Origin of the sequence: Candidatus Pelagibacter sp. HIMB1542 (assembly GCF_052047835.1) — a bacterium.
Taxonomy (GTDB): Bacteria; Pseudomonadota; Alphaproteobacteria; order Pelagibacterales; family Pelagibacteraceae; genus Pelagibacter.
Genome location: NZ_JBNAJB010000002.1, coordinates 230,687 through 461,372, shown reverse-complemented (window position 1 = coordinate 461,372; position 230,686 = coordinate 230,687). Strand labels below are relative to the sequence as shown.

The following is a 230,686-nucleotide window of genomic DNA, read 5'->3' as shown; positions in this document are numbered from 1 at the left end:
AGAAATATTAGATATTCCTGTGTTTCATGATGATCAACATGGAACTGCAATTATCACAACAGCAGCTTTACTGAATGCACTCGACATAAGTGGAAAATCAATCAAAGATATAAAAGTTGTAGTTAATGGTGCTGGTGCATCTGCTCAGGCATGTACAGAGTTATTTATTAACTCAGGTGTAAAATCTGAAAATGTAATAATGCTAGATCGAAAAGGTGTGATTTATAAAGGAAGAGCGGAAGGTATAGATCAATGGAAATCAAGATTTGCAATTAATACAGATTTAAGAACTTTAAGTGATGCAATTAAAGGAGCTGATGTATTCTTAGGATTATCTTCTAAAGGTGTTTTGAAGAAAGATATGGTTAAAAGCATGTCTAAAAATCCAATTATATTTGCATGTGCAAATCCTGATCCAGAAATTACACCTGAAGAAATAAACGATGTAAGAAATGATGTGATTATTGCAACTGGAAGATCAGATTATCCCAATCAAGTAAATAATTTAATTGGATTTCCTTACATATTTAGAGGTGCGCTAGACGTGAGATCAAAAACAATTAATGAAGAAATGAAAGTTGCTGCTGCTGAAGCTATAGCAAAACTTGCTAGAGAAGATGTTCCAGATGAAGTTGTGGCAGCCATGGGAGGTGAAAGGCCTCATTATGGAAAAGATTATATAATCCCATCAACTTTTGATCCAAGATTAATTAGTGTTATTCCAGCTGCTGTAGCTAAGGCTGCTATTGAAAGTGGGGTTGCTAGAAAAAAAATTGATAATTTTGAAATCTATAAAGAGCAACTTAAACAAAGATTAGACCCAACAGTTACAATTATGCAAGGTATAAACTCGTTCATTAAAAAGAATCAAAAAAGAATTGTTTTTGCAGATGGTGAAGATGAAAATACTTTAAAAGCTGCAATAGCATTTAAAAATTCAAAACTTGGTATTCCAATTTTAGTTGGTAAAGAAAGTAAAATTAAAGAGCAAATTAAAAATATCGGTTACAGCGAAAATTTTGATATCGAAATTACCAATTCAAAAGATGAAGAAAAAAGAAAAAAATACGTAAATCATCTATTTAAAAAACTTCAAAGAGAACAAGGTTTATTAGAAAGAGATTGTGATCGAATGGTCAGAAACGATAGAGTAGTCTGGGCTACTAGCATGGTGGCTTGTGGAGATGCGGATGGTGCAGTTACAGGAAATACTAGACGTTTTGGAGCATCTCTTGAAAAAATTAAACAAGTTGTTGATGTTAGAAAAGGTGAAATAATGTTTGGACTAAACATGGTTGTCAATAAGGGAAAAACTATTTTCATTGCAGATACAAGTGTTCATGAATACCCTACATCAGAAGAAATGGCTGAGATTGCAATTTCAGCTGCAAGAGTAGTAAGACTTTTTGGAATTGATCCAAAAATAGCATTTGTTTCACATTCCACATTCGGACAACCTTTGACAAGTAGAACAAAACATATTCGTACGGCAGTAGATATTTTAAAAGATAAACAAGTTAATTTTGAATTTGACGGTGATATGCAGCCTGATGTTGCTTTAAATCCTGATTATGAAGAACTGTACCCTTTTGCAAAAATAGTAGGTAAAGCAAATATTCTGATAATGCCTGGACAACATAGTGCAGCTATATCTTATAAACTAATGAAAACTTTAGGTGATACTAAAGTTATAGGACCCTTATTGATTGGACTTGGTTTGCCAATTGAAATTGCTCCTCTTAGATCTTCAACATCAGAAATTATCAATTTAGCTTCAATAGCTGCTTATTCATCTGAGGTAATTGAATATAAAATAGATTAATTTTTTTGAATTCTCAAATCTTCAAGTAGCAAAATACTTGCAACAACATCTTCTACATCAAGAATTTCTTTTGCTTCACTGATAACCATTTCTTTTTCTTCATCGGTTAAAGCTATTCCATAAACGTAAATTTTCTTTTTATAAGTATCTATTTGATAATTTGTTGCTTTGATATTTTTATTTACTATCAAGGCAGTTCTTAATTGAGACGTTATAAGTAAATCTTTTGCTGACTGCTTAAAATTAAATTCCTCTTTTATTTTGATATCATTTCTTACCGATCTAGCACCTTTTGTTTCCCAGGCAATTTTAGTAATTTTTAATTTTTCTTCTGGTGCATCAACCTTTCCAGTAATAAATATTCTTCCATCCAAAACTTTAGTTTTAACTTTTAAAAAATGTTTTTTATCCATAGCAAGTATTTTACTTGAAATTGTTTTTTGCATAATAGAGTCATCTATTTGTGTTCCGACAGTTCTTGGGTCAATTGCTACTGATACTCCTGTACCGAATAAACCGGTTGAGCTAACTCCTGGCACACAACCTGATAAAATAATCGATAAAAAAATAATTATTAAAATTTTAAATTTCATTTTTTAATTTTAAGCAAAAATTATAAACCACTTTTTTGGGAATATTTTTATTGCTACATATTAAATCTGCGATTTCTTTTGTAGTTAATTTGTTGATCATTTTCTTTATCAAATTAATATCTGATTCACTTAGCTTTTGGGAATTTTTTTCTTCTTTTTTTTCAGAAATAACTATTGTTAACTCGCCTTTTAAATCATTGTTAAATAATTCCAATTCATCAATATCCTTTCTAATATACTCTTCATACAATTTAGACAGCTCTCTACAGAAGACTATTTTTCTTCCATTAAAAAAATTTTTAAATGCAGGAATAAGTTTATTTATTTTTTTTGGTGATGAAAAAAAAACTAAACTGTGATTAAAATTTGATAGTTTTTTTAATTCATCTTCAATTTGATTTTTTTTTTGTGGTAAAAAACCATAAAATAAAAACTTATCTGAAAACCCACTTGCTGCAACAGCGGTTGTAACTGCTGACGGTCCAGGTATTGAAAATATATTAAGATTATTTCTTATACATTCATTTACCAATACTAAACCTGGATCGGAGATACTTGGAGTTCCCGAATCTGATATAAGTGAAATTAATTTACCTGATTTTAAATATTCAATTATCTGTAATGTATTTTTTTTTTCATTGAATTTATGATTTGAAATCAATTTTGATTTAATTTGATATTTTTCTAATAAATTTTTAGAAACACGTGTATCTTCACAAAGTATATAATCTGATTTTTCCAGAACCTCTAATGATCTAAATGATATATCTTTTAAATTACCTATTGGTGTTGCTACTAAATAAAGCCCATTTTTATAATGATTTGATTTAAATTGTGGTTTTGTCATCATAATTCAGCTTAAAAATTATATAATAACATCAAAATGAAAAAGATTATCAAAATTATTTCTATTTCTTTACTTCTCTTATTCTTAAACTTCTTAAATTTAGTTAATGCCAATGAAAAAATAAAAATTGGACTGTTAGTTCCGATGACCGGAGAAAATAAAGATCTAGGGTCATCTATTATTAAGGCTGTAAGTTTAGCTGTCAAAGATATTAATAATGATTTAATTGAAATTTATCCAAAAGATACCGCAACAAGAGCCAACCAAACTCTTAAGTCTGCTTTTGAATTAAAACAAATAGGAATAAAAATTGTTATTGGACCAATATTTCATGAAAGTTTAACTTATTTAGATGAAATGAAAGATTTAACTTTTTTATCATTAACAAATAAAACTTTAGATTTACCTGAAAATGTAATTTCTGCTGGAATAAATTCCACATCACAGTTTAATACTATAAAAAAATTTTTAGATAATAATAATTTACAAAAAACTCTTTTTTTAACACCAATTCAGAATTTTGAGTTTGAGGTCAAAGATGGTGTTAAAAATTCCAAAATAAAAGTTTTTAAAAATTTCGAATATGATACTGAACCAACAAAACTTACAAAACAAATTGAGGAAATAACTAAATACAAAATTAGAAAACAAAATCTAGCAGATGAAATAAGAAGAATTCAAGAGTCAAATGAACCTAACAAAGAAAGAAAAATTAAAAGCTTGGAAAAAAGATACACAATTGGAAATGTAAATTTTGATTCAGTTGTTATATCTGATTTTGATGAAAGTCTTAAAAGTGTTGCAACCTCTTTACTCTACACTGATGTGTCTCCAAAAAATAAATACTTTATCACACTTAACCAATGGTTTGATGAAAGTTTAATAGAAGAGACAAATATTCAACCAATTTATTATCCATCAATTAACAAAGAAAATTTTGATGATTATAAAATTAAATATTTTAATGCTTTTAATCAAGACCCGTCCCACTTATCGCTGTTAAGTTATGATTTGGTTGGTTTAGTATATTATCTTTCATTGAAATCAGATCTTTCGAAAATGGATAAATTATTTAAGAAAAAAAATTCTTTTAAAGGAAAGATAGGAATTTTTGATATTAAAGATAACAAAATTAATCACAGATTAAATTTTTATAAAATAGAAAATAAAAAACTTACAGAAATCTTTTAAGCTTTTTAAAAGCTTGATAGCGATGGTCCATTTTGTATTTTTGAGATGGTTTCATTTCACCAAATGTTTTAGATTTTTTTAGTGGAATAAAAATTGGATCATAACCAAATCCATTTTTCCCCTTTGGCTCATTTGATATTCGACCCTCAACTTTGCCTACTACACAAGTAATTTTTTTATTTAAATGCGAGATTGATAGAGCACAAACAAATCTTGCTTTAATTTTTTTATTTTTCCAATTCTTATCTTTTTTATCTAACTCTCTAAATACTTTTTTAATAGCTTTATTAAAATCACCAGATTTTCCTCCCCATCGTGCAGAATAAATTCCAGGTCTTTTATCTAAATGATCTACCTCCAAACCAGAGTCATCGGCCAAACATATTAGGCCAGTCTTTTTAGAGAAATGTTTTGATTTAATTAAGGAATTTTCCTCAAAAGTTTTTCCATTTTCAGCGGGGCTTTTAAGTTTAAAATTAGAAGTAGAGTAAATTTTGATGTAATTTGGTAATAAACTCCTTATTTCTCTTAATTTACCCTTGTTGTTAGTGCCTATGAGTAATTGTTTAATTTTTTGCTTAGACATCTAGAAATAATTAAATTCCTTACCATATATGAGCCTATGGAAAAAGAAGAAAACCAAATCAATACTCCAGAAGACGAAAATCAGAATTTAGAAAAAGAAACAGAAAAACCTGAGGAAAACTCAGCAGGTGAAAATAAACAAGAAACACATCAAGAAACTAAAGAAGAAATTAAAGAACCAACCCCAGAAGAAAAAATTGCTGAACTAGAGGATAAACTGGCACGAACTTTTGCTGAAATGGAAAATCAAAGAAGAAGGTTTGAAAAGGAAAAAGAGGATGCCTTTGAGTATGGAGGCTCTAGCTTTGCTAAAGAAGCATTAAATTTAATTGATAACTTAGATCGTTCTAAACATGTTTTAGAAAGCGATGACAAGTTAAAAGAAACAGACGCTTTAAAAAAGACACTGGAGCATTTAGAAATAATAAAGAAAGATTTAATTTCTATTTTTGAAAAAAACAATATTAAACCAATTGATTGTATTAACAAAAAACTAGATCCTAACTTTCATCAAGCAATGATGGAGATTGAAGATGACACTAAAGAAGCTGGAACGATTGTTCAAGAAATTCAAAAAGGCTTCACTATTAAAGATAGACTTTTAAGACCCTCATTAGTTGGTGTCTCAAAAAAAATTACCAAAAAAGAGGAAAAAACTGAACAAAATCAGGAAAATTCAGGAGACAAATAATAATGAGATCAACTTGTAGTTTCAAATTTAAACCCTATATGACGAAAGAGAGAAAATAATATTATGAGTAAAATAATTGGAATAGACTTGGGAACAACCAATTCTTGTGTTGCGGTAATGGAAGGAACGCAAGCTAAGGTTTTAGAAAATGCAGAAGGAGCAAGAACGACGCCTTCGGTAGTTGCATTTACTGATGAAAATGAAAAATTAATAGGTCAACCTGCTAAAAGACAGGCAGTAACAAATCCTGAAAACACGATTTTTGCAGTAAAAAGATTAATTGGAAGAAATTTTGATGATCCAACAGTAAAAAAAGATGTTGAAGCTGCACCATTTAAGATAGTTAACTCTGAAAAAGGAGATGCCTGGATTGAAGCAAAAGGAGAAAAATATTCTCCATCTCAAATCTCTGCTTTCATTTTACAAAAAATGAAAGAGACTGCAGAAAAATATTTAGGATCAGAAGTAACAAAAGCTGTAATAACAGTACCAGCATACTTTAACGATGCACAAAGACAAGCAACAAAAGACGCGGGTAAAATTGCAGGGCTAGAAGTTTTAAGAATTATAAATGAACCAACTGCCGCATCGCTTGCTTATGGTTTAGATAAAAAACAAAACAAAAAAATTGCTGTGTACGATCTAGGTGGAGGGACGTTTGATGTTTCTATACTTGAGTTAGGTGATGGTGTATTTGAAGTTAAATCAACTAATGGTGATACTTTTTTAGGTGGTGAAGATTTTGATAATGCTATCGTTGATTATTTAATTTCTGAATTTAAGAAAGATAATGGTATTGATCTTAAATCAGATAAACTTGCTTTACAAAGATTGAAAGAAGCAGCTGAAAAAGCAAAAATAGAATTATCATCTGCAGAACAAACAGACATAAACTTGCCATTTATAACTGCAGATAAAACTGGTCCAAAACACATTAATCTAAAGATGACTAGAGCAAAACTTGAGGCTTTAGTTGAAGACTTGATTGCTAGAACAATGCCTCCATGTAAAACTGCTTTAAAAGATGCGGGAATTACCGCGAGTGAAATAGATGAAGTAGTAATGGTTGGTGGTATGACTAGAATGCCAAAAGTTATAGCAGAAGTTAAAAACTTTTTTGGAAAAGACCCTAATAAGAGTGTAAACCCTGATGAAGTAGTTGCAATGGGTGCTGCTATTCAAGCAGGTGTTTTGCAGGGAGATGTTAAAGACGTTCTATTATTAGACGTTACACCGTTATCATTAGGTATTGAGACGCTTGGTGGAGTTTCAACTAAATTGATTGATAAAAACACAACAATTCCAACTAAAAAAAGCCAAGTTTTCTCAACTGCTGAAGATAATCAGCCAGCTGTTTCTATTAGAGTTTTACAAGGTGAAAGAGAGATGGCTAGTGATAATAAGTTATTAGGTAATTTTGAATTGGTAGGTATTGCGCCAGCTCCAAGAGGTGTTCCTCAAATTGAAGTTACATTTGATATTGATGCAAATGGTATCGTAAATGTTTCAGCAAAAGACAAAGGAACTGGTAAGGAACAAAAGATTCAAATTCAAGCTTCTGGTGGATTAAGTGATGAAGAAATTGAAAAAATGGTCAAAGATGCCGAAGCTAATAAAGAAGCTGACAAAAAGAAGAGAGAGTCGGTTGATGTTAGAAACCAAGCAGATACTTTAATTCATTCTACAGAAAAAAACCTAAAAGAGCACGGATCAAAAATTTCAGACGCAGAGAAAAAAGCAATTGAAGATGCATCATCTGCTGTAAAAGAAGCTCTAAAAGGTGAAGATATTGAAGATATCAAGAAAAAAACAGAAGCTTTAGTTCAAGCTTCAATGAAACTTGGAGAGGCGATCTACAAATCACAACAAAGTGCTAAGCCAGAGTCAGGAAAAGATGATGGTGGAGATGATATGGGTAAAAAAGACGAGAATGTTGTTGATGCTGATTTCGAAGAAGTAAAAGACGAAAATAAAGAAAAAAGCGCATAAACTGACATTTAATTGTCTGGGGTAATTTGATGGCTAAAAGAGACTATTATGATGTCCTAGGCGTTAACAAGAGCGCAAGTCCTGATGAACTAAAATCTGCATATAGAAAGCTAGCAGTTAAATATCATCCAGATAAAAATCCAGGTGATTCAAAAGCTGAAGAAAAATTTAAAGAAGCTAGTGAAGCTTACGGAATACTTTCAGATAAAGAAAAAAAACAAAATTACGATAACTTTGGACATGCTGCTTTTGAAAATGGTGGTGGTAGACCAAGTGGAGGTTTTGGTGGTTTTGGTGGAGCTGATTTTTCAGACATTTTTGAGGATTTTTTTGGGGATTTTGGAGGTGGAGGAAGATCAAGAAATAGGAAATCAAATAATAGAGGTTCAGATTTAAGGTATGATTTATCAATTTCATTAGAAGAAGCTTATCACGGGAAAAAACAAGACATAAAATTTGCAACTACTGAACAATGTGGGACTTGCAAAGGTAATGGTTCAGAACCGGGTTATTCTCCCGATAGTTGTTCTTATTGTGGAGGGAATGGAAGAATAAGATCTAACCAAGGTTTCTTTACTGTTCAACAAACATGTCCTCAATGTAATGGCAATGGTGAGGAAATCACTAATCCATGCAATGATTGTAATGGTCAAGGTAAAAAACAAACATCCAAAAAAATATCTGTAACTATTCCTAAAGGAGTAGATGATGGTACTAGAATAAGACTTGCTGGAAAAGGTGAAGCTGGCAGCAGAGGTGGTGCTACAGGTGATTTATATTTATTTATAAATGTTCATTCTCATGAACTATTTAAAAGATCAGATGAAAACCTATTTTTTGAATTTCCTTTATCCCTTGCGGATGCAGCTCTTGGAACTACCATTGAAATTCCAACAATTGATGGTGGGCGGGCAAAAATAAAAATTCCAGATGGAACTCAAAATGGTAAACAATTTAGATTAAAAGGTAAAGGAATGCCCTTTGTGAGAAGAGGTGATTTTGGTGATTTATATGTACAAGTAAAAACTGAGGTACCCGTTTATTTGAATAAAAAACAAAAAGAATTATTAGAAAAATTTAGGGAAATTGAGAATCAAAAGTCTAATCCAAGTATAAAAAAATTTTTCCAAAAAGCTAAAAATTTTTGGAAAAATTAAGGGAAATATATTTAAAAAAAGATTATAATTTAAAATGAAAGATCTAAATATTTATATTGGAATTCCCTGTTATGGGAACAGCTTATCTGTGAATACCTTTGAAAGCATTTTGAATCTCACAAAATATTTTTTAAAAGAGAACATCAAATTTGATATTCATACACTAGGTCAAGAGTCTCTAATACCTCGAGGAAGAAATTTTATGTCAGCAAAAATGATGCGTAGTGAAAAAAAATATACACATTTGTTATTTATAGATGCTGATATAGGTTTTAAAATCGATAATATATTGAGATTAATAAATTTTAATAAAGAAATAGTTTGTGGAGTATATCCAAGAAAGAAAATTGAATGGCAGAGATTGTCAAAAAAAATACAAAGTGAAAATATAAGTGACGAAAATTCCTTATTTCTTAATTCTGTGGAGTTTGCAGTACACTTTGAGAATCCAAGAGATGTGAAAACTATTAATGGTTTTGCTAATTTAAAATATGGAGCTACGGGTGCAATGTTAATCAAAAGGACAGTTTTTGAAAAACTACAATCAAATTATCCTGAACTAAGATACGAATCTGATCATAATAATGAGATTATGTTTGATTTTTTTCAAACTGGCATAGTGGATGATAACGGAAAGAATAAATATATATCAGAAGATTACTATTTTTGCCATCTTTGGAAAAAATTAGGTGGTGAAATTTGGGGGGACTTAGCCTCTGGCTATTGGCATTTTGGCGATCATAATTACTACGGATCAGTTCTTTCAACCGCCAAGAAAAATAAAAACAAATGAATTTTAAAATATTAATTAATTTATGAAAAAAATAAATCTTAGCATTGCTGGCTGTCTAGGTCGTATGGGTCAACAATTAATTAAATCCTCAAAGAAACATAAAAGTTTTAATTTGGTTTCTTTAACAGAAAATCAATTAATTAAAAAAAAAATCAATGGCATCAAGCCACAATTAAACTCTTTGAAAGCATTTGAAAAAACTGATGTTATTATAGATTTCACAACACCGGATTGTACGCTTGAAATACTTAAAATAGCCTCAGAACTTAAAAGGAAAGTAGTAATTGGTACCACTGGATTTAATGAGAAACAAGAAAATCAAATAAAAAAATATTCAAAAAAGATACCTATTTTAAAAGCTGGTAATATGAGTTTGGGTGTAAATTTATTAATGTATTTATCTGAAATTGCTTCCAAATCCCTTGATGATGAGTACTTGAGTAAAATATTTGAGGTACACCACAAACATAAAAAAGACTATCCATCTGGTACAGCCTTAATGCTTGGTAAAGGAATTGCTGATGGAAAAAATAAAAATTTGAATAATTTAATAGGTAAAAAATTCTTAAATAAAAAATTTTTTCCTTACAACAAAAAAATTAATTTTAACTCGATTAGAAAAGGTGAAATTATTGGTGAACACGAAGTAAAGTTTTCAAATGGTAAAGAAATAATTACATTGAACCATGAAGCTTTTGATAGGGCACTTTATTCAGATGGTGCTCTAACTGCATCTAAATGGTTAATGAAAAAAAAACCTGGGTTATATTCAATGAGAGATTTGCTAAATTTTTCACAATGAATGAAAAGCAAAAAGCAAAAATCATTGTTAAAACGTTAAATAAAATCTATCCGAAAGCACCTGTACCATTAAAAAGTAGGAATACTTTCACACTCTTAATGTCTGTCTTGCTATCTGCTCAATGTACTGATGTAACTGTTAATAACGTAACCAAAGGTATATATCCAAAATATTATAAACCTCAACATTTTGTAAAATTAGGAAGAAAAAGAATTGAAAAATTAATTAAAAAAATTGGTATTTTTAAGGTAAAAGCAAAAAGTATTTACTTAATGTCAAAACAAATATTAGAAAAACACAAAGGGAAAGTACCTAAGTCTTTTGAAGAGCTTGAAAAACTGCCTGGTGTAGGACATAAAACAGCAAGTGTTGTGATGTCCCAAGGTTTTGGATATCCAGCTTTCGCTGTTGATACTCATATTCATAGACTTGCACAGCGTTGGGGTTTAACTAATGGAAAAAATGTAATTCAAACTGAAAAAGATTTAAAAAGAATATTTCCAAAAAAAACTTGGTCTAAACTTCATCTCCAAATAATCTTTTATGGAAGAGAATATTGTAAAGCAAGAGATTGTTATGGAATAAGCTGTAAAATATGTACTGCTTGCTACCCAAATAGAAAAAAACCTGTTATTACCAAAAAAGCTTAATATGAGAATTTTAGGAATAGGCAATGCAATAGTTGATGTTATCTGCAAAGTAGATGATAGTTTTATTAAAGAAAATAATCTAACCAAAAGCACAATGAAATTATTTTTCGATGAAAAAGAATTCAAAAGTTTATTAGCAAATCTTAAAATTGAAAAAACAGTTTCTGGTGGCTCAGTAGCAAACTCCATGGTTGGATTATCTCAACTAGGCAATAAAGTTGGTTTTGTTGGTAAAGTTTCTGATGATGAATTTGGTAATAAATATGAAATAGGTTTAGAACAAGAAAATGTAGAATATTTTTATTTTAAAAAAAAAGAAGAATTGCCAACCGGAACATGTTTAATATTAGTAACACCAGACTCGGAGAGAACGATGTGTACTTTCTTAGGAATAGCAGGAAAAATTAACGAGAATGATGTTAGCTCTGATGCAATTAAAAATAGTGAATTAATATTTTTAGAAGGCTATTTATGGGATGAAGGAGAACCCAGAAAAGCATTCGACAAAGCTATAAATAACTCTAATAAAGTTGCTATGTCACTTTCTGATCTATTTTGTGTAGATAGACATAAGCCTCATTTTTTAAACTTAGTTAAAAATAAACTTGATATAACTTTTGCTAATGAACAAGAAATCACCTCTTTAATTGAGGCAAAAAATTTTGATGAAGTTATAAATTTTTCAAAACAAGTTAAAAAATTAGTCATTATAACTAGAGGTGAAAAAGGTGCAGTTGCAATTAATAACAACGAGGTTTTTGAAAGTAATGTCAAAAAAAATCTCAAAATTGTTGATCTAACAGGTGCAGGCGATCTCTTTGCTGCTGGATTTTTACATGGATACATAAACAAATTCTCTACGAAACAGTGTCTTGAGAAAGGTACTGAGATGTCATCAAAAGTAATTCAACAAATTGGAGCAAGACTTAAAATCTAACTTTTATTTCTTCTAAAACTTCCTTTGCCTTTTTTAGGCTTTACTATTTTTGGTTTATATTTTTTAGTAAATAAATCTCTTGCAATTAGGTTTTTCTTATTTGATTTGATAACCATTTTTTTCACTTGTTATAAATTCATTGTCTTCAAAAGCTGATAAAATTTTCTTTCTCAATCTGTAAATATGTGTTTCAACAGTATGTGTCTCTATATTAGATTGGTAACTCCACACCTTATCTTGTAATTCATCAATACTTACCGGTTTCTTTGATTTTGATAAATAAATTATTGTATTAATCTCTTTTTCAGTCAACCTAAGCTTAATATTATTTATTGTCATTTGTCTTGAATTTAGATCAATAATATAATTTTTTACCTCAATTTCAGATTGACTGCTAAATTGTATTTTTAAAAATTCAATATTTACCTTTTCAAGCAGTTTAAAAATTTTGATTGGTGTGTTATCTAAAACTAATTGATTGTTAATTTTCAAATATTTTTTATTCGAAATAACTAAATAATTTTTTGAATTTTGAACACATTCATTTAAACAATTTTCAGTTTCAGCAAAAGTGACTTTAATATTTAAATCTAAACCAAGTTCTTCAAGAATATGATATAAAGTATTAAATTTGTAAATAATTAAATTCTGTGTAGTCACTTAATAGAGAATATGACAATTTTTGTAAAAAATAAACATACTCTTCAAATAGATGAATTTAAATTTAGATGTTGTATTGGTAAAAAAGGTTCGACCAAGAATAAGGAAGAAGGAGACAAGAAAACACCCCAAGGGACTTTTAAAATTGAAAATCTTTATTTTAGAAAAGATCGTAAAAAAAAACCATCAACATTACTAAAATGCATCGAAATTAACAAAAGTATGGGTTGGTGTAATGATTTACGTTTTCCTAAAAAATATAATAAACTTATTACAATTGAAAAAAAAATTAAACATGAAAAGTTAAAAAGGAAAGACTATAAATATGATTACTTAATTCCAATTAAGTATAATTTTAAAAAACCCAAAAGTGGAAAAGGAAGTTGTATTTTTATTCACCTTACAAAAAATTACAAACCCACAGCTGGATGTGTTGCTTTAAAGGAAAAAGATTTTTTGATCATACTAAAATTGATTAAAAAAAATTCTAAAATAAAAATTTTTTAAGTTCTCTGACCAAAAATACTAGACCCAACTCTAATATATGTTGATAAATGTTTAACAGCTTTTAAGTAATCTGAAGACATACCCATACTTAGTTCGGAAAGATCTAAGTTTTGTTTTAATTTACTCATTTCTGAGAAATAATTCTCTGAATCTACATTTATAGGAGGAATACACATCAAGCCAACAACATTTAATCTAATCTCTTTACAAATAGAAACTAGTTGCTCCAATTCATTTTTATTAATCCCCGATTTTTGATTTTCGTCACCTATATTCACCTGCAAAAAAATTTTAACTTTTTTATTTATTTTGGTTTGTTCTGATGCAATTTTTCTTGCAAGTTTTTCATTGTCTACTGAATGAATATAATCAAATAATTGTACAGCAAATTTTACTTTGTTAGTTTGTAATTTTCCAATCATATGTAATTTCAGTTGAGGGTTGTTTTTTTTAATTTCCGACCATTTTTGAACTGCCTCCTGAACTTTATTTTCACCATAATCAGTATGACCATGCTCTATAAGTGGTAATATCTTATCAATTTTAAAAGTCTTGGAAACTGCAATAATTTTGGGATTAGTGATAATATTGAAATTATTAAGATGAATTTTAATATTATTCTTAATATTTAATAAATTTTTTACTGTATTGTGCATGTTAATATGAATAGAAAATATTACTTTATTGATCAATTTGAAACAAAAAATATTGATAAACAAGACCAACAAACAATTATAATTTATAGAAATTATTCTCCAAAATCGTTAGATGAAAAGCTAATTTTAAAAATAAAAAACTACTGTAAAAAAAAAGGCATTAAATTCTACTTATCTAACTATGTTAAGCTTGCAATTAAACTTGATCTAGATGGAGCTTATATACCCTCTTTTAATAAAGATACTAATCATTTAGCTTATTCTTATAAAAAAAATTTTAATATTATTGGATCGGCTCATAACCTTAATGAAATTAAAATTAAAGAGAAGCAAAAAGTTAGTAAAATATTTCTATCTTCATTATTTAAAAAGAATAAGAATTTTTTAGGAATTAATAAATTTAAATTGCTTGCTAATCTTACAAAGAAAAAGATTGTTGTTTTGGGTGGGTTATCAAAAAAAAATGTAAAAAAACTTAAAATTTTAAATCAAACTGAATTTGCTGGTATTTCTTTTTTTGAATAAAAAAAAGGCCCCTAAAAGGGGCCTCTTTAAATTTAAATCTTAAATTTATTAGAATGCAAATGATACACCGATTTCAGCACCATCTCTATCGTCAGTACCTGCAAAACCAATGTTCTCTACATCATTAACTGCTCCTGCAAGTGTCATTCCACCACTAGTGTATGAGAATGAGAAACCTGAAGATTCTTGGTCAGCATCAGTTGAAATGTCAGTAGTTTCTAAAGTTGAAACATGGTAACCAACTGAAAAGTCATCATTTACAGCATAAGTAACACCAGCTGATGTGAACTCTTTATCACCAGTAGATGCAGTTGTGTCTGAATCTGATGTAGTCATACCAACAGTTATTGGTCCAGAAGTATATGTTGCATACATAACTTGCTCGTCAACAGTAGTTGATGCAGCTGACTCATCTTCTCCCATAGCTAAACCAATAGTTAAGCCATCCATTCCTTCTGGAGAGTATGCTAATGCAAATTCCATTCCTGAATTTACAGACGCAGCGCTAGATTGTACATATGATACAGTCGCAGTAACACCATTCATATCATTTGATGTGTATATGAACATGTTGTTTTGAGCATTACCATTGATGTTATTAGTATCTGCACCAGATACTACATCCCATGACTCCTCATAAGCATTTGGAGATTTATCATCAACAGCACTTAAAGCTGAAGATCCGCCATGACCATCAAATACCAAAGTTCCGAAGTCACCAGCCATTGTTATGCTGTGATCATCTTCAGCACCACCATCAATTTCCATTTTAGATGTAATCATTAAACCACCATCAGTTTCTCCACTTGCACTGAAATTTAATGAGTCACCCATAGTGATGTTATCGTTAGTTACATCTGCACCTGAGTTATTGTAAGTAATTGAAGCACCACCAGATACTGACATATCAGCAGCATTTACTGAGAATGCAACTAATGAACCAGCTAAAGCTGTTGCTCCGATTTTAGTTAGTTTATTCATAATATTTACTCCTTTATTACGTTATTATTAATAATAAACAGAGGCTTTTTAACAGAGTATTTCCTGTATTTTTCAATTTTTCCTAATTTTTAGGCTAATTTAAATTATTTGTTGCATTTTTATCACACATAATGTTCAAAATTGAAAAGTATGTTTAGTTATTTATTTATTTTAATATATAAAAGCCGTGTTTTCTTGAATTTTATGTCAATTATGAAAATTTTTTTTAAAATATTAGCATTGCTTGTTTTCGTTTCAGCATGTGAAAGTTTACCTGGAGGTGATGCTAAGAAGAATCCACCAAATCCAAGGGAAAGAGTAAAGAATAATTTAGAGCAGGGCAAAGGCTTCAGACTGAGCAATGCTATTAAAAATCAAGGAGGCAATTTTCAATTTGCAAGTTCAAATGAATTGTGGAGAGCTTCCTTAGATGTAATAGATTTCATGCCGCTTGCTTCAGCTAATTACAGTGGAGGAATGATAATAACTGACTGGTACTCTGATGGTAAGAATACTAATGAAAGTATAAAAATTACAATAAGATTTTTATCAAATGAAATTAGATCTGATGCTTTAAATATTAAAGTTTTTTATAAAAATTGTGATAACAACCTTAATTGTTCTATAAATGAAAAAAAAGGAACTCTTTCAAAAGAGTTGCAAAAAAATATTCTAAAGTTGGCTACCAAATACAAAAAAAACAAAGATACAGAAAATTTTAAACCATATACAGGCGTTGATATTTTAGATTAAATATAAAAATTAATTACTGTGGACAGATACAACTTCAAAATTGTTGAAAAAAAATGGCAAAAATACTGGGAAGAAAACAATTCTTTTGCGTCAAAAATAGATAAGACCAAAAAAAAATTTTATTGTCTTGAAATGTTTCCTTACCCATCTGGAAAAATTCACATGGGACATGTTAGAAATTATACAATAGGAGATGTACTAGCTAGATTTAAGGCTTTGCAAGGTTTTAATGTATTGCATCCTATGGGATGGGATTCATTTGGAATGCCTGCTGAAAACGCAGCAAGACAAAACAATTTAGATCCCAAAACATGGACTGAAGAAAATATTAGGACGATGAAAGCTCAATTAAAAAAATTGGGTTTATCAATCGATTGGGGCAGAGAAATTTCAACCTGCACTCCCGAATATTATAAACATCAACAAAAGTTTTTTTTAGAATTATTTGATAAAGGATTAGTTTATAGAAAAGAACAATATGTAAATTGGGATCCTGTAGATAAAACAGTTTTGGCTAACGAACAGGTAATTGATGGTAAAGGTTGGAGATCGGGTGCAAAAGTTGAGAGAAAAAAACTAAATCAATGGTTTTTTAACATAAAAAAATTTTCTGAAGATTTGCTAAATAGTTTAGATAAACTCAAAAACTGGCCAAACAAAGTTAAAGTGATGCAAAAAAACTGGATTGGGAAATCTTTTGGTTGTGAGATAAAATTTAAAATAAAATCCTCAAAAGATATTAATGAAATAAAATGTTTTTCAACTAGACCTGATACACTTTATGGACTTTCATTTTTAGCTCTTTCCATCGATCACCCAATTGCTAAATTTTATAAAAATAATAATGAATTTATTAAGTTTAAAAAGAAATGTAGCTCAACTGGAACAACAGAGGAGTCTATAGCCAACGCTGAAAAAATAGGGTTTAAAACTGATCTGGTCGCAATCAATCCATTAGATGAGAAAATTGAAGTGCCCGTTTACTTTGCAAATTTTGTTTTAATGGATTACGGACTTGGGGCAGTTTTTGGATGCCCAGCTCACGATCAAAGAGATTTGGACTTTGCAATAAAATATAATCTAAAAGTTAAACCAGTAGTCAAACCTGATATTGAAGATAAAGTTTTTAATATTAAAGAAAAAGCATATACAGGTCCTGGATATATATTTAACTCATCCTTTTTAAATAATCTAAGAGTCCCAGATGAATCCGTTGTGGAAGCAATAAAATTCTTAGAGAAAAATAATCTTGGAGAAAAAAAAATCAATTTTAGATTGAAAGATTGGGGAATATCAAGACAAAGATATTGGGGGTGTCCTATTCCAATTATCTATGATGAAAAAAATAATCCAAAAAAAATTCCTGAAGAAATGCTTCCAGTAGAACTTCCTATAATCAAAAAACTAGAGTCAACCGGTAACCCATTAGATAAAAAAACATCATGGAAAGAAATAACTTTAGATAACAAAAAGTATTATAGAGAAACTGATACGTTAGATACTTTTGTTGACTCTTCATGGTATTTTTTAAGATTTTGTTCACCAAAAAATGAAAATTATGGTTTTTTTAAAGAAGATATAGATTATTGGATGCCTGTCGATCAATATATAGGTGGTGTTGAACATGCTATACTTCACTTGTTATACTCAAGATTTTTTATGAGGGCATTAAATTTTCAAAATGAAAATTTTTCTATAGAAGAACCATTTGATGGATTATTCACACAAGGTATGGTTTGTCACGAAACATATAAAGATGAAAACAATAATTGGTTAACACCAGATGAAGTCAAGTCAATTAACGGTAAAAAAGTTTTAAAAAATGATGAAAATAAAAAAGTTTTTGTTGGTCCTTCAGAATCAATGTCAAAATCAAAAAAAAATACTATTGATCCTGAAAAGATAATTGAAAACTATGGAGCCGATGCGGTAAGGTTATTTATTCTATCAGATAGTCCACCGGAAAAAGATATTCAATGGTCGGAAGAAGGCATAACGTCTTCCTCTAAATTCATACAGAAACTTTGGAAACTAAATTTAGATATACAGAAAGAAATTCTTAACAATTCAAAAAATGACTATAATGAGGAACTTGAAAAATTTACAAACAAATTCATAAAAAAAATGACATATGATTTGGAAAATTTTCATTACAATGTATTAATTGCAAGTATTCATCAAATGCACTCTTTTTTAACTAAAGAAATTAAAAAAGGTTTCACTAAAGAAACCTTAATAAAAAATTATAAAAAAATACTTATTTCAATAAACCCTGTGTTACCCCATTTTTCAAATGAATGTTTAGGGATGTTTGAAAATAAAGAAGAAATAAAATGGCCAACCTATGAAGAAAAATTCTTGGAAACTGATATGACAACAATTGTTATTCAAATTAATGGAAAAAAAAAAGGATTGCACAAAACTAAAAAAAATTTAGAGGAAGCTGATTTATTAAAAGAAATCGAAAAAAGTTTGAAATTTACTAAAATTTTAAATAATGAAAACATTAAACGAAAAATTTATATCAAAAATAAAATAATAAACTTTATAATTTAAATGAAATTTAAAACTTTACTTGTAGTAATATTATTTTTTTTACAAAGCTGTGGTTATTCACCGGTATATTATAACTCAAAAAATATTGACTATAAATTAAACATAGTTGAGATTAAAAGTAACGACCCAATAATAAGAAACTTAATTAAAGTTAGATTAAAAAATCTTTCAAATGAAAATGGAGAAAAAATAATAAATTTAAGAGTAACGAATAGTATTGAGAAAGAAATTTTATCCAAAAATAAAAAAAATGAGATTACTGACTATAAAATAAAACAAAATATTAATTTTGAAATAATTAGTGAAAAAGAGCAAAATAAATTATTTAAATTCAATGATGAAATAAAAGTTGAAAATATCAATGACCAATTTGAATTTAAAAAATATCAAGATGTTATTATACAAAATTTTATAAATTCAAAGATTGATGAGTTTATATTAAAAATCTCAACAATATAATGATATTAAAATCTTATGAATTAAAAAAAATTAATTCTGATAATAAATTAATATTATTTTATGGAAAAAATGATGGGCTTAAAGAAATAGCTATTAGAGAAATAGTAAGTAAAAAAAAATCTTTATATCAATATGATCAAAATGAAATCCACCAAAGAGAAGAAAATTTTTTAGAAGAAATTTATTCTCAATCACTTTTTGAAGAAGAAAAAATAATTGTAATAAAAAGAATCAGTGACAAATTTATTAGTGTTGTTGAAAAAATTGACCTAACCAAACTAGGAAAGATCAAAATTATTTTAATAGGTGAAACTTTAGAAAAAAAATCAAAATTAAGATCTAAATTTGAAAAAGAAAGAAATTTTGTTTGTATACCTTTTTATGCAGATACAGATCAAGCTCTTATAAAGTTAGCACAAAATTTTATTAGAGAGAGAAAGATGTCCATATCATCATCTTTGATAAATCTAATAATAAGTAAAGTAAACAATGACAGAAAAGTACTTTTAAATGAATTAAATAAATTAGAAATCTACTCATATAATAAAAAAAAAATAGACGATAATGTAATTAACAAAATAATTAATTTAAATGAAAATCATGAAATAAATGATTTAATTAATTACTACCTAGTTCAAAATCGAAAGAAAATTGTTTCTATATTAAATGAAAATAATTTTGGTAACGAAGATTGCATAATTATTGTTAGAAGTTTATTAAAAAAAGCTAAGAAACTATTGGATTTATCTAATAAATATTTAAAAAATCAAAATATTGAAGCTACAATTGCTGCCTCAAAACCACCAATTTTTTGGAAAGAAAAAAATATTATTAAAGAACAAATATTTAAGTGGAATACTGAAGATATAAAAAAATTAATTTATAAACTAAGTGAAATAGAATTAATCATTAAAAAAAATATTAATATCTCTATAAATGTAATATCTGATTTTATTTTGCTAAAGCAAATCGATAGAACTAATAATTAGATTTTATTATGTCGATTAATTTATTTAATTGATCTAAATCTTTATATTCGATACTTATTTTTCCTTTATTTCTTTTGCTATTTTGAATATTAACATTTAGACCAACTTTGTTAGAAACTGACAATTCAAGTGCAATAATATTTGTATCTTTGGTTAATCTAGATTTTTTTCTATTTTTGAAAATTTTAACAAAATTTTCTGCTTGTCTTACAGATAGTTTTTTTTGAATAATTTTTGTTGCAATAAAACTAGCATTATCAAGGCCAACTAAAATTTTAGAATGACCTGCAGTTAATTTCTGAGTTTCTATTAATTTTATTACGTCTGCTGGCAAAGTTAAAAGTCTTAAAGAATTAGCAATATGGCTTCTACTTTTGCCAATAAATTTTGATACTTTTTCTTGATCATAAGAAAACTCATCAATCAATCTTTTATAACCTTGGGCCTCCTCTAGAGGATTTAGATCGTGTCTTTGCACATTTTCAACAATTGCAAATTCTAAAGATTTTAAATCATCAACTTCGGTAATAACAACTGGGACATTATGAAGACCAGCTCTTTGGGCGGCAAGCCACCTTCTCTCTCCTGCTATTATTTCAAATTTTGATTTAACATCATTTGATTTCCTAACAATAATTGGCTGTATCATTCCTCTTTGTTTAATAGAGTTGGTTAAATCTTCTAAATTACCTTCATCAAAGATTTTTCTTGGTTGATACTTGTTTGGAATGATGTCGCTAATTTGCAATTGATTAGTCTGAGATTCTGCTTTTACTTCACCAATTAATGAAGACAAACCTCTTCCTAGACCTTTTTTGATTTTGTCCATTATGCAGCACTTCCTATTGTTGACTCTTGATTTATAAATTCATCTGTGAAACTAAAATACGATTTGCTACCAGCACATGTTTTATCGTAAATTAAAACTGGCATTCCATGAGAAGGTGCTTCTGATAGCCTAACGTTTCTTGGTATTACTGTTGAATAAACTTTTTCAGTGAAAAAATCTCTTGCTTCTTTTTCAACTTGCGAAGATAGTTTATTTCTTTTGTCATACATCGTTAAGAGTATACCTCTGATTTTTAATTCTGGATTTAAACTTACTTTTATTCTTTCAATTGTCTTCATTAATTGCGTAAGACCCTCAAGAGCAAAAAATTCAGTCTGTAATGGGACTAAAAGGGAGTCTGAAGTAACGAGGGCCATGACAGTCAGCAAACTGAGCGATGGTGGGCAGTCTATCAGTATATAGTCATAGGAACCTCTAGAATCATTTAAATAAGCGGCTAATTTATGCTTTAAGATGAAAGCTCTATTTGTATCATCAGCTGTTTCAACCTCTAGACCTGATAAGTCAACATTAGAAGTTACCAAATCCAAATTTTCAAACTTGGTTTTCTTGATTACTTGATAAATTTCTTTGGTTCCATTCAAGACCCCATAAATTGTATCACCTGAATTTTCCATATTAGATAATCCAAGTCCTGTAGTTGCATTTCCCTGAGGATCTAGGTCTATAACTAAAATTTTTTTATTATGTTGTGATAGTCCAGCTGCAAGATTTATTACTGTTGTGGTCTTTCCTACCCCACCCTTTTGATTTATGACTGAAATAATTTGCATGTAATTTTTTTCAATTTTTTTTTAATTTTTTTTTTTAATTTTTTTTATATTTATCAAAAATGAATCTTTACTTGTTAAACTTTTCTTTTCTATATATTCCAAATTCCATTTTTTTTTTGAATTTTCAAAAACCTTTTTTCCGCTTTTACCCATAAAGAAAATTAAATTTTTATATTTCGAAAAATTTTCATAAACTAAATCTAAAACAACAGGCATAGGTTTAAACGCTCTCGACATAATTGTTCCTGTCTCTAAATTTTTTATCTCAAAAATATTTTTTTGAAAAACTTTTGTATTTAAATTTAATTTTTCTGAAACTTCTTTCAAAAAATGACTTTTATGGTAGCTTTTTTCATATAGATGCACATTCATTTTATTTTTCATGTTTTTTAGTATAATTGCTACTATAATTCCTGGTAAACCAGCACCAGAGCCTAAATCTGTAGTTGTATTGCAATTTAAATCAACAAAATCAATTATTTGCGCTGAATCTATAATATGACGCTCAATTATTATATTTTTTGATGCTGTTTTTTGACCAATTATGTTAATTTTTTTATTTTTTTCCATAATCAGAGATATATAGTTTTCAAAGTCTAAAAATGTTTCACGTGAAACATTTAGATCATTAAGTCTAGAGTAAGAATTTAAAATTTCTTGATCCATTAAGCTATATGCTTAATAGACTTTCTTTTTACGTGTGACAACAAAATATAAACAGCTGCTGGGGTTATTCCATCAATTCTTAATGCTTGACCCATAGTTTTAGGCTTTATTTCTTTAAATTTAGCTTTAACCTCATTAGACAAACCTGAAAACTCATCATAATTAATTTTATCAGGAATAATTAAGTTCTCATCCCTCTTAAATGCTAAAATATCAGCTTTTTGCTTTTTTAAATATCCCCTGTAATGAGCATTAATTTCTACTTGCTCATCAATTTCCTTACTATAATAGGGTATTTCAGGCCATATTTCTCTAATTTTACTCATATTTACTTCTTTCTGAGTTAACACTTCATTTGAAGATCTCAATATTCCATCTTTAGCAATTTTAATTCCATATTTTTCTGCTTTAGATGGTGAAATACTAGATTTATTCATTTTTAAATTAATTTTTTCAATCTTGTCGAATTTATCTAAATATAAAACTTTTCTTTCTTCTCCAATTAACCCAATTTCGATTCCCTTAGCTGTTAATCTTTGATCTGCATTATCTGCTCTCAAACTTAATCGATATTCCGCTCTTGATGTAAACATACGATATGGCTCTGCTACTCCCTTGGTAACTAAATCATCAATCATTACTCCAATATAGGCATCGGATCTATCAAGAATAAAAGGCTCAGAATTTTTAACAGATAATGCTGCATTTATACCGGCTATAAGGCCTTGCGCAGCTGCTTCTTCATATCCTGTTGTTCCGTTAATCTGCCCAGCAAGATAAAAATTGCTGATCTTCTTAGTTTCAAGGGTCAAGAATAGTTCACGTGGATCTATATAGTCATATTCTATAGCATATCCTGGTCTTATAATAGTAGCATTTTCTAAACCATTGATATTATTACATATTTCTTCTTGTACTTCGGCTGGAAGTGATGTGGATATCCCATTAGGGTAAATTGTGTGATCATTAAGCCCTTCTGGCTCTAAAAAAATCTGATGACGAACTTTATCTGCAAATTTTATTATCTTATCTTCTATAGAAGGACAATATCTTGGACCTACTCCTTTTATATTTCCTGAGTACATTGCACTTTTAGATAAATTTTTTTCTATAATTTTATGAACCTTCTCATTGGTATAAGTCATTCGACATGATACTTGTTTGTTTAAATTTTTTTTAGTTAGGAAAGAAAAAAAATAAGGGTCATCATCTGCAAATTGTTCTTCAAGGTTTTCAAAATTAATAGTTCTTGCATCTAATCTTGGGGGTGTTCCGGTTTTTAATCTTCCAATTTTGAAATAATATTTTGCTAATTGTTCACTTAAACCTGTTGAAGGTTTTTCGTCATACCTACCTGCTGGTGTTCTTTCATCACCTATATGAATCAAACCATTTAAAAAAGTTCCTGTTGTTAGTATTAACTTTTTACATGATACCTTTTTACCTTCTTTTGTTTGAAAACCACTTATAGCATTATTATTAAAAATAAACTTTATTACAGCATCTGAAAAAATGCTTAAATTACAGTAGTTTATAAGTTTTTCTTGCATAAATTTACGGTAAAGAGCTCTATCTGATTGAGTTCTTGGTCCACGTACTGCTGGACCTCTGCTTCTATTTAATAATCTAAATTGTATGCCTGATTTGTCAGCAACATCTCCCATAACACCATCAAGTGCATCTATTTCTCGAACTAAATGGCCTTTGCCCAAACCACCAATTGCAGGGTTACATGACATCTCACCAATAGTTTCTATTTTATGGGTGAATAGGGCAGTGTTAACTCCTAGTCGAGCAGAAGCAGCAGCTGCCTCACATCCTGCATGGCCTCCACCAATTACAACTACATCAAATAACAAATCATTTTTCATGAGTTGAATTTATATGCGAATACACAATTTACAAGGCAGGCTTAATCTTTTGTAAATAAGGGTTAATTATCAATAGTTTTGGATAAAAAATGTCTAAAAACTAGGAAAATAGGGGATTACTTACCGATACAAAAATCGTTGAAAATACTACCTAATATCTCCTCTACATCAACTTTTCCAACGATCATACCTAAATGTTTAGTGGCTAATCTCAAATCCTCTGCTGCTTTATCAAAATCTTCTATTCCTTTTTTTTGATTGAAGTTATTCAAATGGTCTAAACACTGTTCCAATTGTTGTCTGTGTCTTTCTCTGGTAATTAAAATATCATCACTAGTTATAAATTTATTTTTTAAATTATTTTTTATTTTTGAAACTAGTTCATCAATATTTTTATTATCTTTAATTGAGATTAAAACATGATTTATATTTTTAATTTCTGAGTCAATTTCTTTTTCTAAAAGATCAGACTTATTTATAACTAAAATTGCATTTTCATCTAATAAACCCTTCAAAACTTCAGTAAAATCAAGGCTTTTTGCATCTACCACTACAAGCTTTAAATCTGCTTCTTTGGCTCTGTTTAAAGATAATTTAATACCTTTTTTTTCTATCTCGTCTTTAGATTCTCTTATTCCTGCGGTATCAGATATTATTACAGGATAACCGTCTATACTAAGATGAGCTTCGATAACATCTCTTGTGGTACCAGCAATTTCAGAAACAATTGCAACATCTCTATTTGATAAGTGATTTATTAAACTAGATTTACCTGCATTTGTTGGTCCAAGGATTGCAATCTTAAAACCCTCTCTAATTCTTTCTCCAACTTTTTGATCATTTAAAATCTTTTCAATTTTTTGAATAACATCATTTGAATCATTTTTGATTTCATCCAAAATATTGTTTGGCAAATCTTCATCGGGGAAGTCAATTTTAGCTTCAACATAAGATAAAATTTTTAAAAGTTTTTCTCTTAAAAAATTGAATTGATCTGCTGACTTACCATTCATAATTTTAATTGCTTGTTGTCTTTGAATTTCTGTTTCAGATAAAATTAGATCAGCTATACTTTCTGCTTCTAATAAGTTTATTTTTCCATTTTGAAATGCAAGTTTAGTAAATTCACCTGGTTCTGCTAATCTACAATTTTTAACTTGAGAAATAGAGGAGTGAAGGGCATCTACTACAGCTTTACTACCGTGAACCTGTATTTCTGCCATATCTTCACCTGTGTAGCTCTCTGGCCCCGGAAACCATAGTATTAGACCTTCATCTATAAGTTCAGAAGTATTGATTTTATTGATTTTTCTTAAGGTAGCCACTCTAGGTTTGGGTAAATCTTTTGAGGTTAATAATTCAATAATTCTACCAGTATTTTCGCCTGAAATTCTGATTACAGCTACCCCAGATATTCCTGCTCCACTTGATAAAGCATAAATAGTCAAACTAAATTCTCCTTTATAACTTTTACTATATTGTTTTGAAAATCATTAGTAAAACTTTTTGAATTAAATAAACTAGAGTCTAAAAGTTTATTATTAACTTTTTCTCTTAATTCTTTTATTGCATTAAAATTATTACTTAAATCTGATGCTTTAAATAAATATTCATTTTCATCTTTCGCAATTAAATAATTGACACCCAAGTTATACAATATACTTGATCCACATCTAGAATTAAAATTGTTACCCCTCAATGTTAAAACAGGAACACCATTCCATAATGCCTCAAATGTTGTGGTAACTCCATTATAAGGAAAAGTATCTAAAGCTATATCTATATATTCATATTTTTTAAAATGATTTGTTAAATCTGTTGAAGTATCTAAAATTTCAACTCTATCTTTTAAAGATTCTTTTTCAAAAACTTCCATAAGAAAGTCGGTATTATATTTTTTTGAAGATTTTAATATTAATCTTGATGTTTTATTTTGCTTTAAAATTTTGCACCAAATGGAAAGGTTTGTATCTGAGATTTTATTAAAATTGTTAAAAGAACCAAAAGTAACAAAACCTTTTTTTAAAGCAGGAAATTCTACTTTCTCTTTTTTAAAATTAAAACCCACATGAGCATTCCAAATATTTAATCTGATTATTTTTTCTGAATAAAATGATTCTTCATTCTGTAAAATAAGGTTATTATCAGCTATTAAATAATCTATTTCTTTAACTCCAGTGGTATTACAATAACCTAGCCAAGATATTTGGATAGGTGCCAATCTATTTTTAAAAAGATTGAGTCTACTTTCACTAGTAAAACCCATTAAATCAAAGACAATATCTATTTTTTTTGTTCTTATTAAATTTACTGCGCTTTCATCACTTAAAGATGCAACATTAATCCAGTGATTAAACTTATGTTTTACTGATTCACTTTTTGAATCATTTTTGGAATTTGATATAGCAATAATTTCAAATTTTTTTTTATCAAAATTATTTAATAAAGAAGACAAAAAATACATTATTGAATGACCCTGAAACAAATCACTTGAAAAAAAACCTAATTTAATTTTTCTATCTAAAATATTATTATCTATTTTTAAATCTTCAAATTTATATCTTTTTAAACTTTCATAATAATGTGAAGAATGATTTAAAAATTTTTCTTGTGTCCATTCATGAATAAAATTATTAGCATAAATATAAGAACACCAAATATCATTAGCATTTGGATCAATCTCAATAATTCTTCTGAGAATAAGCAATCTTTTTTTTACTTGAAGTGTATATTTGTAAACATCTGAAATAGCTCTTAATATAACTAAATTATTTGAAAATTTTGATTTATTTTCCTCATAGTATTTTAGGGCATCATCTACATCAAAAATTCTAGAACTTAATTTTATAAAATTTGAAAGTGCTTCATAACCTAGACTAGAATTTTTATCTAAAAGATATGCATTTCTAAAATTTTCTCTTGCTGATATTAAATTTTTTTTATCTGAATTTAAAAATGATTTACTAATTCCAAGAATATGAAGTAACTGTGGAGTTTTTTGATAATCAGAACTTTCTATATCATTAATAATTTTCTGAAATTTTTTTTCATGAAAAAGTATTTTATATTCTTTAATTTTATCACTCATTTAACGATGAAATTATATGAGTAAATTCTTTAAAAAAAAGAATTTATGTAGGTTTATTCATTGAATTAAAAAATTCAGAATTATTTTTTGTATCTTTCAACTTTGAATTAATGAATTCAATTGCATCCATAGTTCCCATTGGGGCAATTATACGCCTTAAAACATTCATTTTTTGAAGATCACCTTTATCAAATAATAATTCTTCTCTTCTTGTACCAGATTTAGTTATATCTATTGCTGGATAAATTCTTTTATCAGCAATTTTCCTATCTAAAACAGTCTCGCTATTTCCAGTTCCTTTAAATTCTTCAAAGATTACTTCATCCATTCTACTCCCTGTATCTATTAAAGCTGTAGAAATAATTGTTAATGAGCCACCTTCCTCGATATTTCTTGCTGCACCAAAAAATCTTTTTGGTCTTTGAAGAGCGTTTGCGTCTACACCACCTGTTAACACTTTTCCTGAACTTGGTATTACTGCATTATAAGCTCTTCCTAATCTTGTTATAGAATCTAATAGAATCACAACATCTTTCTTATGTTCAGTTAATCTTTTTGCTTTTTCTATAACCATTTCAGCAACTGCTACGTGTCTTTGCGCTGGCTCGTCAAAGGTAGAACTAATTACTTCACCTTTTACTGTTCTTTGCATATCAGTAACTTCCTCTGGACGTTCATCTATCAATAAGACTATTAGATAACACTCAGGGTAATTTTTAGCTATTGAGTTTGCTATGCTTTGTAAAATCATAGTTTTACCAGCTTTAGGTGGTGAAATAATTATTGATCTTTGTCCTTTTCCAATTGGACTAACTAGATCAATTAATCTTGGGGTAAGATCTGGTTTTTTTTCTACCTTTGTTGTTTCAATTTCCATTACTAATTGTTTGTCTGGATATAATGGAGTTAGGTTATCAAATGCAATTTTATGTCTTGCTTTTTCAGGCTCTTCAAAATTTATTTTGCTCACTTGTAATAATGCAAAATATCTTTCACCTTCTTTGGGAGCTCTGACTGGTCCCTCTACAGTATCTCCTGTTCTTAAACCAAATTTTCTAATCTGACTTGGACTCACATAAATATCATCTGGTCCTGGGAGATAATTAGATTCCATTGCTCTAAGAAAACCAAAACCATCTTGTAATAACTGCAAAACACCAACGCCTGTTATTTCCTCTTTTTCTGCAACCTTTTTAAGTATAGCAAAAAGAATTTCTTGTTTTCTTAGTGTACTGGCGTTCTCAATTCCAAGCTCTTCTGCTTGTGTAATGAGTTGTTCAGATGATTTAAGTTTTAGTTCTTGAATGTTCATGGTTAGTTTTAAGATAAGGACTTATCGATATATTAATATATATATACTGATTATATTATTTCAACCCCAGATTGGCTTAAATATAGCTAAAAATACTACAATAATTAAAATTGCAGTTGGAATTTCATTAATAATTCTAAAAAATTTAGATGATTTAAGATTTGTTCCATCTTTTAATGCAAAAAGACATTTGCCCAAATATTCATGATAAATTGAGAGAAAAACAACCAACATTATTTTAATTTGCATCCATAAGTTCGAAAAAACCTCAAAGCCAATTAAATAAATTAATACTAATCCAAAAGCCCATGTTAGTATCATAGCAGGACGCATTATGTAATTGTATAATCTCTTTTCCATTAAGATAAAAATATCAGCGGCTTCTTTTTTTTCTTTATTTTCAACATGATAAACAAAAATCCTTGGAAGATATAAAAGACCCGCCATCCAAGATACAACTGCTATTAAATGTAAAGATTTAAAAAGCAGATAAGAGTTCATAAATTAAATATTTTCTTCAATTAGAGATTTAATTAAAACAATATGATCATCGTTATCGTTTAAGCATGGAACCATATCAAAATTTAATCCTCCAGCATTTAGGAAACTTTCTTTACCTTGGATTAATATTTCTTCTAATGTTTCTACGCAATCAGATGAAAAACCTGGACAAATTGTTAGAACATTTTTAATTCCTTCTCTTGGTAAATTTTCTAAAGTTTTGTCAGTATAGGGTTGTAACCATTCTTGTGGACCAAATCTTGACTGAAAAGTAGTCTTTATTTTTATAGAATTAAATTTTTCTGAGATAAGTCTCGTTGTTTTGTGACAATAGCAATGATAAGGGTCTCCTTTGTCAAAATATTTTTTTGGTATGCCGTGGTATGAAGCTATCATTAAATCAGGCTCCCAACTTATTTCATTAATTTTTTTATTAATTGAGCTAACTAATGCGTCAATATAGAGAGGGTTAGATTCATAATGTGGTATGATTTTAAGGGAAGGTTGCCATCTCATTTTCATTAATGTTCTATAAACCTCATCACAAACTGTTGCTGTTGTTGCTGCTGCATATTGAGGATAAAGAGGCAAAATTATTAAATTTTCACATCCCATCTCGTGTAATTTATATATCTTTTTTTTAATACTTGGATTTCCGTACCTCATAGCAAAATCTAAAATTGTATTTTCTTTTTGTAATAATTGAGAAGTTTTTTCACTTTGTTTTTTTGTATAATATAGAAGGGGAGACATATTTTCGTTTTTCATCCAAATTTCTTTATAAGCCCTCGCGGTCTTAGAAGGTCTAAAAGTTAGAATGAATAAATTTAAAATTATTTGCCAAATTACAGGATTTACTTCAATCACTCTTCTGTCTGATAGAAATTCTTTTAAATACTTCCTAATATCAAACCAATTTGTTGAATCAGGAGTGCCTAAGTTAATTATGAGAACTCCTGTTTTTCCATATTTTACTGGCGGATGATTTTTATCCATAATTTAATTATTTTTTACTATTTTAATTAAGTTTTCGACCATCTCTGGATTAGTTTCAGGAAGAATACCATGTCCTAAATTAAATATATATGGATGATCTTTAAAAATTTCTAAATATTTATGAGTTTCTTTTTTTAAATTTTCGTAGTCTGTCAGAAGAATTTTAGGATTTAAACCTCCTTGAATAGGAATTTTTATATCTTTAAGTATTTTTTTAGGATCAACATTATAATCGATGCTTATTGCATCAGGTTTAACAATTTCGCAAAATTCTTTATAATTTTTAATTTCTCTTGGAAAACATATTACTGGTATTTTTAATGATTTAACATACTCTACTAAATTTAAAGTAGGAGTATAAATATAATTTGGGAGATCTTTTTCTTCTAATAAACCGGCCCAACTATCAAAAATTTGAATAACATTAGCTCCATTATCAATTTGATTTTTAATATGAACTTTTAAAAATTTATCTATAAGTAATAAAATTCTATTTATTAAAAATTCATCATTAAAAAAATTTCTATTCAAGTCATTTTTTGGAGATTTTAAATTGATCATATAAACTAAAAGGGTCCAAGGTGCTCCAACAAATCCAATAGTATTTTTATTTTGTACAATTGGATCAGAGCTTACTTTTTTAATAGCTTTATAAACAGGATATATTTTTTCTACAAAATCTATCTCATCTAATTTTGCAATCTTTTTTAAATTTAAACTTTCTAGTTTGGGACCAAAATTTTTCTCAAATTTTACTTTTTGACCTAAGCCGTAGGGTAACATTAAAATATCAGAAAAAATTATTGCGGCGTCAATATCAAATCTTTTTAATGGTTGTAATGTTATTTCAGCTGACAAGCTATCATTTAAACATAAATTAATAAAATCAGAATTTTTTTTTCTTATTTCTCTGAATTCAGGTAAATATCTACCTGCTTGTCTCATTATCCATAGAGGGTTAAATGAGGTATCTTTGTTGATGATTACTTTGTTCAAAGGTTTCATATAAAAGTTTTATAAATTATTGTAGTATTATTATATCTTGTGAATAAAGAAGATTATTTTTTATAAACATTATACTGATAATTTACTAACAAGTTTGATGATTAAAATTGTTTAAAATGAAGCTTTTTTTGATTATTTAAATTTTGTGGATTGTTTTAGCTTATTTATTATTATTGTTAATAAAAGTCAGGTTTTACAGATGTTATTGGAGAATTTTAAAATTGTATAATTTGATCAAAATAATACACGGTTATTAACAATTTACTTATGAGTAATACATATCAAATTTATTTAATTTCTGACTCAACTGGAGAAACTTTGGACAGAATATTTTTGGCTCTTAAAGCACAATTTTTAAATATAGAATATAAAGTTCATTCTTATTCATTTACAAGAACAGAAAACCAAATTTTAAAAATCTTAAAAGACGGAAAAAAAAATGAAAACTCAATAATTTTATATACTATAGTTGATAATAATCTTGCTAAATATTTAGCTAATGAAAGTGAAAAAAAGAAAATACCTTGTTTTGGAGTGTTAGGTAATTTAATTTTAAATTTTTCTAAAATTTTAAATCAAAAAGCTTCTCACGAACCAAGCGGACAACACATTTTAAATGATGAATATTATGATAGAATTGAAGCAATTCAATTCACTATGAATCACGATGATGGTAACTTAATAAATGAAGTTGAAAGATCTGATATTATTCTTGTAGGAGTTAGCAGGACTAGTAAAACACCAACCTCTATTTATCTTGCTAACAAGGGCTTCAAAACTTCTAATATTCCTTTGGTGAATGAAAACTCTTTACCAGAAAAACTGAAAAGGAATCCACATATAACTTGCGTTGTTGGATTAAGCACAGAGCCCGAGAGGCTCGCAGATTTGAGAAAAAATAGAATGAATTCATTAAAAGAAACAGAAAGTATAAACTATACCAACCTAGAGAGTATAAAAAAAGAAGTCTTTGAAGCAAAGAAAACTTTTCAAAAATACAAATGGCCTTTAATAGATGTAACAAGAAAATCCGTTGAAGAAACAGCTGCTTCTATAATTAAAATACACGAAATATATTTAAACAATGTTAAATAAAATTATTCTTGCGTCTAAAAGTAAGGTTAGAAAAGATATTTTAGATAAAAATAACATAGAAAGTATTGTGGAACCTTCAAACGTTGATGAAGATGTTGTAAAACTATCTTTACTAAAGGAAAATGCTAGTCCAGAAATAATTTCTAAAAATTTGGCTGAGTTAAAAGCAAATAAAGTTAGTGCCAAAAAATATAATGAAATAGTACTTGGTGCAGATAGTGTTATCGATTTAAATGGAGAGTTAATTTCAAAACCTAAGAGCAGAGAAGAGGCAATGAGAATATTAAGAAAACTTAACGGCAAACCTCACTTTTTGATAAGCTCTGTTTGTATTTCAAAAAATGGTTCAATGATTTGGAACCACACTGACAAAGCAACCTTAATAATGAAAAATTTTTCAGAGACAGAATTAGTAGAATATTTATCTAAGATATCAGATGACAATCTTTACGCTTACAATGTCTATCAAATTGAGGGAGAAGGTAGAAATTTGTTCAGTAGTATAGAAGGAGATGAAAATACAATAATGGGTTTACCCATAAAGAAAATCAAAGAATATTTAAATTTACAAAAATGAAAAAATATTTTGTAATTGGAAACCCAATTAATCATTCATTATCTCCAAAACTGCATAACTATTGGTTAGAACAAAACAATATTAATGCAGTTTATGAGAAAATCAAACTTGAAGAAAATGAAATTGAAAATTTTATTCTTAAAATTAAAGATCAAAAAATAAATGGTTGCAATGTAACTGTTCCATTCAAAAAAAGTGTAATTCCTTTCCTGGACAAATTAAGTCCAGAAGCAGAACAAACACAGTCAGTAAATACAATTTGTTTTCATAATGGAGATCTTGTTGGTCATAATACAGATGTTGGCGGTTTTCAAAAAGCTTTAAACAAATTAGATTATAAGGTTAAAGATAAAAAAATTTTAATCTTAGGTGCTGGAGGAGTGGTTCCATCAATAATATTTGCTTTAAATAAAATGGAAGTATCTGAAATAACTGTGAGTAATAGAACTTATAAAAAAGCTGAAAATTTAAAATCTCAATTTAATAAAATAAATATTATAAAATGGGGTGAAATAACTGAGTTTGATATAATCATCAATGCAACTAGCTTAGGCTTAAATAATGAGACTATCGATCTAAACATTTCAAATATTGGTGATAACAAGTTGTTTTACGATGTGATTTATAATCCTGATGAAACTAATTTCTTAAAAGATGGAAAAAAATTAGGAAATCAAACAGAAAATGGTAAATTCATGTTTATTTATCAGGCTTTTGAAGCATTTAAATTATGGCATGACTTAGAGCCAAGTGTGAATAAACAAATTCTTAATTTATTAAATAATGATTAGAATAGGTATAGTGGGGGCTATTGGGTCTGGAAAAACATTTGTAGCGAATAATTTTGGACATCCAGTTTTTAATGCTGATAATGAAGTATCAAAATTATATAAGCAAGATAAAAAAATTTATTTAAAATTAAAAAAAAAATTACCAAAATATATTTATACTTTTCCTATAGATAAAAACGAAATAACAAAAGCAATATTAGAAAAGCCAAACAATCTTAAAAAAGTAATAAATATTGTTCATAAAGAAATTAAAAAAAAATTATTGTTTTTCTTAAAAAAAAACAGATATAAAAAAATTGTTATTTTAGACATCCCCTTGCTTATTGAGAACAAAATTTTTAATAAAAATGACATATTGGTTTTTGTTGATTCAAAAAAGAAAGATATTGATAAAAGATTAGAAAAAAGATTAAATTTTAATAATAAACTTTTAAGTATTTTTAAAGAAATACAATTAAATACAGAATATAAAAAAAAAAAATCACATTTTATAATTAAAAATACTTTTAGAAAAAATATAGTTAAAAAACAAATTAAGGAAATTTTAAATCTGATTGGATAAATGAAGGAGATAGTATTAGATACAGAAACAACTGGAATATCTGTTAAAGATGGCCATAGGATAGTCGAAATTGGTTGTATTGAACTTGAAAACTTAACCCCAACAAATAATAGATTTCATTGTTATCTTAATCCAGAGAGAAAAGTTTCAGAAAAGGCTTTTGAAGTTCATGGATATTCTGATGAATTTTTATCAACACAAAAAAAATTTAAAGAAATAGCTGAGGATTTTTTAGAATTTATTAAGAATAAAAGACTAATTATACATAATGCAGAATTTGATTTAGCTCATTTAAACAATGAGCTTAACTTATTTGGTAAAAACAAAATTCAGAACGAAATTATTGATACATTAAATCTAGCAAGAGAAAAATATCCTGGATCACAGGTGAATTTAGATGCTTTGTGTAAAAAATTCAGAATAGATAACTCTCGAAGAACCCATCATACAGCACTTATAGATTGTGATTTACTTGCTAAAGTTTATATCAATCTAATTGATCAAAAAGAACCAACTTTAGATTTTAAACAAAGTTTAGAGGTAGAAGAAAATAAAAATTCAAAGACCGAATATTTTAAGAAAATAGTTTTGCCTTCTTCTGAAGAAGTAGAAAAACATAAGAAATATTTGAGAGAAAATTTAAAAAAAAATTATTTTAATTAAATCTTTGATTATATAAATTTTCGAAATCTACTTTTTTTTCAAATTTTACACCAGGAAAGCCTGAATTATGTAAAAGATCTAAAAGAGCTTTTTCCATATGTTGGTAAATTGCAATTTGAACATCACATAGAATTATTTTTTCTAATTCTTTTTTATCTTTTACATCATTGTTTATCTTGACTATTGTTGTATAAATTATTTCAAAATATGACTTTTTCTTTGATTTTTGTGTGTCTCCAAATTTAAAGGTAGTATCTATTTCTACTATTTCTTTTTTTAAAGCTTTGGAATTTATGTCAATTACTAGTTTATAAGAGGCTATTTTATCTCTTACAACTAAATATGTTTCAAAATCAGGAGTTTCGCTCGATAGGTCTTTGATAAACCTACTCAATATTTTAAATTTTTCTGTTTTCATCGTTATCTTCTATATCTTCAAATTCTCCATCAATGAAATTATTTTTTTGATCTTTTGGTTTGCTAAATTTTTTTGAAATTTTGTTAAATATAAATTTTCTACTAACTGGAAATATTAATAAAAATCCAAAAAAATCAGTAGCAAAACCTGGAATAATTAATAGCAAAGCTGCAAAAGCAATTGCCGCACCAGAAATAACCTCATACGCTGGAGTTTCATTTCTGCTTAATTGTGAAAAACCAGATTTTAAAGTATTTAATCCTTCATATTTGGCATAATAAATGCCAAGAATTGCTGTAGAAAATATAAGCAAAATAGTTGCTAATGCTCCAATTTGTCCACCTATTTTAATAAAAAGATAAATTTCAATAGCGGGAATTGCAATAATTAAAAATAATATTGGGTTCATTTGTCTTTAGTCTAAATTGCTGGTTGAAATTAATCAATAGAGTAATTACTATCTGATGATGAATTATAGTTTTCAATATATAGATATCATTTTGTTAGCAATGATAGCAGGTTTCATTTTTTTGAGACTTAGAGGCATACTTGGCCGGAGATCAGGCTTTGAAGGTAAATCTCCAGCTCAATTCAAAGAAGTTTTAAAAAACATTAAGTCTGATCAAACAACAAAACCTAAAGAAAATTTTGGTGAAGAAGCCCAAAAAGAATTTCTTAAAGGTGCAAAGATTGCTTATGAAACAATAATCACGGACTTTAGTGATAATGATAATAAAATTACAAGTGCTAAACCTTTATTAAATAAAGAGATTTACAATCAATTTGATGAGGCATTAAAAGAAAGAGCCGAAAGAGGTCACTTTGCCGAAATCACATTTATTGGAGTAAATAAAGCAGAGATAAAAGAGCATAAAAAAACTGGAAACATTTTAAATGTAACAGTCGATTTTATAGCTGAGGTGATCACTTGTATAAAAGATAAAGAAAAAAAGATAGTTTCTGGAGATCCAGAAAAAATTAAAAAAATCTATGATACATGGGTTTTCTCTAGAGATACCACATCGGCAAATCCAAACTGGCAGTTAGTAAATATTTTAACTTAATTGAACGACAATATTTCAGATAAAGACAAGAAAGATTGGCAAACCTTTATCTCAAGTAAAGAAAAAATTTTAGATAAAGATTTTAAACCTCAAATAAAAAATCATTTAAAAGTTAGATCTATAGATCTTCATGGATATACGCTTGAACAAGCAAATAATGCTATAGAAAAATTTATATTAAAATCCTTTCAAGAATATGTAAATAAACTAATCGTTGTTACTGGAAAGGGTATTCATTCAAACGTAGAAAAAGATCCTTATGTTTCTAAAGACCTAAGTATTTTAAAATATTCTGTACCTGAGTTTATTAATAATAATCAAAATTTAATGAGAGTTATAAATGATATACAAGATGCCACAATAGAGGATGGTGGTAGTGGTGCTTTTTATGTTCTTTTAAAAAAAAATAAATCTATAAAATAAATTTAGAGAGATCAGTATCTTTTACTAAATTATCAAGATTTTTATTAATATATTCGCTATTTATAATAATTTTTTCACCCGCTCTATCTGTTGCGGTGAAACTTATATCATCCAATATTTTTTCAATAATTGTATGTAACCTCCTTGCACCAATATTCTCTACCGTTGCATTAACTTCTGATGCAATATTTGCAATTGTATCAATACCATCATCAGAAAATTCAAGCTCTACATTTTCAGTTTTTAAAAGAGCTACATACTGTTTAATTAAACTATAATCTGGTTCTTTTAATATTCTTTTAAAATCTTCACTTGTTAAAGCTTCTAGCTCAACTCTTATCGGCAACCTTCCTTGTAATTCTGGTAATAAGTCAGATGGTTTTGCAAGTTGGAAAGCACCTGATGCAATAAATAAAATATGGTCAGTTTTAATTGGGCCATGTTTAGTATTCACTGTTGTTCCTTCGATTAGAGGTAACAAATCTCTTTGCACACCTTCTCTAGACACATCACCACCAACCCGATCAGTCCTTGCAGAAATTTTGTCTATCTCATCTAGAAAAACTATCCCATTGTTTTCAGTTGATAGTTTTGCAGCTTTAATAATTTTATCTTGTTCGATTAGTTTGTCAGATTCATCGTTGATTAAGATTTCATGAGATTCTTTAACGGTCATTTTCTTTTTTTTCTCTTTATTTCCTATTGATTTTCCAATCATTTCCCCAATGTTTATCATACCAACATTAGCACCAGGCATTCCTGGAATCTCAAAGGATGTTCCATTAGAACCTGTATCACTTACAGCTATTTCTATTTCATTATCATCTAAATCACCATTTCTTAGTCTTTTTCTGAAACTTTCTCTTGTTGCAAGGCTTGCTTTTTTACCCACCAAAGCATCTAATACTTTTTCTTCAGCAGCTTTTTGAGCTTGCGCAAAAACTTCTTTTCTTTTTTTTACTTTTTCCATTGCGATTGCAATTTCAATTAAGTCCCTGACAATTTGCTCAACATCTCTTCCAACATAACCAACTTCTGTAAATCTTGTTGCTTCAACTTTAACAAAAGGAGCTTCCGCTAGTTTTGAAAGTCTTCTAGAAATTTCTGTTTTTCCAACTCCTGTTGGTCCAATCATTAAAATATTTTTTGGCAAAACTTCGTTTTTCATTTCACCTTTTAAAGCCTGTCTCCTCCATCTATTTCTTAATGCGACAGCGACAGCTTTTTTTGCTTTATCTTGTCCAACAACAAAACGATCTAATTCTGAAACTATTTCTCTTGGTGAAAGAGCGCTCACTAAAGAAGCTTCTTCTTTCTGAGTTTTTTCTTTAGGGTGCAAAGGTGTTACGTTTGAATTATCCATTAAATTTTTTCGATTTTAACATTTTCATTTGTAAAAACACATATATCAGCTGCAACTTTAATTGCCTTTTTTGCAACTTCTTCTGCAGATAAATCACCTTCCATTAAAACTTTTCCTGCAGCTAGGGCATAATTTCCACCAGAACCAATTCCGATTACATCACCTTCAGGTTCGAGAACATCCCCAGTTCCAGAAATTATATAACTATTATTTTTGTCACCAACAGCCATTAATGCCTCTAATCTTCTTAAGTATTTATCAGTTCGCCAATCTTTTGCTAACTCAACAGCAGCTCTAGATAAATTACCTGCGTGTTTTTCTAACTTTCCTTCTAATCTTTCAAATAAAGTTAATGCATCAGCAGTTGACCCTGCAAATCCTGCAACCACATCCCTTTTTTCAATTTTTCTGACTTTTGATGCTGTGCTTTTGACAACTGTATTTCCCATACTTACTTGACCGTCACCAGCAACTACAACTTCATTATTTTTTCTAACTAGTACAATTGTTGTCATACCTGATAAATGGTAACTATTTTTGATACTTCAAGTCTTTACACTAATATTGATATAGTTGGATTAAGTATGTATACCATTTAAATTATATGGCTAGAAAAGGAAAAGTATCTCGAAAAACAAAAGAAACAAGTATCAATGTTGAATTAAACATTGATGGCAAAGGTAAATACCAGATTGATACTGGAATAGGTTTTTTAGATCATATGCTTGAACAACTATCAAAGCATTCATTAATAGATTTGAAAGTTAAAGCAAAAGGCGACACTCATATTGATCTTCACCACACAACAGAAGATACAGGAATTGCAATTGGTGAAGCTTTAAAAAAAGCTGCAAAGAAATTTGTAGGTATTAAAAGGTATGCGCACAGAGTTATTCCTATGGACGAAACATTAACTAGAGTCGCAATCGATGTTTCAAATAGACCTTATTTAATTTGGAAAGTAAAATTAAAAGTTGAGAAACTTGGTGAGATGGATACAGAACTGTTTAAGGAATGGTTCCAGGCATTTTCACAGGCCGCAGGTATCACAATGCATGTTGAAAATATTTATGGTGATAATAGTCACCACATCATTGAGTCTTGTTATAAAGCATTAGCAAGATCATTAAGAGAGGCATTAGAGATGGATCCTAGAAGCAAAAAAAGTATTCCATCAACTAAAGGCTCATTATAAGTTTAATGAACGTCACTATTGTTGATTATAATTCGGGTAATATAAGCTCGGTAATAAACTCCTTTAAGGAAGTTGCTAGAGACAAGGTAAACATCGAAGTAACTTCAGATTTAAATAAGATTAAATCTTCAGATAAAGTTGTTTTACCAGGGCAGGGTTCGTTTAAAAGTTGTGTTGATGCACTTAATAATATTAATGGTTTAGTAGATACATTAAACGAATTTGCAATTAGTAATAAAAAACCACTTCTAGGAATTTGTGTTGGTTTACAAATGTTTGCAGAAATAGGTTATGAAGAAACTGAAACCAGAGGTCTTGGCTGGATATCAGGCAAGGTATCAAAAATAGACAATCAAAATGGAAAATACAAACTTCCTCACATTGGTTGGAACGAAATTAATATAACAAAAAATAGTAAAATGTTTAAAGATATAGAGAATAAATCTCATATGTACTTTGTGCACAGTTATGAATTTGTTCCAGAGGATAAAAATGTGATTTCTGCTACAACAGATTATTCTTCAAATATTGTTTGTTCAGTTGAAAAAGAAAATATTTTTGGAACGCAATTTCACCCAGAGAAAAGCGATAAAATAGGATTAAAAATAATTGATAATTTTATAAGTTTATAATTATGAAAAAAATTCTAGGGATTTTGTTGATATTTTTTTTATGGAATAACTTAAGTTTAGCAAAAACAATTAATATTGAGAATAAAGTTACCTTAAACGTCCCAGAAAATTTTAATTATATTAAGGTAAATCCTGATGAGGTAGCTGATTACTATGCTGATTTTTTTGGTGTGTTAGGAAAAGATACAAATTTTTATTATGTAGGAACAGATAGCTCCATTGAATTTGCAAACTCTCTGATTAACGATCAAGAAAAACTATTAGAACCTATAATGAAAAAGATGGAGAAAAAAAATTTTAGAACTGAAAAATCAATGATTAATTTTCTTTCAAAAGAAATTAAAAAATTAATGAAAAAAAGTAACTACCAAGGAATTATTTGGGTTTTTCTTTCTGAGGAAAATTTAGAAGACACAGATTATGATTTATATGAAACAATAGACTCATTTAAAAATATGAATCAAACAGATATGAATAAGGCAGCTTTAAATTATAAAAAAGAATTCAAGAAAGAGCTTGGTGTAGATGGAGTTGAAGGGTTAAATTTAAAAGTTACTAAATTTAAGATTGAAAAAAATCAAATAAACAGTCCTGCTTTTGATCTTAAAATTGCAGCTAATATGTTTAATGTTAACTGGGATATGGAGGTTTATGGCTATTTAAAAAATAAAAAACCAATTATTGTTGGTTCAGAATGCATCGGCACTTGTAAGGGAGTTTCTGGAATTAAAAATAAGATAGTATATTCTAAGATTAAAACCTCAACTGCCTCACCTGATATTGTTGATCAATTAAATTCCTTGAACGATTTATATAAATCTGGTGTTTTAACAAAAGAAGAGTTTGAAAAAGTTAAGAAAAAAATTCTAAATTAAATGAAGATATTTCCAGCAATAGATATTAAAGACAAAAAGTGTGTGAGGTTAGTTAAAGGAGACTTTGATAACAAAACCGAATACGAAATGTCTCCAGTTGAACAAGCGGCCAAATACAAAGATCACGGATTTAAAAATTTACACATTGTCGATTTAGATGGTGCTTTAACTGGTGAAACAGTAAATTTGGATATTATTGAAGAAATAGTGTCTAAATTTGATCTTAAAATTGAAATTGGTGGTGGAGTAAGGAACTTCGAAAGTATTAAGAAATATACTGATGCTGGTGTCGAAAAAATTGTTTTAGGTAGCGCTGCTATAAAAGATAAAAATTTTTTAAAAGAGGCATGCAAAAATTTTCCAAATAAAATTGCTTTAGGTTTAGATGCTAAAGATGGCTATTTATCTGTTTCTGGTTGGAAAGAAAATTCTAATCAATTAACTTTAGATTACTTAAAAGAAGTGAACGAATATGGAGCAAGTAGACTTATTTATACTGATATTAACAGAGATGGAATGAAGCAAAGTCCTAATTTTGAAGAAACAGTTAAGGTTGCTGATACATCTAATTGTCCAGTGATCATTTCAGGTGGAGTTTCATCAATACTTGATATTAAAAAAGCTAAGGAATTAAATAATGAAAATATTGAAGGTATTATAGTTGGAAAAGCTATTTATGATGGCGATATAAAATTGGATGAATTAGCTAAGGAATTAGATGCTTAAAAATAGAATAATACCTTGTTTAGATGTTAAAAATGGTCGTGTTGTAAAAGGAATTAACTTTGTTGATCTGCAAGATGCAGGCGATCCAGTTGAACAGGCTCAAATTTATTCTGATGGAGGAGCAGATGAAATTTGTTTCTTAGATATCACTGCATCAAATGAAAATAGAGATACAATTTATGATGTAGTAGAGAAAACTTCAAAAAAATGCTTCGTTCCATTAACAGTTGGAGGAGGCGTTAGAAGTGTTGATGATATAAATAAATTACTTAATTGTGGAGCAGATAAAGTTTCTATTAATACTGCGGCAGTTCAAAATTCAGAGGTAGTAGTTGAAAGTTCAAAAAAATTTGGTTCACAATGCATTGTGGTTGCTATTGATGCTAAAAAAAGTGGAGATAAATGGGAAATTTTTACACACGGTGGAAGAAACAATACTGGAATTGATGCAATAGGATTTGCATCAAAAATGGAAAGTAGTGGAGCAGGTGAACTATTAGTAACATCAATGGATAGAGATGGTACCCAAGTGGGCTATGATATTGAGCTTATGTCTAAAATTTCATCCAAGGTAAATATTCCCGTCATTGCATCTGGTGGAGTTGGAAATTTGGATCATTTGGTAGATGGAATTAAATTAGGAAATGCAAGTGCAGTCTTAGCAGCATCAATATTTCATTATGGCAAACACTCTGTAAAAGAGGCAAAGGAATATTTGGATTCAAAAGGAATACCTGTTAGAATTTAATATGCTTAATACATTAGAAAATTTAATCAAACTTGCAAGAGAGAGAAAAACTAACCCAGTTGAAGGTTCTTATACAAACAAATTACTTTCAGACAAATCTCTAAGCAAAGCAAAGGTCTTAGAAGAAATTGATGAATTAATTCAAGCTATAGAAGAAAATTCAAACAAAATTCATGAAGCAGCTGATGTCTTTTATCACTTGCTAATGTATTTAGAAGCTAATGATGTGAAAATTGAAGAAGTAATGGAAGAATTAGAAAAAAGGAAAAAATGAGTTACGATGACAATAATATTTTTGCTAAAATTTTACGTGGGGAAATACCTTGCAATAAAATTTATGAAGATGATTATGTTTTATCGTTTCATGATATCAATCCACAAAAGAAAGTTCATGCTTTAGTAATTCCTAAGGGAAAATATATAGATCTTGATGATTTTAGTATGAATGCATCATCAAAAGAGATGGTGGGTTTTTTGAAAGGTATTAATATAGTTGCAAAAAAGCTAGGAATTTCAACAGAAGTAGGTCAAGGTTATAGGGCACTAGCTAATATTAGTGAACATGGTGGTCAAGAGGTCCCTCATTTGCATTTTCATTTATTTGGTGGTGAACGTGTTGGAAAAATGGTCGAGTGACAGAAGAAGTTAAAAGAAATTATCTAGAAATAAACTCACTTCATGATTTAAAAGAGGGCGAACAACCTTCAGAAGATTATAAAGTTAACTTGATTGAACCTACTGATTTTCAGTTAAATAAATTTTTTTATAAAAATATAGGTAAAAAACATAAATGGATTGATAGATTAATATGGACAGAAGAGCAGTGGATCAAATACGTATCCAACAAAAATGTTAAAACATTTGTATTAAAAAATAAAAAAGATTTAGTTGGTTTTTTTGAATTAATTATTCATTCCGAAAAGAAAGAAGTAGAAATAGCATATTTTGGAATATTAGAAGAATATCAAAATAAAAAATTAGGATCATTTTTGTTATCAGATGCTATTAAAAAATCATTCAAAGAAAATGTAGATAGAGTTTGGCTTCATACATGTTCTTTAGATCATAAAAATGCACTAAATAATTATCTAGCTAGAGGTATGAAAATATTTAAATCAGAAATTGTTAAAATTTAATTTTGAAGAGGAGTTTTAAATATTTTTTCGTCAACAATTTGATTTGATTTAACTGAATAAAGAAGTGTCACAGCAGTATTTTGATAAACATCCTTAGTTTGCCAGCCAATTAAATTATAATTATTTATATCAAAAAAAATCTCTATTGATTGATTATTTTCATTTATTGTAAACTTGACCAGAGAATTATTAATAATTTCTTCGTTTAATTCGGCTATTTTTTTTAATAAGAAATTTTTATCTAAAATAAAATTTAATGGTGTTTTATCCAATGGATACCTGTAATAGCTTGAAGTAGATTTTATAACTAAAGATTTTCCATTTGAAACTATAACTTTGTTTTTTTGATCATACTTACAAAACATCTTTTTTGGATATTGAATTGTACAGTTTCCAAACTCAATTTTCCCATTTATATTTTGTTCAAAATCAAAATTTAAATTTAAAGTATCTTTTAATTTATCAATTATTTGACTTTTATTGTTTGCATTTACTTCACTAGATAAACTAATTAGACAAACCAATAGCAACAATCTCAACATCAAAGAACTTCTCTTTTACCCACATGATTTGCTTTGCTAACAATTCCATCAGCTTCCATCATGTCAATTATTCGTGCAGCTCTATTGTACCCAATTTGAAGTTTTCTTTGTAAAAATGAGGTAGAGGCTTTTCCTTCAGATCTAATTATTTCAACAGCTTGTTGATATAATTCATCTTTATCTCCTTGATCTGTATTTGATCCTAACTCTTTCTCATCTGCAAAATTCAAGATTTCATCAATATAGTCTGGTTCAGCTTGAGATCTTAAAAAATTGTTTATTTTCTCTATTTCATTATCTGAGACAAATGGAGCATGAATTCTTACTATTCGGTTAGCAGATGACATATAAAGCATATCACCTTTTCCTAATAACTGTTCTGCTCCTTGTTCACCAAGAATTGTTCTACTATCTATTTTTGAAGTTACTTGAAAAGATATTCTTGTTGGAAAATTAGCTTTAATTGTACCTGTTATTACGTCAACACTAGGTCTTTGTGTAGCCATAATAATATGAATCCCAGCAGCTCTAGCCATTTGAGATAACTTTTGAATATAGTTTTCTATCTCTTTTCCTGCCACTAACATTAAATCTGACATTTCATCTACCACCACTACTATGTAGGGCATTGGAAGTTTATGCTTGGCATTGTAACCATCAATATTTCTAACTCCTTCTTTTGTCATCAACCTGTATCTACTCTCCATTTCTTTTACTACCCAACCAAGAACTGATGCAGCTTTTTTAGCTTCAGTTATTACAGGGCAAAGTAAGTGTGGTATGCCTTCATATGTTGAAAGCTCAAGCATTTTAGGATCAATTAATATAAACTTACATCTTTCAGGAGTGTGACGGTAAAGAAGTGATAAAATAATTGTATTGATGCAAACTGATTTTCCTGAACCTGTAGTACCAGCAATCAGCAAATGTGGCATAGAAGATAGATCTCCTACAATAGGTTTTCCAGAAATATTTTTTCCAAGTGCTATTGGTAATTTTATTTCTTTCTTTTTAAAATCTGAGTTATTTAGAATCTCACTAAGATAAACGTTTTCTCTTGAATTATTTGGTAATTCAATTCCTACAGTATTGCTGCCTGGTATAGTTGAAATTCTAGCAGATTCAGAGCTAGTATTTCTAGCGATATCATCTGATAAATTTATAATTTTAGAAACTTTTACTCCAGCAGCTGGCTCAAATTCATTTAGTGTTACAACTGGTCCATGACTTACTTTTTGAATTTCTCCCTTAACTCCAAAGTCCATTAGAATTTTTTCTAAAAATTTAGGATCATTTGCCTCATTTTTATCTGAGTTTTCTCTTTCTTTCTTGGTTGGAACTTTTAACAATTCTATTTTTGGTAATTGAAATTTATTTTTAGAGTTTGATTTATTCTCTGCTTTAATAAATGGTAAGTCTTCTTGTATTAAGTTTTTGATTTCCTCTTGAGGAATATATTCGCTTATAAGTTCACTTTTATCAGTATAAGATTTATTTTCTTTTTTATTAAAAAATTTGAGAATTTTTATTAAAAAATTATAAAATTTAATAGGGTGAAAATTTACACTTAATAAAAATAAAGTAATTATCAGTATAATTAGAATATAATAAATTAATGTTTCATTTGTAAGAATTATTGTGTTTAAAAAAGTTTGTCCAAAATAGTCTCCAACAAAACCTCCATTTCCATTTATGTAAAGTGTAAAAGCATCAGAATAAAAATGGTTTAGAAATAACGTTCCAATTATAGTATATAATATTGCTATAAATGTATTTTCAATGATTAAAAAAAATTCTTTTAATCGAAATATATTAATTCCAGTAATTATGTATGTGAAAGAAATTAGATAAGCAATAAATCCAAAAGATTGAAAAAATAGATCGGAAATAAAACTTCCCTGAAAACCTAATAAATTTTTAATCTTAGTATCTTTGGGAAAAATAAAGTTAGGGTCTTCAGGTGAATAAGAAAAAAGTGCAATAAATAAAAGAATACCAGCAGAGAAAATTACTATACCAGATATTTCTGCTAATCGCTTTAAAGTAAAATTAAGTAATAAATTAGCTGTTTTTTTAATGTCCATTTATACAAATCAATTATACCACTTTGTATCATCTAATTTTTGTTGTTAAAATTAAAAATAATATGAGGATTTGTATAATAGGAAGTGGACTAACTAGTTTAGCTTTAGCCAAAGCTTTAGTTAATAAGAATATACATGTAGATATTTTAAGAGATAAAAAAAAAAAAATAATAGATCAATCTAGGACTATAGGTATTACAAAAAGCAATGTTGAATATTTTAATAACCATATTGTCAATATTGATAAAATAATTTGGAAATTAAATAAAATAGAAATTCTTTCTGACAAACTAAATAAAGAAAAATTATTGGAGTTTCAAAATAATAATCAAGAACTTTTTTCAATGGTTAGAAGTTTTGATCTTTATAATATTTTAGAAAAAAGTCTCAAAAAAAATAAATTTTTTAAAATACAAAATAAAATAAATTTAGAAAATATTCAGAATAAATATAATCTCTCAATAAATTTAAATTTTACAAATTTAATTGCAAAAAAATTTTTTAGTAAAAAAATTATCAAAAAATACAGAAGCTTAGCTTACACTTTAATACTAGAACATGAGAAAATTGATAATAAAATTTCAAGACAAGTATTTACAAAGATTGGACCTTTGGCATTTTTACCTATCTCTGATAAAGAAACTTCTGTTGTTTATTCTATAAAAAATACTGCTAAAATTAAAAAAGAAAATTTAATAGAGCTCATAAACTTACATAATCCAAAATATAAAATAAAAAAAATTAAAAAAATATCTTCATTTGAATTATTCTCTGCAAGTTTAAGAAATTATTATCATAAAAATATACTAGCTTTTGGCGAATTAACTCACAAAATACACCCCTTAGCTGGACAAGGTTTTAATATGACGATTAGAGATATAAAAATATTATTAGAGATAATTCAAAATAAAATAGATCTTGGATTACAATTAAATAGCTCTGTTAATCAAGAATTTGAAAAAAATACAAAACATAGAAATTATATTTTTTCAAATGGAATTGATTTTATTTACGAATTTTTTAACTATGATAGTAAGGCTAAGAATAACTTTCTCTTAAATTCTTTAAAATATATAGGAAACAAAAATACTATAAACAACATGCTAAAAAAAATGGCAGATACTGGTTTGAATTATTGATTATTGAATAGTGTTATTTTCATAGATATCGTGAGTATATGTTTTTAATATCTCAGCAATTTTATTTTTTCTAATATCTAAATTTTGAGCTTCTAACAAAACTTGTTTTTCTTCAAGAGAAAAAGGTGAGGCCATAGCTAAGGCGTTTATTGTTTCATCTAAACTTTGTTTTTCTAGTGCTTTCCAATTAATGATAAAACCTTTTTTTTCAAATAAAGATTTTAGGTCTTTGAAGATTAACTCTAAATCTGAAAATTTAAGATCCTCTTTTTTATTATCTAAATCTTGAATATAATCATTATAATCTACGTGCAAAATTCTATATTTAGTTACAGTCTCTAATTCTTTGACAGATTTAAATCTTATGACACCTTTTAATTCTATTAAATACCTACCATCATCTGTTTCTCTAAAACTAGTTATTTTACCAATACAACCCACTTTATGAAGCTCAGGTTGAACTTTTTGATAGCTAGATGATTGAGGTTGTATCATCCCTATTATTTTATTTGATTTCATACTATCGTTAATCATATCAATATAACGAGGTTCAAATATATTTAATGGGACTGTAGTTTTTGGAAAAATGATAAAATTACTTAATGGAAATACTGGAATATTAATTGGTAGATCTTCTTTTTTCATAATAAAATTAAATATAACATAGAAAATGTAAATTAGTATTGATTGAATTAAAAAAAGTGTTTAGTTATAATGTTTTTTTAAGCGGGCATAGCTCAGTGGTAGAGCGTCTCGTTGCCAACGAGAAGGTCGAGGGTTCGACCCCCTTTGCCCGCTCCAAATTTTATGAGTGATGATCTTTTAACTAAAAAATGTTTGCCTTGTGAAGGAGGAGTTCTTCCTTTTGATGTATCTGAAATTCATAAATATCAGAAGAAAGTTGATGGTTGGGATATCACAGAAGATGAAAATAAAATATTTTTTCTATTTAAAAAATTTAAATTTGAAAACTTTTTAAAAAGTCAAAATTTTGTTAATGAAGTTGGTAAAATTTCTGAGGAAGAGGGTCATCATCCAGATATAAGTTTTGGTTGGGGTTATGCAGAAATTAAAATTACTACACATGCCATCAAAGGTCTTTCCGAAAATGATTTTATTTTAGCTGCTAAGATAGACAGAGCTACTAATGCCTGAAATGTCTTGTCTTAGAAAAGACTAGAATTGTATCTGTTTCGTTTGCAAATTTAATGATTTCTTTATCTCTAATTGATCCAGAAGGCTGTATTACAGCTTGAACTCCTGATTGAACTAATTTTTCAATTCCATCCACAAATGGAAAGAAAGCATCAGATGCTGCAACCAAATTATCTCCAAATAAATTAAATTTTCTCATTTTATTAATTGCTATCTCGCAGCTATCTAATCTACTCGGTTGACCTGATCCAATACCAACAATTGACTCATCTTTTGCAAGAACAATTGCGTTTGATTTGACATATCTACAAACATTGAATGCAAAAATTAGATTTCTAAGCATCTTAGGGTTTGGTTTTCTTTTAGATACAACTTTAAAATCTTTATTTTTGAATATTTTTAAATCTTCAGATTGAATCAATATTGCTTCATTTGATGAATTGAATTTTGTAATTTCACTAAGTGAATAATTTGTTGCATCAATTACACGTAAATTTTTTTTATTTTTAAGTATTTTTAGAGCATCATTATCAAAACCATTAGCAATAATTACTTCTAAAAAAAGTTTATTGAGCTCAACTGCAAGATTTTTCTTTATTTTAAAATTACAAGAAACAATTCCCCCAAAAGCACTTATGGGATCACATGCTAATGCAGATTTATAGCTATCTATAGGATTTGAATTTATTGATACACCACAAGGGTTTGCATGTTTTACAATTACAGTACCTTTATTTTTTGGTAATGATTTTGAAATAGTCAAGGCAGCAAATATATCGTTATAATTATTATAACTTAGTTGTTTTCCATGAATTTGATTTAAATTAGTTTTTAGATTTTTTGAATAGTACCCACTAAATTGATGTGGATTTTCTCCATACCTAAGTTTTTCAATTAAATTTGCAGAAAAAACTTTTTTATCTGGCAAGTGTATATTTGTCTTTTTATTAAAATAACTTGAAATTATAGAGTCATAGTAAGCAGTTTCTGTAAAAGCTGTTCTTGATAGTTTTTCTCTGAAATTTAATGATGTAGCTCCGTTATTTTTATTCATCTCATTAATTAATTCTTGATATTGATCTGAAGAAGTAATTACAGTTACATCATTATAATTTTTAGCAGCAGATCTAACCATTGTGGGACCCCCCACATCTATATTTTCAATTATTTTTTTATGATTATTTATAGTTTCTAAAGTTTTTTCAAAAGGATAAAAATTTACAATTACTAGATCAATATTTTCAAAATTGTTTTTTTTTAAGTCATTTAAATGTGTTTTATTATTCCTTTTATTAAGGATTCCTGCGTGTATTTTTGGATGTAAGGTTTTAACTCTTCCCTCTAAAATTTCAGGAGAATCTGTAAAATCAGATACTTCTAAACAATTAAATTTTAATTTTTTTATTTCTTTATATGTACCACCAGAACTAATAATTTTGATTTGATATTTTTTTAAAATTTCTAAAATTGGTTTTAAATTATTTTTATCTGATACAGAAATAAGAGCTGTCTTTATTTTTTTCATTATATTTTATTTATTTCCCATCTAATTATTTGTTCATTTTCATTATTCATGCCTGAAATAAATATATTTTGGTTTTCTTGATATGAATTTTTATTACCGAAATATAAACCATTATCAATATTTATATCATAGTTATCACAACTAAATTGCCAACCTTCATCTTCTAATTGTATTAATATAAACTTATTATTTTGTGTTTTCATAACTTTAGAGTTGGGATGAAGATGAAATCTAATATCAAATTTAATTTGTTTATCAGGATCTTTTCTTACTATTTTATCATGACCAATAAATTTAAATTGTTCAGGATAGAATTCTATTTCTCTATGATGATCTAATTTAAACTTTTTGAAGTAACCATTATGACTAGCTGAAATTTTCCAATAATTCTTCTCAAAAACTATATTTTTATTTCCAATTTTTAAATCTTTTTGTATCAAAAAATTATCACCAGCTTTAATAAAATCACATGAAGAATAATCTTCAATTGAAAGTGTGCTGTGTAAAGCAGTACTTTTGGAAAATTTATTCAGTCTGTTTTTTGTATCTGGATAATATCCAGAATTTGAAATTAATTTTTTACCATTAGAAAAAATTTCAAAAGACAAGGCACCTGCCTGATAATTTTTGGTATATATTTTTTCAGGATTTGAACCAACATCAGCTGCTAGGATAAACTTTTTATTTTGTAATATTGTATATCCAGCCAACTCATTGATTTGATTTTTAAAAGTATATCCAAATCGTTTTAAATAGTGGTCAAATTCATGATAATTAGATGAATAATTTCCATTAAAAAATATATCTTGTTTTATGTTTTGCCATATAAAAGCATAACTGGATCCTAAATAATATATAGTTTCATCAATATATTCTGGAATTGGATTTTGTGATTCTTTAAACCACTCTCTAATAATGATGAGATATTTAAGATAAAAAACTAAATTTTGTATATTTCTTGATTTGGGAAAACCTTGTTTATCAAGAGAGTTTTTGATTAAATTTTTTAGTATGTTTAAACCACTGTCTAAATAATTTTTCTCATCTTTATATGCTAAACCTGTTAAAATTATTGCAGCACAACCAATCAGTTTTTCCTCTGTTTCATCTAAATTTTTGATCTCATTTAATAAATGGTTGGTTTGTTTCTGAACCATATGATTAAAAAATAATCTATATTCTTCATTACTATCTTCATAAGTTAACTGATGATTGGAAAGCCAAGCAATAATTCTTTTTGCAGTAATATTGAATTCCCAGATATTTTCATCAAATTTTTCATTTTTATTATTCCAATTAAGAATAATTGATTGCGTGGTTTTTTTAGATGATTTTAAATCCAAACTAAAAAACCAAAAAAAATTATTTAGTTTTTTAAAGTCTTTAGAAGAAATATCGTTTTTCCAGATAGTTTCAGTAGCAAAATCTTCAATTTTATATTTTTTTTTCTGATACTTTATAATTGAAGATAAAAGATGAGGACTTGGTTTGTATTCAAAATTGTTATCGAAGGTTTTTGAAATTCGCTTTTCATAAAAATTTGAATTTTTATATAATTTTTTAAATGAAGATTTTAATTTAAAAAATATTTCATTATAAAGATTTAGAGAATTTTGAGATTGCATTAACTTATTTTGTTTTTAATAAATTAATATTTTTTTTAATATCTCCATTATTGCTTTTAAAAACTGTTGTACCAGATACAAGAATATTAGCACCAGCTTCAATTGCTATTTTACAATTATCAAAATTTATCCCACCGTCTATTTCAATATCAAAGTTAAGTTTTTCTATTTCTCTAATTTTATTTAATTCTTTAATTTTTTCTAAAACTTCTGGCATGAATATTTGTCCACCAAATCCAGGATTTACACTCATTATTAAAACTAAATCAATTTTATCTAAAAGATTTTTAATTAAATCTATACTTGTTTCAGGATTGAGAGAAACTCCTACCTTTTTTTTTAGATCTTTTATTTTATTTATTGAGTTTTCTAAATTATCAGTTGCTTCAGGATGCACAGTAATTATATCTGCACCCGCATCAGCATAAGCTTCTATGTATTTATGCACTGGAGAAATCATTAAATGAACGTCAAATTTTAATGAACAATGTTTTCTGAGAGCTTTAATTACTGGAGGACCGATTGTTAAGTTTGGAACAAAGTGTCCATCCATTACATCTACATGAATCATATCAGCTCCGCCTTCCTCAAGTCTTTTTATTTCAGTACCTAATTGGCTAAAATCAGCTGATAAAATTGATGGAGATATTTGTATATTTTTCATTGATATCTAAACTTACTAGTATCAATTTTTAAAATTTAATTGAATTAAAAAATTGATAAATCTGCCTAGAAATTTCACTTTCAAGAGGGAAGGATAACATTCCCATAACTGAATATCCCAAGATCCAAGGCATCAAATAAAATCTAATCATGAAAAAGAACCAAGCCACATAAAGAGGTACCAATGGTTGAATTATGAAAGAAGGAGTAACAGATTTAAAAATTCTTAGTAAGGGATTGGTAAATTTTACAAAAGCTTTCATAAAAAAAAAATTTGAGTCTTCTCTTTGAAAGATATTCATTGCTACTCTTCCAACTAAAGTCCACATTATAATTCCAAGGATATAGTCAATTACATAAACTAAAGGATGAAAGTTAGCAGACATTAAGGAATTTATATTTGATCTTAAAAAGAAATAAAAGGGGCGAAATTAATCGCCCCTTAAAAAGATTATTTATTTTTGGCCGCCGATTACAGATGCACCCGCAGGTACCCTAGAATCATCAACCATTTTTTGTGTTGCAGCGCTCGGTGCTGAAGTCATTAAACTTACAACAACCATAGCTACTAAGCTAACAGTAGATCCGAAGATACCAAATGTTAACTGAGTAATGCCTAAGAATCCGCTTCCACCACTTCGTACCCAAACTAGATACACGAAACCAGAAACTAATCCTAAGACCATACCAGCTATAGCACCTTCTTTATTAGCTCTCTTCCACCATACACCAAGTACAAGTGGCCAGAACAATCCAGACATCGCAAAGTCAAAAGCCCAGATTACTGAACCTAAGATACCTTGGATCTCCATTGCTGCAATAGTTGCTCCTGCAAAACCAATTACTACAAGTAATACCCTTGCAACAACAAGTCTTTTAGCAGTCTCAGCTTTAGGGTCTACCATTTTGTAGTAAACGTCATGCGAGATTGCATTTGCGATTGCAAGAATCAAACCATCTGCAGTTGACATCGCAGCTGCCAAACCTCCAGCAGCAACTAGACCTGAGATTACATATGGTAATCCAGCAATTTCTGGTGTTGCTAATACAACGGCTTTACCACCCATGAAGAACTCGTTTAATTCAACAGTTCCATTTCCGTTAAAGTCGCTTACAAACATCAGATTTGCTTGGTTCCAGTTTTGATACCAATCGATTGCTTGAACTTCTGCAATTGATTTACCAATAATACCTGTTGGTAAGTTTGGATCAATCAAAGCAAGTTTAGATAGTGTCGCTAACATTGGTGCAGAAGAATATAGTAGGAAGATAAAGAATACTGACCAACCTACTGATTTTCTAGCTGCTTTTACACTTGGAGTAGTAAAGAACCTCATCATTACGTGAGGTAATGAAGCTGTTCCCATCATCATTGCTAATGCTAATGAGATGAAAGCCCAAGGTGTTGCGTTAACTTCAGAGTGAGCCTTAGTAATACCAGCTAACCCTTTAGGTACTGTAGCTAAATCAGCAGCAGAGTTTTTAACAAACCCATACTGTTGCTCTAACTCACCAATTCTAGCAACTTCATCAGCTAACATAAAGTGTGGGAAGAAACCCGCACCAATGTTGTTACTGATCCAGAATACTGGAAGTAGGTAAGCTATAATTAGCACAATGTATTGTGCAACCTGTGTCCAAGTTACCCCTCTCATACCACCAAGCATTGAACATAGTAAAATACTTACTAGTCCAACATATACTGCGTATTGGAATGGGATATCTAAAGCAACAGCTGCAATAGTACCTGTAGCGTTAATTTGTGCAGTCACATATGTGAATGATGCAACAGTTAAAACGATAACCGCCATCAATCTTGCAGTATTACCACCGTATCTAGTACCTACGAAATCTGGAACTGTGTAACAACCAAATTTTCTTAAGTATGGTGCTAATAAAGTTGCAACCAACACATAACCACCTGTCCAACCTACAAGCAAAGCCATATATCCATAACCTTTGAAGTAAATACCACCTGCCATAGCAACGAATGAAGCTCCAGACATCCAGTCGGCTGCTGTTGCCATTCCGTTGAACACAGTTGGAACCGTTCTTCCAGCTACGTAATAGTTACTTGCTTGGGCTGTTCGAGATAGCCAACCAATTGCTGCGTAGATGAAAATGGTAAAACCTACAAAGCAAATACCTATTGCTTTTGCAGACATACCCATCTGCTCACCAATCGCCATTAAGATTATGAAACCTATAAATCCACCTGTGTAGATTCCATAAACTTTAGGCAAGTTATCTATAAAATTACCCTTAATCATTAGTCGTCTCCTTTTTCACTAAAGCCGAACTCTTCATCAATTTTTTCTTGTCTACCTGCAAACCAGAAAATAAGGATTACAAATATTGCAAGAGAACCTTGACATGTGAACCAGTAAGTTAATGGATACCCAAAAGGTCCAGTAACTTCGTTCATTTCAGCTCCGAAAAGGAATATACCCATTGAGAATACAGCCCAGATTGCAAGTGTTACAAACAACAAGCCTCTGGTTTTTTCCCAGTGTTGAGCGTTTTTCGCCATGTATACCTCTCTTTTTTAGTTATAACTGATAAAACATTAACCATTATAAAAGAGAATAAAAGTGTAAAATTAGACGTATTAGGTTAATTTTTTCTAATATTTTCAATAAAATTAACTTTTTATGGATAAAAAAAAATTAAGTTGGAAAGATTTATCTTTGAGCGATTTCAAAGTTTATTTTTTTTCATTGTTTAAAGCTTTTATTCCTAAAAAAAAAATTAAAACTTTAGATGAGTTAGAGGAGTTTATCCAAACAAAATCTGCCTGGGTATCTCAAGTTACACTTTATAGTTACTTAAAAACTAGAATGGGGACAAGATATGTTCTTCATTTTGATAATGATGAATTTATGAAGTCTGTCAATGAAGCTAAATGGAATATTTATTCTGTTGCTCTTCAAGATTTAACATTTTTCACTTTTTCATATTTAAAAGTTCATTCTAATTTTAATGAAATAGATAAAGCTAAGGAAATTTTTTTAAAAATTTTAGATGATGAAACAACAAATGGTATGCCTTTGAATATCATCGAAGAAGCAAAAAAAGAATTTGATGAAAGATTAATTAAAATTGATTGGGAGAAGTATCATAATGATCGTCCTTTCAATCCAAGTGCATTGGCAATGTACAAATGGGCACCAATAGCAGATGAATTAAAAACTCTTGATCGAAAAATAGTTTTAAATTCTGTTATTTTAAAATGGGATGTTATTAAAAAAGAATTTAAAGACAGAATACAGTTTTAAATATTTTTTCTGTTTTCAACCAAACTATCTACAACACTAGGGTCTGCTAATGTAGTAGTGTCTCCTAATTGACCATGTTCGTTTGCAGCTATTTTTCTTAAAATTCTTCTCATAATTTTCCCAGATCTTGTTTTTGGAAGTCCTGGAGTGAAATGAATTAAATCAGGAGTTGCAAGTGGACCAATTTGTTTTCTAACCCAAAGTTTTAGATCTCTTTCGAGTTCGCCAGTTTCTCTTTCGCCAGCATTTAATGTTACGTAACAATATAGTCCATTACCTTTAATATCATGTGGGTAACCTACGACAGCTGCTTCTGCTACCTTTGGATGAGCTACAAATGCACTTTCAATTTCAGCAGTACCCAAGTTGTGTCCTGATACAATAATTACATCATCTACCCGACCTGTAATCCAGTAGTATCCGTCTTTATCTCTTCGACATCCGTCACCAGTAAAATATTTGCCATCAAACTGAGAAAAATAAGTATCAATAAATCTTTGATGATCCCCATATACTGTTCTCATTTGTCCAGGCCATGATTGTGCTATACAAAGTCTTCCTTCTCCAGGTCCTTTTATCTCTTTGCCTGATTTATCAACCAACATAGGCTTAATTCCATAAAATGGTTTTGTTGCAGAGCCAGGTTTTAAAGGAATAGCACCTGTTTGAGGTGCAATTAATATCCCTCCTGTTTCTGTCTGCCACCAAGTATCTACAATCGGGCACTTAGAATTTCCAACTGTTTTGTAATACCACATCCATGCCTCTGGATTTATTGGTTCACCAACAGTTCCAAGTAATTTTAAAGATTTTCTAGATGTTTTTTTGACAGGCTTATCACCTTCTCTCATTAGAGCTCTGATTGCAGTGGGCGCAGTATAAAAAGTATTTACTTTGTATTTGTCGACTATTTGCCACCATCTAGAGCTATCAGGATAGTTTGGTATTCCTTCAAACATTATAGTTGTTGCACCGTTAGAAAGGGGACCATAGATAATATAACTGTGACCTGTCACCCAACCAATATCAGCAGTACACCAATAAATATCTTTTGGTTTGTAATTAAAAATATATTGATGAGTCATTGATGCATACACCATGTATCCACCTGTTGTGTGTAAAACTCCCTTTGGTTTTCCAGTTGAACCTGATGTGTATAAAATAAATAAAGGATCTTCTGCGTTCATTTCCTCAGGCTCACACTGAGAAGGAACATCTTTAATTAAATCATGATACCAAACATCTCTATCATAATTCCAACTAATTGAATTTCCTGTACGTTTAACAACAATACATTTTTTCACATTAGGACAGCTCTCTAATGCTTCATCAGTTGTTTCTTTTAATGGAATAGTTTTTCCACCCCTAACACCTTCATCTGCTGTAATTATATATTCTGACTCACAATCATTAACTCTTCCAGAAATAGAGTCTGCAGAAAAACCTCCAAAAATAATTGAGTGGACTGCACCAATTCTAACACATGCTAACATTAAAATAGCAAGCTCAGGTATCATTGTAAGATAAATTGTAACCCGATCTCCCTTTTTAATGCCTAATTTTTTTAAACCATTTGCTGCTTTAGAAACTTTTTGATGAAGTTGTTTGTAGGTAATTTTTTGACTATCTTTTGGATCATCACCAACCCAAATTATTGCTGTTTTATCTTTTTTATCTTTTAGATGTCTATCGATACAGTTTGCAGATGCATTTAGCGTTCCATCTTCAAACCATTTAATTTTTACTTCCTTAGAACTGTATTTAACGTCTTTAATTTTTTTATAAGGTTTAATCCAAGTAATTCTTTTTCCCTCTTTTTTCCAAAATTCGTCGTTATTTTTTATAGATTGAGAATATTTTTGCTCGTATTTACTTTTGTTAGCTAAACTACTTTTGATCCACTCAGGTTTAGTTTTTATAACTAATTCAGGAGCAGGTTTTTCATTTTGTTTTAAAATTTTTTTTGATTTTTTTCTTTTAACTTTAGTTTTTTTCTTAACTGCAGTTTTCTTTCTTACTTTAGTTTTTTTTTTAGATTTAGCTTTTTTCTTTTTTTTTGGCATGGATTTTTTTTTCTTAAATTTTACTCATGTTATTTATAATTTTCCAGCTTTTATCATCGATTGGCATTACTGAAAGTCTACTTTGTTTAATAAGCGCTAAATCCCTTAAATCCTTATTTTTTTTGATATTTTCAAGGGTCACTGGTTTAGAGAACTTACTTTTAAATTGGACTGTTACTGCAACAAATCTTCCATTCTTATCAGTTTTATCTAAATAGTGTTCTTTAATTACTTTTACTATCCCAACCACTTCTTTGCCAATATTAGAGTGATAAAAAAAACATAGATCACCCTTCTTCATACTTTTTAGATTGTTTGCTGCTTGATAATTTCTAACACCATCCCAAGGTGCTCCTTTTTTTCCAGCCTTAATTTGTTGATCAATTGACCAAACATCTGGTTCAGATTTTAATAACCAATAGTTCATTACAGTTGCACTCCTGCACCTTTTAAAAATGCAGCTTTTTCATCTAAAGGCCATCTTGGTTTAGCTGGATAATCCAAAGTATTAAATTCATTTAATTTGTATTTTTCTAGACCTACCATTGCAATCATTGCAGCATTATCTCCACAAAGTTCTATTGGTGGAAATATACTTTTATAGTTATTAGCTTCACATAAATTAATTAACATAGATCTAATTTTTTTGTTAGCAGCAACTCCCCCAGCAACTACAAAAACTTTTTCTTTTAATTTATTTTCTTTTTCAAATTCTTCAAATGCTATCTTTGTTTTTTTATTAAGAATTTCTTCAACAGTTTTTTGAAAAGAAGCTGCTAAATCAAATTTTTCTTGTTCTGTTTTTATAGATTTTGCAATTTTTAAAATTGCAGTTTTTAATCCTGCAAAAGATAAATTGCATCCACCTTTATTAAAAATTGGTTTGGGTAAATCATATTTCTCAGGATCTCCTTTTTTTGCCAAAATTTCGATTTGTGGTCCACCAGGAAATTCAATCCCTAAAAGTTTAGCTGTTTTATCAAATGCTTCACCTAATGCGTCATCAATAGTTGTTCCTAATCTTTTATATTTTCCAAGACCTTGAACACTTAAATATTGTGAGTGACCTCCTGAAATTAATAATAATAGATAGGGATAATTTAAATGGGAATTTAACTTAGGACTTAATGCATGGCCCTCGAGATGGTTAACTGCTATAAAAGGTTTATTGATTGCGCTTGCAAAAGCTTTTCCAAAACTTAAACCAACCGACAAACAAACAATTAAACCTGGCCCAGCAGTTGAAGCAACAGCATCAATTTCTTCAATTTTTTTTCCACTATCTGAGATTGCTTTCTCAACAATCCAGTCTATTTTTTCTATATGTGATCTTGCGGCTAGTTCGGGAACTACTCCCCCAAATTCTTTGTGAACATCAACCTGACTAGAAACAATATTGGATAAAACTGTTGGAATTCCTTTGTCATTTTCAGTTATTATAGATGCTGCAGTTTCATCACAGCTAGTCTCTATTCCAAGAATTAAGGGTTTTTTACTCATTCAAATAGTTTTTAATAATTGTACAATCTCAATACAAGTAAGAAATAAATTTTTAATGAATAGAAAAATTATAATAGGCTCAAGAGGAAGTAAATTGGCTTTGCTTTATGCGCAAAAAGCTAAAGATAAAATTATTGAAGTTTTAGAATTACAAGATGATCAGATTGTCGTTCAAACAATAACTACAAAAGGTGATCAAATTCAGGATCGAAGATTGTCAGAGGTTGGTGGTAAGGGTTTATTTTCTAGTACGATTGAAAAAGAACTGAAAGAAAAAAAAATTGATATAGCGGTACATGCATTAAAAGATATGCCAGCCATTGAAACTGAAGGACTTAGAACTAATTCATTTTTACAAAGGACAGATCCAAGAGAAATTTTAATAACAAATGACAACAAAAATATTAAGGAATTAAAACAAAATGCAACAGTAGGAACCTCATCTTATAGAAGGGAATTTCAAATTAAAAAAATAAGATCAGATTTAAACTGTAAATTAATAAGAGGAAATGTAGATACCAGAATCAAAAAGCTAAGAGAAGGCATTTATGATGCAATAGTTTTATCTTATGCGGGTATAAAATATTTAAATTTAGATAATGAAATTTCTGAAATTTTTTCGACTGATCAAATTATTCCAAGTGCAGGCCAAGGTATTATTGCTTTACAGTGTAGAGATGATGATGATGAAATTATAAAAGTTTTGGAAAAAATAAATCATAAAGATACTTATATGAGAGCTCACATAGAGAGAAACATTTTAAAGGTATTGGAAGGTGACTGCGAAACTGCAATAGGTGCTCATTCAATTATAGAACGAGATAAAATTACAGTTGAAGCTGAACTATTCTCATTAGACGGTTCCCAAATATTTTATGAAAAAAAATCTGGTAGTATTAATATGTTTAAAGAAATTGGAACAGAAGTTGGCAACATTTTAAAAATTAAATCAAATAATTCATATAAAAAGTAAAATGCATATTTTGTTAACTAGACCCATAGAAGATTGTTCAGAAATGATAGTTAAGTTTCAATCTTTAGATCATAAAGTTTCTCACCTGCCATTAATAAATATTCAAAAAGTTCAACATGAAGAAATTAACTCTGGTGATTATGGTGGTTTAATTTTTACAAGTTCTAATGCTGTAAAAAATTTAAATGTAGAAGATTTAGATAAAAAATTAATTTGTTTTTGTGTTGGTAGTGCTACAGAAAAAAAAGCTAGAAGTTTGGGATTTCAAAATACAATTGCTGCAGAAGGAAATGTTTCAAATCTTAAAGAACTAATTTTTCAAAATTATGAATTAAAAGAAACTCCACTTCTTTATATAAGTGGTGAGATTATAACAACTGATTTAGACCAACAATTATTAAAAGAAGGGTATGCTGTTAAACGTATTATTAATTATAAAGTAAATCATACTGAAAATTTTGATGAAAATTTTGTTAACGAATTAAAGCAGAATATACCAGATATTGTTTATGTTTATTCTCAAAATAGTGCCTCTAGTTTCTTAAATTTTATAAAAATCTATCAAACAGAAAACCTTTGGATGAATACAAACTTGATGTGCATAGGTGAAAAAACCTCGTCAATATTGAATGAAATCAAATGGAAAAAGATATTTCTTTTTAATCCTGGAGAAGAAGAGTTTTTGTTATATAAAATTTAGGTATGGAATTAATAAATAATTTTTCTGAAATATTTTTATCTGTTTGGAATAAAGGAATACTTGGTGTCGATATTTTTCAAATTTTAATTGGAATGGGGATATTCTTACTTTTTTTAGTCTTTAGAGGGTTAATTAGTAAATTAATTATAAAAAAATTAGAAATTATCTCAAAAAGAACAACAAACAAATTAGATGATACTTTTGTTCAGTCATTAATTGGTCCAGCTAGATTTTTACCAATTGTATTAGGTTTCTTTATTGCAAGTTACTACATGACTTTTTCCACAGAGGGTAGAGAAGTAGTTGATACAATTAATAGAACATTAATTACGATATTAATTTTTTGGGTTATTCATCAAATTATAGAACCCATTTCATATATCTTAAGTGGACTAGATAAACTTTTAACTAGAGAACTTATTGGTTGGATAATTAAATCACTTAAGATTTTAATATTTATTTTAGGATTAGCTGCAGTACTAGAACTATGGGGTATTAAGATAGGACCAATTATTGCTGGTCTTGGTTTGTTTGGAGTTGCCGTCGCGCTTGGAGCTCAAGATTTATTTAAAAATTTAATTTCTGGAATTTTAGTACTAGTTGAAAAAAGATTTAAAATTGGAGATTGGATTGCAGTAGATGGGATTATTGAAGGCACAGTTGAAAAAATTGGTTTTAGATCAACAACAATAAGAAAGTTTGATAAATCTCTAGCAATTATTCCTAATTTTCAATTTGCAGAAAATGCTGTGGTTAATGTTAGCGAAACATCTAATTGGAGAATTAGATGGATCATTACATTGCAGTACAACTCTACAATTGATCAATTAAAAAAAATCAGAGAGGAAATTGAAAGTTATATAAACAACAGTGATGATTTTAATCAATCAACTGGGGTTGCAGTTAGAATTGAGAAGTTTTCTGATAGTTCAATAGATTTATTGGTAAGATGTTTTACGAATTCAAATAGTTGGAGTAATTCACTAGAAGTTAAAGAGAGATTGGCAATTGAAATTAAGCAGATTGTAGAAAAAAATAAGGCCTCTTTTGCTTTTCCAAGTCAGTCAATTTATGTTGAGAAAAAATGATAGCAATTTTTTATTTAGTGTTACAGATTTTAAAACTGTATTCATATGTTGTAATAGCAAATGTAGTTATAAGCTGGTTGATAGCATTTAATGTTTTAAATACTCAAAATAGATTTATTTACTCAATTTTAGAGCTTACTTACAAATTAACTGAGCCAATACTTAATAAAATTAGACGTTTTTTGCCCAATTTAGGTTCACTAGATATTTCACCAATCATTCTTCTTCTATTGATTTGGTTTATTGAAATGTGTATGAAGCTCTACATTGCACCAATTATATTTTAGAAAGTAAAATGATTTTAATTGACGGAAAAAAAGCTGCAGCTGAATTAAGAGAAGAATTAAAACAAGAAGTATCAGGACTTAAATCTAAATATAATAAAGTCCCAGGTTTAACGGTGATATTAATTGGAGATCTTACTCCAAGCCAAATTTATGTTCGTAATAAAGAAAAATCAGCAAACGAAGTAGGGTTAAAATCAGAAGTAATTAAATATCCAGATAGTGTTGAAGAAAAAACTGTTTTAGAAAAAATTGAAGAATTAAATAAAGATGAAACAGTTTCAGGAATTTTAGTTCAATTGCCGTTACCAAAACATATAGATAAGCAAAAAGTAATTGAGGCCATTGATCCTTCCAAAGATGTAGATGGTTTTCACCCAATGAATGTAGGAAATCTTTCATCGGGTTATGAAAGTTCAGTTCCTTGTACACCTCTTGGCTGTTACTTGTTAATTAAAAAAATTGAACCAAATTTAAGTGGAAAAAAAGCAGTTGTAGTTGGTAGATCAAATTTAAATGGAAAACCAATGACCCAACTACTCTTGAAAGAAAATTGTACTGTAACAATTACTCATTCAAAAACTAAAGATCTAAAAGCTGAATGTTTAGAAGCTGATATAATTGTTGCAGCAGTTGGAATACCTGAGCTTGTAAAAGGAGATTGGGTAAAGAAAGATGCAATAGTAATTGATGTTGGTATCAATAAAACTGATAAAGGTATTGTTGGAGATGTTGATTTTGAAGATGTTTCAAAAAATGCAAAAGCTTTAACCCCAGTTCCAGGTGGTGTGGGACCAATGACTATCGCTTGTTTATTAAAAAACACAATTGAGTGTTTTAAAAGATCACAAAAATAAAGACTTTTTATCTAAGTTTAATTGTCTCAAGGATATTTAAACTGATTTAATTACTGTTGTATTTGATAAGCTGGTTTTGATGAAAAAACCTAAATACGAATACAGAATTGCAATAATAATGATTTTATTAACTGCAGTTCCAATTGGAGCTACCCAATTAGGTTGGTATTTATATAACAAACAAGTTGGATTTGATTTTGGAATGATTGCTGGAGTTTTTTCTGTTATCTTGGCTGGATATTTAATGTATGAAAAAGGTTGGAGAGATGAGGATGAGGATTAATTAATGGAAAAAATTATTTTTTTTGCTTTAGCAATTCCAATTCTAGGATTTGTTTTTTACCTAGGTGGTTCCGCAATAATGAAAGGTTTTAAGGCTAAAGTTGATAATCGACCTATTAAATCCGAGGAAACAGAATCAGATTCAGAAACAGTGATTAGACCTTCAAATAGTAACAATCTAAGTTCTGAAATTTCTAAATTAAATGAGTTGTATAGAAATGGAGCTCTTACCCAAGAAGAGTTTGAGAAAGCTAAAAGTAAATTACTGAATAATTAAATTTAGATATGTTTAATATAATTCCCAATAAAAAAAATATTGGGGCAGAGATTACTGGTCACGTTAAAAAAATTTCTAAAAAAGATTTTAAATTTTTTTTTAAAGCACTCGAACTTTATGGTATGATTTTTTTTAGAAGACAAAAATTAAGTTCATCAGATTATATAGCGTTTGCTAAACATTTTGGTAAATTAGCAAAATATCCAAGACTAAAAGGATTAAGTAAGAAATATAAACAAATTACTGTCGTTCAAAGGAAAGCAACAGATAAGGGACCTAGTTTTGGAGAACAGTTTCACACAGACTCAATTTACACAAAAAAACCGCCTAGATTTACAATGCTTTATTCTAAACTGGTTCCTAAGAAGGGTAGAGCAAACACTGAATTTTCCTCTCAATACTTAGCTTATGATTATTTGCCTAAATCAATAAAAAATAAATTACTCAAAGTGAAGGGAAGGTACTCTTCTGAAGGACCAATTTCAGTTACTACAAGAGAAAGAGTAAAAGAGAAGGGTAGAAAGATTGATGAATTAAAATCTATTCATAAAATTATAAAAAAGATAAACTCTAAAAATACGATTTATTGCAGTCCCGGACATCTTGTAGGATTTTCTCCAAATTTAAAAAATTCTGAAAAAGTTAAAAAACAATTATTTAAGCACCAAGTTAAAAAAAAGTTTCAATATTCATTAGAATGGGAAAAAGACCAGTTAGCTATTTGGGATAATAGATCCATGCTCCACCAAGCTACCCCTTTTAAAGGCAATAGAATTATGCATAGAATAACTATATTGTAGTTATAATAATTCGTTTAAGGATTTTACCTCACCAATATTAAATGTAATTGCATCTTCTCTTTTAAATCCATAATTTTCTGCATTATCTTTAAATCGAATTGGTGGTTCCATAATTGGCTCTAAAGATAAAACAAAAGTCCCCCAATGCATTCCTAATACTTTTTTGCTTTTAAGATCTTTTGCTACATTTAAAGCTTCTTCTGGAGTTGTGTGGTAAATAGTTTTGTCAAACATTGGTTTAAAATTATATGCTCCAATGTTGATTATAGTAAGATCTATCGGACCATATTTTTCTCCAAGTTCTTTATAGATGTTTCCATAACCAGTATCACAAGCAAATAAAATTTTTCTATTTTTATATTCAATTAAAAAATTCCCCCACAAAGTTTTATTTGTGTCTGTTAGACTTCTTTTTGACCAATGAACTGCTGGTAGTAAGGTTATTTTTAAATCACTATTTATATTTTTGTGATCATACCAATCCATTTCATTTACATCTTCATAATTCTTAAAATATTTTCCAAGGTTAAGTGGAACTAATACTTTTGCATCCTTGTATGGAAAATTTCTGATAGTTGACATGTCTTGATGATCATAATGATTGTGAGTTAACAAAAATAAATCTATTTTTGGAATTTCGTTAAGATCTAATGCAGGTTTAGTAAATCTCTTTGGTCCAAATATCAACGGACCTGCATTTTTTGAAAAAACAGGATCTGTAATAATTGTTGTATTACCTAATTTAATTAAATAAGTAGCGTGCCCAATCCAGGCAACGTAATCATCATTTTTGTATTTTTCTAAATCAGATTTAACTTTTTCTTTTTTGACAACATGCTCATTTGGAAAATTAAGACTAATTTTTTTTCTTAGTTTACTGAAAGTTCTATAAGAAAATTTCCCTGATCTAGATATTACAACAGGTGAACCCTTAGGATTTCGAAAAGTTCCATCTGATAAGTGGTGATAAGGTTTTTCTTTCATTTTATTAATTTTTTTTTTCCATTAGCCACAAATCATCTCCAGCTAAAAAGTAAATTTTCCCATCAACTGGGTGAACTTGTATGTCTCTAATTCTCCCAATTTTATCCTTAAAAATAATTTCCTCTTTGATTTTAGATGTGTTTGAAAATATTAATTTTCTTAAAGATTTATCTTTAAGAGAAGTAATTAATGCATGACCATTCCATTCTTCAAACTCTTTACCTTTATAGATTGTAATAGCACTTGCAGCGATTGATGGAACCCAATATTGGATGGCTTTTGTAAATCCTGTTTTCCATTTTGGACCAATTTTAGTTCCAGAATAATTTGTTCCTCCCCATCCTAAAATTTTCCAACCATAATTTTCTCCTTTCTTTGCCTCTCCAAACCAATCACCACCTCTTGCTCCATGATTGCTCATATAAATTTTTCCATCAAATTCTGAAAAAGTTAAACCCTGAGGATTTCTAACTCCTATCTGGTATATCTCTGGAAGCCAATCTGGCTTACCTTCAAACTTAGGGTTATCTTTTGGAATACTTCCATCTAAATTAATTCTAATAATACTGCCCGGATGTTGAGTTGGATCTTGAGCAATCATATTCAAGCCTCTTTCACCTGCAGAAGCAAATAAGTAATTTTCCTTGATAGCAAGTCTCGATCCAAAATGATATCCAGACTCAATTGGTGGATTTGCTTGAAATATATTTTTAAAATTTAAAGAATTCTTATTTAAATCTGCTTTTGCAATTGAGGTACTGGTTTTCCAGTCTCCTCTATTTTCTGAATATGAAATCCATAATTTTTTATCTTTATGAATAATATCTAAAAGACCACCTTGACCATGAACAAAATAGTTTAAATTATGTTCAACTTCTGAAATATTTTTTGAAACAATGTTTATTATTTTAATTTTGCCACCTTTTTCTGTAACAATTAATTCTTCACTATTGATGAAACTTGAACCCCATGGTTCACTAAAAGACCCTAATTTTTCAAAATTATAATTTTTAGAATTTGCTGTTGCAGAAATTAAAATAAAAAAAAATATAAAAATAAATTTTTTCACTTTATGAAAGTTTAGATCTACCGCCATCTACAGCTATAACTTGACCAGTGATCCAAGAACTATCTTCTGTAAGTAAAAATTTAGCAAGTGATGCTGAATCTTTTCCTTCCCCTAATCTTTTTAATGGATGCGCTTTTGCAATACCTTCTACTAAAGCAGCATTTTTTAACATTGGTTCAGCAATTTTAGATTTTGTTAAGCTTGGTGCCACACAATTTACTCTTATGTTTGGAGCAAATTCTGCAGCTAAAGAAACAGTCAGACCTTCAACAGCTGCCTTTGCTGAAGCTATAATTGCATGATTGGTGAAACCTCTTTGTGCGGCAACAGTTGAAAACATTACAATTGAACCTTTATTTTTTTTTAAACTTTCTTGATATCCCTTGATAGCCTCTACAGCAGAATAAAGATTAAGTTTCATGCATTTTTGAAAATCTTGTTCATTAATCATTCTAAGTGGCTTTAAGTCTATAGATCCTACACAGTAGGCCAATCCTTTGATTTCAGAAATATCTGATTTAACTTTTTCTACAAAACCTTCTTCAAGAACATCTACGATAGTATGTGAGCACCCAAGCTTTTCTACAATTGGAGCAAGTTCACTTTCATTTCTTGCAACTAAATGAATATCATTTCCTGAATTTTTTAATTGTTCTGCTAAACTAGATCCAATCGAGCCAGTTGCACCAAAAATAAGATATTTTTCTGACATAAAAATTTTTATTAGTTATATTTAAATATGAAGTTATTTTTTATACTTGGCAATCAATTATTTCCAACAAAATACATTGACCGCTTCAAAAAAGACCATCTATTTTTTATGGCTGAAGATAAGGGTTTATGCACCTATGAAAAGCATCATAAACAAAAAATTTTATTATTTTTATCATCAATGCGATCTTATGCTGATGAGTTAAATAAAAATAAATTTAAATTAGACTATGTCAAAATTGAAGACAAAGAGTTTCATGATGATTATTTAAAAAAGTTAAAAAAAATTATTACTCAAAAAAAAATAAAAGAAATTTCTAGTTTCGAAGTAGAGGATAAATTTTTTGAAAAAAAAATTTCTCAATTTTTAAAAAAAGAAAAAATTAATTGGAATGTAATTCAAACACCAATGTTTTTAAATTCTAGAGAAGATTTTAAAAATTATTTATCAAAATCAAAAAAACCTTTTATGGCAACTTTCTACAAGGATGTTAGAAAAAAATCTGGAATATTGATGGGGTCAGATGGTAATCCAATCGGAGGTAAATGGAGTTTTGATGAAGATAACAGAAATAAATTACCAAAAGATATATCAATTCCTAAATTTCCAAAAATTAATGAAACTAGTCACACAAAAAAATTGAAGCCTATTATTGAGAAGGAATTTAAAAATCATCCAGGGAGTACAGAGAATTTTTGGTTTGCTACTGAATATGATGATGTAGTTAAACTTTTAAACTTTTTTATAAAAGAAAAATCTAATCTATTTGGTGATTATGAGGATGCTGTTGATCAAAAAGATAATGTTCTTTTTCATAGCGCTTTAAGTCCTTACATAAATTTAGGTATAATCACACCTGAATTTGTTATCCAAAAAATTTTAGATTTTCATAAAAAAAATAAAATTAGAATGAATTCTTTAGAAGGTTATATACGTCAGGTAATTGGTTGGAGGGAATTTATCCGTGGAATTTACCAGTCCTACTCACAAGAAATGGAAACTGGAAATTTTTTTAAACAGAATAGAAAAATGAGAAGTTCATGGTATGAGGGTTCAACTGGTCTTCCACCTTTAGATTATGCAATTAAAAATGCAGTCAATTATGGCTGGTCACATCACATTGAAAGATTAATGATCTTATCCAACATCATGAACCTTTGTGAGATAAAGCCCACAATTGTTTATAAGTGGTTTATGGAGATGTTTGTAGACTCATCAGATTGGGTAATGGTTCCCAATGTATATGGAATGGGATTGTTTAGTGACGGAGGGATTTTCGCGACTAAGCCATATATATGTGGATCTGCATATTTTATGAAAATGATGGACTTTAAGAAAGGAGATTGGTGTAACACCATGGATGGTCTTTATTGGAGATTCATAGACCGAAACAGAAAATTTTTTTTAAAAAATCCTCGTCTTTCAATGATGGTCCGTATCTTTGATAAAATGAAACCTGATAGAAAAAAATTAATTTTATCCGAAGCAGATAAATTTATTAAAGAAAATACAAACTAAATTTTATGTATATTGCCATTACTGGCTTAAAGCCAAAAAATTTTTTTTCAAAATTAAGATTTTGGTTGTTAGCAATCCCGTCTTTTAAGGCAGCACAAAAAGCCGAAGGAAATATATTTTGTGAAACAAAGCCATTTAACGGATACCAACATACTTTAACAGCTTGGAAAGATAGAGAACTAATGGTTAAATATTTAAATGGAACTCAGCACTTAAAAGCCATGCGAAACTTTAGAGCAATTGCAACAGGCTCTACATATGGTTATGAAAGCGATCATATTCCAACTTGGGATGAAGCTTTAGATCTTTGGAATAAAAATTTTAAAGAATATTAAATTGAAAAAACAAAACTTACCCACAAAAATATGTCCTGTATGTAAAAGACCATTTACGTGGCGAAAAAAATGGAAACTTAATTGGGATAAAGTAAAATATTGTTCCAAGAAGTGTTCTAAGCTAAATTAATTATAGTGAATATAATTGTACTACAACACATTAGAATAGAGGATCCAGGTTACATTAAAGATTTAATGCTATCTGATGGATTTAATTTAACCACAATAGAGTTAGACGAAGGTGAAAAAATACCAGAGGATCTTAGCAAATTTGATGGAATGTTTTGTATGGGAGGTCCAATGGATACCTATATGGAAAAAGAATATCCATGGTTAATTGAAGAAAAGAAAAGAATTAAAGAATTTGTTGTAGATTTGAGAAAACCATATTTAGGTTTTTGCTTGGGATGCCAATTATTAGGAGAGGTAGTAGGTGGTAAAGTTGTTAAATCAAATCCTGCAGAAATTGGTATTATGGATATTGATTTTTCTAAAGAAAAAGAAAACGATAATTTGTTTTCACAATTTCCTGATAAGATAAAAAGTTTACAATGGCATTCTTATGAGGTCCAAGGAATTGAAAAAAATAATGATATAACTTTATTGGCTTCCTCACCGATTACTAAGTATCAAATATTTAAATATCAAAACCACGCTTACGGAATTCAATTTCATATAGAAATAAAAGATACAACAGTCAATGAATGGGGATGCGTTCCTGAATACAAGAAAGCTTTAGAAGATCAGCTTGGTAATAATGCTTTAGAAAAATTTGATCAATCAGCAAAAGATAATATGAATGACATGAACAATTATTCTACAATACTTTATAATAACTTTAAAAAACTTCTATGATTTGCATAAAGACAGAAATACCTAATGAGCTAAACGATATAGATGATGAACTTAAAGCAATCTATCACAGCAAAGATACAGTTTGTTTTTACATTTTTAAAACAAGAGAGTTAAGAAATGAATTTTTAGAAAAAACAAAGGGTATGAATAAAAGTGAACGTGAAGAGATATATAAAAATTATGAATAATAAAATTTTTGAATGGTCAGGGGTTGTTACAGCAATATTATATTCTTTATTTGTGGCTTTAAACATAGGTATAGAATTTTTTGGTTTTTGCTTATTACTTTTGTCATCTATTTTAATCGGAATTTGGGCTTACATAGGTGGACACAAAGGAATTCTCTTACTGCAATTTTTTTATGCTACCGCTGGAATTATAGGTATGGTTCGATGGTTTTAGCTCAAGGTTGAAACAATTTTGGGAATATAATTTTTAAAATTAAAAAATCCTTTATTACAATATTGCCAAGCAAACTGATCAAGGCTTCTGTATAAATAATCTACCTTTAAATTATTTGAGTTTAAGAAGTCTAAATTTTCACCAACTGTAGGATACAAACCATAACAATTTTCAATGTTTGTCACTTCACTTATATCAATTAACTGAAAATCAATAGATTGATTTTTTAATCTTTGTCCTTGGTCTTCTAATAACTGAGATTTAAATTTCACTAATTTTTCACTGAGTTTTATAGATCTATTTTCATTTTTGTTAGAAACTAAGTAAATTTTCTTAAAGTTTTTTCCTTTAAAGTCAGTGATTTCAAATGAGAGATTATTATCAAAAATTAAAAGATTTTTTTCTTCAATATTTTGTGGATTAGTAAAATCTTTTTTTATTATTTGATAAGATTTTTCTGAGATCTTAGGAGGGGCATTTTCATTTAATTTTATGTTTTGAAATCTATTGTTCGTGAATTTTTTAATATTCCATTCACTAGCAAGATAGTGTTTGCCTTGAGTTTGGATACCCGCAACCCATCTCCATCCTAGAGTATTTGATGCAGCATCTCCATCATAAAGATTTTGCATGAAAAATTCTGCACCTAGTTGCCAAGGTAGTTCTAAGGTAAAAATCCAAATGCTAGCAAACCACATTCTTGTGTGATTATGCAAATAATTGTTTTCTTTTAGTTCTTTAACCCACTCATTGAAGCATTCAATATCTGTTTTTCCCTCAATTGCTGATAGGTAATTTTTATTATTTTGAAATTCATTTTTTATTTGATTTAATTCAATAAGATAATCTGTCCAAACATTTGGTCTTAGCTCTAACCAACCTTTCCAATAAGTTCTCCATAAAACTTCTTGAATAAATTTTTCATTTTTTGAAAAAGAAAATTTGCTTAGAGCTTTCTGGATGACCTCTTTTTCGTTAATAATTCCATGTGTTATGTATGGAGATAAGCAAGATATGTTATTTCTTTTTTCAGGACCAAAATCAAAATTTCTTAATTTAGAGTATTCTGCAAGACCGTTATCGATAAAATTATTTAATTGATTTAAGGCCTTAGCCCTTGAAGCTTCAAACATCATTTTAAATTATTTTGATTTTTTTTTCTTGAGACCCAATTTATCACTATGTCTCAATCTTAAGACAACAATTGCTCCAGCAATTAATAAAATCGCGACCGCTTCATAAACAAGTGCAGTAGGATCCATTTCTTTTCCTTGTAAAATAATAAATCGTGCAAGAGCAGTAATCGCAATAAGCAGTGGAAGGGTAATACTAATTGATTGTTGGTTCCAAAAAACTCTAACCATCGCTAGGACCTCTAGATAAAGAAACATTAATAGTAGATCAGCTAATGTTACAGATTGATTTAAGAACATATTTTTCATCTCAATTCCAACTGCAATAACTGTGCTGATTAAGATAATAACCATCAAAGCTAGTTGTAAGTTTTTCGCTATCTTGTCCATTATTTATCTTTACTAAATGGAAGCCATTTTTCAAAAACTGATTTTGACGGCCCATCATAAGGAATTGAATAAGAACTAGGATTAGGACTAGTTAATACTTCAATACCTTTTGAAAAAACAAATATAAATACTATCACAAAAACAATTACCATAATCTTAAATGGGTCAAAATTTTTAGTTTCAAATACACTGCTAGATCTTTCCTCTGCTTTATGAAATTGTTTAAAAGTCATATACACAGCAAAAATTAATCCTACATGCGCCACATAAAGACCTGCCCAACCAAATGCAAATGTTGTGTATGAGAATACATATAAACTGAAAACCGTAGTCCAAATAAAACTTAGAACTAAAAGAATTTGAAGTCTAACTGTTTTGGGTAGTGCTCTCAGATCATTTTTACTATCATCAAACAAAATGTTTGCAGCATCTTTCATCCAGTTTTTTAATGAGTCCATGTATTTAACATATAGTTTTAAAAAGTTATAACAAAGGAAAAATTGACTTAATTTTAGTTTAAGTTTGAATTTATTGCATTTTCCAATTGTGTTACACTTTGAGCACCTGATATAAAATCATTTCCTATCTCATAAAACGGAACACCACTTATATTTTTTTTTGTAGCAATTAATATTTTTGAATTTACATCCTCAATGTTTTTATCATTGATAAAATTTTTAAAGATCTCTTCAGAAATATCATGTTGTTTTGCAATATTGGTTAAAACATAAATATCTCCTATGTCGAGACCATCAATAAAATATGATTGATAAATTTTTTCTTTTATCTGGTTTTGTATATTAAATTTTTCACTCAAAATTATTAGCAAATGAGATAGAACTGTATTAGGAGTTTTTTTTATTTTATCTAAATTAAAATTCATTCCAGACTCTTTTGCTTTTAATTTCATATTTTCATACATAGGTTCTGCAAATTTTTTCCCACCAAATTTTATCTCAAGATATTTATCACGAGCTATTCCCTCTAGAGGCATATCTGGGTTTAATTGAAAAGGTATATGTTTAATTTCAAATTTTATGTTTGGAAATTTTTTAATCGCTGTATTTAAATTTTTATGACCTATGTAACACCATCCACAAATAGTGTCTGCGAATATATTTATTTCCATTTATTTATGAACGAAGTTTTTTCTTATGAAAATTAATAAATCTTTCAACATTAGATTTATTAAATGTTTTGTTTTCTTCAAAAGAAACTTTTTTCATAGAGTAGGCAGAACTATTTGTAATTCGAGACTCTATTATTACATTTCCTTTATAAAGTTTAAGTTTTACTGAGCCATTAACTTTGTTTCTTTTAAGATCTACAATTTTTTGAAGTTTGAATCTCTCTTTTGAATACCAATAACCATTATAAATAAGTTCAGCATATCTTGGCATAATCTGATCTTTTTTATGCATTGTTTCTTTATCTAAAGTTACGGACTCGATTGCTCTATGCGCATGAATTAATAAAGTTCCACCTGGTGTTTCGTATACACCTCGAGACTTTATTCCAATAAATCTGTTTTCAACTAAATCGACTCTTCCTATTCCATTTTTTCCAGCAATATTGTTCAATTTTTCTAATAGTTTTGAAGGAGACATTTTTTTTCCATTAATTGCAAAGGGATCTCCATTTTTAAAATTGATAGTAATAAATGAAGGCTTGTTTGGAGCTCTCTCAGGAGAAACTGTTCTTTGGAAAATAAATTCTGGCGCAGAATTTTTTGGATTTTCTAATACTTTCCCTTCCGTTGATGTATGAAATAAATTGTCATCTACTGAAAAAGGTGGAGCACCTTTTTTATCTTTTGGTATTGGTATCCCATGTTTTTTTGCATAGTTAATTAAATCAGTTCTTGATCTTAATTTCCAAATTCTCCATGGAGCAATAATTTTTATTTTTGGTCCAAAGTAATGATAACCTAATTCAAATCTTACTTGGTCGTTTCCTTTTCCTGTAGCGCCATGTGAAACTGCATTAGCTTTAAATTTTTTAGCAACTCTTATTTGGTCTTTGGCAATCAATGGTCTAGCAATAGAAGTACCTAATAGATACACCCCTTCATAAATTGCATGTCCTCTAATCATTGGATAAACGTAATCTTTTACAAAAACATCTTTTAAATCTTGGATAATAATATTTTTGACACCAAATTTTTTTGCATTCTTAAAAATTTTTTTTCTATCAATTTCTTGACCAACATCAGCAGTATAACAAATTACTTCAGCTTTATAATTTTCTTGAAGCCATTTTAAAATTATGGATGTATCTAAACCGCCTGAGTAGGCAAGTACAATTTTATTTTTTGATTTCATTTAATTATGTGCAAGCTTTTTTTGATGCATTGTAAGCTTTGGTAAATCCAAGCAAAGAATAATGATCAATTGTTTGGGATCCATTTTGATTGTAACCGGTAATCATTATTCTTGATCCCTTCTTCATTCTACTAATCATTTTTACTTCAATTTTGTTATCAGCAATCCATGCAAATCCTTGCTGCATTATATCAAACTTAAATTTGTTCTTTCCAGATGCTGCAATAACAGAATTCTTGTTATTAAATTCATATCCAGGAGTAACACTTACTTCATTTGAAATACTTTCTTCTGGTCTAAAAGTTACAAATAATTTTGCATCTCTTTTGTCTGATTTTGGTGCTTGAAGTACAGGTACTGATTGAGCAAAACATACTTTGCCATCAGGTTCATATGCTACCATTGCCTCCCAATCTTTATATTTACCAATTTTTTTTACTTCCTGAGCAAATAGATGATTTGAACTTAAGATAAATATAGTTGATAAAATTATTATTTTTTTAATTAAGGACATGGGTTTGGATAAATTGTTTGAACTTGATTGATTTCTTCAATGACATCATTAGATAAATTTACATTTACACTTTCTATATCTGATTTCAACTGCTCCATTGTAGTTGCACCTATAATTACACTTGTCATAAATTCTTGAATTTCACAGAATTTAATAGACATTTGAGTCATATTTAAATTGTGTTTTTCACAGATTTTAAAATAAAGTTCTACAGCAGCCTCTGTGTTGGGTTTTCTATATCTTGTCCAAAAATCAAAGTCTCTTTCCATTCTTGATCCTTTAGGAAAATTTTTATTTCTGTACTTTCCCGTTAAGTATCCACTTGCTAGAGGTGAATATGCAAGGCATCCAATTTTTTCTCTAATAGAAACCTCGGCTAATCCCACTTCATAAGATCTATTTAGTAAGCTGTATGGATTTTGAATAGACATCATTCTTGGTAAATTTTTATCTTTTGAAAGCTGCAAATAATTTAACGCTCCCCAAGGAGTTTCGTTTGAAAGACCAACGTATCTTATTTTCCCAGCTTTAATATATTTATCTAATTCCCCAAGAACATCTTCAAATTTATTCCAATCATTTTCTTTATGAACGTAACCAAGTCTTCCAAAATTATTTACATTTCTTTCTGGCCAATGAAGTTGATATAAATCAATATAATCTGTTTTAAGTCTTTTGAGACTATTGTTCAAAGCCGACTCTAAGTTTGGACCTGTAAAACTATTTTCTCCATTCCTTAAATAATCTCTTGCTGGACCAGCAACTTTCGTAGCTAAAATAACTTCATTTCTTTTTTTTGTTTTTTCAAACCAATTACCAATTATTTCTTCAGTGTCCCCATAAGTTTCTTTACGAGGAGGAACTGCATACAATTCAGCTGTGTCCCAAAAATTTACTCCATTGCCTAAAGCAAAGTCCATTTGTTCAAATGCTTCATCTTGAGTATTTTGTTCTCCCCAAGTCATTGTACCGAGACAAATTGTACTTACATCAAGATCGGTATTTCCCAATTTTTTGTAATTCATTAATGTTTTATGTTAACTTTTTATTAATCTTTTAAGGTGTCTTGAATAATTATTAAAAGACTATTATATGTAGCATATTATGGAATTTGATAAAAACGGAATATTAAACAGAGCAAAAGCAGCGCAACAAACTGCAGCTGTAATGGATGAAGGCTTAAGAGCCTACATGTTAAAAGTTTACAACTATATGGCAACAGGTGTGTTGTTAACAGGGATCATTGCATTAATGACATTTAAGATGTCAGTCGTGACTGATCAATCAGGAGCAATTGTTGGATTAACACAAATGGGGAATGCAATCTATTTGTCAGGACTTAAATGGTTAGTAATGCTGGCTCCTTTAGGTATCGTTTTTTACATGAGTTTTGGAATTAATAAGATGAGCGCTTCAAAAGCTCAAACAACATTTTGGGTGTTTGCAGCTTTAATGGGTCTTTCATTGTCTTCAATCTTATTAGTTTATACTGGCTTGAGTGTTACTAGAGTGTTTTTCATAACATCAGCAACTTTTGGAGCGATGAGTATTTATGGTTATACAACAAAAAGAGATTTAACTAAGTTTGGCTCATTTTTAATGATGGGATTGATTGGTATAATTATTGCATCAATCGTTAATATTTTCTTGAAGTCTTCAATGATGTACTTTGTAATTTCAATTTTAGGTGTTTTAATTTTCGTAGGTTTAACAGCCTATGATACTCAAAAAATTAAAAACATGTATGTTGCAAGTGACTCTGGTGAAATCATTGGAAAAAAAGCTGTCATGGGTGCTTTAACATTATACCTAGACTTTATTAATCTATTTATAATGTTGTTAAGACTTTTTGGTCAAAGACGATAGTTTATTTTTGAAGTTTCTTCCAATTAGTATTTTTAAGTAAAGACTTAAGCTCATAAGAATTTTTTAAAATCTTACCGCTTGTGTCTGTGATTAAGTATTTTAAATTTTTATTTTTTGGCTTAAAATTTTTACAAATTTTATAGAGCGCATTCTCTGCTGCATTCCTAAATACACTAAAGCTAACTTGTTTGCTTGATATGTTGAGACCATAATCTTTCCAAGAGCCTTCGGAAACCATCTTTGCATAAAGATCTAAAATAATTTTAAGCTCATCTTTTTCAAAAAATTGTTTTTCCTCTATTTTATTATGTGGATTGTTTACTACTAATCTTAAGTTATTACGCATCTATTTTATGTTTATTTATTAAAGGTACCTGAAATCCAGTAAACACTATTGTTATTGGAAGCATTCCCCATACTTTAAAATTAACCCAAAATTCTTCAGTTTGTGTTCTCCATACAAATTCATTTAAAAATGCAAGACCAAAGAAAAAAAACATCCATCTTCGATTTAAAATTTCCCATCCGATATCTGACAAAGGTATTGATTTCCCCATAACTTTTTTAAGCACTGGTTCTTTCGTAAAGTATTTTCCAAAATATAAAGCTAAAGCAAACATGATATTTATTATTGTTGGTTTTACATAAATAAATATTGGATCATTAAAGTAGATAGTGAGGCCTCCAAAAAAAGTTATTAGAATTCCACTTAACAGAGGCATTGGTGGAATTTTTTTTTCAAAAAACCAAACAACAGCCAATGCAATAATAGTTGCAACTATTAAGGGAGGAATTGCTACTGATAAATTTTTTCCACTGTTGTAATAATAGAAAAAAAATATTGCTAGTGGTCCAAAATCAGTAACAAATTTTAAAAAAGATTTATTCACTTAAAAGATATTAACATATTTGCCACATCACAAAACATTAATATTTTTTACATTGATTTTTATTTTTAAATACCCATACTAACTAACATGGCAATCCAAAAAGCTAAATTCTCAATTGGAGATATTGTTAAACATAAGCACTTCGAATTTAGGGGTGTTATTTATGATGTAGATTTCGAGTTTAACAATTCAGAGGAATGGTATCAGTCTATTCCAAAAAATGTTAGACCAAGAAAAGATCAGCCTTTTTATCATCTACTTGCCGAAAATGACGAAATCACTTACGAAGCTTATGTTTCAGAGCAAAATCTTTTGATGGACGATTCAGACGAGCCTATAAAACATCCGTTAATTGAAGAAATTTTTTCAGGTAAAAAAGGCTCAAGTTATTTCAAGCTTTCTAATTAGCTATCATTATTCAAACACATTTATTTCCAATCTAGGCCACACTAATTTTTTATAAAATAGTCATATTCTGATCAAGAGTGTTAAAAGTTAATCTTTCTTTATTATCTCCCCCTCTTCATTCTTGATCAGATAATTTTTCACAATAGTATTTTCAAAATAAATCCCTAAATTAGAGTTATGTTTAAACTTTTAGAGCCAAATAAAATTTTTCAAATTACTTCGAAGGCGCCAAAATATGTTTTATTTTTATTTGTTGTTGTTCTATCTGTTGGATTAGTTGAAGCACTAATATTGTCTCCAGAAGATTACAAGCAGAGTGACGCTGTTAGAATTATGTATGTTCATGTTCCTGCTGCATGGATTTCTCTTGGAATTTTTTCTTCGATAACTGTTTTGTCAATTTCAGGATTTATTTTTAAAAACAAAAATTTTTTTTTAATATCCAAAAGTTTAGCACCTTCAGGTTTTGTTTTTAACATAATTGCTTTGGTAACAGGTTCTATTTGGGGGAAACCAACTTGGGGAACATGGTGGGCTTGGGATGCGAGGATTACTTCGATGTTAATTTTAGCTCTATTTTATGCTCTATACCTAATCTCTTGGAGAATTTATGAAAATGAAGAAAAAGTATTTAAAATCTCAACCTTTATTACCATTCTTGGAATTATCAATGTGCCAATAATTAAGTACTCTGTTGATTGGTGGAACACACTTCACCAACCTGCCTCAATAAATATCTTGTCTAAAAGCTCAATTCATTCATCAATGCTTTATCCTTTATTAATAATGACTGCGGCATTTGCTCTATTTTCGTTGTTAATTTTCTTAATGAAATATAATACAGAACTGATAAAAATTAAAAATAAAGGTTTAGATAGACTATGATTAACGACTTATTGTTTATGAATGGATATGCAGTATACGTGTTATCTGCATTTGGTTTTACTTTATTAAGTTTCCTAAGTTTATATTTAGTAACAAAAGTTCAATTTATTAAAGAACAAAGTAAATTTGTTGCTAAATTTGGATCACTTAACACTGAACAAGCTAATTCTGCAAAATCACAAAGAATAAATAAAGAAATTTTAGCTGACGCAACAAACAACTAATTTTTGATCGATGTATGGTCGAAAAGTTAAGTTAAGATTTCTATTTGTTTCGACTATTTTATTAATTTTAATATTAACTGTTTTTTTAGTTCTAAAATCTTTAGAAGAAAACGTTGTTTATTTTCAATCTCCTTCAGAGATTAAGTCATTAACTGAGCTTACAAATAATAAAATTAGAGTAGGTGGAATGGTTAAAAAAAATTCTATTAATATGAATTCTAATGAAGTGAATTTTATTATTACAGATTTTAAAAATGAGATTAATGTTACTTATTCAGGTGCTGTCCCAAATTTATTTGAAGAAGGAAAGGGAGTTGTGGCCGAAGGTGTTTTGAAAGACAGAAATTTCTTTTCAGCAACAAAAATTTTAGCAAAGCATGATGAAAATTATATGCCTCCCGAGGTTAAAGCTGCATTGGAGGAAAATTAATTGATTTATAGTGTTGTTGGATATTATGCACTTATTTTAGGATTAATTAGTGGTTCAATTTTGATTTATTTTTCAATTCAAAATTTTAGAAATTCAGAAATTTTGGATACTAAAATATTATCATTATCATTTTTACAATTATTTTTTGTTGTTGTTAGTTTTTTTGGTTTAGTTTTATCTTTTGTAGTTTCAGATTTTAGTAACGAAACTGTATTTAGTAATTCCCATACTACTAAACCTTTGTTTTACAAAATTACAGGAACCTGGGGGAACCATGAGGGTAGTTTGTTATTGTGGTTGTTGGTTTTAACATTATTCATTTTCATTTTTTTATTAAGAACAAATAATCAATCAATAAAATATAAAACTCTAACAACAATATTTCAGCAGATAATAATTATTGGTTTTTTTATATTTTTATTAAAAACTTCTAATCCATTTAATTACTTATTCCCAATTCCTGAAGAAGGTTTAGGTTTAAACCCAATATTGCAAGATCCTGCATTAGCAATTCATCCACCTATTCTATATTTAGGCTATGTTGGTTCATCAATAATATTTTCTTCCGCATTAGCAGCAACAACTTTAAAAATGGTTTCTGGAAGCTGGGCAGCTCATATAAAAAAATGGACTTTAATTTCATGGATATTTTTAACGTTAGGAATTTTACTAGGTTCTATTTGGGCATATTATGAACTTGGGTGGGGAGGATTTTGGTTTTGGGATCCAGTTGAAAATGTATCTCTTATGCCCTGGTTAGCATTGACCACATTGTTACATTGTATATTAGTTTTAGAGAAAAAATCGATTTTAACCTCTTGGGTTATAATTTTATCTATTGCTACATTTACACTTAGTATGTGTGGAACTTTCTTAGTCAGATCAGGTATCCTTAATTCAGTTCATACTTTCGCTAACGACCCTGAAAGAGGTCTGTTCATATTAATATTTTTATTTGTTCTAATTTTTATTTCTTTATTTATTTTTTTCTTTTTTCATAAAGAGGGTCAAAAAAATTCAATAAATCTTTTTTGGTTAAGTAAAGAAAGTGCGATTATATTGAATAATTGGTTCATGATGTATTTTTTATCTGTGGTTTTAATTGGTACAGTGTATCCAATTTTTTTAGATGTAATTTCTTCAGAAAAAATATCAGTCGGTCCACCGTTCTATCATAAACTAATTATCCCTTTCTTAATTCCATTTTTAATCGCTATGGCGATTGGACCTCAATTGAAATGGATTAAATCTAACTTAGAGAGTAAAAAAATTCTTATATTTTTATTATTTATATCAATTTTAATATCTTATTTGATTGTTAAGAATTTTGATAAAAATTTACTTGTAAACACTATTTTAATCTCAAGTGCATTTTATTTGTTTTTTATTACTGTGAGGGATTTTTTTACAAAAAAATATAAAAACATTTCTCAAACTATTGCTCACTTTGGATTTAGCTTATTAATTTTAAGTATTTTATTTAATAATTTGCTTTCTAGCGAAGTAATAACCAATCTTAAAATTGGTCAGAGTTATGAAAACTCAAAAATTAAAATTACACTTGAAGATGTAAACCAGAGAAGTGAAAAAAATTACAACTCAGTGGTAGCAAATTTTAAAATAATTTCTTCAGATGGAAAAATTAATAAAATGTCTCCAGAGTTAAGAATTTACAATCAGCCAAATATAGTAACTAGCGAAGCTGATATTAAAACTTCTTTAATGAAAGATAAATTTATTGTCATAAACTTAGTGCAAAATCAGGAATATTTTAATGTTAGATATCAAGACAAACCTTTTATGCTTTGGATATGGGTATCAGTATTATTATTAAGTATTGGTGGAATATTAAGTTTTTTAAAAAAGAGAATATGAAAAATAAATTAATACCTTCAATAGTAATAATAAGTTTTATAATTATTTTTTTAATATTTTATAAAGGTTTGCAAAATACAAATATTTATACTCCCAAGTCAGAAATAAAAAAAGATATACCAATTTTTTCTAGTATTAAGTTTAACACTAAAGAAAATGTTAATTCATCAGAAATATTTAATTCAAATAAATTTTATTTATTAAACATATGGGCCTCGTGGTGTGTACCCTGTAGACAAGAACATTCTTATTTAATGAAATTAAGTGAAAACAATAAAGTAACTTTAATTGGATTAAATTATAAAGATAATTTTAATAATGCTCAAAATTTTCTAATAAAATTAGGAAATCCCTACGAAACAATTTTATTAGATGAAGATGGTACAATTTCAATAGAGTGGGGGGCATATGGTGTGCCAGAAACTTTTTTGATCCATAAAAATAAAATAGTTGCAAAATACATTGGACCATTAAATGAAAAATTAATTAACGAAATTAACTCGATAATAAAATGAAAATTTTAAAAATTGCTTTAATTATTTTATTATTAATTCCAAAAATATCATTTGCTAGTGATCAGCTTGAAAGAAATAAGATTACGAAAAATTTAAGATGTTTAATTTGTCAGGGTCAATCTGTGTATGATTCTGATTCAGATTTTGCAAATAGCATGAAAATTTTAGTTGATAAAAAACTTGAGGAAGGATTATCTGAAAACCAAATTTATGATTTTTTTAAAGAAAAATACGGAGAATGGATTTTGTATGATCCTGGTTTAAATAAAAATACTTATATTCTTTGGTTATTGCCAATATTGATATTTTTACTTGGAGGTGCAATAATCCTCAAAAAACTAAAATTTAAAAATTAATCCAAAATGCATTTAAAAAAAATTCTGATTTTACTTATATTTCTAGCGTTTCCGATTTCATCAAATGCAGAGGAAATTAAACAGAGAGATTTAAATACTGAGTTTAACGTTTATACTGGGATGTTTGATTTTAGTGACGATGGAAAAAAATCAGAATTAATTGGCTTTCAGCATCAAAATGAAAACTTAAATAGAGATACTTTTCTTGGAAATTTATCACCTATTACTGGTGCTCTTATAACTGCAGATAGTGCGGCTTATGTTTATACAGGAGTAGAAGCACAATATAAAATAGGTTCTTTAAATTTTAATCCAAGTTTTACTCCAGGATTATATCACGAAGGTGATGGAAAAGACTTAGGTCACGTTTTAGAATTTAAATCTGAGTTACAAATTTCTTTAGATATGTCTGAGAGCAGTCAATTTGGTTTTTCATATAATCATATATCTAATGCAAGTATAGGAGATAAAAATCCTGGGGCAAATAGTTATATGTTTAATTTCTTTAAAAGCTTCTAATACACTTTTATGAATTTAAATGATTGCTATAATTTTGATGACTTTAGAAAATTAGCCAAGAAAAAATTACCAGCACCAATATTTCATTATATTGATGGAGGTGCTGATGATGAAATAACTTTAAACAGAAATACAGATTCGTTTAACGACTGTGATTTAGTTCCTAATATTTTAAACAGTGTTGGAGAGCCAGATTTATCTACAACAGTTTTTGGTAGAAAAATTGATATGCCTCTATTTTTGTCTCCTACAGCGATGCAAAGTTTGTATGACCCAGAAGGTGATAAAGCTTCTGCTAGAGCAGCAGAAAAATTTAATACAATTTATAGCATGTCAACAATGGCATCATTCTCTATAGAAGAAGTTGCGAATGTTTCTAGCGGTCCAAAACTATTTCAACTTTATATCCATAAGGATAAATCAATTACTGATGATTTAATTGATAGATGTAGCAGAGCAAATTTTGACGGTATGTGCATTACTGTTGATACATTAGTTGCAGGAAATAGAGAAAGAGATCATAGAACTGGTTTTACTACTCCACCTAAATTTACATTAGATAGTTTATTAAGTTTTGCCATGAGACCTGGTTGGGTTTTTAAATATTTTACTAATAAAAAATTTGAGTTAGCAAATATTAAAAACAAAACCGACAAAGGAACAAACATAGCTAAATCAGTAATGGATTATATAAATGAGCAATATGATCCAGCAATGAATTGGAAAGATGCAGAATACTGTATTAAAAAATGGAATAAACCAATGGCACTAAAAGGTGTGATGTCTGTTGAAGATGCAAAGAGAGCAATTGATATAGGTTGTACAGCAATAATGATATCTAATCATGGCGGAAGACAATTGGATGGATCGAGATCACCTTTTGATCAAGTTAAAGCAATTTCAGATGCAGTAGGCGATAAGTTAGAAATTATTCTAGATGGTGGAGTAAGAAGAGGAACGCATGTTTTAAAAGCTCTTGCAGCTGGTGCAACAGCTTGTAGTTTTGGAAAAGCATTTCTTTTTAGTTTGGGCGCTGGAGGACAACAAGGTGTTGAAAGATTACTAGAGAACATGCAAAAAGAAATTAGAAGAAATATGATTTTGATGGGCTGTAAATCTGTAAAAGATCTTGATGAATCAAAAATAATCTACAGAAATTAAGATAAATTAAGGAAATTCAAATTTTATCTTAATAGACAATTAACTTAATTTATGTATATTTTCCAACTTTATTATGAAACTAGCAGCGTCACTTGATAGACTTGGAACAGAAAGTGCTTTTTCAGTTTTAGCAGAAGCTAAAAAATTAGAAGCACAAGGAAACCCAATGATACATCTTGGGTTGGGTCAGCCAGATTTTAAAACACCTAAACATGTAGTTGAAGCTGCAAAGAAAGCTTTAGATGATGGTCACCATGGCTATGTTCTTTCAAATGGAATTTTAGAGTGCAGACAAGCGGTTACTAGATGGATCAAGAAAAGATATAACGCTGAAGTAGATCCAGAAAGAATTATCATAATGCCAGGTGGTAAACCTACAATGCATTATGCAATACAATGTTTTGGTGAGCCTGGAGCTGAAATTATTCATCCAACACCAGCTTTTCCCATTTATGAGTCTATGATTAATTATACAGGCTCTACTGCTGTACCTTATGATTTAACAGAAGATAAAGATTTAAAATTTAGTGCAGATAAAATTTTATCTTTAATAACTGAAAAAACTAGATTGTTAATTTTAATTAATCCTAATAATCCAACTGGAAGTTTTGTTGAGAAATCTGAAATTGATAAATTAGCAGAGGGTTTAAAAAAACATCCTCATGTGACTATCCTAAGTGATGAAATTTACAGTAGACAAATATTTGACAATAAAGAAATGCCAACATTCTTTAACTATCCTGAGTTAAGAGAAAGACTAATTGTTTTAGAAGGCTGGAGTAAAGCTTACTCAATGACAGGTTGGAGATTAGGTTGGAGTTTTTGGCCACAAAATTTAATAGAACATATTAATAAATTACTAATCAATAGTGTTTCTTGTGTTAATGCTGCAGCTCAATTTGCAGGAATAGCAGCACTTGATGGGCCAGATGATTCAATCGACTTGATGATGGAAAAATTTACACAAAGAAGAAAATTAATTCACGAAGGACTGAATAGTCTACCCGGAGTAGAATGCAGTTTACCAGGGGGAGCATTTTATGCATTTCCAAAAGTTATAGGTACCGGAATGGATGGTTCTGAGTTTTGTAAAAGAGCTATGCATGAAGCAGGTGTTGCTATTGTCCCAGGCACGGCATTTGGAAAAACATGCAAAGATTACGTAAGATTTAGCTTTGCTGCATCTCAGGATAACATTTCTAACGCATTGGAAAATATCAAAAAAATGCTAGGTTAAGCTATGTCTGAAATAGCTTTGCCAAAAATTGATAGGTCTATTGTATCTAATAAATCTCAAATAGTAAAAAAACTATCAAGTTTAACTAACCCAGAAAATGTTTTAAGCGAAGCTGATGAATTGAGACCTTATGAAACTGATGCTCTTTCAGTTTATACCCAAACGCCTTTAGCTGTGGTCTTGCCTGAAAACACTAAAGAAGTTAGCGAAATTCTTAAATATTGCAATGAAGAAAATATCAAAGTAGTTCCAAGAGGAGCTGGCACAGGCTTATCTGGTGGAGCATTACCTTTGCAAGATGCCATCCTTTTAGGTTTAGGAAAATTTAATAAAATTTTAGAAATTGATTATGAGAATAAATGTGTGATTACTCAACCTGGTGTTACTAATTTAGGAATTACTCATGCTGTAGAACATAAGGGTTTTTATTATGCTCCAGATCCATCTAGTCAATTAGCATGCTCAATAGGTGGTAATGTGGCTGAAAATTCAGGTGGTGTTCATTCTTTAAAATATGGAACCACTACAAACAATATTTTAGGTGTAGAAATGGTAATGATGGATGGAACCATTTGTAAAATTGGAGGAAAATCTTTTGATCAAGAAGGGTACGATCTAATGGGATTAATTTGTGGCTCAGAAGGATTATTAGGCGTTGTTACTGAAGTAACTGTTAAGATTCTGAAAAAACCAGAAGTAGTTAAAGCAGCTTTAATTGGTTTTCCATCTATTAAAGAAGGAGGGGATGCAGCGTCTGAAATAATTTCAAGCGGAATAGTTCCTGCTGGAATGGAAATTATGGACAAAGCTCTTATTGAAGCAACAGATAATTTTAGCAAAGCTGGTTATCCAAGAGATGCCGAATTATTATTAATTGTTGAACTTGATGGAACAGAGTCAGAAGTAAATGAGTTGATTAAAAAAGTTGAGATAATTTGTAAAAAAAATAATTGTTCAAGTTTAAAATTAAGCAAAAATGAAAAAGAAAGACTATCTTTTTGGGCTGGAAGAAAAGCTGCTTTTCCAGCATGTGGTGCGATGGCCCCAGATTATTACTGTATGGATGGCTCAATACCTAGAGGTAAACTTGCAGAAGCTTTACTTGAAATAAAAAAACTTTCAGAAAAATATAATTTACCAGTTGCAAATTGCTTTCATGCTGGTGATGGAAATTTACATCCACTAATTATGTTTGATGGAAATGATAAAGAGCAGTTAAGAAAAACTGAAGAGTTTGGATCAGAAATATTAAAAACTTGCGTAAGACTTGGAGGAGTAATCACAGGAGAACATGGAGTTGGTATCGAAAAAAGAGAGCTTATGTGTGAGATGTTTAATGATAATGATATTCAACAACAGTTAGATATTAAAAAATCATTAGACGAAAAAAACTTGTTAAATCCTGGAAAAGTATATCCTATTCTTAGAAAGTGCGCAGAGGAAGGAAGGGTTCATGTCCATAAAAGCAAAGATAAATTCCCAGATCTTCCAAGATTCTAATAATATCTATTATCCAAAAAATGAGAGTGAAGTTTCAGAATTAATTAGAGAACTTTACAAAAAAGACTCTCCTACAGAAATAATAGGAAATAATTCTAAAAGCTTCATAGGAAATAAAGCTCAATCAGCAAATACAATGTCACTTTCGAAGTTAACAGGCATAATAGATTACAGACCTGAAGAACTGTATATTAAAGTAAAGGCTTGCACACCAATTGAAGAAGTTGAAAAAATACTTGATGAAAATAATCAGGAATTAGCTTTCGAGCCTATTGATTTTGGTTATATAAAAAATGGTGCATCTAACAAAGGAACAGTTGCAGGTTATTTATCTTGTAATTATGCAGGCTCAAGAAGATTTAAAGTTGGAAGTGTTAGAGATCATGTGTTGGGTTTTAAAGGAGTAAATGGCAAAGGGGATATTATTAAGTCAGGTGGTACAGTAGTTAAAAATGTTACTGGTTATGATTTGTCAAAACTTATAGCTGGATCCTTCGGCACCTTAGTAGCTTTAACAGAAATCACTTTAAAGGTTTTACCAAAAAAAGATTCTTCAAATACAATTGCAATTTATATTGATAAATCTGAGGAAATTTTTGATTTATTTATTAAGTTATCAAGTTCAAGCAGTGAAATATCAGGAGCAGTGTATGTTCCAAATAAATCAAAGGATGATGATTTTTTAAAGAAAAAAAATTCTGTATTTAAATTTAATGATTTAAAATCTAATACTTCTTTTCTAGCTTTTAGAGTAGAGGGAGATAAAATTTCAATTAAGGAAAAAATTAAAAATTTAAGTAAAGAGCTTGAACTTGATAAATTTGAAACTTCGACTTTAGATGTTTATCAGTCAGAACCATTTTGGCAAAAAATTAATAATTTAGAAATTTTTGAGAATACAAAAAATAATTTAATCAGAATGGTTATTCCTCCAGCAAAAGGATCAAATTTATTTAAATTTTTAGATAATAAATATAAATATTTTGTAGATTGGTGTGGATCATTATTTTGGATAGAAGTTGATGAACAAAAAGAAGAAAAAATAAAAGAGCTAAAAAAAATAGCTCTGGAGTCTGGTGGTTATTTAACTGTAATAAAAACTTCTGCAGATTATGATTATGGAGAATCAATTTTTACAGTCGATGATATACGTTTGATGATTTCAGAAAAAATTAAGAAAAGTTTTGATCCAAAAAGAATTTTAAACCCTGGAAAAATGTATAGAGGAATTTAATGCAGACAAAATTTACTGAACAGCAACTTAAAGACTCTGATAATTTTGCTACAGAAAAAGTATTTAAAAAGTGTGTTCACTGTGGAATGTGTAATGCTACTTGTCCCACACATCAGCTGTTAGGTGATGAATTGGATGGACCAAGAGGTAGAATTTATCTTATTAAAGACATGTTGGAAAATAATAGAAAACCAACCGAAAAAGTTGTTAAGCATATTGATCGTTGTCTTTCATGTTATAGCTGTATGACTACTTGTCCAGCCGGTGTTAATTACATGCACATCATAGATCATGGAAAAAAATATATTGAAAAAAATTATGAAAGATCTTTTTTTGATAAACTAATTAGATATTTTTTATCAATCACTTTACCAAATGTTAAAGTATTTAGACTCTCAAGTTTTTTTGGTAAATTGGCAATGCCATTCAAATTCTTAATGCCTACAAAGATTAAAGACATGATTGAATTAATGCCAACAACTTTTCCAAAAAAAACTTTACCTATCAAAGAGATTTATAAAGTTTCAGACAAGAAAAGAATAGCAAGAGTTGCTCTATTAACTGGATGTGTGCAAAAAGAAATTTCACCCCAAATAAATGAAGCAACAATTAGATTGTTAAATAGACATGGGGTTGAAGTTGTAGTTCCAAAAAAAATTCGTTGCTGTGGATCTTTAAATCACCATCTAGGAAAAGAAGAGGATGCTCATCAAGATTTTAAAAACAATATAAATACTTGGTATGAGGAGCATCAAAAGGGAAATTTAGATGCAATTTTATCTAATACATCGGGTTGCGGAACTACCATGAAGGATTATGGTTTTATTTTTAGAGATGACAAAGAGTTAAGTAAAAAAGCCAAAGTCATATCAGATCTTACAAGAGATATTTCTGAATATATTTTTGAAAGTTTAAAGCTAAATATAAAATCTAAAGGAAAGAAATATAAAGTTGCTTATCACTCTGCATGTTCAATGCAGCATGGTCAAAAAGTTCATTCACAACCAATTTCATTACTTGAAAAAACTGACAATGAAATAATGGAAATTCCACAAGGACATATTTGTTGTGGATCAGCTGGAACTTATAATATTTTACAATCAAAAATTGCAAAACAACTATTAAAAAATAAGGTAAATAACATTGAAAGTTTAAATCCTGATTTTATTTCAACAGGAAATATTGGTTGTATTACCCAAATTTCTCATGGTACTAAAGTCCCAATTTTACATACAATTGAAGTTTTAGATTGGTACACAGGCGGTCCCAAACCTGAAATTTTAAAATAGGGGTTTTATGAAAAAAATTTTAATTACTAGAAGACTGATCCGAGAGAGTGAAGATAAAGCATCAAAATTATTTGAAGCTAAATTTAATTCAAATGATGAACTTTATTCACAATCAAAAATTATTGAAATGAGTGAAGGATGTGATGGAATTTTATCATCTTTAACTGAAAAATTAGACGCTGATACAATAAATAAACTTCCAGATAGTATTAAAATAATTTCAAATTTTGCAGTTGGTTTTGGAAATATTGATTTAGATGCTGCTAAAAAAAGAGGTATTGCTGTCACTAATACCCCGGAAGTTTTGTCAGATGCTACAGCTGAGATAGGAATATTACTTATATTAGGAGCTTGTCGAAGAGCATCAGAAGGAATTGAGTCTGCTCGTGAGGGTGGATGGAAATGGTCTGCAGATTATTTAATTGGAAAACAGTTAACAGGAACAAGATTAGGAATTTTAGGCATGGGTCGTATTGGTCAAAAAATTGCAAATATTGCTAAATCTTTAGGCATGATCATTCATTATCATAATCGTTCAAAATTAAATGAAGATAAAGAGCAGGGTGCAATCTACCACGACAGTATAAAGAGTCTTTTTTCAGTTTCAGATGTTTTATCTATTTGTTGCCCAGCTACAAAAGAAACAGAAAATTTAATAAATAAAGAGACAGTAGAGTATTTCCCTAAAGGTGCTGTAATAACAAATGTTGCTCGGGGTGATATAGTTGATGATGAAGCTTTGATTGATGCATTGAATAGAAGAAAAATTTATGCAGCAGGATTAGATGTTTATAAAAATGAACCAAATTTAAATCCTGGTTATTTAAAAATCCCGAGTGTTTTTGTTTTGCCTCATCTAGGAAGTGCTACAAAAGATACTAGAATTGCAATGGGTAACTTAGCAATCGATAATATAGATGAATTTTTTAGAACTGGTAATTGTGTAAATAAAGTAAATTAAATTTGTTATATTAATTAAATTGAACCCATTTGCTATTATTTTTACTAGACTCTAAAATAGTTTCTATAAATTTCATACCTTCAACACCATCATAAACTGTCGGGTAACAATCATTTGATTTATCATATTTTTTTTTATTTATTTCAGCAAATAATGTTTTAGAAACATCGCTATATATATTAGCAAACCCTTCTAAATAGCCCTCAGGGTGTCCAGGTGGAATTCTTGTGACGTCCTCTGCCTCTTTGCTAGTATTACTACTCCCTCGAGTAATCTTTTGAGTTGGATGACCAAATTTTGTGAAATATAAATAATTAGGATCTTCTTGTCTCCACTCCAATCCACCATTTTCACCATAAACTCTTATTTTAAGATTATTTTCATTCCCAACTGCAACTTGACTGGACCATATTGCACCTTTTGCACCACCTTTAAATCTAAGCATGATTTGAGCGTTGTCGTCTAGCTTTCTGCCCTTAATGAAAGTATGAATGTCGGCTGATAACTCATCCAATTCTAATCCAGTAATAAATCTGACAAGATTGAATGCGTGGGTTCCAATATCTCCTATACACCCTCCTCCTCCTGACCTTTTGGGATCAGTTCTCCACTCGGCTTGTTTTAAACCAGTGTCTTCAGCTTTTGTAGTTAACCAATCTTGAGGATATTCTGCTTGTACAACTCGGATCTTTCCAAGATCACCTTTTTTAATAACAGATCTTGCATGTCTTACCATAGGATATCCAGTATAATTATGTGTTAAAGCAAAAATTAATTTTTTTTTTTCAATAATATCTCTAAGAGAACTTGCTTCTTCAGTCGTTAAAGCTAGAGGCTTATCACAAATTATATGAATACCTTTTTCTGCAAAAACTTTTGCTATTGGAACATGAAGATGATTAGGAGTTACTATAGAAACAACATCAATTCCATCAGAAAGAGCAAACTCTTTTTCTGCCATTTCTTGGTAAGTTTCATAAATACGTTCATCTGATAATCCAAGTTTATTTCCAGTTTCTTTTGAATTTTTAAAATCAGACGAAAAACAACCTGCTACTAATTCATAGTGACCATCAAGCCTTAAAGCTATTCTATGAACACCCCCAATAAAAGCACCTTCTCCACCACCTACCATTCCAATACGTATTTTTCTTTGCATTAATTTATACCAAGCATTTTTTTATTAGCCTCAATGTCAGCACCACTTCCTGCAAAATCATCAAATGCTTTTTCTGTAGTGTTAATGATATGATTTTTGATAAATTCAGCTCCTTCTCTAGCCCCATCTTCTGGATGTTTTAGACAACATTCCCACTCAAGAACAGCCCAGCCATCATAACCATAAGTAGTAAACTTTGAAAAAATTGATTTAAAATCTACCTGTCCATCACCAAGAGATCTAAATCTACCAGCTCTATTAACCCAAGATTGAAAACCACCATAGACACCTTGTTTTCCAGTAGGGTTAAGTTCTGCATCCTTAACATGAAACATTTTAATTTTTTCGTGATAAATATCTATATGAGCCAAGTAATCTAAATTTTGCAAAACATAATGGCTAGGATCATAGAGCATGTTACATCTTTTATGATTACCAACTTTTTCTAAAAACATTTCAAAAGTAATACCATCATGAAGATCTTCACCAGGATGTATCTCATAACAAAGATCAACTCCATTTTGGTCAAATTGATCAAGAATTGGCTTCCATCTATTTGAAAGTTCATCAAATGCATTTTCAATTAATCCTTCTGGTCTTTGTGGCCAAGGATAAACGTAAGGCCAAGCTAATGCTCCAGAAAAAGTAACATGCCTATCAAGTCCAAGATTTTTTGAAGCCTTAGCTGCCAACATTAATTGATTGACTGCCCATTCTTGTCTTGCTTTTGGATTTCCTCTAACTTCAGGTGCGGCAAATCCATCAAATGCTGTGTCGTATGCAGGATGTACCGCAACTAATTGTCCTTGAAGGTGCGTTGATAGTTCAGTGATCTCAAGATCATATTTTTTTGTTATTCCTTTAATTTCATCGCAATAATCTTTACTTTCAGATGCTTTCTTTAAATCGATCAGTCTACTATCCCAACTTGGAATTTGTACACCTTTGTAACCTAAAGATGATGCCCACTTACAAATATTATCTAAAGAATTAAACGGTGCATCTTCACCCACAAATTGTGCTAGGAAAATTGCAGGACCCTTTATATTATTCATAATTTCCCTTTCTCTTTAAAATTTATCAATTATCTATTTTTTATAAAAAAAATACTAGCAGGCACAAAACATTTTGGATAGATTATATTTAGATTAATTAAACTAAGAGGAGATAAAATGAAAAAAATAATGATTTTATTGTTTGTTTCTTTATTTTCATTCTCTGTAAATTCAAATGCTAAATCTATCACTTTAGGATGGGCCGCTTGGGACCCTGCTAATGCTTTGCAAGAATTAACTAAAGAATTCACAGCAGAAACTGGAATAGAAGTAAACTTTGAGTTTGTGCCTTGGCCAAATTTTGCCGACCGTATGTTAAATGAACTTAACAACAAAGGTAAAACTTTTGACCTACTAATCGGTGACTCACAATGGATTGGTGCTGGAGCAACTTATGGCCATTATGTGAAGTTGAATGACTTCTTTGATAAAGAGGGAATTTCAATGAATGATTTTTCACCAGCAACTGTTTATGCATACTCAACTTGGCCAAAAGGAAGTGAGAACTACTATGCATTACCTGCTATGGGAGATGCATTAGCTTGGGCTTACAGAAAAGATTGGTTTGATAGACCGGAGCTTAATTCTGAATTTAAAAAGAAACATGGATATGACTTAGGAGTTCCTGCTAACTGGAATCAACTACATGACATGTGTTCTTTTTTCCAAGGCAGAGAGATTGATGGTCAAAAAAGATATGGAGCTGCAATTAATACAGAACGTGGATCTGAAGGTATAACAATGGGTGTTACAGCAGCAATGTATGCTTGGGGCATGGAATATCAAAATCCTGACAAACCTTATGACATGGAAGGATATTTCAATTCACCACAAGCTGTAGAAGCAGTTGAGTTTTACAGAAAGTTATATGAAGACTGTGCACCTCCAGGACACTCAGATGCATACATGGTTGCAAATCTAGACGCCTACAAATCTGGACAAGTTGCATTCCAAATGAATTGGTATGCTTTCTGGCCAGGTGTATCTAAAGAAGATAGCGATGGAAGAGTTAGTGGCTTCTTTGCAAATCCTAAACAAAATGTTGCAGCTGCAACATTGGGTGGACAAGGTATATCTGTTGTTAAATATTCAGACAAACAAGATCTTGCTCTTGAGTACATCAAGTGGTTTGCAAGACCAGATGTACAACAAAAATGGTGGGATCTTGGTGGATATTCATGTCATAATGATGTTTTAAATTCACCATCATTTCCAACGTCAACTGTCTATGCACAGGGTTTCTTAGACTCTATGGGTATTGTTAAAGATTTTTGGCAAGAACCAACATTTGTAGAGTTGATGCTTCCGATGCAAGAAGCAATTCATGACTATGTAGTTAATGGAAAAGGAACTGCTAAAGAAGCTCTTGATAAAATTATCGTAGAGTGGGTTGATGTGTTTGAAGCAGACGGAAAACTGTAAACATAATACGTTAAAATAATTTAAAAAAAGGGGGGATACATCTCCCCTTTTTTTATAACAAATTTTTATGAGCGTAAAAAAGAAATTCAAAGGACTCTCGGATAAAGCTGTAGGATGGCTCTTTATTGGACCAACAGTAATTCTTTTATTGGCGATAAATATATATCCACTGATCTATGCTATCAGAATGTCATTTACAAATTTTTATGCAAATAAAATTGGACGAGAACCAGAATTTATTGGTTTAAAAAATTACATTAAAATTCTTAACAGGGAAGCTATATGGGAAAAAATGCAAGTTACAGCAAGCTTCATGTTTTGGACATTGCTGCTTCAAGCAATAATTGGTTTAGGTTTAGCCTTACTACTTAATAGAAAATTTAAAGGAAACGAATTATTGACAACTTTAATTGTTCTTCCCATGATGTTATCTCCAGCTGTAGTTGGCGTATTCTGGACTTATTTATATAATCCTCAAGTAGGTCTCTTCAATTACGCAGTAAATTTTTTCTACGATTTGGGTAGTTTTGACATGATCGGTTCTAGTACTTTAGCACCTTGGGCTATAGTAATAGTAGACACCTGGATGTGGACACCTTTTACAATGTTAATTTGTCTAGCAGGCCTAAGATCAGTTCCAAATTACTTATATGAAGCAGCTGAAGTTGATAGGGCAAGCAAATGGCAGCAATTCTTATACATAACATTACCATCTGTTTTACCATTTTTATTATTGGCCTTGCTTTTTAGGGGAATAGAAAATTTTAAAATGTTCGACATGGTTGTTGAACTTACATCGGGTGGACCAGGCTCTGCAACTGAGCTTGCATCAATAAATTTAAAAAGAGAAGCTTTTGAAAAATGGAAAACTGGTTATAGCTCGGCTTTCGCAGTCATACTCTTTGTAACTATATTTGGTTTTGGAAATGTCTATGTCAAAGTAATGAATAAAATTAAGGAACGCTAATGGATACATCTAGGTCATATTTGGAACCATCCTCATTCTCTAAAAAAATTGCTGCTGCGATTATAATTATTTACACAGTTATTACTTTGATACCAATATCATGGATGGTAATGACCAGTTTTAAAAATGTAGATAGCGCGATATCTTATCCTCCAGAGGTTTTTTTCGAACCTTCGCTTGAAGGGTATGTAAACTTATTTACTAACAGATCAAGACAATCTGAGGAATATTTAAACTCATTGCCTCCACCAGAAAATTGGTATGAAGAATTAGTTAGAAGTAGAGAGATGGTTATAACTGGACCGTCAAAGTTTTTAGGTAGGTATTCAAATTCTATGATAATTGGTTTTGGCTCAACTTTTGCTTCAGTTTTTTTAGGAGCACTAGCTGCTTATGCATTTTCAAGATTTAGAGTTCCATTAAAAGATGATTTATTATTTTTTATTCTCTCAACAAGAATGTTTCCTCCAATAGCAGTAGCTGTTCCTATATTTATTATGTATAGAAAATTAGGTCTCGGTGATACGCACTTAGGTATGATTATTTTATACACCGTTGTAAACTTAAGTTTAGCAGTTTGGTTATTAAAAGGATTTATGGATGAAATACCAAAAGAATACGAAGAAGCAGCTATGATAGATGGATATTCCAGACTTCAAGCTTTCTTTAAAGTTGTTCTTCCGCAGGCCATGACAGGTATAGCTGCTACAGCAATTTTTTGTATGATATTTTCTTGGAACGAGTATGCTTTTGCAGTATTGCTAACTCAATTTAATGCACAAACAGCACCTCCTTTTATCCCAACAATCATTGGTGAAGGAGGATTAGATTGGCCTGCTATTGGTGCCGGAACAACTTTGTTTTTATTACCGGTAATGATTTTTACAATAATATTAAGAAAACATCTTTTAAGAGGAATTACTTTTGGAGCAGTTAGAAAATAATGGAAGAAGAAAAATCATTAATCAGAAAAATATTTAGAAGAGTGTATTGGGAAAATCTATCAACTGTAATAATTCTTCTTGGTGTGTTCATGTTGCTGCAGCCTTTTGCAATGTGGATGTTTACTTATTCTTTCATAGTAATATTAGTAGGAACTATAGGTTTCGTAATAACAAGTCATTTCCCAGATTGATATGTCTCAAATTAAAATAGCAAATTTACAAAAGTCTTTTGGTGATTTTACAGCTGTAAAAAATTCTAATTTAACTATTAAAGATAAAGAATTTTTTGTTTTACTTGGTCCTTCTGGATGTGGAAAAACCACAACTCTTAGAATGATTGCTGGATTAGAATTGCCAACATCAGGTGAGATTTATCTTGGAGAAGAAGAAGTTGGAATGTTGAGAGCATCTGAAAGAGATATTGCTTTTGTGTTTCAATTATTTGCTTTGTATCCACATATGAATGTCAGAAACAATCTCTCATTTCCATTGAAAATGCAGGGATATAGTAAACAAGACATTAAAAATAGAGTTGAGGAGGCAGCCAAACTCTTAAGAATCGATCACATTTTAAATTCAAATATATCTTCTCTTTCAGGCGGAGATAGACAAAGAGTTGCTCTAGGTAGGGCATTAGTTCGGAGACCAAAAGCCTTCCTTATGGATGAACCGTTAGGAACTTTAGATGCAGAATTTAGAGAACTAATGTGTTTAGAATTAAAGAAACTTCACATCGAAATTGGAGCTACTACAGTTTATGTTACTCATGATCAACTAGAAGCCATGTCTTTAGCAGATCGTATTGCTGTTATGGATGGTGGTGAAATATTGCAGGCAGATGAGCCAAGTATAATTTATAATAAACCCAAAACAAAATTTGTTGCATCTTTTATTGGTTCTCCAGGAATGAATTTCATAAGTTTAGAACATGGTATATCCAAGGATCAATCTTCAATTGAGATAGATGAAACAAAATTTGAAATTCCTAAGCAATTTGAAGAATCAAAAGAAAACAAAAATTATTTTGGTATACGTCCTGAAAATCTAACTTTAACTGATGAAGATGGATTAAAAGGTTTTATTTATGGGGTTGAATATTTAGGCTCTAGAAAAATTATTACAGTCAAAACAAAAGTTGGTGAGATTAAAGTTAGAACTGATGTTTCTAAAAAAGTAAAGATAAACGAAAATGTTCAAGTAAAACCATCAAACAACAATATTATTATTTTTGATGGTTCAACTGACAAATCTTTAAAAAGTGAGTTTATGAATAATGGCTAAAGTAGAATTAAAAAATTTATTTAAAACTTACAATAAAAAAATAAAAGCATTAAAAGATATTAATCTTACAATTGAAGATGGACAATTTTTTGTGTTGCTTGGGCCATCAGGTGCTGGAAAAACAACAACACTAAGATGTATAGCTGGTTTAGAAAAAATTGACTCAGGAAGTGTACTTTTTGATAACGAGAATGTTACAGAGGATCAGCCTGCATCCAGAGACGTTTCTTTTGTTTTTCAACAATACTCTTTATATCCTCACTACAGTGTTTATGAAAATCTTGCATTCCCACTGCGTTCTCCCATGAGGAAATTACCTGAGGAAGAGATTAAAAATAAAATTGAAAACATTGCAGAGATGTTAAAAATTTCAAATAAATTGAACAACAAAGCAACTCAATTATCAGGTGGTGAAATGCAAAGAGTTGCGATTGGCAGAGCGCTTATACGTAAACCCAACATTTATTTAATGGATGAGCCATTGTCCTCACTTGATGCAAAATTAAGAGAAAGTTTAAGAGTTGAATTAAAAAATATTCAAACAAATTTAAATGCAACCATTTTATACGTTACTCATGATCAAGCTGAAGCAACAACTTTGGCAGACAAAATAGGCGTTCTTAAAGAAGGAGTAGTAGTTCAGATAGGATCACCAGAAGAAATTTATGAAAATCCTAATTCTATTTATGTTTCGCAAAGACTTGGATCTCCAAAAATTAATGTATTACCAGGTTCATTATTTAAAAGTAAGGATGAGCCACCAAAAATAGGATTTAGGCCTGAGAGTGTTTCTTTAGGAAATGGTCAATATGAGGGTAAAATAATTTCATTTGAAAATTTAGGTTCTGAAACCGTTGTCGCAATTGATTATCAAGGCAATGAGATACTTGCATCAGTACAAGGAAATTACAAATCTACAATTAATGAAATTATTAATTTTGACATTGATGCAAATAAAGTTTTAAAATTTGATAAAGAAGGAAATAGAATTTATGAGCGTTAATTTTTTAATATCACAAGCAAAAATCATTCAAAAAGTAATAGACGCCAATGCATCTGAAATTGAAAAGTTAGATCAAAATATAGGGGATGGTGATCACATTTTTAATGTACAAAGAGGACTAAAATTGGTCGTAGAGTTAGAAAGCACAATCAAAGATTTACCTCTTTCAAAAGCTTTGAATATGATTGCTATGAAGGTACTATCAGGTATTGGGGGTTCTTCTGGTGCTTTGTTTGGAACATTTTTTATGTCAATGGCTAAAACATCAAATTTAGAAGAAGTAAATTTTAGTAAGGCTTGTGAAATGATAATATCAGGTGTTAATGCGATGAAGGATCGTGGTAAAGCTGATGTGGGAGAAAAGACAATGATGGATGTTTTAATTCCTGTTTCTCAAAAATTGAATGAAATTAAAAATGAAAACATTGAAAAAAACCAAGGTTTAAAAGAGGTGATTAAAATTGCTGAAGAAAGAATGTTGGCAACTAAAGATATGCTAGCTACTAAAGGAAGAGCATCTTTTTTGGGTGAGAGAGCAAAGGGACACATAGATCCTGGTGCTCGTTCTTCACAGCTAATAATTGAAACAATATGTAAATCTGTAATTAATGAATAGGAGGAATAATGAAGAAATTTATTAACAACGTAGATAATTTTTTAAATGAAAGTTTAGAGGGCTTTGGTAAAGCTCACAAAGATATTATCGATGTAAAATTTGATCCAAATTTCATTTCAAGAAGGAATAAAACTAAAGAAGGAAAAGTATCTCTTATATCAGGTGGTGGAAGTGGGCATGAACCTATGCACGGTGGTTTTGTAGGTCATGGAATGTTGGATGCAGCGTGTCCAGGTTTCGTATTTTCAGCACCTACACCTGATCAAATGCAAGCTGCTGCAGAACATGTAGATAGTGGTGCAGGAGTTTTGTTTATAGTTAAAAATTACTCTGGAGATATCATGAATTTTCAAATGGGTGCCGAAATGTACTCTGGTAAGAATGATAGTATAATAACAAATGATGATGTTGCAGTAGAAGACTCCACATTTACCACTGGAAGACGGGGTGTTGCTGCGACTGTTTTAGTTGAAAAAATTGTTGGTTCTTCTGCAGAAAATGGTTCTTCTTTGGAAGAATGTAAGAAGCTCGGGGAAAAAGTAAATAAAAATTCTGGCACAATGGGAGTTGCTTTTACAAGTTGTACAGTCCCAGCTGCTGGTAAACCGACATTTGATATTGGGAATGATGAAATGGAATTTGGTGTAGGTATTCATGGAGAACCAGGAAGAAAAAGAGAAAAAATTCAACCATCTAAAACAATAGTTTCAAATATGCTAGAAGCTATTCTTGAGGATTTAAAACCCCAAAAAAATGAGAAGACTCTTCTTTTTGTAAATGGAATGGGTGGAACCCCTCTTACTGAATTATATCTAGCATATCACGATGCATGTGAAATTTTAAAATCTAAAAATATTGAAATCACAAGAAGTTTGGTTGGCAATTATTGTACATCACTAGAAATGCAAGGAGCATCTATAACTCTTTTAAAATGTGATGAAGAGATTTTAAAAAATTGGGACTCACCAGTTCATACTGCTGCAATGCGTTGGGGAATGTAGAAGTATATAATTTAAGTAAAGATTTTTTTAAGAACTGTTAATTGAGTAAACAAGGCTAACAAAATGCTTAATGAATAAACCTGTCTTAGCTAAATCAAAAGCTATTATAATTTTTTTAGTTTTTGCTTTAGGATATTTTATTTCTACTCTCTTAAGAGCAATAACTGCAACAATTTCACCTGAATTAGTAAATGAATTTAATCTTTCTGCAGGAGAGCTTGGATTATTAGGTGGCGGATATTTTCTAGGATTTGCAAGTGTACAAATCCCTTTAGGCTATATGCTAGACATGAGAGGTCCAAGAAAAATTGTTTCATACTTTTTATCATTAACCATTGTTGGTTTATTAATATTTGCTCTCGCTCAGAATTTTTTAACTCTTTTAGTATCTAGAATAATTATAGGAGTTGGTGTTGGAGCTTGTTTAATGGGGCCTTTGACAGCTTATCGGATTTGGTATCAAGATGAAACCCAACAACGTGCAAACTCATGGATGTTAATGGTTGGTGCAATTGGTATGTTGTCATCAAGTTTACCAGTTCAATTTTTCTTACCTATAATTGGTTGGAGAAATATATTTTTGCTTTTAGCTTTCATAACTTTGGTTTGTATAATTTTGATAATTATTTTTATACCTCAGTGGACTTCAAAAGGTAATCAGAAAAACGATGATGCAAAATTGAGTATTGTTTGGCAAAATCAATTCTTCAGAAGTGTTATTCCAATGGGCTTTTTTAGCACTGGAGGATTATTTGCTATCCAAACACTATGGGCTGGTCCTTGGATGATAAAAGTATCTGGGTATACACCAGAAGAAAGTGCAAAAGGGTTATTTTTAATTTATTTTTTTATGTTGCTATCATTTTTGATATGGGGCTATTTTGTTCCGAAATTTTCAAAGAACGTTAATGATGCAATCAGATTGTTGAAATATGGTTCACCATTAAGTTTATTGGTATTGGGTGTAATTATTTATCTAGGTCCAAATACAGATTCAATTCATTGGGCATTATTCATAGTTTCAGCTGTATTTTTGTCCTTAATTCAGCCAGCAGTTGGGATGGCTTTCTCTGTATCTAATGCAGGCAAAGCTCTAACTTCTTATAATTTGTTAATATTTATAGGTGCTTTTTTTCTACAATGGATAATCGGCCTTATTATAGATTTAGGATTAAGTTTAAATTATTCTGAAATTGCTTCATTTCAATTAGCAATGTCTTTTGTACTAGTTACGTCTTTAACTTCTTATTTATATTTTTTAGTAAAAAATAATTAATTTAGATGCTTATAAATTGTAGTTCTAGATACACCTAATTTTCTTGATGCTGCAGAAATATTATTAGTTTCACTAAAAGTAGATCTAATTAGAATACACTTTTCTCTTTTAATTTTTGTATCCTCACAATTTTTACAAGCGTAAGTTTTGTTTTGTTTGCCAGTTTCAATAAATTTACTTTCTTTAAAATTTTGACTTTTGACCACAAAAACAGATGAACCTAAATGATCTGTTATCTTTAGAGTTTTATTATTTAAGATATCTGATGCAATTGATGAAAATGAAGTTGTAAAAATTTTATTAAAATTTTCATTTTTTAAATCAACTAGTCCATTAAGCATAATTTTTGCATTGTTGTTTGCACCCACAATTAATCCATCCCCATTTATTGCCAGCATCCCAACACTAGTTGTAGTTAGATATTCTTGTCTTGGGTGAAAAGAAATAATTAATTCGTTTTCAAATTTTTTAATAAACAATTTGGTTTCGATACTTCTAGTCGCAAGTCTTACTAAAGCTAGCGTATGTTGTTCTCTGGACATTGAGTCTGTTGAAGCATCAATAATACCAATAATTTTACCGTCATAATTTATGATTGGACTTGCAAAGCACGAAATATTTTCATGAGCAGTAAAAAAGTGTTCTTTACCTGAAACGATAGTTGGTTTTTTTAGTTCAACAGATAATCCAAGACCGTTTGTTCCACAAATTTTTTCTGCCCAAATTGAACCTGGTATTACTGTTTTACCAACGTCAGTTTGTAAACAAGATTTGTCATAAATTGTATCCAAGACTAATCCTTTCTCATCTGAGTAAGCCACCATAAAATTTGTTCCTGCTATTTGGGAATATAAAAGTTCTAGTTCAGGAATAATTATTCTTCTGATAGTTTCATTTCGCTCTTTTATCTCTTTTAATTCGATTGATGAAATTACACTTTGTTTAGGATCATTAAACGGATCAAGGCCTTCACTGATACATCTCAACCAACTTTCATTAATATCTTTTCCCATCTCATAAGAGCTCATATTCCTTTTATGTAGGATATTTTTAAGTTCGCTGTTTGAGTGACTTAAGTTTGACATTTTAAAAGTTTATTTGTTTTTCTAGATACAACAACCAACCACAGGTTGTAATTGTTAACTTTTTGTACATATAAAGATGCCGTTGACTCCATTCTATATCAGAATTTTAATAGTGTTACTTAAATATTAAAGGAGAGATAATAATGAAAGCACAGGTTTTGCATAAATATGACCCTGAAATGAAAGAAAAGGTCTGGGTCACAGGTGAGGAGATGCCAGATCCTAAAATTGAAAAGGCGTCAGACGTTATAGTTAAAATTGGTGCTGCAGGAGTTTGCAGAACTGATTTACATATTATTGAAGGAGTATGGAAACATATTCAAGATCCAGATGGAAAATTATTACCATGTGTAATGGGACATGAAAATGCTGGTTGGGTAGAAGATGTAGGTTCAGACGTTACTGAATTTAAAAAGGGTGATCCTGTAATATTACACCCACTTATTTCTGGAACAGGAGGAACTTGTTTAGATTGCAGAAGAGGTAATGATATGCATGCTGAAGCAGGCGCATTTCCTGGATTAAGTATTAAAGAAGGTGGCTACGCTGAACTATTAAAAACTAGCGTTAGAAATCTAATTAAACTTCCAAAAGTATTAGCGCCTAAAGATGTTGCACCTTTTTCAGATGCAGGTCTTACAGCTTATAGAGTAGTAAAAAAAGCAACAAGACATTTGCTACCTGGTCAGAGCTGTACAATTATTGGTGCAGGAGGTTTAGGTCACATCGCTATTCAATGTTTAAAAGCTATGTGTGCAGCAGATATTATTATTGTTGAAAAATCTGAAGCAGCATTGAAACATGCAATGGAACTTGGTGGTGACCACGGAGTTTTAATTGATGGAAACGAAATTGAAAAAGTTCAAGAACTAACAAAAGGAAAAGGTTCTGAAGCTGTAATTGATTTCGTAGGTGAAAAAGGATCTACTGCCATGGGAATTCAAATGACTTCTAATGGTGGTTTTTACTACATAGTTGGATATGGAGAAGAAATTAAATCACTTGCAGTTGATTTAATTATTTCTGAGAAAACAATTGTAGGTAATTTAGTGGGAACGTGGTCTGAATTATATGAATTAATGGAGTTAGCTGACAGAGGTAAAGTAAAGCTCTCTATGCAGGAGTATAGTTTAGACGATGCTAATAAAGCGCTTCATGATCTTAACGATGGTAAGGTTAAGGGACGAGCTGTTTTAGTTCCGTAAAAAAAAAAAGAGAGGTGATAATGAAAATAATAAAAACCTGCTTAACGGCTGTAATATCAAGTATGATGATATTTAGCCCTATGGCATATGCTGATAAGTGGAGTGATCAATTCCCACATATCAAAGCAACAGGAGATATTCCAGGTGATTGTTCTTATGAGGAAATGTCTAAGAAAAATTACAAAGGAAAAACTCTTAAAATAAATACTCACGCAATTCCAGTAATGGGAGAGCCAACAGCTCTTCATGCTGAACAGTTTGAAAAATTAACTGGAGCTAAAGTTGAAGTTACTCATACACCAGCAGGTGATTTGTATTCTAAGGCAATGGTTCCTTTTCAAGCTGGACAAGCACCTTACGATATTGTGTTTGGATTTTCTAACTTTATCAATGACTGGAAAAGATATTTAGCACCAGTTCCTAAGAAGTATATGAACTCAACAGAGATGAAAGACGTAACTAAATCTCATATGGGTGTATCATCTTGGGATGGAACTATGTACCAGTATCCAGTTGATGGTGACAGACACTATCTAAAATATAGAAAAGACGTCATTGATAATCCTGAAATGCAAAAAAAATATAAAGCAGAAACAGGAAAAGATCTAAAAGTTCCAACAACTTGGAAAGAATATGCTGAGATGGCAAAATTCTTTAATGGTTGGGACTGGGATGGAGATGGTGAGTTAGAATATGGTTCAGCTGAAGTTATGAAAAAAGACGACTTAATGTTCGCAGCTTTTTTCAGCAGATCAGTTGCATATGCTAAAAATCCAAGAACTCCAGGTGGTTTCTTTTTTGATTTAGAAACTATGAAACCAAACATTAATAATCCAGGTTTCGTTGAAGCTTTAACTGATTGGGTTGAGGCTACTAAATATGTTCCTCCAGGGGGAACTAACTTTGGTCTAGGTGACGAAATTGGATCATTTGGTGGTGGACAAACTTTATTTAGTTTTTCATGGGATGATGCATTTATTGCAGCGATGCAGGATGATAGCCCTATTAAAAACAAAGTAGGCGCAGCTCCTCTTCCAGGTGCTAACAAAGTTTGGAACAGAGTTTCAAATAGCTGGGAAAACCAATACAACCAAGCTCCATACATTGTTTGGGGTTGGGCAGTTGGTGTTGCTAAGAAAAGTAAAGTAAAAGATATGGCGTTTGATTATCTTTGCTTTTTCTCAAACGGAGCAAACCACCAAGCTGACTTAGCAATTGGTAGATTTGGTGTTAACCCTTTCAAAAACTCTGACTTCGACCCTAATATTTATATTAATAGTATGGGTTGGGATCCAGAGATTGCTAACAGTTACACTCAAACACTTTTAGATATGGAGAAAAGTCAAAATAGAGTTTTCCCTCTAAGAGTTCCAGGTGTATTTGAGTTTACAAGTGCTGTCGCTACAGGAACTTCTAAAGCTTTAGCAGGACAATTGTCTCCTCAAGAAGCATTAGACGAAGTTGCTAAAGAGTGGGAAGCAATTGTAAGCAGAGTAGGTAAAAAAGCAGTAAGAGATGCCTACGCTGTTGGTGTTAAAATGGAAGACAACCAACTTTAATAATACTTAATTTATGTGGCCATTTATTAAAATGGCCACATATAAAAAAAATAATATAATCCAACTTTATAAATGAACTTTAAGCATAAATATTTCTTTCTGTTTCCAGGTCTATTTGTGCTTATTGGAATTTTAATTTTTCCAATTATTTTTGTAGTTAGATTAAGTTTATCTGGATGGAATAGTTATAATCCAGGTTTAGATTTTATAGGTATAGAAAATTATATAAGACTTTTTACTGATGACCCAAGATTTTGGGAATCTTTTTTTAGATTAAGTTTTTTGTCTGTTACAACAGTAATTCTCCAGTATGTCATTGGATTTGCTCTTGCACATATGGTTTGGAAAGACATCAAATTTAAAAGATTTTTTAGAGTTTTATTTTTAGTACCAATGATGACAACTCCGGTTATCATGACTGTTATTTGGAGAACTTTTTTTCATGAATCTTTAGGACCAGTTAATGATATTTTATCTAATTTTGGTTTATCTCCGAAATGGTTAACAGACCCAGCTTTAGCTAAATTTACAGTAATTATAGTTGAGGTTTGGCAGTGGACACCGTTTATGTTTCTACTTTTATTGGCAGGTTTATTGTCATTACCTAAAGAACCGTTTTTAGCTGCTGCAATTGATGGAGCTAGTCCAGTTAGAAAGTTTATTTATGTAACTTTTCCACTAATGGCACCTATATCAATTGGGGCAATAATTATAAGATTAATTGAGGCATCTAAAATTATGGATACGGTATATGTCCTAACATCAGGAGGTCCAGGCACCTCAACAGAAACATCAAGTTTTTATATTTTTATTAAGGGACTGAGAGAGTTTCAAATGGGATACGCAGCTTCGATGTCTTTTACTTACTTAATTATTATGATCATAAGTTTAACAATTATTGCGAAGGTTTTAACTAAATTACTTTTAAAAGAATAAATTATGAACAAACTTTATACATTTTTAAAATATTTTTTTATTGTCTTTTGGGCAGTATTTGTTGTTGCTCCTTTTCTTTGGGCCTTAACTACATCGTTTAAAGATTTTCAATCTGTAAATGGAGGAGTTACGTATATACCATGGGTAGACTTTGAACCTAATTTAGAGGGTTGGAAAGTTTTGATAAAATCTCCAGCTAAAGGTGGAGTTGATATTGTAGAACCTTACTTCAACAGTTTATTTGTAACGTGTACAGCAAGTTTAATTAGTATAATTCTTGGTACATTGTCAGCTTATGCTTTATCCAGATATACCTTTAAAGCAGGCTTTGTAAAAAATAATGACATTACATTTTTCTTTATTTCTCAAAGAATTATGCCACCAATTGTTTTATCAATTCCATTTTTCTTATTTTTAAGTTCAATTAATTTATTAGATAGCCTCATAGGATTGATTGTAGTCTATATTGTTTTACTGATGCCTATTGCAGTTTGGATTATGGTTGATTTCTTTAATAAAGTTCCAAGAGAAATTGATGAAACAGCTTTGATTGATGGATGTAATCCTTATCAAGCTTTCTTAAAAGTGGTGCTACCTAACTCAATACCAGGATTAATTGTTGCTGGTATGTTTTGTATTATTTTTGGATGGATAGATTTTTTCTTTGCGTTCATTTTAACTTTCACGGAAGTACAGTTATTACCAGTTAAAATTGTTGCTCTGAACTCATCTGTTACTCCATGGTGGAGTTTGTCAGCATCTGCTCTGGTTTCAGTTGCACCATTGATTATAGTAGCGTTTATAGTCGAGAGATATCTATCTAAAGGAAATCTATCAGGAGCAATTAAATAATGAATTTAATTGCTAACAACTTAACCTATAAACCAAGTGAGGAATATCACTTAAATGAAGTGTCCTTTAATTTTAAAGAGGGAAATCTATACACAATTCTTGGAAGAACTTTATCAGGTAAAACAACTTTACTAAAAACTATAGCTGGCCTTTTAACTCCAGATAGCGGTGCTATTGAATTTGACGGTAAGGATTTTTTAAAGGTTCCAGTTTGGCAAAGAAATGTAGCTATGGTTTATCAACAATTTATTAATTATCCTCATTTAAATGTATTTGAAAATATCGCGTTTCCTTTGAGACAAAGAAAAATTGATAATGAAGAAATTAAAAAAAAAGTAATGGAATCTTTAAAATCAGTTGGGTTAGTTGGCTATGAAAACAGAAAAATTCAGGAGCTATCTGGTGGTCAGCAACAACGTGTCTCTTTAGCAAGATCATTAGTTAAAAATGCTAAAATATTATTGCTAGACGAACCTTTGGTTAATTTAGATTACAAATTGAGAGAACAGCTTAGAGAGGAATTTAAGAGTTTATTTTCAAAGGGTTTAGCAGATGAAACTATTTTAATTTATTCTACTACAGACCCAAGAGAAACCATGGAGCTAAATGGAGAAGTAATTGTTTTAGACGAGGGCAAAGTGCTACAAGTAGGTCCAGCAAAAGAAATATTTGAGAACCCAAGTTCTCTAAAAGTTGCTGAAATTTCTAACGACCCACCTATGAATATTATTGAAGCAGAAATATCTAATGAGCAAATAAGATTTGAAGGTATTGAAATTAAAGCGCCTAATCATTTATCAAAGTTAACAGATAGCGGATTAAAGATTGGTTTAAGATCTTCAGACATTGAACTTAATGAAAATGGTCATGAATTTGAAGTTGAGCTTGCTGAAATTAGTGGTTCTGAAACTTTACTCCATTTAAAAAGAGGAACTATAAAAATTATTATTTCTATAGAAGAGGTTTTGAATTTTAAAATTCATGACAAGATTAAAATAGATTTTAAAATAGATAGAGCTTATGCTTTTGCTGCTGATGGTAAATTAGCATCCTCACCATTTGGAGGAAACAATGGCTAAAATTGATTTAAGTAATATCTCACATTCTTACAATCCAAATGATCCAAATCCAGTTTATGCATTAAATCCATTTTCGATGACTTGGGAGAATGGAAATAGATATGCAATCTTAGGTCCTTCTGGATGTGGAAAAACAACGATGTTAAATATTGTTTCTGGATTAGTAAGACCATCAGCTGGAAAAATATTATTTGATGATAAGGATGTTACAGATTTAAAAACAGAAGAAAGAAATATTGCTCAAGTTTTTCAGTTTCCAGTAATTTATAATACCATGACAGTTTTTGAAAATCTTGCTTTTCCATTAAAGTGTAGAGATTTTTCAAAATCTAAAATAGATGAAAGAGTTAATTCTGTTGCAGAAACTTTAAATTTAAAATCTTTTTTAAACTCTCCTGCAAGAAAATTAACAGCAGATCAAAAACAATTAATATCTTTAGGAAGAGGTTTGGTACGAGAAGATGTTGCTGCAGTTTTAATGGACGAGCCTTTAACTGTTATTGATCCTGATTTAAAATTTAGATTGAGAAGAAATCTAAAAGAAATAAACGAACAATACAAAACAACGTTAGTTTATGTAACACATGATCAAAACGAAGCCATGACATTTGCAGATAATATAATTGTGATGAGTGAAGGAGAAGTTGTGCAAACAGGTTCACCTAAAGAATTATTTGAAAGACCTAATACAACTTTTGTTGGTTACTTTATTGGTTCACCTGCTATGAATTTATTTGATAGTGAAGCAACTTCAGAAAATACTGTTAAAATAAACAATACAATAATTAAGACGAATACAAATTTGTCTAATTTAAAAAGTAAAAATATAAAATTAGGAATTAGATCTGAGTTTATTAAAATTGCAAAAAATCAAAGTGAAAATCTTATTGATGTAAATGTTCAAAAAGTTGAGGATTTTGGTAATTACAAATTGATTACAGCAAGAATGGATAATTTTGAAATTAAGTCTAAAGTTAATAGAGAAACTGAAATTTCAGGTGAAAAAATTAAACTTCATATTCCAGCTGAAAAGTGCTGTATTTACGAAAATAATAAAATAATTTAATTTTTAAATTCTACCTATAATTGTAAAAAAATCCTATCTAACCCATTCTAGGTCACTTTTTAGAAAGACTCTAATGTGAAAATATGTTTTAGTGCTCGCCAAGTTAATTAACTAGAGGAGAATAAATGATTAAGAATAAGAAATCTTTGAAGAGTTCTAAAACTCCTTCAAGAAGAAAGTTCTTCAAAGCAGCGGCAGCAACTGGTGCAGCAACAGCAGCAGCAGTAGCTATGCCAAACATTGCTTTAGGTGACGGTCACGTTACTTTAAAAATGCAAGCTGCTTGGCCATCAGGTGCTAACATATTTTTCGAAATGGCTTCAGACTATGCGAAAATGGTTAGTGACATGTCAGGTGGTAAATTAAAAATTGATGTGCAACCAGTTGGAGCAGTTGTAAAAACTTCTGAAATTGGTCAAGCAGTTAGTTCTGGAGTAGTAGATATGGGTCACTGGGTGACAGCATACTGGTACGGAAAAAACCCTGCTGCATCTCTTTTTGGAACAGGTCCTTCATACGGAATGTCGTCTCAAGAAGTTATGGGATGGATGGAGTATGGTGGAGGAAGAGCATTATATGAAGAAGCTGTAAAAAGTGTAGGATTTAATTACACAGGTTTTTTCCATATGCCAATGCCTGCACAGCCTTTTGGTTGGTTCAAAAAGAACGTAACTAAAGTATCTGATGTTAAAGGTATGAAGTATAGAACTGTTGGTCTAGCGACTAACGTTTTAACTGCTATGGGAATGGTTGTAAGACAGTTACCAGGTGGTGAAATCCAACCAGCAATGAAAACTGGTTTGATTGATGCTGCTGAGTTTAACAACCCAACATCAGACTCACAGTTTGGAATGCAAGACGTCTCTAAACACTATCACTTAGGAAGTTTCCACCAATCTCAGGAAATGTTTGAAATTCCTATGAACACTAAGAGACTAAACAGCCTTTCACCTGAACATCAAGCTATCTTGAGAAATGCTGCTTATGCTGCAAACTCAGATAACTATTTTAAAGCATTGGTTAGATATTCAACTGACCTTGCTAAGTTGATGAATGAGCATAAGGTTAATGTTTACCAAACGTCTGATGCTATCCTAGCAGAACAATTAAAAGGTTGGGATAAAGTTGTAGGAGAGTTTTCTGCTAAAGATGCTTTCTTCAAAAAAGTAGTAGACTCACAAAAAGCATACGCTAAGAGAACTATGAAGTATCTGTTGATGAATCAACCGAACTACAAATTAGCTTATGAAAATGAGTTTGGTCCAATCGAAAAAGTTAAAATCTAATTAACTTTAAAATAAATTTAAAAGGGGGTTGAAAAACCCCCTTTTTTTTACACGTATTTTAATATATTTCTTTGATATGAAGTCATTTATACAATTTGCAGATACTCTCAGCACATCAATGGGTAAAGCTTTCTCTTGGTGCATCGTAGTTTTAATGGGAGGAACTGTTTATGAAGTAGTGATGGCTTACGTTTTTAATTCTCCAACGCTATGGAATTTTGATTTTAGTATGCAAATGTATGGTGCAATTTTAATGATGTCAGGTGCTTATTGTTTAGCTACGGAATCTCACGTAAGAGGAGATGTTATATATAGATTGTTTAGTCAAAGAACTCAGGCTTGGATTGATTTAGTTTTATACTTTATTTTCTTTTTTCCAGGTGTGATCGCGTTAGCTTTTTATGGATATGAATATGCTGCGCTTGCTTGGAAAATAAAAGAGACTAGTTGGAGTAGTCCAGCTCAAATCCAAATTTATATGGTTAAATCGATGATACCAGCTGCAGGTGTTTTATTAATTATTCAAGGCATCAGTGAAGTATTTAGATCTATTATATGTATTCAAACAGGACAATGGCCAGCACGAATGGTCGTTGCTGAAGAAACAGAACAAGTTTTAATGAGAACAGCTCAAGAAGAGGACAAAAAAAATGTTATTTAGTTTAACAAATCCAGAAATTGCAATTTTAATGATGGGTATGTTTTTGTTTGCAGTTCTATTAGGTTTCCCGATTGCTTTCACTTTAATGGCTATGGGAATAGGCTTTGGATATTTTGCTTATTACGATGCAACAATGATGGAGCACATTTTTGATAATCGTATATTCCAATTGTTTGTTCAAAATACTTATACTGTTATGGACAACAACGTTCTTACGGCTGTGCCTTTATTTTTATTCATGGGATATCTAGTTGAAAGAGCAGGGATTGTAGCTAAACTATTTTTTGCAATTAGATTGGCAGCACATAGACTTCCAGCTTCAATGGCGGTAGCTGCACTAATTACTTGTACATTATTTTCGACAGCTACAGGAATTATTGGTGCTGTTGTAACTTTGATGGGATTGTTAGCATGGCCTGCAATGGTTAAAGCAGGTTATGATAAAAAATTTGCGTCAGGAATTATTTGCGCTGGTGGATGTTTAGGAATTTTAATTCCACCGAGTATTATGCTTATTGTTTATTCAGTAATAGCCCAACTATCACCATTAAGACTTTTTGCAGCAGCAATATTTCCAGGTCTACTTTTAGCAGGTCTTTACATTGCATATGCAGTATTTAGAGCATGGTTAAATCCATCTATTGCTCCTAGACCTCCAAAAGAAGATATTCCACCAACTGGTGAAATTTTAAAAGAAGTTTTGATTTCTTTCGTTCCCCTGTTTGGTTTAATTATGCTTGTATTAGGTACTATTTTGGCAGGTATTGCAACTCCAGCAGAAGCAGCTGCAGCAGGAGCTTTTGGGGCAATACTTTTATCTTGGTTTTATAAAACACTTAAATGGCAAAACTTTAAAGAGTCTGTTTTTTTAACAGCTAAAACAACTGCAATGATCATGTGGCTGTTTATTGGTTCCTGGACTTTTTCATCGGTGTTTTCTTATTTGGGGGGACACGAGGTTTTTGAACACTTCTTTACTTCTATAAATATTACGACTTGGCAGTTTTTAATTATCACTCAAATAATTATTTTTCTTCTAGGATGGCCTTTAGAATGGACTGAAATTTTAATTATTTTTGTTCCAATATTTTTACCCTTGTTAGAAGTATTTGGTGTTAATCCATATTTCTTTGCAATGTTAATTGCTTTAAATTTACAAACATCGTTTTTAACCCCACCCATGGCTATGTCGGCTTATTATTTAAAAGGAGTTCAAAAATCTAATGTTGAACTTATGGATATATTCAGAGGAATAATGCCATTTTTAGCAATTGTAATATTTGCGATGTTTTTAATGTATATGTTCCCAGGAATAGCGCTTTGGTTACCGGAAACTTTATTTGCACAATAAAAGAAAATGACAGATGTTTTTTCATTAAAAGTTGAAGAACTTGCTGGAAAAATTAAAGATTCTCAAATTACATCAGTAGAGTTGTGTAAAATTTATATAGACAGAGTAAATAAATTTGAAAAAGACGTAAAAGCATGGGCGCATTTAGATAAAAAACTTTTACTAGAAAAGGCATCAGAGGCTGATGAACATAGGAAATCAGGCAAACCACTCGGCCCACTTCATGGAATACCTGTTGCGGTAAAAGATATTGTTGGAACTGTTGATATGCCTACAGAATGTGGAACATCAATAAGAAAAGGGAAATCATATTCTCAAAATGCTGAAATAGTTGATCTATTAATATCTGCTGGAGCAATTATAATGGGTAAAACAGCAACATCGGAATTGGCATTTTTAGGTCCTTCAAAAACTACAAATCCTCATGATTATTCTAGAACCCCAGGTGGATCATCTAGTGGATCTGCAGCAGCAGTAGCTTCTTTTATGGCTCCGCTTGCAATTGGATCACAAACAGGAGGTTCAGTTATAAGACCTGCATCTTATTGTGGAGTTGTTGGTTATAAGCCTAGTTATGGTTTGATTAGTAGAAATGGTGTTCTAAAAACCTCTGAAAAATTAGATCACATTGGTGTTTTTGGAAGATCGGTAGAAGATGTTGCTCTTCTTGCTAAAATTTTAATCAAAAAAGATAATTATGATACAGCAACAGTTCATTATTCTAGTGATGAAATGTTAGCAGAAACAAAAAAAGGACCTTTGTTTGATCCTAAATTTATTTTTTACAAAACTGATCATTGGAAGCTTCTTGGAAAAAAATCAAGAGAAGCATTTGATTACTTTATAAAATCATTCAAAAATAATATCGAAGTTTTTGATACACCTTCGTACTTTAAAGATATTCATAAATACCACCAAATAATTCATGAGACAGATTTAGCTAATAATTTTTCACTCTATTATAAAAAGTATAAAAAAAAATTATCTAAGTATATGCAAGATGCAATTTCAAAAGGTAACAAACATTCTGCAAAAGAATATGCAGAAGCTATAGATTTTATGAAAAGAAGTTATGAATCTTATAAGGAAGTTTTTGAGGATTATCATGGAGTTTTATCCCCATCTAGTCCTGGAGTAGCACTGAAAGGTTTAAAAAGCACAGGAACGGCAGAATTTAATAAAGTATGGTCTTATTTAGGTACACCTTGTATATCATTACCTATACTTCAAGGTGAAAACAATTTACCTTTGGGTGTGCAATTAATTGGTGCAAAATATGATGATCAAAGATTTTTAGGTGTTGCTAATTGGTTAGAAAAGGAATGTAATAATTAAATGCAAAAATTTACAACATTTTTAGGTTCTCTTCTTGCAATTGCTTTTTTAGTAGGACTTGCAACAACGTTGACTAGATCATCGATGATTGGATTTTTTGATGTTCTTCCTGTTTATATTTTGATGGGTGGAGCAATCTTTATGATGGTTTACGAAGCGTTTTTCGATAAAAAATAATTTTTCTTAATATACAATTGTCTAGTCAAAATAAAAATTTATTAGCTTTATCTCTTTTATTTATTCAACCGATATTCATGGCATCTAATTTAATTGTTGCTAGAGGTGGTGTTGAGTTTGTACCCCCAATTTCATTAGCTTTTTGGAGGTGGACGTTTGTATTTTTACTTCTTTTACCTTTCACATATTCATCATTAAAAAAAAATTTCAAAGTTATTAAAAATGAATACTCAAAATTATTTTTTCTAGGCGCAATGGGATGTGGAGTTTGTGGGGCTTTTCCTTTTTTAGCAGGTAAAACGACAACTGTTACAAATATGGGAATTATTTATACCTCATCTCCTATTTTTATAATTATGATTTCTGCAATATTTTTTAAAGAAAAAATTAATTTATTAAAAATTATTGGTTTGATTTCGTGTTTAGTTGGGGTTTTAGCAATTATTATTAAAGGAGATTTAAATTTACTTTTAAATTTAAATTTCACCATTGGAGATTTATGGATGTTGGCAGCTGCGATTGGCTGGGCCTTATATTCGATTTATTTATTTTACTGGAAATCTCAATTATCGATTTTTACTAGATTTTCTATGATATCTTTTTTTGGTGCAGTTAGTTTATTTCCATTTTATTTGGCAGAAGAAATTTATTTTGAACAAACTATATTTAATTCTGATTTTTTATTGTGGACTATATTTGCAGCCGTTTCACCAGGAATTATAGCATTTACTTTATATACTAAAGCTCAAGAAAGCTTAGGAGCTTCACTTACTGGTTTTACTTTGTATGTATTTACTATCTATGCAGCAATTTATGGATTTGTATTGTTTGATGAAAATTTAGAAACATTTCATTATATTGGTACTGCACTTGTTTTTGTTGGAGTTTACTTAGCAAAGAAAAATTATGATACCAAAACCTAGGAAGTTAATTTTGCAAATTATAATTTGGATCTTCGTTATATATCTTATTTTACTAGCTTATCTTTTTATATTTCAAAGAAATCTAATGTATCATCCCCAGGAAAATAATTATTCAGGAGATAAAATAGAAGTAGAAATAGAAAAAGTTCAAATTCAAACAGCAGATAACATTAGCCTTTTAGGATGGTTTCATAAAAAAGATTTGAAAAAATTTAAGACCGTTGTTTATTTTCATGGAAATGCAGGAAGCCTAGAAAATAGAATTCATAAATTAAATCATTTTAAAAATATGGATGTAAATTTTTTAATTATCGCTTGGCGTGGATTTAGTGGAAATTTAGGAAAACCATCTGAAAATGCTTTATATGAGGATGGAAAAAGCGCGATTAACTGGCTTAAAAATAAAGGTTTGAGTGACAGTGATTTAATCATTTATGGAGAGTCACTTGGCACAGGAATTGCAACTGAGGTTTCTCAAAATAAAAAATATGCTGGTTTAATTTTAGAAACACCTTTCACTTCAATGATTGCTGCAGCTAAGAATTTTTATCCATACATTCCTGTCTCTCTAATATTGAAAGATAAATATAAAAATGATGAAAAAATAAAAAATATTAATATTCCAGTTTTAGTTATGCATGGCGAAAAAGATCAAATTGTTCCTTTTTCAATGGGCAAGAAGATGTTTGATTTAGCAAATGATCCAAAGTCCTCTTATTTTACCAAACATGACGATCATATGATGGAATTTGATAATAATATGGTTTTCCAACTAAGTTCATTTATAAAAAGTTTAAATTAAGCCACAATCAAAACAATTTTATTCCAAAAATTCTAATTAATTTCTAATCATGAAGAAATTATTCATTTATATTTTTTTGACTTTTCTTATTTCAGGAACTTCTTTTTCTAAAGAAAATTTGTCTTCAATTGAAAATTTATTTTTTATTGATCAAATGAACTCACATGATGAAAATTTTGCTTTGTATTTTAAACCAAGAGAAAAGGCTATATTAGCAAAAGGGGAAGTAAGTAATTACATCAATGATTACCCTAAAGATCTCTATATATATGATTATAAAACAGAAGTATCATCACCATTGATTTCTTATGAATGGTTTCCAAGAAAAGCAAAAAATTTTTTAAAGGAATATAATTTTCCAGTTTTTCCAGATGATTTTGCTTATTATCTATTAAAGGATAACAAAACATTGGTCATGATTAGTGCTGTTAAAAGTTTAAAAGTAAATTTTAAATACGATATTGTTGAAAAGAAATTAGATTTATATCCAACTAATGGAAAGTTTGATTTCATTATTTCCTCTATTGCAAAGGACTGCGGACACTACAAATTTAAGGATAATTATAGATGTAGTTTCTATAAACCTTTAATATCTAGTAATTTAATTAAGTAATTTGTGTAAACGCATCAGCAAATTTTTCAGCTTCAAAAATTTGCAGATCATCTTCCTTTTCACCTAAACCAAGTGCAATAATTGGTATTTTATACTTTTTGGCTACAGCCAGAAGTATTCCTCCCTTAGCTGTTCCATCTAATTTTGTCATCACCAAGCCTGTAATTGGGATAATTTTATTAAATTCTTCAACTTGATTTAAAACGTTTTGACCTGAAGTTGCATCTAAAACTAAAATCACATCATGAGGTGCACTTTCATCTATTTTTTTTGTAACGTTTGCTATTTTTTTATATTCTTCCATTAGGTTTTTTTTATTTTGCAGTCTTCCAGCAGTATCAATTAAAACTTGATTAAAATTGTTTGATATAGAAGTTTCTATTGCCTTATAGGCTACAGATGCAGGATCAGAACCTTGTGAAGATTTTGTAATTTCAACATCAATTTTTTTGGCCCAATTTTCTAATTGCTCTATAGCAGCAGCTCTAAATGTATCTGATGCTGCCAACATAACTTTATTACCATTTTCTTTTAATATTTTACTAATTTTTCCAATAGTTGTTGTTTTACCAACGCCGTTAACTCCAGAAACTAAAATGGCATTAAGTTTTTCTTTATTTTTAAAAAATTCATTATTTTCTAGAGGTTTCATAACTGAGATAATGTACTCTTTAAGAATATTATTTATCTCAGCAGTTAAATCTTTGTTTGGATCTATTTTTGTTTTTGAGATTATTTCTCTAATTTCTGAGGCAGAAGCTACCCCAACATCTGATTGAATTAAATAATCTTCAATTCTGTCTAAAGTTTTGTCATCAATTTCTTTTTTGACAACTATATCTCTTAGGCCCGATGTAAAAGCTGAAGCACTTTTTTTAAATCCTGATTTAAATTTTTCGAAAATTCCCATTAAATTTCTATATCGATTTCTTTTATGTCAGAAACAGGACCTTTCATGTGGATACTATTTTTTTCATCTATAGATATCGTCAATCTTCCAGTAGAAAATTCGATGTTAACTTTATCGCTAGCAAGTCCTGCCTGCTTAGCAGCAAAGGCAGTAGCACATGCTGCAGTTCCACATGCTTTTGTCAAACCAGCTCCTCTTTCCCAAACTTTTACCTTTATTAACTCTTTATTTATTATTGTAGCTATTGTGACATTACATTTTTCTGGAAACAGTTTGTGGTTTTCTATTTCTGGGCCAATTTTTTCTATTTCGAATTGTTCGTTGTCTTTTACGAAAAAAATTATATGAGGATTTCCCACATTAACAGCCGTTCCTCCAAAAAATTCATTATTATTTGAATCAACAATTTTAATATTTAAGTTTTTAGTTTCTAATTCTTCAGATAATGGAATTTCATTCCATTTAGTTCTGCCCAAACCAATTTCAGTAGATACTAATTTTTCTCCTAAAATATGAGATTTTAAATGACCAGATAAAGTTGTTAATATAATTGTGTCTTTATTTTTTTCTTTTCCTAATAGCTCAGCCACACACCTTGTACCATTTCCACATGCACCAGAAACCCCACCATCAGAGTTAAAAAATTCTATTGAAGCATCGTAATTTTGGTCTTTATTAATTAATATAAGTTGGTCGCATCCTATAAAGTTTCTGTCACAAATTTTAATTATTTGGTCTTTCGTAAGATTTGTAACTTTTTCTCTATTATCAATAATTACAAAATCATTGCCTAAACCATCCATTTTAAATGCTTTAATATTCATAATTAGATATTTAACTTATTTATTGACTTTTTGAACCTCTATTATAGGTTGTTGCCGTTTCCGCAAAAACATTAACTTTGCGGTGTCTTTGGAAACAAAGAGATCGACACTAGTCAGCGAGAGCTCGCCCACTAGTGCGTTACTGCTATGCGTAACAAAAAAATATATGTTTGAAAATTTAACAAATAAATTTGAAGAAATTTTTTCTTCTTTAAAAAAAGCACCCTCTCTGAATGAAGCTCAGGTAGATGAGGGCTTGAGAAGTATTAGGCAAGCATTGCTTGAGGCAGATGTTTCTTTAGATGTTGCAAAAGAATTTGTTGAAAACGTAAAACCTAAAGCTTTAGGACAAGAAATCATAAGATCAACTTCTCCTGGAGATATGGTTGTAAAAATTGTCTACGATGAGTTAGTAAACTTACTAGGTTCTAGCAATGCAGATATAAATTTAAATGCTGTACCACCAGTTCCTATGATGATGGTTGGTTTGCAGGGTTCGGGTAAGACAACTTCTACTGCAAAATTAGCTAAATATTTAGAAGATAACAAAAAGAAAAAAGTGATGATGGTCAGTTTGGATATTTATAGGCCAGCAGCACAAGAACAGCTTAGATCTTTAGGTGAACAGAATAATATTTTGACACTTCCAATTATTGAAGGTCAACAACCAACTGATATTTGCCAAAGAGCCATGAGTGCAGCAAATCTAAATGGAGCAGATATAATTTTGTTTGATACAGCTGGGAGAACTCAAATTGATTTACAAATGATGAGCGAGATCAAACAAATTGAGAGCATTATTAATCCAGCAGAAACTTTTCTTGTAGCGGACTCTCTTACAGGTCAAGTTGCTGCTTCAGTTGCAAAAGAGTTCAAAAACACAGTTAACTTATCTGGAATAATCTTAACTAGAGCTGACGGTGATGCCAGAGGCGGAGCTGCCGTGAGTATGAAATATGTATCAAATGTTCCGATAAAATTTTTGGGTATAGGTGAAAAAATAGAAAATTTTGAGGTATTTCATCCAGATAGAATAGCAAATAGAATTTTAGGAATGGGAGACATTGTTTCTCTTGTAGAAAAAGCTGCACAAGATTTAGGTGAAGAGAACATTAAAAAAGCTGAAGAAAATTTAAAAAAGGGTCAATTCTCTATGGAAGATTACCTTTCTCAATTAAGACAAATGAAAAAAATGGGAGGCATTGAGGGGATCATGTCTTTTATGCCAGGAGTATCTAAAATTAAATCTCAAATGGATTCAGCAGGGATTGACGAAAGTATTATAACAAAAAACGAAGCTATCATTTTATCAATGACAAAAAAAGAGAGAGAGAATCCAAAAGTAATTGATGGTTCAAGAAAAAAAAGAATTGCTAATGGCTCTGGCACAGATCCAGCCACTATCAATAAATTGCTTAAGCAATTTAAAATGATGTCTGAAATGATGAAAAAGATGTCAAAAGGAAATCTGAAAGGTATGTCTGATCAAGGGATACCACCAGAGCTATTTAATAAACTAAAATAATAAAATAAGGAGAACAAATGTTAAAACTTAGATTATCAAGGGGAGGATCTAAAAAGAGACCAGTTTACAAAGTTGTTGTAGCTGACAGTCGTTTCCCAAGAGATGGAAGATTTATAGAAAAAGTTGGTTTTTTTAACCCACTACTTCCTAAAGATAAAAAAGAAAGAGTAGGTCTTGAAGCTGAAAGAATTAAATATTGGCTAGGTCAAGGCGCTAAACCAACAACAAGAGTTGCAAGAATTTTAGGTGAAAATGATTTAATCCCTATGCCAGTAGCTGGAAATAATCCAAATAAAGCTGTTCCTAAAAAAGAAAGAAATAAAAAAGAGGAAGATGGTGCAGAAGCCCCTAAAGCTCCTAAAGCAGAAGCAGCTCCAGCAGCAGAAGCTCCAAAGGAAGAAGCTCCTAAAGCAGAAGCAGCTCCAGCAGCAGAAGCTCCAAAGGAAGAAGCTCCTAAAGCAGAAGCAGCTCCAGCAGCAGAAGTTCCAGCTGAGGAAAAAAAATAAACTGAGGACAGTATATGTGGCAAGCTCAAGTGTTTACACTTTATCCAGATATTTTTCCTGGTCCTTTGTCTAAAGGTCTATATGGAAAAGCAATGTCTAAAAATATTTGGAATTTAAAAGTAGTAAACATTAGAGATGCTGCTGATGATAAACACAAAACTGTAGATGATACTCCTTATGGAGGTGGTTCAGGTATGTTGATGAAAGCTGATGTATTAGCAAAATCATTAGATCAAAATAAAAATGAGGGAGAAAAAATATTATATTTATCTCCAAGAGGAAAAAAATTTGATCAAAATTATGCCAAAGAACTATCAAAGGAAAAATCGGTTTCGATAATTTGTGGACACTTCGAAGGAGTTGATGAAAGAGTGTTAAGCACGAGAAATATAGAAGAAGTTAGTATTGGAGACTTTATTTTATCAGGAGGAGAGTCAGCAACATTTGTGGTGATTGATAGTATTTTGAGACTTTTACCCGGTGTTCTTGGAAATGAGAATTCTACGGTAAACGAAAGTTTTGAAAATGGATTATTAGAGTATCCTCAGTTCACAAAACCTCAAATTTGGGAGGAAAAAGCGGTTCCAGAAGTACTTTTGTCAGGAGATCACAGTAAAATTAAACACTGGCGTTTATCTCAATCTGAGGCTATAACACGCGTCCGAAGACCAGATTTATGGGAAAAATATAAAAAGAATTAATTTGATAAATATAACTATGAAAACAATTGAAGAGATAAATCAACATAACGTTAAAAAAATACTTTCAGAAAAAAAGATACCTGAATTCTATCCTGGAGATGTAGTTAAAGTAGGTGTTAGAATTACAGAGGGAAAAAAAGAGAGAATTCAATATTTTGAAGGCGTTTGTATTGCAAAAAAAAGCAGAGATTTAAACTCGTCTTTCACAGTTAGAAAAATTTCTTTTGGTGAAGGTGTTGAAAGAACATTTCCACTTTATGGAACTCTAATTGACTCAATTAAAGTTATTAGATCAGGAAAAGTAAGAAGAGCAAAATTATACTATCTAAGAGATAGAACAGGTAAATCAGCAAGGATTGCAGAAAAAATCAGAAAAAAAATTGGTATTGATGTTGATGCAAAACCTGAAACAGTTACTGAAGAAAATGTAGCACCACCAACAGAAGCTCCAAAGGAAGAGGCTCCTAAAGTAGAAGCAGCACCAGCTGCAGAAGCTCCAAAAGAAGAAGCCCCTAAGACAGAAGAAGCTACTGCCGAACAATCAACAGAAAGTACTTCAGAAAAAAAATAATTTTTTTTTCAATGTCCACTACTCTTTACGATAAAATTTGGAATGATCATTTAGTAGATCAGCAAGAAGATGGAACAGCTTTATTGTTTGTCGATAGACACTTAATTCATGAAGTTACTAGTCCACAAGCTTTTGAAGGTTTAAGAAATTCAAATAGAAAAGTTTGTCATCCTAATTTAACTTTAGCTGTTGCTGATCATAATGTTCCAACGACAGATAGAACTAAAGGGATATCAGATAAGGAATCAAAAATACAAGTTGATACATTAGAATCAAATTGTAAGGAATTTGGTGTACAGCTTTTTGGTATGGATGATAAAAGACAAGGAATTGTTCATATTATTGGACCAGAACAAGGTTTTACTCAACCAGGAACAGTTATTGTGTGTGGAGATAGTCATACCGCAACTCATGGTGCTTTTGGCTCGCTAGCTTTTGGTATTGGAACATCTGAAGTTGAACATGTTTTAGCGACGCAAACACTCGTTCAAAAGAAAGCAAAAAATTTTAGAATTAATGTTAATGGAACACTTCCATTAGGAGTAACATCCAAAGATGTAATTCTTCAAATCATTGGCAAGATTGGTACAGCAGGCGGAACAGGTTGTGTAGTTGAATATGCTGGAGATTTAATAACATCGTTAAGTGTTGAACAAAGAATGACCATTTGCAATATGACTATTGAGGGTGGTGCAAGAGCTGGATTAATTGCTCCAGATGAAAAAATATTTGAATATTTAAAAGGTAAACCCATGTCTCCAAAAGGAGATAATTGGGAAAAGGCATTGGAATATTGGAACAGTTTGAAAACAGATGCTGATGCAAGTTTTGACAAAGAAATAAATCTTAATGCAAATGAGATTTTACCAATGATTACTTGGGGGACATCACCTCAAGACGTAATTACAATTGATGGAAAAGTACCTAATCCTCAAAATGAAAAAGATGAGGATAAAAAGAACTCAATTGAAAGAGCACTAAAATATATGGGATTAACACCTGATATGGCAGCAACTGATATCAAGATAGATAAAGTATTTATTGGAAGCTGTACAAATGGAAGAATTGAAGATTTAAGGGAAGCTGCCAAAATCTTAAAGGACAAAAAAATATCATCTCATGTAAATGCTATTGTTGTTCCCGGGTCAGGATTAGTTAAAGAACAAGCTGAGCAAGAAGGTTTAGATAAAATATTTGTAAATTCAGGATTTGAATGGAGAGAGCCAGGCTGTTCTATGTGTTTAGCAATGAATGCAGATAAATTAAAACCAGAGGAAAGATGTGCATCTACTTCAAACAGAAACTTTGAAGGAAGACAGGGAAGAGGCGGCAGAACGCATCTAGTAAGCCCCGGGATGGCAGCTGCAGCTGCAATCTCTGGTAATTTAGATGATGTAAGAAAGTATCAAAATTAAATGCAAAAATTTAATACATTAAAAAGTATTCCAGCTTATTTACCAATCGTAAATATCGATACAGATATGATTATTCCTAAGCAATTTTTAAAAACAATAAAAAGAACTGGACTTGGAAAAAATTTGTTTTTTGAAATGAGATATGACGATAATGGAAAAGAAATTAATGATTTTGTATTAAATCAGGAACCATTTAATAACTCAAAAATTTTAATTGCAGGAAACAATTTTGGATGTGGTTCATCAAGAGAGCATGCTCCATGGGCATTGTTAGATTTTGGAATTACTTGTGTGATTAGTTCAAGTTATGCTGATATTTTTTATAGTAATTGTTTTAAAAATGGAATTTTACCAATAATTCTCGAAGAAGAAAAAATAAAAGAACTTTCTGAATACGCAAATAGAAAAGAGGAAATTTCTGTAGACTTAAATGATCAAAAAATTATTTATGGAAACAATGAAATTAAATTTGAAATAGATCCATTTAAGAAAAAATGTTTGCTAGAAGGATTAGATGACATTGCTCTTTCTTTAAAAAAATCTGACAAAATTGAAAATTTTGAAAATCAATTAAAAGATAAAAAACCTTGGATTTTTAATGATTAAAGTTAAAAAAAGAAAAATTCTATTATTACCAGGAGATGGTATTGGACCTGAAGTAATTGGAGAGGTTAAAAAAATAATTAACTGGTTCAATGATAAAAAATCCTTAGACTTTGAAATAGATGAAGATCTTGCTGGTGGATGTTCTTACGATAAACACGGTACACCAATAACAGATGAAGTTTTTTATAAAGCTTTAGAGAGTGAAGTTGTTATGCTTGGTGCAGTGGGAGGACCCAAGTGGGATAATATTGAGTTTTCAAAAAAACCTGAGAGAGCTTTATTAAAATTAAGAAAAGAATTAAAATTATTTGCAAATTTGAGACCTGCAATATGTTTTGAACAATTAGTTGGCGCATCAACACTTAAACCAGAGGTGGTTTCTGGGTTAGATATAATGATTGTAAGAGAATTAACAGGTGGAATTTATTTTGGTGAACCAAGAGGTATTAAACCAATAGAAAATGGTGAAAGAAAAGGAATAAACACTCATACTTATACTACCAGTGAAATTACTAGAGTTGCAAGAGTTGCTTTTGATCTTGCTAGAAAAAGATCAAACAAAGTTACCTCTTGTGAGAAATCTAATGTAATGGAAGCCGGACAACTATGGAAAGAAGAAGTTCAGGAACTTCATGAAAAAGAATACAAAGATGTTGAGTTAAGCCATATGCTTGCAGATAACTGTGCAATGCAATTACTTAGAAATCCAAAACAATTTGACGTAATTGTTACTGATAATTTATTTGGTGATATGCTTTCAGATCAAGCTTCAATGTTAACAGGATCTTTAGGATTATTACCTTCTGCATCTTTAGGTGCAAAAAATAAAGATGGTGAAATGAGAGCAATGTATGAACCCATACATGGTTCAGCTCCTGATATTGCAGGAAAAGGGCTAGCAAATCCAATTGCAACAGTATTAAGTTTTGCAATGGCTTTAAGATATTCTTTAGATCTTGATAATGAAGCTGATGCTTTAGAAAATGCAGTACAAGCTGTGTTAAATGATGGTCTAAGAACAAAAGATATCCTTTCTGAGGGTATGAAAGAAGTATCTACTTCGCAAATGGGCGACGCGATAATTTCAAAATTGCAATAAACCTCTAAGTATTCTAAGCTTTTCAAATGCCAAGTTATTTTGCACCTGTTAAAGATATGATGTTTCTCTATGAAAAATTAAGAGATAATAAAAATTATAATGATCTTGAAAGATATAATGAAGTTAGCTCAGATTTGGTTAAAGATATTTTAGAAGAAGCAGCTAAAATCAATCAAAATTTAATTTTACCACTTGCTAAAGCAGGCGATGAAAATCCGGCAGTTTTAGAAAATGGTGTAGTTAGAACACCACCAGGATACAAAGAAGCTTATCAAAAATATATTGAGGATGGGTGGACTTCATTGTCATGCGATCCAAAATATGGTGGTCAAGGAATGCCAAAAACAGTGAGTGCTTTTTTTGACGAAATGCTTTCTTCAGCGAGTTTATCTTTTAAACTTTATAGTGAATTAAGTATTGGAGCATACAATTGTATTAATCATCACGCCACTGATGAAATAAAAGATAAATATTTACCTAAAATTGTAGAAGGTAAATGGAGTGGCACGATGTGCTTAACAGAACCTGTCTGTGGTACCGATTTAGGCTTACTTAAAACAAAAGCAGTTAGTCAATCCGATGGAACTTGTAAAATAACTGGTCAAAAAATTTTTATCACATCAGGTGATCATGACTTAACAGAAAACATTGTTCATTTAGTCTTAGCAAGATCTACCGACTCTCCTCCTGGAACAAAAGGAATAAGTTTATTTTTAGTACCCAAGTTTTTAGTAAATCAAGATGGATCGGTTGGACAAAGAAATGGTATTTCAACAGGATCTATTGAAACAAAAATGGGAATTAAAGGTTCTGCAACTTGTGTTTTAAACTTTGATGATGCAACAGGATACATGATTGGTCCTAAGGACAAAGGTTTAAATGCAATGTTTACCATGATGAATCTTGAGAGAATTGTAGTCGGTATTCAGGGATTGGGTATTTCAGAAATTGCTTACCAAAATTCACTTGCTTATGCAAAAGAGAGAAAACAAGGAAAAACTAATAATTCTAAATCTACAAATGGTGCAGATTTTATTATTGATCATGCAGACATAAGAAGAACTTTATTAAACATGAAATCAATAATTGAGGGAGAAAGAGCTTTATGCTTTTGGCTGTCTCAACAAACTGAAGTTAGTCTTCATCATCCAGATGAAAAAATTAAACAGGAAGCTTCTGATTATGTTTCTTTGATGACACCTGTAGTTAAATCTTTATTTACTGATTTAGCCATGGAGATTACGAGCGATGCTATGCAGATTCATGGAGGGTACGGTTACACTAAAGACCAAGGTATTGAACAGTTATATAGAGATAATAGAATAACACCGATATATGAAGGAACCAATTCAGTTCAAGCCGCTGATTTAGTATTTAGAAAATTAATAAACAGAAATGGTGATGTAATTTCTAAATATTTAGAAATGATAAAATCTGAATGTGAAAACAAACATGAAAAGGTAAAATCTTTTACAAAAGATCTTACACATTATCTTGATATTTTATCAAAGTTCACTGGTTGGATTGTAGACAAAAGTAAAATAGAAAAAGATGATGTTTCTGCAGCTGCAAATGACTATTTAAAAACACTTGGTTATATTTCGATTGCTTTTTCATGGATAAAAATCTTAGAAATCAGCTTTAAAGATTATGAGGAAAATAAAGAGTTTTATTCAGATAAAATTAATACAGCTACATTCTACTTTGAAAAAGTGTTACCAAGAGCAGAATATCATTATAAATCTGCAGTTTCAGGTAGCTCAAATATAATGAAATTTAAATTTAATTAACAATGAATCATTACGATATTAATCTGGATAGAAATAATGCAAATTATGTTCCATTAACACCACTAACATTTTTACAAAGAGCCAAAGATGTTTATCCTGATTATGAGGCTATAGTTTATGAGGATAGAAGCTATACTTGGAATGAAGTTTATAAAAGAGCAGTAAAATTTGCCAGTGCACTTTCTAAAATTGGTATTCAAAAAGGAGATACAGTATCTTTTTTAGCTTTTAATACTCCTGAAATTTTTGAGGCACACTACTCAGTTCCAATGACAGGAGCTGTTTTAAACACAATTAATATAAGATTAGATGCTAATACAATTAATTATATTTTAAATCACAGTGATGCAAAGGTATTGGTTGTAGATAGACAATTACATGTAGAAGTAAAAAAAGCTTTAAAAAATTTAAATAAAAAAATCACTGTTATAGATATTAACGACAAACATGCTGATCAATCGAAATTAGAAAAAATTGGAGATTTAGAATACGAAAGTTTTTTAAATACTGGAGATGAAAATTTTGATTGGAAAATGCCTGATGATGAGTGGCAAGCAATATCTTTAAGTTATACTTCAGGTACAACTGGCAATCCTAAAGGTGTTGTTTACCATCATAGAGGCGCGTACTTAATGTCTACTGGAAGTACTGTTGCCTGGAACATGCCTAATCGTTTAAACTTTTTAACAATTGTTCCTATGTTTCATTGTAATGGCTGGTGCTATCCATGGACAGTTCCAATGTTAAATGGAAGAACAATTTGCTTAAGAAATATTGATGTTAAGAAAATTTTTGAGCTTATTGATAAATATGACATTACTCATTTTGGAGGAGCACCAATAGTTTTAAATATGATAACTGGAGCTCCCGAAAGTGATAGAAAAAAATTAAAGCATAAAGTTTATGTCTTAACTGCTGGAGCACCTCCCCCAAGTATTATTTTTAAAAAAATGAAATCTCTTGGATTTGAAGTTATGCATGTTTACGGTCTTACAGAAACATATGGTCATGTTACACAATGTGCGTGGAATGATGGATGGAATGATTTAGATGAAGATAAACAAAATGAGATTAAAGCAAGACAAGGAGTAAGGTATCCCAATACAGAAGGAGTAACAGTTTTAGATCCAGAGACGATGAAAGAAGTTCCTAAAGATGGAAAAACTATCGGTGAGATCATGATTAGAGGAAACGTAGTAATGAAGGGTTATTTTAAAGATAAAGAAGCTACAGACAAAGCAATGAAAGATGGATGGTTTCATAGTGGTGACTTGGCAGTTATGTTTCCTGATGGATATGTAAAAATTCAAGATAGATCTAAAGATATTATTATCTCAGGGGGAGAAAATATTTCATCAATAGAAATTGAAAATACTTTATCTAAACATCCTTCGGTTTCAATAGCAGCAGTAGTTGCTAAACCAGATGAAAAATGGGGAGAAGTACCTTGTGCTTTCATCGAGATGGTTCAAGATAAGCCTGTTACTGAAAAAGAATTAATTGATTTTTGTAAAGAAACTTTGGCTGGATTTAAAGTTCCCAAAAAGGTCGTTTTCTGCGAACTACCTAAGACATCAACTGGAAAAATACAGAAGTTTGAACTGAGAAAAAAAGTTTAGGAATCTAATTGATATTTGAAATCGAAAATAAAAGTATTTTTGCTTCAGACAATGGTAAAGGTATAGATAAAAACAAAGATACCATTGTTTTTCTTCATGGAAGTGGCTTATCTCATATTGTTTGGTCATTAAGTGAGCAATTTTTCTCAAATAATAATTTCAATGTATTATCTATTGATTTACCAGGACATGGAAATTCTGAGGGGCCATGTTTAAAAACTATTGAGGAAATAGCAGAATGGTTGGAACTTGTATTTGATGCCTTAGAACTTCAAAATTTAATTTTAGTTGGTCATTCACAAGGATGTTTAGAAATACTTGAATATTCCCATAGATACAAAGATAGACTAAAAAAAATAGTCTTTATAGGTGGATCTAATAAAATGCCTGTTCATCCTGATTTGATTGAGCTTGCAGAAAATGGAGATTCTGATGCAGTAAAGTTAATGATGAAGTGGGGATACGAAGGTTCAAAAAAATTTATAGGTGGAAATCCAGTTGAAAGAATTATTCAATCTCCAAAAGATATTAGTGAAATACTTGCTGTAGATCTTATAGCTTGTAACAATTACAAAAATGGTTCAAACGCAGCTGGATCCATTGAGGTTCCATCAATGTTTGTTTTTGGTTCTTTAGATAAAATGGTTAATTTAGAATCTGGAAAAAAATTCTCTCAATTAATCAAAAATTCAACTATTTATGTAATAGAAGGATGTGGGCATATGATTATGATTGAAAAAGCATTTGAAATGCGGGACAAGGTTTTAGAATTTTTAAATAAATGAAAAATTATTCAATAGCAAAATCTAGAAGACTTAGAAGTACACCATATACTTCAAGGATAGAAAAACAAGGTGTAACAGCTTATACAATTTATAATCATATGTTGCTACCAGCAGCGTTTGGATCTGTAGAAGATTCTTATCATCACTTAAAAGAACATGTTCAAATTTGGGATGTTGCAGCAGAAAGGCAAGTTGAAATTTCAGGAAAAGACTCAGCTAAATTAGTTCAATTAATGACTTGTAGAGATTTATCTAAATCTAAAGATGGCAGATGTTATTATTGTCCTATTATAGATGACCAAGGTGGATTAATTAATGATCCTGTAGTGCTGAGATTAAGTCAGGAGAAATGGTGGATATCCATTGCAGACTCTGATGTAATTTTATTTGCAAAAGGATTAGCAATTGGAAATAAATTTGATGTGAAAATCTTTGAACCAAATGTAGACATCATGGCTGTTCAAGGTCCAAAATCATTTAAGTTAATGGAAAAAGTATTTGGCGAAAAAATAACTAAATTGAAATTTTTTGGATTTGATTATTTTAATTTTGAAGGAGTTGACCACTTAATTGCACAATCAGGTTGGTCTAAGCAAGGTGGCTATGAAATTTATGTTCAAAATACAGAGTCTGGTCAAAAATTATATGATCATTTATTTGAAGCTGGTAAAGAATTTAATGTTAAGCCTGGATGCCCTAATTTAATAGAGAGAATTGAAAGTGCTCTTTTATCATTTGGAAACGATATGGATAACAATGATAACCCGTTTGAGTGTGGTTTTGACAAGTATGTTAATTTAGATAGTGATTCAAAGTTTTTGGGTAAGGAAAAATTAATAAAAATAAAAGAAGAAGGAATTACCAAAAAATTGATGGGTATAAAAATTGATATTAATGAAATCAGTGTAACAGGTTCTCTAGATTTGACAGATGAAAACAACAACCTAATTGGAGAATTAAGATCTGCTTGCTATTCACCTCACTTCAAAAAAGTAATTGGTATAGCTATGATGAAAAAAGGATACTGGAATCCTGAGCAAAATGTAAAAGTTGTTGTAAATGGACATAATTGCGCTGGAAAAGTTTGCGATTTACCTTTCATTTAGTATAACAACCCCATCATGAATATAGCTATAGTCGGAGCCACAGGCAATGTTGGAAGAAAAGTACTAGAAGTACTTGAGAGGAAAAATCTGCCTATCTCAGAAATTTTTTTAGTTGCATCTGCAAGAAGTGCTGGTTCAAAAATTAATTTTAAAGGTAAAGACATAGAGGTTGAAAATTTAGAGACTTTTGATTTTTCAAAAGCAAAAATTACTTTTTTTGCGGCAGGTGGAAAAATTTCAGAAGCTTATGCCTCAAAAGCAGCAAGTCACAGTATTGTAATAGATAATTCTAGTTTTTATAGAATGGACCCTGATGTTCCTCTAATTGTACCTCAAGTAAATGCGGATGACTTAAAAAATATAAAAAAAAATATTATTGCTAATCCTAATTGCTCAACTGCACAATTAGTCTTACCATTAAAACCAATCCATGATTTATTTAAAATAAAAAGAGTAGTTGTAGCCACATATCAATCAGTATCTGGTGGTGGTAAAGCACCAATGGATGAATTAGTAGAACAGACTAAGCTAGCACTAGAAAACAAAGCAATTGAATCAAAAAATTTTACAAAACAAATTTCATTTAATTTAATTCCACATATCGATGTATTTGCTGATGACGGATACACAAAAGAGGAATTAAAAATGACCAATGAGACTAAAAAAATTCTAGATCAAAAGATTGAATTATCAGCAACTTGTGTAAGAGTACCAGTTTTAGTTTCTCATTCTGAAGCAGTAAATTTAGAATTAGAAAAAGAATTTACAATTGATCAAATTAAAGAATGTCTAGAGAAAATGGAAGGCTGTAAAGTTATTGATGAGAGACAGGATGGTGGATATTCAACACCACTTGAAGCCGCTGGAAAAGATGAGACATTCATTTCAAGAATTAGAGAAGATAAGACTAAAAAGAATTGTTTAAATATGTGGATTGTCTCAGACAATTTACTTAGAGGTGCAGCTTTAAATGCAGTTGAAATTGCTGAAACATTAATAAAAAATAATTTTTATGGAAAGTAAAAGACCTCTTTCTCCTCATATACAAGTTTATAGATGGCACATATCATCATTAGTATCTATTTCTCATAGAATTACTGGAATAATAAATATAATAGCAATAACTTTAGTTTGTGTCTGGGTTTCTTGGCTAACTTTAGGAGAACCCAAATATGATTTGATAAACTTTTTTTTTAATTCGTTTCTTGGAAAATTTGTTGCAATAGGGTTAGCTTGGTCTTTTAGTTTTCAAATACTTAGTGAAATTAGACATTTAATAATGGATATGGGTTATGGCTATGAACTGAAAACTACTCGTATAACAGGTTTGATGGTGATCTTTGGTTCATTGATTTTAACTATTTTATTTTACTTAATTGGAAAAAATTTTTTTTAATATGAATTTAGCTACAAAAAAATGGGTGTTTTTAAAGTTATCATCAATAATTTTAGTCCCTTTAATGCTTTGGTTTATAATTAATTTCATATCAGTTTATGATGGAGATTATTCTGAAGTAGTTAGTTTTTTTTCAAATAAAACAAATAAGTTTATATTTAGTATATTTTTAATTTTTTCTTATTTTTTTTCTTCCCTAAGTATTAGCGAGGTTTTTGAGGACTATATTTCTAACGAAAAAACCAAATATGTCGCAAACAGACTTCTCTATATTTCTGCTATAATCATACCACTATTAACAATAATAATTTTACTTAATCTAAAATAATGAGCGCTTATAATATTATAGATCATGAATATGATGTAGTTGTCTTAGGTGCTGGTGGATCTGGCTTGAGAGCTGCGGTCGGGTTAAGCGAAGCTGGTTTAAAAACAGCCTGTATTTCAAAAGTATTTCCAACCAGAAGCCACACATCTGCTGCACAAGGAGGTATCTCAGCTGCACTTGGCAACATGGGAGAAGATGACTGGAGATGGCACATGTATGATACGGTTAAAGGTGCAGATTGGTTAGGTGATCAAGATAGTATTGAGTATTTATGTAAAGAAGCTCCAAAAGCTGTTTTAGAATTAGAAAAATATGGAGTTCCATTTAGTAGAACTGAAGAGGGAAAAATATATCAAAGACCTTTTGGTGGAATGACAAAAAATTATGGAAATGGAATTGTACAAAGAACATGTGCTGCTGCGGATAGAACTGGTCATGCAATTCTTCATACGCTTTATGGACAAGCCTTAAAACATAACACTGAGTTTTTTATAGAATATTTTGCATTAGATCTTTTAATGAAAGATGGAGCGTGCAAGGGATTAATTGCATGGAATTTAAATGATGGAACAATCCATAGATTTAGAGCACATACTGTAATTATAGCTACAGGTGGATATGGGAAAGTCTATTATTCAGCTACATCTGCGCATACTTGCACTGGAGATGGAAATGCAATGGTATTAAGAGCTGGATTGCCTCTTCAAGATATGGAGTTTGTTCAATTTCATCCAACAGGAATTTATGGTCATGGCACGTTAATAACAGAAGGTGCTAGAGGTGAGGGTGGTTATCTAACTAACTCTAAGGGCGAAAGATTTATGGAAAGATATGCTCCAAATGCAAAAGATTTAGCATCAAGAGATGTTGTTAGTAGATCAATGTCTATTGAAATAAATGAAGGAAGGGGAGTTGGAAAAGATCAAGATCATGTTCATTTAAACTTAAGTCATTTAGATAAAGATATTATTGAAAGTAGACTTCCAGGAATTACTGATGCTGCAAGATTATTTGCAAATGTAGATGTAACTAAAGAGCCTATACCTGTTGTGCCAACAGTTCATTATAATATGGGTGGTATTCCAACAAATTACAAAGCAGAAGTTTTAACTGTTAATGGTTCAGAAAAAACTGTTCCAGGTCTGATGGCTATAGGAGAAGCAGCATGTGTATCTGTTCATGGTGCAAATAGACTTGGCTCTAATTCATTAATTGATTTAGTAGTGTTCGGAAGAGCAGCAGCAAAAAGGGCAGCAGAATTAGTTAAACCTGGAACTCCTCATGAAGAGTTACCCGAGTCTGAGACACAAAGATGTTTAGATAGATTTGATAAGTTAAGAAATGCAGATGGTAATAATAGTACTGCAGAACTTAGACTTTCAATGCAAAAAACAATGCAATCTAAATGTGCAGTATTTAGAACAGAAAAAAATTTAAAAGAAGGCGTTGATGATATTAGAAAAGCTTATGATGGAATGGACTCTATTTCTGTTAAAGATAGATCTTTAGTATTTAATACTGATTTAGTTGAAACTTTAGAATTTGATAATTTAATAAGACAAGCAGTAACAACAGTAGAATCTGCATATCACAGAAAAGAAAGCAGAGGAGCTCATGCAAGAGATGATTATCCAAAAAGAGATGATGATAAATTTATGCAACATACTCTTGCTTGGTGTGATGGAAAAAATACAAAAATTAGTTATAGGCCAGTCCACAAGTCAACTTTGACTAATGAAGTTCAATATTTCCCACCACAAGAGCGGGTATACTAATGGTACAATTGAATTTACCAAAAAATTCTGAAGTCAAAAAAGGTAAATATTTTAAAGATAAAACAGGCTCTAAAAATCTTAGAAGAGTAAATGTTTATAGATGGGACCCTTCTACTGAAGAAAATCCAAGAATTGATACTTATGAAGTTGATATGGATAATTGTCCTTCAAAAGTTTTAGATATTTTAAATAAAATTAAAAACGAAATTGACCCAACATTAGCTTATAGAAGATCTTGTGCTCATGGAGTTTGTGGTTCTTGTGCTATGAACATGGGTGGCAAAAATGGTTTAGCGTGCACAACTCCACATTCGGAAATTGATGGAGATATAGACATATATCCACTGCCGCACTTGAAAGTTAAAAGAGATTTAATTGGTGATTTAGATGGTTTGTATAAACAGTATCAATCTATTGAACCTTGGTTAAAAAATAATTCAAAAGTAGAAACAAAAGAAATTTATCAATCTCAAGAAGATAGAGCAAAACTTGATGGCGCTTATGAATGTATTATGTGTGCATGTTGTTCAACATCTTGCCCAAGTTATTGGTGGAATGGAGATAAATACTTAGGTCCAGCAGTCCTTCTACAAGCTTACAGATGGATCGTTGATAGTAGAGATGAAGAAAGAAAAGCAAGGTTAAAAAAAGTTGCTGATGAATTAAAACTTTACAGATGTCATACTATTTTAAATTGTACAAATGCTTGTCCCAAAGGCCTAAATCCAGCAAAAGCAATTGCAGAAATTAAAAAAATGTTAGCTACGGCTAATGTTTAAATAGACTATTAAGTTTTTTTGATTTAAAAGACCGTATTCATGAAATTAATAGAGCACTTCGTTAATGGAAAAATAATTCCAGGTTCATCTGATAGAAAAGGAAAAGTATTTAATCCTGCAACAGGAGAACAAGAATCTGAGGTTAGACTTGCAAGTAAATCTGATTTAGATCAAGCTGTAGAAGCAGCCAAAAAAGCATTTGAAACTTGGTCTGCAAAACCTCCTTTACAAAGAGCAAGGATAATATTTAAATTTAAAGAATTAATAGAAAAAAACTCTGATGAGTTAACAAAGCTAATAGTATCAGAACATGGAAAAGTTTTTGAGGATGCTAGAGGATCTTTAACAAGAGGGCTTGAGGTAGTTGAGTTTGCTTGTGGAATTCCTCATTTGTTGAAAGGTGAATATTCAGAAAATGTTGGAACAAATGTTGACAGTTGGTCAATGAGACAACCTCTGGGGGTGGTAGCTGGAATTACTCCATTTAATTTTCCAGCAATGGTACCAATGTGGATGTTTCCAATAGCAATTGCTTGTGGAAATACATTTATATTAAAACCTTCAGAAAAAGATCCTTCATGTCCACTTAGATTAGCAGAGTTACTTAGTGAAGCTGGATTACCCGAGGGAGTATTTAACGTAGTTAATGGTGATAAAGAAGCTGTTGATGCAATTTTAGAAAATAAAGATATTAAAGCTGTAAGCTTTGTCGGATCCACTCCAATTGCAAAATATATCTACGAAAATTCAGCTAAAAATGAAAAAAGAGTACAAGCACTTGGAGGTGCAAAAAATCACTTAGTAGTCATGCCAGATTGTGATTTGGATGGTGCAGTAAATGGATTGATGGGTGCAGCTTACGGATCTGCAGGTGAGAGATGTATGGCTCAATCTGTTGCTGTTGCTGTTGGAGATATTGGTGATGAACTAGTTTCAAGACTTTCAAAAAAAGCAGAGGCCTTAAAAGTAGGACCTGGTATGGATAAAACTTCAGAGATGGGACCTCTGGTTACAAAAGAACATTTAGAAAAAGTAAAAAGTTATGTTGATTTAGGAGTTGAAGAAGGTGCTAAATTAGTTGTAGATGGAAGAAACTTAAAACTCCAAGGTTATGAAAACGGATTTTATATAGGTGGTTGTTTATTTGATCACGTTAATAAAGACATGAGAATTTATAAAGAAGAAATTTTTGGTCCAGTTCTATCTGTAGTTAGAGTTAAAACTTTTGAAGAGGCTGCAAAACTAATCAATGATCATGAATACGGAAACGGAGTAAGTATTTATACTAGAGATGGTGATGCAGGCAGAACATTTGCTAGTAAAATTCAAGTAGGAATGGTTGGTATCAATGTTCCAATTCCAGTTCCTATGGCCTTTCATAGTTTTGGTGGTTGGAAAAGATCATTATTTGGAGATAGTGGCATGCATGGCATGGAAGGAATAAAATTTTATACTAAACTTAAAACTGTAACATCACGATGGCCTTCAGGTGTGCGTACAAACGCAGAATTTGTAATGCCAACAATGAAATAAGAGGAAATAAATGAAAAAAATATCTTTAATTGGCGCAGGCCAAATAGGTGGAACATTAGCACATTTAATCGGAATAAAGGAGCTTGTTGATGAAGTTGTTTTATTTGACGTTGCAAGTGGAATAGCTAAAGGAAAGGCTTTAGATATAGCTCAATCATCATCAGTTGATGGATTTAATGTAAAATTATCAGGTACAGACGATTATAAAGATATTAAAGATTCTGATGTTGTTATAATTACAGCAGGAGTTCCTAGAAAGCCAGGAATGAGTAGAGATGACCTTCTTGGTATAAATTTAAAAATTATTAAACAGGTAGCTCAAGGAGTAAAAGAAAACGCTCCGAACGCCTTCGTAATTTGTATCACCAACCCTTTAGACGTAATGGTTATGGCGTTTCAAAAGTTTTCAGGTTTGCCTGCAAATAAAGTTGTCGGCATGGCAGGAATTTTAGATAGCTCAAGATTTAAACTATTTTTATCATTAGAGTTTGGTGTGCCTGTGAGAGAGATTGAAGCAATGGTTATGGGTGGTCATGGAGATACTATGGTTCCAATGCCAAGATTTACAAAAGTATCTGGCAAACCTTTATTGGATCTTGTGAAAGAGGGAAAGATTTCTCAAGAGAGAGTTGAAGAAATTAATCAAAGAACTAGAGACGGTGGAGCAGAAATTGTTAAGTATTTAGAAAAAGGTTCTGCTTTTTATGCACCTGCAGCATCGGGAGTTCAAATGGCTGAATCATATTTAAAAGATGAAAAAAAATTATTACCTTGCGCAGTACAGTTAAATGGTGAGTACGGAGTAGAAAATGTTTATGCTGGAGTACCAGTTGTAATTGGTAAAGATGGAGTTGAGAAAATTGAAGTAGTGGATTTAGATGAAAAAGAAAATAAAGAGTTTATGCACTCTATTGATGCTGTAAAAGCTCTTTGGGAAGCTGCCTCTAAAATAGATCCAGATCTTTCAAAATAATAATGAATATTCACGAACACCAAGCGAAAGAAATTTTAAAGAAATATGGAGCAATAGTTCCAGCAGGATTTTTTTCAACAAATGTTGATGACTTGATTGAAAAAGCAAAAAATTTAAAAACTGAAAAGTATGTTTTAAAGGCTCAAATTCATGCTGGTGGTAGAGGTAAAGCTGGAGGAGTTAAAATTCTTAATACACTTGAGGAATTAAAAAATTCAGCAAATGAGTTGCTTGGAAAAACACTTGTAACTCATCAAACTGGACCAGAAGGAAGAGAAGTTAAGCGATTATATGTTGAAGAATCCTCTAATATAGAAAAAGAATTCTATTTATCATGTTTAGTTGATAGAGCGAGCTCAAAGATCGCATTTATTTCAAGTGACCAAGGTGGAATGGATATTGAAGAAGTAGCAAGCTCAAATCCAGAAAAAATTATTACAACTAAAGTTGATATAGCTGAAGAAATATCAGATGCAGATTGTGAGTCAGTAATTAAAATTTTTGATTTAAACAGTGATGCAAAAGATCAAGCAATTTTACTAATCAAATCGATTTATAAAATGTTTATTAGTACAGATGCTAATATGGTTGAGGTAAATCCTTTAATTTTAACAAAAGAGGGAAAGATTGTTTGTTTAGATGCGAAAGTTAATTTCGACTCTAATGCATTATTTAGACACCCTGAAATTTTAGAATTAAGAGATCTAAATGAAGAAGATCCTACTGAGATTGAAGCTAGCAAACATGATTTAGCTTATATCAAGTTAGATGGAAGTATTGGATGTATGGTTAATGGTGCAGGTCTAGCAATGGCAACTATGGATATAATCAAATTATATGGTAAAGAGCCAGCTAATTTCTTAGATGTAGGAGGTGGAGCCTCAAAAGAAAAAGTTTCTGCAGCATTTAAAATTATTCTTTCAGATAAAAATGTGAAGGGAATTTTGATAAATATTTTTGGGGGAATAATGAGATGTGATGTGCTTGCACAAGGAGTAGTGGACGCTGCAAAAGAAATTAATATTAGTGTACCTTTAGTAGTTCGACTTGCAGGGACAAATTTTAAAGAAGGAAAAGAAATTTTAGATAATTCAGGTTTAAAATTAATTTCAGCAGAGAACTTAGATGATGCTGCTAAGAAAATTGTTGAGGCTATTAAATAAATGTCAGTTTTAGTTAATAAAGAAACTAAAGTAATTTGTCAGGGTTTTACAGGTGCACATGGAACTTTCCATTCAGAGCAAGCAATAAAATATGGAACAAATTTAGTAGGAGGTGTTACTCCTAAAAAAGGAGGTCAAAAGCATTTAGACAGACCTGTATTTAATTCTGTAGCTGAAGCTAAAGATGCAGTTGGGGCAGATGCCACTATGATTTATGTGCCTGCAAAATTTGCTGCCGCAGCAATTATAGAAGCTATCGATGCATCTGTTGAATTAATTGTTTGCATTACTGAAGGTATCCCAATTCAAGATATGCTTAAGGTTAGAAAAAAATTAGATGGGTCTAATAGCAGACTTATAGGTCCAAATTGTCCAGGAATTATAACTCCAGATGAATGTAAAATTGGAATTATGCCTGGTAATATTCATAAAAGAGGTTCAGTTGGAATTGTATCTAGATCTGGAACTTTAACCTACGAAGCGGTTGCTCAAACAACTGAAAATGGATTGGGGCAATCAACATGTATCGGAATTGGAGGAGATCCTATAAATGGTACAAATTTTATAGATTGTTTAGATCTGTTTTTAAATGATGAAGAGACACAATCAATTTTAATGATTGGAGAGATAGGAGGTTCTGCTGAAGAGGAAGCTGCAGAATTTTTGAAAAACCATAAGATTAAAAAACCAACAGTTGGATTTATAGCTGGAATTACCGCGCCACCAGGGAGAAGAATGGGGCATGCAGGTGCAATTATTTCTGGAGGTAAAGGTGGTGCAGAGGATAAAATAAAAAAAATGGAAGAATGTGGAATTACAGTCGCAAAATCACCATCAATAATTGGTAAAACTTTATTTGATAAACTGTCTAATTGAAAAATATTTTTTAGAGGGATATATTAAATAAATAAGATGTCATCATCAAAAAATCTCGATTTCGAAAAAAATTCATTTTTACATAAATCAAATAGTGCATTCATTGAGCAAATGTACTTAAAATTTATTAACAAAGATAAAGATCTCCCTGAAAGTTGGTTAAATTATTTTGAAGGAATCGGTGATGAAATAAAAGTAATTGCTAATGAAATAAATGGACCGTCATGGGGACCAGAAAAGACCAAAATAAATATTGATGAGCTTCAAAAGAAAATAGATGAAAATGAAATTACTAATTTAAATAATGAAAAAATAGATACTTCAGAAAAATTTAATTTTCAATTACTTGCAGATTCTAACAAAGATTCAATAAGTGCAGTTGCGTTAATCAGAGCTTACAGATTAAGGGGGCATTTGTTAGCTGATCTTGATCCTTTGGGAATGAGAGAGTCTGAATATTTAGATGAACTTCATCCAGAGTTTTATGGTTTTAAGAAAGAAAACTATGAAAGAAAAATTTTCTTAAACGGCGTGATAAATAAAAAGTATGCCAATATTAAAGAAATTTTAAAATTTATGAAAAAAACCTATTGTGGAAAAATAGGTTATGAGTTTATGCACATTTCTAATCCTGATGAAAGAAAATGGTTTAGAGATAGAATTGAGCAAGATGATAAAGCTCTTCAGTTTACTAAAAATGGTAAGGAAGCAATTCTAAATAAATTAGTTCAAGCAGAAGGTTTTGAAAAATTTTTAGCAACTAAGTATGTTGGTACAAAAAGATTTGGATTAGATGGAGGAGAAAGTTTAATTCCTGCACTTGAGCAAATAATTAAAATTGGTGGTCAACAACAAATTAAAGAGGTTAAAATTGGAATGTCTCATAGAGGCAGACTAAATGTTTTGGCTAACGTTTTACAAAAATCTTATAAAAGAATATTTAATGAATTTGCTGGTGAATATAGTGATGACTCTGAGGATAGTGCTGGAGATGTAAAATATCATCTTGGTGCATCTTCTGACAGACAATTTGATGGAAATTCTGTTCATGTTAGTTTGACAGATAATCCATCTCACCTTGAAGCAGTAAATCCTGTCGTTTTAGGACAAACTAGAGCAAAACAATTTTTTCATAAAGACAAAGAGAGAAACAAAGTTATCCCAATACTAATTCATGGTGATGCAGCATTTGCCGGTCAGGGTGTGGTAGCAGAATGTTTTGCTATGTCAGGTCTACCAGGACATAACACTGGTGGAACTATCCATATAATTGTAAATAATCAAATTGGTTTTACAACGAGTCCTCGATTTGCAAGATCGTCACCTTATCCTTCTGATGTTGCAAAAATGGTTGAGGCTCCAATTTTACATGTTAATGGAGACGATCCAGAGGCAGTTGTTTATGCTACCAGAATAGCTACAGAATTCAGATTAAAATTTAATAGAGACGTTGTAGTAGATTTAATTTGTTACAGAAGGTTTGGTCATAATGAGGGAGATGAGCCATCGTTTACTCAGCCATTGATGTATCAAAAAATTAAATCTCACCCAAGTGTATATAAAATTTATGGGAATAAACTGGTTAATGAAAAATCAATTACTCAAGAATTATTAAATCAAAATGTTAAATCATTTAAAGATTTATTAGATGATCAATATAAAAGTGCAAAAGACTACAAGCCTAAAATAGAATGGTTTGAGGGTACATGGTCAAGATATAAACCTGAGAAAGGAAAAGATAAAAGAGGAATATCAGGTTTTGATGAGGAGAAATTAAAAATAATTTCAAAAAAAATAAATACAGTACCATCAGAAAAAAATATTCATAAAACTATTAGTAAAATATTAAATGCGAGAAGAGACTTGATTGAAAAAGGAGTGGGAATTGATTGGTCTTCAGCAGAAGCTCTTGCGTTTGGATCTTTGTTAGTTGAAGGATATCCAGTTCGTTTAGTTGGACAAGACTCTGGTAGAGGAACTTTTAGTCAAAGACATTCTGTACTAAGAAATCAAATTGATAATTCAAGATATATTCCATTAAATAATATTGTCAAAGGTCAAAAACAATTTGAAGTAGTAGATAGTTTTTTATCTGAACTTGCAGTTTTAGGTTTCGAATATGGTTACAGTTTGGTTGAACCAAACACTCTAACAATTTGGGAAGCTCAATTTGGAGATTTTGCAAATGGAGCTCAAGTTGTGATTGATCAGTTTATAGCATCAGGTGAGAGAAAATGGAATAGAGCATCAGGCCTTGTAATGTTGTTACCTCATGGATACGAAGGTCAAGGTCCTGAACATTCATCTGCTAGATTAGAAAGATTTTTACAGTTATGTTCAAACGACAATATGCAAGTTATGAATTGTACAACTCCAGCCAATTATTATCATGCATTAAGACGTCAAATGCATAGAGATTTTAGAAAACCACTAATTATAATGACTCCAAAGTCATTACTCAGAAATAAATACTGTGTTTCTAACTTAGAGGATTTTAACAAACAAAATACTTTCCATAGAGTTTTGTGGGATCATGCGATTGATCCAAAATCAAATGGTTTTATTAAACTTAAAGAAAGCTCTGAGATTAAAAAAGTTATTTTGTGCTCAGGCAAAGTTTACTTTGACTTACTTGACGCTAGAGAAAAATTAAAAAGAGATGATGTAATTATGTTTAGAATAGAACAACTTTATCCTTTCCCAGCAAAAGCTTTAGTAAACGAACTTAAACCTTATGCCAAAAATGCTAAATTCTTTTGGTGTCAAGAAGAGCCAAAGAATATGGGAGCATGGTTTTCAGTGAGAGATTATATTCAATGGACATTAGATACTTTAAAGGCTAAATATAATGAAATTTCTTATATAGGAAGAAGCCCTGATGCAACTCCAGCAACTGGATATGCAAAGAGGCATAATTCTCAGCAACAAGAAATAATTAATAAGGTGTTTGATTAAATTATAATGAGTGAAAAAATAGTAGTTCCAGTACTTGGTGAGAGCATTACAGAAGCAACGGTTGCAAAATGGTTAAAAAAAACTGGAGATGCAGTTGAGGCTGATGAACCAATTGTAGAACTTGAAACTGACAAAGTTAATTTAGAAGTCCCATCACCAATAACTGGTGTTTTAACAGAAATTAATTCACAAGATGGCTCCACAGTGGAAGTTGGAGCTTTATTAGGTTCTGTTTCAGAAAATGGTTCAGCAAAAGTGATACCAACTGAAAAAAAAGAGGAACCCAAACAAGTTGAAGAAGCTCCTCCTGAAAACAATGTAATAAAATTAGATACAAATAAAAAAGAACCAGAAATTTTTGAAGATAAAAAAACAGAAATTCAAAAACCTAAGCCCTTAGTTTTGACTGAGGAAGTAGCACCAAAACCAGCGCCAGTAATAGATAATAAAAATGATACTTTGTCTCCTGCTGTCAGAAAAATTGTTACTGAAAATAATATTGATGTTAATTCAGTTCAAGGTTCAGGAAAAAATGGTCAGGTTTTAAAAGGAGATTTAATTGGTCTAATGGGAGCAAATCCAAAACCATCAGAGAGAAAAATTCAATATGGTCAAGAAGAACGAATTAAAATGACCAGACTAAGACAGACAATTGCTAAGAGATTAAAACAAGCTCAAGAAAATGCTGCATTACTTACAACTTTTAATGAAGTTGACATGACAAATATAATGGAAATGAGAAAAGAAAATCAACAAGACTTTCAAAGTAGATATGGAATTAAATTAGGCTTCATGTCATTCTTTGTTAAAGCATGTGTAGTGGCCTTGAAACATTTCCCTGCTGTTAATGCTGAAATTGATGGCGATGAAATTATATATAAAAACTATTATAATATTAGTTTTGCTGTAGGTACGGATAAAGGTTTAGTTGTTCCAGTTTTAAGAAATGCAGATGAGCTTTCATTTGCAGATATTGAAAAAAATATCAAAGATATTTCTGAAAAAGCCAGAGATGGAAAATTAACAATTGAAGATTTACAAGGAGGAACATTTACTATCAGTAATGGTGGTGTGTATGGATCAATGTTATCAACTCCAATTCTAAACTTACCTCAATCAGGTGTTCTAGGTATGCACAACATTGTAGAGCGCCCTGTGGTAGTAGAAGGTGAAATAAAAATAAGACCTATAATGTATTTAGCTCTTTCTTATGATCACAGAATTATTGATGGCAAAGAATCTGTTTCTTTCTTAAAAATGATTAAAGAAAATCTAGAAGATCCTAGAAGATTATTTTTGGATATTTAAATGTCAGAAAAATTTCAAGCTGTAGTTATTGGAGGAGGGCCTGGTGGTTATGTTTGTGCAATTAGGCTTGCACAATTAGGTTTGAAAACAGCATGCATAGAGTCTAGAGGTTCACTAGGTGGAACTTGCTTAAATGTTGGCTGTATACCATCAAAAAGTTTATTAAATCTCTCTGAAGAATTTCATAAAGTTAAAAATTTATCCAATAAGGGTATCGAGATAGGTGAGGTGAAACTTAATCTTGAAAAGATGATGAAAAGTAAAGATAAAGCTGTAACAATATTGACTAAAGGTGTTGAATTTCTTTTAAAAAAAAACAAAGTTACTTATTTTAAAGGTCACGGAAGCTTTAAATCAAAAAATCAAATTTTAATTAAAGATGATAAGAATAATGAGACAATTATTGAGTCAGAAAAAACAGTAATAGCAACCGGATCTGTACCAGTTTCATTACCTGGAATTGATATTGATGAAAAAGTAATTGTTTCCTCTACAGGGGCCTTAAAATTAGAAAAAGTACCAAATAAAATGGTTGTGGTTGGAGGTGGCTACATTGGTTTAGAGATGGGTTCAGTTTGGTCGAGATTAGGTTCAGAAGTTCAGGTTGTAGAATTCTTAGATCATATTACACCTGGAATGGATAAAGAAATTTCATCTGAGTTTATGAAAATCTTAAAAAAACAAGGCATTAAATTTAATATGCAAAACAAAGTTGAAACAATTCAGAAAAATAACAACGGAGCAGTTGTTTCAACAGTAGATAAAGATGGCAATAAAAACAATTTTGAATGTGATGTGGTATTAATTTCTGTTGGAAGAAAGCCAAATACTGATGGATTAAATTTAGATGCAGTAGGAATTGATTTAGATGAAAGAAAAAGAATAAAAACTGACAAAACTTTTAAAACAAATGTCGAAAATATTTTTGCTATTGGCGATGTAATAGTAGGACCAATGCTTGCTCATAAAGCCGAAGATGAAGGAATTGCAGTTGCTGAAAATATTGCAGGGCAATCTGGACATGTTAACTATGATACAATTCCTGGTGTCGTGTATACAACTCCAGAAGTTGCATCTATAGGAAAAACAGAAGAACAATTAAAAGAACTCAATCAAAAATATAAAGTTGGTAAGTTTTCATTTATGGCAAATTCTAGAGCTAAAGCAATTGATGATGCTGAAGGATTTGTAAAAATTTTAGCAGATGAGCAAACAGATAAAGTATTAGGAGCTCATATTATAGGCCCTCACGCAGGAGAATTAATTGCAGAAATTGGTGTAGCTATGGAATTTGGTGCAAGTTCAGAAGATATAGCAAGAACATGTCATGCGCACCCAACTTTTTCAGAAGCAGTTAAAGAAGCTGCATTATCAGTAGATAAAAGAGCAATACACTCTTAATTTTTTTTCATATTATAAAAATATGAAATTTCCGATTCTTTTACCTAATATTTTTGATCATCCATTTACTTATGAAAGTAGTATTGATCTCGAATTGGGAGACTATGTGGAAGTTCCTTTTGGTAAATCAAAAATTACAGGTGTAGTTTGGGATGAATTTGAAAAAAACAGCAACAAAACGTTTAAAATAAAAAAAGTTTTGAGGAAGTTAGATGTGACTCCTCTAAAAAAAAATACTATTAAATTTTTAAACTGGTTTTCAGATTACAATATTATTCCAAAAGGAATGGCTCTAAAGCTTATTTTATTAAGTAGTCATGCAATAGAAAATAAGGAGCTAAGTTCTTATAATAATTTTAAAAGTGAGATTAAAAATACATCTATAAAATTAACCAAAGATCAAATCAAAGCATATGAGGAAATGGTAAGCACTAACCAAAATTTTAGAGTACATGTGTTACAAGGAACAACAGGATCAGGTAAAACTCTTGTGTATTTTGAAGCTTTAAAAAACCTTATAAAACAAGGATATCAGGGGTTAATTTTGTTACCTGAAATAGGTTTAACAGGTCAATTTGAAAAAAAATTTAATGAATATTTTGGTTTTAATGCGGCTGTGTGGCACTCAGGAGTTTCAAAAAAAAAGAAAGAATTAATTTGGAGCGGAATATCAAATGGAGAAGTTAAAGTAATTATAGGAGCAAGATCATCATTATTTTTACCTTTTAAAAATCTAGGTATGATAATTGTAGATGAAGAGCATGATCAATCATTTAAACAAGATGAAGGTGTAACCTATAATGCACGAGATATGGCAATTTCTAGAGCTTCATTTGAAAATATACCAGTTAATTTAGTAACAGCTGTTCCATCAATTGAAACTTTTGAAAATATTCAAAAAGGAAAATATTCTTTATCAAGACTTACAGAGAGGTATAAAAATGCTCCATTACCAAATTATGAAATTATAGATCTTAATAAAACTAAACTTGAAAAACAATCTTGGTTATCAGATAAAATAATTGAAAAAGTAAATTTTCACCTTGAGAGAAAAGATCAGGTTTTATTTTTTTTAAATAGAAGAGGTTTTTCACCTCATGCGTTGTGCAAAAATTGTTTAACTAGCTATTCTTGTCCAAATTGTACTATCAACCTTGTTTATCATAAAAATAAAAATAATTTATTATGTCACTATTGTGGCTTTAAAACTGATTTAAAAAGAGATTGTCCAAAAGAGGGTGAATGTAATTTTGTCTTTAGTGGACCTGGTGTAGAGAGGATATCTGAGGAAGTTAAAAAAAAATTTCCTAATAAAGAAGTTGAAATTTTTTCAAGTGATACAATGAATAAAAAAGACTCATCAAGCAAATTAGAAAGAATTATAAATAATCAAACTGAGATATTAGTTGGTACACAATTAATTTCTAAAGGATTTCACTTTCCAAGTTTAAATTGTATTGTTGTTGTTGATATTGATTTATCAGCTAACGGAAATGATTTAAGAGGAGCTGAAAAAAATTTGCAGTTATATCATCAGTTATCAGGAAGAGCTGGAAGAACAGGAAAACCTGCAACAGTATATTTTCAAACCTATAACAATAATAAAAATATGATTTTAGAAATTACAAATAAAAATCCTGATATATTTTTAAAAAGAGAACTAGAAATTAGAAAAAAAAATAAACTTCCACCTTATCAAAGATTTATTTCTCTGATTATGACTGGTGAAAATCAAAAAAAATTAGAAAAAGAGGCTTATGACTTTAAAAATTATTTAGAAAATAATATCGAGGGGAATATATTAGGTCCAGTTGAAGCTCCTATATTTAGACTAAAAAGAAATTTTAGAGTCAGATTTTTAATTAGAGGCTCAAAGTCTATGAAACTGCAAAATGCTATTGCAAAATCAGTTCCAAAATACAAATTTTCTAAAGGAATAAAACTTTCAGTTGATGTTGATCCAATTAACTTCAATTAGGCCCAAAAAAGAGGACTTTTTCGTCAATCAGTCACTTGAAGACATAAAGGTCATATGCTAATTAGAGCGTGATTTTTAAATAATCTTCAACATTTTAGAGGTATCAAGTTGAGCAAAGACACAGGATTTTCAATTACTTCAGCAGAAAGGTATTCACTTGCGCTTTATGAATTATCTACTGAAAGCAATGTTACATCCCAAATAGAAGAGCAGTCACTCTCAGTTCTAAAATTGCTAGAACAAAGCCAAGATTTTTCAAATTTAATAAAAGATCCAACTACAAGCCAAGATGATTTATTAAAAGTAGTTAATACAATCTCAGAAAATTATAAATTTGATCAATTGTTAAAAAATTTTTTAAGTTTTTTAATTCAAAAGAGAAGGTTCTTTTTTGTAGAAAGAATTCTTAAAAGTTTCATCGAGATCTGTTCAGAAAAAAGGGGAGAACTAAAAGCCGAATTAAGATCTGCTAAACAATTATCTAATGAAGAAATTAAACAAATTACGGAAGAATTAACTAAAAACTTTAGTTCAAAAATAAAATTAAACTACAAACATGATGAAAGTTTAATAGGAGGTTTAGTAGTACAGGTAGGGAGTACTATGGTTGACACCTCAATTAAAAGTAAATTACAACAAATCGAAAATAGAATGATAGAGGCATAAATGGAAATAAATCCTTCAGAAGTTACAAAAATATTAAAAGAACAAATAAAAAATTTTGGAGATAAAGCTGAGGTTACTGAGGTAGGTCAAGTTTTATCAGTTGGTGATGGTATCGCTAGAATTTACGGTCTTGACAATGTTCAGGCTGGAGAGATGGTTGAATTTTCTGATGGCTCTAAAGGTATGGCCCTAAACTTAGAGAGCGAAAACGTTGGTGTTGTAATTTTTGGTGATGACAGAAATGTTAAAGAAGGTGATGTTGTAAAAAGAACTGGAAAAATTGTTGATACGCCAGTTGGAAAAGAGTTACTAGGTAGAGTAGTCGATGGTTTGGGAAATCCAATTGATGGCAAGGGTGCATTAGATAAAAGTGTACAAAAGAGCAGAGTAGAGGTTAAGGCTCCTGGAATTATCCCTAGACAATCAGTTAATGAACCAATGCAAACAGGTTTAAAATCAATTGATAGTTTGGTTCCAATTGGAAGAGGACAAAGGGAATTAATTATTGGTGATAGACAAACAGGAAAAACTGCTGTTGCAGTTGATGCAATCATAAACCAAAAAAAGATCAATGAATCAGGCGACGAAAAACAAAAATTATATTGTATTTATGTTGCCGTAGGTCAGAAAAGATCAACTGTTAGACAAATTCAAAAAACTTTAGAGGAAGCTGGTGCAATGGAATACACAACAATTGTTGCTGCAACAGCATCAGACTCAGCACCGCTTCAGTTTTTAGCTCCATATACTGGTTGTGCTATGGGTGAATATTTCAGAGATAATGGAATGCATGCGTTGATTATCTACGATGATTTATCAAAACAAGCAGTTGCTTACAGACAAATGTCACTTTTACTTAGAAGACCTCCAGGACGTGAGGCTTATCCAGGTGATGTATTCTATTTACATAGTAGATTATTAGAAAGAGCTGCAAAATTGAGTGATGAACATGGAGGAGGATCTTTAACAGCTCTTCCAATTATTGAAACTCAAGGTGGAGATGTATCTGCGTTTATTCCAACAAACGTAATTTCAATTACGGATGGTCAGATTTTCTTAGAAACTGAATTATTCAACCAAGGAATACGACCTGCAATTAACGTTGGTTTGTCAGTTTCAAGGGTAGGTTCATCCGCACAAACTAAGGCGATGAAAAAAGTTTCAGGATCTATGAAACTTGAGCTTGCTCAATATAGAGAAATGGCAGCATTTGCTCAATTTGGTTCAGATTTAGATGCTTCTACTCAACAGTTATTGAATAGAGGATCAAAATTAACTGAGCTTCTAAAACAAAAGCAATATTCTCCAATGACAGTTGCTGAACAAGTAATCTCGGTTTTCTGTGGTGTTAAAGGATATCTTGATGATATCGATTTAAAAGATGTTGCAGGTTTTGAAAGTAAAATCATTGAGAAATGTAAATCAGAAAAACCTGAGATTATTGAGTCGATACAAAGTTCAGGAAAACTTGAAGAGGATAAAGAAAAGTTATTAGTTGAACTGATTACTCAATTAAAGGAAACCCTTAAATCTTAATTTGATATGGCAAGTTTAGACGACCTAAAAAAAAGAATAGCTAGTGTAAAATCTACACAAAAGATTACTAAGGCTATGAAAATGGTTGCAGCTGCAAAATTAAGAAAAGCACAAGAGAGTGCTGAAAAAGGACGACCTTATTCAGAAAAAATGAACAATGTAATTTTAAACCTTTCAAGTGGAATTTCAGATAAAGAAAATGCACCAAAGTTATTAGCTGGTACAGGACAAGACAAAGTTCATCTTTGTGTTGTTATGACATCAGATAGAGGTCTATGTGGTGGGTTTAATTCCAACATAATTAAGAAAGCAAAAAGTTACTTTTCTAAAATTTTAGATGAGAATAAAGAGCTTAAAATTATTACTGTAGGTTCAAAAGGTAATGACCAGCTTAAGAGAATTTATGGTGATAAAATAATTGAAAATATTTCATTTAAAGAATCAAAAAATGCAAATTATTTTGATGCAGATAAAGTAGGAAAAATTATTATTGAAAAATTTGAAGCAGGTGAATTTGATGTTTGTACAATTTTTTATAATAAATTTAAAAATGTAATTACACAAATCCCACAGGCTCAACAAATAATTCCTTTAAATGATGAGGGAAGTGAAAATAGTTCAGATGAAAGTTACGAATTTGAACCAGATGAAGACGAAATTTTAAGCAATTTGTTGCCAAAAAATATTTCAACACAAATATTTAAGGCAATGTTAGAGAATTCAGCTAGCGAACAAGGATCCAGAATGAGTGCAATGGATAATGCAACCCGAAACGCAGGTGAAATGGTTGACAAACTTACTATCGAATATAATAGAAGTCGTCAGGCAGCAATTACTAAAGAACTAATAGAAATCATATCAGGAGCAGAAAGTTTATAATTATGAGCAAAGGAATAATCACACAAGTTATTGGAGCGGTAGTAGACGTAAAATTTGAAGGAGAATTACCGGAAATTTTAACAGCATTAGAATGTAAAAATGGTGACAATAGATTGGTTTTAGAGGTTGCTCAGCACTTAGGAGAAACTACTGTAAGAACTATTGCAATGGATGCTACTGAAGGATTAAAAAGAGGAGATGAAGTTGTAAATACGAATGCTCCTATCCAGGTACCTGTTGGACCAGAAACACTAGGTAGAATTATTAATGTAATTGGTGAGCCAATTGACGAAAGAGGTGAAGTTAAAACTAAAGAGAGCTGGCCTATTCACAGAGCTGCGCCTGAATTTAATGATCAATCAACTGAAACTGAAATATTAGTTACTGGTATTAAAGTTATCGACTTATTAGCACCATATGCCAAAGGAGGAAAAATTGGACTATTTGGAGGTGCTGGTGTTGGTAAGACAGTTTTGATTATGGAATTGATTAACAACGTTGCAAAAGCTCATGGTGGATTTTCAGTTTTTGCTGGAGTTGGAGAAAGAACTAGAGAAGGGAATGATCTTTACCATGAGATGATGGAATCTGGAGTAATCAAGCAAGATGGCCCTGGTTCTAAAGCTGCATTGGTTTATGGACAAATGAATGAACCCCCAGGAGCAAGAGCAAGGGTTGCTTTAACTGGATTAACAGTTGCAGAATATTTTAGAGATCAAGAAGGACAAGACGTTTTATTCTTCGTTGATAATATTTTTAGATTTACTCAAGCTGGTTCAGAGGTATCTGCTTTATTAGGTAGAATTCCTTCAGCTGTAGGATATCAGCCTACATTAGCTACTGATATGGGTAATCTTCAAGAAAGAATTACAACAACAAACAAAGGATCAATTACTTCAGTGCAAGCTATTTATGTTCCAGCTGATGACTTGACCGATCCAGCACCTGCAACATCATTTGCTCACTTGGATGCTACTACTGTACTTTCAAGACAAATAGCTGAAATTGGTATTTATCCTGCAGTAGACCCATTAGATTCTACTTCAAGAATTTTAGATCCAAGAATAGTTGGTGATGAGCACTATAGAGTTGCGAGAGATGTACAAAGAATTTTACAATCTTATAAATCACTTCAGGATATTATTGCTATCCTTGGTATGGATGAATTATCTGAGGAAGATAAGTTAGTTGTAGCAAGAGCAAGAAAGATTCAAAGATTTTTATCTCAACCATTCTTTGTTGCGGAAGTATTTACAGGTTCACCAGGAAAATTAGTTGATCTTGAATCCACAATCAAAGGATTTGATGCAATCTGTAAGGGTGAATATGATCACTTGCCAGAAGCAGCTTTTTATATGGTCGGTACAATTGAAGAGGCTATTGAAAAAGCTCAAAAAATGGAAAAAGAAGCTGCAGCTTAATGAGCGAAGAATTTAAAATTGAGATAGTAAATCCTGAAAAATCTTTTTTGGTCAAAGAAGATGTATCGGAAGTAGTAGTACCTGCTTTTGAGGGAGAAATGGGGATATTAAAAGATCACATTTCAATTATCTCATTTTTAAAACCAGGTATTATTAAAGTAAGTTCAAAATCTGGTGATGAAAATTATTATGTTGAGGATGGTATAGTAGAGTTTAAAAATAATAATTTATCTATTCTAACAAGCTCAATTTATAATTTGTCTGATATGGATAAATCTGTTCAACAGGATTTACTGAAAAAAGCTGAAGAAGAGGCAGGGAAGTCTGATATTAATGATCAAGCTAAATATTTAGTAGATCAAAAAATTGAAGTTTTAAAAACTCTTAATTAAGAATTTTTTTTACTTTATCTTTAACTTCTTTGTAAACGTGTAGTTTAAAATCAACCACTAAGTCTGTGATTTTGTCTAGCTCTACCCATTTCCACTCTAAAAACTCAGGGTGTTTAGTTTTGATATTTATTTCACTATCTGACCCGACAAATCTCATTAAAAACCATTTTTGTTTTTGACCTCTGTACTTTCCTTTCCAAATCAAACCAAGTAATCTATCTGGAAGTTCATAAGTTATAGTCCCATCTAATTCTTTTATTAATTCAACATTTTTAATACTGGTCTCTTCTTCAAGTTCTCTGTAAGCAGCTTTTAAAAAATCTTCACCCTCATCTACGCCACCTTGAGGCATTTGCCAAAAATTTTTAGGGTTATCTATTCTTTTGGCAACAAATACTTTGTTCTCTTTATTTAACACAACAATTCCTACCCCACTTCTTAGTGGAAGATTATGTAAATCTTTTTTCATTTTATCCGTTGAGTAATTTAATTGCGTAATTTAGTTGATTATCAGTATCAGTTCTTATTTTAAAATCATCACCTTCTTCATTCACTTCAATGTCTGGACGTACACCAACCTCAGATATAGATTTTCCAGATGGAAGATAATATTTTGCAACAGTTAAACGTATTGCGCCTCTATTTTTAAGAGGAATAATAGATTGAACTGAACCTTTGCCATAACTGTTCTCACCTACAACAATTGCTCTTTTGTGGTCTTTTAAAGCTCCTGCAACAATTTCTGATGCTGAAGCTGATCCATAATTTATCAGTACCAATAATGTTTTTCCATCAGTTATGTCTCCTTTTTTTGCAAACCATTTTCTATTATCAGATTTTTTTCTACTTTTTGTGGAGACAATTTCACCATCTTCTAAAAAGAAATCAGATATTCTTATTGCTTGGTTTAGTAATCCACCTGGATTATTTCTTAAATCCAAAATAAATGAATTAAGATTTTTATTTTTTTTTAATTTCTTTATTTGCTTTTCTATTTGATCACCACTGTTTTCATTAAATGAAGTTAATCTAATATAGCCAATATTTTCTTCTAATAGCTCTGACTTAACTGATTGAATTTCAATTATTTCCCTAGTGATATTAAATGTTAATGCTTTTTTTTCTCCCCTTCGTCTAACTGTTAATTCTATACTTGAACCTACTGGGCCTCGCATTAAATCAACAGCTTCACTTAGAGATTTTCCTTGAACTTGGGTATCATTAATTTTCACAATGTAATCACCAGCTTTTAATCCAGCTTTTGACGCTGGTGTGTCGTCAATAGGTGATATAACTTTAACAACTCCTGCTTCCATACTTACCTCAATTCCAAGGCCACCAAATTCACCGCTAGTTTCAGTTTGCATTTCCTCCAGAATTTCAGGAGACATATAAGAGGAATAAGGGTCTAAAGATTGAAGTAAGCCATTGATAGCAGAGTCCATACTCTCAGATTGATTGATCTCATCAATATATTCTCTATTTATTTTTTCTAAAACCTCACCAAATAAATCTATCTTTTTGTAAATATCTACTTCAGAAGAGTTTGCTGAACTTAAATAAAAAAAAGATAAAAAAATAATTGAGTAATATTTAATTATTTTCATATCATTACTTTTTCTTTAGGAATAAATTCCGACCAAATTTTTTCTAATTCATAAAATTTTCTTTTTTCTGGATGAAAAATATGAACGATTAGATCTATACCGTCTACTAATTTCCATTCACCACTTTCTTTACCTTCAATTTTAGAGTCTTTAATTCCATTATCTTTAAGTTTTTCTAACACTTGTTCAGATAAAGACTGTATATGTCTAGATGATGTGCCGCTTGCTATTATCATATAATCTGCCATTGAACTTTTATCTTTTAGATCAATAGTTACTATGTCTTCAGCTTTGTTAAGATCTAATGTGGTGATTACAATTTCTTTAAGGTCTGAAATTTTATCCATTAATTAAATTTAGACTATCAAATTTTTCTTAATTGAGAAGATGAAATGTTGACTTTATTAAACTCTATGAATTTGAGGGTGATATTACCAAGAGCCCTAAATGTCTTTGATTTTAATGAGTTTTTTTTGTAGCCATGTCTATCGAAAACTAAAATATTACACTTTTGTGAAATAGATTTTGATTTATACCATCTGTGAAAATTTATTAAGTTATCTGCTCCCATTAAAAAATAGATTTCAATATTTTTATTTTTTTTTAAATGATTAATTAAATCAATTGTTTTATTTGAATTAATTTTATTTTCGTAAAATCTCACTTTTATAAATGAATTATTACCAATAATTTTTTTACAGAATTTTATTCTTTCAGTAACTGAGGTTTTGCTCTGGTTTTTAAAAGGATTTTTTTTTGTGATTGCCCAAATAATTTTTTTAAGCTCAAATCTTTTTTTTGCTTCTTTTGAAATAGCTAGATGACCTTTATGAGCAGGATCAAATGATCCTCCTAAAATTCCTATTTTTGTCTTATTTAATTTCAAATTAATTTCTTATTTTACCGTTACTTGTAATTTGATATTTGTATGAAACAAGTTGATTAAGTCCTACAGGTCCTCTTGGTGGTAGGACATTGGTAGAAATTCCAACTTCTCCTCCGAACCCAAATTCACCTCCATCTGCAAATTGAGTTGAAGTGTTATGCATAGCAATAGAGCTTTTGATTTCTTTTAGAAATTGATTAGCTGTTTTTTTGTTTTTTGTAATTATTGAGTCTGTGTGCATTGTTCCATACTTATTAATATGACCTATAGCTTCATTGAGGTTGTTTACTATTTTAACGGAAACTGCTGAGCTTAAATATTCTGTGGACCAATCTTTTTCAGTAGCTTTAAAAATTTTACCTTTATAAAATTTAGCCAAAGTTTTTTCTCCATAAATTTTACAACCATTTTTTTCTAAATTACACAGGATTGTATTGCTAAATTTTTTAACAATATTTTTATGTAGAATAATGGTTTCAGTCGCCCCACATATACTGGTGTTTCTTAATTTTGCGTTAGTAACAACTCTATTTGCCATCTTTAATTCAGCGTCTTTGTCGACATATGTATGACAAATACCCTCAAGATGACCAATGATAGGAACCTTAGAAAGTTCTTGAACTTTTCTTACAAGATTTTTTCCACCACGTGGAATTATAACATCAATATATTCTTTCATTTTGGAAAGCATCACATCAACCATCTTTCTGTTTTTAGAGTCTATAAATTGTATAAAGTTTTCATCTACTTTATTTTTTTTGAGCGCTTTTCTAAAAAGTTTTGATAAAATTCTATTCGAATTGATTGCCTCAGAACCTCCTCTTAAGATTACTGCATTACCTGATTTGAAACATAAACCCGCAACATCTGATGTAACATTTGGCCTGCTTTCATAAATTACACCAATCACTCCTATTGGAATTGATACTCTACTAATATTTAATCCATTAGGTCTTCTCCACTTTTCTAGAACATGATTAATGGGATCTTTAAATCTAATAATACTAATAATAGAATTTCTGATGTCGTTTATTTTTTTTTCATTTAAATGAAGTCTATTAATTAAATTTTCTTTTAATCCTATTTTTTTTGCATAATTAATATCTTTAGTATTTTCTTTAATTATTAAACCTTTGTTTACGTCAAGCATTTTAGCATAAGAGGCTAAAACACTATTTTTAACTTTTGTGTCTATTTTATATTGACTTGCTTTTCTTGCTCTTTTGCCGATTAAATTCATATAATTATTCATTTATACTTCTACCATATCATCTTTATGAATAACTTCAGATTTTGCAACATACCCAAGTAATTTTTGAATTTCATTCGAATGGTGTCCCATAATTTTTTTTACTTCATCAGAAGAAAAAGAACTTAAACCCCTAGCACATTCATTATTTTTTTTATCTAAAACTTTTATATGATCACCTTTGTTAAATCTTCCTGATACATTTTTAATACCTGCAGCTAGCAAACTTTTTCCAAGCTTTAATGCTTTTTTGGCTCCATCATCAATTACAATATTTCCTTTAGGTGCAATTGAGCTAATTATCCATTTTTTTCTAGCATGAAGTTTAGAGACCTTTGGGCTGAACCATGTGCAATTATTTTTTTCAATAATTTTTGAAATAGGATTAGAATATAGTCCGTTTGCAATAATCATACTGCTGCCAGCTAACTGACAAATTTTAGCAGCTTCAATTTTTGTTTGCATTCCTCCACTTCCATATTCATTAATTCCTTTGATATTAATTTCTTTTAAGTCTTTGTTTATATCATTTACTATTTTTATAAGTTTAGCGTCTTTATTAATTTTTGGATTTTTTGTAAAAAGGCCATCTACATCTGAAAGTAAAATTAATGTATCGGCGTTTGTAATTTGAGCTACTCTAGATGCTAATCTATCATTATCTCCATATTTTATTTCAGTTGTTGCAATTGTATCATTCTCATTAACAACTGGGATAAACCCAAGTTCGAATAAATTTTCGAATGTTCTTTTAGCATTTAAGGATCTTCTCCGCTCCTCCGTATCTTCTAGAGTTAACAAAATTTGTGAAATATTTAATTTGAATTTTGAAAAGGTCTGAGAGAATAAATTCATTAGTTCAATTTGGCCAATAGAGGCAATTGCTTGACTTTTATCTAACTTAATATTTTTTTTGTTAAAATTCATTTTTTTACATCCAAGAGCGATAGCACCAGAACTAACAATGACTATTTTTTGATTTTTATCTTTTAGTTTTTTGATGTCCCTAGCAAAGCTTGAAAGCCATTTTTTTCTAATTTTTTTATTTTCATCAACTAATAAAGATGAACCAATTTTAATAACAATAATTTTCGAGTTTTTAAGATACATAAGCTAATAATTTTGCCTTAATTTTTGAAACCGACTCTTTATTTAAAGTTGTCATTGTCATTATCTCACAATTTTTATCCTTAGAGAAATCATCAATTACATCTTTAGCTGTGTCTTCATCAATTAAATCTATTTTGTTAAACACAATTAACTCTCTCTTTTCAAGCATTTTAGAACTGTAATTTTTAAGTTCATTTTTAACCTGATCATAAGACTCCTTAAGATCAAGATTAGTAATATCAATTAAATGTAATAAAGATTTGCATCTTTCTATATGTTTTAAAAACTGTATCCCAATTCCAACACCTTCATGGGCACCTTCTACTAATCCTGGTATATCGGCTATTGTGATTTCTTTATCATCATAGCTAGCAACACCTAAGTTAGGATTAAGTGTTGTAAATTTATAATTAGCAATTTTAGGATTTGCGTTTGTGAGTGCTGCCAACAAACTTGATTTTCCTGCGTTAGGTAATCCGATAATTCCGATATCAGCTATTGTTTTAAGTTGTAACCAAATTGTAAACTCTTCTCCCAAAGTTCCTTTCGTAAATTTTCTTGGAGCTCTGTTTGTAGAACTTTTAAATCTAGTATTTCCCAAACCACCTTTGCCACCATTAGCTGCAATGTACTCTTCTCCTTTTTTGTTAAAATCAAATAATAGAGTTTTGTTATCTTCTTCAAATACCTGGGTTCCAAGAGGAACTTTTAAAACCAAATCCTCACCACTTTTACCTGTTCGATTTTGACCAGAACCATTCTCTCCACGTTGAGCTTTATGATGTTGTTGATATCTGTAATCAATTAAAGTGTTTAAGTTTTCTTCTGATTTTAAAATTATAGAGCCACCCCTGCCTCCATCGCCTCCATCAGGTCCTCCAAACTCAACATACTTTTCTCTTCTAAAACTTGGTGAACCGTCACCGCCGTTTCCAGCCTTAATATAAATTTTAACTTGATCGAGAAATTTCATAATACAACATTTTCTTGGTTGTACTATTAATTGGGTTTTACTGAAACGTAAGTTCTATCTAATTTAGATTTTTTGAATACAACTTTACCTTTGATAACAGAAAAAATTGAATGATCTTTTCCCATTCCAACATTTTCGCCAGGAAAAATTTTTGTTCCTCTTTGTCTAACAATTATATTTCCAGGTATTACAGTTTCTCCACCGTATTTTTTAACACCAAGTCTTCGACCAGCACTGTCTCGTCCATTTCTCGATGATCCACCTGCTTTTTTTGTTGCCATAATTTACCTAATAACTATTTACTTGCAGCTTCCTTAACCTCTTCTTTTTTGGAAGCTGGTTTAATTTTTTCAGCTTCAGATAATACTTTACCATCTTTTGAAAAAATTTTGTTAATTCTAATCAAAGAAAATTGTTGTCTGTGTCCATTTTTTCTTCTTGAATTTTGTCTTCTTCTTTTTTTGAAAATTAGAATTGTTCTATTTTTACTATTTGTAATTAAATCTGCCTCTACCTTAGCACCTTTAATATTAGGAGTTCCAACCTCAATATTTTTATCATCCCCGTATGCTAGGATTTCATTAAATTCTATTTTAGTTTCAGGCTTTGAATCTGGTAATTTTTCAATTTTTAATATTTCACCAGATTTAACTTTGTACTGTTTACCACCTGTTTTTATTACTGCGTATGACATAGTATGAATATTAAATTTAAGTAACCGCAATATAGTTACCGGAAGCCTATAGTCAAGCTGAATTAGTTAGAAATTATCCTTTAAATCCCTTAATTTTGAAAAGGTTTTTAGGTCATTTGCTCTTAAAAAAATATTACATTCAATTTCATCCTGTAAGGTTGATGGAATAGTAGGTAAATTATTATTTCTTTGTTTTTTTATAAATTCTATTTTCTTTAACAAAGAAGAGTTTTCAGAATCATGTTCCAAGCAAAATTTTGAATTGTTTAAAGTATATTCATGGCCACAATAGATTTTTGTTTCTTTAGGTAAAGATTTTAATTTATTTAAAGAGTTATACATTTGTTCGTATGTACCCTCAAAAATTCTACCGCATCCAAGTGAGAAGAGAGTATCTCCGGTGAATAGTAAGTTTTCTTCAAAAAAATAAAAACAAATATGTCCCGTTGTGTGTCCAGGTATGTGAATAATTTTAGCTTTGAAATTTCCACTATTCCAAATTTCATTGTCTTTTAACAAGATATCAATCTCTGGTATTCTTTTTGCATCTCCATTAAATCCTAAAACAACAGATCCAAATTTTTTTTTTAATTCAGTATTGCCACCAATATGGTCATAATGATGATGAGTATTTAAGATGTATTTTAAATTAATATTTTTATCGCTTAAGTAATTAATTATTGGTTTAGCTTCACTTGGATCAACAACACAAGCTTCTAGTTTATCTTCATCTATAATTAAATAACTATAATTATCTTGAAGGCAGGGTATAATTTCAACTTTCATTTATTTTTCTATTAAAAATATTCCAAGGTCAGCAAATAAATTTTTAGTTCCTAAATTATTAGTTGTTATATTTGAACTGTTGTTGCTATTTAAAGCTAAAGTTTTTATCATTTTAATTTCTTTAAATTTTATAAAATTTACAAAATCTTTAATTGTGCACATATGCAAATTAGGTGTGCTGTGCCATTGTTCTGGTAAAGATTTTGTTATTGGCATTGTCCCCTTAAATAGTAGATGCAATCTAACTTGCCAATTACCAAAATTTGGTATCGTTACAATTGCTTTTTTTCCAACTCTTAAAAGTTCATCTAAAACAATTTCAGGGCTTAAAAATGCTTGGAGTGTTTGACTCAATACTACATAGTCAAACGATTTATCAGGAAATTGTTTTAAGTCTTTCTCTGCGTTACCTTCTATTACAGTTAATCCTTTTGCAATACATTCTTGTACTTTTTCCTTAGAAATTTCTAGCCCTCTTACATTTATATTTTTATGTTCTTTTAAAAATTGCATCAAAGTTCCATCTGCACAACCTACATCTAGAACTTTTTTATTATCTTCAATTAAATCTGATATTACTTTAAATTCATTTTTCATTGTTTAACTCTGTATAAGATTTATCTAAGAAATTCTTTAGTGCGTTTAAAAAATCAGGAACATCTAATAAAAAAGAGTCGTGACCTTTATCAGATACAATTTCTACAAAACCAACATCTACTCCAATAGAATTTAAAGCTATAACAATATCTTTATTTTCTTGGGTTGGATAAAGCCAATCAGAAGTAAAAGAAATAACAAAAAATTTAGCTTTTGTATTTTTAAATGCATCAGACAAATTTCCATTAAATTGTTTAACTAAATCAAAATAATCCATAGCCCTAGTTATGTAGAGGTAGCTGTTTGCATCAAATCTATCTACAAATACAGATCCTTGGTATCTCAAATAACTCTCAATTTGAAAATCCGCATCAAAACCGAACTTCAAATCTTCTCTTTCTTGCAATTTTCTCCCAAACTTTTCCTGCAAACCTTTTTTTGAGAGATAAGTTATATGAGCTGCCATTCTTGCAACAGCAAGCCCTTTACCTGGGTTGGTGTTATTAGCTTCATAATTTCCATCTTTCCAATTGCTATCAGCAGTGATTGCCTGTCTTCCTAGTTCATTGAAAGCAATATTCTGTGCCGAATGACTTGAAGTTGTAGCAATGGGTATAACCGTTTTAGCTTTATCAGGAAAATTGGTGATAAATTGAAGAACTTGCATGCCTCCCATAGAACCTCCGGTAATTGCAAATAGTTTATCAATTCCAAAGTGTTCAAGTAAATTATATTGTGCATTCACCATGTCATTAATTGTAATAACTGGAAAATCAGTTCCAAAAGTTTTCTGTGTTTCAGGATCTTTATGGCTTGGTCCAAAAGATCCCATACATCCACCAATTACATTTGAACAAATAACAAAATATTTATTGGTATCTATTGCTTTGTCTGGACCTACAGCAAAACTCCACCAACCGTCTTTTTTAGTAACAGGATTTAAACCAGTTACAAATTGATCTCCAGTTAGTGCATGAAATACTAATATAGCATTGTCTTTATTCTCATTTAAAGACCCATAAGTTTCGAATGCAATTGGAAAATTGTTTATAGTTTTACCACAATCCAATTTAAGAGGTTTCTTTATAATTAATGTATTAATATTTTTTTCTGTATTCATTTTAAGGCCTTTAGATGAATTGTGAGAAAAAAAACTATTTTAGCGGTTTTTTTTAAGCGCTCGCAATTCAGTTAAATCAGCGCATGAATTTTGTACAAGAACTTGTAATTTATGTCAATTTTTTAAAATAAGATCATATTCTCTATAAATATTTGTTTTTTTATCTATAAAGAGCTCATAAAAATAAAAAAAATGAGCACACCTAAATTTAAAAAATTTAACATAGAAGCTTATAAGCCTGGCAAATCTAAAATTAACAAAATTAATAAGGTCATTAAATTGTCAGCTAATGAGTCTGCTTTAGGGATGAGCCCGTTAGCAAAAAAAGTAATATCTCAAAAAAATTTAGTATTAGATAAATATCCAGATGGAAAATCTACTAATCTTAAAATGGCAATATCTAAAGCATATAAATGCAATTTCGATAAAATAATATGTGGAGCAGGTTCTGACGAGGTAATTCAAATGTTATGTCAATTATATCTACATCCAAAGGATGAAGTGATTGTTCCTCAATATAGTTTTTTAATGTACAGGATTTATGCAAAAATTGTTGGTGCAAAAGTTGTATTTGCAAAAGAAAATAATTTTAAAGTTTCAATTGCAGAAATATTGAAAAAAGTATCTAAGAAAACCAAAATAGTTTTTATTGCAAATCCAAACAATCCAACAGGTACATATTTAACAAAAAAAGAGACATTAGAACTTAGAAGAAAGTTGAATAGAAATATTTTATTAGTAATTGATGACGCGTACTCAGAATATATGAAAAATGATGATTACAGCTCTGGTTTAGAATTATTTAAAAATAAAGACAACGTATTTATATTACGAACATTTTCTAAAATGTTTGGCTTGGCCTCATTAAGAATTGGCTGGGGATACGGATCGAAACAAATAATTAGAGCGTTAAATGTAATTAAACCACCTTTTAATGTAAATGGTTTGGCTCAAGTTGCGGCCACAGAGTCATTGAAGGATAAGCAATTCATTCAAAAGTCAATTAGACATAATTTAAATTATGCAAATAGACTAAAAAAATTTCTCGAAAAATATAATATTTTTTCAAACTCTGTATCGGCAAATTTTTTACTATTAAATTTTGATGACTGTAAATATTCAGCAAATTTTCTTTACCAAAAATTAAAAAATAAAGGAATTATATTAAGATCTACTGAAGATGGTTATCATATTAAAAACAAATTGAGATTAACTATTGGCTCATCTAGAGAAAATTTAATATTCATGAATGCAGTGAGAAAGATTTTTAATTAAATGAAAAATATTTTAATCATAGGTTGTGGTTTACTTGGATCTTCAGTTTTAAGATCTATACACAAAAATAAATTAGCAGATAAGGTATATATTTATGAAAAGTCAAAAAAGAATATATCAAGAATTAAAAATCTTAAATTACCTGGAAAAGTAGTTAGTTCATTAAAAGAAGCTATAACAAAATCTAATTTTATTATTTTTTGTACACCTATGAGTGAATACAAAAATATTATTATGAAAATAAATAATTATATTTCTCCTAACACATTAATTACTGATGTTGGTTCTTCAAAAATTGAATCATCAAAAATAATAAAAAAATTTTTAAAAAAAGGAATTGCATGGACTTCCAGTCACCCAATTGCTGGTTCTGAAGTAAGTGGACCACAGCACGGAAAGAGCAACATGTTCGAGGGTAGATGGTGTATTTTAATTAAAGAAAAAAATACAATTAAAAAAAATTTAAATTTTCTGAAAAAATTTTGGGAGAAGATTGGATCAAAAGTAACAATCATGTCACCAGAAAAACATGACAAAATTTTTTCAATAACTAGTCATTTGCCTCACTTAATTGCATATAATTTAGTTAAGTCAGCTCAAGATTTTGAGAAAAAACAAAGCTATGATTTAATCAAATATAGTGCAGGAGGACTAAGAGATTTTTCAAGAATAGCAGCTTCTAATGAGATTATGTGGCGAGATATTTTTTTCAATAACAATAAAAATATTTCAAATGCTATTGATTTATTTATTAAAAATTTAAAATCATTTAAATCTGATATTAATTCAAAAAATAATAAATCTATTATTAACAAGCTTACTGAAACTAAAAAAGTCAGATCAAAAATAATCAAACTCAAACAAGATATTAATAAGCCAGATTTTGGAAGAAGCTAAATTTTAATTTTAGCTATTTTTTTAACTTTAAGTTTTGCTGTATTTTCAATTCTTCTAATTGTCTTAATTATAGGCATGATCAATACTTTCTTTTCAGGTCCATATGCATGTATTAATTGCTTGGAATTTAAACACATTGCGACATGCCCTTTCCAAAAAATGATATCTCCCTTTTGATAATTTCTTTTTATGTTTCCTTTAAAATATTTAATTTGATCTTTGGTATCTCGAGGAAAAAACTTATTATTATAATAGTAAAATATTTGTAATAGGGCTGAGCAATCTATTCCCCCGTAACTTTTTCCACCCCAGATGTATTTTATGTTCAAAAATTGTTTAAAGATTTTAATAAAATTGTTTTCTTTATAATTTATTTTTTTTATATCTTTTTTTTTAATCCATTTATTTTTATCAATTCTGGCAAAATTTTTATTAGTTTCTTTAACTGACAACTTTGATCCAAAAGACAGAAAAGTATTAGTTTTTAAATTTGGTTTTTTATAGATATTTGCTTTTAAACTACTTACCTTATAATTAGCTTTAAATTCTTTTGAATAATTTTTATTTTGAATGTACCCAGTATAATTATCAAAACTAGATTTTATTTTTATCCAATTTTTAGTTTTAGATAAAATTTTAAATTTTTCTCCATACAATATTTGTGAGGTTACTTCTGAAAATTTAGAGGATTTCTTATAAATATTAGAAAAACTACCTGTAAAATAAAATTTATTTTGCACCAATTTTAATTTTATTTTTTATCATCCATAGGCATATTAGTGAAGGAATAACCATAATAGTTGTTAAGACAAAAAATGTTCCCCAATCTCCGTTTAACCAATCTACTAAAGCTCCTGATGATGATGCTAAAGTTGTCCTCCCAGCAGTCCCTATAGACGCAAGTAATGCGTATTGTGTTGCTGTATATGTTCGATCAACCAGTAAAGATATAAATGCTACAAATGCAACAGTTGCAAAAGCTGCAGTAATATCGTCAGCAATAACTGCTATTGCAAATAATAGTTCAGATTTACCAGTCCATGCTAAGACAGCAAATAACAGATTTGTAACCGCCATTAAACCTCCTGCAAAGAACATAGTTTTTATAGTTCCAGCCCTCATGGCCATTACGCCACCAATTAAAGTAAATACGACAGTTGTGATCCAACCCAATCCTTTTGAATAGATTGCTATTTGTCCTTTTGAAAAGCCTATTTCTTTATAAAATACAATCGACATTCTACCCATGAATGCTTCTCCAATTTTAAACAAAAAGACAAACCCTAAAATTCCTGCAGCTACGGCAAAACCATTTTTTTTAAAGAAGCTAATAATGGGCCCACCAATTGTTCCAGTTATATAAGCAACAAAAGTTGTGATAATATTGTTAGATCCTAGTTTACCTTTAATTAAATTATCAGTTTCCTTTTGCTTTGATTGTCTGTCAGTTTCTACTGGCTCATGAACAAACATCAGAGCAATATTCATTAAAATAATTAAAATACCTAATATTAAAAAAGTTGCTTGCCAGTAATCTTGGATACCAATATTTTCAAAAAACTCTGCAGTAAATAAAGCAACTACACCACCTAATTTGTAACCTGTCCACCAACCAACTACAGCCATTGCAGCACCTGCCGCCATTGATTTTCCCTCATTTTCATTAATTTGTTCAATTCTTAATGCATCTACAGTTATATCTTGAGTTGCTGATGCTATAGCGATGATTAATCCAACTGTAATTATCAACGCTAAATTTTCTGTAGGATTTATAATACTCCAAACTAGTAAACTTAATAGAATTACTAATTGCATTAAAACAATCCAACCTCTTCGGTGACCTAATTTTTTAGTTAGGAAAGGAATTTGAATTCTATCTATAATTGGTGCCCAAAGATAATTAAAAGCATAAACCCCAAAAATAAGTCCTGCCCATCCAATAGTAGATCTACTTAATCCTTCTTCTTTTAACCAAAGACTTAAACTACTAGCAATCAAGACCCATGGAAATCCACTGATTGCACCAAGTAATAAAATTCTTAACATCCGAATATCTTTGTAAACTGAAATCGATTCTAACCAGGATGTTTTATTTATTTCAGACATAATTAATTTTTCCAAAATGATGGTAAAAATAATACTAATATTGCAAATAGCTCCAGTCTACCCAAAATCATACCAACTGTTAAAATCCATTTAGAAAGATCTGGTAATGAAGAAAAATCTCCATTGGGGCCAATAATTGGACCAAGACCAGGTCCAACATTTGAAATAGATGTAGCGGCACCCGAGATAGCTGTAATAAAATCTAAACCAGTTAATGATAACAATGCAGTAAGAATAAAAAATATTACGATATAAAAATAAATAAATGAAATAATTGAAGCTATAAACTTTTCATCAACTGCACTTTGATCATACTTAATTACAAATACCCCTTTAGGATAAATTATTTTTTTTAATTGGTTTAGAATGAATAGATAAAGAATTTGAATTCTAAATATTTTTACACCACAAGCTGTAGAACCCGCGCATCCACCTATAAACATCAGTGCAAGAAACAGGGTTATAGGAAAACTGCCCCATTTATCAAACTCTGCGTTTACATAACCAGTACCACTCAGGATTGATATAGTATTAAAAAATATTGATCTTAAACTAAAGTTTTCTTGGTTAGAAAATAATAAGTAAATAGATAAAATTATAACAGTGAATATTATAATTTTTAAAAAGGTTTTGATTTGAATATCATTTAAAAAAATTTTTTTGTTTCCACTTATAAATTTAATGTAAGCAATAAAAGGAATACTTCCCAATATAATAAAAAACATTGATGAAATCTCAATTGGTAAACTATTAAAGTATCCAATTGACTCGTTGTAGTTAGAAAAGCCTCCAGTAGCAATTGTAGTCATTGAGTGGGTTAAGCTGTCAAATTTACCCATACCAAATATCCAATAAGTGATTGCACAAAGGCCTGTTAATCCTGAATAAATATAAATTAATCTAAGTGCTATTTCTTTTGACTTAGGGAGTATTTTTTCTGAAGAGTCATTACTTGAAATTTTAAATAATTGCATACCTCCAACATTCATTATAGGCATTAAAGTAATCGCCATTACAATTATTCCAATTCCACCTAGCCATTGTAAAATAGCTCTCCATAAAAGAAGACCCTTTGGTGCGTTCTCTAAATCTGAGATTATTGTAGATCCAGTTGTAGTAATTCCTGACATACTTTCAAAAAAAGAGTCTGTAATTGAAAGTTCAATACTAGAGAATACAAACGGTAAAGATCCAAATACTGCAATACTAATCCAAGATAGGGCAGTTAATAAGAAAGCTTGTTGTAGATTAAGTTTTTTATCGTGATCTAAATTTGATAATAAAAATAAAGTTCCAAAGATTATGGTTACAATAGATGAGCCAAAGAAAGACGAGTCTATCTCTGAGTAAAAGAATTGTACTATAATTGGGATGAACATTGATACACCCAATATTATTTGCAGAATTCCAAGCGTAAAAAAAACAGTTTTGTAATTAGACATTTTGAAAGAACAATATTTTATGGTAAATAAATTTCAACTCTATAAGAATTAATATAATCACTAGTTTAAGGTTAAAAAGAGCAATTCATGATTAAAAAAGATGTCCTGGAAAAGACAAGTGCTTGGCCTTTTGTTGAAGCTAAAAAAATGCTTCGTGAAAGAAAAGCTTTTATTGAAAAAAAAGGTAAGATTACTCTCCAAACAGGATATGGTCCAAGTGGATTACCTCATATAGGAACTTTCGGAGAAGTTGCACGAACTTCAATGATGGTTAATGCACTTAATCAACTCACAGATTTACCAACAGAAATTATTACATTTTCAGATGACATGGATGGCTTAAGAAAAGTTCCAGATAATGTTCCTAATCAAGAATTGTTGCAACAAAACCTTCACAAACCTTTAACGCAAGTACCTGATCCTTTCCAAAAATTTAATAGTTTTGGAGAACATAATAATGAAATGCTAAAGGATTTTTTAAACAGTTTTAATTTTAAATATAATTTTAAAAGTTCCACATCTTTGTACAAGGCAGGTTTTTTTAATCCTACTTTGAAAATCATTTTAGAAAATTATGAAGGAATAATGAATATTATTTTACCAACACTTGGGAAAGAAAGACAAAAAACATACAGTCCTTTTTTACCAGTATGTCCTGACACAGGTCATGTTTTGGAGATACCTGTTATAGAAATTGACCAGTCTAATTCTAAAATAATATTCGATAATAAAGGTAAAAAATTAGAGAGCAGTATTTTAGACGGGAATTGTAAATTACAGTGGAAAGTAGATTGGGCAATGAGATGGTTTGCTTTAGATGTTGATTTTGAAATGTATGGTAAGGATTTGATTGAAAGTGCAATTTTATCTACAAAAATCATTAATTTGTTAGGTAAAAAGAATCCATCAGGATTTGCATATGAACTTTTTTTAGATGAAAAAGGTGAGAAAATTTCAAAATCTAAAGGTAATGGAATAACTATTGATCAATGGTTGAAGTATGCTTCACCAGAAAGTTTATCTCTATATATGTATCAAAATCCAAAAAGAGCTAAAAAACTTTATAAAGAAATAGTTCCAAAAGCAGTAGATGAATATTTGGATAACATTGAAAAATCTAAAAAACAGACTGAGCAGCAATTAGTAATGAATCCAGTGTGGCATGTCCACAATGGGAGCATTCCAAAAGAAGACATGATTATGAGTTTTTCAATGTTATTAAATTTAGTCGAAACAAGTAATGCAAATAGTAAAGATTTATTATGGAAATTTGTAAAAAAATACAAACCCAATATACAAGAAACTAATTTTCCTATTTTTGATGGATTAGTAGGTTACGCAATTAAATATTTTAATGATGTAATTAAGTCTCAAAAAAAATACAAAACACCTTCTGAAGATGAAAAAAAAGCTCTTGAAGCTTTAATTTCAATTTTAGCAAAATGCAATGATCAGATGTCACCAGAGGAAATTCAAACTTTGATTTATTCTACTGGAAAAGAAAATGGTTATGCTGAAAATTTAAGAGATTGGTTTAAACTTATTTATGAGGTGGTTTTTGGTGATGAAAATGGACCAAGAATGGGATTTTTTATAAGTTTTTTTGGTGTTAATGAAACAAAAGACCTTATAATGAGTAAACTCAAATAATGTATTCAAATTTAAGATCTTTAATTTTCAAATTAGATCCAGAAAAAGCGCATACTCTAGCAATTCAATCTTTAAAATTTAATTTAGTATCAAATGTATTTGATGAAAATAAAAATGATCCTATTTTTAGAACACAAATATTTGGCAAAGATTTAAGCAATCCAATAGGAATAGCTGCTGGTTTTGACAAAAATGCAGAAGTTTACAATCCTTTGTTTAAATTAGGATTTGGTTTTGTTGAAGTTGGAACCATTACTCCTTTAAAACAATATGGTAACGAAAAGCCAAGAGTATTTAGATTAGTTGAAGATCAAGCGTTAATTAATAGATTGGGATTCAACAATCAAGGATCTGAAACTATTTTAAATAGAATAAAATCAAATAAAAAAAATGGAATACTAGGAGTAAATGTTGGACCAAATAAAGACTCTGATAATCGATTAAATGATTATTTAATTGGATTAGAAAAATTTCATGAAGTTGCTGATTATATTACAATTAATATTTCTTCTCCGAATACTGAAAATTTAAGAAATTTTCATGATGAAAATAAATTAAATGAATTACTAAAATCAATCAAAGATAAAAAAAATGAACTGAAAATAAATATTCCAATCGTAGTTAAAATTTCTCCAGATATTGATTTAAAGCAAATAGAATTAATATCAGAGATTCTTTTAGAAAATGATATATCTGCAATAATTATTTCAAATACATCAGAAAGTACTAGAGATGATTTAAAAAATATTCAACGACACCAAAAAGGAGGCTTGTCAGGAAAACCAATTGAACAAAAATCAAATTTACTTATTAATCAATTCTTTAAATTGTTAAATGGTAGAATTAAAATAATTGGGGTGGGAGGTATTGACTCTGGGAAGTCTGCACATGATAAATTTTTGTCAGGGGCAGACTATATTCAGCTATATACCGGTATGGTATTTCAGGGACCCAACATTGCTGCAAACATTAAAAAAGAGCTAAAAGAATTACTTCTTAGAGATGGAGTGAAAAATATTTCAGAAATCGTTGGAAATAAAACTCTTTCTTAATTTTAATAAACTTGACGCCCTTAATATCTCCCCTTATATAGGCACTGAAATTATGTCAAAAAAATGCGAACTAACTGGTAAAATTCCTATGAAGGGTCATAATGTTAGTCATGCTAACAATAAGACTAAAAGAAGATTTTTACCCAATTTAAAAAAAGTAAAATTTACAAGTGAGCTTGCTGGAAGAAGTTTAAAACTAACAGTTAGTAATTCAGGAGTAAGATCAGTTGATAAAAAAGGAAGTTTTGACGAATTCTTAAAAACTGTAAAAAATAAAAATATATCACCAAGATTAAAAAAACTTAAAAAAGTTATTTTATTAAAATCACCATATAAAAAAAAGCCAGTAGCTAAATCTGCTTAATGAATAAATTTTTTATCAGCCTATCTTTAATGATGGGTGTGGTTGTTTTATCCTCAAACTATCTTGTTCAATTTCCAATAAATTATTATGGATTAAATGAAATTCTTACTTATGGAGCTTTTAGTTATCCAGTAGCTTTTTTGATAACTGATTTAGCAAATAGATCTTATGGAAAGATAATTGCGAGAAAAATAGTTTATTTTGGTTTTTTTATAGGAATTATTTTTACTTTATTTTTTTCAACAAACTTCGATGATTTAATATCCATTAGAATTGCAGTTGGATCTGGAGTTGCTTTCCTTACAGCCCAATTGCTAGATATTCAAATATTTGATCGTTTAAGAAAAAAACAGTGGTTTGTTGCACCTCTAACTTCATCATTAATTGGTTCAACTATTGATACTTTTTTATTTTTCTCAATATCATTTTATGGAACAGGAGTTCCTTGGGTAACTTTGTCCTTAGGTGATTTAGCCGTTAAGTTGCTAGTAGCACTAATAATGTTAATACCATTTAGAATGTTATTAAAAATATTTAAGCCAATTAAAGTCTAATATAAAAATTTATAAGATAAAATTTTATAAGCTAATTTAGCAACAAGAAAATTATAGGAGTTGAATCCTTTAATTGGAGAAAGTTCATTAATGTCAGCTCCAACTATATTTGAATTTTTTGCTGCAATTCTAATTATCTCTAATGTCTCGTCCCACAACAATCCACCTGGTTCAGGTGTTCCGGTAGCAGGCATAATACTTGAATCTAATCCGTCGACATCAAACGTTAAGTAAACAGTCTTATTTTTTATTAATTTTTTAAATTTATTTAAATTCCATTTCTTTTTATCTTTTGCCCAGAAGATATCTATTCTATTTGAATTTTTTTTTAAAAATGGAATCTCACTTTCTGATATATTTCTAATTCCAAAAGAAATTAAAGATACATTTTTATAATCTAAACATCTTCTTATTGCTGATGCATGTGAAAATTTTTCACCATTATAACTTTCACGTAAATCTGCGTGCGCATCGAAATGTAAAAGACAAATATTTTTAAATTTTTTTGTAAAAGGAACAATGCATCCTGGTGTAATTGAATGTTCACCACCAAAAGTCATTGGAAATAGTTTTTTATCTAAAATTTCCCCATTGATTTTAGAAATTTTATTTAATGCTACTTTGATATTTTTATCAATTTTGAATGGTTTTAATGTCTTGATACCTATTTTTTTGTAAGGTTCACAATTTAGTTCCTCATCATATAGTTCAACTTGGTGAGAAGCTTTGATAATTTCTTTTGGTCCATTTTTTGTTCCACCCCCATAACTAACTGTTTTTTCAAGTCCAAATGGAACGACTACTACTTTTTCTTTGAAGTTGAATGTATTATCAATTCCTAAGAAACCATGTTTGTTTGATAAGTATTTCAATTTTATATAAATATTTTTGAGAAGTTTTTTCGTTCTCTATTTTTCCACTCACCATTATGGTAAGCATCGCTAGCTATTAATGGCAATACACTTGTTGCTTCAGCAAATACCATTTGTTCTTTAGTGATATCCACTTTACCCCAAGAACTTGCTTCTTTTAAAGTAGAACTACTACACGCACCATCTCTACTATCAGCAACTGTAATTTGTACAGCATACTTATGCATATCTACATTTTTACCAAGAAGCTCAGCACAAATAACAGTGTCTTGAATAAAATTTTTAGGAACTCCTCCACCAATCATAAATAAACCAGAACCTTTTGATTTGATTTTAATTTCCGTTAGTTCTCTAAATTCTCTAACTGAGTCTATAGTCATATGTTTTTTAGGATTTTTTTCTTGATGCATTACAAGACCAAAACCTGCACTTGAATCTGTGAAAGCTGGACAAAAAATTGGAACATTATTATTGTAAGCTGTTTCAATTAAAGAGTCTTTCTTTTTTGAATTTTTTTTTAAATATTTTCCCATTTCTAAAATAAACTCTCTCGAAGTATAACTTCTTGGTTCTAAAGTATCTGCAATTTCACAAATAATTTTATCACACATTTGAAGCTCTTCTTCATCGATATACGTGTCGTAAATTCTATCAATATAGTTGTCTCTTAATTCTGTATCATCTTGAAATTGAGATCCCTGATAATGTTTAAATCCAAGAGCTTCAAAAAAATCCATATCTACAATTGATGCCCCTGTTGCTACAATTGCATCAACCATATTGTATTTAACAAGATCTTTATAAATATTCATACATCCTGCTGCAGATGTTGATCCTGCTAAAGTAAGAAAAATTGTACACTCCTTATCTTTAAGCATTGCGTTGTAAATGTTTGCTGCATTTGCAGTCTCTCTAGATACAAATGACATTTTCTCCATTGAAGAAATAATTGTTCTAGAGTCAAACGAAGTAATATCTATATGTTCGACAGGATTTTTTAAAAAATCTCTTTTACTATTATGTCCTGGATTTTTTTGGTCTGACATTAAGCAACCATATGAGCGCTGTTAACGTCTTTTTCATACATTGACATTATTGGTTTATCTTCAACTTCATAAATTTCATCTGAATAGTAACCGTTGAATTGTGTTCTAAAAGTTAATCCATATGCTCCAAGTTGACCAAGCTCTATGTAATCATTTTCTTTAATATTATTTGGTAATAAAAAAGGTCCTTTCATATAATCCATGCTATCGCAAGTAGGACCAAAGAAATCAAAAGCAGTCAATTTTTTTGAAATTATTTTATTTGAATTTTCTTTAATCATTTTAGATGGATAAACTATGTTAGGTGTTCCTGCATCAAATAGGGTTCCATATGTTCCATCGTTTATATAAAGTTTTTGTTTTTTTCTTAAATTAACTTTAACAATTGTTGAACCACTTTCTGCAACCAATGCTCTTCCTGGTTCACAAATTATCTCTGGCAACTTCTCTAATTTTAAATTAGATAAACTTTTTTTAATTTCATTGAAGTATTCATCTAATGATTGCGGAATTAAATCTGGATAAATTGTTGGAAATCCTCCACCAACATTTATTGTATCAGGGATTATTTTTGTTTTTTTAATTATATTTCCAATCTCATTTATACCTTTAGCATATGAAATTGGATGCATACACTGCGATCCAACATGGAAACTTAATCCAATTTTTTTTGCATATTGTTTTACTAATCTTAGTAATCCTACAGCTTCAGATGTTAGTGCTCCAAATTTTTTAGATAAATCAATTTCAGCATGCTCATTTGAAACAGCAACTCTTACAAATAATTCTAAATCTTTTGCATTATTTGTACTTTCAATAATTTTGATTAACTCTTCTTTTGTGTCTAATGAGAAAGTTTTTACACCATAATTAAAATAGGCCTCTTTGATACTTTCTCTACTTTTTACAGTATGCATATAAGAACATTTTGTATTTTGAGTAAGTTTTCTTATAGCTTTAATTTCTTCAATTGAGGCAACATCAAATTGGTTTACACCTGTGTTTAAAATTGTTTGAATAACTTCGGGATGTGGGTTTGTTTTAACTGCATATAAAATTTTTCCAGGGAACTTATCTAAGAAAAATTTAACCGAAGACTCTATGGATTTTTTCCTAATACAATAAACAGGCTTTTCAGGTTTCAGTTGATTTATAAGTTCTTCAACTGACTTAAATTTTTGCATTTCATATGCCTCCAAAAAAAATTTAATAAAAAAAAGTTTTTAATAAAACTTTAATAATTTGAGCCATATAATGTAAACACAGGCAATGTAAAGCAAATAATTCAAGGCTGATTTGCGCAATTTTCATATATTGTAATATTAGATTTTGACCCCATATAATGCTGATGAAAAACGAAGCCAAATTACAAAATCTAAGCGATTTCGAAAATAAGTCGCTTTTAATAGTAGATGATGACAATCCTTTTAGAGAAAGATTGGCAAGAGCTATGGAAAAAAAAGGTTTTGAAGTTTTTCAAGCTGAGAGTGTACAAAAGGGAGTTGAATCCGTTAAAAGTAAAAAACCAGGTTTCGCAGTTGTGGACTTAAGACTTGGAGACGGTAATGGCCTTGAGGTCGTTAAGGAGATTCAATCTTCTAATAATGATAGTAGAATTATAATGCTCACAGGTTATGGAAATATTCCCACTGCAGTTGCAGCTATTAAAGAAGGTGCAATTGATTACTTAGCAAAACCAGCAGATGCAGAAGATGTAGAAAAAGCATTGTTGGCAGATCCAGCTAAAAAGGCTGCACCACCAGAAAATCCAATGTCAGCAGATAGAGTTAAATGGGAACATATTCATAGAGTATTTGAATTATGTAATAGAAATGTTTCTGAAACAGCTCGAAGATTGAAGATGCACAGAAGAACTCTTCAAAGAATTCTATCTAAAAGATCCCCTAGATAATATTTCTTATTTTAATTATTTGTTTAGCGGCTAAAGCTAAAATAATAATTTTAAATAGTTCTGCTAATAAAAATGGTTTTGCACCAAGTGAAAATATCGGTTTATCCCAACCAATCAGAGTACCCAGCCATATTAAACCCAAGATATAGATTGTAGATGTTGCAATAACTAATTTAGTTAGAATAATTATAAAACTATCTTTTGTATTAATTTTTGAGGCTAAATAACAAGCAGTTAAAAAACCAATTAAATAGCCCATCGTTGGGCCAGTAAAATAGACTATACCAATTCCTTTTTCTGGAGAGTTTGAAAATACAGGTAATCCCGCAATCCCCTCTAATAAATATAAACCTACAGAAGCTAAACCAATTTTATAACCTAGGCTTACACCTAAGAATAAAACAACAAATGTCTGCATTGTCATTGGAACTGGATAAAATGGAATTTTAATTTTTGCAGAGATAGTTAAAGCAATTGAACCTAGAATCACAGCTAACAAAGATTTTATGATTTTTGTTTGTGTTAAGTTTTTTGTAAGTTCCATAGTAAAATAATACTCAAAATATAAAAAATAATCTAGCTATATTAGCCTAAAGGTTTAATTTTATTTTTTTATATACAGAAATTGTTAGCAATGTAATATTTGTTAATCTTCATGAATAAAATACAAAAAACAGATCATTTTTATTTAATTGATGGCTCTGGTTATATTTTTAGAGCTTATTATGCTTTACCACCATTAACTAGAAAAAGTGATGGACTACCTACAGGGGCTGTAAGTGGATTTTGCAGTATGTTGTTTAAATTATTAGAGGATTCAAAATCTGATCAAAATCTACAGAAACCAACTCATTTTGCAGTAATTTTCGACTCGGCTAGAAAGACCTTTAGAAATGAAATTTATAGTGATTATAAAGCTAATAGATCTGAAGCCCCTGATGATTTGGCACCTCAGTTTGAGTATATTAGAAAATCAGTTTTAGCGTTTAATTTACCTTCTGTAGATTTGCCAAACTATGAAGCTGACGATCTCATAGCCACATATGTTGATCAAATACTCAAAAAAGGGGCTAAAGTTACAATCGTTTCATCAGATAAAGATTTAATGCAACTTTATAAAAAAGGTGTTCGAATTTTTGACCCTATGAAAAATAAATTTATCACAGAGGACGATGTGATTAAAAAGTTTGGTGTTGATGCTTCAAAAGTTATAGATGTTCAATCTTTAGCAGGTGATAGTAGTGACAACGTACCTGGTGTTCCAGGAATAGGAGTTAAAACAGCCGCAGAATTAATTAATAAATATGGTACTCTGGAAAAATTATTAGACTCTGCCCATGAAATTAAACAGAACAAAAGAAGAGAAACTTTAATAGAGAATAAAGATAAAGCTTTAATTAGTAAAAAACTTGTAACTCTAGATAATAAGTCTCCAGTAAATAAAAACTTAACAGAATTTAAACTCAAAGAGGTTGATAAAGATAAACTTTATAAATTTTTAAGAGAAATGGAATTTAATAGATTGTTAAGTTCTGCAATTTCAGCTTATGGGGAACCAAAGTTATCTGGATCTGAAAATAATTTAAAATCTACTGAAAAACAAAAACCAATAAGCAATAAAGATTATCATCTAATTACAGATATTAATGAAATTGATGAGTGGATAGAAGAAGCTGAGGAAGCAGGGGAAGTTGCTGTCGATACAGAGACAAGTTCGTTGGACCCCCATCAGGCTGATTTAGTTGGAATTTCACTTTGTTCAAAAATTGGAAAAGCTTGTTACATCCCAGTTGGTCATAAATCTAAGGATTGTTTAAATAAAGATAGCGTTATCAATAAATTAAAAAATTTATTAGAGGACCCAAGTGTTAAAAAAATTGGTCAAAATATTAAATTTGATTTTATAGTTTTCTACAAACTTGGCATTTCACTTTCGTCAATGGAAGATACTATGCTTATGTCTTATGTATTAGATGCTGGAAAGAACAGACATAACATGGACACCCTTTCGGATATCCATCTTGGACATAAAACAATTTCATTTAAAGAAATTGTTGGTACTGGCAAAAAAGAAATAAATTTTAGTGAAGTAGAATTAGAAACAGCAAAAAATTACGCAGCAGAAGATGCAGACGTTACTTTCAGGTTATATAAAAAATTTATCAAAAGTTTAAAATCTGAAAAATTATTTAATATCTATGAGATTTTTGAAAAACCACTAATTAAAATACTTGCATTTATGGAAATCGAAGGTGTTGAAGTAGATAGTAAATTTTTAAATTCTCTTTCCTCTAAATTTGATAAAAAAATTAAAAAAATTGAAAAAGAAGTTTTCAAGATTTCCAAGAAAGAATTTAACATTGCTTCACCAAAACAATTAGGAGAAATTATTTATAATGATCTTAAGATTGCAGGGACAAAAAAAACAAAAAAGGGAAGTTTTGCAACAAGTGCAAGTGTTTTAGAAGATTTAGCCTTCAAAGGTCATGAATTTCCAAAATTAGTATTAGATTGGAGACAGGTTTCAAAATTAAAAAATACTTACTCCGACGCTTTGCCACAGCATATTAATCCAAATACAAAGAGGGTTCACACATCTTTTTTATTGGCAGCAACAACAACAGGCAGATTAGCTTCAAGTGATCCAAATTTGCAAAATATTCCAATTAAATCTGAAGATGGAAAAGATATAAGAAAAGCGTTTAAGGCTAAAAAAGATCATCTATTAATATCCGCAGATTATAATCAAATTGAGATGAGAATTTTAGCAGATCTTGCAGATGTTAAAGAACTTAAAAAAGCTTTTAACAATAACGAGGATATTCACTCATTAACAGCTAGCCAAATATTTAATATTGATATCAAAAAGGTAAGTCAAGACCACAGAAGGAAGGCTAAAGCAATAAACTTTGGAATAATTTATGGAATTTCTCAATATGGTTTAGCCAAACAAATAAATGTTTCTAATTATGAAGCAGAAGAATTTCTTAATGCTTATTTTACTAAATTTCCTGAAATTAAAGTTTATATGGATAGCACAATTAAGTTTTGTAGAAAAAGTGGCTATGTAAATAACATATTCGGAAGAAGATCTCATTTTAATGGAATAAATGATAAAAATTTTAATGTAAGAAATTTTCAAGAGAGAGCAGCAATTAATGCTCCAATACAAGGGTCAGCATCTGAAGTTATGAGGTTAGCAATGATCAGATTATACAAAAAATTGAATGAAGAAAAAAATTTGAAATCAAAAATACTTCTTCAAATACACGACGAGCTTATTTTTGAAGTCCCAAAAAAAGAGGAAAAGGCAATGGTCAAGTTAATACAGAATGAGATGACCAGTGTTACTCAAAGTGATTATCATTCCTTTTCTACCCCTTTAACGGTTGATGTAAATGTTGGTGATAATTGGGGAATGCTTCACTAATTATATTCAATTGCCTAATTTAGAACAATTTAATATTTTTATATGTAAAAATAAAAATGCAAACACAAACTATAGCTCTAATTGATGATGACAGAAACATACTAACTAGTCTTAGTATTGCCTTAGAAAAAGAGGGTTTCAAAGTTCAAACATATATTGATGGAGAGAGTGCATTAATCGGTCTTACTAGAATGCCACCTGACTTAGCAGTTATTGATATTAAAATGCCTAAAATGGATGGCGAAGAATTGCTTAAAAAATTAAGAAAAAAAACTTCTCTTCCGGTAATATTTTTAACATCCAAAGATGATGAAATTGATGAGTTGCTAGGATTAAAATTAGGTGCAGATGATTTTGTAAAAAAATCTGGAGGATTTTCAATTAAAGTTTTGATTGAAAGAATAAGAGTTCAATTAAGAAAAAAAGACTCAAATAATACATTAGAGGAAAATAAAAGCTTAATATCACATGGTAGATTAAAACTTGATCCATCTCAGCTTGAGTGTGAGTGGAATGGCAAACAATTGCCAGATAAATTAACAACTACTGAATTTTTGATTGTTAAAGAATTGGCAAAAAGACCTGGGATTATTAAAGAAAGAGCTCAACTAATGGACATTGCTTACAGAGAAGATACAGATATTGAAGATAGAACTATTGATAGTCACGTCAAAAGAATAAGAAAAAAATTCAAAAAAGTAGATCCTGATTTTTCAGCTATTGAAACTAGATATGGTAGTGGATATAGATGGAATGTTAGCTGATGTTTAGTAAATACTTAAAGACTCTTTCTATTCTTAAAAAATTTCTATTTATAAACTTTGTAATATTTACAATTATTGGTTTATTTACACTTATTTATCTTACTAATATTGAACCAAGTTTATTAAAAAAAAAATCCGAAGATCATATTAATATTATTAATAATACGACTGATAATATTAAAAGATTGAATATAAAATTTCAGGAAAATGACATTAGAAAATTTTTATTTTCTACAAGATTTATTTTTCAAAATTTAGACAGAGTCATTTTCTTTGATAATAAATTAGAATTAATTGGTGATACTGATACTTTAGATCTTGATCCACGATCTTTTTCAACACGATTAGATAAAATTGAATTTGAAAGTTTGAGTGAAGAAGTCAATGAAGATGAAAACAGAGAAAATAATTCTTCTCAAAATAATGAAACAAAGGCTTCATTTAAAGATTTATTAGAAAGGTATAATAATTCAGATAACTATGGAAATTATTATACTTTTACAGAAGATAATTTAAATCAATTTAAAGTTACAACAGTTAAAAATGTAAAAAGTGATGAAAATAATTTAGGTTTTATAGTTATCTCAGAGAACGCCAATGAGATTAAGACAGCTATAGACGAGAGAAGAGCATTTGTAATTAGAACAGCTATATCAGTTGGTTTTGTAATTTTAATTTTTTCTTTTGTACTTAGCAGATATTTTATTAAACCAATTCAAAACCTAGTTGGATATACAATCAAAGTAAAAGAAAAAAACCCTGGCAAAACAGGAATTGAAAATTTGAAGAATAGAAATGACGAATTGGGATTATTATCTAATTCAATGGAGGATATGACTAATGAATTGCAAAAACGAATTTCTCATGCAGAAAATTTCTCAACAGATTTAGTTCATGAAATAAGAAATCCACTAGCATCTTTAAAAAGTGCATCGGAAATTTTAAAAGATACAAAAGATATAAATCAAAGAGCTAAGCTTTTAGATATTCTTACTCATGACGTACAAAGAATTGAAAGATTAATTACAGATTATTCACAAATGTTGAAAGATGAAGTTGCTCTTAGTAAAGAGCAAATGAAAAAACTAGATATACAACCAATTATCCAATCTGTTGTTGATGATTATAACAACATTTATAAATTCAAGAAAAATATAAGTATAAACTATCAAAATGATGGAAAGTCAGAGTATCTAATTAATGGAATAGAAAATAGGATTGAACAAATCGTTGCTAATTTATTGGATAATTCTATTTCATTTAGTGAAGATGGTGGTGAGGTAATCGTGAATGTTTCAAATGGATTAGAAAAAAAAGTTATTGTTAAAATTTTAGATGAAGGACAAGGATTTAAAGAGAAAGATACTTCAAAAATTTTTAATCGTTTTTACAGTAATAGACCAGAAAATTTTGGTGAGCATTCAGGATTAGGTTTAAATATTGTAAAAAATTTAGTTGATCTTCATGATGGAAAAATTGAAGCATCCAATAGGCTCGATAAGCAAGGAGCATCGATAGAAATACAATTTCCTGGTTTATAATCTTTAGTTGATAAAATAGAACTTAACTGTATAAAGCTCGCTATGGATGATTTTAAAGTAAAAGATATTTCCCAAGCTGAATTTGGAAGAAAAGAAATTTCTATCGCAGAAAGTGAAATGCCTGGTTTAATGGCATTAAGAGAAGAGTATTCAAAAGAAAAACCATTAAAAGGTGCTAGAATTATTGGATGTCTTCATATGACTATTCAAACAGCAGTGCTAATAGAGACATTAGTAGATCTCGGAGCAGAAGTAAGATGGTCATCTTGTAATATATTTTCTACACAAGACCATGCAGCAGCAGCAATAGCAAAAGCTGGCATTCCTGTTTATGCATGGAAAGGTGAAACAGAAGAAGAGTACTTATGGTGTATTAAACAAACAATAGTTGGAAAACCTGATTGGAAACCCAACATGTTATTAGATGATGGGGGAGATTTAACTGCCATCATGCATAATGAATACCAAGATTTAATGAAAGATATAAAAGGTGTTTCTGAGGAGACTACAACTGGAATTAAAGCATTAAATAAAATGGAGAAAGATAATTCTCTATTAGTTCCTGCAATAAACGTTAATGACTCTGTAACGAAATCTAAATTTGATAACTTATATGGATGTAGAGAAAGTTTAGTTGACGGTATCAGAAGAGCTACTGATGTTATGATGTCGGGTAAAATTGCAATAGTTGCTGGTTTTGGTGACGTTGGAAAAGGAAGTGCCGCATCTTTAAGACAAAGTGGTGCTAGAGTTCTTGTTACTGAAGCAGATCCGATTTGTGCGCTTCAGGCAGCTATGGAAGGTTATGAAGTAGTTTTAATGGAAGAAGCTATTAGTAGAGCAGACATAGTTGTTACAGCAACTGGAAATAAAGATATAGTTACAGCTGATCATATGAGAGATATGAAAGATAGAGCTATCTTATGTAATATTGGACACTTTGATAATGAAATACAAGTTGAGGCATTGAAAAATTACAAATGGACAGAAGTTAAGCCCCAAGTACATGAAATCGAATTACCAAGTGGAAAGAGAATTATCCTTTTAGCCGAGGGAAGATTAGTTAATTTAGGTTGTGCAACAGGACACCCTAGTTTTGTAATGAGCGCATCTTTTACCAATCAAGTAATTGCTCAAATAGAACTTTGGCATAACCATAAAAATTATAAGAATAAAGTTTATGTTTTACCCAAGCACTTAGATGAAAAAGTAGCAACATTACATTTGAAAAAAGTTGGGGCTAAATTAACAAAATTATCAAAAGAACAAGCAGATTACATAAGTGTTGGAACAGAAGGCCCATTCAAACCAGATGCCTATCGCTATTAAAAATAGCAAGATCGATATAAGTGTAGAGGAAACAACAAAAGTTTTAGCAGAAAGTTTTCAAAATTTTTTGCAAGGTGGAGAAATAATATTTTTATACGGTGAAATGGGTGTGGGCAAAACTACATTCATAAAATATTTGATTAATGGATTTCAAAAAAATTTAGATCTTCCAAATACAGAAGTTTCAAGTCCTACATTTAATTTATTAAATGAATATCAAGTAGGCCCCAAGAAGATAAAACATTACGATCTGTTTAGGATTAAAAATAAAAGAGATACTAATGATTTAAACATATTCGAAAAAGATAATAATTTAATTACTTTTGTTGAGTGGCCACAGTTAGTTAAAGATAATCAGGAAAAAGTTATTGAATTAAGATTTAACTATGAAAATGAGTTAAATAATAGAAGTGTTGAAATCACAGGCATTGATTAAGAATATACTGGAATGAAAAATTCAAAAGATTTACAAAAAATAAAAGGGGATGCATCATTTAGAACATTTTATAGAAGAAAAAAAAATAACTCGATAATTGTTTATGCAAAAAAAGAAAAAAAGAAGAATTTGTTAATTTATGATGCAGTTAATAAAGTTTTGATAAATAATAAAATATTAGCACCAAGTCTGATCAGCCATAACTATAAAAAAAACTTCATTGAAATCGAGGATTTTGGAAATGTTTCGTTATTTAAAATTTTAAAAAATAAAAAAAGAAATAAGTATTTATTTTTTAAAAATATTATTCACATACTGAATAAATTACAAAGTATAAAAACTAAAAAAATAAAAAACTTTTTAAATCAAAATTACAAACTTGAATTATATAAAAATAAAATTTTATATAATGAAGCAAAACTTTTTAGTGACTGGTATGTTGAAAAAAAATTAAATAGAAATAAATCTTTATTCAAAAAAAAATTTAAAAACGAGATAAATAAATTATTATCTAAACTTAATAATAAAAACATTACTTTTGTACATAGGGATTTTCATGTTTCAAATTTAATGTATTTTAAAAATCAAATTGGCTTAATTGACAATCAAGACGCTCTTATTGGAAATAAAGCTTATGATTTAGCATCATTGATAGATGATGTTAGATTAAAAACTAATAACAAATTAAAAAAAAAGATTTTTGATTATTACATAAAAACCAATAAAAAAATTAATTTAATTAAATTTAAACATGACTTTGAAATACTATCAGTTCTAAGAAACTTAAAAATCATTGGAATTTTCACAAGGCTTGCTCATAGAGATAATAAAAAAAAATATATTCAATTAATTCCTTATACATGGGAAATGATAGATTATAGATTAAAACAGAATAAGATTTTTAAGGATTTAAAATTATTATTAAAAAATAATTTTCCAGAATTTATTAATTAAATTATGAAAATTAATACAGCTTTAATATTATGTGCAGGATATGGAAAAAGATTAAACCCAGTAACATTAGATACACCCAAACCATTATTAGAGTTAAATAATGTAACAATGTTAGAAAAATGCATTCAATTGATTAAAAGTTTGGGAATTAAAAAAATTTTAATAAATTCATTTTATTTAAAAGATCATTTTCGGAAATTTTTTAAAGATAACAATTTTGATATTGATATTGAAATTATAGAGGATGGAAATGAAATTCTAGATACTGGGGGTGGTATTTTAAATTTAATCAAGCATTCTAATGAAGATGATTTTATAGTTTTTAATCCTGATACTGTTTGGACAAAAGAGTATTTTGATGAAATTAATAAAATGGAAGAGTTCTATTTTAGTGAAAAATCAAAAAATATTCTTTTATTAGTAAACAAAAATTTAAGTTTTGATAAAAATTTAAAGGGTGATTTCAATTTAGAAAATAATCTTATTACTAAGGAATTAGATAAAAATTATATCTACATCGGCTGCCAGATATTAAGTAAAGAATTGTTTAAAAATGAAACTGATGAAAAGTTTTCAATTTCTAACATTTGGAACAAATTGATTGATACCAAAGATTTACATGGATATGAAAGCAAACAAAATTTTTATCATTTAACTAATTTGGAAATCTTCAAAAAACTAAAAGATCTTTAGCTCTGTCAGAGTCTAAATATTTAGCACTTAAAACTTTTTTATCTCCATTTACTTCAATAAGTAAAGGATTACCTGTCGGTATTTCTAATTTTGAAATTACATCATTATCCAAATTAAATAGGTACTTACAAAGAGCTCTAATTGAATTTCCATGTGCAGATATTAAAATATTTTTATCATTTATGATTTCAATTTTCTTTTTGTAAAAATCTATTACCCTCTCATAAGTGTCTTTTAGAGACTCTGTACTAGGTATTTTATCTTCAGGAACATTTTTATAAATTTCTATATTAGATGGATGATATGGATTTTTTTTGTCTAGAGGATTAGGTCTTAAATCCCAAGACCTTCTAAACTGATGTACCTTATCTTCCCCTAATTTTACCTTCATTTCGTCTTTGTTGAGTCCAGTAAGTGCACCATAATGTCTTTCGTTTAATTCCCATGCCTCACTAGGAACTTTATTGTCCTTTAATTCTCTTTGAATTATTTTTAATGTATTTTTGGCTCTTAATTGAACAGAGGAGAAATAAAGATCAATAATAAGATTTTCTTTGTTAATCAATTCAGCCGTTTTTTTTGCTTCTGATTTTCCTTTTTCAGATAAATCAACATCAACCCAACCAGTAAATCTATTTTCAAGATTCCACACACTTTGTCCATGTCTCACTAAAATTAAATAACTCATCTCTTTATCTTTATATTTAATTTGATAAATAAAACTATAATAATAATGGTAAATTTTTTTTCAAAATATAAATTTATTTTTTATTTATCAAATTTATTTTTAATTGTTTTATATTTATTTCCAGGAAGTATTTTAGGTTGTTTTTTATATGATGATTGTAATTTGCAGCCTCAAATTACTCCAGACTACATAGTATCTACAAATCATTTATATGCATTTTTATTACTTTCTATTATTGGTTTTTTTACATTTAAGAAATGGAATCAATTTTTCCCTTTGAGTATTTACTTAATTTTATTATCAATTTCACTTGAACTAGCTCACTTCATCATTCCAATAAGAAGTTTTGAGTTTTCAGATTTATTTGGCAATCTTTTAGGTGTTATTATAGTAATTATTATAAGTTATATTTTGAAAAAAACTTAATGAGTTCAAATATAAAATATTTTCTTATACTTTTATTTGTCTTTTCTGGATGCTCATCAATTCCTAAAAATACATCAGACGGTTGTTCAATATTTAATGAAAGATATTTATGGTACAAGCATGCTAAAAAAACTGAGCAAAAGTGGGGTACTCCAGTTTATTTACAACTTGCAATAATCAAAATGGAGTCGAGTTTTGATTGGTTGGCAAAACCTCCGAGACAAAAAATATTTAAAGTTATTCCTTACAAAAGACCCTCTAGTTCTTTTGGCTACTCCCAAGCAGTCAAAGGCACATGGAAACAATATAAAGATGAAACTGGTAATAAATTTGCTACAAGAACAAGATTTAAAGATAGTGTAGATTTTATTGGTTGGTACACAAACAAAACTGAAAAAATTTTAAAAGTTTCAAAGAAAGATTCTTTTAGACAATATATTGCATACCATGAGGGTTGGGGGAATTATAAAAATTATAAAAAAAATAAAATGGTTATTAACTTAGCTAAAAGAGTTGAGAAACAGTCTAATATTTATAAAAAACAATTATCAGATTGTAAAAATAAATTAACTACAAGTAAGTATATTATTTTTTAATTTAATTGTTTTTTCAGCTCTATATCTACAGCATCAATCCGCTTAGTATTTTTCGCTAATGCTAAATACATTGTAGGAGTTACATATAGAGTAAAGAATGTTGATATAATCATTCCACCTAAAATAGTTGCACCAACTGCTAATCTTGACCCTTCTCCAGCACCAGGACCTATATTTCCAATAACTAAAGGTATCATGGCAATCATAGTACTTAATGATGTCATAATAATAGGTCTAATTCTTAGCTGACAGGCTTTCAACACTGCCTCTTGAATCTTAACACCTGTCGTTCTTATTTGATTAGCATAATCAACAATTAAAATACTATTCTTTGTTGAAATACCAATAAGAATAATCAAGGCAATTTGTGAGAATATATTTACTGAACTATTTAAAAATAAAATAAATACTAAACCACCAAACACAGCCAAAGGAACTGTCAAAATAATTATAAAAGGGTGTACAAAAGAGTTAAATGTTGCCGCCATTACTAAATAAGCAGTCAACAAAGCTAAAGTAAAAATTAAATAAATTTCATTTGTAGTTTCTTTCAATTCTTCTGATTTTCCTTTCCAAGTAATTTGGTTTTGAGGTGCAACCTTTATCATTGTCTCTTCTAAATATTTAACAGCTTCAGTTAGAGTATAATTTTCTGATAGTGCAGCTGAAATTGTAACAGCTCTTTGTCGATTGTATCTTGGTAATGCCTCTGCAGTTCCTTTTTCTTCAAATTCCACAAGACTAGCTATTGAAACTAATTTTCCAGTTGTTTCAGATCTTACAAATATTTTTGATAATCCGTCTTGATCACGTCTATCAGCTAAATATTGTTGTAAGATTATTGGGTATTCTCTTCCTTCTTTACTGAATGAAGTAACTCTCTTGCCTCCATATAGTGTCTCAAGAGTTCTACCAATATTCTCTGTAGATACACCTAGGTCATTAGCTCGATTTTTGTTAGTGATTAATTTAACTTCAGGTTTATTTTTTGTATAATCACTCTCAATTCTGAACATATTTCTATTTTTTCTTAATTCTCTTAGAACACTATTTTGAATATCTTCTAATTCTTCATAGCTTGTTCCATAGATAACCATCTGTACTGGTTTGTTATAGTTTGAAACTCTTATCCCTTGAGGAGATATAGGAAATGCAAAAGTTTCTGGAACCGAAACTACTTGTCCAATAGCTTCTCTTAATACAGTTTGACTATTTTTTTCTCTATTTTTCCATTCATCAAGTAAAGCAATTATTATAAAAGTGTTATAAGATGTTGCGGATCTTCCAAATCCAGGAACTCTCATGATTAGTCTTTCATATGGGCTATCTTCTGCTTGCAATAATCTTAATATTCTTCCTTCAATTATCTGAGCCTTTTCTTGAGTATATTCAAATGAACTACCTTCATCTGTTGAACCTATTATTAAATAAGAACCTCTATCCTCCATAGGCAGCAATTCTTTTTTTGAAAAATTAAAAAGGTAAGCAGATGCTGCAACGATAAAAATTATAAATATCGAAATAGTTTTTTGTTTATTTGTCCAGTACTTAAGTGAATCAATATAAAATCCTGTAAAAGATTTAAATTTATTATTAAATTTTTTAACTAGGAAATTAACTTTTTCTTTTTTATTTAAAAACTTACTTCCAAGCATTGGAGACAGAGTTAATGCAACAAAGGATGATACTACAATTGAAAATGATAACGCTATGGCTGTCTCTTTAAATAAAGTTCCAGATATTCCTTTTATAAAAATTAGTGGTAAGAATACCGCAATTAAAATCAAAGTAGTTGCAATAATAGCAAAAGTAATTTGCTTAGAACCTTTATATGCAGCAACTAGTGGTGTTTCACCATTTTCTATTCTAGTATAAATAGCATCTGTCATAATTACAGAGTCATCAGTAATTATTCCTATTGCTAAAATAAAACTTAATAATACAAAAATATTTATTGAGAGATCAAAAATGTATAATCCAAGAAATGAACCAATTAAACTAACAGGAAGAGCTACAGCTGGTACAATTACCGCTTTAAGATTTCCAAGAAAAAGATAAATAATTAAAACAACTAGCACAAAAGCAATAATTAAACTTTTATAAACTTCTTCGATTGCAGCACCAATATATGTTGCTCTATTAAATGCTATCTCCAAACTTAGTCCATCAGGAAGTGATTTATTTAGTTCTTTTATTTTAGCTTTAATTTGGTTTGATAACTCTACTGTTGAAGCACCACTTTTAGCATATATGCCAATTCCTACAGTTTTTAAGTTGAGTGCGTTTTTACTTTGTGCTTTGAATAAAGTTTTCTCTGAAACTGGACCAAATTCTATATTTGCAACATCAGAAAGTATTACTACTTTGTCTTTATTTTTTCTAAGAGGAAGTTGCTTTATAGTATCTATGTTTGAATAAGACTTATCTATATTTAAAGTTAAATCTTTATTATTTGCTTCTAATGTACCAGCGGGAATATTAAGATTTTCATTTCTTAAAGCTCTTTCAACCTCTTGAATTGTAAGGTTATTGGCTGCTAATTTAATAGGGTCTATCCAAACTCTTACACTAAGTTCTCTTAGTCCACCAACTAAAATTCTTCCAACATTTGGAACACTTGAAAAAGCATCTATCAGATATCTTTCGGCATAATCTCCAAGATCAAGATCATCCCATGTAGGAGATGTCAGCGCCACCCACATTGTAGTTGTGAAACCTGCTGCTTGTTTTAGAATTTGAGGTGGATTAGACTCGCTAGGCAAATTATCAACAACACGCGCAACTCTCTCTCTAATATCATTCGCTGCATCATCTAAATCAATATCTGTATTAAATTGTATATTAATTCTACTTCGTCCATTCAAAGAACTAGAGTCGATATTTTTAATACCTTCTGCACCACCTATTACATCTTCAAGTTTTTGAGTTATTTCTTCATCAACAATCTCCGCTGACGCTGATTTATAATCTGTTTGAACTTGAACTACTGGAGGCTGTATTCCATCTGGAAGTTCTCGAACTGGTAGCTCCGCAAAAACAAATATTCCAAAAATAATAAGAATTAAAGACATTACCCAAGCAACAACAGGTCGTTTAATACTAACTTCGGTTATATACATTTAATTATTTTTTTTCTTTTTCAGATTTTTTAAAAATATTTTTTAACCAATCAAATTTACCTTTTTTTTCCTCAGCTTTTTTGTCTCCCTTTTTTTTACCCCAACCAGAATTTCCTTGTTTTTTCTTTGCGCCTTTTTCTATAGGTCTTATGGTCAAATTTGGTCTAACTTTTTTTGTACCCTCAGCAACAATTTTATCTCCTTTATTTAATCCATCTAAAATTTCTACAAATCCTAAATATCTATCACCTACAGTTACGTTTGTTTTCGTTACTTTATTTTTCTCATCCACTTTATATATAAAAATGTTTTCACCTTCGACTATTGTGCTTGTGTCAGGTGCGCTTAAACCATCTCTAACATTGTATTTAATTGAAATTTCTAAAAATGAACCTGGTAAAATTTCTCCAGATTTATTATCCATTTTTATTCTTGTAGCTAATGATCTGGTATCTTGACTTATTCTGCTTGCGAAGGAGTCAACTTCACCTTTATAAATTTTATTTTTATATCCAGAAAACTTTATATCAACAGGTAAACCAACTTTTATAAATGGAACAAAAATTTCTGGTATATCAACATCGCAATACAGTGAGCTAGTATCCTCTAAATTAATTAATAAAGAAGATTTTGATACTTCTAAATCTTCAGAAAATTCTCTTTTTCCAATAACTCCATCAAATTGAGCAATAATTTTCCTATTCTTAAGATTAGCAACTACATCGCCTTTTTTAACTTTTTTATTAAAATCTATCGGCTTTAATATCTCATACTTTTCAACCTTAAATGATTGAGTTTTAACTGGTGCTGCTGTTCCGTATGTACTTATAACATTTTCAAAAGTTCTCTCTTTTGTTGTGGTTACTATTATTCCAGGAGGAGGTCTTTTACTAAATTTTTTCTTAAAATGATTTCCAATCATTGTTCTGCCAATAATCACTATGGCAATAATTAAAAAGAAGATGACGATTATACTTGTGATTTTAGTTGATGTTTTCATAATTTAAACTTTTCCATATTCTGACCAAGATCCGTCATAAATAGTTGGGAGATATTTAGTATTAACTAAAGAATATGCAAGCGCTAAAACACAAGCAGTAACACCAGATCCACAAGAAAAGACTAAATTTTCCTCAAAATTTTTTGATATTTTTTGAAATAATTTATTTAATTCCTCTTTATTTTTAAAAGTCTTATTTTCATTTATTACCTCTACAAAAGGTAGACATACCGAATTTGGAATAGAACCACTTCTAACATTTTTTCTTGGATCTGGAGCTTTACCTTCAAATCTTTCTCTACTTCGCGCATCTACTACTTTGAATTTTTTTTTAGAAATATTTTGATCAATTAAGGCTTTATTTTTTACGAGTTTAGATAATTCATTACCCTCATAGTTAGATTTATTTAAATTTGCTGAAATATTTGAGGTCTTTTTATTTTCACTTTTCCATTTTTTAAAACCACCATCAAGAACATTAACCAATTTTGGATCATGACCAAAATAAATAAAATTATACCAACCTCTGCATGAACTTACGACATTTGAATTATCATAAATTACGATTTGATCATCATTTGAAATTCCTAAGTCTGAAATTATTTCATTCCAAGCCACTAAGCTTGGAAGCATATGAGGAAGGTCAGTGTCTTGTTTTGAGTTTTTATCTAAATCAAAAAAAATAGCATTTGGGATATGTTCTTTATCAAATTCATCCTGAGCATTTCTATTTTCAGCAGGCATATGCCAAGAACAATCAACTATCTTCACTTTGTTGAGATTTTTCTCTAGCCAATCTGTATCAACTAATGACATACTATCTTTTTTCTAGATACTTTTGGTGATACTCTTCTGCAACACAATAGTTTTTAGTTAATGAAATTTTTGTTACTACTTTGCCAGATAGTTTAATATTTTCTTTTTCTACCATCTTTTGTGCAATAATTTTTTGATCATCGTTTGTATAAAAAATTTCACTTCTATACTGAGTACCAAAGTCAGGCCCTTGAGAGTTCAAGGTAGTAGGGTCATGAAATTTAAAAAAATGTTCAAGAATATTTTCGTAAGAAATTATATTTGGATCAAAATTTAACTTAACTACTTCAGCATGATTGGTTGTACCAGAACAAACTTCTTTATAATTTGTTTTGTCAGAGTTACCCCCACAATATCCCACTTCTGTTTTTGCAATACCATCAAGTTTGCTAAACTTTATTTCTGGTCCCCAAAAACATCCTAAACCTAAAATTGCTATTTCCATTGATAAATACCTTAATTAATCTAAGTTAATCACATGTTCTCAAAAAATCAATTGGGCTTTTTTTATATGTTTATATCCGTATGCGCTTTCTCGCTAATGGATTTAATTGTTAAATGGTCTGATGATTATCCAGTTGGTCAAGTTTTGTTTTTTAGAGGCTTTTGTGGAATAATCCCAATCTTATTCCTCATTCCTAAAGATCGGTATTTTGATTTCTATAAAACAACGCGACCTGTGCTTCATTTTAAAAGATGCTTAGCAGGACTTATAGCTTTAGTTTCTATATTTGTTGCACTTAGAAATTTACCTTTGGCAACTGTTGTGAGTATTTCCTTTGCTGCACCAATTTTTATTACAATTTTTTCTATTTTTTTATTAGATGAAAAAGTTGGTTTATATAGATGGATGGCAGTGTTAGTAGGATTTTTAGGAATAATATTTATTACAGAGCCAGGATTTAGTGCTTTAAATGTGTACTATATTTACCCAATTATTTTTTGTTTAGGTCTTTCCTATGTAGCAATTGCTATAAGAAAATTATCATCAACCGAACCTGCCTGGTTGATTAGTTTTTTCTTTTCATTCTCGATAATGCTTTTAAGCTTTTTATCTTTTTATCAGGGATGGATCTTGCCAAATTTACTTGATTTATTTTTACTATCAATGGTTGGTATATTAGGTGGTCTTGCAAATTTATGGCTATCACAATCTTATAAATATTCAGAAGTTAGTTTGGTTTCTCCTTTAAAATATCTTGGACTAGTTTTTGCAATAATATTTGGATATTTTATTTGGAATGAAATACCAACTTCTAAAACTTTATTAGGTGCTTTATTAGTTATTGTTTCATCTATAATTATATTTAGAAGAGAAATGTATTTGAAAAAAAAGCTATCTGTTTCGCGTCATGAGTAAAACCCCATTATATTGGAATAAAGCAAAAAAGTATTTATCAAAAAAAGATAAAACCATGTCTCTTTTGATTAAGAAATATAAGTCACCATCAGAAACTGTTCTTACATCAAGGCGCGATGTTTTCTTTTCCCTTTGTAAAAGTATTATTGGTCAGCAAATAAGTGTAGCTGCTGCTAATTCAGTTTTTTTAAAGTTTAAAAAAAAATGCAAAAATAAAATTAATGCAAAAACAGTGAATAAATTATCAAGCTCTCAATTAAAGAGCTGTGGATTAAGCAGACAAAAAGTTAAGGGTATAAAAAGTTTAGCAGAACAAGTATTAAATAAAACATTTAATCCTAAAGTTATTCCAGGTATGTCTGATGAAGAAGCAATTATTTATTTATCTAAACTAAGACAAATAGGAAGATGGTCAGCTGAAATGATTTTATTATTTACTTATAATCGTCCCGATATATGGCCTGTACAAGATATAGGACTTCTAAGAGCTATTTCAAAAAATTATAATAAAAAATATCTTCCACCAGAAAGCTATGTAAACTTATTGCAAAAAAGATTTTCCCCATATTGTTCTGTAGCCACATGGTATCTTTGGAGAAGTATAGATCCTGAGCCTATTCAATATTAAAAGCCTCGACTATCTGTAAGTTTCTTTCGGTAGTATCTTTTGCGAGCGCCCAACCTTCTTGATATTCTTTAGAGTCATGACACTCCATAGCTTTTTCATAACTAGGAAATTCCCAAATTACTGTTCTTGGGTAAGTTTCTCCCTCTAAAGTATTAAACTTTCCTCCTCTTACTAATGGTACACCTCCATAACTTTTGATTATATCTGTAACTTTAGCTCCATATTTTTTAATATTTTCTTGGCTATCTATCTTTTTATATAAAGCAATCCAGTAAACCTTCATCATTTCTCCTTTTTAAATTTTTATACTTATGATACTAAACTTCATGGCTGACAAACTCATAATCTCTTTTGATGAATATATAAAAATTGTTGAGAAACTGGCAATACAAATTCACAAGGAATACAAACCTACTGTTTTAATTGGTATTATGAGAGGTGCTGCACCAATCCTTGATATCTTATCGAGGATTTTAAAATTACCAATAGCCTACATTGTTATTCAAAGTTATTCAGGCGAAGGAATGGAAGATAAGCAAGGTGAACTTATGTTTGCAAGAGAAATAAGCTCATTAGCAAATAACGAGGATTTTAGTAAAGTTTTATTGATAGATGATCTATCTGATACTGGTTTAACTTTAAATAAAAGTATTGAGTGGTTAAAAAATTATCCTCAAACAAAAGAATTTATAAAAGAAGTTAAAACTGCTTGTCTTTGGAAAAAAAAATCATCAACTTTCGAACCAGATTTCTGTCCTGTAAGACTAGATTCTGACCCTTGGATTGTTCAGCCAACTGAACATTATGAAGAATTATCTATTGAAGAATTAATTAAAAGAAATTAGTTAACAGGGCTAGTAAACTAGCCCTGTTAAAATCTTATTTAACTTACAGCAAAACTTACAACACTAAGTATTGCAACTACCCATATTGCTGGAGAAGTGCTTGAAAACTTTCCAGTAAATATTTTAATTAATGCGTAAGAAACAAATGCTAGGGCAATTCCATTACTAATACTGTATGTTAATGGCATTGCTATCATTGCAAGTATTGCAGGAGCAGACTCAGAAATATCGTTCCACTCAATATCTGTAATATTTCTTACAAAAAGAACAGACACAAAAAGTAGAGCTGCACCATCAATTTGTTTAGGTAAACTAGTTGCTAAAGGAGCAAAAAAGATACATGCTAAAAACAAAATACCTATTACAAGAGATGTCATTCCTGTTTTACCACCTGCTTTTACACCAGCACCAGACTCAACATAACTTGTTACTGTAGTAGTTCCCATTATTGCACCTGCAACTGTTCCAACACTGTCAGATAGCATTGCTTTATTAATATCTTGAACTTTTCCATCTTTACCAACTTTGCCTGCAACGTTTGCAACAGAAGTTAAAGTTCCAGCCGTATCAAAGAAGTCTATGAATAATAAAGTAAAGATTACTGTAGACATACTAGCAGTCATTGCGGCGGACAAATCAAACTCAAAAAGATACGTCATTGGAGGAGGCGAGCTAGCTAAACCATTAAATTTAGCAAGGCCAGCAGCCCAAGCAATGATACTAAATACCAATATCCCTATGATGATGTTACCTTTTACATTCATTTTTTCTAACACAATGATAGCTATAAAAGTTGCACATCCCAAAAGAACTAATGGATCTCCAAGATTACCTAATTTAACTAAAGTGACAGGATCATCTACAACCACTTCCATAATTTGTAATCCGATAATCGCTAAAAATAATCCTATACCTGCACCAATTCCTAACTTTAAACTTTTTGGAATTGAGTTAATTAGCCATGCTCTTATTGGCGTTAAAGATATTATTAAGAATAATACACCTGCCACCAATACAGCACCAAGTGCTTCTTGAGGTGTGTATCCCATTCCAGCACATACACCAAATGCAACGAATGCGTTAATACCCATTCCGGGCGCAAGTCCTATTGGCCATGTCTTTCCATAAAAGGCCATAATAAAACATGCTAAAGCTGTGGCTAAAATCGTAGCTGTATATACCGCGCCGAAATCAAAGAAACCTTTTTCGGGTCCGGCGAATTCTCCCGATAAGATAAAAGGATTTAAAAACATTATATAAGCCATCGTTAAGAACGTTGTGGTTCCTGCTATGACTTCAGTTTTAAAATCTGTTTTGTGTTTTTTATAATTAAAATAATTATCAAGCATTTGTCCTCCTAATGTCTGATAATTATTTGATTCTGTTGAATAATACTTTGAATAAGTCCATTTTATTCACAAAATTCAACCCATAAGTTTATATTTATGCCATAATTGTAATGATAGTGTGATTAATATGAAAAATTTGAAAATTTTATTCACTATATTTTTTATCTTTTTATTTGTTTCTGGTTGTCAAACAGTTAAGCAAAAAACAGACGCAGCTATTCAAAAAGAAAATAAAAAGTTGAGTGAATTTATTGGTCAATCAGCAAGTAAATTACAAATGGAACTTGGAAAACCTGATGAAGATTTTGAAAATGAAAAAGGTAATTTTATTTTTATTTACAATACCAAGAAGTATGGCTTTCCATGTGAGAGAAGATTTGAGATTAATCCAGATAAGTTAGTAATTGGATTTGCTTCCAACGGATGTTTTTAAATTTTACCTGCGAGGACAAATCCTCGCAAGTAAGGGTAAACTTATTTAATTTCTATAAGTTTTTTCTTTTTGTGCTCTGGTATAATTCTTTCACAAGATATTGTTAAAAGACCATCTTTAAGTTCAGCACCATTAACTTTTACATCATCAGCAATAGTGAATGATCTTGCAAATTGTCTTTGAGAAATACCTTTGTGAATTATTTCTCCATTAACATCATTGTTCTCAGATTTATCAACTTGTTTTGTTCTTACCGTTAATAAATTATCTTCAAACTCAACCTCAACATCATTTTTATTAAAACCAGCCAATGCAACTTCAATTGCATAATTATCCTTACCAGTTTTTCTAATGTTGTATGGAGGGTAGTTTGATTGCATTGTCAAACTTCCATTACCCAACATGTTTTCAAATTGATCAAACATATCGTCAAAACCAATTGAAAAAGGTCTTAGTGAGTTAAATATAGATAGATCCTTACTTGTCATAATATCCTCCTTTTTTAAGCAAGTTTATTTTATGCAAGCCCCAAAAGGCGACTTACATTGTATATCTAGGTATGATTAAAAAGATTTCAATATCTGAAAAATTAAATTTTTTCTGAAATTTTTAATGCAAATGCGTAGTCGAGTGCAATTTCTTCTATTGCTCCATCTCTACCAGATTTACCCCCATGACCTGCATTCATTTCTGTTTTAAGAAGTAATAAATTATTATCAGTTTTATAGTCTCTAAGTTTAGCTGTAAATTTTGCAGGTTCATCAAACAAAACCCTGTTATCACTTAAACTAGTTGTTATTAGCATATGAGGATAATCCATTTTTTTTATATTATTATATGGAGCATATGAAAATATATAATCAAAGTGCTCTTTGTTTTCTTTAGCATTACCAAATTCATCAAATTCACCAACTGTGAGAGGTAAAGAATGATCAAGATTTGTAGTTAATGAATCAACAAAAGGAACAGCCATAATTATACCTAAAAATAATTCAGGCGTTTGATTAACAACAGCTCCCATTAATAAACCACCAGCAGATCCACCCATTCCGATTATTTTTCCTTTTGAGGTGTAGTTGTTTTCTATCAAATATTTTGCGGCATAAATATAATCTTCAAACGTATTTTTTTTATTAGTTAACTTTCCTTCTTTCCACCATTTCATTCCTTTTTCCATTCCACCTCTAATGTGTGCAGTAGCCCAAATAATATTTCTATTTATTAAACTCAGTCTTGTTGAGGAAAAACTTGGACTCATCGAACTACCATATGATCCGTATCCGTATAGTAACAAATTTGCTGTTCCGTCTATTTTTGTATTTTTGTGTCTTGTAATCGTAAGCGGAACCATTCTTCCATCATGGGATTTAAACTCTATTCTCTCAACTATATAATCATCTGTATTATGGCCTGATGGTATTTCTTGTTCTTTTACAAGTATTTTAGATTTAGTTTTTAAATTGTATTTGTAAACTCTCGAAGGTGTTTTGGGTGAAGAATATGAAACATAAACCTCATCTGTGTCTCTATTTTTTTGAGTTAATGAAACACCAGGAACACATACTTTTTCGTCAGAAAAAATTAGTTCTTCTTCATTATTTGTTGAAGTATCAATAACAAACAATTTGTCCATAGCATCTGATGTTTCGGATCTAATTATCCAATTTTTTAAAAATGAAAGTCCACCAATTAAGACTTCTTTTTTTGCAGGAATAAATGTCTCCCAATTCTGATTTTCTAAAGTTTCTGAAATATCTATTTTAAAATCCTCTGCATCTTTATTTGTATGATTATAAAACTTTCCATTCCATGAATTTACAGAGTAAAGAATTCCTTTTTCACGTTTAATTATCAATTTTGGATTTGGTTTTGCTTCATTTACATTAAAGTAATATTGCTCTGAAGTATTGTGATCTGAAGTGTTTATAAAATAATATTTTTCATCAGAACTTAATCCAATACTAACAGTGAATGCCTCACTTTTTTCCTCAAAGATTAGTTCATCTTCATTTTCAAAATCTCCAATTTTATGTCTATAAATTTTTCTAGCTCTATGATTTTTGTCTAACTTAGAATAAAAAATATATTTGTCATCCAAACTAAAAATTATACTTCCTGATGTTTCCTTGATTTCTTTTGAAATTATTTCATTATTTTTAATATTTCTTACATAAATAGAATAATACTCTGAGCCCTTGATATCTAATGAGTATCCAAGATATTGGTCATTATTGCTAACCTCTAAATCTCCAACACCAAAATATTCAACATTTAATTTTTCTTTTTCTTTGTCTCCATTCCAAATTTCTTCAACTTCAGAGGAACCAATTTTTTTTCTTAATTTGATAGAATAATTACCTTTGGCAGTAGTTTTAGTCCAATATTCATAGGTATGATCTTTGAAGGGCAAGCTTTCATCTTCTAATTTTATTCTTCCTTTTATTTCATCAAATAATTTTTTTTGGGTATTTTTTGTATTTTTCAAATGATATTCGGTATAATCATTTTCATCTTCTAAATATTTTTTAACCTCTGGAAGTAGTTTGGTTTTATCTTGCAGAACTTCCAAAATATTTTCTTGATGTATCCAGCTATAATTATCTTCCCATTCAGTATTGTGACAAGATTTTAACTCTGGTTTTTTTTTTAGATATGGTATTTTCATTATTAATTGGAAATATATGAATTTTATTATTTATACATTATTAATTGTAGTTGGTTTATATTTTTTATTAAGGCTTTTCACTCGTGTTGCGTCAAAAAAAATTTCTAAAGGTTTAAGAGTATTTTTATTTATAATTTTAATTATTTTTGCAGTTTTGTTTGCAATTGGAGGTAAATTTTTACTCACCTTGCCATTTACCCTTGCGAGTCTTGCTCTTTTAAAATTGAAAGGTATGTCTATTTTTCAATTAATTTCACTGTATAGACTGATCCAAACTTTAAGAAATTCAGGAAGATTTTCCTTTAATAATACTGCTTCAAATTTAAATACGATGTCTACTGAAGAAGCATACCGTATACTCAACTTAAATCCTTCGAAAAATTTAACTAAAGAAGATGTAAACAAGGCATACATAAAAATACAAAAAAAAATTCATCCAGATATTTCTCCTGAAACTTCTAGGTTGTCTACTTTAGTAAATGAAGCTAAAGAAATTGTTCTTAATGATATTAGCTAATTTTTTAATTTATTTATTGTTTTGATTACTCTTTCCACAGAAATAAGGTTTGGATCTGCGTTTGTACCATGTGTTATTTCCTCAATATTGTACCCATCAGGCACTAATCTAAATTGGTTTTTACTATAATCCGTGTACGCTTTTGGAGCATCTAATAAAAATACAATACTTTTTTTACCTGATTGAGAAATTACATGAGAACCAAAAGAGTCGTTACCCACATACATGTCTGAAGCACATAAATAGGGTAAAACATCATAAATTTTTTTATCACTTAATGTCATAAAATTATCATTTTCTAAATTTGAAGTAATTTCATTTTCAATTTCTTTTTCATTTGGACCGCACAAAATTAGAAAAAAATATTTTCCTGTTTTATTTAAACTGTTTACTAAATTCGAAAAATTTTTTGAACCCCATCTTGTTGTTGGTCCAGAAGATCCAACACCAAGCACTATTTTAAAATAATCATTTTTTATTTTAGATTTAATTTTAGCTAATCTTTCTTTTTGAATATAAAATTTTGTTTCTGTTGGAGAATTTTTGATATTTAGTGTTTTTTCGGTAAATAATTTAGCTGCCTTAATCAAATGTAAATTTTTTTTTTCATAAAATTTATAAGAATAAACATTTTTTATACCTGTAATTTTTGCTGCAAGATATACTCTTAAACTTGGGTAAAAAATTAATAAATTTTCAAAATTAAATTTTTTTAATATTTTACTAAGTTTAAATATGTCAAAAAATTTTTTAGTGAATTTATCTAAATAAAATACATTTTCAATCAATGGATCGTCAGCTAAAGCCTCTTTTAAATTTTTACAAAGTGTAATAATTGTAACTGGACCATATTTTTTTGCTACTTGATGGCAGTATGCAAGATGAATTAAATTCGCTCCCAGTCCAGAATAACTTAAATATATTCCTGTTTTCATAGAGAATTATACATTTTTTTAACAAGATTTTTTCCAACAATTTTAAATTTAAAATTGAATTCTTTTTTTAATAACATAGAGTTTCTGCTATCACTAGCTAACAATTTGTTTTCTTTTTTTCTGAAATATTTTTTATTTATTGAGAAATATTTTTTATAATCAAGTCTGTTCAAATAGTAAGCAGTTTTTAATATTTCTTTACCAGATATTTTTTTTCCTGGTGAAATAATTAAATCCTTGCGTTCAAGATTTGATGCTTTTAATATTAATTTTACAACTTCTGTAATCCATGAGTAATCTCTAAATGTATTTATATTGCCAACTTCTACTTTTTTTTTATTTTTTGCAGCTAAGCAAATTTTTTTAATAAAAAAATCATTAGGTCTTAAAGGTGATTCAATCTGCATAAATACTAAGTTAAATAAATTTAACTTATATTTTCTGTATTTTTTTATTAACTTGAATACTTCTTTTTGTGTTTGGATATATGGATTATTGTTTGTTGAATATTTACATTTGAGAGTGATTAATCCTTTTTTTGGTGAAAATATGTAACCAGAATTTGCTTTGAAAAATTTTGTATCTGATTTTTCTTTTTTTAAAATTTCTAAGAAATTTTTAGTTCCAATATAATGAGACGAAAAAGTTTCTTTTTTTAGTTTGATACTTTTTGGAATTGAGCTTTGTCCACTAAAATAAAAAATTTTATTAGGATTATATTTTTTTAAAATTTGATGAATTTCTTTTTTGCTATTAGTATTTAGTTTTTTAAAAATAATTTTTTTTTTTATTTTTAAATATTCATAATTGGTAAATTTTTTATTTAATGTCCTTGAGGTAACAATTATTTTTTCATTTTTCTTTAAAAGCTCTGCAGAAAGATATGCTCCTAATACACCTGATCCAATAATTAAGTTTACTTTTTTATTCATTTTTTTTTTGAATTATTATATTCTTTTAAAAAATATATGAGTTTATTAAAAGGTATTTATGCTGCATCAATGTCTGTGTTAAATAACGATTTGACATTAAATGTTGATAAAACAATTGAGCATTCTGAAATGGTGATAGAAAACGGTTGCCATGGGGCTGCAATTTTTGGAAGTACAGGACAAGCTCAGCTGATACCAGTTGCTGAAAAAATTAAACTTCTAAATAAAATATCAACTAATAAATACAAAGATAATTTTATTATCGGTACAGGGTTAAATTCTTTAGGAGAAACAATAAATTTAATGAGAGTTGCAACCTCATTAAATTTAGAAAAATTTTTAATTATGCCACCTGCATTTTATAAATATAGCGATGAAGATGTTTTTAATTTTTACTCCAAAATTGTAGAGTCAACTCCAAATGCCAAGATTGTATTATATAATTTTGAAAAACTTTGTGGATATCAATTCAGTGTAGAATGTGTTGAAAAACTAGCCAAAAATTTTCCAGATCAAATAGTTGGTGTTAAAGATAGTTCGTATAATCTTTTTGAAAATTTAAAGATAGATAATTTTTCTGTTATGCCAGGATCTGAGTCAAAATTATTAAAAGGACTAGAATTAGGTTGTTCGGGAATAATCACAGCAACATGTAACGCAACATCTAAACTTGCTCGAAAGGTGTATGATGATTTTGAGGAAGGAAAAGAGCAGGAAGTTAATACCAATTTATGTAATGTAAGAGTGACATTTGAAAAATATAATTTAATTTCTGGATTACATACTTTTTATAAACATAAAGACAGTGCATATAAAAATTTACTTCCACCTTTGAGAATATTAAATAAAGATGAAGAAAGTGATCTTTTAAATAATTTAGAAAAATTTAATTTTTCTTTAAAATCATCAATGGCAGCTTAAAAATGCAATTAGCAAGGTTCTTGAATAGTGTTTTTAAGAAAGATGGTTTTATTTTAGTCGATGCAAACTCAAAAAATTACATCATTGGAAATCCTGAAAAAGAAAATCCTATAAAAGTTAAAATACTAAATAAAAGTCTTCATTATAAACTTTTACTCCATCCTGATCTTTATTTTGGAGAAGCTTATACAGATGGAGAAATAGTAATTGAAAATGGAAGTCTTACAGATTTTTTAGATTTATCTTTGATGAATTTCGGAAGAGGAGAATTAAATTTTTTTAGTTATTTAATTAATAGGTTAAGAGGATCATATAGATATCTAACAAATTTCAATTTTATTAAAAAATCTAAAATGAATGTCTCACATCATTATGATATTAAAGATGATCTTTACGATTTATTTTTAGATCCTAAAAGACAATATTCATGTGCTTACTTCAAAAATGAAAATGATACTTTAGAGACAGCACAAAATAATAAAATTCAACATATAATTAAGAAATTAAATATAAAACCAAATCAAAAAGTATTAGATATTGGATGTGGATGGGGTTCTTTAGCTATTGATATTGCAAAATCAGCAAACTGTGAAGTAACTGGAATCACATTGTCAGAAAATCAATTAAAATATTGCAAACAAAAAGCCAAAGAACTTAATTTAGAAAATCAATTAACATTTAAATTAATGGATTATAGGGAACTTAATGAAAAATTTGACAGGGTTGTAAGTGTTGGGATGTTTGAACATGTAGGAAGAAAATTTTATAAAAAATTTTTTTCGCAAGTTGAAAAACTTCTTAAAGATGATGGAGTTTCATTAATTCATACTATTGGATCAGTAAATCCACCAAGAGACCCTCATCCATGGATTACAAAATACATATTTCCAGGTGGCTACACGCCAAGTTTAAGTGAAGTAACTACTCCAATTGAAAAAGCAGGCTTAATTGTTACTGATATTGAGATATTAAGAATGCATTATTCTCACACATTAAGAAATTGGAAAGAAAATTGCCTAAAGAATAAAGATAAAATTATTAAAATGTTCGATGAGCGTTTTTTTAGAATGTGGGAATTTTATTTAGCAGGTTGCGAAATGGCTTTTAAATGGGGGGACCAAGTTGTATATCAATTTCAACTTACAAAAAACTATACTTCAACACCTGTTACAAGAGACTATATTTATCAATAATTTATTGATAAATAATTAATTCCTTTAAATGAAAAAAATAAAAAAAAAACAAAATAAATTTGTTAAAAAAAGTAAAAAAAAATCTCAGCTAAAATCTAAAAAATCAAAAAAAATTTCTAAAGTTAAAAAAACAAAACCTAAAATTCATAAAAAAAATAAAACTAAAACTAAAAAAAAAAATAATTTAAAGGTTAAAAGAAAAAAAATAATTATCAAAAAACCCAAAGAAAAAAATTTCCTTTTAAAAATAATTAATTTTCAAAATTCACTTAAACCTGAATTAAAATTCAGAATAAACATTAACATAGAAAAATATATCCAAGCATTTTTTGATAAAATATCCGAAACAATTAATGATTATAAAATTCTTAAAAAAGATGAGCAGAGAAGAATAAAACTTGAAAAACAAGAACAAGAAAGACAGGAAAAACTAGCCTTACAACAAGAGAAGCAGAAAGAACAAGAATTAAAATTAAAGCTTAATGAACAAGTATTAAAGGAAGAAATTAGATTAGAGAAACAAAGAACAAAAGAAATTAAATTATTTCTAAGAAAAGAGCAGGCATTATTAAGAATTGAACAAGCTGAAAAGCAAAAGAAATTTTTACAACAACTAAAATTAGAAAAGCAGATCGAAAAATTTAGAGTAAGAGAAGTTAAAGAATTAGAAAAATTAGAAAAAATATCATTAAAGGAAAAGAGAGAAGATTATGCAGGACTTCAACAGAGAATTGAAAAGTTAAAAGAAAAATATCGAATTATCAGAGATCAAAAAATAAGAGAGAGAGTAGAGGCATTAGGTGTTAAAATTCAAGGTGATGAAGATAGAGAAACATTATTAAGGAAAGAAAAAGAATATACTTTAGCAAGGCAAAAAATTGAGTTTGCTCTTGAAAGTTTTTATAGAAGCGCCAGCAGTTTAGTTTTTCAATTAAATAAAAGACACATCACAAGACATATGTCTATTTTTCGATGTATTGATAGAAGATTTGAAACAGGTGAAATATTTGTTAAGTGGGATGAAGCTCCTGATGAGGAGTGGTTGTTATTAATTTATATTAAAAATAATTCTCCTGACGAAGGTATAGTCATTGAAGATAAAACCAATCCTGAGAAAAATATCTCTCATGAATTTAAAAATAATGAAATATTTAAAGCTTCTGACACTATGGTTGACTCTTTAACTCAACTAATTGCAAGAAAAAGATCAAAAAATAACAATTAATTATTTCATTTAATTTAAGTATTATTGGTTATGTTTTATGGAATAATTACAATGGTAATTCTATATGTGCTGCTAAGTTATATACTTGCTTGGATCAGATTCTTTAATAGTCAGGACGAGAGGTTAGGACAATCAACTTGGAGATGGAGCTACGATTATGAAGTTGATGGAGAAAGAGACATATCAGATTTGGATGACAAAAATTTTGTAAGATTAAGAAGAAAAAGAAATAAAATTATTACTCTAATGTATTCTGTAGTTTTAATTATGTTTATCCTCTCAATGTCTTTATTGAGTCAAATTTTGATATTTTTTCTTAATTAATTTTTTAATTGTTTTTTATTTTTTAAATACAAAAAATACGCAACTATTTCATAACCATATTTAAAAATTGTAAAGATGATAGGAAGTTTGAAAAAACTATATAAAAATTTATATTTTGGTATTCTCTTCCATACATAAAGAAAAGCTTCCGCACCTTCAATTACTTGATCGTTTTCTTTAATGTGCAATCTTCTTAAAAGTTCTTTGTCATTTTTGGAAGTTTCTTTTTCTGCTTCTTTGTTATTCGTAATATCTATCCAATCAATATCTTCAATATTTTCTTTTTTATACATATTGATTTCTGATCTGCAAATTTTGCAAGAATTATTAAAATAAACTTTCATAGAAAATTATATTAACTTTAAAATTAAGCATGTAAATGCGCCAAATGAATAGTTGAAAATTAATAATAAAGCACTATCTAAACTTGGTGAGTAATTTTTTCGACAAATCTGATTTAACAAGAAAAGATGCTGATGTAATAGTGTCTGATACATTAAATAATTGTGATGATGGTGAGCTATATTTGGAGGATACTAAATCCGAATCTATTTTATTAGATGATAATAAAATTAAAAGCTCAAGCTATAGTTCAGATTTAGGTTTTGGATTTAGAGCAATTACAGGGGAGGTTGTTGCATATTCTCATTCTAATGAAATATCAAAAGATTCATTAAAAAAATCTTCTGAAAATTTAAAATCTACACTGAAGTCTATGAAAGGTACTTATAATCAAGATATTTCAAGATCTAATAAAAAATTTTATAAGGATATAAATCCTATAGAGCAAAAAACATTAAATTCGAAATTAGAAGTATTAAATAAAGTAAATGAGTATCTAAGAAAAAAAGATCAATCTGTAAAACAAGTTACTACAAGTTTTGCAGGTGAACAAAAATCTATTGAGATTATTAGATCAGGTGGTGAGGTATTAACTGATGTCCGACCATTAATTAGATTTAATGTATCTGTGATGTTAGAAAAAAATGGGAGAAAAGAAACTGGCGTTTATGGAATAGGTGGAAGACAATCTTATGATGAATATCTAAAAAATGACAATTGGAAAACTGTATGTGAGGAAGCATTTAGAATTGCTTCAGTAAATTTAGAAAGTAAACCTGCTCCAGCAGGAGAAATGAAAGTTGTTTTAGGGCCTGGATGGCCAGCGATTTTAATACATGAAGCTATTGGACATGGTTTAGAGGGAGACTTTAATAGAAAAAAAACCTCTGCATTTCATGATCTTATGGGCCAAAAAGTTGCTAGTGAGGGAGTTACGATTGTTGATGATGGAACAATTGATAATAGAAGAGGCAGCTTAACTATTGATGACGAAGGTACACCAACAGAAAAAACAGTATTGATTGAAAATGGGATATTAAAGAATTTTATGCAAGATAGATTAAATGCTAGATTGATGAACACCAAATCCACTGGCTCAGGAAGAAGAGAAAATTATAGACACGTTGTTTTACCAAGAATGAGAAATACAATGATGTTGAGTGGAAACCAAACACAAGAAGAAATGATTAAATCAGTAGACAAAGGAATTTTTGCAGTAAGTTTTGGAGGAGGACAGGTTGATATTACATCCGGAAAATTTGTATTTAATTGTACCGAGGCATACGAAATCAATAATGGTCAGATTGGTTCACCGATAAAGGGGGCGACATTAATTGGAGATGGTCCTTCAATTTTAAAAGAAGTTTCTATGGTTGGAAACGATATGATGTTAGACCCTGGTATAGGAACTTGTGGTAAAGCTGGACAAGGTGTTCCCGTTGGAGTTGCCCAACCCTCAATCTTAATTGACAAAATGACAGTTGGTGGGACAAAACTTTAAATTATGGTTAAGGATCAAGAATATTTAAGATCAAAAGCATCATATTGCTTAGATTTAGCTAAAAAGTTAGGTGCAACTGGATCAAGCGTAACAGTAGGTCATTCAATTTCTGAAACTGTAAATTTTAGAAATAATACTTTAGACGAGTCTAATAGATCTGATGGATTAGCAATAAGCATTGAGACTTATTTGGGAAAAAAAAGGTCATCAATTTCTTCGTCAAACTTACTAGATGATAATATTAAAACATTAATAGAAAAATGTTTTGAAACAACTAAAAATACTCCTGAAGATGAATTTAATTCTTTACCAGATAAAGATCTTTTAGCTAAGGAAATTAAAAATTTAAATTTATATGATGAAACACACTTTGATAATGAAAAAAAAATTGAATATTTGAAAGAGCTTGAGAGCGTTGCATCTTCAGAGGAAAAAATCATAAATACAGAATCTAGTTTTACTGAAAATAAATCTAACTTTATTCTAGCAAATAGTGATGGATTTTGTGAAGGATACAAATCATCTTCATTTAGTGCATCTTGTGTTACTGTTGCCAAAGATGAAAATAGTATGGAAAGAGACTATGAATTTACAAGTAAACGTCATTTATCAGACATTAAGGGTGCAAAAGAACTTGGTCAAAAAGCTTCTGAACAAACCATAAAAAAATTAAGCCCAAATAAAATTGGAAGTGAAAAAATAAGCATTATATTTGACAAAAGGATAGCTAAAGGAATGCTAGGAGCTTTTGCTGGAGCCATATCATCATCTGCGATTTCTAGAGGAACATCTTTTCTTAAAGATAAAATTAATGAACAAATATTTACAGAAACAATAAACGTTATTGATAAACCAGATATAAATAAAGGTGTTGGATCTCAAATTTTTGATTCTGAGGGAGTAAAATCAGATACTTTAAATCTTGTACAAAACGGCATCTTAAAAAATTACCTAGTCGATACGTACAATGGAAAAAAACTTAACTTAAAATCAAATGGAAGATCTGGTGGTACAACAAATTTATATTTTGATAAAGGGAACATTAGTTTCGAGGATTTACTAAAAAGTAACTCAAAACACATTTATGTAACAGAAACAATCGGCCATGGAAGTAATTTGGTTACAGGAGATTATTCAGTAGGTGCAACAGGTTTCTTAATTGAAAATGGCGAATTTAAATTTCCAGTAAATGAGATAACAATTGCAGGAAATTTTAAAGATATGTTCAAAAATATAACTTTAGCTAGTGATTTAGATTTTGAATATTCTATCAACTCACCAACTATGATGATAGAGGGAATGACAGTTGCAGGTAAATGAGCACTTACTGTGTAATTGGATCAGGAATATCTGGTGCTACAATTTCAAATTTATTAAATAAAAAAAATTCTGTAGATCTCTATGATAAAGCAAGAGGTCCTGGTGGGAGATCATCATTTAAAAGGTTAGATAAAAAAGTGGGGTTTGATCATGGCGTTCAATATATTTCCCCTAAGAGTACTGAGTTTAAAAAATTTACAACAAAACTCATAGCAAAAAAAATAGTAAAAAATTGGAAGGGTCAGCATATTTTTCAAAATAAAAAAATTAAAGAAAATAAAAATCATCAAAAAATAATTGGTAGGCAAGGTAATAACGATATTAGTAAGTATTTATTAAAAAAAATTAATTGTAATTTTCAAAAAGAATTAAAAAAAATTGATTATAATAAAAACAAATGGAAACTTACCTTTGCTGATGGTGATAATAAATTTTATGATAATCTTATTTTAACGTGCCCACATCCTCAATTACTTAAATTAGCAAAAAAATTTATTAATCATTCATTTGTTAAAAAAAAATTAAAAATGGATGCAAATATTACAGTCATGATAAAAATAAAAAAAACAAAAAAAAATATAAGTAGTTTTTTGTTTGATGATCAAATTTTAGGTTGGGCTGCTAGAGAAAATAGTAAGTTAAGATTTAAAAGTATTTATGAATTTTGGACACTTCAAAGTACGGCAATGTGGGCAAATAAAAAAATTTTAAAAAATAAAGAAAATAAAGATTTGAATTCTAAAATATTAATTAATAAATTTTTTAATCTTACTGGTATTAAAAAAAGCAACATCCTTTTTTCTTTAAATCATGGATGGATGTATTCATCAAATTCAAAACCTTTAAAAATTAAAAGTTATTGGAATTCAAAAATTAATTTAGGAGTTTGTGCTGATTGGTTTGTTGGACCAAGATTAGAAGCGGGATGGATAAGTGCTAATGATCTTTTTAAGAAAATAAGCAGATAAAATTACTCAATATTTTTAATCCTATACTCCCAACTTCCCATTCTCTCATAGGTAACTTTAACTATCACTGAAGTTTTTTTATCAAGCCATATATCAAAATTTAATCTTTTATCTTCTGGAAGTGTCATATCTTTAGAAGTGAGTTTAAAATGATCAGTATCAAATTCTTTTCCATTGATAGTGATTTTTTCCTTACCGATAAATGTAACTAGTTGTTCCTTTATACTTCCAGAAATTGGACTAATTTGACTTTCTGCCTGTAACAATTTGTGGCTCCACCAATTTCCAATTGTATTTTTCAAAGAAGCTTCACCTGAAAAAGAAGATCCTTGAATATCAAATTTATTAGTTTGATTATTTAATATTAAATTTACAAATTTTTCTTTTTTATTCTGACGTGTTTTAGATTCAAAGGAAATTAAATTATCTCCTAAATATTTTTCTTCTCCAAAACCTTCTACTTCAAAAATAGTTGCCCCAAGTAGTTTTACTGTAAATTTATATTTATTATTTACAGTTGTTTCATTGTCTTTCCTATAAAAAGAATAATTATTATATCCTATAACTTCATTATTTCTTAAGATTTCAAGTTCAATTTTTTTGAAGTTATTATAATGACCAACATGTGCGTTTGAGTTAAAAGTAAATAAAAAAAATATAATAATAGTGTAAAATTTTTTCATATAATAATATAAATAAAAATTAATCTAAAAGTATCAATATTTAATGTTCCTATCTATAAAAAATATTCCAAAAGTAAATTGGAGCTCAAACGAAAGTTTGAACTTCAAGCCAAAATTTTCAACATCATTTTTTTTAATTTTTGGTTTAACAATTTTTGGTTTGGGAGAAGGTTTGTTAATTTTATCAACAACTGGAAACTCACCCTGGTCGGTATTAGCTGAAGGAATTTCACTTAACTCCAATTTATCCATTGGAGCAGCAACTTTTTTTGTAAGTGTAGGAGTACTTTTTTTATGGATTTTTTTAAAACAAAAACCAGGTCTTGGAACAATATTTAATATCATCGTGATTGCTGCCATGATTGATTTTACTCTAAATTATTTTCAACCACCTTCATCTCTTTTTACAAAATACTTATTAGCAGTTCTTTCAGTAATTTTAGTAGGACTTGGTAGTGGTATTTATTTAGTTGCTAATCTTGGTCCAGGTCCACGCGATGGTTTAATGACAGGACTAACAAAAACAACAAATTTACCTATAGCCTTGGTAAGAGCTTTTTTAGAAGTAACAGTTGTAATTATTGGTTGGTATTTAGGGGGAACTGTTGGAGTAGGTACACTTATCTTTGCTTTTGGAATTGGACCTTGTGTAGCTTTAGGATTATTTTTAGTTGGAAAAATATTTAATTAAGCAGCTGCGCTAGTTTTCTCACTTTTTTTTCTTTCATGAGGATCAAGAATTGATTTTCTTAATCTACATGACTCGGGTGTAATTTCTAATGCTTCATCACTATTTAGCATACTTAGTTGTTCAGCTATTGACATTTTTCTAACAGGAGTAAGAACGACGTTTTCATCCGTTCCTTGTGTTCTCATATTTGTTAACTTTTTACCTTTCATGACATTTATTATCATGTCACCTGGTTTTGGTGACAATCCAACAATCATACCTGGATAAACAGGATCATTATGAGTAACAAACATTTCTCCTCTCGCTTGAAGGTTAAAGATTGCAAAAGCTACTGCTTTTCCTTGTTCCATTGCAATTAATGCGCCATTTCTTCTACCTTCCATTTCACCTTCAAAAGGACCGTAGTCATGGAAAATTCTATTAATTACACCTTCACCTTTAGTAAGAGTTAGAAATCTACTTGTGTATCCCATCAAACCTCTCGTAGGTGCGTGAAATATCAATCTTTTCTTATTTGTACCGGTATCTTTTAGTTCAATTAATTTACCTTTTCTTCTATTCATTGAGTCGATTACTTTTGAAGAGTGTTCTTCATCTAAATCCATAGTAATTTCTTCAATTGGCTCAAGTTTGTTTCCTTGATTATCAGTTTTATATAAAACTTTTGGTGGACTTACCGTCATTTCAAAACCTTCTCTTCTCATTTGAGTAAGAAGTATTTCCAACATTAATTCACCTCTTCCACTTACAACGAATGAATCTTTTCCATCATTTTCTGAAAAAGTAATTCCTACATTGTTTTGTGCTTCTTGAACTAATCTTTCTCTAATTTGAGTACTTGTAAGTTTTTTACCTTCTGTACCTGCTAATGGAGAAGTATTAACGGTTATTGTAATCGACATTGTTGGAGGATCAATCGGAGTCGCTGGTATAGGATCATTAACTTCCAAATTACAAATTGTATCAGCAACATTTGCTTTTTCTAATCCTGCTACAACGACAATATCTCCTGCTTCTCCAACATCAATTGGAACTTTTTTAGTTCCTTCATATCTAAAAATCTTTGTTAATTTTCCTTCATCAACTTTTTCACCATTTAAATTAATAGCTTTGATTGGTTGATTTGCTCTTGCTGTACCTTGTGTAATTCTACCTACTAGACTTCTACCTAAAAAACTGTCTGAATAAAGCAATGTAGATAGCATTGCAAAAGGTTTAGTCTTATCTAATTCAGCTGGTTTAACGTGCTCCACTATTAAGTCTAATAAAGGATTTAAATTTTTTCTTGGTCCATCTACCTCATTATCTGCCCACCCAGATCTTCCACTTGCATATAAAACAGGAAAATCTAATTGTTCTTCATTAGCATCTAAACTTACAAACAGATCAAAAGTTTCATCTAAGACCTCATTAGCTCTTTGATCTGCTTTATCCAACTTATTAATAACTACAATTGGTTTTAAACCTTGTTTTAATGCTTTCGATAAAACAAATTTTGTTTGAGGCATAACTCCTTCAGCAGAATCAATTAATAAAAGAGCTCCATCAGCCATGCTCAAAACTCTCTCAACTTCTGCTGCAAAATCTCTGTGGCCAGGTGTATCAATGATATTTATTCTTGAGTCATTCCAGTTTATCGATGCAGGTTTTGCAAGAATTGTAATTCCTCTTTCTTTTTCTAGTTCCCCAGAGTCCATTAATCTTTCATCAACAACTTCATTTTCTCTAAATGATCCACTTTGTTTCATTAAATTATCAATCAAAGTAGTTTTTCCATGGTCGACATGGGCTATGATTGTGATGTTTCTTATATTGTTGCTCATAAATTGTGGTTCTTATACATATTTAATTTGATATTAAAACTTAAAAAAACTCATGACTGGCTTGATTAATTTAAATAACTTGTGATTAATTAGGCTTTTTTTGTTTATCTTTTTTAAGTTTCCTTTTTTCTTTAAAACTTAATTTGGGTTTCTTTTTTACACTCGAATCCTTAAATGACTTTCCGCTGTATCTTTTTGACATAATTTAAATTCGCATAAAAAAAAGGCCATCATGTGATGGCCTTTTAAATTTTAGTTTTAGAGTAGTGGGATTACATATCCCCACATAGTACGCCAATACTTACTTATTTAAGAACTTCATTGAAAACTTCATTGAGAAAACCCTATAATTTAAAAGTAATTCAAAAGATGACTTCATTGAAGAGTTAAGTTACATTTAAAGTTCCCATAACAAATGTCTAAAATTATTCATCTTACGATATCTTTACTAATGATGACCGGAGTTGCACTTGGACAACATCAAAATGAACCATATGCATTTAATAAACATCACAAGTATAAAATAGATAAATCTGAAAATTATTATAAATTTGATTATGATTTACAAGAAAATGAATTGTCTAAAAGAGTTAAAGAGCAGATTGAAAAGAAAAAACCTAAAAAAACAGACTTTAGTCCTGACAATAAATATGGTCTAGTTAGTTATTTACTTTATGAAGATGGTAAAATCAAAATAGATCATAAGAGAAAAAGTAAATATAAAAAGGGTTATTATCCTTCACATTCTGTTGGTAAAAGTTTAGTAGGTCTCGTCACAGGTTATGCAGTCTGTGAAGGTTATATTAATCATACAGTTTTTGATAGAATAGATTACCCAACAGTTGCTGGCACTTTATATGAAAATCAAAGATTGATTGACTTACTTAATATGACCGCAGGTGATCAATTTTACCTTGGTGAAATGTGGGGAGGTTGGGATAGTAGAATGACGAAAGATAATCAAAGTATTAACACTATACCCATCAAATCCGTTATGAAAAGATATTTTAAAGACTCCAAACCAGCAAGAGATTTTGATGGTGATCTTCAATATAACTATAGCGCCATGACAACTAATGTTATTATTAATTATATAATTTACAAAACTGGAAATGATTGGGAAAAACTATTAGAAAAAGTTTTTACTGAAGATGCTAAAGTTAAAAACAAAGTTTATTTTCATAAAACTTTAAATGCAAAAGACGCAAATAGAAAAGGTGAATATGGCAGGTATTCATTTTATGCCCAAAGAGATGACTATTTAAGAATCGGTATAATGGTTATGAATCATTGGAATAACGATACTTGTGTCGGTGAATATCTAAAAACAATCTATGAAAATAGAGTTAAAAAAAATAGAGGTCACTATAGTTTAGAGTCTGCTTCTCAATATTCAGAAAGTTATGGTGGTCAGTTTCATTTTGATATTTTAAGATTGCAAGACAAAAAGATACTTGCGATGGATGGTTTTGGTGGGCAACAGTTAATTATTGATTTTGATAAAAAAAGAGTAATCGCTATTACTAGCGATGATAGACACTACGATTGGAAAAATATAGTACATGAGGTGCTAAAGAAATAAAAAAAAACCCCCGAAACTCTCGTTCCAGGGGTTCTAATTCTGTTTAGTGTATGTTTTTAGAGTGTTCTCTAAATGGAAACGTATTACATTCCCATTCCACCCATTCCACCCATGCCGCCCATACCACCAGGCATACCACCAGGCATTCCACCACCAGCAGCATCTTTTTCCTCAGGTTTGTCAGCAATCATCGCTTCTGTAGTTACTAATAATCCAGATATTGAAGCAGCATCTTGTAGAGCGGTTCTTACAACTTTAACAGGATCTATAATACCTTTAGCGAACATATCGCAATATTCTTCACTTTGTGCATCGTATCCATGTGTTTTTTTATTTTGCTCTAACAATTTACCAACAACTACTGAACCATCTACACCAGCATTTTTAGTAATTTGTCTAATTGGAGCTTCAAGTGCTTTTCTAACAAGTTCTACACCTGCTTTTTGATCATCACCTTTTGCTTTAACCTTATTAAGGTCTTGAGCAGCATAAAGTAATGCACAACCACCACCAGTTACAATACCTTCTTCAACTGCGGCTCTCGTTGCGTTCAAAGCATCTTCAACTCTATCTTTTCTTTCTTTAACTTCAACTTCAGTTGCACCACCAACTTTGATTACAGCAACTCCACCAGCTAGTTTTGCAAGTCTTTCTTGAAGTTTCTCTCTGTCATAGTCAGAAGTTGTTTCGTCAATTTGTTGTTTAATTGAAGCACATCTACCTTCGATATCAGATTTTTTACCACTTCCATTAACTATTGTGCTGTTATCTTTATCTACTTTAACTTTCTTACATGAACCTAGGTCATCAAGTTTAACATTCTCAAGCTTAATTCCTAAATCTTCAGAAATAACCTGACCTCCGGTTAAGATAGCAATATCTTCAAGCATTGCTTTTCTTCTATCACCAAAACCTGGTGCTTTTACAGCAACTACTTTTAGACCACCTCTTAATTTGTTTACAACTAAAGTTGCTAAAGCTTCACCTTCAACATCTTCTGAAATAATCATTAACGGTCTACCTGCTTGAACAACAGCTTCTAAAAGAGGAACCATTGGTTGTAGGTTTGTTAATTTTTTTTCATGTAAAAGAATGAAAGGGTTATCTAACTCAGTAGTCATTTTATCACTATTAGTAATAAAATATGGTGATAAATAACCTCTGTCGAATTGCATACCTTCAACAACGTCTAGTTCAGTTTCAATTCCTTTATTTTCTTCAACCGTGATAACACCTTCGTTCCCAACTTTTTGCATTGCTTTTGCAATCATTGTTCCGATTTCTTTATCACCATTTGCAGAAATAGTTCCAACTTGTGCAATTTCATCACTGTCTTTTACTTTTTTAGCTGATGCTACTAAGTTTTCTTTTACAACTTCAACCGCTGCATCAATTCCTCTTTTAACATCCATAGGATTCATGCCAGCAGTTACGTATTTCACACCTTCTCTAACAATCGCTTGTGCAAGAATAGTTGCAGTTGTTGTACCATCACCAGCTTCATCGTTTGTTTTGCTGGCAACTTCTTTAACCATCTGCGCACCCATGTTTTCAAACTTATCTTCAAGGTCAATTTCTTTAGCAACAGAAACACCATCTTTAGTAATCCTAGGTGCACCATAAGATTTATCCATTACAACGTTTCTTCCTTTAGGACCCAAAGTTACTTTAACAGTATCAGCTAAGATATTTACTCCTCTAATCATAGCTGCTCTTGCTTCAGCATCAAATTTAACAACTTTTGCCATTTTATTTTCTCCTTTAAATTAAATTACTTACTCGAAATACCCATAATGTCAGACTCTTTCATTATGCTATATTCTTTGCCATCTATTTTGACTTCAGTTCCTGACCATTTGCCAAATAAAACTTTATCTCCAACTTTAACATCCATTGGAATTGTTTTTCCATCTTCTGTTTTAGCTCCACCACCAACAGCAACAACTTTTCCTTCTTGAGGCTTTTCCTGAGCTGTATCTGGGATAATTATCCCACCAGCAGTTTTTTCACTGCTGTCTAAAACTTCTATTAATACTCTGTCATGTAACGGTTTAAACTTCATAAATCTCCTTTATAATTCTATATAAATATGAGCCTCATATAGATATTTCATAGCCTATTTCAAGATAAGAGAATCTTTTCAGAGTAATTATGCTAGGAAAATCTAAATATTATGGTTTATAGGTAAAATAATGACCAAAAATTTAGACTTAGATGGCCTTCAGTCAATTGCTGATAATTATGACCTTTTTTACATAGATTTATGGGGGGTCATTCATAATGGTGTCAAATTACATAACTCAGCAATAGCAACTCTAAATGAACTAAAGAAAAAAAATAAAAGTTTTGTTCTTTTAACCAATGCTCCAAGACCAAATACTACGGTAAATAAATTTTTAGAAAAAATGGGCATGAGCGAAGATTTGACAAAACATGTGTATACCTCGGGTGAAGCAGCTTTAAATTTTTTAAAAACATCTTTCAAATCTAAGAATTTTTTTCATATAGGTCCCCCTAGAGATTTTGATTTATTCAATGAATTTAAAAATAACAAATCAACTGAACTAAATGAAAGTGAATATTTACTTTGCACAGGTTTGTTCGATGACCATGAAGATGATTTAAGTTATTACAAAAACTTACTTGAAAATCATACAACAAAAAAAATGATTTGTACCAACCCTGACTTAATTGTTGATCGAGGAAATATTAGAGAATTGTGTGCAGGTTCAGTTGCTATGGTTTTTGAAAAAATGGGTGGAGAAGTAATTTATTTTGGCAAACCTCATGCTGAGGTTTATAATCAGTCTATAGACAATATTGGTAAGAAAGTTTTGGCAATTGGTGATAATTTAAATACAGATATAAAGGGTGCTAACTTATTAAATTACCATTCCTTGTTGGTTTGTAATGGAATTCATAAAGAAGAAATACAGAGCAAAGGAGTTACTGAAGTATCAAAGGAGTATGAAGCTATCGTTAATTTTACTCAAAGAGAATTAAAATGGTAAAGTTATATAAAAATTTCAATATTAATAATCACCACAAAAATTCAATTATATTAATTGGAAATTTTGATGGTCTTCATTTAGGACATCAAAAATTATTTAAATTAGCTCTATCATATAAAAAAAAATATAATTCAAAAATTGGTGTGATTAATTTTGATCCAATGCCCAAGATGTATTTTAACAATTCATTGAAGAATTTTAAAATTTCGTCTGTAAATCAAAAATTAGAATTACTTAAAGAATTAAAAGTAGATTTTATAATTACAAAAAAATTTGATAAAAATTTTTCCAAAATAAAATCAATTAAATTTATAAAAGAAATTTTATATAAAAAACTCAATTGTAAGTTTATATTTGTAAGTAATAATTTTAGATTTGGAAATAAAAGAGAAGGTGATGTTAAATTACTTATACAAAATGAAAAAAATTATAATTATAAAGTTATTAAACCAAAGCCACTTTTAAAAAGTAAAAAAATAGTATCTTCAACGATAATAAGAAACTTGCTGGAAAAAGGTAATTTAAAAAGAGCTAATAAATTTTTAGGAAGAGAGTGGACAATTGATGGAATAGTTCAAAGGGGAAGACAAATTGGAAAAAAAATTGGTTTTCCAACATGCAACATAGATATTAAGGATTATGTCTTAGCACAGCCAGGGGTTTATGCGGTAAGAGTATTAAGAAAAAAAAATCAAAAAAAATTGAGTGGAATAGCAAATCTTGGCTATAGACCTACATTTAATCAAAAAAAAATCTTACTTGAGGTTCATTTGTTTAATTTTTCTGGAAATCTTTATAATAAGCTTTTATCAGTGCAGTTTTTAAAGTTTATTAGAAAAGAAAAAAAATTTAAGAATGTTGATCAACTCAGAAAACAAATTAAATCTGATTTAAATATTGCAAAAAAAACTAAATGAGTAAATCTGATATAAATCTACCTAAAACGGCTTTCTCAATGAAGGCGAACTTGCCAACTAGAGAACCAGAAATTCTAAATTATTGGCAAAAAATAAACCTTTATGATGAATTGAGAAAATCAAGCAAAGGTAAAGAAAAATTTGTCTTACATGATGGCCCTCCATATGCAAATGGCAACATTCATATGGGGACAGCGTTAAATAAAATTTTAAAAGACATAATTGTTAAATTTCATCAAATGGATGGTAAAGACTCAATTTATGTACCTGGATGGGATTGTCATGGTTTGCCGATCGAATGGAAAATAGAAGAGGAATATAAAAAAAATAAGAAAAATAAAAATGATGTCCCCATAGTTGAGTTTAGAAAAGAATGTAGATCTTTTGCAGAAAAATGGATCGAAATTCATAAAGGTCAATTCAAAAGATTGGGTGTAGTTGGTGATTGGGAAAATTATTATTCTACAATGAGTTTTGATGCAGAGGCTCAAATAGTAAGAGAACTTGGAAAATTTTTAAAAGAAGGAAGTTTATACAGAGGATATAAACCAGTTTTATGGTCAACTGTTGAAAAAACTGCTCTTGCTGATGCAGAAGTAGAATACCAAGACCACAAGTCAGATACTATATATACATCATTTCCAGTAAGATCGTCTAAAATTAAAGAATTAGAAAAAAGTGAAATTATAATTTGGACTACTACACCATGGACAATTCCTGCTAATAAAGCATTAGCTTATAATGAGGCATTAGATTATGTTTTATTGCAAGTTAATGATGAAGGGGATTTTCAAAACAGAAAAATAGTTGTTGCACAAGCTTTACTTGAGTCGGTCATAAAAGAATGTGGAATTAAAAATTATAAAGAGATTAAAAATTTTAAGGGAAAAGAGTTTAAAGATACTATTTGTAATCATCCCTTTTTAAATTTAGGTTATGAAACTGAAATCCCAATGTTAGAAGCAAGATTTGTGACTACAGAGCAGGGTACAGGAATAGTTCATTGTGCACCAAGTCATGGACCTGATGATTTTAATTTATGTTTGAATAATGGAATAAAAGCAATAGAGACAGTTGATGGTGATGGGAAATATACAAATAATGTAAAATTATTTGAAGGTATTCATATTTTTAAAGCTAACCCAATAGTAATTGAAAAACTTAAAGAGCAAAAAAATTTATTGTCAAATGGTGAACTAGTTCATTCTTATCCTCATTCTTGGAGATCAAAAGCACCATTGGTTCATAGAGCAACACCTCAGTGGTTTATTTCTATGGAAAGTCATAAATTAAGAGACAAAGCTTTAAAAGCCATTGATGATACTACATTTTATCCAAGCAAAGGAAAAGAAAGATTAAAATCTATGATCGAAACTAGACCTGATTGGTGTGTTTCTAGACAAAGGGTATGGGGCGTGCCTCTACCTATATTTGTTAATAAAGAAACTAAAGAAATTTTAGTTGATGATGAAGTTAATGAAAATATTGCATCAATTTATGAAAAAGAGGGATCTGATTGTTGGTTTTCAGACGATCCGCAAAGATTTTTAGGAGACAAGTACAAAGCCCAAGATTATGATAAACTAAGTGATATCGTAGAAGTTTGGTTTGATAGTGGCTCAACTCATTCATTTGTATTGGAGAAAAGAAATGATCTCAAGTGGCCAGCATCAATGTATTTAGAAGGTTCAGATCAACATAGAGGGTGGTTTCATTCATCATTATTAGAATCATGTGGAACAAGAGGTAGAGCTCCTTTTGACTCAATTTTATCTCACGGTTTCGTTGTAGATGGAAAAGGTTTAAAAATGTCTAAATCATTAGGAAATGTCATTGCTCCAGAAGATATTTTAAAAAAATATGGAGCAGATATTTTAAGAATTTGGGTAGCATCATCAAATTATTCGGAGGATTTAAGAATAGATTATTCAATTTTAGATCAACACGCAGATTCATATAGGAAGATTAGAAATACATTTAGATATTTATTAGGAAATCTAAATGACAATTTTGAGATAATTGATCTTGAAAAAATAGAATTAAATAATTTACCTGATTTAGAGCAGTACATGCTACATAAATTGTATTCTTTAAATAATAATTTCAAAAAATATTTTGAGAATTATGATTTTCACAATTTGTATAAAGAACTATTAAATTTTTGTACTGTAGATTTGTCAGCTTTTTATTTTGATATAAGAAAAGACACTTTATACTGTGACTCTTTAGATGACCCCAAACGAAAATCAACTATTTTATTGTTGAATATAATTTTAAACTCTTTACTTAAATGGTTTGCTCCAATTTTGTCTTTCACAACTGAAGAAATTTATCAATTATTATTTAAAAACCAAAAAAGTATTCATTTAGAAAACTTTTTAACTTTTCCAAAAAGTTTTCATAATGAAAAATTAAATCAGAAATGGATTGAGTTAATTAAAATTAGAAATTTATGCAATGTAAGTATAGAGGAAAAAAGAGCAGCCAAAGTAATAGGATCAAGTTTAGAAGCTGAGATTAAAATTCATTTAGATCAAAATTTAGAAAGTATCACAAAAGATATTGATTTTTCCGAGCTTTGTATAACTTCTAAAGCTGAAGTTAATTATGAAAATAACATTGACGCAAATGTTATTACAGAAAAAGTGAAAGGAGCGAAATGCTCGATGTGTTGGAAAATAAATGAAAAAGGATGTGCTAGATCTAATTGTCCTCAAAATTCTTAATGTCTTTAAATAAAATATTTAAAAATTATTATTTAGAAACTATTTTAATTTTAATTATTTTTTTTTTAGACAGAATATCAAAACTATTTGTAATTCATCAGGATAAACTTAATTTTAATTCTGAAATATACTCATCAAAATTTTTGAACATTCATCTAATTTGGAACGAAGGAATAGCTTTCGGACTATTTTCATTTAATGAAAATTATTTATACAATGGTCTAACTTTTTTAATATTTTTAGTGATTATCTTTATTATTTTTATGATAAGAAAAAGTGATCCATTAAGAAAATATGCACTATTATTAGTGCTTGGTGGCGCTTTGGGAAATTTTTTTGACAGGATAATTTATAAAGCTGTACCAGATTTTATAGATTTTCATGTAGGAAATTTTCATTGGTTTATTTTTAATGTTTCAGATATATTTATAACAATTGGAATTGTATCTATGATTGTCATTGAATGTATTGATAAAACAGAAAAAAAAAATAATGAAAAATTTTAACCAACTATCTATTTTAGGCATAATTCTAATTGTTTTATATGGGTGTAGCAATGTTAAAGAAGGTTTTCAAAATCAAAAAAAAAATAGTAGTGATGAGTTTTTAGTAGAAAAAAAATCTCCTCTTGTTCTTCCTCCAGAATTTAATGAATTACCTATTCCAAATGAAAATCAAATTAATAATAAAAATTTAGAAGAAAATGACATAAAAAATTTAATTAAAGGAAATATTGAAGATACTACTCAAGAGACAACAAACACTGATTTAGAAGGTTCTATTTTGAGCAAAATTGAAAATAGATAATGTTCACAAAAAGTATCCAATTAAAACTTTTTAGGAAAAACAAGTTAAACAAAAACTTAAAAAAAAAATTAACACATATTCTTAATGAAGATAATTTTGTAATTAAATCGTTAAAAAAAGAGTATAGGAATAATTATAATAAAAAGACAATTTCTAAATTTAAAAATTTTGATTATTGCAGGGTTATAGGAATGGGAGGTTCTTCATTAGGGACACAAGCTATCTATGATTTTTTAGAACATAAAATTAAAAAAAAATTTGAATTTTTAGACAACTTAAAACCATATATAAAAAAAAATCAAAAAAAAAAGTGTTTAAATTTAATAATATCTAAATCTGGTAACACTACAGAAACAGTTGTTAATACAAATATTTTTGTAAAAAAAGAAAATAAGAATATCTTTATTACAGAAAATAAAAAAAATTATCTTCATATTTTAGCTGAGAAACTTAAATCAGAAATAATTCATCACAATAATTTTATAGGAGGAAGATACTCTGTCTTATCAGAAGTAGGAATGTTACCAGCAGAATTGATGGGTCTAGACTCTGGTAAATTTAAACAATTAAACAATTTAATAAAAAATAAAAATTATTTAAATTCCTTAATCAAAAATGTTGATCAAATCTTATACTTTGTAAAAAGAAAAAAATTTAATTCTGTAATCATAAATTATGATGAAAAATCTACAAATCTATTTAACTGGTACCAACAATTAGTTGCCGAAAGTTTAGGTAAAAAAGGTATAGGTATTCTTCCTATTGTTTCAAATATGCCTAAAGATAATCATAGTGTTATGCAATTATATTTAGATGGTTGTAAGAATAATTTTTTTACTTTTTTTTATGTTAAAGAAAAAAATTCTCTAAAAATAAATAATAGCCAAATTTTAAAAATGCAGAGTTATTTAAAAAATAAAGATATTGATCATATTATTTACGCTCAAAAACAAGCTACTGAGAATGTTTTTAAAAGTAAGAAAATACCTTTTAGGAGTTTTGAGATTTTGAAAAGAGATGAAAAAACCTTAGGTGAGCTTTTTACTTTTTTTATTTTCGAAACAATCTTGTTGGGAAGATCTCTTAAAATCAATCCTTTTGACCAACCTGCGGTAGAGTTAATTAAAACCGAAACAAAGAAAATATTAGCTTAAATAAATTTTCCAAAAATTATTTTAGAAATTCCATATTTTTTTTCTTCGATGATTTTGAATTTTTCAGGGAAACTATCTTTCTCTTTTTTATGTCTATGAATAATTATTATTCCACCTGGTTTAAGAGTTTTAAATTTATAAAGATTATTCAAAATATCATTAATTTCTTTTTCTTTGTAAGGAGGATCTAAAAAAATAATATCAAATTTTTCTTTTGTTTCTAAAAAATCACAATCAATGAAAATATTTTTTTCAATAATTGAGTAGTTGTTTACTTTTTTTAAATTTGATAAATTTTTTTTTAGGATAGGTAATATTCCTTTATAATTTTCTACAAAGTTCACATGTTTTGCTTTTCTAGATAAACATTCTAAACCAAAAGATCCTGTTCCAGAAAATAAATCTAAGACATAAGATTTTTCCAGATTGATTGAAAACTTATTTGAATGATTAATAATATTAAAAATAGATTCCTTTGTTAAATCTTTTAAAGGTCTCGTTTCTTTATCTTTGGGTTCAAGGATTTTTTTTCCTTTAAAAGTGCCACTAATAATTCTCATTTATCAATGACTTTGTATCCAATATCTTTTCTAAAAAAACCATCTTTCCAATTTAACTTTTCCAAGTTTTTATAGATATTTTTTTTTGCTTCACTGTAAGTTTTAGAAATTGAAATAAAATTTAATACTCTTCCTCCTACTGCATAAATTTTATTATCCTGTTTTTTTGTTCCCGCATGAAACAAATAATTATTTTCACCTAAATTTAATTGCTCCAAATTATTTATAATTATATTTTTTTTATATTTATCGGGATAGCCATTTGAGCATAATACAACACACAAGCTTTTCTTATTTATCCATTTTATTTCTATTTCATTAAGCTTTTCATTAATACATGATTGAAAAATTTGGATGATATCAGTTTCCAAAGTTGGAAGAATTGTTTGACACTCAGGATCACCCATTCTTACATTGTATTCTATTAAATATGGTTCATTACCAACTATCATTAATCCAGCATATAAAAATCCTTTATACTTTGTTCCCAAATCATTTATACCTTTTAAGGTTGGCTTAATAATTCTATCTTTTATTTTTTGCTCTAGTTCTTTATTAAAAAGTCTTGATGGTGAGTATGCACCCATTCCTCCTGTATTTTTACCTTCATCACCTTCTCCAACTCTTTTATGATCTTGAGCGGAGCCAAAATATTTAAATGTTTTTCCATCACTAACGATAAAATAGCTCATTTCTTCACCTTCTAAAAATTCTTCAAATAGAATATTTTTTGCAACTCCAAACTTACCGTCAAATATTTCTTTTACTGCCGTATAAGACTCTTTTTTGTCTCTACAAATATAGACACCTTTTCCAGCTGCTAAATTATCTGCTTTAATTACCAATGGGTGTTTTGCATTATCAATATACCTATTAGAATCATCAACATTTTCAAAAATACCAAATTCTGCAGTTGGTATTTTATATTTTTTACAAAGTTTTTTTGTGAAAATTTTTGAACCCTCTAATTGTGAAGCGATCTTATTTGGACCAAAAACTTTTATATTTAGTTTTTCCAGATAGTCTACAATGCCATTTACAAGTGGATCTTCAGGACCAATAATTACAAGATCAACATTGTTATTTTTTAAAAATTCATAAACAGTTTTAAAATTATTTGTATCTAGAGAAATATTTTCAGCTAGTTCAGATGTTCCTGCGTTACCTGGTATACAATAAATTTTTTCAACTATGTTTGATTTAGATATTGAAAACGTTAAAGCATGCTCTCTTCCACCACTACCTAAAATTGCAATTTTCATATAACTATTTATATATCTTAGAAATGAAAAATAAATTAGCTAAATTAAAATATCTGCCCAATAACTTTAATATCTTAGAGACTGGTGATTATGTTATATGTGCTATTTCAGGAAAAAAAATTATGTTAGAAAATTTAACCTATTGGAATGTAGATAAACAGGAAGCTTATTATTCATACATAGAAGCACATAAAAAAAGAGATAAAGAGTAGACAAATAAATTTTATTTCCATCGATTGTGTGACCATATCCACTGTCCGGGATTCTTTATAATCATATCTTCAAGAACTTTATTTAATTCATCTGTAATTTTTTCTTGAGAGTGACTTAACGGAAATGTCAAAGGTTTATTAATAGTTATCTCAAAATTTATACTTTTAATTCTCTCTATATATACTGGGACCACTGGTATATTAAATTTTTTAATCAATTGTGCAGGAATAGTTGTTGTTAAAGCTTTTTGATTAAAAAAATTTGATAGTATTCCCTCTGAAACTCTTTGGTCAATCATTAAAGCTGTAGAATATTTTTTTCTTTTGAGTTGAATTAAGTTTTTAAGCCCACCAATTCCTTTTTTTATTTGTTTATTACAAATGTATTTTTTTCTAATTCTTTCCATTATTTTATTTAAATAAATATTATTTAATGGACGATAGATAGCTGCAAGACGTATACCACTTTTCTCCAAACACATCGCCATAAGTTCGAAGTTACTTAGATGTCCTGAAATAAAAATTACCTGTTGATTATTTTTTTTTATTTCTTCAAGTATTTCTCCTCCTTTTATTGAAATTTGAGAGTTTAGATTTCCAGATCTAAAATTTTTTATAAACATATATTCTGCAAAAATTCTTCCAAAATTATTCCACATTTGTGATTTAATATTTTCTAATTTTTCTAAATTGATATCCGGAAAAGCTCTTTTAATATTTGAATTTATAACTTTTTTGGATCTAAAAAATGGTCCTATTTTTTCAAAAATTTTACCACTAAATTTTGAAGATAAATTTGCACCTAAAATTTTAAAAAAAATAAAAAGAAAAATTATTAATAAGAATTGAAAAAGATATTTTATATTTTTCATTAATAGCCAATACACCTCATAAATTTTTCTTCATCTATAATTTTTAATTTAGATTTTAAAAACTTAATCTTATTAGAATAAATTTTATCCAATCTTACGTAATCTTTCTCTGTTGTAATTACTTTGCAATTTAAATTTTCAGCTTGAAATAGAATTTTATCAATATCTTCCTTTTCATACTGATAATGATCAGGATATTCAAAATCTTTTATTATTTTTAGTCCATTTAAATTAAGCATCGAGATAAATGTTGAATGGTTTCCAATTCCAGAGAAGACTATATATTTATCATTGAGGTTGAATTCATTTAAATTTAAAGGGATATATTTCCCTAAATGAATATTTATTTGAGGATTAATTGTTTTAATCTCTGCTTGAATTTTTTCTGTATTTTCTAGGTTTCCATTGATAAATATATTTTTGTATCTTTTCAAATTACTAATATTTTCTCGCAAAGGTCCTGCTGGGATTGTCAAACCATTTCCAATCCAATTTATACTATTGAAGCAAACAATTTCTGAAGAAAATTCTATACTTCTATCTTGAAGACCATCATCAAGAATTGCAACTTCATATTTATCTTCCTCTGCTAGTTTAATAGCCGTCACTCTTTCATTGGATAAAAAAAGCTTTCCCTTATTTTTCAAAATTGTTTGTTCATCAATTTGATTTTTATAAAACTTTTTTACATAACAAGATTTAATATTTTTATTATTCAAAATTTTATTTAATTCTATACTCAAAGATGTTTTCCCTGTTCCACCAACATATATATTTCCAATACAAATAGTCTTAATTTTAAATTTTTTTGGCCGAGAATATTTTTTTAAAATATTAAATAATTGAATAGTTTTTGCTATTGGCAACAAAAGATAAGCTAACATATTTGGTTTTTTTAAGTTCCAAAAATTAGGTTTTCTTAAATTCATTAAAGATATGATTGTTTAGCTCTTTTATAGTTTTTTTTAAAATTTTTTCTCCAATATTTGTTATTTGTTTTCCACCTTTTTTATTCTTTACAAATGATACTGAAGAAGCAAGTTCCTTCGATGAGTAAATTCTTTTTGATATACCAAGGGAATTTAACAGTTTATAAACATCTCTAAAGTTGTCAGTATTAGGACCATGAAGAATATTTGCTCCAAATCGTGCGGCTTCCAGTGGATTTTGACCACCTCTTTTCATGATAGACCCACCCAAGAAAACAGTTGAACTAATATTATGAAATTTTTTTGTTTCACCAAAAGTATCCACTAAATAAATATCAAAATTTTCAGGTTTGTTCAATTTTGAACTATGACGAAAAACTTTTAGCCCTAAATTTTCTAATTCTAGTTTTATTTTATCAGCTCTATGTATATGTCTTGGAATAATTATAGTTAATATATTTCTATATTTTTTTCTTAATTCTAAATGAGCTTTAGCACAAAATATTTCCTCAAATTTATGGGTACTTGATGCGACCCAAATTTTTTTTTTTATTAAATAAGATTTTAACTTAGTATTAATTTTTTCTAAATCACTATCGTAATCTTCAGAAAATTTTAAATTACCAATATGCTTTATTTTACAATTAGATAATTTTCTCAGATATGATTTTGTTTCAAGATTTTGAGGATATGCAACTTTTATATATTCAAAAATAGATTTACTTATACTTTTTATTTTGATCCACTTATTGAATGTTTTTTTTGTTATTCGTGCATTTAGCAAGAGTAATGGAATTTTTTTTGAATACATGTTTTTAAACATGCAAGGCCAAATTTCTGAATCAATAAATATACCTAGATCAGGTTTCCAAAAATTTAAAAATTTATTTGTAATAGGAAAGTAATCAATTGGATAAAATTGATGTATAGTTTTTTTAAATTTGAATTTTTTAATTACTTTTGATGAACTTAATGTGCTTGAAGTAATTAAAATTTGACTAATTTTTTTATTTTTTTCATAATATTTTATTAACGGTATTACACTTAAAACTTCCCCAACACTTGCACCATGAAACCAAATAAGTTTTCCATTTAATCTTTTTTTAGAAGGAATACTAAATTTTTCAACAAACCTTGCTTTATCCTCTTTATTTTTGAAAATTCTATAAACAAATATAAAAGGTGAAATAAACAAAATAATTGTAAAAATTATTTGGTATAAAAAAAACATAATTATTTTTGTATTTGTTTTTCATAAAAACTTTTATACAATTTGGAATTGTTCAATAGTTCCTCGTGTTTACCACTGTTAATAATATTTCCTGAATCAATTAAATAGATGTTATTTGAATTTAATACTGTTGAGAGTCTATGAGCTATTACTATTGTAGTTTTATTTTTAGTTAAAATTTTTAGTGCCTCTTGAATTTTGTTTTCAGTTTCAGTATCCAAAGATGAAGTTGCCTCATCCAGCAAAATAATTGAACTTTTTTTCATCATTGCTCTTGCTATTGAAAGCCTTTGCTTTTCACCTCCTGATAATCTCACTCCATTTTCACCTATTAAAGTTTGATACTTTTGAGGTAAGTTTTTTATAAATTCATCGCAAAAAGCTAAATTTGAAACTTCATAAACCTCTTGATCTGTAGAATTATCGTTACCATATTTAATATTATTAAATATTGTATCATCAAAAAGTGTCGTCTCTTGGCTTACTAAGGATATCTCGTTTCTTAGCGACTTAAGACTAACGTCATATATAGATTGCCCATCTATTGTAATATCTCCAGATTGAGCATCATAAAATCTTGGAATTAAATTCATTATAGTAGATTTGCCAGACCCACTATGACCTACTAAAGATGTCATCTTTCCTCCCTCAAACTCAAGATTGATTGACTTTAAAGTTTGGGCCCCTTTAGAGTCATATGAAAAATTTATATTTTTAAATTTGATGTTAGATTTTTTTACCTTAATAGAATTTGCGTTAACTTTATCTTTAATTTGATTTTGTTGATCTATAATTGGCAATATCCGAGATGCACCTGATATGCCTTGATTTGCAACCAAGCTTAGAGTTGATAAAGCACGCACAGGCTGATAAGCCAACATCATTGCAGCTAAAAATGAAAAAAAATTATTTATTTCAAGTTCCTCTTTTGAAATCAATAAACTTGAATAGAAAATTAATATTGCAATCATTATACCTGTAAATGTTTCCATTATTGGAGACATCCTAACAAAGACTGTCTGTATCTTTTGATTTTTATCTTTCAAATCTGATAAAAATTTATCTGCTCGTTTTTTTTCATAATTTTCCTTTTGAAAAATTTTGATTAATTTATGATTTTTAAAAAGTTCAACTAAGTATGTAGTTAAAAACCCAGATTTTTGTTGAGCTTCTGTTGTAACTTTATTAATTCTTTTACCTAAAGTTTTAGCAGCAATACTTGCAAGAGGTATCATAATTATAGAAATTAGCGCTAACTTCCAATTTTGAAAAAACATTACTCCCAATAAACAAATAAGAGTTAAGGTATCTTTAAAAAGTGTTAATACAGCATTACTTAGTAAATTAGTAATATGAGTAACATCATATGTAAGGTTTGAAATAAATTTACCTGAATGTTTTTTATCAATAATTTGTGTATCCGTTGCAACTAAATTTTGAACCATATCATACTGTAATTTTTTCTTAATAGACTCACCAACACCAATCATTGTGGCTTTTGCAAAATATAAGGAGAGACCTTTTGTTGCAAATGCAATTACAATCATTAAAGGTATAAAAAATATTAAAGATTGATCTTTATCAATAAAAAGTTTTTTTATTGCTGGATCTAAAAGCCAGGCGATTGAAGAAGTGCTCCCAGCAACTAATATTGATAAAAATGCAGATAAAAATATTTTATTTAAATACCATTTTGAATAATCATTATAAAGTCTTTTATAAATTTCTGATTTATTCATCTAAAAGTTCTGAGAAATTAAAATATTAATTAAAATTATTAGACCAAAAAAATTATTACTTTTAAATGCTTTTAAACAACTTGCTGGATCTTTAGGATTGAATACTTTCATTTGATAAAGAAATAAATGAATTAAGGGCAGAATGAGCAAAACATAATAAACATTATGAAAATTCATAAAAAAACCTCCTAATAAAAAGAAAACTATTAAAATTGAATAACATAAAAATAGAAATTTTTTTGCATTTCCCTTAAATTTTATAGATGTTGATTTTAATCCTATAATTTCGTCGTCTTTAAGATCTTGAAACCCATATATCGTGTCATAGCCTAATGTCCAAAATATGGCTCCAAAATAAAATAGAATAGAAATTATATCAATTTCACCTTTAATTGCTGTCCACCCAAGTATTAGACCATAATTAAAAGTAATACCTAAAAAAAATTGAGGCCAATAAGTAAATCTTTTCATTAAAGGATAGGTAAAAGCAAGTGGCATTGAACCTAAAGCAAGAATTATAGTGAATAAGTTAAAATTAATTAAAACTAAAAAGGCTAATAAGCAAAGTGTTGTTGAATAAAAGATTGCAAGTTTAATTGAAATTTTTCCTGAGGCTATGGGTCGGTCCTTGGTCCTAAAAACTTTAGCGTCAAATTTTCTATCTAAGATATCATTCACAATGCATCCGGCCGAACGCATGAGGACTGCGCCAAGAAAAAATAATATTAAATAAAAATAATAGTCATTCCAGCTTGATGAAAAATCATAAGCTAAAGTTAGACCCCACGCACAAGGCCAAAATAATAGCATGTAACCTATAGGTTTTCTTAATCTTGTTAATTCAATGAAAAGTTTAATTTGGTTCATAATATTTTACTTGTAAATAACAAAGGGTAGTTTCATAATCAAATTGATTCGTATGAACATAGATTACACTGTTACTGCTTTAATGTTTCCAGCTATTCCGTTACTTATGAGTGTTTATAGTAACAGATTTCACTCTCTAAGTATTTTAATTCGTCAACTACATGATGAGCATGTTTATGAAAAGCATATACCACCTGAGTGGAAGAAGCAGTTTATTAATTTAAGTGGTAGGATAACGCTTCTTAGATGGACAATTTTATTTGCCTCATTTGGCTTCCTATTTAATATGCTTACAGTCTTTGCACTTTACCTAGATGAAGTTTTTGCTGCTAGAGTAATTTTTGGTTCTTGTTGTTTATCAATGATTATATCAATTATTTTTTTTATTAGAGAAATTCAAATTTCAACAAATGCACTTAAACTTCATATGTCTGATATGGATGTAGACGTAAACTAGGGAAGTATAACTGCTGGCCCTGTAAGAACTCTAGACTCTAAATCTTTATGTGCTTGAGCAATATCTTTTAGATTATATTTTTTTGAAATTTTTACTTTTACTTTTCCACTTGAAGCCATTTCAAAAACTTTATTTGCGGCTTCATCTAGCTCTCCTCTTGTTGTTGTATACTGCATAATACTTGGTCTTGTTAAATAAAGTCCTTTTGGTTGAATTGATTTTGCAACATTAACAGGATCTAAAGGCCCAGACGCATTACCAAAAGAAACCAACATTCCTCTTAATTTTAAACATTCAATTGAACCATCAAAAGTATTTTTTCCAACTCCATCATAAACAACCGACAATCCTTTTCCTTCTGTAATCTCTTTAACTTTTTCAGCAAAATTATCTTTGTTGTAATTAATTACATGTTCGTAACCATTTTGCTTTGCATTTTCTATTTTTTCATCTGAACCAACAGTACCAATTACATTACATCCTAAACTTTTAGCCCATTGACCAAAAATTTGACCAACACCACCAGCTGCTGCATGAAATAAAATATCTTCTCCTGATTTTACGGGGTAAGTTTTGTGTAAAAGATAAAAAGTAGTTATCCCTTTTGTCATTAATGTTGCTGCAGTTTCTAAATCAACACTATCAGGAACTTTTACCAAGTTTTTAGTTGGGTAATTTCTATGAGTTGAATAAGCACCAAGAGGAGCTGCACAGTATGCAACTTTATCTCCAACTTTAAAATCTTTTACCTCTGAACCAACTTTAGTTATTTCTCCAGCTCCCTCTAGACCAATTGGAGAGGGCAGAGTTAATGGATAAAGTCCTGAACGGTGATAAGTATCAATATAATTTAAACCAATAGCATGATTTTTAATTGTTACTTCATCAGCTTTTGGTTCTTCAAGCTTAAGTTCTTTATATTCTAAAACTTCTGGTCCACCTGCTTTTGATATTATAACTGAATTCATAATTTATTTTACAAATGTACCATTATGATAATCTTGAACTGCTTGCAAGATTTCTGCTTTAGTATTCATCACAAAAGGACCACCTCTTGCAATTTCTTCATTTATCGGTTTTCCAGATATTACAAGAAATTTAGCATCTGTTTTTGCTTTTACTTTAAGCTCTTCACCTTTTGTTAATAATATTAAAGTACTATCTTTAACATTATCATGTTTCTCACTACCAATTTCTATTTCACCATTTACTAGATAAATAAATGTATTGTGAGTTGATTGAATATTAAATTTAAATTCTTTATCTTTTTTTAACTCCACATCAAAATAAACTGGATCTACATTATGACCTTTTACAGGTCCTTCAGCGTTTTCAAATTTACCTGCAATAACTTTTACTTGTTTCTCATCATCTTTATGAATGCTCATTTTGTCAGCATCAATATAAATGTACTCAGGATTACTCATTTTTAATTTAGCAGGCATGTTAATCCACAATTGAAAGCCATGAAGTCTTCCTTCTTTCATAGCTGGCATCTCTGAATGAATAATTCCACTTCCTGTTTTCATCCACTGAACATCACCTGCAGTCATTCTTCCTTCACCACCGGTACTATCTTTGTGTTCAAAATCTCCAGCAAGCATATAAGTAACGGTTTCAATTCCTCGATGTGGGTGAGGGGGAAAACCAGCAATATAATCTTCGCTATTTTCAGATCCAAATTCGTCTAGCATCAAGAAAGGATCAAAGTAATTTGGTTCAACACCAATACTTCTTTTTAATTTTACTCCTGCACCATCCGAAGCTGGAATAGGATCTATAATTTTTGATACTTCAATTGATTTCATGGATGCTGATATAATTATCTACTTAGTTATATCAAGTAGATCATTTAAGTTTTTAATTTCATTTTGTGGTGAATAATCAAGTTTATCAAAGATATTATTGTTTCTATTTACCCATATAGAATTGTATCCATAGTTTCCTCCTCCAGATACATCCCAAGTATTTGCACTTAAAAAAGCAACTTCATTTTTTTCAATTTTATATTTTTTTATTGGTAAATCATAAACTTTAGAGTCAGGTTTAAAAACACCAACTTCTTCGATAGAAAAAATATCATCAAATAAATTGTCTAATTTATTACTTTGTACTAATTCATTTAATAAAGAAGGTGTACCATTAGAAAGTATTGCTAGTTTAAAATTTTTTTCTTTTAAAGATTTTAATACTTCTGGAACTTCTTCAAAAGGAGAGAGAATTCTATATAGATTTAACAATTCATCCTTCATTGAATTATCTATTTTAAATACACTCATTGATTTATCCAAACTGTCCTCGGTGATTTGCCAAAAATCTCTATGTCTTTTCATTAAGCTTCTAAGCCATGTGTATTCTAATTGTGTAGTTCTCCAATAATTTGCAAAAGCTTCCCACTTATCACCAATTTTGTCTTTACATTTTTCTGCTGCTGAATTTACATCGAATAAAGTGCCGTAAGCGTCAAAAATTATTGCTTTAATATTTTTCATAAACTAATTTAATAATATGAGTAACATTAGATTATATTTTTCTAAAAGTTTATCTAATAATTTAATTGGTACACTTGATAAATCTCAATCACATTACTTAAACAAAGTAATGAGAGTTAAAGAAAATGAAATTTTCTCATTATTCAACAGTAGTGGTGAATGGGAAGCAAAAATTTTAAATATCTCAAAAGGTGTTGTTGAATTTAATGTTACAAAACAATTGAGACAAAAAGAAAATTCTAAAGAATTGTGGCTTGCGTTTTCTCCAATTAAATCAAATTATTTTAACTTTATGATTCAAAAAGCAACTGAGTTAGGTGTCACAAAGTTTATTCCAATAATATTTGATAGGACAATTGTTCGTAAGATTAATAAAGAGCGATTAGAGAAAGTAATTATTGAAGCATCAGAACAATCAAATAGAATTAATGTTCCAGATATTGAAGACCCAAAATCATTAGATGATTTTTTAAATAACAATAAAGTTGATTTAATTTTTACTGATCTAAATTCTGAAAATACCAGAATAGATTTAAATAAGGTTACAGATAAACCTACATGTGTAATTATAGGTCCAGAAGGAGATTTTTCTGAAGAGGAAAGGGCTAAGATTCTAAAATTTAGCGGAGTTCAACCATTGAAAATTAATGAGAATATATTGAGATCTGAAACAGCCGTAATTTCAGCTATATCGATCATAAAATACGCCATAAATTGATATTTTGTCGCGAAAACTAAAGTGTAATTTTTTTGAAGACGTTCTATATAGGGTTAAAAAAATGAAAAAAATTATATTAACAATTCTTTCAATTTTAACCCCTGCAGTCGCGTTTGCTAACCAGCCGAAAGATTGGCAATTAGGTTTTCAAAA

Annotated in this window: 248 protein-coding genes and 1 tRNA gene (2 of these 249 cut by a window edge); 155 read left to right on the top strand and 94 right to left on the bottom strand. The window is 29.5% G+C overall.

Annotated elements, in window-relative coordinates:
• Positions 1–1,822: the 3' portion of an NADP-dependent malic enzyme gene (locus ACTTBI_RS06730; protein ID WP_440653321.1), read on the top strand. The gene continues 467 nt to the left of window position 1, outside the view; only the last 1,822 of its 2,289 coding nucleotides appear in the window; the start codon falls outside the window, past its left edge; the stop codon is at positions 1,820–1,822.
• Here ACTTBI_RS06730 and ACTTBI_RS06725 read toward each other — a convergent pair.
• A complete protein-coding gene (locus tag ACTTBI_RS06725; protein ID WP_440648164.1) occupies positions 1,819–2,415 on the bottom strand; it encodes a BON domain-containing protein in 597 nt (198 codons plus the stop codon). The two genes, ACTTBI_RS06730 and ACTTBI_RS06725, sit on opposite strands and share 4 nt — an antisense overlap.
• Positions 2,405–3,265 carry a 16S rRNA (cytidine(1402)-2'-O)-methyltransferase gene (rsmI, locus tag ACTTBI_RS06720; RefSeq protein WP_440653320.1) on the bottom strand — a complete coding sequence of 287 codons (861 nt, stop codon included), beginning with the start codon at positions 3,263–3,265 and terminating at the stop codon, positions 2,405–2,407. Before rsmI ends, ACTTBI_RS06725 begins: the two co-directional genes overlap by 11 nt.
• A gap of 33 nt (positions 3,266–3,298) precedes the next feature.
• On the opposite strand from rsmI, the gene ACTTBI_RS06715 reads away from it, so the two are divergent.
• Positions 3,299–4,453 carry an ABC transporter substrate-binding protein gene (locus ACTTBI_RS06715; protein WP_440653319.1) on the top strand — a complete coding sequence of 385 codons (1,155 nt, stop codon included), beginning with the start codon at positions 3,299–3,301 and terminating at the stop codon, positions 4,451–4,453.
• Here ACTTBI_RS06715 and rdgB read toward each other — a convergent pair.
• Positions 4,437–5,039 (bottom strand): RdgB/HAM1 family non-canonical purine NTP pyrophosphatase, encoded by a 603-nt coding sequence (gene rdgB, locus ACTTBI_RS06710; RefSeq protein WP_440653317.1) that lies wholly within the window; start codon positions 5,037–5,039, stop codon positions 4,437–4,439. The genes ACTTBI_RS06715 and rdgB overlap by 17 nt on opposite strands.
• A gap of 36 nt (positions 5,040–5,075) precedes the next feature.
• Between rdgB and grpE the strand changes: the two genes are divergently transcribed.
• From grpE to ACTTBI_RS06675, 7 genes are all read left to right on the top strand, one after another.
• Positions 5,076–5,729 (top strand): nucleotide exchange factor GrpE, encoded by a 654-nt coding sequence (grpE, locus tag ACTTBI_RS06705; protein WP_440653315.1) that lies wholly within the window; start codon positions 5,076–5,078, stop codon positions 5,727–5,729.
• A 63-nt stretch (positions 5,730–5,792) separates the two neighbouring features.
• Positions 5,793–7,718, top strand: coding sequence for a molecular chaperone DnaK (gene dnaK, locus ACTTBI_RS06700; protein ID WP_440653313.1), 1,926 nt, complete (start codon positions 5,793–5,795; stop codon positions 7,716–7,718).
• Positions 7,719–7,747: 29 nt separating this feature from the next.
• Complete coding sequence (dnaJ, locus tag ACTTBI_RS06695) at positions 7,748–8,875, top strand: molecular chaperone DnaJ (RefSeq protein ID WP_440653312.1); 1,128 nt, start codon at positions 7,748–7,750, stop codon at positions 8,873–8,875.
• A 34-nt stretch (positions 8,876–8,909) separates the two neighbouring features.
• Positions 8,910–9,668 (top strand): hypothetical protein, encoded by a 759-nt coding sequence (locus tag ACTTBI_RS06690; RefSeq protein WP_440653311.1) that lies wholly within the window; start codon positions 8,910–8,912, stop codon positions 9,666–9,668.
• A 22-nt stretch (positions 9,669–9,690) separates the two neighbouring features.
• Positions 9,691–10,470 (top strand): 4-hydroxy-tetrahydrodipicolinate reductase, encoded by a 780-nt coding sequence (dapB, locus tag ACTTBI_RS06685; protein WP_440653310.1) that lies wholly within the window; start codon positions 9,691–9,693, stop codon positions 10,468–10,470.
• A complete protein-coding gene (nth, locus tag ACTTBI_RS06680; RefSeq protein WP_440653308.1) occupies positions 10,467–11,120 on the top strand; it encodes an endonuclease III in 654 nt (217 codons plus the stop codon). The genes dapB and nth overlap by 4 nt, the downstream gene beginning before the upstream one ends.
• A 1-nt stretch (position 11,121) precedes the next feature.
• Complete coding sequence (locus ACTTBI_RS06675) at positions 11,122–12,057, top strand: adenosine kinase (protein ID WP_440653307.1); 936 nt, start codon at positions 11,122–11,124, stop codon at positions 12,055–12,057.
• Positions 12,058–12,153: 96 nt separating this feature from the next.
• On the opposite strand, the gene ACTTBI_RS06670 is transcribed toward ACTTBI_RS06675, so the two are convergent.
• The gene (locus tag ACTTBI_RS06670) at positions 12,154–12,717 is read right to left on the bottom strand and encodes a winged helix-turn-helix domain-containing protein (RefSeq protein WP_440653305.1); all 564 of its coding nucleotides are present in this window, start codon (positions 12,715–12,717) and stop codon (positions 12,154–12,156) included.
• Positions 12,718–12,729: 12 nt separating this feature from the next.
• Here ACTTBI_RS06670 and ACTTBI_RS06665 point away from each other — a divergent pair, with 12 nt between their 5' ends.
• Positions 12,730–13,224: a L,D-transpeptidase family protein gene (locus ACTTBI_RS06665; RefSeq protein ID WP_440653304.1), complete on the top strand. Its 495-nt coding sequence runs from the start codon at positions 12,730–12,732 to the stop codon at positions 13,222–13,224.
• Here ACTTBI_RS06665 and ACTTBI_RS06660 read toward each other — a convergent pair.
• Entirely contained in the window at positions 13,221–13,880 is a 660-nt protein-coding gene (locus ACTTBI_RS06660; protein WP_440653303.1) for a YggS family pyridoxal phosphate-dependent enzyme, read from the bottom strand. The genes ACTTBI_RS06665 and ACTTBI_RS06660 overlap by 4 nt on opposite strands.
• 6 nt (positions 13,881–13,886) lie before the next feature.
• Between ACTTBI_RS06660 and ACTTBI_RS06655 the strand changes: the two genes are divergently transcribed.
• The gene (locus ACTTBI_RS06655; protein WP_440653302.1) at positions 13,887–14,405 is read left to right on the top strand and encodes a thiamine phosphate synthase; all 519 of its coding nucleotides are present in this window, start codon (positions 13,887–13,889) and stop codon (positions 14,403–14,405) included.
• 48 nt (positions 14,406–14,453) lie between these two features.
• Here ACTTBI_RS06655 and ACTTBI_RS06650 read toward each other — a convergent pair whose 3' ends face one another.
• The gene (locus ACTTBI_RS06650; protein ID WP_440653301.1) at positions 14,454–15,386 is read right to left on the bottom strand and encodes a porin; all 933 of its coding nucleotides are present in this window, start codon (positions 15,384–15,386) and stop codon (positions 14,454–14,456) included.
• A 213-nt stretch (positions 15,387–15,599) separates the two neighbouring features.
• On the opposite strand from ACTTBI_RS06650, the gene ACTTBI_RS06645 reads away from it, so the two are divergent.
• From ACTTBI_RS06645 to holA, 4 genes are read left to right on the top strand one after another with little or no spacing between them, the layout of a single operon-like run.
• Positions 15,600–16,139: a DUF3576 domain-containing protein gene (locus ACTTBI_RS06645; protein ID WP_440653300.1), complete on the top strand. Its 540-nt coding sequence runs from the start codon at positions 15,600–15,602 to the stop codon at positions 16,137–16,139.
• A gap of 18 nt (positions 16,140–16,157) precedes the next feature.
• Positions 16,158–18,695 (top strand): leucine--tRNA ligase, encoded by a 2,538-nt coding sequence (gene leuS, locus ACTTBI_RS06640; RefSeq protein WP_440653298.1) that lies wholly within the window; start codon positions 16,158–16,160, stop codon positions 18,693–18,695.
• Positions 18,696–19,154, top strand: coding sequence for a hypothetical protein (locus tag ACTTBI_RS06635; protein WP_440653297.1), 459 nt, complete (start codon positions 18,696–18,698; stop codon positions 19,152–19,154).
• On the top strand, positions 19,154–20,143 hold the full coding sequence (holA, locus tag ACTTBI_RS06630; protein ID WP_440653296.1) for a DNA polymerase III subunit delta: 990 nt from the start codon (positions 19,154–19,156) through the stop codon (positions 20,141–20,143). The genes ACTTBI_RS06635 and holA overlap by 1 nt, the downstream gene beginning before the upstream one ends.
• Here the strand turns inward: holA and ACTTBI_RS06625 are convergent.
• The 10 genes from ACTTBI_RS06625 to hemE form a co-directional block, all read right to left on the bottom strand.
• Positions 20,133–20,972, bottom strand: coding sequence for a ParB/RepB/Spo0J family partition protein (locus ACTTBI_RS06625; protein WP_440653295.1), 840 nt, complete (start codon positions 20,970–20,972; stop codon positions 20,133–20,135). The two genes, holA and ACTTBI_RS06625, sit on opposite strands and share 11 nt — an antisense overlap.
• Entirely contained in the window at positions 20,972–21,766 is a 795-nt protein-coding gene (locus ACTTBI_RS06620) for a ParA family protein (RefSeq protein ID WP_440653293.1), read from the bottom strand. Before ACTTBI_RS06620 ends, ACTTBI_RS06625 begins: the two co-directional genes overlap by 1 nt.
• A 21-nt stretch (positions 21,767–21,787) precedes the next feature.
• Positions 21,788–22,432, bottom strand: coding sequence for a 16S rRNA (guanine(527)-N(7))-methyltransferase RsmG (locus ACTTBI_RS06615; RefSeq protein WP_440653291.1), 645 nt, complete (start codon positions 22,430–22,432; stop codon positions 21,788–21,790).
• Positions 22,432–24,303: a tRNA uridine-5-carboxymethylaminomethyl(34) synthesis enzyme MnmG gene (gene mnmG, locus ACTTBI_RS06610; RefSeq protein WP_440653289.1), complete on the bottom strand. Its 1,872-nt coding sequence runs from the start codon at positions 24,301–24,303 to the stop codon at positions 22,432–22,434. Before mnmG ends, ACTTBI_RS06615 begins: the two co-directional genes overlap by 1 nt.
• Positions 24,304–24,419: 116 nt before the next feature.
• Positions 24,420–25,751, bottom strand: coding sequence for a tRNA uridine-5-carboxymethylaminomethyl(34) synthesis GTPase MnmE (mnmE, locus tag ACTTBI_RS06605; RefSeq protein WP_440653287.1), 1,332 nt, complete (start codon positions 25,749–25,751; stop codon positions 24,420–24,422).
• Positions 25,748–27,391, bottom strand: a complete 1,644-nt coding sequence (locus tag ACTTBI_RS06600) for an O-linked N-acetylglucosamine transferase, SPINDLY family protein (RefSeq protein WP_440653286.1) — start codon at positions 27,389–27,391, stop codon at positions 25,748–25,750. The genes mnmE and ACTTBI_RS06600 overlap by 4 nt, the downstream gene beginning before the upstream one ends.
• A gap of 43 nt (positions 27,392–27,434) precedes the next feature.
• Positions 27,435–28,703, bottom strand: coding sequence for a transcription termination factor Rho (gene rho, locus ACTTBI_RS06595; RefSeq protein WP_440653284.1), 1,269 nt, complete (start codon positions 28,701–28,703; stop codon positions 27,435–27,437).
• Positions 28,704–28,763: 60 nt separating this feature from the next.
• Positions 28,764–29,204, bottom strand: a complete 441-nt coding sequence (hemJ, locus tag ACTTBI_RS06590; RefSeq protein ID WP_440653282.1) for a protoporphyrinogen oxidase HemJ — start codon at positions 29,202–29,204, stop codon at positions 28,764–28,766.
• Positions 29,205–29,207: 3 nt separating this feature from the next.
• Positions 29,208–30,200: a ferrochelatase gene (gene hemH, locus ACTTBI_RS06585; protein WP_440653280.1), complete on the bottom strand. Its 993-nt coding sequence runs from the start codon at positions 30,198–30,200 to the stop codon at positions 29,208–29,210.
• 3 nt (positions 30,201–30,203) lie between these two features.
• Positions 30,204–31,205: a uroporphyrinogen decarboxylase gene (gene hemE, locus ACTTBI_RS06580; RefSeq protein ID WP_440653279.1), complete on the bottom strand. Its 1,002-nt coding sequence runs from the start codon at positions 31,203–31,205 to the stop codon at positions 30,204–30,206.
• 267 nt (positions 31,206–31,472) lie between these two features.
• Here hemE and ACTTBI_RS06575 point away from each other — a divergent pair, with 267 nt between their 5' ends.
• Genes ACTTBI_RS06575 through dnaQ form a run of 5 tightly spaced genes read left to right on the top strand, consistent with a single transcriptional unit; the run spans position 31,473 to position 34,893 of the window.
• Positions 31,473–32,300, top strand: coding sequence for a pyruvate, water dikinase regulatory protein (locus ACTTBI_RS06575; RefSeq protein WP_440653277.1), 828 nt, complete (start codon positions 31,473–31,475; stop codon positions 32,298–32,300).
• Entirely contained in the window at positions 32,290–32,877 is a 588-nt protein-coding gene (locus tag ACTTBI_RS06570) for a Maf family protein (protein ID WP_440653275.1), read from the top strand. The genes ACTTBI_RS06575 and ACTTBI_RS06570 overlap by 11 nt, the downstream gene beginning before the upstream one ends.
• Positions 32,874–33,668, top strand: a complete 795-nt coding sequence (aroE, locus tag ACTTBI_RS06565) for a shikimate dehydrogenase (protein WP_440653273.1) — start codon at positions 32,874–32,876, stop codon at positions 33,666–33,668. The genes ACTTBI_RS06570 and aroE overlap by 4 nt, the downstream gene beginning before the upstream one ends.
• Positions 33,661–34,230 (top strand): dephospho-CoA kinase, encoded by a 570-nt coding sequence (locus ACTTBI_RS06560; protein ID WP_440653271.1) that lies wholly within the window; start codon positions 33,661–33,663, stop codon positions 34,228–34,230. The genes aroE and ACTTBI_RS06560 overlap by 8 nt, the downstream gene beginning before the upstream one ends.
• Positions 34,231–34,893 carry a DNA polymerase III subunit epsilon gene (gene dnaQ, locus ACTTBI_RS06555; protein ID WP_440653269.1) on the top strand — a complete coding sequence of 221 codons (663 nt, stop codon included), beginning with the start codon at positions 34,231–34,233 and terminating at the stop codon, positions 34,891–34,893. It abuts the gene before it with no gap.
• Here the strand turns inward: dnaQ and ACTTBI_RS06550 are convergent.
• Positions 34,886–35,311: a protein-export chaperone SecB gene (locus tag ACTTBI_RS06550; protein ID WP_440653267.1), complete on the bottom strand. Its 426-nt coding sequence runs from the start codon at positions 35,309–35,311 to the stop codon at positions 34,886–34,888. The two genes, dnaQ and ACTTBI_RS06550, sit on opposite strands and share 8 nt — an antisense overlap.
• Entirely contained in the window at positions 35,292–35,720 is a 429-nt protein-coding gene (locus ACTTBI_RS06545) for an FxsA family protein (RefSeq protein ID WP_440653265.1), read from the bottom strand. The genes ACTTBI_RS06550 and ACTTBI_RS06545 overlap by 20 nt, the downstream gene beginning before the upstream one ends.
• A gap of 55 nt (positions 35,721–35,775) precedes the next feature.
• Here ACTTBI_RS06545 and ACTTBI_RS06540 point away from each other — a divergent pair, with 55 nt between their 5' ends.
• Both ACTTBI_RS06540 and ACTTBI_RS06535 read left to right on the top strand, forming a co-directional pair.
• On the top strand, positions 35,776–36,375 hold the full coding sequence (locus ACTTBI_RS06540; protein ID WP_440653263.1) for a Tim44/TimA family putative adaptor protein: 600 nt from the start codon (positions 35,776–35,778) through the stop codon (positions 36,373–36,375).
• Complete coding sequence (locus ACTTBI_RS06535; protein ID WP_440653261.1) at positions 36,376–36,798, top strand: Smr/MutS family protein; 423 nt, start codon at positions 36,376–36,378, stop codon at positions 36,796–36,798.
• Here ACTTBI_RS06535 and hslU read toward each other — a convergent pair.
• Positions 36,788–38,095, bottom strand: coding sequence for an ATP-dependent protease ATPase subunit HslU (gene hslU / locus ACTTBI_RS06530; RefSeq protein ID WP_440653535.1), 1,308 nt, complete (start codon positions 38,093–38,095; stop codon positions 36,788–36,790). The genes ACTTBI_RS06535 and hslU overlap by 11 nt on opposite strands.
• A 65-nt stretch (positions 38,096–38,160) precedes the next feature.
• On the bottom strand, positions 38,161–38,676 hold the full coding sequence (gene hslV, locus ACTTBI_RS06525) for an ATP-dependent protease subunit HslV (protein ID WP_440653259.1): 516 nt from the start codon (positions 38,674–38,676) through the stop codon (positions 38,161–38,163).
• A gap of 89 nt (positions 38,677–38,765) precedes the next feature.
• On the opposite strand from hslV, the gene hisB reads away from it, so the two are divergent.
• Genes hisB through ACTTBI_RS06485 form a run of 8 tightly spaced genes read left to right on the top strand, consistent with a single transcriptional unit; the run spans position 38,766 to position 43,473 of the window.
• Positions 38,766–39,356 (top strand): imidazoleglycerol-phosphate dehydratase HisB, encoded by a 591-nt coding sequence (gene hisB / locus ACTTBI_RS06520; RefSeq protein WP_440633168.1) that lies wholly within the window; start codon positions 38,766–38,768, stop codon positions 39,354–39,356.
• A gap of 5 nt (positions 39,357–39,361) precedes the next feature.
• A complete protein-coding gene (gene hisH, locus ACTTBI_RS06515) occupies positions 39,362–39,988 on the top strand; it encodes an imidazole glycerol phosphate synthase subunit HisH (RefSeq protein ID WP_440653257.1) in 627 nt (208 codons plus the stop codon).
• 2 nt (positions 39,989–39,990) lie between these two features.
• Entirely contained in the window at positions 39,991–40,863 is an 873-nt protein-coding gene (locus ACTTBI_RS06510) for an SHOCT domain-containing protein (protein ID WP_440653256.1), read from the top strand.
• Entirely contained in the window at positions 40,864–41,589 is a 726-nt protein-coding gene (hisA, locus tag ACTTBI_RS06505; RefSeq protein WP_440653254.1) for a 1-(5-phosphoribosyl)-5-[(5-phosphoribosylamino)methylideneamino]imidazole-4-carboxamide isomerase, read from the top strand. It begins immediately after the preceding gene.
• Positions 41,582–42,337 (top strand): imidazole glycerol phosphate synthase subunit HisF, encoded by a 756-nt coding sequence (gene hisF, locus ACTTBI_RS06500; RefSeq protein ID WP_440653252.1) that lies wholly within the window; start codon positions 41,582–41,584, stop codon positions 42,335–42,337. The genes hisA and hisF overlap by 8 nt, the downstream gene beginning before the upstream one ends.
• 1 nt (position 42,338) lies before the next feature.
• Positions 42,339–42,611, top strand: coding sequence for a phosphoribosyl-ATP diphosphatase (hisE, locus tag ACTTBI_RS06495; protein ID WP_440653247.1), 273 nt, complete (start codon positions 42,339–42,341; stop codon positions 42,609–42,611).
• Positions 42,608–42,973, top strand: a complete 366-nt coding sequence (locus ACTTBI_RS06490) for a histidine triad nucleotide-binding protein (RefSeq protein WP_440653245.1) — start codon at positions 42,608–42,610, stop codon at positions 42,971–42,973. The genes hisE and ACTTBI_RS06490 overlap by 4 nt, the downstream gene beginning before the upstream one ends.
• Positions 42,970–43,473 carry a GNAT family N-acetyltransferase gene (locus ACTTBI_RS06485; RefSeq protein WP_440653243.1) on the top strand — a complete coding sequence of 168 codons (504 nt, stop codon included), beginning with the start codon at positions 42,970–42,972 and terminating at the stop codon, positions 43,471–43,473. The genes ACTTBI_RS06490 and ACTTBI_RS06485 overlap by 4 nt, the downstream gene beginning before the upstream one ends.
• On the opposite strand, the gene ACTTBI_RS06480 is transcribed toward ACTTBI_RS06485, so the two are convergent.
• Both ACTTBI_RS06480 and ACTTBI_RS06475 read right to left on the bottom strand, forming a co-directional pair.
• The gene (locus ACTTBI_RS06480; protein ID WP_440653241.1) at positions 43,470–44,015 is read right to left on the bottom strand and encodes a LolA family protein; all 546 of its coding nucleotides are present in this window, start codon (positions 44,013–44,015) and stop codon (positions 43,470–43,472) included. The genes ACTTBI_RS06485 and ACTTBI_RS06480 overlap by 4 nt on opposite strands.
• Entirely contained in the window at positions 44,015–46,099 is a 2,085-nt protein-coding gene (locus ACTTBI_RS06475; protein ID WP_440653239.1) for a DNA translocase FtsK, read from the bottom strand. The genes ACTTBI_RS06480 and ACTTBI_RS06475 overlap by 1 nt, the downstream gene beginning before the upstream one ends.
• A gap of 62 nt (positions 46,100–46,161) precedes the next feature.
• Between ACTTBI_RS06475 and ACTTBI_RS06470 the strand changes: the two genes are divergently transcribed.
• A complete protein-coding gene (locus ACTTBI_RS06470) occupies positions 46,162–47,238 on the top strand; it encodes a ubiquinone biosynthesis protein UbiB (protein WP_440653237.1) in 1,077 nt (358 codons plus the stop codon).
• Here the strand turns inward: ACTTBI_RS06470 and ACTTBI_RS06465 are convergent, their stop codons facing one another.
• Positions 47,239–47,883 carry an LON peptidase substrate-binding domain-containing protein gene (locus tag ACTTBI_RS06465; protein ID WP_440653235.1) on the bottom strand — a complete coding sequence of 215 codons (645 nt, stop codon included), beginning with the start codon at positions 47,881–47,883 and terminating at the stop codon, positions 47,239–47,241.
• Positions 47,884–47,964: 81 nt separating this feature from the next.
• Here ACTTBI_RS06465 and ACTTBI_RS06460 point away from each other — a divergent pair.
• Together ACTTBI_RS06460 and ACTTBI_RS06455 are read left to right on the top strand one after the other, a co-directional pair.
• Positions 47,965–48,039, top strand: a tRNA-Gly gene (locus ACTTBI_RS06460).
• A 6-nt stretch (positions 48,040–48,045) separates the two neighbouring features.
• Positions 48,046–48,393 (top strand): 4a-hydroxytetrahydrobiopterin dehydratase, encoded by a 348-nt coding sequence (locus ACTTBI_RS06455; protein ID WP_440653234.1) that lies wholly within the window; start codon positions 48,046–48,048, stop codon positions 48,391–48,393.
• Here ACTTBI_RS06455 and purH read toward each other — a convergent pair.
• From purH to ACTTBI_RS06425, 6 genes are all read right to left on the bottom strand, one after another.
• On the bottom strand, positions 48,383–49,918 hold the full coding sequence (gene purH / locus ACTTBI_RS06450; RefSeq protein WP_440653232.1) for a bifunctional phosphoribosylaminoimidazolecarboxamide formyltransferase/IMP cyclohydrolase: 1,536 nt from the start codon (positions 49,916–49,918) through the stop codon (positions 48,383–48,385). The two genes, ACTTBI_RS06455 and purH, sit on opposite strands and share 11 nt — an antisense overlap.
• Complete coding sequence (locus tag ACTTBI_RS06445; protein ID WP_440653230.1) at positions 49,918–51,543, bottom strand: heparinase II/III family protein; 1,626 nt, start codon at positions 51,541–51,543, stop codon at positions 49,918–49,920. The genes purH and ACTTBI_RS06445 overlap by 1 nt, the downstream gene beginning before the upstream one ends.
• Before the next feature lie 4 nt (positions 51,544–51,547).
• A complete protein-coding gene (rpe, locus tag ACTTBI_RS06440) occupies positions 51,548–52,207 on the bottom strand; it encodes a ribulose-phosphate 3-epimerase (protein ID WP_440653228.1) in 660 nt (219 codons plus the stop codon).
• Between the two features lie 28 nt (positions 52,208–52,235).
• Positions 52,236–52,592 (bottom strand): hypothetical protein, encoded by a 357-nt coding sequence (locus tag ACTTBI_RS06435; protein WP_440653226.1) that lies wholly within the window; start codon positions 52,590–52,592, stop codon positions 52,236–52,238.
• A 69-nt stretch (positions 52,593–52,661) separates the two neighbouring features.
• A complete protein-coding gene (locus ACTTBI_RS06430; protein WP_440653224.1) occupies positions 52,662–54,476 on the bottom strand; it encodes a sodium:solute symporter family protein in 1,815 nt (604 codons plus the stop codon).
• On the bottom strand, positions 54,476–54,736 hold the full coding sequence (locus tag ACTTBI_RS06425) for a DUF4212 domain-containing protein (protein WP_440613626.1): 261 nt from the start codon (positions 54,734–54,736) through the stop codon (positions 54,476–54,478). Before ACTTBI_RS06425 ends, ACTTBI_RS06430 begins: the two co-directional genes overlap by 1 nt.
• Before the next feature lie 121 nt (positions 54,737–54,857).
• Here ACTTBI_RS06425 and ACTTBI_RS06420 point away from each other — a divergent pair, with 121 nt between their 5' ends.
• Complete coding sequence (locus ACTTBI_RS06420) at positions 54,858–55,481, top strand: esterase (RefSeq protein WP_440653222.1); 624 nt, start codon at positions 54,858–54,860, stop codon at positions 55,479–55,481.
• Here ACTTBI_RS06420 and acs read toward each other — a convergent pair.
• From acs to tsaD, 3 genes are read right to left on the bottom strand one after another with little or no spacing between them, the layout of a single operon-like run.
• Positions 55,478–57,544 (bottom strand): acetate--CoA ligase, encoded by a 2,067-nt coding sequence (acs, locus tag ACTTBI_RS06415; RefSeq protein WP_440653220.1) that lies wholly within the window; start codon positions 57,542–57,544, stop codon positions 55,478–55,480. The two genes, ACTTBI_RS06420 and acs, sit on opposite strands and share 4 nt — an antisense overlap.
• A 13-nt stretch (positions 57,545–57,557) precedes the next feature.
• Positions 57,558–57,971, bottom strand: coding sequence for an EVE domain-containing protein (locus ACTTBI_RS06410; protein WP_440653218.1), 414 nt, complete (start codon positions 57,969–57,971; stop codon positions 57,558–57,560).
• Entirely contained in the window at positions 57,971–59,044 is a 1,074-nt protein-coding gene (gene tsaD / locus ACTTBI_RS06405) for a tRNA (adenosine(37)-N6)-threonylcarbamoyltransferase complex transferase subunit TsaD (RefSeq protein WP_440653216.1), read from the bottom strand. The genes ACTTBI_RS06410 and tsaD overlap by 1 nt, the downstream gene beginning before the upstream one ends.
• A 55-nt stretch (positions 59,045–59,099) precedes the next feature.
• On the opposite strand from tsaD, the gene hemC reads away from it, so the two are divergent.
• The 8 genes from hemC to ACTTBI_RS06365 all read left to right on the top strand — a co-directional run bounded on the left by hemC (position 59,100) and on the right by ACTTBI_RS06365 (position 64,305).
• Positions 59,100–60,017, top strand: a complete 918-nt coding sequence (gene hemC / locus ACTTBI_RS06400) for a hydroxymethylbilane synthase (protein ID WP_440653214.1) — start codon at positions 59,100–59,102, stop codon at positions 60,015–60,017.
• 1 nt (position 60,018) lies between these two features.
• Positions 60,019–60,717: a uroporphyrinogen-III synthase gene (locus ACTTBI_RS06395; protein ID WP_440653212.1), complete on the top strand. Its 699-nt coding sequence runs from the start codon at positions 60,019–60,021 to the stop codon at positions 60,715–60,717.
• Between the two features lie 2 nt (positions 60,718–60,719).
• Positions 60,720–61,805 (top strand): mechanosensitive ion channel family protein, encoded by a 1,086-nt coding sequence (locus ACTTBI_RS06390; RefSeq protein ID WP_440653210.1) that lies wholly within the window; start codon positions 60,720–60,722, stop codon positions 61,803–61,805.
• Complete coding sequence (locus tag ACTTBI_RS06385) at positions 61,802–62,092, top strand: YggT family protein (RefSeq protein WP_440653207.1); 291 nt, start codon at positions 61,802–61,804, stop codon at positions 62,090–62,092. Before ACTTBI_RS06390 ends, ACTTBI_RS06385 begins: the two co-directional genes overlap by 4 nt.
• Positions 62,093–62,100: 8 nt before the next feature.
• Positions 62,101–62,946, top strand: a complete 846-nt coding sequence (gene folD, locus ACTTBI_RS06380; RefSeq protein WP_440635371.1) for a bifunctional methylenetetrahydrofolate dehydrogenase/methenyltetrahydrofolate cyclohydrolase FolD — start codon at positions 62,101–62,103, stop codon at positions 62,944–62,946.
• Between the two features lie 79 nt (positions 62,947–63,025).
• Positions 63,026–63,229: a hypothetical protein gene (locus tag ACTTBI_RS06375; RefSeq protein ID WP_262589965.1), complete on the top strand. Its 204-nt coding sequence runs from the start codon at positions 63,026–63,028 to the stop codon at positions 63,227–63,229.
• Positions 63,230–63,232: 3 nt separating this feature from the next.
• Positions 63,233–63,505: an SHOCT domain-containing protein gene (locus ACTTBI_RS06370; protein WP_440653205.1), complete on the top strand. Its 273-nt coding sequence runs from the start codon at positions 63,233–63,235 to the stop codon at positions 63,503–63,505.
• 8 nt (positions 63,506–63,513) lie between these two features.
• A complete protein-coding gene (locus tag ACTTBI_RS06365; protein WP_440653203.1) occupies positions 63,514–64,305 on the top strand; it encodes a TauD/TfdA dioxygenase family protein in 792 nt (263 codons plus the stop codon).
• Here the strand turns inward: ACTTBI_RS06365 and ACTTBI_RS06360 are convergent, their stop codons facing one another.
• The 3 genes from ACTTBI_RS06360 to ACTTBI_RS06350 are packed head-to-tail and all read right to left on the bottom strand — an operon-like array spanning position 64,306 to position 67,070.
• On the bottom strand, positions 64,306–65,289 hold the full coding sequence (locus tag ACTTBI_RS06360) for an MBL fold metallo-hydrolase (protein WP_440653201.1): 984 nt from the start codon (positions 65,287–65,289) through the stop codon (positions 64,306–64,308). It abuts the gene before it with no gap.
• A gap of 4 nt (positions 65,290–65,293) precedes the next feature.
• Positions 65,294–66,385 (bottom strand): PQQ-dependent sugar dehydrogenase, encoded by a 1,092-nt coding sequence (locus tag ACTTBI_RS06355; protein WP_440653199.1) that lies wholly within the window; start codon positions 66,383–66,385, stop codon positions 65,294–65,296.
• Entirely contained in the window at positions 66,360–67,070 is a 711-nt protein-coding gene (locus tag ACTTBI_RS06350) for an SDR family NAD(P)-dependent oxidoreductase (protein ID WP_440653197.1), read from the bottom strand. The genes ACTTBI_RS06355 and ACTTBI_RS06350 overlap by 26 nt, the downstream gene beginning before the upstream one ends.
• Before the next feature lie 27 nt (positions 67,071–67,097).
• On the opposite strand from ACTTBI_RS06350, the gene ACTTBI_RS06345 reads away from it, so the two are divergent.
• Genes ACTTBI_RS06345 through ACTTBI_RS06320 form a run of 6 tightly spaced genes read left to right on the top strand, consistent with a single transcriptional unit; the run spans position 67,098 to position 70,180 of the window.
• Positions 67,098–68,588, top strand: a complete 1,491-nt coding sequence (locus tag ACTTBI_RS06345; RefSeq protein ID WP_440653195.1) for a cryptochrome/photolyase family protein — start codon at positions 67,098–67,100, stop codon at positions 68,586–68,588.
• Positions 68,589–68,593: 5 nt separating this feature from the next.
• Positions 68,594–68,923, top strand: a complete 330-nt coding sequence (locus tag ACTTBI_RS06340) for a hypothetical protein (protein ID WP_440619124.1) — start codon at positions 68,594–68,596, stop codon at positions 68,921–68,923.
• A 1-nt stretch (position 68,924) separates the two neighbouring features.
• A complete protein-coding gene (locus ACTTBI_RS06335; protein WP_440613643.1) occupies positions 68,925–69,053 on the top strand; it encodes a DUF2256 domain-containing protein in 129 nt (42 codons plus the stop codon).
• A gap of 5 nt (positions 69,054–69,058) precedes the next feature.
• The gene (locus ACTTBI_RS06330; protein ID WP_440653193.1) at positions 69,059–69,778 is read left to right on the top strand and encodes a type 1 glutamine amidotransferase; all 720 of its coding nucleotides are present in this window, start codon (positions 69,059–69,061) and stop codon (positions 69,776–69,778) included.
• Complete coding sequence (locus ACTTBI_RS06325) at positions 69,775–69,966, top strand: hypothetical protein (RefSeq protein ID WP_262589953.1); 192 nt, start codon at positions 69,775–69,777, stop codon at positions 69,964–69,966. The genes ACTTBI_RS06330 and ACTTBI_RS06325 overlap by 4 nt, the downstream gene beginning before the upstream one ends.
• On the top strand, positions 69,959–70,180 hold the full coding sequence (locus ACTTBI_RS06320; RefSeq protein WP_440653191.1) for a hypothetical protein: 222 nt from the start codon (positions 69,959–69,961) through the stop codon (positions 70,178–70,180). Before ACTTBI_RS06325 ends, ACTTBI_RS06320 begins: the two co-directional genes overlap by 8 nt.
• Here ACTTBI_RS06320 and ACTTBI_RS06315 read toward each other — a convergent pair.
• From ACTTBI_RS06315 to ACTTBI_RS06285, 7 genes are read right to left on the bottom strand one after another with little or no spacing between them, the layout of a single operon-like run.
• On the bottom strand, positions 70,177–71,316 hold the full coding sequence (locus ACTTBI_RS06315; protein WP_440653190.1) for an FAD-binding domain-containing protein: 1,140 nt from the start codon (positions 71,314–71,316) through the stop codon (positions 70,177–70,179). The genes ACTTBI_RS06320 and ACTTBI_RS06315 overlap by 4 nt on opposite strands.
• A 6-nt stretch (positions 71,317–71,322) precedes the next feature.
• Positions 71,323–71,703: a phosphate-starvation-inducible PsiE family protein gene (locus tag ACTTBI_RS06310; protein ID WP_075504930.1), complete on the bottom strand. Its 381-nt coding sequence runs from the start codon at positions 71,701–71,703 to the stop codon at positions 71,323–71,325.
• Positions 71,703–72,161 carry a hypothetical protein gene (locus ACTTBI_RS06305; protein WP_262589950.1) on the bottom strand — a complete coding sequence of 153 codons (459 nt, stop codon included), beginning with the start codon at positions 72,159–72,161 and terminating at the stop codon, positions 71,703–71,705. Before ACTTBI_RS06305 ends, ACTTBI_RS06310 begins: the two co-directional genes overlap by 1 nt.
• 53 nt (positions 72,162–72,214) lie before the next feature.
• Positions 72,215–72,832 (bottom strand): DsbA family oxidoreductase, encoded by a 618-nt coding sequence (locus tag ACTTBI_RS06300; protein WP_440653189.1) that lies wholly within the window; start codon positions 72,830–72,832, stop codon positions 72,215–72,217.
• A gap of 4 nt (positions 72,833–72,836) precedes the next feature.
• On the bottom strand, positions 72,837–74,024 hold the full coding sequence (locus tag ACTTBI_RS06295) for an argininosuccinate synthase (protein WP_440653188.1): 1,188 nt from the start codon (positions 74,022–74,024) through the stop codon (positions 72,837–72,839).
• 4 nt (positions 74,025–74,028) lie between these two features.
• Positions 74,029–74,538 (bottom strand): invasion associated locus B family protein, encoded by a 510-nt coding sequence (locus tag ACTTBI_RS06290; RefSeq protein ID WP_440653187.1) that lies wholly within the window; start codon positions 74,536–74,538, stop codon positions 74,029–74,031.
• Entirely contained in the window at positions 74,529–75,563 is a 1,035-nt protein-coding gene (locus tag ACTTBI_RS06285; protein WP_440619112.1) for an aldo/keto reductase, read from the bottom strand. The genes ACTTBI_RS06290 and ACTTBI_RS06285 overlap by 10 nt, the downstream gene beginning before the upstream one ends.
• 79 nt (positions 75,564–75,642) lie before the next feature.
• On the opposite strand from ACTTBI_RS06285, the gene ACTTBI_RS06280 reads away from it, so the two are divergent.
• On the top strand, positions 75,643–76,404 hold the full coding sequence (locus ACTTBI_RS06280) for a Bax inhibitor-1/YccA family protein (RefSeq protein WP_440619111.1): 762 nt from the start codon (positions 75,643–75,645) through the stop codon (positions 76,402–76,404).
• Between the two features lies 1 nt (position 76,405).
• Here ACTTBI_RS06280 and ACTTBI_RS06275 read toward each other — a convergent pair whose 3' ends face one another.
• The gene (locus ACTTBI_RS06275) at positions 76,406–76,750 is read right to left on the bottom strand and encodes a DUF2794 domain-containing protein (RefSeq protein WP_440613652.1); all 345 of its coding nucleotides are present in this window, start codon (positions 76,748–76,750) and stop codon (positions 76,406–76,408) included.
• On the bottom strand, positions 76,743–77,294 hold the full coding sequence (locus tag ACTTBI_RS06270; RefSeq protein WP_440653185.1) for a septation protein A: 552 nt from the start codon (positions 77,292–77,294) through the stop codon (positions 76,743–76,745). Before ACTTBI_RS06270 ends, ACTTBI_RS06275 begins: the two co-directional genes overlap by 8 nt.
• An 87-nt stretch (positions 77,295–77,381) precedes the next feature.
• Between ACTTBI_RS06270 and hspQ the strand changes: the two genes are divergently transcribed.
• The 14 genes from hspQ to ACTTBI_RS06200 all read left to right on the top strand — a co-directional run bounded on the left by hspQ (position 77,382) and on the right by ACTTBI_RS06200 (position 89,888).
• Positions 77,382–77,702, top strand: coding sequence for a heat shock protein HspQ (gene hspQ, locus ACTTBI_RS06265; protein WP_262589942.1), 321 nt, complete (start codon positions 77,382–77,384; stop codon positions 77,700–77,702).
• Positions 77,703–77,879: 177 nt separating this feature from the next.
• On the top strand, positions 77,880–78,587 hold the full coding sequence (ccmC, locus tag ACTTBI_RS06260) for a heme ABC transporter permease CcmC (protein WP_428078967.1): 708 nt from the start codon (positions 77,880–77,882) through the stop codon (positions 78,585–78,587).
• Entirely contained in the window at positions 78,584–78,811 is a 228-nt protein-coding gene (locus ACTTBI_RS06255) for a heme exporter protein CcmD (protein ID WP_440619108.1), read from the top strand. The genes ccmC and ACTTBI_RS06255 overlap by 4 nt, the downstream gene beginning before the upstream one ends.
• A 10-nt stretch (positions 78,812–78,821) precedes the next feature.
• Positions 78,822–79,241: a cytochrome c maturation protein CcmE gene (gene ccmE, locus ACTTBI_RS06250; protein WP_440619107.1), complete on the top strand. Its 420-nt coding sequence runs from the start codon at positions 78,822–78,824 to the stop codon at positions 79,239–79,241.
• On the top strand, positions 79,242–81,116 hold the full coding sequence (locus tag ACTTBI_RS06245) for a heme lyase CcmF/NrfE family subunit (protein WP_440653184.1): 1,875 nt from the start codon (positions 79,242–79,244) through the stop codon (positions 81,114–81,116).
• Positions 81,113–81,631 (top strand): DsbE family thiol:disulfide interchange protein, encoded by a 519-nt coding sequence (locus ACTTBI_RS06240; protein WP_440653183.1) that lies wholly within the window; start codon positions 81,113–81,115, stop codon positions 81,629–81,631. Before ACTTBI_RS06245 ends, ACTTBI_RS06240 begins: the two co-directional genes overlap by 4 nt.
• Positions 81,628–81,987, top strand: a complete 360-nt coding sequence (locus tag ACTTBI_RS06235; RefSeq protein ID WP_440619104.1) for a cytochrome c-type biogenesis protein — start codon at positions 81,628–81,630, stop codon at positions 81,985–81,987. The genes ACTTBI_RS06240 and ACTTBI_RS06235 overlap by 4 nt, the downstream gene beginning before the upstream one ends.
• 6 nt (positions 81,988–81,993) lie before the next feature.
• Positions 81,994–82,506, top strand: coding sequence for an acyloxyacyl hydrolase (locus ACTTBI_RS06230; protein ID WP_440613658.1), 513 nt, complete (start codon positions 81,994–81,996; stop codon positions 82,504–82,506).
• A 9-nt stretch (positions 82,507–82,515) separates the two neighbouring features.
• Entirely contained in the window at positions 82,516–83,667 is a 1,152-nt protein-coding gene (locus tag ACTTBI_RS06225; RefSeq protein ID WP_440653181.1) for an alpha-hydroxy acid oxidase, read from the top strand.
• A 73-nt stretch (positions 83,668–83,740) separates the two neighbouring features.
• On the top strand, positions 83,741–84,904 hold the full coding sequence (locus tag ACTTBI_RS06220; protein WP_440653179.1) for a pyridoxal phosphate-dependent aminotransferase: 1,164 nt from the start codon (positions 83,741–83,743) through the stop codon (positions 84,902–84,904).
• 3 nt (positions 84,905–84,907) lie between these two features.
• Positions 84,908–86,404 carry an FAD-linked oxidase C-terminal domain-containing protein gene (locus tag ACTTBI_RS06215; RefSeq protein WP_440635392.1) on the top strand — a complete coding sequence of 499 codons (1,497 nt, stop codon included), beginning with the start codon at positions 84,908–84,910 and terminating at the stop codon, positions 86,402–86,404.
• Positions 86,358–87,638, top strand: coding sequence for an FAD-binding protein (locus ACTTBI_RS06210; RefSeq protein WP_440653178.1), 1,281 nt, complete (start codon positions 86,358–86,360; stop codon positions 87,636–87,638). Before ACTTBI_RS06215 ends, ACTTBI_RS06210 begins: the two co-directional genes overlap by 47 nt.
• The gene (gene glcF, locus ACTTBI_RS06205; RefSeq protein ID WP_440653176.1) at positions 87,638–88,927 is read left to right on the top strand and encodes a glycolate oxidase subunit GlcF; all 1,290 of its coding nucleotides are present in this window, start codon (positions 87,638–87,640) and stop codon (positions 88,925–88,927) included. The genes ACTTBI_RS06210 and glcF overlap by 1 nt, the downstream gene beginning before the upstream one ends.
• A gap of 7 nt (positions 88,928–88,934) precedes the next feature.
• Positions 88,935–89,888, top strand: a complete 954-nt coding sequence (locus ACTTBI_RS06200; protein ID WP_440653175.1) for a 2-hydroxyacid dehydrogenase — start codon at positions 88,935–88,937, stop codon at positions 89,886–89,888.
• A 10-nt stretch (positions 89,889–89,898) separates the two neighbouring features.
• Here ACTTBI_RS06200 and ACTTBI_RS06195 read toward each other — a convergent pair whose 3' ends face one another.
• Together ACTTBI_RS06195 and ACTTBI_RS06190 are read right to left on the bottom strand one after the other, a co-directional pair.
• Positions 89,899–91,047: a Gfo/Idh/MocA family protein gene (locus ACTTBI_RS06195; RefSeq protein WP_440653174.1), complete on the bottom strand. Its 1,149-nt coding sequence runs from the start codon at positions 91,045–91,047 to the stop codon at positions 89,899–89,901.
• On the bottom strand, positions 91,047–92,102 hold the full coding sequence (locus ACTTBI_RS06190; RefSeq protein WP_440653172.1) for a sugar phosphate isomerase/epimerase family protein: 1,056 nt from the start codon (positions 92,100–92,102) through the stop codon (positions 91,047–91,049). The genes ACTTBI_RS06195 and ACTTBI_RS06190 overlap by 1 nt, the downstream gene beginning before the upstream one ends.
• 117 nt (positions 92,103–92,219) lie before the next feature.
• Here ACTTBI_RS06190 and ACTTBI_RS06185 point away from each other — a divergent pair, with 117 nt between their 5' ends.
• The 9 genes from ACTTBI_RS06185 to ACTTBI_RS06145 all read left to right on the top strand — a co-directional run bounded on the left by ACTTBI_RS06185 (position 92,220) and on the right by ACTTBI_RS06145 (position 100,612).
• Positions 92,220–93,524, top strand: coding sequence for an ABC transporter substrate-binding protein (locus tag ACTTBI_RS06185; protein WP_440653170.1), 1,305 nt, complete (start codon positions 92,220–92,222; stop codon positions 93,522–93,524).
• Between the two features lie 67 nt (positions 93,525–93,591).
• Entirely contained in the window at positions 93,592–94,491 is a 900-nt protein-coding gene (locus ACTTBI_RS06180) for a carbohydrate ABC transporter permease (protein ID WP_440653168.1), read from the top strand.
• Positions 94,491–95,435: a carbohydrate ABC transporter permease gene (locus tag ACTTBI_RS06175; RefSeq protein WP_440619095.1), complete on the top strand. Its 945-nt coding sequence runs from the start codon at positions 94,491–94,493 to the stop codon at positions 95,433–95,435. The genes ACTTBI_RS06180 and ACTTBI_RS06175 overlap by 1 nt, the downstream gene beginning before the upstream one ends.
• Entirely contained in the window at positions 95,435–95,626 is a 192-nt protein-coding gene (locus ACTTBI_RS06170; RefSeq protein ID WP_440619094.1) for a hypothetical protein, read from the top strand. The genes ACTTBI_RS06175 and ACTTBI_RS06170 overlap by 1 nt, the downstream gene beginning before the upstream one ends.
• A 1-nt stretch (position 95,627) precedes the next feature.
• Entirely contained in the window at positions 95,628–96,716 is a 1,089-nt protein-coding gene (locus ACTTBI_RS06165; RefSeq protein ID WP_440653167.1) for an ABC transporter ATP-binding protein, read from the top strand.
• Positions 96,709–97,719, top strand: coding sequence for an ABC transporter ATP-binding protein (locus ACTTBI_RS06160; RefSeq protein WP_440653165.1), 1,011 nt, complete (start codon positions 96,709–96,711; stop codon positions 97,717–97,719). The genes ACTTBI_RS06165 and ACTTBI_RS06160 overlap by 8 nt, the downstream gene beginning before the upstream one ends.
• A complete protein-coding gene (dhaL, locus tag ACTTBI_RS06155) occupies positions 97,709–98,335 on the top strand; it encodes a dihydroxyacetone kinase subunit DhaL (protein ID WP_440653164.1) in 627 nt (208 codons plus the stop codon). The genes ACTTBI_RS06160 and dhaL overlap by 11 nt, the downstream gene beginning before the upstream one ends.
• Before the next feature lie 8 nt (positions 98,336–98,343).
• Complete coding sequence (dhaK, locus tag ACTTBI_RS06150) at positions 98,344–99,336, top strand: dihydroxyacetone kinase subunit DhaK (protein WP_440653162.1); 993 nt, start codon at positions 98,344–98,346, stop codon at positions 99,334–99,336.
• 70 nt (positions 99,337–99,406) lie between these two features.
• Positions 99,407–100,612 (top strand): MFS transporter, encoded by a 1,206-nt coding sequence (locus ACTTBI_RS06145; protein ID WP_440653161.1) that lies wholly within the window; start codon positions 99,407–99,409, stop codon positions 100,610–100,612.
• On the opposite strand, the gene ACTTBI_RS06140 is transcribed toward ACTTBI_RS06145, so the two are convergent.
• On the bottom strand, positions 100,609–101,640 hold the full coding sequence (locus tag ACTTBI_RS06140) for a sigma-54-dependent Fis family transcriptional regulator (protein WP_256998077.1): 1,032 nt from the start codon (positions 101,638–101,640) through the stop codon (positions 100,609–100,611). The two genes, ACTTBI_RS06145 and ACTTBI_RS06140, sit on opposite strands and share 4 nt — an antisense overlap.
• A gap of 200 nt (positions 101,641–101,840) precedes the next feature.
• Between ACTTBI_RS06140 and ACTTBI_RS06135 the strand changes: the two genes are divergently transcribed.
• From ACTTBI_RS06135 to ACTTBI_RS06070, 14 genes are all read left to right on the top strand, one after another.
• Positions 101,841–102,902: an NAD(P)-dependent alcohol dehydrogenase gene (locus ACTTBI_RS06135; protein ID WP_262589926.1), complete on the top strand. Its 1,062-nt coding sequence runs from the start codon at positions 101,841–101,843 to the stop codon at positions 102,900–102,902.
• A 20-nt stretch (positions 102,903–102,922) separates the two neighbouring features.
• Positions 102,923–104,461: an extracellular solute-binding protein gene (locus ACTTBI_RS06130; protein WP_440635396.1), complete on the top strand. Its 1,539-nt coding sequence runs from the start codon at positions 102,923–102,925 to the stop codon at positions 104,459–104,461.
• Positions 104,462–104,533: 72 nt separating this feature from the next.
• Positions 104,534–105,397: a carbohydrate ABC transporter permease gene (locus ACTTBI_RS06125; protein ID WP_075505839.1), complete on the top strand. Its 864-nt coding sequence runs from the start codon at positions 104,534–104,536 to the stop codon at positions 105,395–105,397.
• A gap of 3 nt (positions 105,398–105,400) precedes the next feature.
• Positions 105,401–106,249 carry a carbohydrate ABC transporter permease gene (locus ACTTBI_RS06120; RefSeq protein ID WP_440653160.1) on the top strand — a complete coding sequence of 283 codons (849 nt, stop codon included), beginning with the start codon at positions 105,401–105,403 and terminating at the stop codon, positions 106,247–106,249.
• Entirely contained in the window at positions 106,249–107,328 is a 1,080-nt protein-coding gene (locus tag ACTTBI_RS06115) for an ABC transporter ATP-binding protein (RefSeq protein WP_440653159.1), read from the top strand. Before ACTTBI_RS06120 ends, ACTTBI_RS06115 begins: the two co-directional genes overlap by 1 nt.
• Positions 107,321–108,394, top strand: a complete 1,074-nt coding sequence (locus ACTTBI_RS06110) for an ABC transporter ATP-binding protein (protein ID WP_440653158.1) — start codon at positions 107,321–107,323, stop codon at positions 108,392–108,394. The genes ACTTBI_RS06115 and ACTTBI_RS06110 overlap by 8 nt, the downstream gene beginning before the upstream one ends.
• Before the next feature lie 125 nt (positions 108,395–108,519).
• Entirely contained in the window at positions 108,520–109,680 is a 1,161-nt protein-coding gene (locus ACTTBI_RS06105; RefSeq protein WP_262589921.1) for a TRAP transporter substrate-binding protein, read from the top strand.
• Between the two features lie 76 nt (positions 109,681–109,756).
• Complete coding sequence (locus ACTTBI_RS06100; RefSeq protein ID WP_440613672.1) at positions 109,757–110,341, top strand: TRAP transporter small permease subunit; 585 nt, start codon at positions 109,757–109,759, stop codon at positions 110,339–110,341.
• Entirely contained in the window at positions 110,331–111,692 is a 1,362-nt protein-coding gene (locus ACTTBI_RS06095; RefSeq protein WP_440653157.1) for a TRAP transporter large permease, read from the top strand. Before ACTTBI_RS06100 ends, ACTTBI_RS06095 begins: the two co-directional genes overlap by 11 nt.
• 6 nt (positions 111,693–111,698) lie before the next feature.
• Complete coding sequence (locus tag ACTTBI_RS06090) at positions 111,699–113,027, top strand: amidase (RefSeq protein WP_440653156.1); 1,329 nt, start codon at positions 111,699–111,701, stop codon at positions 113,025–113,027.
• Positions 113,028–113,204 (top strand): hypothetical protein, encoded by a 177-nt coding sequence (locus tag ACTTBI_RS06085; RefSeq protein WP_179850415.1) that lies wholly within the window; start codon positions 113,028–113,030, stop codon positions 113,202–113,204. It abuts the gene before it with no gap.
• A 17-nt stretch (positions 113,205–113,221) separates the two neighbouring features.
• Positions 113,222–114,127: a DMT family transporter gene (locus tag ACTTBI_RS06080; protein WP_440653155.1), complete on the top strand. Its 906-nt coding sequence runs from the start codon at positions 113,222–113,224 to the stop codon at positions 114,125–114,127.
• An 85-nt stretch (positions 114,128–114,212) separates the two neighbouring features.
• Positions 114,213–114,929, top strand: a complete 717-nt coding sequence (locus ACTTBI_RS06075) for an alpha/beta hydrolase (RefSeq protein ID WP_440619081.1) — start codon at positions 114,213–114,215, stop codon at positions 114,927–114,929.
• Positions 114,930–114,978: 49 nt separating this feature from the next.
• Complete coding sequence (locus tag ACTTBI_RS06070) at positions 114,979–115,542, top strand: hypothetical protein (RefSeq protein ID WP_440613676.1); 564 nt, start codon at positions 114,979–114,981, stop codon at positions 115,540–115,542.
• Here ACTTBI_RS06070 and ftsY read toward each other — a convergent pair.
• Positions 115,535–116,452, bottom strand: coding sequence for a signal recognition particle-docking protein FtsY (gene ftsY / locus ACTTBI_RS06065; protein ID WP_440653154.1), 918 nt, complete (start codon positions 116,450–116,452; stop codon positions 115,535–115,537). The two genes, ACTTBI_RS06070 and ftsY, sit on opposite strands and share 8 nt — an antisense overlap.
• Complete coding sequence (gene dapF, locus ACTTBI_RS06060; protein ID WP_440653153.1) at positions 116,452–117,276, bottom strand: diaminopimelate epimerase; 825 nt, start codon at positions 117,274–117,276, stop codon at positions 116,452–116,454. The genes ftsY and dapF overlap by 1 nt, the downstream gene beginning before the upstream one ends.
• Positions 117,277–117,442: 166 nt before the next feature.
• Between dapF and ffh the strand changes: the two genes are divergently transcribed.
• From ffh to atpC, 29 genes are all read left to right on the top strand, one after another.
• Positions 117,443–118,801, top strand: coding sequence for a signal recognition particle protein (ffh, locus tag ACTTBI_RS06055; RefSeq protein ID WP_262589911.1), 1,359 nt, complete (start codon positions 117,443–117,445; stop codon positions 118,799–118,801).
• 17 nt (positions 118,802–118,818) lie between these two features.
• On the top strand, positions 118,819–119,307 hold the full coding sequence (rpsP, locus tag ACTTBI_RS06050; RefSeq protein ID WP_440653152.1) for a 30S ribosomal protein S16: 489 nt from the start codon (positions 118,819–118,821) through the stop codon (positions 119,305–119,307).
• Positions 119,308–119,321: 14 nt separating this feature from the next.
• The gene (gene trmD / locus ACTTBI_RS06045) at positions 119,322–120,008 is read left to right on the top strand and encodes a tRNA (guanosine(37)-N1)-methyltransferase TrmD (RefSeq protein ID WP_440653151.1); all 687 of its coding nucleotides are present in this window, start codon (positions 119,322–119,324) and stop codon (positions 120,006–120,008) included.
• Positions 120,009–120,024: 16 nt separating this feature from the next.
• Complete coding sequence (rplS, locus tag ACTTBI_RS06040) at positions 120,025–120,579, top strand: 50S ribosomal protein L19 (RefSeq protein ID WP_262589909.1); 555 nt, start codon at positions 120,025–120,027, stop codon at positions 120,577–120,579.
• Positions 120,580–120,590: 11 nt separating this feature from the next.
• On the top strand, positions 120,591–121,994 hold the full coding sequence (gene leuC, locus ACTTBI_RS06035) for a 3-isopropylmalate dehydratase large subunit (protein ID WP_440653150.1): 1,404 nt from the start codon (positions 120,591–120,593) through the stop codon (positions 121,992–121,994).
• Entirely contained in the window at positions 121,995–122,600 is a 606-nt protein-coding gene (gene leuD, locus ACTTBI_RS06030; protein ID WP_440613682.1) for a 3-isopropylmalate dehydratase small subunit, read from the top strand.
• Positions 122,593–123,699, top strand: coding sequence for a 3-isopropylmalate dehydrogenase (gene leuB, locus ACTTBI_RS06025; RefSeq protein ID WP_440613683.1), 1,107 nt, complete (start codon positions 122,593–122,595; stop codon positions 123,697–123,699). The genes leuD and leuB overlap by 8 nt, the downstream gene beginning before the upstream one ends.
• A 26-nt stretch (positions 123,700–123,725) precedes the next feature.
• Positions 123,726–125,489 carry an acyl-CoA dehydrogenase family protein gene (locus tag ACTTBI_RS06020; RefSeq protein WP_440653148.1) on the top strand — a complete coding sequence of 588 codons (1,764 nt, stop codon included), beginning with the start codon at positions 123,726–123,728 and terminating at the stop codon, positions 125,487–125,489.
• 2 nt (positions 125,490–125,491) lie between these two features.
• Positions 125,492–127,108 (top strand): acyl-CoA synthetase, encoded by a 1,617-nt coding sequence (locus tag ACTTBI_RS06015; protein WP_440613685.1) that lies wholly within the window; start codon positions 125,492–125,494, stop codon positions 127,106–127,108.
• 8 nt (positions 127,109–127,116) lie between these two features.
• Complete coding sequence (locus tag ACTTBI_RS06010; RefSeq protein ID WP_440653147.1) at positions 127,117–127,893, top strand: alpha/beta fold hydrolase; 777 nt, start codon at positions 127,117–127,119, stop codon at positions 127,891–127,893.
• The gene (locus tag ACTTBI_RS06005) at positions 127,890–128,999 is read left to right on the top strand and encodes a dimethylsulfoniopropionate demethylase (protein ID WP_440653146.1); all 1,110 of its coding nucleotides are present in this window, start codon (positions 127,890–127,892) and stop codon (positions 128,997–128,999) included. Before ACTTBI_RS06010 ends, ACTTBI_RS06005 begins: the two co-directional genes overlap by 4 nt.
• A gap of 15 nt (positions 129,000–129,014) precedes the next feature.
• A complete protein-coding gene (locus ACTTBI_RS06000; protein ID WP_440653145.1) occupies positions 129,015–130,022 on the top strand; it encodes an aspartate-semialdehyde dehydrogenase in 1,008 nt (335 codons plus the stop codon).
• Positions 130,012–130,395 (top strand): succinate dehydrogenase, cytochrome b556 subunit, encoded by a 384-nt coding sequence (gene sdhC, locus ACTTBI_RS05995; protein WP_440653143.1) that lies wholly within the window; start codon positions 130,012–130,014, stop codon positions 130,393–130,395. Before ACTTBI_RS06000 ends, sdhC begins: the two co-directional genes overlap by 11 nt.
• Before the next feature lies 1 nt (position 130,396).
• Positions 130,397–130,723, top strand: coding sequence for a succinate dehydrogenase, hydrophobic membrane anchor protein (sdhD, locus tag ACTTBI_RS05990; RefSeq protein WP_440653142.1), 327 nt, complete (start codon positions 130,397–130,399; stop codon positions 130,721–130,723).
• Positions 130,723–132,498: a succinate dehydrogenase flavoprotein subunit gene (gene sdhA / locus ACTTBI_RS05985; protein WP_262589897.1), complete on the top strand. Its 1,776-nt coding sequence runs from the start codon at positions 130,723–130,725 to the stop codon at positions 132,496–132,498. Before sdhD ends, sdhA begins: the two co-directional genes overlap by 1 nt.
• Positions 132,498–133,277 (top strand): succinate dehydrogenase iron-sulfur subunit, encoded by a 780-nt coding sequence (locus ACTTBI_RS05980; protein ID WP_440619063.1) that lies wholly within the window; start codon positions 132,498–132,500, stop codon positions 133,275–133,277. Before sdhA ends, ACTTBI_RS05980 begins: the two co-directional genes overlap by 1 nt.
• A 39-nt stretch (positions 133,278–133,316) precedes the next feature.
• Positions 133,317–134,810 carry a CoA-acylating methylmalonate-semialdehyde dehydrogenase gene (locus ACTTBI_RS05975; RefSeq protein ID WP_075506082.1) on the top strand — a complete coding sequence of 498 codons (1,494 nt, stop codon included), beginning with the start codon at positions 133,317–133,319 and terminating at the stop codon, positions 134,808–134,810.
• A gap of 10 nt (positions 134,811–134,820) precedes the next feature.
• Complete coding sequence (gene mdh, locus ACTTBI_RS05970) at positions 134,821–135,783, top strand: malate dehydrogenase (protein WP_440653140.1); 963 nt, start codon at positions 134,821–134,823, stop codon at positions 135,781–135,783.
• Positions 135,784–135,785: 2 nt separating this feature from the next.
• Complete coding sequence (sucC, locus tag ACTTBI_RS05965; protein ID WP_440613694.1) at positions 135,786–136,946, top strand: ADP-forming succinate--CoA ligase subunit beta; 1,161 nt, start codon at positions 135,786–135,788, stop codon at positions 136,944–136,946.
• Positions 136,947–137,822: a succinate--CoA ligase subunit alpha gene (gene sucD, locus ACTTBI_RS05960; protein ID WP_075506079.1), complete on the top strand. Its 876-nt coding sequence runs from the start codon at positions 136,947–136,949 to the stop codon at positions 137,820–137,822.
• A gap of 36 nt (positions 137,823–137,858) precedes the next feature.
• Positions 137,859–140,777 (top strand): 2-oxoglutarate dehydrogenase E1 component, encoded by a 2,919-nt coding sequence (locus ACTTBI_RS05955; protein WP_440653139.1) that lies wholly within the window; start codon positions 137,859–137,861, stop codon positions 140,775–140,777.
• A gap of 6 nt (positions 140,778–140,783) precedes the next feature.
• Positions 140,784–142,085 (top strand): 2-oxoglutarate dehydrogenase complex dihydrolipoyllysine-residue succinyltransferase, encoded by a 1,302-nt coding sequence (gene odhB, locus ACTTBI_RS05950; protein WP_262589891.1) that lies wholly within the window; start codon positions 140,784–140,786, stop codon positions 142,083–142,085.
• Positions 142,086–143,486: a dihydrolipoyl dehydrogenase gene (lpdA, locus tag ACTTBI_RS05945; RefSeq protein ID WP_262589889.1), complete on the top strand. Its 1,401-nt coding sequence runs from the start codon at positions 142,086–142,088 to the stop codon at positions 143,484–143,486.
• Positions 143,487–143,508: 22 nt separating this feature from the next.
• Complete coding sequence (gene priA / locus ACTTBI_RS05940; protein ID WP_440653137.1) at positions 143,509–145,464, top strand: replication restart helicase PriA; 1,956 nt, start codon at positions 143,509–143,511, stop codon at positions 145,462–145,464.
• A gap of 108 nt (positions 145,465–145,572) precedes the next feature.
• Positions 145,573–146,130, top strand: a complete 558-nt coding sequence (atpH, locus tag ACTTBI_RS05935; protein ID WP_075506074.1) for an ATP synthase F1 subunit delta — start codon at positions 145,573–145,575, stop codon at positions 146,128–146,130.
• A complete protein-coding gene (gene atpA / locus ACTTBI_RS05930) occupies positions 146,131–147,666 on the top strand; it encodes a F0F1 ATP synthase subunit alpha (RefSeq protein WP_262589886.1) in 1,536 nt (511 codons plus the stop codon). It begins immediately after the preceding gene.
• A 6-nt stretch (positions 147,667–147,672) separates the two neighbouring features.
• Positions 147,673–148,545, top strand: a complete 873-nt coding sequence (locus ACTTBI_RS05925) for a F0F1 ATP synthase subunit gamma (protein ID WP_075506072.1) — start codon at positions 147,673–147,675, stop codon at positions 148,543–148,545.
• A 2-nt stretch (positions 148,546–148,547) separates the two neighbouring features.
• On the top strand, positions 148,548–149,966 hold the full coding sequence (gene atpD / locus ACTTBI_RS05920; RefSeq protein WP_262589885.1) for a F0F1 ATP synthase subunit beta: 1,419 nt from the start codon (positions 148,548–148,550) through the stop codon (positions 149,964–149,966).
• Positions 149,966–150,358: an ATP synthase F1 subunit epsilon gene (gene atpC, locus ACTTBI_RS05915; protein WP_440633077.1), complete on the top strand. Its 393-nt coding sequence runs from the start codon at positions 149,966–149,968 to the stop codon at positions 150,356–150,358. The genes atpD and atpC overlap by 1 nt, the downstream gene beginning before the upstream one ends.
• On the opposite strand, the gene ACTTBI_RS05910 is transcribed toward atpC, so the two are convergent.
• The 12 genes from ACTTBI_RS05910 to metX all read right to left on the bottom strand — a co-directional run bounded on the left by ACTTBI_RS05910 (position 150,351) and on the right by metX (position 159,380).
• Positions 150,351–150,827, bottom strand: a complete 477-nt coding sequence (locus ACTTBI_RS05910; RefSeq protein WP_440653135.1) for an RNA pyrophosphohydrolase — start codon at positions 150,825–150,827, stop codon at positions 150,351–150,353. The two genes, atpC and ACTTBI_RS05910, sit on opposite strands and share 8 nt — an antisense overlap.
• Position 150,828: 1 nt before the next feature.
• Positions 150,829–151,965 (bottom strand): S41 family peptidase, encoded by a 1,137-nt coding sequence (locus ACTTBI_RS05905; protein ID WP_440653134.1) that lies wholly within the window; start codon positions 151,963–151,965, stop codon positions 150,829–150,831.
• Positions 151,962–152,312, bottom strand: a complete 351-nt coding sequence (rsfS, locus tag ACTTBI_RS05900; protein ID WP_075506496.1) for a ribosome silencing factor — start codon at positions 152,310–152,312, stop codon at positions 151,962–151,964. Before rsfS ends, ACTTBI_RS05905 begins: the two co-directional genes overlap by 4 nt.
• Positions 152,313–152,329: 17 nt before the next feature.
• Positions 152,330–152,857 (bottom strand): nicotinate (nicotinamide) nucleotide adenylyltransferase, encoded by a 528-nt coding sequence (nadD, locus tag ACTTBI_RS05895; RefSeq protein WP_440653533.1) that lies wholly within the window; start codon positions 152,855–152,857, stop codon positions 152,330–152,332.
• A complete protein-coding gene (locus ACTTBI_RS05890; RefSeq protein WP_440653133.1) occupies positions 152,853–154,103 on the bottom strand; it encodes a glutamate-5-semialdehyde dehydrogenase in 1,251 nt (416 codons plus the stop codon). Before ACTTBI_RS05890 ends, nadD begins: the two co-directional genes overlap by 5 nt.
• Positions 154,104–155,210, bottom strand: a complete 1,107-nt coding sequence (gene proB, locus ACTTBI_RS05885) for a glutamate 5-kinase (protein WP_440634806.1) — start codon at positions 155,208–155,210, stop codon at positions 154,104–154,106.
• Positions 155,200–156,183 (bottom strand): Obg family GTPase CgtA, encoded by a 984-nt coding sequence (gene cgtA, locus ACTTBI_RS05880; RefSeq protein ID WP_440653132.1) that lies wholly within the window; start codon positions 156,181–156,183, stop codon positions 155,200–155,202. Before cgtA ends, proB begins: the two co-directional genes overlap by 11 nt.
• Positions 156,184–156,209: 26 nt before the next feature.
• Positions 156,210–156,464: a 50S ribosomal protein L27 gene (rpmA, locus tag ACTTBI_RS05875; RefSeq protein ID WP_075506491.1), complete on the bottom strand. Its 255-nt coding sequence runs from the start codon at positions 156,462–156,464 to the stop codon at positions 156,210–156,212.
• Positions 156,465–156,478: 14 nt separating this feature from the next.
• On the bottom strand, positions 156,479–156,877 hold the full coding sequence (rplU, locus tag ACTTBI_RS05870; protein ID WP_440653130.1) for a 50S ribosomal protein L21: 399 nt from the start codon (positions 156,875–156,877) through the stop codon (positions 156,479–156,481).
• A gap of 66 nt (positions 156,878–156,943) precedes the next feature.
• Positions 156,944–157,663 carry a hydroxyacylglutathione hydrolase gene (gloB, locus tag ACTTBI_RS05865; protein ID WP_440653129.1) on the bottom strand — a complete coding sequence of 240 codons (720 nt, stop codon included), beginning with the start codon at positions 157,661–157,663 and terminating at the stop codon, positions 156,944–156,946.
• Positions 157,664–158,260, bottom strand: a complete 597-nt coding sequence (gene metW / locus ACTTBI_RS05860) for a methionine biosynthesis protein MetW (protein ID WP_440653128.1) — start codon at positions 158,258–158,260, stop codon at positions 157,664–157,666.
• The gene (gene metX / locus ACTTBI_RS05855) at positions 158,250–159,380 is read right to left on the bottom strand and encodes a homoserine O-acetyltransferase MetX (protein ID WP_440653127.1); all 1,131 of its coding nucleotides are present in this window, start codon (positions 159,378–159,380) and stop codon (positions 158,250–158,252) included. Before metX ends, metW begins: the two co-directional genes overlap by 11 nt.
• Positions 159,381–159,572: 192 nt before the next feature.
• Here metX and hisC point away from each other — a divergent pair, with 192 nt between their 5' ends.
• Together hisC and ACTTBI_RS05845 are read left to right on the top strand one after the other, a co-directional pair.
• Positions 159,573–160,655 carry a histidinol-phosphate transaminase gene (gene hisC, locus ACTTBI_RS05850; protein WP_440653126.1) on the top strand — a complete coding sequence of 361 codons (1,083 nt, stop codon included), beginning with the start codon at positions 159,573–159,575 and terminating at the stop codon, positions 160,653–160,655.
• Positions 160,656–161,552: a prephenate dehydrogenase gene (locus tag ACTTBI_RS05845; protein ID WP_440653125.1), complete on the top strand. Its 897-nt coding sequence runs from the start codon at positions 160,656–160,658 to the stop codon at positions 161,550–161,552.
• Here the strand turns inward: ACTTBI_RS05845 and ACTTBI_RS05840 are convergent.
• Genes ACTTBI_RS05840 through ACTTBI_RS05830 form a run of 3 tightly spaced genes read right to left on the bottom strand, consistent with a single transcriptional unit; the run spans position 161,549 to position 165,100 of the window.
• Positions 161,549–162,292, bottom strand: a complete 744-nt coding sequence (locus tag ACTTBI_RS05840; protein ID WP_440653123.1) for a C40 family peptidase — start codon at positions 162,290–162,292, stop codon at positions 161,549–161,551. The two genes, ACTTBI_RS05845 and ACTTBI_RS05840, sit on opposite strands and share 4 nt — an antisense overlap.
• Positions 162,282–163,658 carry an AmpG family muropeptide MFS transporter gene (locus ACTTBI_RS05835; RefSeq protein WP_440653121.1) on the bottom strand — a complete coding sequence of 459 codons (1,377 nt, stop codon included), beginning with the start codon at positions 163,656–163,658 and terminating at the stop codon, positions 162,282–162,284. Before ACTTBI_RS05835 ends, ACTTBI_RS05840 begins: the two co-directional genes overlap by 11 nt.
• Before the next feature lie 2 nt (positions 163,659–163,660).
• On the bottom strand, positions 163,661–165,100 hold the full coding sequence (locus ACTTBI_RS05830) for a TrkH family potassium uptake protein (RefSeq protein WP_440653120.1): 1,440 nt from the start codon (positions 165,098–165,100) through the stop codon (positions 163,661–163,663).
• Positions 165,101–165,187: 87 nt separating this feature from the next.
• Here ACTTBI_RS05830 and ACTTBI_RS05825 point away from each other — a divergent pair, with 87 nt between their 5' ends.
• The 4 genes from ACTTBI_RS05825 to ACTTBI_RS05810 are packed head-to-tail and all read left to right on the top strand — an operon-like array spanning position 165,188 to position 168,720.
• Positions 165,188–166,750, top strand: a complete 1,563-nt coding sequence (locus ACTTBI_RS05825) for a lysine--tRNA ligase (protein ID WP_440653118.1) — start codon at positions 165,188–165,190, stop codon at positions 166,748–166,750.
• Positions 166,750–167,802 (top strand): quinone-dependent dihydroorotate dehydrogenase, encoded by a 1,053-nt coding sequence (locus ACTTBI_RS05820; protein ID WP_440653117.1) that lies wholly within the window; start codon positions 166,750–166,752, stop codon positions 167,800–167,802. Before ACTTBI_RS05825 ends, ACTTBI_RS05820 begins: the two co-directional genes overlap by 1 nt.
• Positions 167,803–167,854: 52 nt before the next feature.
• Complete coding sequence (gene rpmB / locus ACTTBI_RS05815; RefSeq protein ID WP_075506505.1) at positions 167,855–168,166, top strand: 50S ribosomal protein L28; 312 nt, start codon at positions 167,855–167,857, stop codon at positions 168,164–168,166.
• Positions 168,166–168,720: a queuosine precursor transporter gene (locus tag ACTTBI_RS05810; RefSeq protein WP_440653116.1), complete on the top strand. Its 555-nt coding sequence runs from the start codon at positions 168,166–168,168 to the stop codon at positions 168,718–168,720. Before rpmB ends, ACTTBI_RS05810 begins: the two co-directional genes overlap by 1 nt.
• Here ACTTBI_RS05810 and speB read toward each other — a convergent pair.
• The 3 genes from speB to ACTTBI_RS05795 are packed head-to-tail and all read right to left on the bottom strand — an operon-like array spanning position 168,717 to position 171,822.
• Positions 168,717–169,592, bottom strand: coding sequence for an agmatinase (gene speB / locus ACTTBI_RS05805; RefSeq protein ID WP_440653114.1), 876 nt, complete (start codon positions 169,590–169,592; stop codon positions 168,717–168,719). The genes ACTTBI_RS05810 and speB overlap by 4 nt on opposite strands.
• Before the next feature lie 2 nt (positions 169,593–169,594).
• On the bottom strand, positions 169,595–170,638 hold the full coding sequence (locus ACTTBI_RS05800) for a 1,9-bis(guanidino)-5-aza-nonane synthase (RefSeq protein WP_440653113.1): 1,044 nt from the start codon (positions 170,636–170,638) through the stop codon (positions 169,595–169,597).
• Positions 170,638–171,822: a type III PLP-dependent enzyme gene (locus ACTTBI_RS05795; protein ID WP_440648276.1), complete on the bottom strand. Its 1,185-nt coding sequence runs from the start codon at positions 171,820–171,822 to the stop codon at positions 170,638–170,640. The genes ACTTBI_RS05800 and ACTTBI_RS05795 overlap by 1 nt, the downstream gene beginning before the upstream one ends.
• Before the next feature lie 164 nt (positions 171,823–171,986).
• Between ACTTBI_RS05795 and ACTTBI_RS05790 the strand changes: the two genes are divergently transcribed.
• A complete protein-coding gene (locus ACTTBI_RS05790; protein ID WP_440613721.1) occupies positions 171,987–172,550 on the top strand; it encodes an ActR/PrrA/RegA family redox response regulator transcription factor in 564 nt (187 codons plus the stop codon).
• On the opposite strand, the gene ACTTBI_RS05785 is transcribed toward ACTTBI_RS05790, so the two are convergent.
• Positions 172,543–173,094, bottom strand: a complete 552-nt coding sequence (locus ACTTBI_RS05785; protein WP_440613722.1) for a biotin transporter BioY — start codon at positions 173,092–173,094, stop codon at positions 172,543–172,545. The two genes, ACTTBI_RS05790 and ACTTBI_RS05785, sit on opposite strands and share 8 nt — an antisense overlap.
• 111 nt (positions 173,095–173,205) lie before the next feature.
• On the opposite strand from ACTTBI_RS05785, the gene polA reads away from it, so the two are divergent.
• Genes polA through ACTTBI_RS05750 form a run of 7 tightly spaced genes read left to right on the top strand, consistent with a single transcriptional unit; the run spans position 173,206 to position 181,697 of the window.
• Entirely contained in the window at positions 173,206–175,980 is a 2,775-nt protein-coding gene (polA, locus tag ACTTBI_RS05780) for a DNA polymerase I (protein ID WP_440653111.1), read from the top strand.
• A 56-nt stretch (positions 175,981–176,036) separates the two neighbouring features.
• Positions 176,037–176,744 (top strand): response regulator transcription factor, encoded by a 708-nt coding sequence (locus tag ACTTBI_RS05775; RefSeq protein ID WP_440613724.1) that lies wholly within the window; start codon positions 176,037–176,039, stop codon positions 176,742–176,744.
• On the top strand, positions 176,744–178,285 hold the full coding sequence (locus ACTTBI_RS05770; RefSeq protein ID WP_440653109.1) for a sensor histidine kinase: 1,542 nt from the start codon (positions 176,744–176,746) through the stop codon (positions 178,283–178,285). Before ACTTBI_RS05775 ends, ACTTBI_RS05770 begins: the two co-directional genes overlap by 1 nt.
• Before the next feature lie 42 nt (positions 178,286–178,327).
• Positions 178,328–179,614, top strand: a complete 1,287-nt coding sequence (gene ahcY / locus ACTTBI_RS05765) for an adenosylhomocysteinase (RefSeq protein WP_440653108.1) — start codon at positions 178,328–178,330, stop codon at positions 179,612–179,614.
• Positions 179,598–180,050, top strand: a complete 453-nt coding sequence (gene tsaE, locus ACTTBI_RS05760; protein WP_440653106.1) for a tRNA (adenosine(37)-N6)-threonylcarbamoyltransferase complex ATPase subunit type 1 TsaE — start codon at positions 179,598–179,600, stop codon at positions 180,048–180,050. Before ahcY ends, tsaE begins: the two co-directional genes overlap by 17 nt.
• Before the next feature lie 12 nt (positions 180,051–180,062).
• Complete coding sequence (locus ACTTBI_RS05755) at positions 180,063–181,004, top strand: phosphotransferase (protein WP_440653104.1); 942 nt, start codon at positions 180,063–180,065, stop codon at positions 181,002–181,004.
• A gap of 3 nt (positions 181,005–181,007) precedes the next feature.
• Complete coding sequence (locus ACTTBI_RS05750) at positions 181,008–181,697, top strand: sugar phosphate nucleotidyltransferase (protein WP_440653103.1); 690 nt, start codon at positions 181,008–181,010, stop codon at positions 181,695–181,697.
• Here the strand turns inward: ACTTBI_RS05750 and ACTTBI_RS05745 are convergent.
• Entirely contained in the window at positions 181,675–182,385 is a 711-nt protein-coding gene (locus tag ACTTBI_RS05745; protein WP_440653101.1) for a 2,3-bisphosphoglycerate-dependent phosphoglycerate mutase, read from the bottom strand. The genes ACTTBI_RS05750 and ACTTBI_RS05745 overlap by 23 nt on opposite strands.
• A 45-nt stretch (positions 182,386–182,430) precedes the next feature.
• On the opposite strand from ACTTBI_RS05745, the gene ACTTBI_RS05740 reads away from it, so the two are divergent.
• Both ACTTBI_RS05740 and ACTTBI_RS05735 read left to right on the top strand, forming a co-directional pair.
• Positions 182,431–182,811, top strand: coding sequence for a hypothetical protein (locus ACTTBI_RS05740; RefSeq protein ID WP_440653100.1), 381 nt, complete (start codon positions 182,431–182,433; stop codon positions 182,809–182,811).
• Positions 182,811–183,407 carry a transglycosylase SLT domain-containing protein gene (locus ACTTBI_RS05735; protein ID WP_440653099.1) on the top strand — a complete coding sequence of 199 codons (597 nt, stop codon included), beginning with the start codon at positions 182,811–182,813 and terminating at the stop codon, positions 183,405–183,407. Before ACTTBI_RS05740 ends, ACTTBI_RS05735 begins: the two co-directional genes overlap by 1 nt.
• On the opposite strand, the gene ACTTBI_RS05730 is transcribed toward ACTTBI_RS05735, so the two are convergent.
• The 4 genes from ACTTBI_RS05730 to msrA are packed head-to-tail and all read right to left on the bottom strand — an operon-like array spanning position 183,404 to position 188,787.
• Positions 183,404–186,526 (bottom strand): efflux RND transporter permease subunit, encoded by a 3,123-nt coding sequence (locus tag ACTTBI_RS05730; protein ID WP_440653097.1) that lies wholly within the window; start codon positions 186,524–186,526, stop codon positions 183,404–183,406. The genes ACTTBI_RS05735 and ACTTBI_RS05730 overlap by 4 nt on opposite strands.
• A gap of 4 nt (positions 186,527–186,530) precedes the next feature.
• Positions 186,531–187,526: an efflux RND transporter periplasmic adaptor subunit gene (locus ACTTBI_RS05725; RefSeq protein ID WP_440653095.1), complete on the bottom strand. Its 996-nt coding sequence runs from the start codon at positions 187,524–187,526 to the stop codon at positions 186,531–186,533.
• A gap of 3 nt (positions 187,527–187,529) precedes the next feature.
• A complete protein-coding gene (locus ACTTBI_RS05720; RefSeq protein ID WP_440653093.1) occupies positions 187,530–188,342 on the bottom strand; it encodes a rhodanese-like domain-containing protein in 813 nt (270 codons plus the stop codon).
• Between the two features lies 1 nt (position 188,343).
• Positions 188,344–188,787 carry a peptide-methionine (S)-S-oxide reductase MsrA gene (msrA, locus tag ACTTBI_RS05715; protein WP_440653092.1) on the bottom strand — a complete coding sequence of 148 codons (444 nt, stop codon included), beginning with the start codon at positions 188,785–188,787 and terminating at the stop codon, positions 188,344–188,346.
• Positions 188,788–188,820: 33 nt separating this feature from the next.
• Between msrA and ACTTBI_RS05710 the strand changes: the two genes are divergently transcribed.
• Both ACTTBI_RS05710 and ACTTBI_RS05705 read left to right on the top strand, forming a co-directional pair.
• The gene (locus ACTTBI_RS05710; RefSeq protein WP_440653090.1) at positions 188,821–189,702 is read left to right on the top strand and encodes a DMT family transporter; all 882 of its coding nucleotides are present in this window, start codon (positions 188,821–188,823) and stop codon (positions 189,700–189,702) included.
• Positions 189,695–190,330, top strand: coding sequence for a DNA-3-methyladenine glycosylase family protein (locus tag ACTTBI_RS05705; RefSeq protein WP_440653088.1), 636 nt, complete (start codon positions 189,695–189,697; stop codon positions 190,328–190,330). The genes ACTTBI_RS05710 and ACTTBI_RS05705 overlap by 8 nt, the downstream gene beginning before the upstream one ends.
• Here the strand turns inward: ACTTBI_RS05705 and ACTTBI_RS05700 are convergent.
• Positions 190,317–190,613 carry a DUF1330 domain-containing protein gene (locus ACTTBI_RS05700; protein WP_075506464.1) on the bottom strand — a complete coding sequence of 99 codons (297 nt, stop codon included), beginning with the start codon at positions 190,611–190,613 and terminating at the stop codon, positions 190,317–190,319. The two genes, ACTTBI_RS05705 and ACTTBI_RS05700, sit on opposite strands and share 14 nt — an antisense overlap.
• Before the next feature lie 28 nt (positions 190,614–190,641).
• Between ACTTBI_RS05700 and ACTTBI_RS05695 the strand changes: the two genes are divergently transcribed.
• Complete coding sequence (locus tag ACTTBI_RS05695) at positions 190,642–191,175, top strand: phosphoribosyltransferase (RefSeq protein WP_440653087.1); 534 nt, start codon at positions 190,642–190,644, stop codon at positions 191,173–191,175.
• Between the two features lie 38 nt (positions 191,176–191,213).
• On the opposite strand, the gene ACTTBI_RS05690 is transcribed toward ACTTBI_RS05695, so the two are convergent.
• Positions 191,214–192,524: an NCS2 family permease gene (locus tag ACTTBI_RS05690; protein ID WP_440653086.1), complete on the bottom strand. Its 1,311-nt coding sequence runs from the start codon at positions 192,522–192,524 to the stop codon at positions 191,214–191,216.
• Positions 192,525–192,651: 127 nt separating this feature from the next.
• Here ACTTBI_RS05690 and ACTTBI_RS05685 point away from each other — a divergent pair, with 127 nt between their 5' ends.
• Positions 192,652–192,957 carry a hypothetical protein gene (locus ACTTBI_RS05685; RefSeq protein ID WP_440633046.1) on the top strand — a complete coding sequence of 102 codons (306 nt, stop codon included), beginning with the start codon at positions 192,652–192,654 and terminating at the stop codon, positions 192,955–192,957.
• Between the two features lie 41 nt (positions 192,958–192,998).
• Here ACTTBI_RS05685 and ACTTBI_RS05680 read toward each other — a convergent pair whose 3' ends face one another.
• Together ACTTBI_RS05680 and ACTTBI_RS05675 are read right to left on the bottom strand one after the other, a co-directional pair.
• Entirely contained in the window at positions 192,999–193,445 is a 447-nt protein-coding gene (locus ACTTBI_RS05680; protein ID WP_440653084.1) for an Hsp20 family protein, read from the bottom strand.
• 101 nt (positions 193,446–193,546) lie between these two features.
• Positions 193,547–195,622 (bottom strand): S9 family peptidase, encoded by a 2,076-nt coding sequence (locus ACTTBI_RS05675; protein ID WP_440653083.1) that lies wholly within the window; start codon positions 195,620–195,622, stop codon positions 193,547–193,549.
• 16 nt (positions 195,623–195,638) lie between these two features.
• Between ACTTBI_RS05675 and ACTTBI_RS05670 the strand changes: the two genes are divergently transcribed.
• Entirely contained in the window at positions 195,639–196,139 is a 501-nt protein-coding gene (locus tag ACTTBI_RS05670; protein WP_440653082.1) for a J domain-containing protein, read from the top strand.
• Here ACTTBI_RS05670 and ACTTBI_RS05665 read toward each other — a convergent pair.
• Both ACTTBI_RS05665 and ACTTBI_RS05660 read right to left on the bottom strand, forming a co-directional pair.
• Positions 196,136–197,074, bottom strand: coding sequence for a glycosyltransferase family 9 protein (locus ACTTBI_RS05665; RefSeq protein WP_440653080.1), 939 nt, complete (start codon positions 197,072–197,074; stop codon positions 196,136–196,138). The two genes, ACTTBI_RS05670 and ACTTBI_RS05665, sit on opposite strands and share 4 nt — an antisense overlap.
• Positions 197,071–198,006: a GDP-mannose 4,6-dehydratase gene (locus ACTTBI_RS05660; protein ID WP_440653078.1), complete on the bottom strand. Its 936-nt coding sequence runs from the start codon at positions 198,004–198,006 to the stop codon at positions 197,071–197,073. Before ACTTBI_RS05660 ends, ACTTBI_RS05665 begins: the two co-directional genes overlap by 4 nt.
• A 36-nt stretch (positions 198,007–198,042) precedes the next feature.
• Here ACTTBI_RS05660 and ACTTBI_RS05655 point away from each other — a divergent pair, with 36 nt between their 5' ends.
• Genes ACTTBI_RS05655 through ACTTBI_RS05640 form a run of 4 tightly spaced genes read left to right on the top strand, consistent with a single transcriptional unit; the run spans position 198,043 to position 201,669 of the window.
• Positions 198,043–198,927 carry a dihydrodipicolinate synthase family protein gene (locus ACTTBI_RS05655; RefSeq protein WP_440653077.1) on the top strand — a complete coding sequence of 295 codons (885 nt, stop codon included), beginning with the start codon at positions 198,043–198,045 and terminating at the stop codon, positions 198,925–198,927.
• A gap of 2 nt (positions 198,928–198,929) precedes the next feature.
• Positions 198,930–200,120 carry a class I SAM-dependent methyltransferase gene (locus ACTTBI_RS05650; protein ID WP_440653076.1) on the top strand — a complete coding sequence of 397 codons (1,191 nt, stop codon included), beginning with the start codon at positions 198,930–198,932 and terminating at the stop codon, positions 200,118–200,120.
• A gap of 28 nt (positions 200,121–200,148) precedes the next feature.
• Entirely contained in the window at positions 200,149–201,345 is a 1,197-nt protein-coding gene (locus tag ACTTBI_RS05645; protein WP_440653075.1) for a hypothetical protein, read from the top strand.
• Positions 201,346–201,375: 30 nt separating this feature from the next.
• Entirely contained in the window at positions 201,376–201,669 is a 294-nt protein-coding gene (locus ACTTBI_RS05640; RefSeq protein WP_440646932.1) for a hypothetical protein, read from the top strand.
• Here ACTTBI_RS05640 and ACTTBI_RS05635 read toward each other — a convergent pair.
• Positions 201,666–202,013 (bottom strand): DCC1-like thiol-disulfide oxidoreductase family protein, encoded by a 348-nt coding sequence (locus tag ACTTBI_RS05635; RefSeq protein WP_075506451.1) that lies wholly within the window; start codon positions 202,011–202,013, stop codon positions 201,666–201,668. The genes ACTTBI_RS05640 and ACTTBI_RS05635 overlap by 4 nt on opposite strands.
• A gap of 86 nt (positions 202,014–202,099) precedes the next feature.
• Here ACTTBI_RS05635 and ACTTBI_RS05630 point away from each other — a divergent pair, with 86 nt between their 5' ends.
• Genes ACTTBI_RS05630 through ACTTBI_RS05620 form a run of 3 tightly spaced genes read left to right on the top strand, consistent with a single transcriptional unit; the run spans position 202,100 to position 205,800 of the window.
• Positions 202,100–203,512, top strand: a complete 1,413-nt coding sequence (locus ACTTBI_RS05630) for a TldD/PmbA family protein (protein ID WP_440653073.1) — start codon at positions 202,100–202,102, stop codon at positions 203,510–203,512.
• Positions 203,513–203,515: 3 nt separating this feature from the next.
• Positions 203,516–204,832: a TldD/PmbA family protein gene (locus ACTTBI_RS05625; protein WP_440653072.1), complete on the top strand. Its 1,317-nt coding sequence runs from the start codon at positions 203,516–203,518 to the stop codon at positions 204,830–204,832.
• Positions 204,829–205,800 carry an NAD(P)-binding protein gene (locus ACTTBI_RS05620; RefSeq protein WP_440653071.1) on the top strand — a complete coding sequence of 324 codons (972 nt, stop codon included), beginning with the start codon at positions 204,829–204,831 and terminating at the stop codon, positions 205,798–205,800. The genes ACTTBI_RS05625 and ACTTBI_RS05620 overlap by 4 nt, the downstream gene beginning before the upstream one ends.
• A gap of 2 nt (positions 205,801–205,802) precedes the next feature.
• On the opposite strand, the gene ACTTBI_RS05615 is transcribed toward ACTTBI_RS05620, so the two are convergent.
• The gene (locus tag ACTTBI_RS05615) at positions 205,803–206,483 is read right to left on the bottom strand and encodes a DUF6134 family protein (protein WP_440653070.1); all 681 of its coding nucleotides are present in this window, start codon (positions 206,481–206,483) and stop codon (positions 205,803–205,805) included.
• Positions 206,484–206,526: 43 nt separating this feature from the next.
• Between ACTTBI_RS05615 and yczE the strand changes: the two genes are divergently transcribed.
• Complete coding sequence (gene yczE, locus ACTTBI_RS05610) at positions 206,527–207,174, top strand: membrane protein YczE (RefSeq protein ID WP_440653069.1); 648 nt, start codon at positions 206,527–206,529, stop codon at positions 207,172–207,174.
• Here the strand turns inward: yczE and typA are convergent.
• Positions 207,171–208,997 (bottom strand): translational GTPase TypA, encoded by a 1,827-nt coding sequence (typA, locus tag ACTTBI_RS05605; RefSeq protein ID WP_440653068.1) that lies wholly within the window; start codon positions 208,995–208,997, stop codon positions 207,171–207,173. The genes yczE and typA overlap by 4 nt on opposite strands.
• Positions 208,998–209,412: 415 nt before the next feature.
• Between typA and ACTTBI_RS05600 the strand changes: the two genes are divergently transcribed.
• Positions 209,413–210,579 carry a hypothetical protein gene (locus ACTTBI_RS05600; RefSeq protein ID WP_440653067.1) on the top strand — a complete coding sequence of 389 codons (1,167 nt, stop codon included), beginning with the start codon at positions 209,413–209,415 and terminating at the stop codon, positions 210,577–210,579.
• 83 nt (positions 210,580–210,662) lie between these two features.
• Here ACTTBI_RS05600 and groL read toward each other — a convergent pair whose 3' ends face one another.
• Positions 210,663–212,327, bottom strand: a complete 1,665-nt coding sequence (gene groL / locus ACTTBI_RS05595; RefSeq protein ID WP_075506444.1) for a chaperonin GroEL — start codon at positions 212,325–212,327, stop codon at positions 210,663–210,665.
• 23 nt (positions 212,328–212,350) lie between these two features.
• A complete protein-coding gene (gene groES, locus ACTTBI_RS05590; protein WP_075506443.1) occupies positions 212,351–212,641 on the bottom strand; it encodes a co-chaperone GroES in 291 nt (96 codons plus the stop codon).
• A 130-nt stretch (positions 212,642–212,771) separates the two neighbouring features.
• Between groES and ACTTBI_RS05585 the strand changes: the two genes are divergently transcribed.
• From ACTTBI_RS05585 to ACTTBI_RS05560, 6 genes are read left to right on the top strand one after another with little or no spacing between them, the layout of a single operon-like run.
• Positions 212,772–213,590, top strand: coding sequence for a TIGR01459 family HAD-type hydrolase (locus ACTTBI_RS05585; RefSeq protein WP_440653066.1), 819 nt, complete (start codon positions 212,772–212,774; stop codon positions 213,588–213,590).
• On the top strand, positions 213,584–214,507 hold the full coding sequence (locus tag ACTTBI_RS05580) for a bifunctional riboflavin kinase/FAD synthetase (RefSeq protein WP_440653065.1): 924 nt from the start codon (positions 213,584–213,586) through the stop codon (positions 214,505–214,507). The genes ACTTBI_RS05585 and ACTTBI_RS05580 overlap by 7 nt, the downstream gene beginning before the upstream one ends.
• On the top strand, positions 214,504–217,233 hold the full coding sequence (gene ileS / locus ACTTBI_RS05575; RefSeq protein ID WP_440653063.1) for an isoleucine--tRNA ligase: 2,730 nt from the start codon (positions 214,504–214,506) through the stop codon (positions 217,231–217,233). Before ACTTBI_RS05580 ends, ileS begins: the two co-directional genes overlap by 4 nt.
• Positions 217,233–217,739 (top strand): signal peptidase II, encoded by a 507-nt coding sequence (gene lspA, locus ACTTBI_RS05570; protein ID WP_440653061.1) that lies wholly within the window; start codon positions 217,233–217,235, stop codon positions 217,737–217,739. Before ileS ends, lspA begins: the two co-directional genes overlap by 1 nt.
• Positions 217,726–218,040, top strand: coding sequence for a DUF3035 domain-containing protein (locus ACTTBI_RS05565; protein WP_440653059.1), 315 nt, complete (start codon positions 217,726–217,728; stop codon positions 218,038–218,040). The genes lspA and ACTTBI_RS05565 overlap by 14 nt, the downstream gene beginning before the upstream one ends.
• Complete coding sequence (locus ACTTBI_RS05560) at positions 218,040–219,194, top strand: glucose-6-phosphate isomerase (RefSeq protein WP_440653057.1); 1,155 nt, start codon at positions 218,040–218,042, stop codon at positions 219,192–219,194. The genes ACTTBI_RS05565 and ACTTBI_RS05560 overlap by 1 nt, the downstream gene beginning before the upstream one ends.
• On the opposite strand, the gene rsmD is transcribed toward ACTTBI_RS05560, so the two are convergent.
• Both rsmD and purD read right to left on the bottom strand, forming a co-directional pair.
• Positions 219,191–219,754 (bottom strand): 16S rRNA (guanine(966)-N(2))-methyltransferase RsmD, encoded by a 564-nt coding sequence (gene rsmD, locus ACTTBI_RS05555; protein WP_440653056.1) that lies wholly within the window; start codon positions 219,752–219,754, stop codon positions 219,191–219,193. The genes ACTTBI_RS05560 and rsmD overlap by 4 nt on opposite strands.
• Positions 219,751–221,016 carry a phosphoribosylamine--glycine ligase gene (gene purD / locus ACTTBI_RS05550; protein WP_440653054.1) on the bottom strand — a complete coding sequence of 422 codons (1,266 nt, stop codon included), beginning with the start codon at positions 221,014–221,016 and terminating at the stop codon, positions 219,751–219,753. The genes rsmD and purD overlap by 4 nt, the downstream gene beginning before the upstream one ends.
• Before the next feature lie 23 nt (positions 221,017–221,039).
• Between purD and ACTTBI_RS05545 the strand changes: the two genes are divergently transcribed.
• Positions 221,040–221,228 (top strand): DUF2093 domain-containing protein, encoded by a 189-nt coding sequence (locus ACTTBI_RS05545; RefSeq protein WP_440653052.1) that lies wholly within the window; start codon positions 221,040–221,042, stop codon positions 221,226–221,228.
• 11 nt (positions 221,229–221,239) lie between these two features.
• Here the strand turns inward: ACTTBI_RS05545 and ACTTBI_RS05540 are convergent, their stop codons facing one another.
• Genes ACTTBI_RS05540 through ubiA form a run of 5 tightly spaced genes read right to left on the bottom strand, consistent with a single transcriptional unit; the run spans position 221,240 to position 226,866 of the window.
• Positions 221,240–222,100: a lysophospholipid acyltransferase family protein gene (locus ACTTBI_RS05540; protein ID WP_440653051.1), complete on the bottom strand. Its 861-nt coding sequence runs from the start codon at positions 222,098–222,100 to the stop codon at positions 221,240–221,242.
• Complete coding sequence (gene lpxK, locus ACTTBI_RS05535; RefSeq protein ID WP_440653049.1) at positions 222,100–223,029, bottom strand: tetraacyldisaccharide 4'-kinase; 930 nt, start codon at positions 223,027–223,029, stop codon at positions 222,100–222,102. Before lpxK ends, ACTTBI_RS05540 begins: the two co-directional genes overlap by 1 nt.
• Complete coding sequence (locus ACTTBI_RS05530; RefSeq protein WP_440653048.1) at positions 223,010–224,260, bottom strand: 3-deoxy-D-manno-octulosonic acid transferase; 1,251 nt, start codon at positions 224,258–224,260, stop codon at positions 223,010–223,012. The genes lpxK and ACTTBI_RS05530 overlap by 20 nt, the downstream gene beginning before the upstream one ends.
• A gap of 2 nt (positions 224,261–224,262) precedes the next feature.
• Entirely contained in the window at positions 224,263–225,999 is a 1,737-nt protein-coding gene (locus tag ACTTBI_RS05525; RefSeq protein ID WP_440653046.1) for an ABC transporter ATP-binding protein, read from the bottom strand.
• Positions 226,000–226,866: a 4-hydroxybenzoate octaprenyltransferase gene (ubiA, locus tag ACTTBI_RS05520; RefSeq protein WP_440653044.1), complete on the bottom strand. Its 867-nt coding sequence runs from the start codon at positions 226,864–226,866 to the stop codon at positions 226,000–226,002.
• A gap of 52 nt (positions 226,867–226,918) precedes the next feature.
• Between ubiA and ACTTBI_RS05515 the strand changes: the two genes are divergently transcribed.
• The gene (locus tag ACTTBI_RS05515; protein ID WP_075506429.1) at positions 226,919–227,323 is read left to right on the top strand and encodes a DUF2721 domain-containing protein; all 405 of its coding nucleotides are present in this window, start codon (positions 226,919–226,921) and stop codon (positions 227,321–227,323) included.
• Here ACTTBI_RS05515 and ACTTBI_RS05510 read toward each other — a convergent pair.
• Genes ACTTBI_RS05510 through ACTTBI_RS05500 form a run of 3 tightly spaced genes read right to left on the bottom strand, consistent with a single transcriptional unit; the run spans position 227,320 to position 229,815 of the window.
• Positions 227,320–228,291, bottom strand: coding sequence for a quinone oxidoreductase family protein (locus ACTTBI_RS05510; protein WP_440653042.1), 972 nt, complete (start codon positions 228,289–228,291; stop codon positions 227,320–227,322). The genes ACTTBI_RS05515 and ACTTBI_RS05510 overlap by 4 nt on opposite strands.
• Positions 228,292–228,294: 3 nt before the next feature.
• Positions 228,295–229,131, bottom strand: a complete 837-nt coding sequence (locus ACTTBI_RS05505; RefSeq protein WP_440653041.1) for a pirin family protein — start codon at positions 229,129–229,131, stop codon at positions 228,295–228,297.
• An 18-nt stretch (positions 229,132–229,149) separates the two neighbouring features.
• Complete coding sequence (locus ACTTBI_RS05500) at positions 229,150–229,815, bottom strand: haloacid dehalogenase type II (RefSeq protein ID WP_440653039.1); 666 nt, start codon at positions 229,813–229,815, stop codon at positions 229,150–229,152.
• Positions 229,816–229,831: 16 nt separating this feature from the next.
• Between ACTTBI_RS05500 and ACTTBI_RS05495 the strand changes: the two genes are divergently transcribed.
• Both ACTTBI_RS05495 and coxB read left to right on the top strand, forming a co-directional pair.
• A complete protein-coding gene (locus ACTTBI_RS05495; RefSeq protein ID WP_440653038.1) occupies positions 229,832–230,533 on the top strand; it encodes an RsmE family RNA methyltransferase in 702 nt (233 codons plus the stop codon).
• Between the two features lie 61 nt (positions 230,534–230,594).
• Positions 230,595–230,686, top strand: partial view of a cytochrome c oxidase subunit II gene (gene coxB, locus ACTTBI_RS05490; RefSeq protein WP_440653037.1) — the 5' portion only. Its footprint extends 724 nt past the window's final position; only the first 92 of its 816 coding nucleotides appear in the window; its start codon is at positions 230,595–230,597; its stop codon lies off the right edge, out of view.

Excerpts from the sequence above, each read along its gene's own strand:
- ACTTBI_RS05910 (WP_440653135.1), bottom strand. The coding sequence starts at position 150,827 with ATGAAAAAAGATTTACATAATCTTCCACTAAGAAGTGGGGTAGGAATT.
- sucC (WP_440613694.1), top strand. The coding sequence starts at position 135,786 with ATGAATATTCACGAACACCAAGCGAAAGAAATTTTAAAGAAATATGGA.
- ACTTBI_RS05830 (WP_440653120.1), bottom strand. The coding sequence starts at position 165,100 with ATGTCTAATTACAAAACTGTTTTTTTTACGCTTGGAATTCTGCAAATA.
- ACTTBI_RS06285 (WP_440619112.1), bottom strand. The coding sequence starts at position 75,563 with ATGAATTACAAAAAATTGGGAAATACCGATCTTGATGTAAGTACAATT.
- ACTTBI_RS05925 (WP_075506072.1), top strand. The coding sequence starts at position 147,673 with ATGGCAAGTTTAGACGACCTAAAAAAAAGAATAGCTAGTGTAAAATCT.
- yczE (WP_440653069.1), top strand. The coding sequence starts at position 206,527 with ATGTTCCTATCTATAAAAAATATTCCAAAAGTAAATTGGAGCTCAAAC.
- ACTTBI_RS05670 (WP_440653082.1), top strand. The coding sequence starts at position 195,639 with ATGAATTTTATTATTTATACATTATTAATTGTAGTTGGTTTATATTTT.
- ACTTBI_RS06310 (WP_075504930.1), bottom strand. The coding sequence starts at position 71,703 with ATGGACAAGATAGCGAAAAACTTACAACTAGCTTTGATGGTTATTATC.
- ACTTBI_RS06470 (WP_440653237.1), top strand. The coding sequence starts at position 46,162 with ATGAGGATTTGTATAATAGGAAGTGGACTAACTAGTTTAGCTTTAGCC.
- ACTTBI_RS06385 (WP_440653207.1), top strand. The coding sequence starts at position 61,802 with ATGATAGCAATTTTTTATTTAGTGTTACAGATTTTAAAACTGTATTCA.
- ACTTBI_RS06430 (WP_440653224.1), bottom strand. The coding sequence starts at position 54,476 with ATGATTAAGGGTAATTTTATAGATAACTTGCCTAAAGTTTATGGAATC.
- ACTTBI_RS06325 (WP_262589953.1), top strand. The coding sequence starts at position 69,775 with ATGATTTGCATAAAGACAGAAATACCTAATGAGCTAAACGATATAGAT.
- ACTTBI_RS06455 (WP_440653234.1), top strand. The coding sequence starts at position 48,046 with ATGAGTGATGATCTTTTAACTAAAAAATGTTTGCCTTGTGAAGGAGGA.
- ACTTBI_RS05675 (WP_440653083.1), bottom strand. The coding sequence starts at position 195,622 with ATGAAAATACCATATCTAAAAAAAAAACCAGAGTTAAAATCTTGTCAC.
- dnaQ (WP_440653269.1), top strand. The coding sequence starts at position 34,231 with ATGAAGGAGATAGTATTAGATACAGAAACAACTGGAATATCTGTTAAA.
- leuB (WP_440613683.1), top strand. The coding sequence starts at position 122,593 with ATGATTAAAGTTAAAAAAAGAAAAATTCTATTATTACCAGGAGATGGT.
- ACTTBI_RS06675 (WP_440653307.1), top strand. The coding sequence starts at position 11,122 with ATGAGAATTTTAGGAATAGGCAATGCAATAGTTGATGTTATCTGCAAA.
- ACTTBI_RS06635 (WP_440653297.1), top strand. The coding sequence starts at position 18,696 with ATGAAATTTAAAACTTTACTTGTAGTAATATTATTTTTTTTACAAAGC.
- ACTTBI_RS06575 (WP_440653277.1), top strand. The coding sequence starts at position 31,473 with ATGAGTAATACATATCAAATTTATTTAATTTCTGACTCAACTGGAGAA.
- ACTTBI_RS05515 (WP_075506429.1), top strand. The coding sequence starts at position 226,919 with ATGAACATAGATTACACTGTTACTGCTTTAATGTTTCCAGCTATTCCG.
- mnmG (WP_440653289.1), bottom strand. The coding sequence starts at position 24,303 with ATGAAAAATGATTTGTTATTTGATGTAGTTGTAATTGGTGGAGGCCAT.
- ffh (WP_262589911.1), top strand. The coding sequence starts at position 117,443 with ATGTTTGAAAATTTAACAAATAAATTTGAAGAAATTTTTTCTTCTTTA.
- ACTTBI_RS06480 (WP_440653241.1), bottom strand. The coding sequence starts at position 44,015 with ATGTTGAGATTGTTGCTATTGGTTTGTCTAATTAGTTTATCTAGTGAA.
- ACTTBI_RS05710 (WP_440653090.1), top strand. The coding sequence starts at position 188,821 with ATGTTCTCAAAAAATCAATTGGGCTTTTTTTATATGTTTATATCCGTA.
- ACTTBI_RS06540 (WP_440653263.1), top strand. The coding sequence starts at position 35,776 with ATGATGAATTATAGTTTTCAATATATAGATATCATTTTGTTAGCAATG.
- ACTTBI_RS06290 (WP_440653187.1), bottom strand. The coding sequence starts at position 74,538 with ATGTCCTTAATTAAAAAAATAATAATTTTATCAACTATATTTATCTTA.
- ACTTBI_RS06645 (WP_440653300.1), top strand. The coding sequence starts at position 15,600 with ATGAAAATTTTTTTTAAAATATTAGCATTGCTTGTTTTCGTTTCAGCA.
- ACTTBI_RS06295 (WP_440653188.1), bottom strand. The coding sequence starts at position 74,024 with ATGAAATCAAAAAATAAAATTGTACTTGCCTACTCAGGCGGTTTAGAT.
- ACTTBI_RS05845 (WP_440653125.1), top strand. The coding sequence starts at position 160,656 with ATGAAAAATATTTTAATCATAGGTTGTGGTTTACTTGGATCTTCAGTT.
- sucD (WP_075506079.1), top strand. The coding sequence starts at position 136,947 with ATGTCAGTTTTAGTTAATAAAGAAACTAAAGTAATTTGTCAGGGTTTT.
- tsaE (WP_440653106.1), top strand. The coding sequence starts at position 179,598 with ATGCCTATCGCTATTAAAAATAGCAAGATCGATATAAGTGTAGAGGAA.
- sdhC (WP_440653143.1), top strand. The coding sequence starts at position 130,012 with ATGGAAAGTAAAAGACCTCTTTCTCCTCATATACAAGTTTATAGATGG.
- rdgB (WP_440653317.1), bottom strand. The coding sequence starts at position 5,039 with ATGTCTAAGCAAAAAATTAAACAATTACTCATAGGCACTAACAACAAG.
- rpmA (WP_075506491.1), bottom strand. The coding sequence starts at position 156,464 with ATGGCAACAAAAAAAGCAGGTGGATCATCGAGAAATGGACGAGACAGT.
- ACTTBI_RS05705 (WP_440653088.1), top strand. The coding sequence starts at position 189,695 with ATGAGTAAAACCCCATTATATTGGAATAAAGCAAAAAAGTATTTATCA.
- ACTTBI_RS06340 (WP_440619124.1), top strand. The coding sequence starts at position 68,594 with ATGTATATTGCCATTACTGGCTTAAAGCCAAAAAATTTTTTTTCAAAA.
- hisB (WP_440633168.1), top strand. The coding sequence starts at position 38,766 with ATGGCTAGAAAAGGAAAAGTATCTCGAAAAACAAAAGAAACAAGTATC.
- ACTTBI_RS06650 (WP_440653301.1), bottom strand. The coding sequence starts at position 15,386 with ATGAATAAACTAACTAAAATCGGAGCAACAGCTTTAGCTGGTTCATTA.
- atpA (WP_262589886.1), top strand. The coding sequence starts at position 146,131 with ATGGAAATAAATCCTTCAGAAGTTACAAAAATATTAAAAGAACAAATA.
- ccmC (WP_428078967.1), top strand. The coding sequence starts at position 77,880 with ATGTTTAAACTTTTAGAGCCAAATAAAATTTTTCAAATTACTTCGAAG.
- ACTTBI_RS06195 (WP_440653174.1), bottom strand. The coding sequence starts at position 91,047 with ATGCAAAGAAAAATACGTATTGGAATGGTAGGTGGTGGAGAAGGTGCT.
- ACTTBI_RS05890 (WP_440653133.1), bottom strand. The coding sequence starts at position 154,103 with ATGAATAATTATATGAATTTAATCGGCAAAAGAGCAAGAAAAGCAAGT.
- ACTTBI_RS06015 (WP_440613685.1), top strand. The coding sequence starts at position 125,492 with ATGAATCATTACGATATTAATCTGGATAGAAATAATGCAAATTATGTT.
- rpmB (WP_075506505.1), top strand. The coding sequence starts at position 167,855 with ATGTCAAAAAAATGCGAACTAACTGGTAAAATTCCTATGAAGGGTCAT.
- hemC (WP_440653214.1), top strand. The coding sequence starts at position 59,100 with ATGAATAGAAAAATTATAATAGGCTCAAGAGGAAGTAAATTGGCTTTG.
- ACTTBI_RS06090 (WP_440653156.1), top strand. The coding sequence starts at position 111,699 with ATGACAGATGTTTTTTCATTAAAAGTTGAAGAACTTGCTGGAAAAATT.
- ACTTBI_RS06395 (WP_440653212.1), top strand. The coding sequence starts at position 60,019 with ATGCATATTTTGTTAACTAGACCCATAGAAGATTGTTCAGAAATGATA.
- ACTTBI_RS06230 (WP_440613658.1), top strand. The coding sequence starts at position 81,994 with ATGCATTTAAAAAAAATTCTGATTTTACTTATATTTCTAGCGTTTCCG.
- metX (WP_440653127.1), bottom strand. The coding sequence starts at position 159,380 with ATGAATACAGAAAAAAATATTAATACATTAATTATAAAGAAACCTCTT.
- ACTTBI_RS06370 (WP_440653205.1), top strand. The coding sequence starts at position 63,233 with ATGGAAAAAATTATTTTTTTTGCTTTAGCAATTCCAATTCTAGGATTT.
- ACTTBI_RS06510 (WP_440653256.1), top strand. The coding sequence starts at position 39,991 with ATGAAAAAAATTCTAGGGATTTTGTTGATATTTTTTTTATGGAATAAC.
- ACTTBI_RS05690 (WP_440653086.1), bottom strand. The coding sequence starts at position 192,524 with ATGCTTGATAATTATTTTAATTATAAAAAACACAAAACAGATTTTAAA.
- atpD (WP_262589885.1), top strand. The coding sequence starts at position 148,548 with ATGAGCAAAGGAATAATCACACAAGTTATTGGAGCGGTAGTAGACGTA.
- ACTTBI_RS05955 (WP_440653139.1), top strand. The coding sequence starts at position 137,859 with ATGTCATCATCAAAAAATCTCGATTTCGAAAAAAATTCATTTTTACAT.
- ACTTBI_RS06115 (WP_440653159.1), top strand. The coding sequence starts at position 106,249 with ATGAATTTAATTGCTAACAACTTAACCTATAAACCAAGTGAGGAATAT.
- ACTTBI_RS06105 (WP_262589921.1), top strand. The coding sequence starts at position 108,520 with ATGATTAAGAATAAGAAATCTTTGAAGAGTTCTAAAACTCCTTCAAGA.
- ACTTBI_RS06300 (WP_440653189.1), bottom strand. The coding sequence starts at position 72,832 with ATGGAAATAAATATATTCGCAGACACTATTTGTGGATGGTGTTACATA.
- ACTTBI_RS05495 (WP_440653038.1), top strand. The coding sequence starts at position 229,832 with ATGAGTAACATTAGATTATATTTTTCTAAAAGTTTATCTAATAATTTA.
- ACTTBI_RS05905 (WP_440653134.1), bottom strand. The coding sequence starts at position 151,965 with ATGAAAATAATTAAATATTACTCAATTATTTTTTTATCTTTTTTTTAT.
- ACTTBI_RS05530 (WP_440653048.1), bottom strand. The coding sequence starts at position 224,260 with ATGTTTTTTTTATACCAAATAATTTTTACAATTATTTTGTTTATTTCA.
- ACTTBI_RS06350 (WP_440653197.1), bottom strand. The coding sequence starts at position 67,070 with ATGTCAGAAAAATATCTTATTTTTGGTGCAACTGGCTCGATTGGATCT.
- groL (WP_075506444.1), bottom strand. The coding sequence starts at position 212,327 with ATGGCAAAAGTTGTTAAATTTGATGCTGAAGCAAGAGCAGCTATGATT.
- ACTTBI_RS05745 (WP_440653101.1), bottom strand. The coding sequence starts at position 182,385 with ATGAGTTATTTAATTTTAGTGAGACATGGACAAAGTGTGTGGAATCTT.
- rplS (WP_262589909.1), top strand. The coding sequence starts at position 120,025 with ATGAAAACAATTGAAGAGATAAATCAACATAACGTTAAAAAAATACTT.
- rpe (WP_440653228.1), bottom strand. The coding sequence starts at position 52,207 with ATGAAAAATATACAAATATCTCCATCAATTTTATCAGCTGATTTTAGC.
- grpE (WP_440653315.1), top strand. The coding sequence starts at position 5,076 with ATGGAAAAAGAAGAAAACCAAATCAATACTCCAGAAGACGAAAATCAG.
- ACTTBI_RS05730 (WP_440653097.1), bottom strand. The coding sequence starts at position 186,526 with ATGTATATAACCGAAGTTAGTATTAAACGACCTGTTGTTGCTTGGGTA.
- ACTTBI_RS06120 (WP_440653160.1), top strand. The coding sequence starts at position 105,401 with ATGAACAAACTTTATACATTTTTAAAATATTTTTTTATTGTCTTTTGG.
- proB (WP_440634806.1), bottom strand. The coding sequence starts at position 155,210 with ATGTATCTTAAAAACTCGAAAATTATTGTTATTAAAATTGGTTCATCT.
- leuD (WP_440613682.1), top strand. The coding sequence starts at position 121,995 with ATGCAAAAATTTAATACATTAAAAAGTATTCCAGCTTATTTACCAATC.
- ACTTBI_RS05620 (WP_440653071.1), top strand. The coding sequence starts at position 204,829 with ATGAGCACTTACTGTGTAATTGGATCAGGAATATCTGGTGCTACAATT.
- ACTTBI_RS06225 (WP_440653181.1), top strand. The coding sequence starts at position 82,516 with ATGAATTTAAATGATTGCTATAATTTTGATGACTTTAGAAAATTAGCC.
- holA (WP_440653296.1), top strand. The coding sequence starts at position 19,154 with ATGATATTAAAATCTTATGAATTAAAAAAAATTAATTCTGATAATAAA.
- ACTTBI_RS06165 (WP_440653167.1), top strand. The coding sequence starts at position 95,628 with ATGTCTCAAATTAAAATAGCAAATTTACAAAAGTCTTTTGGTGATTTT.
- ACTTBI_RS05785 (WP_440613722.1), bottom strand. The coding sequence starts at position 173,094 with ATGGAACTTACAAAAAACTTAACACAAACAAAAATCATAAAATCTTTG.
- ACTTBI_RS06490 (WP_440653245.1), top strand. The coding sequence starts at position 42,608 with ATGAGTTACGATGACAATAATATTTTTGCTAAAATTTTACGTGGGGAA.
- ACTTBI_RS05720 (WP_440653093.1), bottom strand. The coding sequence starts at position 188,342 with ATGTCATTAGTTGATACAGATTGGCTAGAGAAAAATCTCAACAAAGTG.
- dapF (WP_440653153.1), bottom strand. The coding sequence starts at position 117,276 with ATGAATATTAAAGCATTTAAAATGGATGGTTTAGGCAATGATTTTGTA.
- ACTTBI_RS06550 (WP_440653267.1), bottom strand. The coding sequence starts at position 35,311 with ATGAAAACAGAAAAATTTAAAATATTGAGTAGGTTTATCAAAGACCTA.
- ACTTBI_RS05770 (WP_440653109.1), top strand. The coding sequence starts at position 176,744 with ATGTTTAGTAAATACTTAAAGACTCTTTCTATTCTTAAAAAATTTCTA.
- ACTTBI_RS06715 (WP_440653319.1), top strand. The coding sequence starts at position 3,299 with ATGAAAAAGATTATCAAAATTATTTCTATTTCTTTACTTCTCTTATTC.
- ACTTBI_RS05540 (WP_440653051.1), bottom strand. The coding sequence starts at position 222,100 with ATGAAAAATATAAAATATCTTTTTCAATTCTTATTAATAATTTTTCTT.
- ftsY (WP_440653154.1), bottom strand. The coding sequence starts at position 116,452 with ATGGGAATTTTCGAAAAATTTAAATCAGGATTTAAAAAAAGTGCTTCA.
- ACTTBI_RS06465 (WP_440653235.1), bottom strand. The coding sequence starts at position 47,883 with ATGAAAAAAGAAGATCTACCAATTAATATTCCAGTATTTCCATTAAGT.
- ACTTBI_RS05505 (WP_440653041.1), bottom strand. The coding sequence starts at position 229,131 with ATGAAATCAATTGAAGTATCAAAAATTATAGATCCTATTCCAGCTTCG.
- ACTTBI_RS06315 (WP_440653190.1), bottom strand. The coding sequence starts at position 71,316 with ATGATGTTTGAAGCTTCAAGGGCTAAGGCCTTAAATCAATTAAATAAT.
- ileS (WP_440653063.1), top strand. The coding sequence starts at position 214,504 with ATGAGTAAATCTGATATAAATCTACCTAAAACGGCTTTCTCAATGAAG.
- ACTTBI_RS05980 (WP_440619063.1), top strand. The coding sequence starts at position 132,498 with ATGGTACAATTGAATTTACCAAAAAATTCTGAAGTCAAAAAAGGTAAA.
- ACTTBI_RS05545 (WP_440653052.1), top strand. The coding sequence starts at position 221,040 with ATGAAAAATAAATTAGCTAAATTAAAATATCTGCCCAATAACTTTAAT.
- ACTTBI_RS06390 (WP_440653210.1), top strand. The coding sequence starts at position 60,720 with ATGGAATTAATAAATAATTTTTCTGAAATATTTTTATCTGTTTGGAAT.
- ACTTBI_RS06560 (WP_440653271.1), top strand. The coding sequence starts at position 33,661 with ATGATTAGAATAGGTATAGTGGGGGCTATTGGGTCTGGAAAAACATTT.
- ACTTBI_RS06100 (WP_440613672.1), top strand. The coding sequence starts at position 109,757 with ATGAAGTCATTTATACAATTTGCAGATACTCTCAGCACATCAATGGGT.
- ACTTBI_RS05665 (WP_440653080.1), bottom strand. The coding sequence starts at position 197,074 with ATGAAAACAGGAATATATTTAAGTTATTCTGGACTGGGAGCGAATTTA.
- ACTTBI_RS05695 (WP_440653087.1), top strand. The coding sequence starts at position 190,642 with ATGATACTAAACTTCATGGCTGACAAACTCATAATCTCTTTTGATGAA.
- ACTTBI_RS05810 (WP_440653116.1), top strand. The coding sequence starts at position 168,166 with ATGAATAAATTTTTTATCAGCCTATCTTTAATGATGGGTGTGGTTGTT.
- ACTTBI_RS06305 (WP_262589950.1), bottom strand. The coding sequence starts at position 72,161 with ATGGACTCATTAAAAAACTGGATGAAAGATGCTGCAAACATTTTGTTT.
- ACTTBI_RS06240 (WP_440653183.1), top strand. The coding sequence starts at position 81,113 with ATGAAAAATAAATTAATACCTTCAATAGTAATAATAAGTTTTATAATT.
- ACTTBI_RS06365 (WP_440653203.1), top strand. The coding sequence starts at position 63,514 with ATGTTTAATATAATTCCCAATAAAAAAAATATTGGGGCAGAGATTACT.
- ACTTBI_RS06005 (WP_440653146.1), top strand. The coding sequence starts at position 127,890 with ATGAAAAATTATTCAATAGCAAAATCTAGAAGACTTAGAAGTACACCA.
- ACTTBI_RS06360 (WP_440653201.1), bottom strand. The coding sequence starts at position 65,289 with ATGAAAGAAAAACCTTATCACCACTTATCAGATGGAACTTTTCGAAAT.
- ACTTBI_RS06420 (WP_440653222.1), top strand. The coding sequence starts at position 54,858 with ATGGATAAAAAAAAATTAAGTTGGAAAGATTTATCTTTGAGCGATTTC.
- ACTTBI_RS05750 (WP_440653103.1), top strand. The coding sequence starts at position 181,008 with ATGAAAATTAATACAGCTTTAATATTATGTGCAGGATATGGAAAAAGA.
- ACTTBI_RS06425 (WP_440613626.1), bottom strand. The coding sequence starts at position 54,736 with ATGGCGAAAAACGCTCAACACTGGGAAAAAACCAGAGGCTTGTTGTTT.
- ACTTBI_RS06190 (WP_440653172.1), bottom strand. The coding sequence starts at position 92,102 with ATGAATAATATAAAGGGTCCTGCAATTTTCCTAGCACAATTTGTGGGT.
- ACTTBI_RS06110 (WP_440653158.1), top strand. The coding sequence starts at position 107,321 with ATGGCTAAAATTGATTTAAGTAATATCTCACATTCTTACAATCCAAAT.
- ACTTBI_RS06475 (WP_440653239.1), bottom strand. The coding sequence starts at position 46,099 with ATGGACATTAAAAAAACAGCTAATTTATTACTTAATTTTACTTTAAAG.
- tsaD (WP_440653216.1), bottom strand. The coding sequence starts at position 59,044 with ATGAGTAAAAAACCCTTAATTCTTGGAATAGAGACTAGCTGTGATGAA.
- hemH (WP_440653280.1), bottom strand. The coding sequence starts at position 30,200 with ATGGATAAAAATCATCCGCCAGTAAAATATGGAAAAACAGGAGTTCTC.
- ACTTBI_RS05645 (WP_440653075.1), top strand. The coding sequence starts at position 200,149 with ATGAAAAAAATAAAAAAAAAACAAAATAAATTTGTTAAAAAAAGTAAA.
- mdh (WP_440653140.1), top strand. The coding sequence starts at position 134,821 with ATGAAAAAAATATCTTTAATTGGCGCAGGCCAAATAGGTGGAACATTA.
- folD (WP_440635371.1), top strand. The coding sequence starts at position 62,101 with ATGATTTTAATTGACGGAAAAAAAGCTGCAGCTGAATTAAGAGAAGAA.
- ACTTBI_RS06615 (WP_440653291.1), bottom strand. The coding sequence starts at position 22,432 with ATGGATCAAGAAATTTTAAATTCTTACTCTAGACTTAATGATCTAAAT.
- ccmE (WP_440619107.1), top strand. The coding sequence starts at position 78,822 with ATGTATGGTCGAAAAGTTAAGTTAAGATTTCTATTTGTTTCGACTATT.
- ACTTBI_RS06435 (WP_440653226.1), bottom strand. The coding sequence starts at position 52,592 with ATGTCTGCTAACTTTCATCCTTTAGTTTATGTAATTGACTATATCCTT.
- ACTTBI_RS06660 (WP_440653303.1), bottom strand. The coding sequence starts at position 13,880 with ATGCACAATACAGTAAAAAATTTATTAAATATTAAGAATAATATTAAA.
- ACTTBI_RS06185 (WP_440653170.1), top strand. The coding sequence starts at position 92,220 with ATGAAAAAAATAATGATTTTATTGTTTGTTTCTTTATTTTCATTCTCT.
- ACTTBI_RS05685 (WP_440633046.1), top strand. The coding sequence starts at position 192,652 with ATGAAAAATTTGAAAATTTTATTCACTATATTTTTTATCTTTTTATTT.
- ACTTBI_RS06355 (WP_440653199.1), bottom strand. The coding sequence starts at position 66,385 with ATGGCGGTAGATCTAAACTTTCATAAAGTGAAAAAATTTATTTTTATA.
- ACTTBI_RS06280 (WP_440619111.1), top strand. The coding sequence starts at position 75,643 with ATGGAATTTGATAAAAACGGAATATTAAACAGAGCAAAAGCAGCGCAA.
- ahcY (WP_440653108.1), top strand. The coding sequence starts at position 178,328 with ATGGATGATTTTAAAGTAAAAGATATTTCCCAAGCTGAATTTGGAAGA.
- dhaK (WP_440653162.1), top strand. The coding sequence starts at position 98,344 with ATGAAGAAATTTATTAACAACGTAGATAATTTTTTAAATGAAAGTTTA.
- purD (WP_440653054.1), bottom strand. The coding sequence starts at position 221,016 with ATGAAAATTGCAATTTTAGGTAGTGGTGGAAGAGAGCATGCTTTAACG.
- ACTTBI_RS05585 (WP_440653066.1), top strand. The coding sequence starts at position 212,772 with ATGACCAAAAATTTAGACTTAGATGGCCTTCAGTCAATTGCTGATAAT.
- trmD (WP_440653151.1), top strand. The coding sequence starts at position 119,322 with ATGTGGCAAGCTCAAGTGTTTACACTTTATCCAGATATTTTTCCTGGT.
- dnaK (WP_440653313.1), top strand. The coding sequence starts at position 5,793 with ATGAGTAAAATAATTGGAATAGACTTGGGAACAACCAATTCTTGTGTT.
- leuC (WP_440653150.1), top strand. The coding sequence starts at position 120,591 with ATGTCCACTACTCTTTACGATAAAATTTGGAATGATCATTTAGTAGAT.
- aroE (WP_440653273.1), top strand. The coding sequence starts at position 32,874 with ATGAAAAAATATTTTGTAATTGGAAACCCAATTAATCATTCATTATCT.
- ACTTBI_RS06000 (WP_440653145.1), top strand. The coding sequence starts at position 129,015 with ATGAATATAGCTATAGTCGGAGCCACAGGCAATGTTGGAAGAAAAGTA.
- ACTTBI_RS06275 (WP_440613652.1), bottom strand. The coding sequence starts at position 76,750 with ATGCGTAATAACTTAAGATTAGTAGTAAACAATCCACATAATAAAATA.
- ACTTBI_RS06235 (WP_440619104.1), top strand. The coding sequence starts at position 81,628 with ATGAAAATTTTAAAAATTGCTTTAATTATTTTATTATTAATTCCAAAA.
- ACTTBI_RS05820 (WP_440653117.1), top strand. The coding sequence starts at position 166,750 with ATGTATTCAAATTTAAGATCTTTAATTTTCAAATTAGATCCAGAAAAA.
- rsmI (WP_440653320.1), bottom strand. The coding sequence starts at position 3,265 with ATGATGACAAAACCACAATTTAAATCAAATCATTATAAAAATGGGCTT.
- ACTTBI_RS06625 (WP_440653295.1), bottom strand. The coding sequence starts at position 20,972 with ATGGACAAAATCAAAAAAGGTCTAGGAAGAGGTTTGTCTTCATTAATT.
- ACTTBI_RS05755 (WP_440653104.1), top strand. The coding sequence starts at position 180,063 with ATGAAAAATTCAAAAGATTTACAAAAAATAAAAGGGGATGCATCATTT.
- ACTTBI_RS06210 (WP_440653178.1), top strand. The coding sequence starts at position 86,358 with ATGTCCATAAAAGCAAAGATAAATTCCCAGATCTTCCAAGATTCTAAT.
- ACTTBI_RS05975 (WP_075506082.1), top strand. The coding sequence starts at position 133,317 with ATGAAATTAATAGAGCACTTCGTTAATGGAAAAATAATTCCAGGTTCA.
- ACTTBI_RS06215 (WP_440635392.1), top strand. The coding sequence starts at position 84,908 with ATGTCTGAAATAGCTTTGCCAAAAATTGATAGGTCTATTGTATCTAAT.
- rho (WP_440653284.1), bottom strand. The coding sequence starts at position 28,703 with ATGAACATTCAAGAACTAAAACTTAAATCATCTGAACAACTCATTACA.
- ACTTBI_RS06085 (WP_179850415.1), top strand. The coding sequence starts at position 113,028 with ATGCAAAAATTTACAACATTTTTAGGTTCTCTTCTTGCAATTGCTTTT.
- rplU (WP_440653130.1), bottom strand. The coding sequence starts at position 156,877 with ATGTCATACGCAGTAATAAAAACAGGTGGTAAACAGTACAAAGTTAAA.
- sdhA (WP_262589897.1), top strand. The coding sequence starts at position 130,723 with ATGAGCGCTTATAATATTATAGATCATGAATATGATGTAGTTGTCTTA.
- ACTTBI_RS05660 (WP_440653078.1), bottom strand. The coding sequence starts at position 198,006 with ATGAATAAAAAAGTAAACTTAATTATTGGATCAGGTGTATTAGGAGCA.
- gloB (WP_440653129.1), bottom strand. The coding sequence starts at position 157,663 with ATGAAAGTTGAAATTATACCCTGCCTTCAAGATAATTATAGTTATTTA.
- cgtA (WP_440653132.1), bottom strand. The coding sequence starts at position 156,183 with ATGAAATTTCTCGATCAAGTTAAAATTTATATTAAGGCTGGAAACGGC.
- rsmD (WP_440653056.1), bottom strand. The coding sequence starts at position 219,754 with ATGAGAATTATTAGTGGCACTTTTAAAGGAAAAAAAATCCTTGAACCC.
- ACTTBI_RS06620 (WP_440653293.1), bottom strand. The coding sequence starts at position 21,766 with ATGCAAATTATTTCAGTCATAAATCAAAAGGGTGGGGTAGGAAAGACC.
- dapB (WP_440653310.1), top strand. The coding sequence starts at position 9,691 with ATGAAAAAAATAAATCTTAGCATTGCTGGCTGTCTAGGTCGTATGGGT.
- ACTTBI_RS06170 (WP_440619094.1), top strand. The coding sequence starts at position 95,435 with ATGGAAGAAGAAAAATCATTAATCAGAAAAATATTTAGAAGAGTGTAT.
- ACTTBI_RS06600 (WP_440653286.1), bottom strand. The coding sequence starts at position 27,391 with ATGAGTGATAAAATTAAAGAATATAAAATACTTTTTCATGAAAAAAAA.
- metW (WP_440653128.1), bottom strand. The coding sequence starts at position 158,260 with ATGAAAAATGAATTTAAAGTAATATCAGATTTAATTGAAGATAATAAA.
- ACTTBI_RS05615 (WP_440653070.1), bottom strand. The coding sequence starts at position 206,483 with ATGAAAAAATTTTACACTATTATTATATTTTTTTTATTTACTTTTAAC.
- lpxK (WP_440653049.1), bottom strand. The coding sequence starts at position 223,029 with ATGAATTTAAGAAAACCTAATTTTTGGAACTTAAAAAAACCAAATATG.
- ubiA (WP_440653044.1), bottom strand. The coding sequence starts at position 226,866 with ATGAACCAAATTAAACTTTTCATTGAATTAACAAGATTAAGAAAACCT.
- hisF (WP_440653252.1), top strand. The coding sequence starts at position 41,582 with ATGCTTAAAAATAGAATAATACCTTGTTTAGATGTTAAAAATGGTCGT.
- atpC (WP_440633077.1), top strand. The coding sequence starts at position 149,966 with ATGAGCGAAGAATTTAAAATTGAGATAGTAAATCCTGAAAAATCTTTT.
- ACTTBI_RS05700 (WP_075506464.1), bottom strand. The coding sequence starts at position 190,613 with ATGAAGGTTTACTGGATTGCTTTATATAAAAAGATAGATAGCCAAGAA.
- ACTTBI_RS05525 (WP_440653046.1), bottom strand. The coding sequence starts at position 225,999 with ATGAATAAATCAGAAATTTATAAAAGACTTTATAATGATTATTCAAAA.
- purH (WP_440653232.1), bottom strand. The coding sequence starts at position 49,918 with ATGAAAAAAATAAAGACAGCTCTTATTTCTGTATCAGATAAAAATAAT.
- hisC (WP_440653126.1), top strand. The coding sequence starts at position 159,573 with ATGAGCACACCTAAATTTAAAAAATTTAACATAGAAGCTTATAAGCCT.
- groES (WP_075506443.1), bottom strand. The coding sequence starts at position 212,641 with ATGAAGTTTAAACCGTTACATGACAGAGTATTAATAGAAGTTTTAGAC.
- ACTTBI_RS06665 (WP_440653304.1), top strand. The coding sequence starts at position 12,730 with ATGACAATTTTTGTAAAAAATAAACATACTCTTCAAATAGATGAATTT.
- ACTTBI_RS05625 (WP_440653072.1), top strand. The coding sequence starts at position 203,516 with ATGGTTAAGGATCAAGAATATTTAAGATCAAAAGCATCATATTGCTTA.
- ACTTBI_RS06220 (WP_440653179.1), top strand. The coding sequence starts at position 83,741 with ATGAAACTAGCAGCGTCACTTGATAGACTTGGAACAGAAAGTGCTTTT.
- sdhD (WP_440653142.1), top strand. The coding sequence starts at position 130,397 with ATGAATTTAGCTACAAAAAAATGGGTGTTTTTAAAGTTATCATCAATA.
- ACTTBI_RS06075 (WP_440619081.1), top strand. The coding sequence starts at position 114,213 with ATGTATCATCCCCAGGAAAATAATTATTCAGGAGATAAAATAGAAGTA.
- hemJ (WP_440653282.1), bottom strand. The coding sequence starts at position 29,204 with ATGAACTCTTATCTGCTTTTTAAATCTTTACATTTAATAGCAGTTGTA.
- ACTTBI_RS06175 (WP_440619095.1), top strand. The coding sequence starts at position 94,491 with ATGGATACATCTAGGTCATATTTGGAACCATCCTCATTCTCTAAAAAA.
- odhB (WP_262589891.1), top strand. The coding sequence starts at position 140,784 with ATGAGTGAAAAAATAGTAGTTCCAGTACTTGGTGAGAGCATTACAGAA.
- ACTTBI_RS06445 (WP_440653230.1), bottom strand. The coding sequence starts at position 51,543 with ATGCAATCTCAAAATTCTCTAAATCTTTATAATGAAATATTTTTTAAA.
- ACTTBI_RS05640 (WP_440646932.1), top strand. The coding sequence starts at position 201,376 with ATGTTTTATGGAATAATTACAATGGTAATTCTATATGTGCTGCTAAGT.
- ACTTBI_RS05775 (WP_440613724.1), top strand. The coding sequence starts at position 176,037 with ATGCAAACACAAACTATAGCTCTAATTGATGATGACAGAAACATACTA.
- ACTTBI_RS06020 (WP_440653148.1), top strand. The coding sequence starts at position 123,726 with ATGCCAAGTTATTTTGCACCTGTTAAAGATATGATGTTTCTCTATGAA.
- ACTTBI_RS05500 (WP_440653039.1), bottom strand. The coding sequence starts at position 229,815 with ATGAAAAATATTAAAGCAATAATTTTTGACGCTTACGGCACTTTATTC.
- ACTTBI_RS05825 (WP_440653118.1), top strand. The coding sequence starts at position 165,188 with ATGATTAAAAAAGATGTCCTGGAAAAGACAAGTGCTTGGCCTTTTGTT.
- ACTTBI_RS06375 (WP_262589965.1), top strand. The coding sequence starts at position 63,026 with ATGAAAAAACCTAAATACGAATACAGAATTGCAATAATAATGATTTTA.
- hisA (WP_440653254.1), top strand. The coding sequence starts at position 40,864 with ATGAAGATATTTCCAGCAATAGATATTAAAGACAAAAAGTGTGTGAGG.
- hspQ (WP_262589942.1), top strand. The coding sequence starts at position 77,382 with ATGGCAATCCAAAAAGCTAAATTCTCAATTGGAGATATTGTTAAACAT.
- hisH (WP_440653257.1), top strand. The coding sequence starts at position 39,362 with ATGAACGTCACTATTGTTGATTATAATTCGGGTAATATAAGCTCGGTA.
- polA (WP_440653111.1), top strand. The coding sequence starts at position 173,206 with ATGAATAAAATACAAAAAACAGATCATTTTTATTTAATTGATGGCTCT.
- ACTTBI_RS06725 (WP_440648164.1), bottom strand. The coding sequence starts at position 2,415 with ATGAAATTTAAAATTTTAATAATTATTTTTTTATCGATTATTTTATCA.
- ACTTBI_RS05835 (WP_440653121.1), bottom strand. The coding sequence starts at position 163,658 with ATGTCTGAAATAAATAAAACATCCTGGTTAGAATCGATTTCAGTTTAC.
- dnaJ (WP_440653312.1), top strand. The coding sequence starts at position 7,748 with ATGGCTAAAAGAGACTATTATGATGTCCTAGGCGTTAACAAGAGCGCA.
- rpsP (WP_440653152.1), top strand. The coding sequence starts at position 118,819 with ATGTTAAAACTTAGATTATCAAGGGGAGGATCTAAAAAGAGACCAGTT.
- ACTTBI_RS06145 (WP_440653161.1), top strand. The coding sequence starts at position 99,407 with ATGAATAAACCTGTCTTAGCTAAATCAAAAGCTATTATAATTTTTTTA.
- ACTTBI_RS05800 (WP_440653113.1), bottom strand. The coding sequence starts at position 170,638 with ATGTCAGACCAAAAAAATCCAGGACATAATAGTAAAAGAGATTTTTTA.
- ACTTBI_RS05790 (WP_440613721.1), top strand. The coding sequence starts at position 171,987 with ATGAAAAACGAAGCCAAATTACAAAATCTAAGCGATTTCGAAAATAAG.
- hisE (WP_440653247.1), top strand. The coding sequence starts at position 42,339 with ATGCTTAATACATTAGAAAATTTAATCAAACTTGCAAGAGAGAGAAAA.
- msrA (WP_440653092.1), bottom strand. The coding sequence starts at position 188,787 with ATGGAAATAGCAATTTTAGGTTTAGGATGTTTTTGGGGACCAGAAATA.
- ACTTBI_RS06655 (WP_440653302.1), top strand. The coding sequence starts at position 13,887 with ATGAATAGAAAATATTACTTTATTGATCAATTTGAAACAAAAAATATT.
- ACTTBI_RS05725 (WP_440653095.1), bottom strand. The coding sequence starts at position 187,526 with ATGAAAACATCAACTAAAATCACAAGTATAATCGTCATCTTCTTTTTA.
- lpdA (WP_262589889.1), top strand. The coding sequence starts at position 142,086 with ATGTCAGAAAAATTTCAAGCTGTAGTTATTGGAGGAGGGCCTGGTGGT.
- hemE (WP_440653279.1), bottom strand. The coding sequence starts at position 31,205 with ATGAAACCTTTGAACAAAGTAATCATCAACAAAGATACCTCATTTAAC.
- ACTTBI_RS06200 (WP_440653175.1), top strand. The coding sequence starts at position 88,935 with ATGAAAAAAATTTTAATTACTAGAAGACTGATCCGAGAGAGTGAAGAT.
- ACTTBI_RS06160 (WP_440653165.1), top strand. The coding sequence starts at position 96,709 with ATGGCTAAAGTAGAATTAAAAAATTTATTTAAAACTTACAATAAAAAA.
- ACTTBI_RS06690 (WP_440653311.1), top strand. The coding sequence starts at position 8,910 with ATGAAAGATCTAAATATTTATATTGGAATTCCCTGTTATGGGAACAGC.
- ACTTBI_RS06410 (WP_440653218.1), bottom strand. The coding sequence starts at position 57,971 with ATGAACTATTGGTTATTAAAATCTGAACCAGATGTTTGGTCAATTGAT.
- lspA (WP_440653061.1), top strand. The coding sequence starts at position 217,233 with ATGTCTTTAAATAAAATATTTAAAAATTATTATTTAGAAACTATTTTA.
- glcF (WP_440653176.1), top strand. The coding sequence starts at position 87,638 with ATGCAGACAAAATTTACTGAACAGCAACTTAAAGACTCTGATAATTTT.
- ACTTBI_RS05635 (WP_075506451.1), bottom strand. The coding sequence starts at position 202,013 with ATGAAAGTTTATTTTAATAATTCTTGCAAAATTTGCAGATCAGAAATC.
- ACTTBI_RS06125 (WP_075505839.1), top strand. The coding sequence starts at position 104,534 with ATGAACTTTAAGCATAAATATTTCTTTCTGTTTCCAGGTCTATTTGTG.
- rsfS (WP_075506496.1), bottom strand. The coding sequence starts at position 152,312 with ATGGATAAAATTTCAGACCTTAAAGAAATTGTAATCACCACATTAGAT.
- ACTTBI_RS06570 (WP_440653275.1), top strand. The coding sequence starts at position 32,290 with ATGTTAAATAAAATTATTCTTGCGTCTAAAAGTAAGGTTAGAAAAGAT.
- ACTTBI_RS05580 (WP_440653065.1), top strand. The coding sequence starts at position 213,584 with ATGGTAAAGTTATATAAAAATTTCAATATTAATAATCACCACAAAAAT.
- ACTTBI_RS05655 (WP_440653077.1), top strand. The coding sequence starts at position 198,043 with ATGAGTTTATTAAAAGGTATTTATGCTGCATCAATGTCTGTGTTAAAT.
- ACTTBI_RS05650 (WP_440653076.1), top strand. The coding sequence starts at position 198,930 with ATGCAATTAGCAAGGTTCTTGAATAGTGTTTTTAAGAAAGATGGTTTT.
- ACTTBI_RS05735 (WP_440653099.1), top strand. The coding sequence starts at position 182,811 with ATGAGTTCAAATATAAAATATTTTCTTATACTTTTATTTGTCTTTTCT.
- ACTTBI_RS06545 (WP_440653265.1), bottom strand. The coding sequence starts at position 35,720 with ATGAACCCAATATTATTTTTAATTATTGCAATTCCCGCTATTGAAATT.
- ACTTBI_RS05510 (WP_440653042.1), bottom strand. The coding sequence starts at position 228,291 with ATGAATTCAGTTATAATATCAAAAGCAGGTGGACCAGAAGTTTTAGAA.
- ACTTBI_RS06095 (WP_440653157.1), top strand. The coding sequence starts at position 110,331 with ATGTTATTTAGTTTAACAAATCCAGAAATTGCAATTTTAATGATGGGT.
- ACTTBI_RS06320 (WP_440653191.1), top strand. The coding sequence starts at position 69,959 with ATGAATAATAAAATTTTTGAATGGTCAGGGGTTGTTACAGCAATATTA.
- typA (WP_440653068.1), bottom strand. The coding sequence starts at position 208,997 with ATGAGCAACAATATAAGAAACATCACAATCATAGCCCATGTCGACCAT.
- ACTTBI_RS06130 (WP_440635396.1), top strand. The coding sequence starts at position 102,923 with ATGAAAATAATAAAAACCTGCTTAACGGCTGTAATATCAAGTATGATG.
- ACTTBI_RS06140 (WP_256998077.1), bottom strand. The coding sequence starts at position 101,640 with ATGAGCTCTTATGAGATGGGAAAAGATATTAATGAAAGTTGGTTGAGA.
- nth (WP_440653308.1), top strand. The coding sequence starts at position 10,467 with ATGAATGAAAAGCAAAAAGCAAAAATCATTGTTAAAACGTTAAATAAA.
- dhaL (WP_440653164.1), top strand. The coding sequence starts at position 97,709 with ATGAGCGTTAATTTTTTAATATCACAAGCAAAAATCATTCAAAAAGTA.
- ACTTBI_RS06070 (WP_440613676.1), top strand. The coding sequence starts at position 114,979 with ATGAAGAAATTATTCATTTATATTTTTTTGACTTTTCTTATTTCAGGA.
- priA (WP_440653137.1), top strand. The coding sequence starts at position 143,509 with ATGAAATTTCCGATTCTTTTACCTAATATTTTTGATCATCCATTTACT.
- ACTTBI_RS06180 (WP_440653168.1), top strand. The coding sequence starts at position 93,592 with ATGAGCGTAAAAAAGAAATTCAAAGGACTCTCGGATAAAGCTGTAGGA.
- acs (WP_440653220.1), bottom strand. The coding sequence starts at position 57,544 with ATGCCAAAAAAAAAGAAAAAAGCTAAATCTAAAAAAAAAACTAAAGTA.
- ACTTBI_RS06255 (WP_440619108.1), top strand. The coding sequence starts at position 78,584 with ATGATTAACGACTTATTGTTTATGAATGGATATGCAGTATACGTGTTA.
- ACTTBI_RS05795 (WP_440648276.1), bottom strand. The coding sequence starts at position 171,822 with ATGCAAAAATTTAAGTCAGTTGAAGAACTTATAAATCAACTGAAACCT.
- ACTTBI_RS05740 (WP_440653100.1), top strand. The coding sequence starts at position 182,431 with ATGGTAAATTTTTTTTCAAAATATAAATTTATTTTTTATTTATCAAAT.
- ACTTBI_RS06345 (WP_440653195.1), top strand. The coding sequence starts at position 67,098 with ATGAAGTTATTTTTTATACTTGGCAATCAATTATTTCCAACAAAATAC.
- ACTTBI_RS05600 (WP_440653067.1), top strand. The coding sequence starts at position 209,413 with ATGTCTAAAATTATTCATCTTACGATATCTTTACTAATGATGACCGGA.
- ACTTBI_RS05680 (WP_440653084.1), bottom strand. The coding sequence starts at position 193,445 with ATGACAAGTAAGGATCTATCTATATTTAACTCACTAAGACCTTTTTCA.
- hslV (WP_440653259.1), bottom strand. The coding sequence starts at position 38,676 with ATGACAACAATTGTACTAGTTAGAAAAAATAATGAAGTTGTAGTTGCT.
- ACTTBI_RS05565 (WP_440653059.1), top strand. The coding sequence starts at position 217,726 with ATGAAAAATTTTAACCAACTATCTATTTTAGGCATAATTCTAATTGTT.
- ACTTBI_RS06135 (WP_262589926.1), top strand. The coding sequence starts at position 101,841 with ATGAAAGCACAGGTTTTGCATAAATATGACCCTGAAATGAAAGAAAAG.
- ACTTBI_RS05560 (WP_440653057.1), top strand. The coding sequence starts at position 218,040 with ATGTTCACAAAAAGTATCCAATTAAAACTTTTTAGGAAAAACAAGTTA.